Consider the following 230,686-nt stretch of genomic DNA (forward strand, 5'->3'; position numbering starts at 1 on the left):
AATAAATATCTAATTTAATTAGATAACTAATTATTTTAATTAGATAATTAATTCTTTAGTTTTCACGACCAAGATAAGAGCCGTCACGAGTGTCAACCTTCACCTTTTCGCCTTCACCTACGAAGAGTGGAACCTGGATTTCAGCGCCGGTTTCCACGGTTGCAGGCTTAGTGCCAGCGTTAGAACGGTTGCCCTGCAAGCCTGGCTCAGTGTGAGTAATGGTCAAAATTACGGAAGCTGGAAGCTCAACGCTCAAAGGAGTGCCGTCATGGAAGCTTACGATGCAGTCGGTGCCTTCAAGCAAATACTTGCTCTGATCGCCAACCAAAACCTTAGGAATATAAACCTGGTCGTAAGTGGTCATATCCATGAATACGAAGTTGTCGCCATCTTCGTAGGAATACTGCAACGTGCGGTTATCAACGGTCTCGAACTCCATCTTCATGCCGGCGTTAAAAGTCTTGTCGACAATCTTGCCCGAGAGCACGTTCTTAATGGTGGTGCGCACAAAAGCAGGACCCTTGCCTGGCTTCACATGCTGGAACTTAACAACGGTCCAAAGCTGGCCGTCAAGGTTCAAAACCGATCCATTCTTAATATCATTGGTAGTCTGTGCCACGAGTTACCCGTTTCTTTCGCTAATAAAGCTGCAATTTTAGCAGCTTAAGAAATAAACCTTGCTTATTATGCCACAAAGCGTCAACTAATTAAAATAACAACTAAAATAACAACCGCATTTAACGCAATTATTCGTTACTCTGATCGTTTTGTTCCGAAGACTCTGAGTTTTGACTACGACCCATTGGAATATAGCCACCTTGATCATCCTTAGGATGTGGAGCATCAAAAGGATACCCATTGCCATCTCTACTTAAAAATCTATCGCTCACTTTTTTAATTCTATCTTCGTACTGGCTTATAACAGCTTTTATTTTTTGATAAGCTTGCTTTAACTCTTGATAATTATTGCTGCTTTTAGCAAGAGCATTGCCAGCATCATTAATAGCATTTTCTAGACTTTTAGAAGCAGCAGCTAAAATAGGCAAATTTTTCGCTTTTTCTACAAGTTCTCTAGCTTTTTTAACAAGATTTAATAATTGATCACCAAAAGCAGTTCTGCTAGTTTTTAGTAAATTCTTTGCATGCGTTTTAACAGAATTAGCATCTTTACGCAAAGCATCCAATTTGTCTGAAAGCTTATTTTCAACTGTTGTAGAATCGTAAGAATCCGCGCCAAGTGGGCATACTGGAATATCATCATTTAAGTCATCATTAGCGTAGCTTAGAGAAGATTCAAAATCATCTGCAGCGTCTTTAGTGGCATCAAAATCTTCATCAAAATCAGCAGCTTTTATATTAGAAGCATCTTTAACATCTTGACTTGATACAATTTTTTTAAGCTCTTCTTTAGCATCGATTACTTTTTTGCGCAATTGAATGCAAATTTTAGAAGGCTCGCTTGCTTTTAGATTAGGCTTAGAGTTATTAGCAAATAATACAAACCATAATCCAGCAACAACTCCGATTGATATAAGAGATACACAAACAATAACAGCAATAACCTTTTTATCGCTTAACAAGGAGTTGTTTGAATCATCATTAGAAGATCCAAAAATATTTTCTTGCTCATACTGAGCAGGATTGTTAAAAGAATCCAAATCGCTAGTATCTTGATATCGATTATCATTGCCTTCCATGTTATAGAGATTATTACAATCTTTTGATATTTTTCAATCACATATAAAAGCATCATTACAAAACATTAATTTATAATTATTTTTACAAAAAAAGAACATAAACTAACATAACTTCCTTTTTTGTTTACATGCGTCTATATAATGAACACGTTCGAACAAAAACGAACATACACATGATTTAACCCAGAAGGAAAACCATGAAGAAACATATATTCGCATCTTGCGCATGCGCAGCAATGATTTGCTCATTAATACCAGTTCATCAAGCTATTGCTAGTGAAGAATTAAACACAGGATCAACGCAGCAAAAGGAATCTGTTGCGACTAATCCAGAAAATAAAGAAAACAAAGAAAACACACTAAACACTTGGCATGAAGCAAAATATCAGGGATTCTTTGACCCAACTCCTACTGGGCTAAAGTGGAAGTTTGACGAATCCACTAATACTCTTGAAATATCAAAAATTAACGGAACAGATTTTGCATCTAACTCAATTGAAAAGATTATTTCGTCTAATAAAAATAATCCAGATGGCGTAAATCTTGATACATCTAAAGTCAAAGTCATAAATATTGTTCAATCAGGCGATCAAACTGAAAATGCTGGAAAAATCCAACTCGGCAACTGTGCTAGCAATCTGTTTTCAAACTTTGCAAATCTAGAAACAATAAACAATTTGGATTTATTTGACACTTCTAATGTAGAAGATATGTCTGGAATGTTTTCTTCAACACCTAAGTTAAAAAACATTAATGGAACTAAAGACTGGGATACAAGCCGCGTAACAGATATGAGCAGCCTGTTTGAAGATAGCGGAATAAACAGCATAAATCCAATATCTAATTGGGACGTTAGCAATGTTGAAAACATGCAACTAATGTTTAGAAACACAAAAAATTTGCACACAGTTCACGGATTAGACGAAAAGTGGAACACTAACAACGTTACCGACATGACTAGTATGTTCGAAGGTAGCGCAATCGAATCTGCAGACGGCATTAGAAACTTTAAAACGCGCAATGTTCATCATATGAACAACATGTTCTACCAAGCACATAACCTTTCAAACGTTAAGGGAATTACTTGGGACAATACCTACTGCGATGAAGCAACTGGAATGTTTGAAGAAAGTGGATTAACAACTACCGAAGGCCTAGAAGTGTTTACAAACAACAATCTTTCTTCAATGGGAAGAATGTTTATGAACGCCAACAAGCTAGAAGACATTAAAGCGCTTGAAAACTGGGATATTAGCAATACTAACGACATTGGCAGAATGTTTACTGGAACAACTGCGCTTAAAGAAGCTAATCTTGGAAAATGGAAAACTTCTTATGTTGGAAATATTGTTGGTCTTTTTGAAAACAGTGGCGTTAAAAAGATAACTGGCTTAGAAAATTGGGATACAAAAAACATTTGGAATATGGGAAAAGCATTTTCAAATACTCCTAATTTAACGCAAATACCAGGAATCGAAAAATGGAACACTTCTAGCGCAACAGATATGAACGATATGTTTGCAAACTCTTCTGTAACTTCGCTAGATATTTCTAAGTGGGATTTAACGCAAGCTCTTAATATTCAAACTGGTTCATTAAACCAAGGCGTTAAGAACATGTTTGGCGGCAGCAAAATCGATGATATTACTATTCCATCTGGAGTTGACCTTAAGCAAACAAATCTTTCGGCACTTACTGACATTTGGAAAGAAGCAAGCGCACAAGGTGGAAATCTTCGTATTAAAAAAGGTGGATTCTCAAATAGTGCAGAAGAATTAATAAAAAATAACGCAAAATCAAGCGATAATAAGGCTCCTAGAAGATTCTTACGTGGATACTTTATGGCCGCAATAAAGCACGGTGATGCTAGTATTAGTTGCTTGGTTAATACAAATGGAAAGAATAATTTTGTTGATGCAATTGTTAATTGCCAAGATGCAGACAACAAAATAGTTGACTTCCATAATCTAGATACAAACGCAGCAAATACAAGGTTAGCTGCACTGCTCGGATTAAAAGATGAAGTAGTTAAAGATTGGAATAATGGCGACTCTGCTTTTAGCACAGATTTAAAAGATCTTGATTTAACTAAAGATTTTAATTTGACTGTTAAAACAACTGTTAAAACTCAAAGCACTCAAACGGAAAATTCAAACGTTGTTGAGCCTAGTGCAGATGAATCTTTAGACTCTGATTTGGATTCTAATTCGGATTCTGACTCTAATTCGGATTCTAATTCAGATTCTGATTCTGATTACAGTTTGCTCAAGTTATATAGACTATTAGCTGCGTTCAATCAAAATGACTATAATGATAGCCGTTATTATCAAGCTAGTGCTGCTGCAAAAGCATATTCTGCAGAACCATCTAAAATTGCAGAAGCTAAGACTGCAGAAACTAAGACTGCAGAAACTAAGACTGCAGAAACTAAGACTGCAGAATCAGCTCAATCGCAACAAGAAAATCAAGATACTTCTTACAAAGCAGAAATCACCAATAAAACTGCAACAAATAAGAAGCATACCGAGCCAAGCAGCAACTCGAGCAGCAATAAGGCTGATTCCAAAGATTTGCAAAGCAATGATTCTAAAGAAAACAATTCTAAAGATGATGATTCAAGTAAAAGCGTAAATAAAAAGAAGGGCGCACTAAAAAATAATAACTCTATCGCAAAATCAGCCTCTTCAAACAAGAATACGAATGTATTAGCGATTGCTATATTAGTTGTATTTGGTTCTACAATTGCTGGAATTGTGACCTTTATTTTAAAGAAAAACTAAAACATTTGCAATAATCTTCCGCAAAATGTTGTTCTACACGACACGTTTTACAACATTTTGCGGAAAACTCTAAGATTTTTAGATATTTATTAAGCGCCATATTGAAGAAGATATTTAGCAGCGCGCGAAGCTAATTCCTCACTCATTACAGGCTTTCCGTCCTCGCCTTTAATACGCTCGGCTGCTGCGAAAATTTCGCGCACGTTTGCAATTGGCAAAACTGGGAATCCAAATTCTTGCTCTACTGCTTTTACTGCGGAAAGCTCGCTGTCTTTTGTGCGCTCCATTCTGTCTACTGCCAAAATCAAGCCAACAACTTCCACATTTGCTTCCGCTTTAAGCTTTGGCAAAGTTTCGCGAACTGCAGTTCCAGCTGTCATAACGTCGTCAACAAGCAGCACTTTCATACCATCTTTGAGTGGTTTTCCAACCATTATTCCGCCGTCGCCATGATCTTTGCGCTCTTTGCGGTCGAAAGTAAATCCGACTGGCATATTGTGATTATTCGTCAAAGCCATTGCTGTAGAAACTGCAAGCGGAATGCCCTTATAAGCAGGGCCAAAAACAGTATCAATATCGTGCGGAAGTTTGCCGTCTTCAATCGCTGCAACAACACGCTGAGCGTAGTATGCGCCCAAGCTAGCGATTTTCATGCCGTCGTCAAAAGCGCCCGCGTTAATAAAATAAGGCGATTTGCGACCAGATTTCAGCGTAAAGTCACCGAATTTAAGCGCGCCTGAATCGAGCAAAAACTTAGTAAAACGCTCGTCTAATTCTGCCATAATTAGCTCTCTTTCTTAAAATATTTTTAAATACTTTCTAAATACTTTCTAAATACGCTTACTTTCTTAATTTCAGCGCCAAGTTTTGCCTTCAGCAAGCAAAGACGCAAGCTTTGGGCGAGAATCAAGCAAATCATCAAGCTCGCGAGCAATGCGAATCGGAGCAGTAGGGTCCACCAAAGCGGCAGCACCAACTTCTACAGCATTCGCTCCAGCATACAAGTATTCCAAAGCTTTTTCGCCAGAATCAATGCCACCAATGCCAATAATTGGAATATCTGGCATAGCTTGGCGAACTCGCCACACGAATCCAAGTCCAATAGGGAAAATAGCCGGGCCAGAAACGCCGCCCGTGCGGTTTGCAATAATCGGCTCGCCTGTTCGAATATCAATTCGCAAACCAACCAGCGTATTGATCATGCTTAAAGCGTCAGCACCAGCGTCAACCGCAGCTTTGCAAATCGAGACAATATCCGTCACATTTGGCGTCATTTTTACAATCATTGGCTTATCTGTCATTGCGCGAAGACGCGTAATTAAACGATGCAATGCCACCGGATCCGTACCAACGCTCATTCCGCCGTGAGTCACGTTCGGGCAACTAACGTTAATTTCAAGCATGTCGGCCGCAGAATCAGCGAGCTTTTCAACAACTTGCGCATAATCGTCGTCACTGTGACCAGCAACATTAGTAATAACAAGCGCTCCCATAGACTTTAATTTTGGCAGCTCGTCTACTAGATAGTGGTCAACTCCCGGATTTTGCAAGCCGACTGCGTTTACCATTCCAGAAGGAGATTCTGCAGTGCGCGGAGAAGGATTTCCTTCCCAAGGAACTGGAGAAACACCTTTAGTGCAGACTGCGCCAAGTTGACTCACGTCGTAAAAGCGCCTGCATGCCGCAAGCTGGAAAGTTCCGGAAGCGGTTCCAACCATGTTCTTCCACTTAACGCCCGCAACTTGAGTTGGATGCTTCCACACGTGACTAGTGTCAAAACCTAAAGTTTCAGCGGAATTTGTTGCGGAATTTGTTGCGTTATTTGCGTTATTTACAGAATTATTTTCGGCATTTACGCTACTTACAGCATTATTTACAGAACTCATGATTTTACTCCCAACCCAAACGATTCGCATCAAAAACAGGACCGTCGTTGCAAACTTTCAGCCTGCCTTCCAAAGTGTCAACCACGCAAGCAACGCAAGTTCCATAACCGCATCCCATACGCGCCTCAAGACTCAGCTGGCATTGCACATCTCGCTCATGCGCCCAGTGAGCCACAGCTTTCATCATTGGCAATGGTCCGCAAGACAAAATAACAGTTGGCAAATCGTCGTCGAAATCAAAATGCTTAACTTTTTCAAGCTCGTCAAGAAGCGTAATAACAGTTCCTTCAGCATTCGTAATACTGTGCACGTCTGAAATATATTCCTTCATTAAGTCGTCTGCAAAACGCTTACTACGGTAGCCAAGAACTGCCGTTACGCTAGAATCCTTGCGCGCACCCAAAGCCTGAGCCGCAAACATTAAAGGCGGCACACCCAATCCGCCACTAACTAGCACGTAATGCGCAGGATAATCAATATTAAAGCCCAATCCCAAAGGACCTAATGCATCAACTTTATCTCCAGAGCGAAGATGCGAAAAAACTTCAGTACCCTTACCAACAACCGCAAAAATAAGCGTAAAAGTATCTCCCTCAACGCTTGCAACTCCAAAAGGACGCGGAAGCATAGCAGTTGGGTCAGGGGAATACAAGTTCACAAACTGCGCAGGAGTAGCTTTTTTCGCAATCTCCGCATCTCGCAAAGTCAAACGGTACACGCCTTCGTCAAGCTGCTCGTTATTAAGCACTTCTACAGACCTGCGCCCCCAAAGACGCGAATATTTTGCGCTTTTACTTTCATCCTCACAAGTTGAGCCGGAAGAGTCAAAAGCGTCTTCACGTAACGTAACTATGGCGTTTCCATAGGCTTTTCGCGTTGGAATAAACATGCCATCACTCATGTGGTTTCCCCTACCCTTGTATGTGTTTTGTACCGTTGCGTCTTGGTTATTTTTCTATTTTTTATTTTTTAAGTTTTAATTATATTTTTAGTTATATTTATTTTAGTTATACATTCTAACGGTATACTGCATTACGCAAGTCGTCTCGCATATTTTTAGCAGCAACAGCTGCAGATTCGCACACAATATCAAGAATATTATCGAGAGACATATTTCCTTGATTTTTAGCGTAATCTTCAGACTTTCGCCACGCGCCAATAATACCGCGAGAAGAATTTACAATAGCTCCATCACCATTTTGATCAAACATTCCAGCAACATCTTGAGCCGTGCCACCTTGAGCACCGTAGCCAGGAACTAGGAAGAAAGTGTGCGGCATAAGTTCACGCAAACGCTTGCCCTCCTGCGGATGCGTAGCTCCCACAACAGCGCCAACCTTGGAATAACCGTGCTTACCAATGCTTGAAGTACCCCAGTTTTCAATCAAATCCGCCATATGCTCATACACTGGCTTTCCGTCTTGCAAAATAAGCTCCTGAAGCTCTTTGCTAGAAGGATTCGAAGTGCGAAGCAGCACAAAAATGCTTTTATTATGCGAAACTGCTTCATCAATAAAAGGCTTCACGCCGTCCGAGCCCATATAAGGGTTTACTGTAAGCGAATCTTCGTGCCAAACGTCCAGATTTTTGTAGTTTTTTAGAAGATTTTTAAGAGATTGCGGCAGCGCGTTACTATTAGTTGCGTCGTCTTCAAAATATGCTGAAAGATTAGCAAAACCGCTTAAATGAGCCGCGTACTGGCCTGCAGTAGATCCAATATCTCCGCGTTTAGCGTCTCCTATTACAACTAATCCTTGCGATTTTGCGTATTCGCAAGTCATTGCGTACGTGTCCATTCCGGCAGAACCTAGTGCTTCATACATTGCGATTTGCGGCTTTACAGCCGGAACAAAATCCGCAATCGCGTCAATAATCGCACGATTAAACTCAAAATAAGCCGTAGCTAAAAGCGTTGGCAGCGCTTCTTCGCCTTCTACTTCTTGTAAAACTTCGTCTGCAAGAGCGCTAATAACTTCTTTAGGCACAATACCCGGTTTAGGGTCCAAGCCCACGACGCTAGGATTTTGCTTGGCTGCAATCGCCTCAATAAGTTCGTCCATAATTTACTACCATTCCAAATTTATATTTAATCAATCACAGTCTTGAGAAAGCAATTTCCGAACCAATAATCGTCGCAACCGGCCTGCCTGTAAGCTGCCAGCCGTCAAAAGGAGTGTTTCGAGCTTTTGAATGGAAGGAATTTGCGTCAACCACCCACTTTTCTCGCATATTAATCAGCACTAAATCAACGTTTTCAGGATGCTCAGTAACATTTAAGCGCAACGTACGCTTGTTTGCGCAGCGCGAAGAAACGTTAAGCAAAGCCGCAATATCCGTAGGTCTTCTGCTCATCAATTGCATTGGATTTACTGCCATTAATTCGATTAAATGCTTGTCATCCGTGTATCCTGCATCAACCAAAACTTTGCGGCACACGCCGTACGCGCACTCAAGCCCAATAATTCCGTTAGGAGTTTTTGCAAAATCGCCAGATTTTTCTTCCGCAGTGTGAGGCGCGTGATCTGTTGCAATCATGTCAATTGTGCCGTCTGCAATAGCGGCAAGCGTCGCCTGACGATCCGCTTTAGAACGAAGCGGCGGATTCATTTTTGCCATCGAACCGTACTTCAGCACGTCCTCGTCACACAAAGCCAAGTAGTGAGGAGCCGTTTCGCAAGTAATTGGCAAGCCCGCTTTTTTCGCTTTACGAATCGCTTCAAAAGCTGCCGCCGTGCTCACATGCTGAAAATGCACGTGCACCCCAGTTTCTTTAGCAGCGTCAATATCTCGCTGAACGATTGCAAGCTCAGTTGAAGCTGGGATTCCGCCAACGCCAAGCATTTTTGCAACCGGCCCATCGTTTACTGCTCCCGTAGTATGATGCTCGCAATGCTCAACAAAAGGCAAACCAGTTTTCTTCGCCATAGCTAAAACATCTCGCAAAATCGGCTCAGGAACTGCAGCACCGTCGTCGCTTATGGCGGTAATTGGATGCTTTTTCATAGGAGAAGTTTTTTCGGCGTCCGCAATTCCTGCAACATACTTTTTCCAAAGCTCAATATTGCTTGGTTTTAAGCCCTCGCGCCCCAATGATGCACATACGCTTAAATCGTAGCGAACCGGCAATTTTACGCCGTAAATGCAGCCGTAACGCTGCAAATAGTCAACTACGTTTTCTACATCAAATGGAGCATCTTCCCAAGGTTCGCCGTCAAGAGCAGGAATCGTATTCGGCATAATCAAAACTTGCGTATAGCCGCCTGCCGCCGCAGAATCTGCACCGGTCATCATGGTTTCTTTTTCAGTTTGACCCGGATCCCTAAAATGCACGTGCGGATCGGCAAAACCAGGAGCAACAACCAAGTCGCTTGCATCAATATCGCCAGAAATACGCGCATTGCCTTCTATAAGCGCATCCTGACGAACGCCATCAACAATAAGATCAATTCGCTCGCCAGTATCCCACACGGAGATATTGCGCAAAGTTAAGGTGCCAGCTTCGTTCATATCACTCCCGTTTTGCGTAAATTTATTGCGTAAATTTATTGCGTAAGTTTTGCGTAAGTTTTGCTTAAAATTTTACTTACTTTCTGCCTCTTCGTCACAATACATGCAACGATACTCGTGTCTTACGGAATCAGCCTTGTAGAACTTGCGTTTAAGAGTTAGTTCACTGTTTGTTATGCAGCGCGGATTCGGGCAAGTAAGATTTTCAGGCGCATTCACGTCTGTTACATGCACGCGAGGATCCGCCAAGGAAATTCCGTGCGCGTCAACCGATTGCAGCTCGTCTTCTGGAACGTTCACAAAATCAGTTGGCTCGTAGCCGCAAAGCTCGTCGCCAAGAACAGAACTTTCCAAAGCCATGCGCATAAGCATACCGTTTTTAACCTGCTCAAAGTATGCTGCGCGCGGATCGTCGTCAACATCAACAGCAATCTCATTAATTCGCGGAAGCGGATGCAGCACAGGCATATGCGACTTTGCTTTCTGCAACTTTTCTTCCGTCAAAATATACGTGTCGCGAAGTCGCAAATATTGCTCACGATCCGTAAAACGCTCTTCTTGCACGCGAGTCATGTAAAGCACATCCAAGTTGCCAATAACTTCCATCAAGTCGCGAGTTTCTTCGTAAGTGCAAGAAGGAGTGTCGTTAATGCGGTCGATTACGTACTGCGGAGTTTTAAGCTCATCCGGGCTAATCAGCACAAAATGAACGTTTCCAAAGCGGCACAAAGTTTCAATAAGCGAGTGAACTGTGCGACCATACGTTAAGTCGCCGCACAAGCCGACAGTGAGATTATTAAGTCTACCGAATCGCGCAAGAATAGTAGCCAAGTCTGCAAGAGTTTGCGTAGGATGCATGTGACCGCCGTCGCCAGCGTTAATAATAGGCGTGCTCACAGCTTGCGTTGCAACAAAAGCAGCACCCTCCTTTGGGTGACGCATTGCAACAACATCAACATAATTCGACACGACTTTCAAAGTATCGTTTACAGTTTCACCCTTGCTTGCGCTAGAAAGTTGCGCGCCTGCAAAACCGATTACTTTTCCGCCCAGACGCAGCATTGCTGTTTCGAAGCTTAAGCGAGTGCGCGTGCTCGGCTCATAAAAAAGAGTGGCCAACACTCTGCCATCGCAAGTGTGAGCCACTTCTTTACGGTGCGAATCAATGTATCGCGCTTTGTCTAAAAGCATTCGTATTTGCGCAGTTGAAATATCATCTAATGTAACAACACTTTTGCCTGTTAGAGAATTTGCAATTGTGCTGCGAGAAAAAGTCTGATGCAAAGAATTAGAAGAACTAGATGAATTAGAAGAACTAGAAGCGTTCATTGCGTTCGTCATAAATATCGCTTACCTTTCGTCAGTTGGCAAGACGGCCGCAATCACACGCGACCTACATGATTTTACTGATTAGCGTTGACGAATCTATATGCGGAGTGGCGAAGAACTATAACTTATTATGAAACATTTAATAAGTATTTAATCCAATAAATCTATTTGTTCCAATACAGTTTGTTGATTACGTTTACCATAAGTAACCTTCAAAATATAAACTGTATTTTCTTCTAAAACAACTCTGTAATAAACAAGAAAATTCTTTACAACTATACGACGCACGCCAAGTGAATTCCAGGGTTCATACTTGACTGCAGGTGCGAACTGAGGAAAAAGAGACAGTCTTTCAATACTAGATTTAATAAGATGAATAATTCTTACGGAAGTTTTCTTAGAGATATTAGATGCAATATAGTCTCTTATATTTTTTAAATCATTTTCTGCATCTTGAGTAACAAGAATATTAAAAGAACTCATTACAAGCCCTTTTCTAACTCAGCAAAAACATCCGCATATGGGCGTGCTAAACCAGAAACTGACTGCTTATAACTATGCATAAGTTTTGCAGCAAAATCAGTAGATAATAATTCGTCATTTTCTTCTAAATTTTCACCACTGACTGCTTGTTTTATAGGTGCAGAAACATCAGCATAAAAAACTGAAGAATTAGCTCTTTCTTTTACATCATTACTTATTACTGCATTTTTCATTAAAAATCACCTCCCATCCTGTAATTATAACCTAAAGCAGAGAATGCAACAATAAACGCAAATCGTACTAAGATGACGCAATTACGCAATAACGCCTAGCGAGCGTAGAAAAGACGAGACATGATTTCGCGGCACTGACGCATAGTTGCTAGAAGATCGTTTTCAAAAACGCGACCCTGGTTAGGCTCGTAGCCAAGATAAGTTGCGATTCCGCCCAAAGAATACGAGTCAGTTGGAATCACATCCGCGCGAGACATTGAACCAGACCACAAAAAGTTCGCATTGCGAACAGCGGAACACATATGCCAGCAGCGCTCCAAAATTTGAGCATCCTCATCCTCAATCAAATGCTCAGATTGCAACGCTTTCAAAGCTTGCATCGTACCAACCACTCGCAAAGACTCGTAAGTGCCAGCGTATTGCAATTGCAAAAGCTGAACAGTCCACTCAACATCACTTAAACCGCCGCGGCCAAGCTTCAAATGCCTATCTCGACTCACTCCCCTAGGCAAACGCTCTGCTTCCATACGCGCTTTAAGCTTACGAATTTCAGCAAGTTGCGATTCACTAAGAGGATTTGCAGCATAACGCAAATCGTTCACAACGCCATCAAGTAGCGTATCCGCCAACTCTTTAGAACCTGCAGCAAAACGCGCTCGAAGCAAAGCTTGATGCTCCCAAGTACTAGCCCATTGACGATAATACTTTTCACAAGACTCCAGCGAGCGCACAAGAGGGCCGTCTTTCCCTTCCGGACGCAGATCCAAATCAACCATAATTTTTGGCTCAAGAGTAAGAGACCCTTGCAAAATATTGCGCAAAATATCTACAGTTGTTTGAGCAAAACGGTGAGCTGCATCCAAATCGCAATCTTCACCAACCGGCTTATAAACTACCATAATGTCCGCGTCCGAGCAGAAGTTTACTTCCCTACCGCCGTAGCGGCCGAGCGCAATAATCGCAATTTCGGCTTGAGGGTTACTAAAATTCATTCGCAAAACAGCCTCGCGCATAGACCAGCACAAAGCCGCGTCTAAAACAGCGTCAAAAACGTCACTCATAGCGCGCATAGAAGTATCGTCGTCAATAAGACCACACATCCAAGCTAAAGCAACTCGCTCAATTTCCTGCCGGCGAAGCGCGCGCAAAGACTGCGCAAAATCCGCAATATTACTAGCATAACGAGCAACCATTGCGCTAGTTTGCATATCGAGACTTGCTCTATCTCGCGCAGATAGCGCCTCATCGTCACCAAGCCAAGTAATAGACTGCATCGACTGCATCATAGCGTCGCCCAAGTAGCGCGAATCAGCCAAAACGTGACAAAGACGCTGAGCCGCGGAAGGAGAATCACGCAAAAAACCAAGATACGTATTCTTACCGCCAAAACGCTCCGCAAGACGCCGCCACGCAAGCAAACCCATATCCGGATTCTGGCCGTCACCAAGCCACTTCAACACAGCTGGAAGAAGAATCCTGTGAATTTTAGCAGCCCTAGAAAGCCCCTCCGTAAGCGCTTCGACATGCAACTGCGCGGCGGCAGCATCCGCAAAACCAATAGAAGCAAAACGCGCGCGAGCAGCCTCCGGCGAAAGCACAATAGGATCCGCATCCGTTTGAGCATTAATTGGAAGCATAGGACGGTAGTAAATATCCTTATGCAAATTGCGAATCTCGCGACGAGCTTTATCAAAACGCTCAACCAACTCTTCCGGGCGCAGCCGCACAGCACGCGCAAGACGACGAATCTGATCATTATTATTAAGCTGCTCAGTAGAAATTGTGCGCGCACGATCCAAACCGCCGTTTCCCTGCGCACCCAAATCAGGGAACAAATGCGTGCGATGCATGTTCCACATTTGCTGACGATGCTCAAGAACACGCTCAAAACGGTAGTGTTCCGCCAAAAGCGCCGCCTGAGACCTAGAAACATAGCCGCCTTGAGCCAACGCCTGCAAAGCAGAAATAGTATCCCTTACTCGAAGCGACTCATCCTCACTTCCATGCACAAGCTGCAGCATTTGCACAGTAAACTCAACGTCACGCAAACCACCGCGGCCAAGCTTCATGTCTAAATCGCGCTGCGAAGCCGGAATAAGCGACTCCACTCGCTGACGCATATGCTGACAGTCCGCCACAAAATGCTCACGGCCAGAAGCCTTCCAAATAAGCGGCTCAACCATAGCACGATAAGCTTTTCCAAGATCCGCATCCCCCGCAGCAGGACGCGACTTCAAAAGCGCCTGAAACTCCCAGCTACTCGCCCACTTCTCATAGTATTCGCGGTGAGATTCAAGGCTTCGAACAAGAGGCCCATCCTTACCTTCCGGGCGAAGCGCAGTATCAATCTGCCAAAGAGGCGGCTCCAAAGAACCAACAACCGTTGACTGACACACTTTTTGCAAAACCATTGCAATAGACGCACCAACGCGCAAAGCAGCATCCTGATTCTGCTTATTTCCAGAATCCGCAGGCTCAACAACATAAATCAAATCAATATCGGAAACATAGTTAATTTCTTGCGCACCAAGCTTACCCATAGCAATAATCGCAAACCTGCAAGCGGAAGAACCAGTAACCTGACCGCGAGCAACCGCTAAAGCAGCCTCCAAAACAGCATCCGCCGCATCGGAAAGCTTACGGCTAATATCCGGCTGCACTTCAACAGGGTCAGCGCTCGCTAAATCAGCCGCCATAATTGCAGCAACATGCTCACGGTAGCGCGCACGAAGAGCAGAAACAGCTTGAGCAAAGCCAAGAGAAGTCAAGTAAATCGTGTTAGAAGCGTTATTTTCGGAAGAAACCACCGTAGCCTTGTAAGCTTGAATTGCGCAAAGCAAATCAGCACAACGCTCATCACGCGTCATAGAAAAAAGATGATCCGGGTCACTTGCCGCAGCCATAATAAGATTCGGATGCGTGCGCATAAACATTCCCATAGCGCTAGAAGCACCAAGCACTTGCATAAGCGAAGCAAGCGGACAATTCATAGACGATATTGTAGACATTGAAGCAATATCAGCAATGGTTTGCGGCTGCGCCTGAATAATATTTTGAAGCGCAACTAAAGAAGCATCCGGGTCTGCAGGGCGGCTCACGTATTCAAGAAATTGCTGCGGACTAACAGCATGGTTCATGCAATTTTCGCAAATATTTACAATAGCTTCGCGCGCAAAATCCGGGCGAGCAAAGCCGGCTCTAATAAGACTTCTGGAAGTGAGTGCGCAAGAGGTTGTGCTGCTTTCGTTGCAGTTGGTTTCAGCAGTTGCAATATCTGTTTTATTAGCGCTTTCCATACCGCAACTTTACACTGTGGTGATGTACAAGGCTGAGAAACTACCTGCTTTCGCGCTCATACCGTTGCGCGAGTAACCTACCTCACGTTTGGAGGGTTTGAAGATAAGTTTCGCTCCAAACGCGAGAAACATAACTCACATTTGGAGCGTTCGAAGATAAATTTCGCTCCAAACGCGGGGAAATTACCTCACGTTTGGAGCGCGCTATAAGTTACTCTTTAGAGTGCTTGCGACGGCGAGAAGCCACGCCTGCAGCACCAAGACCAGCGAAGATTACAGCAAATCCTGCAAACAAGCCAGTTGCAGCACCAGTCTTAGCAATCTTATGACCAGATGCGCCACTCAAACTATTAAGCAACGCAGCCTTAGCCGCCTGAAGCTTCCTCAAAGCCGCATCAACCTGAGCCTGCGTAGCATTAGGATCGTTAAGCACGCTCTTAGCCTCAGCCAAAGCCTGCCTGTAAGCCACAGCCTCAGCAGTATTAGCATTAGCGTCCACAGCATTGTTAACTTCGATTTGCAAAGCAGACTTATCTACCAAAGCACCATAAGACTCATGGCCGTTTACAAAACCGTGGCCATTCCAATCTCCAGTGCCATTGCCAGAGCCGCCGAAGTGACTCAAGAAGTCAAGAATACGCTTCTTAGCATCTTCAAGCTTCTTCAAAGCCGCATCAACCTGAGCCTGAGTTGCGTTAGGATCGTTAAGCACGCGACGAGCCTCAGCCAAAGCATCCTCATACGCTTCAATATCAGCCTTATTGCCAATAATGAAGTACGGCGACTTACGGAAGTCAGCGTCGCCGTCAGCCTCGGACTGAAGCTTAGACTTATCCGTGCTATTTCCAGCCTTAAGCTTAGCCTTAGCATCCTGAAGACGCTTCAAAGCCGCATCAACCTCAGACTGAGTTGCGTTAGGATCTGCAAGCACAGAATTAGCTTCGTCGAGCGCGTTCTTGTACTCGTCAAGAGCCTGCTTAGACTCGTCATCACCCTTAGCTTGAGCATTCTGATACTCAGGAGACTTAGTGAAGTCATCACCAGCCTCTTGGCGCAAATCATACTTGACCGTGCTGTAGTCGTCTTCAATCTTCTTCTTAGCGTCTTGCAAGGCCTTTAGAACTTCGTCGAGTTTGGCTTGCGTTGGGACGTCAGTTGCACCATCCTTTGGCTTTCCAGTTGCGCGATCGAACTTCTCAAGCAGAGCCTTGGCCTCGGCAAGAGCCTTCTTGTAGGCCGCCATATCGGTATTATCCTTGCCGTCCTCACCCTTCACAGCATCGGCGTTCTTGTACGCTGGAGAATCCTCGAACAAGCCATCGCGCTTGTCGTCGTCACCGTCCTTAGACAAGTCAACTTCTTTTTGAAGATCAACAGGGCTGGTCTTGTAGTTAGCAAGAATCTTGTCTTTGATTTCCTTAAGAGCCTTCTGAGCCTCGTCAACTTCTTGCTGAGTTGGGAGCTGATCCTTTGGAACGTCAACTTCTTGACCATCAGCATTCTTGACCTTGCCATCGTTCTTGTCGATGAGTTCCTTAGCCTTAGCCAAAGCCTGCTCATACGCTACAAGGTCATCAGGCTTCTTGCCATCTACAGTCTTTGCCTTGAGGTTGGCAAACTCGGTTGATTTTTCAAACTCTGGAGTGCGCGCGCTGCCATCCTCGTTTTTATCATCAACTTCATTTTGGAGCTTTTCAACTTTGGTCTTGAAGTTGTCGTCGATGTCCTTCTTGGCCTTCTTCAAGGCATCAAGAGCATCATCAACCTGCTTCTGAGTTGGACGATTTTCTGGCTTTGCGTTTGGATCAGGATTCTTGACCTTTTCAATAAGGTCATTCGCTTCCTTCAGCTTATCGGCGTAGGCCTTGAGCTTTGCAGTAGCGGAGTTAGGATCCGTTGTTGTAGATTCCTCAGTCTTCGCCTTTTCAAGCGCGTTCTTGTACGCGACCGACGCCTCAAACGGAGGAGTTACATCCTGGCCCTGGGCGTCCTTATCGCCTACTTCGTTCTCAAGCTTGTCGGCCTTAGTATTGTACTTTGCTTCCACTGCCTTGCGAGCGTCACTGAGCTTCTTAAGCGCCGCGTCAACTTGAGCTTGCGTTGGTAGGTCTTTGTCGTCTACTCCCGCACTCGGCTTGCCGTCTTTACCAAAGTTGTTGAGCATGGTCGTAACTTCAGTAAGAGCAGCCTTGTATGCCTTAAGCTCATTATTGTCAGTGTCGTCATCGGCTTTCTTCGCATCAGCATTTTTGTACTCTGGGCTCTTGGTAAAGTTACCGTCAACTGCACCAAGCGCTGCTTCGTCTTGAAGAGCTGTTGCATCGGTCTTGTAGCCATCAGCAATAATCTTCTTGGCATCCAAAAGCGCACGGTATGCTTCGTCAACATCCTTTTGCAACGGACGCTCGCTGGCTTTATTAGACTCTTGCTTTTTAGCAAGCTCGCGCGCTTTCTTAAGAGCTTCCTTATATCTTGTTATATCAGGATTCTCTTCACCTTTTTCGCCCTTCTTAGCTAACGCGTTCTTGTATGCGGTGGTATCTTCAACGGTGCCAGGGGTTGGAGTGGTTGCATCAGCAGCTGAAGACTTAGCTATCTCCACGTCCAAATCAGTAGTCTTTGTGCCGAAACCTGGCTTATCTAGAGCAGAGTCGTCACCAACCAGCGTCTTGCGAGCATCATCGAGCTTTGCTAACGCAGCATCAATCTCGGCTTGCATTGGCTTTGCATCTTGCGGCGTATTAGCGTCGTTATGCTTTTCAAGCAAGGCCTGGGCCTCAGCGAGCGCCTTGTCGTAGGCGGTCTTAGCTTCTCTTGCTTGCTTGTTCTTCTCTTCGTCAGGCTTACCGCTTTCATCCACAAAGTGAGGGTCGGAGGCGTTGCGGTATGCGTCGGAATCCTTAGTACCTTCAACAGCAGGATTTGTACCCTCTGCGTCTTTACCATGTTCGCCAACGCTCTTTTCGAGCTTGGCGACGTCGGTGTTGTAGGCGTCAAGTGCCTTGCGTGCTTTGTCAAGCTTATCCTTAGCGTCGTTGATGTCCTTCTGCGTAGCGTTTGGATCTTTCAGCAAGTCCTTTGCTTCATTAAGAGCTTTACCATAATCACTGGCAGCTTTCTTAGCAGCATTGTTCTTGTCGGTATTGTCAGAACCATCATCGTTTTTGTAGCTTGGCTGAGAGGCGTTCTTAAAGGCAGGGCTTGGATGCGTATCCGAATCCTTGTTAATCGACTTAATCAGCTCATCGGTCTTAGTCGCAAACTTATCCAGCGCCTTCGCCGCATCATTCATTTCCTGAAGGATTTTGGTAACATCCCTATCCAACGGCTCACCGTTCTTGTGTGCCTGGATATTGTCCAGATATTTGCTGTCGTTAAGGTCGCCACCCTTAGCAGGAATATTTGTATCAGGAATATCCTGACCGTTTTTTTGATCCTTAGGAAGATGGTTCGTGAGCGCCTTGTGCAGCTTTTCTGCTGCCTTGTCATACGCATCCTTAGCTTTCTTAGCAGCTTCTACCTCGTCTTTTTCGGCTTCACTTGGGTTTTGTTTTTCAGCAAGCGCCTTCAAATTCTGGTACGCAGGGCTGAGCTTTATAGCAATGTCATTAAATGCAGCCGCCGAAAGTTTAGACATATCGGTTGCGTACGTGTCGATAATCCGACGGGCTTTGAGAAGCTGGTCTTTAACCTTGTCAACCTCGTCTTGCGTTACGGTACTCGGCTGCTGCTTGGTCTTTTCCATCAATTCTTTTGCAGCGTGGTACGCGTCGTTATACGCCTTAAAGTCCTTAGCAGCTTGAGAATTTGCGCCATCCTTTTGAGCCTTATCAAACGCGTTGAAGTATGCAGGCATAAGATAACCGCTGAAGTTGTCGGCAAGCGCTTCGCCAAGGCTCTTATTGTCGGTGGCATACGTATCGGCATGAAGTGCTGTTTCAGCATCTTCGAGCGCCTTTTTAGCGTCCGCAACGTCTTTCTTGGTAGCGTTGTTATCCGCAAGAACTTGCTTAGCCTTTGCTAGTGCCTGATCGTAATTGTTAATTGCAATCAATGCACCTCTATCATTAGCATCAGCCATGGCCTTTGCGTTCTTGTAGAACACGCTTTGCTTCTCAGGTTTGGTTGAATCAGGATTATCGAAGCTCTTTTTCACAGCAGCGTCAAGAGGAGACTTGTCGGTTGCGTTAGCGTCAAGAGCCGCTTTAGCTTTCTTAAGATCCTCAATAGCCTTGTTTACTTCCTTCTGCGAAGCGTTTGAATCCTTGGAGACCTTGTCTGCCTGTGCTACAGCGTCGTCGTATGCTTTTTGCTGCTCAGTAGTAGAGTTTTGGTAGGTTGGGTCGGCTTTTGCCAGCGTTTGAGTGCCTTGAGCATCCCTACCCGTGTTTACCTTGCCGTCCTTAGCTATCGCGGCGCTTAACTCATCCTTGTTAGTGGTAAATTCGTTAAGCTTTTCGCGTGCAGCGTCGAGCTTTGCCTTGGCTTCGTCAACAGCCTTTTGCGTAGCGTTTTCGTCATCCTTTAACGCCTTAGCGTCTTCGAGAGCCTTGTCGTAGGCTTTCTTGGCTTCCCTAGCAGCATTGTTCCTTTCAGTATCATCAGAACCGTCGGCCTTCTTGAAGTCAGGGTCGCTCACGTTCTTAAACTGATTCGTTGCTTGCGTACCAGATGCAGGATTAGCGCCTTCAGGTGCCTTACCATCGGCTTCAATCGATGTTTTAAGCCCGTCCTTGTTGGTATCAGGGCCATCAAGTTCGGCGCGTGCCTTATTAAGCGTAATCGTAGCGTTATCGATGCGCGCCTTAAGCGCTTCAGACAGCTTGGAATCTTCTGTATTACCAGCAGCCTCAAGAGCAGCATTAGCTTCCTTCAACGCCTCGTCATACGCATCTTTCTTATCCTTAGACGCGTTGTAATAGGCTGGCTGCGTTGAAACTTCCTTGCCTTCAACAGTTTCGGTCTTGTGCTCGCCGATCGACTTAGAAAGGTCCTTAGTCTTATGCTTCGTTTGAGGCATAAACACTATATTGATGCCCTTAGGGTTGTTGCGCAGATTATACTTGCCTTCGCCGTAAATGTTGTTGTAGTGGTACTGCGAATATGGCTCAATAAACAAGCGGCCGAGCATATACTTGTCTTTTTTACCAGCAATCTGCACTTTTTGGCTCTCGGCATCAAACGTAAAGTCACTTACGCTTGCCTGCTCATTACCCATTTTCTTATCGGAATTACTAACAGGTTGCGTAAAGCCGCCATAGCTACTGCCATTAAGTTTACTTAAGTTAAGCACGCCAATAGGGTTGCCTTGAGCATCGACCGCATACCCGGTGTGCGAGCGCGTAGTATTGCCTTTTTGACCTTCGTGCGCAACAGTTTTGTACTCAGTGCCAAGAAGCTCAGCACGCATCTGCGGATTGCTTTGCTTCAGGTCGTCTTTGATGGTAGCCTTCAACAGGCCTAAGACGTCTTCGGTGTTAAACGCAGTGCCGCTATCTGAATCATAACGGTAAACAAGCGTCTTGCCATCTTCCATCCAAGCAAGACCTTCATCTGTGTTACGACCATCAATCTTGTTCTTGTTAGCATCCCAGCTAAGCGTGTAATCTGTGCGCAAATTCACCAAACGCGTGAGCTTGTTATGCTTTACGTCCGAATCGAACTTTGCAATCGCTTTGTCGGTTTTAATGGTTACATGAATAGTGTTTTCACTATCACCATTAGAAATACCCTGGTTAGCGCCACCAGATGCTTGCAGGTTGCCTCTATTCCAGTCAAGCGTAATCTGCTTTTCGTAGTCAGTAGGGCTTAAACCAAGTGCAGGATTTTCTTTATTAGCGTCGTAAATAGCTTTCTTAATTGCAGTTTCTTCTGCTGCTGTGAAGCCCAAAGGATTGGAAATAATAACTGGCTTTACCTTCGAATCTGCGTCGTCGCTTGGAACAGCAAACTCGCCAGCTTTGAGATTCTTGAGGACGAGGTCTTTGAGAGCAATCTTAGGAGCGTCCTTTGAATCAACGCCGTCGAAGTTGATTACAGCTTCGCCATTTTCGTTGAATGTAACCTTGTCTTGTGGCACATGATTAAGGTGAGCAAGCTTCCTAATAATCTCTGTCTTCTGCTCTGGTTTGAGCTTATTGATATCCACATCGTCCACAATTGGCTTGTCGATACGCGTATCGTAGCGCGCAACTGTAAGAGCGAGCGGCTCGGACTTGTAGCCTAAGTCGGAAATAAGGTACGTCTTGAGGTTGTTCACTCCCGTAACATATGTTGTTGGCTGACCCTGCTGTGACGTTACCTTGTTGATTCTAGCAAGCTCAGTAGGTAGATACGCCTGATTATCTGTAATAACAATCTTTTTATCAGGGTCATCTGGCGTATTGGTAAACGTTTTGGCTGCTTCATTGCGCACACCCACGCCATTAGATGTACTTGCAGTTTTAATTTGCTCGCGAATTGATTTATTACCAGTTGCTTCGGTAGGGGCGTCAAGAGCTTCTTTAAGCCTTGTACGAATTTGTTCATCAGTAAGCGGCTGATCATACTCTAAAACAATAGAACCAGCATTTTTAGGCGGAATAAGCGTTGCTGCACGCACAATATTCGTCTTGTACAGCACTACTGTTTTACCGTTTTTATCTGTACCGTACACATAAATGCAACGGTTTGCAGAGTAGCTTTCTCCACTCTTAAGATTGCCATCTCTGTACAGCTTACTCATAGTAAGCGTGGCTGTACTATCTGGATTTACCTTAAAGTCATATATACCGGAATATGGTTTATGCTCATCTTTAGCGTTTGGATCTGAATAATACTCAAGGAATCCTCTAGACTTCTTGTTATCAACGGTATTACCATCAGATGGGAAAATAGCTACATTGGTAATTGTGCTGCCGTCATCAGGCTTTGCAAAGTTAATTGTAACGGATTTATTCTGACCGTCTTCAATATAAACGTTATTAGACTTGCCCCATGCGTACATGTTTGGGAGCGTGTCTTTTTTATCTTTAGAAAGTTCGATTGTGCTGTTAGCTTGTGGCTTCGGCTCTGATGCTGTAGAGGCATCGCGATCTTGACCAACAGTAGTATTAGTTTCCTGCTTCTGATTTTCTTCATTAGACTTCTTATCTTCAGACTTTGCTACAGGCTGCTCAGTCTGCTTATTTTCTTCAAGCTTATTAGCGTCTTCCTTCTTGACAGACTCATCTTTCTTCTCAGCCTGCTTATTGGTATCCCCAGCCTCTTTATTAGCATCAGTCTGATCCTTATCGCCAGTCTGCTCCTGCTTAGCAGTTTCCTTATCTACAGTTTCCTTAGCTTCAGCCTTACCATCATCCTTCTTGCCAGCTTCATCCTTCTTGCCAGCCCCAGCCCTCTCATCAGCAGTCACAGGAGCTTTAGTAGGCTCAGCCGCAGAAGTAGCATCCGCGGCCATCGCAGGAGTTGCTCCAAAAGCGAACGCCGCACCGGCTAATACGCCTGCGGCTCCAACCGTAAACGCCGCCACCTTACGAGCGTCAACAGCCTTTTCAATTGCGTTATTTACTGCAGCATCCAAAGTTACCTTGCGTGCGTGCTTTCTAGAATTTGACTTAGTCATTGTGTATCTCCTTGAATACCAAATTCTCTCTGAACAAGTCTTTGTGAATTTATTAGCGAAGAGCTTGATGCAGTAATCAAAACGCTGATTGAACTACGGTCAAATACATGTAAAACTTCTGCTCAGCCCTCAAAAGCGCTATCTCTTTTGTTGAGATTTATATTCAATAATACCGAATATACATATTTTTTGCAACGTATTTGTTATGATGTATAGCCTACTAGACCCCCCCCCCCCGCGAGGCTTTATTCCAACGTTTTTGGCAGGTTTTTACGGTCAAAATTAATATAGTGAATGTAAGCTAGATTACATTTCTAATGGCGATTCTAAACAAATGTTTAGTATAAAACGCGATTATTTTATACATTTATACATTTTTGCGCATTTGTATACATTGCACACTCTATGTTAATTTCAATACTCACTACCACTCAGTCATGCGGATATCAGTGAGGTAGAGATTTGAGATTTTTCGCACTGAGCGAGGGACGCTCGCGCGAGTAACGCGCTTGCTACGAAACTCGCGTTGGAAGTCCACTGGACTTCCAACTTAAGCGAGTTTCCGCTCCGAGTTGCCTTCGCACGCTACGCTTTAAGCGCTCAGGCAGGTCGTCGCGCCACCTACCCAATCTTCGTAAAAAGCGGCTTCACATTCGACCAAATCCTGCGCGCAATACCCGGATGATTCATTGTATACAAGTGAATACCATCCACGCCTTCTGCAATTAAATCGTTAATCTGCTGGGATGCAAAAATACTGCCAGCATCGCGCAAGCAATCAGCATTACTCCCCCAACGATTCATCATTGCGGAAACTTGCGAAGTAATACGAGAAGCACACAAGCTCGTCATGCGCTTAACTTGCGAAGCGTTCGCCACAGGCATAACTCCAGCCTCAATTGGCACGTTAATGCCAGCCGCACGAGCTAAATCACGGAAGCGCAAAAAATCCTCGTTATCGTAAAAAAGTTGCGAAATTAAATGCGTAACACCAGCATCAACCTTGCGCTTCAGATTATCAATATCCGCCTGCAAACTTTCCGCCTCCGGATGCTTCTCCGGGTAGCAAGCGCCCAAAATCGGCAAATCTGGGCGCTTTGAACGAATGTAGGAAACCAAGTCACTAGCGTGCTCAAAAACGCCTGCCGCTTCCTGGCCTGCAATCACGTCTCCACGCAAAGCCAAGACTCCGGAAACGCCAGCATTATCAAACATTTCCAAAGCTTCATCAACAGCATCATAATCAAGGTAGCGAGCTGTTAAATGCGCAACCGCGTCAATACCGTATTCGGAGCGAATAGTATTCGCAATACGCGCAGTAGCAGTACGATCCTGCAGCTTTCCAGTGCCGTAAGTAACCGAAATAAAATCCGGGTCAAGACCCTTCAAGCCATACAAAGTATCGTAAATCGTACCGATAGGAGATGTGCGCTTAGGTGGAAAAACTTCCAGCGAAAACTTCGGTTTATAAGCCACAACTCACCCCCTGCTCGGCTGATCGATTAGCTTGTTATCTTGCAACTCTTCCCTAACCTCTTTAGCTGCAGCAACAAGATTCTCCAAGCTTGGCCAAGTTTCAGCGTCGCCACGCGTTTTAAGACCGCAATCCGGGTTAATCCAAAGCTTCTCAGCAGGCATCTTGCGCAAAATCTCGTGAATACGCTCCACAAGCTCAGCCTTACCAGGAACACGCGGAGAATGAATGTCGTAAACGCCAGGGCCAGCCTCAGTCTCAAAATGCGCGTCGTGAATAGCGTCAAGCACAACCAAGTCGCCGCGAGAAGCCTCGAAAGAAATCACATCCGCATCCATAGCATCAATGTCGCGAATAATGTCATTAAACTCCGAATAGCACATATGCGTGTGAATTTGCGTAGTCGCAGCAACTGCAGAATGAACCAAGCGGAAAGCAGCAATCGCCCAATCCAAATACTTCTTATGCCAATCAGAGCGGCGAAGCGGCAACTTTTCACGCAAAGCAGCCTCATCAATCTGAATCACACGAATACCAGCGCGCTCCAAATCCAACACTTCATCGCGAATAGCAAGAGCCAACTGCTGAGTCTGCTGCTCGTGAGTAATATCCTCGCGAGGCCAAGACCAGTTAAGAATCGTCACAGGGCCAGTAAGCATGCCCTTAACAACGCGATTCGTGCAGCTTTGAGCGTAAGCGCTCCATTCAACAGTAATAGCAGACTCGCGAGAAACATCCGACCACACGATTGGAGGCTTCACGCAGCGCGTACCATAAGACTGCACCCAAGCGTTCTTCGTAAACTTAAAGCCGCGCAAATGCTGGCCGAAATATTCAACCATGTCGTTGCGCTCAAACTCGCCGTGAACAAGCACATCCAAGCCAATCTGCTCCTGATGCTCAATGCACTTGGCAATGCGATCGCGCATAAACTCGTCGTAAGCTTCGCGCGAAATCTCACCCTTACGAAGAGCGGCACGAGCGTTACGAATATCCTTAGTTTGCGGGAAGGATCCAATAGTAGTAGTTGGCAAATCCGGCAAGCCAAGAGCTTCCTTTTGCAAACGCTGGCGCTCAGCCCTTTCCGGCAGTCGCACAAAATCAGAATCTTTAAGATTCGAAAGACGATTAGCAACAGCAGCATCCGCCTTCACGCGCGAACCGTCGAACAAAGCCTGATTTTTAGCCAAAACGTTACTTGATTTGCGGCTTTCGTCACTTTCTGCAGCAAGATTTGCAATATCGCGAATCTCCTGCAACTTTTCAACAGCAAAAGCAAAATGCTGCAAAACATCCGCGCCCAAAGCATCCTCACCAACAGTGCTAAAAGGCACGTGAAGAAGCGAGCAAGCAGAAGAAACAGCCACGCGATCCGTAACATTCTCACGCAAAGCATCAATAAGCCCAAGGCTCACAGCATAATCGTTACGCCAAATATTACGGCCGTTTACAACGCCTGCAAAAAGCGTAGTATTATCATCCACACCATAACGCTCAATGGCCGCAAGATTCTCATCCTTGCCTTCCACCAAATCAACACCAACACCGTCAAAACCAAGATTATTCACAGTTTCGTAAGCATCAGCAATATTGCCAAAATACGTGTTAAGAAGAATCTTAACTTCCGCGCTCCTAGCCTCAAGCAAAGGCTTATACAAAGCTTCAAAAAGCTCCAAATCGCCATCTTCTTTATCAAGCGCCAAATAAGGCTCATCAAACTGCAGCCAAGTTGCGTGAAGCTCGCCAAAACGCTTAACAATACTCGCATAAGCGTTAGCCAGAGCCGAAATCACAGACTCAGTTACTTCCAACTCCTGAGCTTCAGGAGTACGAGCCAACTTCAAGAATGTGTACGGGCCAATCAACACAGGCTTCGTTTCCAAACCCTGCGCGCGAGCCTCCAAAAACTCGTCAAAAGGCTTAGTTCCAGCCAAATGCAAGCCTTCCGGATTCTCAACTTCCGGCACAATATAATGGTAGTTTGTAGTAAACCACTTCTTCATTGGCAACGCCGTCACATCGCCGCGCTCACCCTGGTAGCCGCGCGCAATAGCAAAAAGCGTATCCTCAGCATGCTCAAAATTCAATTTACGATAACGCTCCGGCACAGCGCCAAGCAAAATAGCCGTATCAAGCATTTGATCATAGTAGCTAAAATCGTTACTTGGGATTAAATCAATTCCAGCTTCCGCCTGCAAACGCCAATGCTTAGCGCGCAAAGACTGAGCAACCTCACGCACTTCATCCAAAGAAGCATCATGCTTCCAATAACGTTCAATAATCTTCTTCAATTCACGATCAGCGCCAATTCGCGGAAAACCAGACACCGAAGTAAAAACCGTAGACATACATCCTCCAAAAAATTTCTTTTCGACTCACATTTACATTTATTTCTTTCGACTCGCTTTAGCCTAGCAAAGAAATGAGCGATTGTGGTCATTAAAGAACTTGGGGTGTCGTTATAAGCTTAATTTATATGCTTAATTGCGTGCGGCAGCACTGATGCTAGTGTTCCTTGAACAACAGGAATCAGCGTCTGCAGAGCACTGGCGCAAAGCTACTCGAAGGATTTGGGCGTGAGGATTGCGAGGGCCGTGGCGCCGCGCAAGCCGCAAGTTGCGAATGGACGATCAGACACAAGCACCACAACCGACGCATTAGCAAGCCCCAAACGCATCGCCCCAAGCACATCCGGATCCGAATCCGGCGAAGAAAGCCATTGCGCAGCCATCGACATCGTTGGCTCATGGCCCACAATCATCGTCGTATGAACATCGCCTCGAATAGCTTGCAACTCGTTCATAACCGATTGCATGCCGCCATCGTAAAGACTTTTGCGCGACTCAACCACAGGCGCATCACCAAAACGCTTCAACATTCGCTTCAAAGTTTGCTCAGTGCGGTTCGCGCTAGAGCACACAATATAATCCGGCACAAGCTTCAAAGACTGCAAGCCCTTCGCCATAATTTTTGCCTGCTTCAAGCCCTTATCTGTAAGTCCACGACCCCAATCATCGCCCATTTGAGGCGCCTCAGCCTTCGCATGACGCATCAGCAACAAAACGTACTTACTATGATGTGCTTTTTTCATAAGCTTTTTCATTGATGATGCCATAATGATCTCCTACTTAGCTTGACTATGCTCTATTTCTTGCGATTGCACAGTTACTTGAGATTGTAAAGCTTGCGAATCTTGCGGCAATTGCGCAAGCTGCACGTCTAAATCGCGCAAAACTTTACGCAATTTACGATCCGAAATATCGCGCAAAGACAAGTCTTCCAACTGCTCCGCGCGCTCTTCTGCTGTCATATCGTCAATATCGCTCACAGTATCTTTAGTACCGTGCTCGCGCTTCTTCAAAGCACTAAAACCTTCAGCCATTGCGCGAGAAACAATCAAAAATCCCGTGTGACCAATCATCGCGTGATCCGGACGAACCGCCAAACCTTGCGCTTTCCAAGTGCGCTCCAAGGTTTCCTGAATTTCCGGCTCGGTCCACACGCCGCTTTCTCGCAAAGCTTCAGCCATTCGAGACATTTGCGTCGTAGTCGTAACGTACGCAATAAGCACGCCTCCCGGCACAATAACGCGATGAGCTTGCTCGAGGCGATTCCAAGGATCAAGCATGTCTAGCATAATGCGATCCACACTGTGCGCGTCTAAAGTTTTTGCAACCGAATCAAAATCGCCAGTAAGCAAATTCCACCATTCTGGGCGCTTACCGTAGTACAAAGTTGCGTTGGACTCGGCAATGCGCGCAAAATCTGGGCGAAGCTCAATAGTAGTAAGCTTTCCGCACTCCCCAACTGCGTCCAAAAGGCTTAAGCTCATAGCTCCAGAGCCAGCGCCCGACTCCAAAACGCGCATTCCGGAGCGAATATCTCCTAAAGCAATCACTTGCGCAATATCTTTAGGATACATAATTTGCGCGCCTCTAGGCATAGAAAGCACGTAGTCAACCATGCGCGGTCGCATAGCAACATAATCCCAGCCGCCAATAGCGCGCGCGGCTTTCCAAGGTTTGTTGGACGATTTAGAAGGATCAACAATAGTTTGCTGAGCTTCACGCTTCGCACTAACAGTAGTAATTACAACGCCTTCGCTTTGACCAATCACGTCATCGTGACAAATAAGACCGTGCTCAGTTTGCGTAACACCGCCTGAAACAAGTTGTGCAGTAATTCGCTTACCTTTACGATCGGTGAATTGAATCTTTTCACCTACTCGCAACACTCCACTACGCGAATTAACTGACTGCACAAAACACCTCACTTATTTTAGAGCGACTTTTTATAGCAACTTTTTAGCGCAACTTTTATTATTTCTACTATTATAAGCTCACCGTTGTAAGCGGCATAGCAGAATCGATTGCAAAGTCAGGCGCAGAAGGACGAACCCCTGCTTCCACCAAATTCACTCCAAGCATTGCAACCATCGCACCGTTATCCGTACAAAGCTTCAATTCCGGCAAACGCACTTCAATTCCATGCTCCTTGCCGCAAGCCAGCAAATGCTCGCGAAGCTGCGAGTTAGCGGAGAATCCGCCGCCAATCATAAGCGTTTTAGAACCGTACTGCTCGCAACCCATCATAGCTTTGCGTGAAAGAACTTCCGCCACAGAATTAGCCAAAGAAGCACACACGTCATCAACTGGAATTTCAAGCCCTTGAGCCTCACGTGCCTCCACCCAGCGCGCAACAGCAGTTTTTACGCCCGAGAAGCTGAAATCGTACGGATGCTCCTTGCCAGAACGACCTTGCGTTAAGCCTTGCGGCACTTTCAAAGTATCCGGATTGCCAAGCCTTCCATGCCTATCAATATGAGGACCACCCGGGTATGGGAATCCAAGAAGGCGCGCAACTTTGTCGAAGCACTCGCCTGCAGCATCGTCCAAAGTTGTGCCAACAACATCAATGCTTCTAGCAATATCGTTCACGTGAAGAAGCGAAGTGTGACCGCCGGAAACAATTAAAGCAAGCACATCTTCCGGCACATCACCAAATTGCAACTGCGTTACTGCAATATGCCCGATTACGTGGTTAATACCATAAATTGGCTTATTTGCAGCCCAAGCCAAGGCTTTAGCTCCAGAAACTCCCACAGCTAAGCAGCCAGCTAAACCAGGGCCTGCGCTTACTGCAATCGCGTCAACATCGCTTAAATTCATGTTTGCGTCTGCTAAAGCTTTAGAAACAACCGGCACGAAAGCTTCAGCGTGAGCGCGAGAAGCAATTTCTGGAATTACGCCACCGTAGCGCGCATGCTCTTGCATTGAAGATGCCACCACATTTGACACCAGCGTGCGTCCGCGCACAATAGCTGCGGCTGTTTCGTCGCAAGTTGATTCAATTCCTAATACGATTGCTTCGCTCATTTTATTCCTCTGTTACATTATTTTTTGTAGAAAGTTTGTTATTTTCGCTTAAATCAGCGCACATTGTGTACGCATCCACGCCTTCCGGCTGATAGTATCTTTTTCGCAAACCCATTTTCGTAAAACCAAAGCGATTATACAGCGCGAGCGCAGGAACATTGTCAACTCGCACTTCCAGCAGCATTCGTTTAGCACCAATTTGTTTTGCTGTTTTAATCATGGTTAATAAAAGCTTAGAGGCTACGCCTTTTCGTTGATATTTTTTCGCAACGCCAATTGTCATTATTTGCGCATCATCGCCGTCAAACCAGTAGCCAGCATACCCACATAACGTATGCGTATTTTCGTCAATTTCTGCATAATACGCGCGCATAGGAGCTTGCAATTCCTGCGAAATCATGCTCTCGTTCCACGAGCCTTTGCCGAACAAGTCGGCTTCAATTGGCGCTATTTTTTGCGCTAACTCATCGCACGTAAAATCGCATTTCGACACTATATTGCAACCTTCGGCTACTGCTGGAAATTTAGAATGCGTTATATCGACAATCATAATTACTCAAATCGTTAAAACGCTTCTATTTTTCTTTTGCCTTATTCGCTTCGCCAGATCCCAGCACATGCTTAAGCGGATTTGGCACAGACACGTCCGGACGGCGCAAATAAAGCGGTTCAACAGCTTTTACGTGCTCGTCTTTATTTACACATTCCAAAGAACACTGCTCGAAAATTTGCAAGCCTTGCACACCCAAATCAAGCGCGCAAACTTCTGCAATAACGCCAACATGCGCAATATTTCGCCAATCTTCAACGTATTTTTTAGCACCATGCCCGAGCACATCAACGCAATAATTTTCGTTAGTTTCGCTTGCTAAATACTCGTTTACACGAGACACAACATTTTGCGGATAGTCAATATCCATATTGATTAAAGCATTTCCTTCATCGTCATACAAAGACATGTACACTTGACGACGACGAGCATCGTTTAGCGAAAGTACGAAGTGGCGAATATTAGAATTGCAAGAATCGCAAGAATCAGCCATATTTAGTAGCAAATCATTTTCTATGCTGCCATTTTTGCGAGCTTCTTCAAACGCTCCAGAGCGCATCATCAAACTTTGAGGAAGAAGACTATCACACCCCAAAATTTCAGCATTATTGGCGAACGCGATTGCTTTCGCAGCAACTAATCCTGCGCGAAGACCAGTAAAAGGAGCAGGACCTACTCCCACAACCACACGATCAATATCCGAAGCCTTAATCCCCGCATTTTCCACAACTTTCGCAATATTTACTTGCAAACGCTCCACGTGAGTGCGAGAGTCGGTTTCAACAATCGGCTCATTTCCCACAATTCCAACAGTAGAACCAAATGATGTGTCAATAATCAGCGTATTACTCATGTTTATTCCTCTAAGTCATGTACCTGACTAGCTTACTCGCTTACCACAACTTGCTTTATTTATTGCGATATTTACTGTAATATTTTCTGCTATATTTTCCGCGTATTTCTTAATTACAATTTTGCAAGTCGATTAAGCCAATCCTTGCCAACAGCTTTTAAAGTTACGATTCGCTCACCATCGCTAGTAAAGTCGTCAACTTGTGAAGAATCAATAGGCCTTGCAATATGAACTTCTAAGCGCTCACTTGCCAGCACTCCAGCCATTTGCTCACCCCACTCCATAAGCACAACAGTGCCATCTCCCGGCTCTTCCAAAGCTTCATCAAGACCCAAAGATTCAAGCTCGTCAAGCAAACGCGAAACAGTATCTTGACCCGGAGCGAAATTCTCACCACCCAAACGGTAAGCGTCAACGTGAATTAGCGTCGCCGGCTTACCATCCGCAAAAGTGCCGTGCAATTCGCGCGCAATCGTAAAAGTTGGAGACACAATCGGCTCACTAATTGAAAGACCCGCGCCAAAACCTTGAGCGAACGTTGTTTTACCAGCCCCAAGAGGACCAGAAAGAAGCAAAACGTCTCCTTCTTTAACCAGTTTTGCCACAGATTTACCAAGTTCGCGCATATTAGTATCCGTAGGCACAGTACGAACTTTTTGCTGTTCTAACACCGTTTCTTCTTTCATACTTAACACAATCTTTCACACAATATTTTTAATTTACGATTTTTAATTTAAGATTTCTAATTTACGCTTTTTAATTTACGCTTTTTAATTTCCTTTAGACGAAATTATCATAATGCACTTTTCAAGCGCATAATTAGCATCGCTAGATCCGCCTTTGCACTGCTCATCCGCCCAGGCTAAAGCTTGTAAACTTTTAGAAACTCCAGCACTACTCCAGCCTGCAAGCTGACGCATTGCCATTTTAAGCGCCCACGGATTTGCTTTCGCTTCCGCACTAGAAATCGTGCCGTTACGAACTGCCATTGCAAGCGCAATTAAACGAACTTTTGAAGCCAAAGCGCCGATTAACGCTATAGGGTCAACTCCTTGCGCAACTGCAGTTCTTGCAGAAAGCACCGCAGAGCCTAAGTGACCTGTAACAGCCTTGTCTGCCACAAAAAAGCCGGTAACTTGCGGATCTGCAATAAGATAGCGGTCAACAATATTAAGAGTTATTGGATTATCGTCATAGTCGAAGCATAATTGCGAGCACAATGCTGCAAGCTCGCCTGTTTTTCCACCCAAAACCGCCACAAGTCGTTGCGCAGCTTGCGGTTCAACGCTTCGATTGTGACGATCAAATATGCTCATAACAAAGTTGAGTTTTGCATCGTCTTTTTTAAGATCCGGCACTGTGATTGTTTGAGCACCAGCTTTTGTAAGACGCGTAACAATAGATTTTCCTTTAAGACCACCTTCATGGCGAGCAATAACCCAGCTTAAAGAAGATTCGTCAAAATTATTTTCGTTATTTTGCGCTTGTTGGCAGAATTTTTCAATCGCTTCTACTAAAGACTCATCCGCACTTTGCAAATCGTTAATAATAACTATTGTTCCGTCGCCAAAAAGCGAAGGACCAACAGCTTCGTCAAACGCGTACTTATCTGCGGATGAAGCATCAAGCTCAATAATTTCAGCATCCGGAGCATTCTTCTGTATTTTTTCTCGCAAAGTTCTAGCATTAAGATTGTTTAAGTAATCATCCCCGCCAACTACAAGAGTCACCGGCATAATACGTTGTGCGCGATTATTACTTGCTGCCATAATGCTCCTTAAACAAACTAACTTTAACCATCATAATATTCCTCTCGAATATGCGCGCGTATTTAGCGCTACTCGAAGATTTGCGCGGCTTCACTTATGGTTCGCTTTACAGAAGATGCCCATAATTGTCCGATTATGCTTATGCGCTGAACGCAATAACGATTGTTAAAACTGCGAAAAACAAGCATAAAAACAGCAAATATCGCAACTTCTGCACATGCCATCATCCACGCTCCAGCAGCACCCTTCATCCAAGGAAACACGCCAAAAGATACTTCATCACACCAATACGCACACTTTTCCATAAAACTTGTTCCAATTGATGAAACTCTCGCAAAAACAAGCGATGCCCCAGCATTAAAACTCGCGCAAGCAAGCGAAATTAAGCCGAATACTGTTGCCCAATCCATAAAAGGCGCAATTATTAGATTTGCTGGCACAGACATAAAAGAAACTTCCGGCTGCATAAGAATTTGCACTGGCATCGTCCACAATTGTGCAGCCAAAGTTATTGCGAGCGCCGAAGCGATAAAATGCGGCACATATTGCGAAAATGTTTTAGACATTGGCACTCCCATAACAACAATTCCCAAAGTTGCTGCAGAAGAAAGCGCAAAAGCATAGTCCCAAGCGTACGAAGGGTTTACTAGTAACACTCCAATAACAGTCCAACTTAGCGCGCTTGCCGACTGGTATGGTCGCTTGCAGCACCACGCAACCGCGGATATTATTCCCATAATCAGCGCCCTAAGTACAGATGCTGAAGGGTAAACTATTGCGGCTAAAGAAATCTGCAACGCAATTTGTATTGAAGAAGTAGCCCAACGCGGAAGTAGTAAATATGAGCAGCATCTGTAAATAATCATGCTAAGTAGCAAAAAGTGGCCTCCTGAAACAGCCATAACGTGCATAATTCCAGCATGCTGAAAATGCTGACGTGTCATAGTTGAATAAGTTGCGTCTATTGGATTTAGCGAATTTGTTGCTTCCGTTGGCACATACTCTTGCCCCAACATTCCAATAGTTACTCCCGGAACCAACATTCTTCCTTGAGTATCAAGGTTATTTGTTACTTCATAAAATGATTTCCACAAGCTACTAGCAGAGTTTTGCCAAAAGTTTGAGCCTTGTATAATCTGCACGTTTTGCTGCGTTTTTTGCACATGCAATTCAGGCTTATTGTCAAAACGCGAAGATTTTAAGCTAACAGGCACTCTAATACGCATACCGTAACTAATATTCCTACAAACTGGATTGTATGCGTAGAGCCTAGCATTAACGTAACTTTGAGTGTTTGCAAATTTGTAGACGCGCACATTAGCTTGACAATCTCCATTAAAACTTTTCGACGCTCTAAAAGGAGTCAACACTCTAACTTCCGCCTCTGCAATACGAGTATTCAAAGTAGATTTATAGTTAGAATAATGAATTTTAGTAAGGTTTTCTGCACGTATTTCTTGCATAATAACGTCTTTTGAAAGCACACATTGACCAAAGTATGAAATCATGCATGCCGCTAAAGAAACGTACGCTACTGTTTGAATAGTTCTGCTCCAATCATTGCATTTACGACGCAGAAAAAATGCTACTAGAAAAGCGAAGGAAAATCCTATTATTGCAACTATTCCTGCGTGGATTACTCGCATTTGGCTCAACCATTTTCCTATTAGGCATCCAGCCCAGTAAGCTGTAGCAACAGGAATCATTCTAAAATCTCGACTTCCAGAAACGTTTTCTACTTTTTCTCGCATAATTCACCTATTTAACTTCAACATTTCCGCGGAATTTATTCAAAGTTTTAGGACCAATGCCCTTTATTTGCAGCAAATCTTCCAAACTGTTAAAACCGCCAACTCGTTTTCTATGAGCAATAATGCGCGCAGCTGTTTTTGGGCCGATTCCTTTTAAGCTTTGCAGTTGATCCACTGTTGCAGTGTTAATATTTATGCGAAAAGTATCACTCTTATTAGAAGCAGATTTGCTTTTTCTACTTTTCCTACTTTTTCCGCTTTGACTGTTTCGACCGTTTTCAGATCTTTCGCTACTTTCTATACTTTCACTACTTTCGTCACTTTCACTACTTTCGATACCGTAGTCAGATTCACCATTTTTGTTATTTTTCTTAGAATTACTATCTTCTAAATCGTCAAAAGAACGCTTTGAATAATCCGCATTGTCTTCTATTTTTTGCAATGATTCAGACTTACTATTTTGCACGCGCTGATACGTTAACGACTGCGAAATAAGCATGGTAAGACTCGCACACAATGCAACGACCAGCACGAACATAATTGCCAAAGTATGAACAGGTTTCATATGAAAGCTTGCGGAAGATTTGTTGCTTTTTAGCGCGGAGTTAAAAGAATTAAAGTTATTTTTAATATTATTTTCGATATTATTTTCGCTAAAAGCGTCGTTAGAAAATTCAGACAAAGACGAAGCGATTCGCCTATGCGGCAAGTAAGTTTTAGGCTCAGGAACCTTGCTCCCCGGCTCGTAGTATTCCATGGCATCCCCCAATTAACGCAATTCTTGCTAATACTATTGAACAAATAGCAAGTATGCGCAAGAAAAATACGCGCCTGTGGTTAAAACCTTTAACACCGAAAAAAAAATGCTGTAAAGCGCGAAAGCAGGCCGTCGCGCAATACAGCATTAATTAAGCCGAATCTTACCTCTCGTCAGGCACAATAGACACAATCTTCGGAGCCTTAACAATCACCTTGCGCGGAGCCTTACCACCCAAGCGATCAGCTACAGCTTCCAAAGCGAGCTTTTCAAGCTCAGAAGCGTCAATATTTGGATCAACTTCAAGCTTTGCTCGAACCTTGCCCTTGATTTGCACAACGGCAGTAACAGTATCCTCACCAACGTAGCGAGAATCCGCAACAGGCCAATCTGCGTGAGCAATAGACTTGTTATGCCCAAGCTTGCTCCACATTTCTTCGCAAATATGCGGCGCAATTGGAGCCAGCATAAGAATTAGTGGCTCAACAGCTGCTCGTGGCACGTGAGGAAGCGAAGTCAAGTGGTTGTTCAACACAATCAGCTTAGCGATTGCAGTATTTGGACGCATTGCTTCCATTTCCACAGTCACTTCTGCAATTGTATTGTTAAGAAGCTTCAGCGTTTTATCGTCCAAAGCGTCGTCTGTTACAACACAAGCACCGGTTTCTTCGTTTACTACGTTACGCCACAAACGCTGAAGGAAGCGCATACCGCCAACAACGTTACGCGTGTTCCAAGGGCGAGACTCAGAAAGCGGACCCATGCTCATTTCGTACAAGCGGAACGTATCTGCACCGTAGTTTTCGTACATGTAGTCCGGGGTCACAATATTCTTCAAGCTCTTGCCCATTTTACCGAACTCACGGTTCACACTTTCGCCGTGCCATGTAAACGTTGGTTCACCAGCGCCGTTTGAAGCGCCTTCTTCAACCTCGTCGGCAGGAACGTACTGTCCGCGCTCATCCGTGTATGCGTAAGCTTGAATCATACCCTGGTTAAACAGGCGGTGGAATGGCTCAGCAGAATCCACATAACCCAAGTCGTAAAGCGCTTTATGCCAGAACCTGGAGTAAAGCAAGTGCAAAACTGCGTGCTCTACGCCACCAACGTAAAGGTCAACGCCGCCAGAAACATGCTCTTTGCCCGGACGGTTCGTTCCCATCCAGTAGTCGTATTCGTCGCTGTCAACCATGTGCTCAGCGTCGTTTGGATCCAAGTAGCGCATGTAGTACCAGCAAGAACCAGCCCAGTTTGGCATAGTGTTGGTGTCACGATAGTAGGTTTTTACGCCGTCGCCAAGGTCGAGCTGAACTTTTACCCAATCATCGTTTCGGCTCAAAGGTGCTTCAGGCTCCGAATTTGCGTCGTCTGGAGCGTAAGTTTTTGGCTGATAGTCTGGAACGTCCGGCAATGCAATCGGAAGCTCACTATCTGGCACTAGGTGAGCTACACCATCCTCGTCGTAAACGATTGGGAATGGCTCACCCCAGTAGCGCTGGCGAGAGAACAGCCAGTCGCGAAGTCGGTAAGAAACCCTACCTTTTCCTACGCCTGCAGCTTCAAGCCACGTCGTCACCTTTTTAATAGCTTCATCCACGCGCAAACCGTTAATAGACAAAGCGTCACCAAGCTTGTGCGTATGCTCTACAGAAGAGTTGATAACAATTCCATCGTGTGAAACGAATGGAGCTTTACCTTCGTAATCAGCTAACTTTTCTTCGGAATCAGGCAAAGGCTCAACAGTGTAGATTACTGGCAAACCGAAGGCTTTTGCAAAATCGTAGTCTCGCTGGTCGCCGCCAGGAACTGCCATAATTGCTCCCGTGCCGTAATCCATAAGCACGTAGTCTGCAGTAAAGAGCGGAAGTTTTGCTCCAGTTACAGGATTGATTGCGTAAAGACCAGTGAACAGGCCGGTTTTAGCGCCCGCATCTTCCGTGCGATCTTTTGCAGTTTTTGCGCGAGCTTGAGCTTGATACTCTGCCAAGCCTTCTTTAAGACTTGCGTAGCCGCCCTTCCAGCTTTCTGGAACGCTAGCCTCCCACTCTTCTGGAACATGCTCAAGAATTGGGTGATCTACGGAAACAACCGCAAATGTTGTGCCAAAAAGTGTGTCTGGACGAGTAGTGTACACTTCCAAATCGCGCGTTTCGCCGTCTGCACATGGCACTTCAAAGTGCACGGATGCACCGTGAGATTCGCCTATCCAGTTTCGCTGCATAAGCTTAACTTTTTCAGGCCAATCAATAGTGTTCAAATCTTCAACCAAACGGTGTCCGTAAGCTGTAATTCGCATGGACCATTGACGAAGGTTGCGCTGGAATACTGGGAAGTTTCCGCGCTCAGACTTACCTTCTGCAGTAACTTCCTCGTTTGCAAGCACAGTTCCCAAACCTGGGCACCAATTTACAGGAGATCTAGAAATATAAGCAATACGGAAGTCGTTCAACACATCCGCTTGCTCTACCTTGTTAAGCTCTTCCCACTTTTTGCCTGCAAATCCTGGGATTTCACGCTTACCGCTCTTAAACTCGTCAACAAGTTCGCAAATTGGTCGAGCAGAACCCTTTCCGCCGTCTTTGCGAACAAAATCAGTGTCATACCAAGCGTCATAAAGCTTGGAGAAAATCCATTGCGTCCAACGCACATAATTCGTGTCAATCGTTGCAAAAGACCTACGATCATCAAAGCTCAAGCCCATGCGATGCAGCTGCCTGCGCATATTGGCAATATTTGCCTCGGTAGTAATGCGCGGATGCTGACCAGTTTGCACAGCATACTGTTCAGCCGGCAAACCAAAAGCGTCGTAACCCATTGCGTGAAGAACATTCTCACCCTTCATGCGGTGGTAGCGGCTTACAACATCCGTTGCCAAGTATCCAAGAGGATGCCCAACGTGCAAGCCTTTACCGGAAGGATACGGGAACATGTCCATTGCAAAGAAAGAAGGACGACCGTCAGCATTCCTGCCTTCGCCATCCTTCAAATTGCCCTTAACATTAGCAGCCCAGAACGTGCCCTGCTCGTCCCAGGTTTTTTGCCAGCGCTGCTCAATATCTTGTGCGAGCTGCGCGTTGTAACGAAAAGCTGGCTCAGCAATAGTAGCTTTATTGTCAGCTGTTGCATACTGTTGATCGTTGTCGTTCATACCCTAGGACTATAGCGTCTTATGCAGTCATTATGCAACACTTTTTACAAGTTTTATTGATATTTTATTGAGAAAATATGTAGTTTTAACGTAAGTTTTCCTAATACGCGCACAAAATTAAGATTTTATGCTTATTTTGCAAAATAAATCATTACAATAGTAAATAAACTTTTTAAGCGAATAAAGATTAGAAAATTAGGTAAAATTCAATAAAACTATAAATATTAAAGAGGTTGTGAATTGAAAGTACAAAAAAATACGTTACTACTTATTGCTTGCTTAGTTTGGGGCGCTGCTGGTTTTAATATTCTTAAGATTGGCTTGTTGGCTTACCAGAATTATTTGCAACCGCTGAATTACGCTTTGTCTCTAGTTGTTTTTGCAATATTCCAATTCCTGATTTTTGGAAAACTCGTTAAAAAACATACTCAAAGAATCATCGCATACAAAGAAAAACAATTTTTCCTCAAATTCTTTGACGTTAAATCTTTTATAATCATGGCTTTTATGATGACTTTTGGAATTGTTTTGCGCGCAACCAACATAGCTCCCGAACAGTTTATTGCAGTGTTTTACACCGGTTTGGGTTCTGCACTATTTTTAGCAGGATTGCTTTTTGGCTATCAGTTTGCAAAAACATTCTGCCCTGCATTTAAACACAGCTTGTCTGATTGTGCTAATACTTCAGTAAAATAGTGAGATTGGGAATAATTTAGTTTATTCGTAAAATATTTATTAAGTGTGTAACGATAAGCCGTATATGCATAAGCTGTATATGCTAGTACGTTAAGAAGGCTGCTATGGACAATAATGTGTATAAAAAAAGCAGATTATACGCACCTGAGCGTTTTTTTGAATGCGAAGGCAAGGGTTTGCAATGGTTGCAAGAAGCCCATAAGTTTGGCGGCCCTAGAGTTGCAAAAGTGTTTGATTGGGGAAACGACTACCTTAATATTGAGCGAATTGACACTGCTTCCCCAACTCCTTTAGCTGCTTTTGAGTTCGGTGCAGCTCTTGCACACATGCACGACTATGGTGCGAAATATTTTGGTCAAGCTCCTGCAGATTATGATGGAACATGCTATTTTGGGCCTTTAAGCGACCCTGTTAATATGCCAACTGGCGAGTGGAATAACGTTATTGACTATCTTGCGGATGGGCGTTTGCGCCCTATGGTTGAGCTTGGGATTGCTCGCGGAGAGCTTACTAAAAGCGATTTGGCTCTTACGAACGAAGTTATTGATGCGCTTTACGACTTATTAGGAAAGACTGCGGAAGATAAGCCTGCGCGCGTTCACGGCGACTTGTGGAGCGGAAACGTTTTGTGGACTAAAAGCGAGGATGGAGAGCATACGGAGGCTGTGCTGATTGATCCTGCAGCCCACGGCGGGCATCGCGAAGAAGATTTAGCTATGCTTCACCTGTTTGGAATCAGCTATTTTAAGCAGATTTTGGACGGATACCAGTCTGTACATCCACTTAAGGCAGGTTTTGAGCAGCGCATGATTATTTGGCAGCTCTACCCTATTGCAGGCCACTGCGTATTCTTTGGCGGCGGATACGTAAGCGAGTATCGAGAAATGTGCAGAAGATTATTAAATAGCTGATTTTCAGCAGTAAACAAATAAAACATTTAAAGACTTAATCGTAAAAATTACGAAAGGCCATTAGTATGATTCGTTTGCGTGTAAGCACTTGGAAAAGAATTATAGTTGTGCTAACAGCACTAGTTTCAACACTATTTGTTGTTAGTGCATGCGGCACTACTTCTAAAACTTCTTCCAGTCCTAAAAACGTGCAGCAAACGTATCGCGGAAATGTTGTTATTTTCACCCCTTCAGATGGTTTAGCTTTAACAAGACACAAGCCACTAAGCACATGGGATCATCTTGTTCCAGAAATCGTTAAAGACTTAAAAAATAAGGGTTTTAACGATGATTCTATTACTACAAAAACTTCTTCTAGTCTTTCGCAGCAGAGTCAAGACGTGCAGGATTATGTTGTGAATTTGCTAACACCATTGCATTTAGAAAATCATAACAAAAATAAGCAAAATACTGGCAATTCAAACGAAAAAATTAAGAAGAAGCTGAGTAAAACCACTATTGTTATTGCTCCATGGACTAATAAGAACGGCAATAATAATTATGGGGATTACGCAACTTTACCTACGTCAAACAAAACAGAAGACACAAAAAATAAGCAGGGTCTTTTAGCGGGTAAAAACGATTCTGAAGACACAGACAAAAATATTCTTCTTTCTCAAAAGCGTTTAGCCTCATCTCTTCGACTTGCTCAAAAATCTGGAATGCACGTAGTTATGCTTTCGCGTTCAATTCCAGGATTTAAGCCAGATGTTCTTTTCCACCTTTCTGACGCTAGTAGCATTGGCGAAACTCAAGCAGAAACATTAGTTCAAAAACTTGCTCTCGACCGTGCTACTCGCGAAAATCCGCGCTATATTGAAGTTCTTTTGCCATGCCACAATCAGAAAAATATAAATTTGCACGCAAAAACTAATAGTGGCACAAACGATCAAAACTCAAACGATTCAAACGGTTCAAACGATTCTGACTCAAATAATGCAGATTCTAACAGTGAAAACCAAAATTCTTCCTCAAATAATAATCAAGAATCTCAAAATAGTGGCGAAAATAGTTCAAAAGATAATGCAGATACCAGCTCCTCAACACAGTTAGAAGACGAGTTTGCAAAAGAAGCTTTTGCAGGAATGTGGAAAGTCCTTAGACCATATTTTGCTTCTGGCACTCTGCTTAGCACTTCCGGAAAATTGCATGCAAATAGTAGCGAAAAAGACTGGATTAACGTTGCTTTTGACGCAGATAATTCGGATGCTGTAAAAACTGAGTTGAAGAATCGTATTACTAAAAACGATAATCTTCTAACTCCTTCACCAATGCATGTTGACGGCATTATTGCTCTTGACGATCAAGTTGCTTTGCAAGCTTCGCAAACTTTAAGCGATTTAGGTTACGAAGGAAGCGCTGCAGACATAAATCCTTCGTTTACTTTGCCGAATGTTATTGGAAACTTCATTGGTAAAAGAAATCTTATTAAGCGCCCTGTTCCTTCTCCTAAAAACAGCTCCAATAAGAACGCAAAAGACGCGCAAATTAGCAAGGAACAGTCCGAAGATGCTAACGATGCTGCTAACGCAAAAAAATGGCCTGCAATAACCGGCTACGGAGCATACAAGAATATTATGCCAAATATTGTAAGCGGCAAGCAGTGGATGACAACTATTGAGCATCAGGCACAGATTAGTAAAGATATTACAGAAATGTGCGATTCGTTAAATAGCACCGGAAATCTTTCTACAAAGATTGCAACAAAACAATCGACAATTGAGCCTGGAATTACTGTTCCAACCGTTTACGAACAACTGTTAGCAGTTAGTGCAACGAATTTGAAAGCTCGCCTAATAGACCCGGGTTACATTTCTCTAGCTGATGCAGGATTGTAAAAGTTGCCTAGCGCTTTCGAGGAGCGTAAATAACGCGCTCAATAAGATCGTGGTAGCGCTCAACAACTGCCTGACGTTTAGCTTTTAAGCTTGGCGTAAGCAGGCCGTTATCTTGCGTAAAAGCATCCGGCACTATTTCAAACTTGCGAATAGACTCCGCTCTAGAAACAAGCAAATTAGCTTTAGTAACAGCGCGCTCAACTTCTGCACGCACAATTCCGTTTACGGACGCTTCTTTAAGCGAGCGCACTTTGCACGCTCCTCTGGACGCAAGCCAAGAATTTACTTCCGCCAAATCAAGCGCAATAATCGCCGCAACGAATGGCTTTCTATCTCCAATAACAACAGCTTGAGAAACAATTGGAGAAGACATTAACGAAGCTTCTAACGCGTTTGGAGATAAATTCTTTCCGCCTGCTGTAATAATAAGATCTTTCTTTCTGCCGGTAATATGCACAAAACCGTCATCATCTAAAGAACCAAAGTCACCCGTATGCAACCAGCCGTTTACAATCTGCTGACGAGTAAGTTCCGGATTATTATGATACCCCTTGCATACTGCTGGACTTTTAATACACAGCTCGCCATCGTCCGCAATTGCAACAGACACGCCTTTTACCGGCAAACCAACAGTTCCAATACGGTATCCGGTTGTAGGATTCACCATAGCCGGAGCACAAGTTTCAGTCATTCCGTAGCCTTCAAGCAAAGGCAAACCGATGCCGTTAAAGAAGTGCGCAATCGACATATCTAAAGGAGCGCCGCCAGAAATAGCGTACGAAACAGAACCGCCGAAAACTTGCAAAAGAGGATCGTATACTAATTTTTTGCAAATAGCGCGACTAAGAGCGAGCATTGGCGGAACCATTGCGTTAGACTGCTGAGAATAAGACCATTGACGCGCAACTTTTGCCGCATAAGCAAAAATAAAACCTTTAACTCCCCTGCCAGCTTTTTGCGAAGCAGCGTTATAGATTTTTTCAAAAATACGAGGAACGCCAAGAATAAAAGTCGGCTTAAACGTTTGAAAATCACTCAAAACTGTTTTCAAATTGCTAGTTAAACCAAGCGTAACGTTTCCAGCAAAGCAGAAGAATTGCATAAATCTTGCAAACACGTGAGCAAGAGGCAAAAACAGCATTAAGCGAGGATTACCTTTTAAAGCAATATCTGGCATAGAAATAACGCCTGACTTTGCAATAAAAGCAAAATTACTATGCGTAAGCTCAATGCCTTTAGGCTCGCCTGTTGAACCGGAAGTGTAAACAATTGTTGCTAAATCACTTCCGCAAACAGCATGGACTCGCTCGTAAAACTCCGAATCGGTTATAGTTTTACCGTACTCAATAAAAGCATCAAGCGCTCCACGGTTTATAACATAAACGTCGTGAAGAGTAGGGCAATCATCCTTAACAGCTTCTATTTTTGGAAGCATATCGGCAGACTCAACGAATATTGAGCAAACTTTAGAATCCTCAACAATATGCTGTATTTGAATAGATGAGCTAGTTTCGTAAATTGGCACAGTTAAAGCGCCAATAGACATAATAGCCATGTCAAGAACAGTCCACTGCCATGAAGTATGCGCAATAATCGAAATAGAATCCCCCGGCATAACTCCGCGAGCAATAAAACCTTTAGCAACAGCAACTACCATATCTCGAAATTCTTTAGCAGAATAAGACTTCCACGAGCCTAAAGAATCAACATACTCAATTAACGAATCATTAGCGCAGCGAGAAACTCGATCTTCTAGCAGAGAAAAAATATTAACATCTGTATCAATAGCTTCATCAAGTGGACGAGAATATTCTTGCATATGCGCTCCTGTGTTGCATAATCGATGTTAATCTTTACTATACGCTGTTCACACCCTCAAACTATGGCAATATCTACAATATTGATGCAGATTTTGTTCAGTTTTCTACAAATATGAATATTTATTATGCTATTTAGGCGACTGGTTTAAGAACGATTTTTTTGCGAGCAGTCATACTTGCAGGATTTACGTAAGTGCGATTCTTTCGTTTTAGCCCCCATTGCACGCAGCGATTTGCGCAATGATCCGATCCACCTTCAACATGAGCAAATTTTTGCCCCTGCTTTACAAACACTCCAACAGTGAGATTTGTTACCGCAGGCTCAAAAGTAGAAGTAAGCTCACCATGCCTAATTGTTACAACAGACTTTCTAGCAACTTTACCAACAAAACTAATAACACCATCTGCAGGAGCATAAAGAGGAGTTCCTTTTGAGGCTGCTAAATCCACACCGCGATGCCCAGCCATCCAAGGCTTAGGCGGCGGATTAAAAGCTTTTACAATACGAGGAGGCTTTACAGGCCACTTCATAGCAGATTTGCACGTTTCTTCACTATAAGAACTTTTAGCAAGAGCGCAGCTTTTACAGCATACGCCTAAAGATCTAGAAGCGTAGTATTTAGCAGGATTATTTTGCTGCATTTCGTATTGCGAAAACAGCGCATCTAATAGAATAACTGAGATTATAAAAATTCCCAAGCAGGCAGCTATTCGGCAATATAATTCATAATTTTTGCGAATACACATATATCCCCCATAAATATTTATAAAGCGGCTTTTATAAAAGTTTTGCAGCTAATTTGCCAAAATCATAAGCTTTTAAAGCATTGTGGATAAAACATATGCTTATAATCACTATTTCGACACGCCAAAACACGCCATATTTGCATCTTCAAAAATTCCGTGTAATATAAATGTCTTGTGCGCGGCAGTAAGCCTGCACAAAATATTCCTGCGTAGCTCAGTTGGCAGAGCGTTCGACTGTTAATCGAATGGTCGCTGGTTCAAGCCCAGCCGCAGGAGCCATTAAGCCACTGGAAATCCAGTGGCTTTTTTGTTTTTTAAAACACGAGCATACCTCGCTGCTTGCTAATTAGGCTTAAGTCAAAACCATCAAATATCAACACAATATGTAGCTAACAAAGTGGCTAACTTAAAAGCTTTGTCGTAAAATAGATAGAAATGTGGCATCAAAAGATACTCATTGGGCAATCATTAACAAACAGAGGAAAAAAATGATTCAACACACCTCCGAAAGTGCCGATAAAGGCAAACAGAAGAAGCTAATCATCCTTATTGTAGGTATTGTTGTACTTGCATTAGCTCTTAGCGCACTTGGCGCATTTTGGTACGTAAAGCAAAGTGAGCGCACAAAGGCTGCACGTAAACAGTGCGAAGTTAAAGTTGCCCAAGTTATGAAAGCTAAGAAGACGTGGGACACTTTAGTTGAAAACAGGATTCTTATTAAGCTTTCAGAAGATAAGTCTGAAAATGGCAAAAAGCTTGCAAAAATAATAAAAGAGAAAACTCCTGACGCTGTAAGCTGCACAGCAAACTCTCCAGAAGAGCTTGGAAGCCAAAGCGCTGAGGCTTTGGCAGCTTCTGAATGGTATGCAGTTAAAGCAAAAGAAATTAGATCTTTAGCTGTTGAATTACTAAATAGCGTTGACACAAAATCTGACGACAAAGATAAGAAGGAAGAAAAGAAGGAAGAGAAGAAGGAAATACAGCGAACAACCAGCAATGTGATTAGGCGTGCGAACGTTATTCCTCAAAAGACGAAGCCAGCGCCTAAGAAGGACACTAAGAAGGACCCTAAGAAGGACCCTAAGAAGGACCCTAAAAAGGACCCTAAAAAGCCAGAATGCAAAAAAGGCGATAAAGACTGCGAGTGCGAAGGCAATGTCTGCAAGATAGTAAAGCCAGAATGCAAAGAAGGCGACAAAAACTGCAAGTGCGAAGGCAATGTCTGCAAGATAGTAAAGCCAGAATGCAAAGAAGGCGACAAAAACTGCAAGTGTGAGGGCAATGTCTGCAAGAAAACTGATCCACCAACCCCTCCAACTCCACCAACTCCACCAACTCCACCAACTCCACCAACTCCACCAACTCCACCGGCTTCAACCACAACACATTAATAAAATAGAATTAACATAAAATAAAGCTCCCAACGGATTCGTTGGGAGCTTTATTTGTGCCTTAAATAGTTTTTAAGCTCTTGCCTGATTAGCAGCTTTAATACCGGCTAAATCAACTTCTTCAAGCGGAATAACCTTAGTATGATTCTTAATCTTGTATCCAACGTACAAAATTAAGAACAGTGGCACAGACATGTACGTAATGCCAATGGCCTGCCAGTTAAGAGTTGCAAATGAATGCAAATCCTGGCCAATAATAACAAGAACACACAGAAGGAACGCAACAATCGGACCAAAAGGATACCACTTTGCTCGGTACACTAAATCGTCCAAAGAATGTCCTTGAGCAACATACGCTTTTCGGAAGCGGTAATGCGCTAAAGCAATACCCGCCCAAGCAATAAAGCCTGTTAAACCACTTGCAGCAACCAAGAACATGTATATTTGCGAACCAAAAATACTCATGAAGAACGTGAACAAAGCCACCACAAATGTTGCAATCAAAGCTGGAACTGGAATACCACGGAAGCTTACTTTGCCGAAAACTTTCGGAGCATTACCGTCTTTTGCAAGAGCATAAAGCATTCTAGTAGAAGCGTACATTCCAGAATTTGCTGCAGAAATAACAGAAGTTAAAATAACAGCATTCATAACTGCTGCAGCGGCTGCAAGACCTGCACGCTGGAACACGAGTGTGAATGGGCTTATAGCAATATCAGTTACTTCGGATCCAAGCAAATTCTTGTCGGTGTAAGGAATAATGCATGCAATAACGAAAATTGCGAGGATGTAGAAAAGAAGAATACGCCAGAACACTTGCTTTACAGCCTTTGGAATGCTCTTTTCTGGAGTTGCAGACTCGCCTGCAGTAATACCAATAAGCTCAGTTCCTTGGAACGAGAATCCAGCAATAGCAAACGCACACAACACTGCAGGAACGCCACCGGCAAATGGAGCATCCTTATGCGTAAAGTTTTGCAAGAATGGAGCTTTTCCACCAATAATGCCAACAATTGTAAGCATGCCAACAACTAGGAACACAATAACCGCAACAACTTTCACAATAGAAAGCCAGTATTCTGTTTCGCCGAAGCACTTAACTGTAAGAACGTTAATCAGCAAAATAAGCATAAGAACCGAAAGCGAGAAAATCCATATTGGCACTTTCGGGAACCAGTATTGCAAAACAATTGCTGCAGTACTAACGTCCACAGCCACCGTAATAGCCCAGTTAAACCAATAGTTCCAGCCCATTGCAAAACCTAAAGCAGGATCAACAAAGCGTCCGGAGTACGAAGCAAACGAGCCACTAATTGGCATAAACGTTGCCATTTCGCCAAGAGAAGTCATAAGGAAGTAAACCATTATGCCTATTGCGCCGTAAGCGAACAAAGCGCCGCCAGGACCAGCCATGTGAATTGTTGCACCACTGGCAACAAATAAGCCGGTACCAATACTGCCGCCTAAAGCAATCATGGAAATATGACGTGTTTTCAAAGCACGATGAACATCGTGATTCTGCTGAGAAGTTTGTTCAGCAGTAGATGGTAATGAACTATTACTCATTTTTCCTCCTTTTATGTCGTCTCAGAGGCAAAACAAGCAACAGCGTGCGTGTCGATAGCGCTCCGCAGCGAATGCCGAAATCGCTGCGACAGTACTTGGTTTATTAAACCAAGTCCCAGCTCACTACCTTTGGAAATCAGCAGTAAACTTCGGCGCTCTCCCCTTTTGTAAGTAATCAACGCTTTTCCGAGCTCATACTTACTACTCTTGTTGAGCGCAACCTCTGGTCGATGGTGTTCATTATTAGTACTACTTAGCGACAAACATACAGAATTGCGGCGTGGCGAAAAGAGAATAAAAAAATCTCGGCAAATTATGTAACCTGCCGAGATAAATCGTGGAGCTAGGGGGATTCGAACCCCCGACCCCCTCCATGCCATGGAGATGCGCTACCAGCTGCGCCATAGCCCCGTTTTTAGTTATGCTGTTCAAGCGAACCTTTGATAGAATACAACAAATTAGCGCTCTATCCAAATGCGGCGTGTCGAATCAGCTTAAATATTACTAAAAATATTGCTACTTAATTACCGTTTGAACTACCGGAATTTTCTGCATTTCCAGAAGTAGACGCTCCGCCTGAAGCTCCCCCTGAAGAAGATCCTGAACCACCGTTAGAAGAGCTACCTGAAGCACCACCAGGAGCAGTTGACGACGAGGAGGACTCCCCGCTTAAGTTACTTCCCGAAGTTGATTCTCCAGAATGCGATCCACCACTTGTTGAAGAATTATCACCACCAGGCTCACCATCTGTAGAATTTCCTAAATTAGAATCTGAGTCATCGCGGGAATGTAAACCGTTGTTTTCATCCTCTTTTTCTGAATCCTGATTTTCTGAATCACTATCAGACGGCTTCTTATGCTCAACGCCATTATTGCTATTTTGTTGAGGATTTACCTGATCTTTAGGCTTCTGCTGAATCTGCTGAGGCTGAATATTGTCCGTTCCCTTGCCTTGCGTAAAAAGCAAAACAATTCCTGCAGTGGCAACAACAGCAACTAAAGCGCTTATTACAGCTATAGCAATAGTTGCAGCATAACTATTCTTACGTCGATCTAAATTACTTGCGTTAGCATACTTAGAATCGCGAATAGCTTTAGATAACGGCACAGGCTGGCTCAAATCGCCTTCCGACAATTCCATATCTTCTTCGCGCTGCTCGCGTAAAGCAGAAAGCTCTAAAAGTCGCGTATTTTCTAATTCTGGATCTTTAGCTTCAGAGCTTATAGTTCGCCCAGAATTAACTTCACCATTTTGCCTAGAATACGCCATACGAGCATCATCTCCCGCGACTTTATATCCAGCATTTCTTACTTCAACATTGTAGACAGGATGCATGTTAAGAGTTTGAACATTATCTTTATATTGCTTCGAATCATTAGCATAACCAGCAGCGTCAGAAGTACCAGCAGAATCAGAATTATTAAGATTCTTAGGATTTGCTTCAGCTAACTTACGGGAAGAAGCGTGAATAACATTCTGATACAGCTGAGAAGCCACAGCCGACACAATCGAACCAATAGCCACACCAATAACCGAACCGGCAATACCAATTTTAGAAGCGAGCAAAAACGAGGTCACTGCTGCCAGCGAACCCGCTAAAACCTGCGTAAATGATATGCCTTTGAAGAAATTCTTCACGTGTTTACCTTAACTACCTAACAATGTATTGCGAAACATAAATGCAATATGTATAAACTTACTACAAATTACAAATTACCACTCACAACGATGGTATCACTCAAGGCATGAGTTGGATAGCTATTTTAGGAATCTACTTAGTTCTTTCTTTGCTTCCATAATGTTCGCCCAAGCTTGCAATAATAATGGCTGCAAATATTAAAGCAAATCCCACAAATGCCATATTTGACACATACTCATGGTAAAGCAGCGTAGAAAATAGTAGAGTAAATAAGCTTTCAGTGCACATAATAACCGATGCGTTTGCTGTAGAAAGATTAACCAAACTATAGTTTTGCATAATTTGCGCAGCAACAGTCACCACAACAATTAAGTAGAACATGTTTGCAAAAATAGAAAGATTATCCGCGCCGTTGAAATTAGGCAAAGGCTCATAAATTAACGCTCCAGCTAAGAACAGCACTCCTGAAACAACAAATTGTCCAAAAGTTAAAGTTACAGGATTATATTTTCTTGAATAATACGCAAGGAACGTAAGATTAAAAGCGAAAACTGCAGCGCATACAAGAGTCAGAATATCACCATAAGAAAGCGTAAGAGCGAACATTCCTGGCTTTAAAGCCACAAAACCAACGCCAGCAACGCAAACTACCGCAGCAATCAAACCTAGTATCGTAGGCTTTTTCTTAACAATTAGCCAAGCTGAAAATGGTGTAATCACGCAGTAGGCTGCAGTAAGAAAAGCGCTACGACCCGGATCAATTGTTTGCAATCCTTCAGTTTGCAAAACTAAAGTCGCGTAATACGTAACGCCAGTTATTAGCGAAGGAATAATCAATTTTTTTGTAAAAGTTTTACGAAGAGTGCCGAAAAAAATTACAAACATAATCGCGCACGCACCAACCATGCGCACTCCCATAAGCCATTGAACCGGAAAAACTTCAAGAGCATACTTTGAAGAAACATAGCTGCCACCCCAAATAGCAGCGCAAACCAACAACATTAGTTGAGAAATATGAACACTCTTCCCTTTAGGCATGCCAGATTTATCAACTATTGTTTTAGCTGCTTCACCATTAGCTTTCATAACGCCTCCCCTTCAACTATAAAAGTTGATCCACTAATAAAAGTCGCTTCCTTAAAATTTTCTTTTATTTAGTGAATTTAGTTTATAAAATACACAGATTAGCCATAAAATCGTGAAAAGTACAACTTTTCGGCGTTCTTTCGGAAAATTTCCGATATGCACTTCATAAAACCGGCATACTTAACTATTTTGCTTTATATCTTTCGCTTAAGTAACTTTTATAAAATTCGGTGATTTATATCACAACTGCGTAATTTTTTGCAGCACACACTCGTATACTCTTCTAAAACAGCGTAATGTAAAAGTAATGACTTGTTTAATTGCACACCACAGACGCGCGCAATTTTACCAATAACGAAAGGAAATATTATGGCAACTCTTAACGCCGATATGAAGGAATTTATTGCGAATAATTTGGCTTGGATTGCAACTGTAAGCAAAGATGGCGAGCTTGATTTAGGACCAAAAATGTCTATGTTCGTGCTTGACGACAATCACTTGGCCTACCACGAGCGCACTGCAGGCCAGCATTTTAAGAACTTGCAAGACGGCAGCCAGCTAGTAGTTGCTTTTGCTAATTTGGCAGAAAAGAAGGGTTATCGCTTCCGCGGAACCGTAACTCTTCACACTGACGACGCGATTTACGAAGAGCAAGTTCGCGTGGCCGAAGAAAAAGGCACAAAGAAGCCGGCTGCAGTTCCAGTTATGGAAATCACTGAAATTCAGGATTTGACTTCTGGCGCTACTGCCGGCAAAACAATCGCAAAAGATTAATGCGCGTAATTCAGTCGTGTGGATATTCGTGTGGTGAGATTTGAGATTTTTCGCACTGAACGAAGGACGCTCGCACTATAAGCGCTCGCTGCTGAGCTTGCACGGAAAGTCCACTGGACTTTCCGTCTGAGCAAGCTCACGCTCCGAGTTGCTTTCGCGCTACGCTCTGAGCGCGAAAGCAGGTCGTCGCGCAAAACGCCGAATTAGTACGTTTCAAGCAAGCGGCATACAATATCGAGTGGCGTTCGTCCTCAAAGGCGAAGATGAACACCACTCAATTTTTTATTTGATTATTTTTATTTGATTATTTAGTTGCAACTAATTTACTTGCTTTCTTTACGCAATGCTTGCAACCTAACGTTCATTTCTTCCGCTTTCTTCTTCTCGAAGTAATAAATTACTGCGGCAATTGCAATCGGGAAAATAACAGTGAACGCAATCCATCCGCAAATCACAGCTGGCTCGTCTTTGAATGAAATCCATCCAACAATCACAGACACAATAAATTGAATAGCAATTGGTGGAACTAGTGCAAAAACAAACTTTGCGAGATTTGACATACGCTCATTCGACCAGAAAATAGCGAATACTCCATAGCCTATGCCAATAACAAACGACGCCACAGCATAAGATGCAATTCTGTTTCCAACCGCGCTATGCGCTAACAAGCTAGACACAAAACTGATTGCAGTAAAAATAGTGCACGCTATGCCAATGCCATTAACAATGTTTTTTACCATTGTTTTGCCAAAAGTTGTAACTTGCTTTTCCATAATAATCGTTTCCTTTTTAAGTATTAAAAATTAGTATTAAAAAATACGCTTAAAACTACATTCCCAAGCGCTTTTTGAACCCAGCTAAGCAGCGGCGACTAATCCACTCAACGCTTCCGTCGTCCATTTTTACGCTCATACTTCCGCCGAATCCTGGATCGACTCGAACAATGCGATTCAAGTTCACGATTGCAGATTTAGATATGCGCACAAACGACGCGAATTGCGGATTGTCGAAATCCATTAGGCGCTTGTAAGACACGCATTCGCCTTTATCACTGTGAATGATTACGCGCGAATTTTCTACGCAAATCATAATCACATCCGGCTCGTGCATAACAATAATCGAATCGTTAATATAACCATATATGAATGAATTATTGTTGCTATTTGCCGCATTCGCAGTATTATTTTCGGCATTATCAGTATTATTTTCGGCGTTGCTTGCTTCTGCATTTTTAGAATCAACGCTTTGCAAATTGTCTATAATGCGTTTAAGATTATCGTCAATATTGTGAACTGACAATTGAGCTTGCTGCTCTTCTTCTGGCGGCACAATAGCAATTGTTACTTTCATAAAGCCTCCCTTCCGTATACTACCGTTAGCGTTTGCTAGATTTTTCTAACTTTTCTTAGCATTTCTAGCTTTTTGTTTTGTAATTTTGACTATACGTCACTGTAAATAGTCTGTCTTTACAAAATCGCTAAACGGTAGTTTTCGAAATATAAGCGGTAAAAAGAAGAGATTATGCCGATTAAGCTGCTCCCCAAATGCGAATAAGGCGCTGGCTCGTAGGGTCAGCTGCAGGACCTTGATCGTAAGCATCCAAACGCCAACGAATCGAACCATCCGCGTTAAGACTTGGAATTAAACGCGCCCAGCGGCCGTTTCCCATTCCACCAATCGTCTTATAAGAAGGATCTACCTTGTCTAATCCAAGAAGCTTATGAACAGTTTGAGAAAGGCAAGAGCCGTGCGAAAACACTAGCAAATCGCGGTCGGAACCGGTTTTGCGCGCCCACTGTTCAACAGTTGCAGCAGCGCGCTCGCCAACTTCCTGCTTAGTTTCTGCACCGTGGCGAAGCTCGCCGCCTTCGCCTTTTACCCAAGCGTTAAAATCTTCCGGCCATTTTTCGCTAATCTGCTGGCGGTTCAAGCCCTCCCACTCGCCAAAGAAGCGCTCGCGCACGCCATTTTCAACGTGCACATGAAGACCAAGCTTATCCGCAAAAGCGTGAGCTGTTTGCTGCGCGCGAATAAGCGGCGAAACAATCGCCACAAAACTCGCGTCTGCTTCTTCTGGAGTAATGCGCACATGCTCCTGACTATTCGGATCTTTTGGATCTTCCAAATCAGAAGCGCCAAAAAGCACGCGCAAAGCCTTGCCAGAGCGAGTCACCTGATCCATTCCCGACTCGTCCAAAGCAATATCAATCATGCCTTGAAGACGGAATTGCGCATTATAAGGCGTCTGGCCGTGACGAACAAGCATAACAGAGCGCGCAAGTCCTTCATGATTACTATTTACATTCACATTGTGAGACTTAGTTGCGTTTTCAACAAAATCAACCATAACCTACCGCCTTTTAAAGCCGTTTTATAAATTATTTAGCGCTCCCAAGCAGGCTTCCAGCCTTCAATTACGTGCTGCGTATTTTCCGAATACACCATAGAATCAGCCGGAACATCGTGACGCACAACAGAACCAGCACCCGTAGTCACGCCATCAGCCACATTAACTGGAGCCACAAAAAGATTACCTGCACCAACGTGAACGCCAGAACCAATACTCGTATGATTCTTATGCACGCCATCATAGTTTGCAGTAATAGTGCCACCACCAATATTCGTATGCTCACCCAAGTTAGCATCGCCAATATAGCTTAAATGCGGAACCTTAGTGCCGTTACCAATATGCGCCTTCTTCATTTCCACGAAAGCGCCGGCCTTACTTTCTTCACCAAGCACATTTCCCGCGCGCAAATACGTCCACGGACCAATGTTAGCAGCCCTGCAAATATGCGATTCTTGCACGCGCGAACGCTCAACTACAGCATCCTCGTCAACTTGCGCGTCAATAAGAGTTGTGTAAGGGCCAACAACAGCGCCGCTTAAAACAGTAGTATGACCTTGAAGGAAGCAGCCAGGAAGAACCGTAACATCTTGAGCAAGAGTCACGTCATCTTCAATCCAAGTAGTATCCGGATCAAGAATAGTTACGCCTTCAAGCATCCAATGCTCACAAACACGCTTATTATAAGCTTTTGCGAGCGCCGACAACTGCACGCGAGTATTAACGCCCTCTACACTAAGAGGGTCAGGAGCAGACATTGCTCCCACATGACCAAACTTTCGAGCATGTTCCAAAGCATCCGTCAAATAAAACTCGCCTTGAGCATTCTGAGAATTAAGATTTGCAATCGCATCACTTAGCACATCTGCATCAAATACGTATACGGAAGTGTTCACTTCTTTAATTTCAAGCTCTCCAGCATTCGCATCCTTATGCTCTACGATTCGCAAAACATCGCCGTTTGCTTCGCGGACAATACGGCCGTAGCCAGTAGCATCGTCTAATACTGCTGTAAGAACAGTTGCAACATTGCCATGATTATTGTGAAAATCTACTAAAGATTGAAGAGTTTTAGTGTCCAAAAGAGGCATATCGCTTGCTGCGATTAGCACAGCGCCTTTTAACGTTTCGCCAGTTTCTTTTTTAGCGATTTCGTTAAGATCTTTAATAGCGCACTGAACTGCGCGGCCAGTTCCAGGAGTTTCGTCCTGATTTACAATATGCACATTTTCGTTATAGCTAACAGCTGCAGCGGTTACGCGTTCAGCCTGAGCATGCACAACTACAGCCATCTTATTTGGATTTACGCCAGCAATTGCGCTCATAACACGATTTAGGAATGTTTTTCCAGCAAAGTTATGAAGTACTTTCGGAGTTGCTGAACGCATACGCGTACCTTCACCCGCCGCTAAAATAATTGCCGCGGCAACATCATGCTTTTTCACGCATGCTCCTTATGTTGTATTAAATAATATTCTTACTTATTTAATTCTATTACGTCTTAACGCCTATCCAAAACAAAAACGCTACTTGCAAAACAAGTAGCGCCTGTATAAGCTCCCTCACCTGGATTCGAACCAAGACAAAGGGTTCCAAAGACCCGTGTGCTGCCATTACACCATGAGGGAACGGCGGAAAAACCGCCAAGTCACTATTATGCCACACGAATTGACTTCGTCAAATTTGGCGTGGCGCAAAATAAAATCAGCGTTTACGCAAATAGGAAGCCTTGACCGTGATGTTCCGGGTAAGTGTCGAAAAGCTTCGCAACCGAACCATCTTCAAATACTGCTTTAATTGCGCTTGCAAGAAGAGGAGCAATAGAAAGAACAGTCAAACCATCCCAACGTTTTTCTTCCGGAATAGGCACAGTATCCGTCAACACAACTTCGCGAGCGCCACAAGCCTTCAAACGTTCAACCGCAGGGCCAGAAAGCACGCCGTGAGTTGCAACAACTGTAACAGACTTAGCTCCAGCTTCCTTCAACACGTTGCAAGCGCCAGCAATAGTGCCAGCAGTATCAATCAAATCGTCAACCATAACGCAATCGCGACCAGCAACGTCACCAACAACGCGGTTTGCAACAGCCTTATTCGGGCATGTAATATCGCGAGTCTTATGCACAAAAGCCAAAGGACCGCCGCCTAAACGCTGCGCCCACTGTTCAGCCACGCGAATACGGCCAGCATCCGGAGACACAACAGTTACGTTTGCAAGATCTTCACGGAAACGATCACGCACATAATCAACCAAAACAGGCATAGCAATCAAGTGGTCAACAGGACCGTCGAAGAATCCCTGAGACTGAGCCGCGTGCAAATCGACGCTCATAATGCGGTCAGCGCCAGCAGTTTTAAGCAAATCAAACATCAAGCGGCAAGAAATAGGCTCACGACCGCGATGCTTCTTATCCTGACGAGAATAGCCAAGAAGTGGGCAAACTGCAGTAATCGAACGAGCAGAAGCGCGCTTCAAAGCGTCAATCATAATCAACTGTTCCATAATGGACTTGTTGACAGGGTCGCTGTGACTCTGCAATACGAACACATCCGTACCGCGCACCGACTGCGTGTAACGAACATACATTTCGCCATTAGCAAAATCGTATGCCGTTGTTTCCAATACATCAATGCCAAGCTGGTCTGCTACATCACGAGCAAGTTTCGGATGGGCGCGACCAGTAACGAGAACAAGGTTTTTATCTGGCTTTCCTTCAAGGACGATGCTCACCATATCTCCAAACGTTAGTTCGCTTTAGTTCGCGAAATGAACATATTCAATACTAACTTTTTGCGCAGACTTGCGGCGACAAGCCGAAAAAGTAAATAGTCACGACCTGTATAAGCCGTGCTTAACAATGTACTGCACCACTCCATCTGGAACTAAATACCATACTGGTTCACCATGCTCAGCGCGACGGCGAACATCCGTAGAAGAAATCGACAATGCTGGAATCTCCAAAATATCAACCGGCAAATGTTCAGAATCACAGTGAACAATATCGTCATAATTTGCAACATTTCCAGCACTGTTCACATTCAGCTGCCTAGTAATAAAAGGCAAATTAGACTCCAACTTTTCCGGCCTAGAATACCCCGGGCGAGTTACTGCTACAAATCGCGCCAAATTCCACATTTCGCGCGCATTCTTCCACTGCATAATTTCCGCCACAGCATCCGCTCCAGTAATGAAGAAAAGCTCCGCATCCGGATGCTGCGCGTGAATATCTTGCAAAGTATCAATAGTGTAAGTAACTCCTGGACGGTCAATATCAACCCTAGAAACAGTAAACTTAGGATTAGAAGCCGTTGCAATAACCGTCATTAAATAACGGTCCTCAGCATTCGTAACTTTTTTATCAAGCTTAAAAACAGGCCTACCAGTTGGCACGAAAATAACCTCGTCCAAATCATAAACCCACGCAACTTCAGAAGCCGCAACCAAGTGGCCGTTATGAATAGGATCAAAAGTTCCACCCATAATGCCAATACGCTGACGCTCATGAACGTTACCGCGTGCAGAAGTGCGCTTTCGCATAGAAGTTGCTACCGCAGGAGGAGCCGCTTCTTTTCCGGTAAACGAACCTTGAAACAGGTCAGACATTCGCCGCTGCGCATCCGTGTTATTTTCAGGACTCATTCGCTTCAGATTCCTTATCTTCAGCTTCAGTTTCACTAACTACCCCAGAAGCATCATTCGCACTATCTGGGTTAATATTCCCCATCTCCTCATCCCACTCGTCCTTAACAACGCGCTGAATTTCAGCAAAAGTTGGAAGAGGGAAATCAGGCTGATACGTGCCGCGAATTTTTGCCACAGATTCAGTGATTTTAACAAGCATTGATGTCATTGCATCAACATCATTATTGCGCTCTAAAGCACTAAATTCACGAATATTCTTTTCCATTCGACCCATTTGCTCAAGAACGCTAGAAAACGCATCATCTTCAGGAAGCGTTACGTCATTTGCGTCAGCATCCGGCCATCCCATAAGCACAGCATCCGCATATTCAAGCGAGGAACGCTGTTGCGCGGAGGCAATACCATCCTCAATTTGCACCAAAAACACATAGCGCACAATCGACAAACGCTCAGCCGCAATATTAAGCGCTTCAGCCGGAGTCATATTCACATCATTCTTAGGCATATCATTAGGCATACTCTTACCTTACCGCCACGTAACTATCAAAACCAGTACTACTCGCGTATCTGACCGCTGCCGTAGCCAATCCACTTGGTTGTTGTCATCTCACGCAATCCCATAGGGCCTCTTGCATGCAATTTTTGCGTCGATATTCCAAGCTCAGCACCAAAACCAAACTCTCCACCATCTGTAAAGCGCGTTGAAGCATTCACCATCACCACTGCAGAATCAACATTCGCAATAAAACTTTGAATCGTTTCGTAATCTTCAGCAATAATTGTTTCCGTATGCCCAGTAGAATACTTCGCTATATGATTTGCAGCATCAAAAGCATCGTCCACAATTTTTACGCCCATATTTAGAGACAAATACTCGCGTTTCCAATCATCGCAAGTTGCATGTTCAAGCTGTAAACCTGCAATATTAGCAGATTGCAAAATTTCGTAAGATTTATCGTCAGCATGCAAAATAACATTATGCTCAGCTAAAGCAGCGCCAACTTGCGGTAAAAATTCCTGCGCAATATTGCGATTTACCAATAATTTTTCTGCCGCATTACACACACCTACGCGCTGAGTTTTTGCGTTAATAACAATCGGTATAGCTTTTTTAATATCAGCGCTTTTATCTACATAAATATGCACGTTTCCAGCACCAGTTTCAATAACCGGCACTGTAGACTCTTTAACAACCGTAGCAATAAGATTCGCACTACCGCGCGGAACTAGAACATCAATATGACCGTGCGCGTGCATCATGGCCGTGGCCCCCGACCTACCTAAATCGTCAACAGACTGAATTAAATCTGCACTAAAACCGGCCTTTTTAAGCACACTTCCAATAATCTCAATGCTTTTTTGATTCGTATTTTGAGCCGCACTTCCGCCTCGCAAAATTGCAGCATTACCAGACTTTAAGCACAAAGCTGCAACATCAATAGTGACGTTTGGGCGAGCCTCATAAATCATTCCCATAACGCCAATTGGCACGCGAACTTGCGAAAGTTTAATACCATTAGGAAGAGTGTATCCGCGAACAACTTCTCCTACAGGATCTTGCAATTGCGCAATTTTTCTTACGCTTTGAGCAGAATTTTTCACACGCTTTTCGTCAAATTTAAGCCTATCGAGCTTTCCAGCATCCATTCCTTTAGCTTCGGCTTCTTTAAGATCTTTTTCATTAGCGGCGGCAATATCTAAAGCTGCTAAATCCAAAGCGTCCGCCATTTTTTCAAGAAGCTCATTTTTTGTTCTAGTATCCGTTTTGGAAAAATCTCGCCAGGCAAGCCTTGCTAAATCCGCACGCCCATTAACTAAATCGTCAACGCTCAACGTTCCCCCTTGTAGATTATTGGCTTTATTTTCCTGTTTAGAATCAAGAGTTGTCATAAATATGAGATTAGCACACGCCCGTTCGCCCAGCGCTTCGGGTAGCATATTTTTATAAGACGATGCATAATTTGCACAAATATTCCATATGATTATTCGGTTACGGAGACATTATGGCAGAAGATACAGCTATTTTTCATAGCACGCGCGCAACTACTCCAACTTGCACTGCTAAACAGGCAATTCGTCAAGGTATTGCCGAAGACGGCGGATTATTTGTAGCCGACACTCTTGGCAGCACACGTTACGATATTTCTAAATTGCAAGGAAAATCCTACCAGGAAATAGCTAAAGATATTTTGCAAATCTTGCTTCCTGATTACTCTCAAGAAGAGCTTTCTGATTGCGTAAAACTTGCATACGCAGACCAATGGTCTAACTCTGACATTACTCCAATTCGTCAGCTTGGAAATACTCGCGATTTTGTTATGGAACTTTTCCACGGTCCTACTTGCGCTTTTAAGGACGTGGCTTTACAAATGCTTCCACAGCTTATGAGCCGCAGCCAAAACAAAACCGAAAAATCTGAATCAAACAATAATCAGAATGTTATGATTTTGACCGCAACTTCTGGAGATACTGGAAAAGCAGCTTTGGCTGGTTTTGCCGATGTTCCAGGCACTTCTATGGTTACTTTTTACCCAGAAGGAAAAGTTAGCCGTGTTCAAGAATTACAAATGACAACTCAAGCTGGTAAAAACGTGCAAGTTTGCGCAGTCCGAGGCAATTTTGACGATGCTCAAACTGGCGTAAAACAGATTTTCACCAATAGTGAGCTTAATAAAAATATTGAAGAAGATGCGAATATTGAATTGTCTTCTGCTAATTCAATAAATGTTGGACGACTCGTGCCGCAAGTCGTGTACTATTTTGCGGCTTATAAGCAACTTGTTGAGCGAGAAGTTATAAAACTTGGAGACGAAGTTGAGTTTTGCGTACCAACCGGCAATTTTGGCGATATTCTTGCTGGATATTACGCAAAAATGCTTGGTCTTCCTGTAAAACATCTTATTGTTGCAAGCAATAGCAATAATGTTTTATTCGATTTTTTGGTAAGCGGAACTTATAACCGTCAGCGCCCATTCCATCACACTGTTGCTCCTTCTATGGATATTTTGGTTTCTTCTAATTTGGAACGCATTCTTTATTACATGTGCAATAAAGACACGCGTTTAATACAAATGCTTATGAATGATTTAGCTCAGTGGGGCGCTTTTGAGATTCCAGAAAACGTGCTTGCAAAAATACGAGCTATTTTTGGCTGCGGCTGGGCCAATGAGGATCAGATTCGCGAAGCTATTTCTGACTGCTGGAACAAGTACAAGTATGTTATTGACCCGCATACTGCTTGCGGATACTTTGTTATGCAGCATATTCCGCATGACGAAAGCGTGCCGCGCGTGCTTTTAAGCACTGCAAGCCCTTATAAGTTCCCGCGCGTAGTGGCTGAAGCTTTAGGGCTTAAGAATGTGCAAAATATGGATGATTTCCAATGCATGGATGCTCTTAGCGAAGCAACAGAAACGAAAGCTCCAAGCATGCTTAGAGAACTTGAAAATAAGACGCCACGTTTTACTGATGTTATTGATATTTCACAAATGCCTAGCTATGTTCAAACGCAGGCGAATAATTTCGCTAAATGAACGTGATTTAGGCAAAGAAAAAATAAAACAGTAAAGAGTAAAAAGAGTAAAAACAATAAAAAGAGGCTGGCTTATTAGAAACCAGCCTCTTTTATTACTCGTTATCACTTATAAACAAAGCGGCATATACTTCGTTAATAACGCTTAAATCATGCCCTTTTCTAGCGGCAGCTGCAAAAAATCTGCGCCTCCTAACTAAAGGCTCAAGATTTTTCGTACGCTGAGCAGTTTTTCGGCCAAGCTCCCAAGCTGCTTCAGTAAATACTCCCGAATTTTGAGCTAACTCCACGCATTTCGAAATAGCATCAGGATCAACATTCTTACGATGCAATTCCATGCGTGTAGCTCTAGCACCAAGAAGCCGTGCTACGCAAGAGCGAATTACCATTTGAGCGTATTGATTGTCATCAAGAAGATGCAATTCAATTAAACGATCAATAACCGAATCAACAACAACTTCACAGTAGCCTTTTTCTTTAAGACGCTGACGCATATCTATTACAGAGCGAGGAGCATAATCTAAAAGTCTTAAAGCTGCTTCCCTACAATCATCTTCATCACCTTCACAAGGCTTGTTACTCGCGCGAAGCTCGTCACTTGCGAAAGATTTATCGTTTAAATCACACTTGTTAGCGCCTTTTACATACGGCATGTTGTTTGTATTAGTTTTTGCGCTTAAACGTGATGATTTACGCGATGTGCGCTTACGAGTATTAAGATTGACGTCATTACTTTCATCACCTTCTTTAGTAAGCGTTACAGGATGATTGCGAAGAAAACTCGCTACACTAATCACCATATCAATTCGCTTTATACGCTAATCTTCTATTACTTTTTTGCTGAAGATTTTGCAGTAGAACTTTTAGCATCAGAAGCTTCATCTGCACGATCCAATTCTGGATCCTCAGCAAATTGATCGTCTGGATGCATTAAACCTAATGCTGCTTTAATCTTTTCGCTAATTTCTTCAGTAATAGCTGGATTATCTTTCAGGAATTTACGAACGTTTTCGCGACCCTGACCGAGTTGCTCACCTTCGTAAGTAAACCACGAACCGGATTTCTTAATAACATCAGCCTGCAAGCCCATGTCAATAACAGAACCTTCTGTGGAAATACCTTCACCGTATAAAACATCAAACTCAGCAGTTTTAAATGGCGGAGCCATCTTATTTTTAACAATCTTAACTTTGGTGCGATTACCAATAGCTTCTTCGCCCTCTTTAATAGTGGAAACTCTACGAATATCCATACGCACAGACGCGTAGAATTTCAAAGCTTTACCACCAGTCGTTGTTTCAGGGTTACCGAAGAATACGCCAATTTTTTCACGAAGCTGATTAATAAAAATAGCGGTAGTTCCAGCTTGAGAAAGAGCACCAGTCATTTTACGAAGAGCCTGACTCATTAAGCGAGCTTGCAAACCAACGTGACTATCTCCCATATCTCCATCAATTTCAGCCTTAGGAACTAAAGCTGCCACAGAATCAACAACAATCACATCCAAAGCGCCAGAACGAATAAGCATATCCGCAATTTCCAACGCCTGCTCACCGTTGTCTGGCTGAGAAACAATAAGCGCATCAGTATCGACACCGAGTTTTCTAGCGTACACAGGATCCAAAGCGTGCTCTGCATCAATAAACGCTGCTACGCCACCGTTTTTTTGAGCATTAGCAACAATATGCAATGCAAGAGTTGTTTTACCAGAGGATTCTGGACCGTAAACTTCAACAATACGTCCACGAGGAACACCGCCAATACCCAAAGCGGTATCCAAAGCGATTGAACCTGTAGGAATCACTTCTACATCTTGCATAGGCCTGTCGCCCAAGCGCATTGCAGAACCTTTTCCGTATTGCCTTTCAACATTAGCTAATGCAGTTTCCAGCGCGGCTTGACGACGAGGATCTGCCTTATCTGCATCAATAAGACGATCAACAGTGCTTTTACCTTTTGCTGTTTGCGCCATGTTTGCTACTCCTTTCGCATGCCGTTATGTATCGAACGACATTAGTTCGACACGCGATGCCACTGCAAGCGCTTTTGAGCAATGTGGATAAAAGCTAAAGCTAAATATTCACCATGACGCTTGAGCGCGCTGCAATCATCTCAACAATCTCAAGTATACTACAAATACGAACATTTGTTCGATACTGCGTGTCTTGCTTGTAAATCAGCCAAAAGTTCAAATATTACTCGAATACAGAAAGTAAATAATCTAAGATTTTAAGCAAATTATGTACCGTAGATTTACGCACTTGCTCACGACTACCTTCTAAATTAAGTTCAAAAACAAGAACAACATCTTTTTTAGAAGTGTAATCCCACATATTGCTAACACAATCCAAATCAAGAAGCTCATTAGATTTTTGCAAAATCAAATCGCGCAAATTAAAAGATTCAGGAAGCAAAACGCCAACATAAACCAATCCAGCAGGTTTACTTCCGTCCGGGCCAGGCCCTGCAACTCCTGTTGTTGAAAGCCCAATTATTGGGAAGTTAGATTCTTCTGAAGAATTTTCTGCAGAATCTTCCAAAGAATCTTTTGAAGAATCCTCTTCATACTTCCAGCCACTACCGCGATATATAAAAGACGCCCCCACTGCCATCTGCATAGCAACATCCCTAAAAACCGCACCTTCGGTCTGTAAAAGATGAGCGTCGACACCTAAAATTTTAGCTTTAGCGTGAATATCGTAAGTAACAGCAGAGCCACAAAATACGCGAGAAGCTCCAGGAACGCAAACAAAAGCGTCTGCTAGTAAACCGCCTGTTAAAGATTCGGCAGCAGCAATATGAAAACCTAGCTGAACGCTATTAGATAATATGCGCGCAGCTAGGTTTTTGAGAGACACAGGAGAAGAATTATTCATTGCAACGGCGGCAATGGAGCTTCATTAACTTGCTTATCTGCTTGAGAATCATCAACAGAATCCTTCTCAAAGAAAGCACTGTACACGTACAGCACTGCAGAGTAGAAAGCAAAGCCCAAAGAAATACCGAGCAAAGCAAAAGCTACAGAATAGTAAAGCGTAAGCCACCATGGAGGCGTAACTTGAGTATTAAAAATAACAGCCATAGGAGCAATAATCATTGCAAGACCAATAACCTGAGTTAAAGTCTTGTACTTTCCTGCAGAAGAAGCGGCAATAACCCTACCATTTCGGCCAATAACGCAGAAACGAACAATTGTTATGCTGATTTCACGGATTAAGAACAAGATTGTAATCCACCAAATAACTTCTTCAAAAATAGAAGCAATCACAAGAGCTGCCAAAATTAACACTTTGTCTGCAATTGGATCAAGCAACTTACCTAATTTAGTAACTTGATTATATTTACGAGCTAACCAACCATCAAGCTTATCTGTAACCGCCGCAATAAGGAACACAGCAAACGCCGCCCAACGCATTGGTACGGAGTTATGACCCCACTCGCCTGCAAGCAAATATAAAACAATAAAAACAATTGCCAACGCAATACGCACATAAGTTACGATATTTGGAGCACAATTCCAGCCTTCAAAAAACGAAGACTTAGCATTCTTCTTCATACGCATACCTTTATCTTATCGCAAACTAAAAACTTCTAGCGCGCCACCCAACATAGTTGTGCAACACAATAACACTATTTTACAACGAGTCAGACTCGCCACGAATAAATGCCAAAACTTTTGGCAAATCTTCCGGCTGAACCAAAACTTCGCGAGCTTTAGAACCCTCAGAAGGCCCAACAACGCCGCGAGATTCCAGCAAATCCATCAATCGACCTGCCTTTGCAAAACCAACGCGCAACTTACGCTGAAGCATTGAAGTAGAACCGAACTGCGAGCCAACAACAAGCTCAGCAGCCTGAAGCAACTCGTCCATATCGTCACCAATATCGCTAGTTTTAAGCTTGCTTTGAGCTTGAGCATCTGCTTTTTGAGCCATCTGCTCAATATCTTCACGATACTTTGGCTTACGCTGAGTGCGCACGTATTCCACAGCTTTACGAATCTCCGACTCACTCACCCACGAGCCCTGCACACGCTGAGGTTTTGCAGCACCCATAGGAAGGAACAAGGCGTCGCCTTGACCAATCAAGGTTTCTGCACCAACAGTATCGAGAATAACTCTGGAATCTGTTGCAGACGAAGTAGCAAAAGCCAAGCGGGAAGGAATATTTGCCTTAATCAAGCCGGTTACAACGTCAACAGACGGACGCTGAGTAGCAAGAACCAAATGCACGCCTGCAGCTCGAGCAAGCTGAGTAATGCGCTGAATAGAACTTTCCACATCGTTCTTAGCAACCATCATCAAATCAGCCATCTCGTCCACAACCACAAGCAAATACGGGTATGGGGCAACTTTTCGCTCAGAGCCAGCCGGAGCATGAACTTTGCCTTCACGAACAGCCTTGTTGAAATCTTTAACATGGCGGAAACCAAAGAATTGCAAATCATCGTAGCGAGCATCCATCTCTTTAACAACCCACTCAAGAGCTTGAGCCGCCTTCTTAGGATCCGTAATAATCGGCGTAAGCAAATGCGGAATACCAGCGTACGCAGAAAGCTCCACGCGCTTAGGATCAACCATAATCATTCGAACCTGCTCAGGAGTTGCACGCATAATAATCGAAGTAAGCATTGAGTTAATAAAACTAGACTTACCAGAACCAGTAGCGCCAGCAACAAGCAAATGCGGCATTTTATCAAGAGCAGCCGTTACGAAATGACCCTCAACATCTTTTCCGACGCCTGTAAGCATAGGATTAGGATCGTTAAGAGCTTTTTGCGAGCGCAGAACATCCCCCAAATGCACAATTTCGCGGTCTACGTTTGGAATTTCAATACCAATAGCAGATTTTCCTGGAATTGGAGACAAAATACGCACATCCGTACTAGCTACAGCGTATGCAATATTTTTTTGCAAATTCGTAACTTTTTCAACTTTTACACCAGGCCCAAGCTCAACCTCGTACTGCGTAACAGATGGGCCTCTAAGAAAACCGATTACTCGAGCATCGACGTCAAACTGTTCAAAAGTTGAAGTTAGCGCACGAATAACGTTATCGTTTGCTTGAGTTCTAGCAGCATGAGGTTTTCCATAAGCAAGAATGTTCAAATCAGGAAGCCTGTACGGTTGCAAAGCAGAATCTTCCGAAGAGTTTAGATTATTTTTAGCACTTTCCTCAGCTAAATTATCCTCGTTTTCTTGATCTTTTCTATATTGATCCATTTGCTCCGCCGGAATACTAGACCATGGATCTTTAGCAGAATCAACAGAACCGCTCATAGGAGCTTTAGGCAAGGTTTCTGCAGAAGTTAGTATTGGCGAAGAAGAAGCACTTCTAGGATTATTGCTTGATTCATCATTATTTGATTGCGAAGAATCTTTAGTATTTACAGGAATATAATTCTCACTGTAGCCTTCAACATTGCTTACTGTTCTAACGCGTTGAGGTTTAACACGCTCAAGATTTTCACTTGTTTCTGCATTAACGGCTGCAGCATGTGAAAATGCGTCATCTCCAGCATATTCGTCGAGCAAAGTATTGTCTTTTTCTTTATTTTTGCGATTAAATAGCGATTTCCACAATTTCAGCAAGTAAGCTGCGCCTAAATTAGCGCTTTCTTTTTTAGAAGATTTTCCGTCGTGCGTTGGCACACCTTCGGCAAATTCCAAAGGCTCATCTTCATACGAATCCTTAGTTTTACCTGATTTAATTGATTCATTCGCATCGTCTGATTCGTCTGATTCGTCTGACTCGTCTAAAGAATCCTCATCCTGCGCGTTTTTCTTGTTTTTCTTTGAGAAGATTGACGCAACACAGTTTGCAATATCGCTTACATGAAGACGAGCAATCATTAAAACTGCAAAAATAGAGATGATTACGAAAATTATGAGAGCAAATACGCGAGAAAAACCCCAAGACAGTGGAGAACCTAAAGCAAAACCTAGCAATCCTCCCGCTTTTCTAACTGATTCAAAATCAAACGCGTGACTTTTAGACGCAAGCGAAATATCGAGAATAGAGCATATTGAGCACAGAAGAATAATAAAACCAAAAACAACTCGATGATTCCCGGATTTTGCTCCACTATTTCGCATTAAGCGAAAAGCAATAATACTTAGCCACACAGGTAGCACGACGCTCATAACGCCAAGAGCACCCGAAGCTAAAATATGCAAGCCAACGCCAATAAAACCGCTTACATGAAACCATTCAGAAGCGCAGAATAGTACGGCAAGAATTAGCATAACAAAGCATAAGCCGTCTCTGCGGTAAGCTTCATCGTATTCACCTACCCCAAAAAGTGAGCGAACTGCTTTGCCTAAAAGTCTTGGCACAAACAGAAGCATTGTCTGCCACCATGGTTCCTTAGGCGCTGCCTTACCAGCCATACAATACTCCTTCTGCACCATGTGCTATTAGTACGAAAGTCGTCATCAACAACAACATATATGTGTAACCATACCAGTTTACTCCATAGGCTGAGGTTATTGAAATGAAGCTGTTGCCGCTCACCCCACTTATTCGTTGCTAACGCAGTCTACGTACTGCACCAGTAACATATGAATGTTACTTTCTCAGTTCGTTAACTGAGAAAGTAACAGTGTTTAGGCGATTACCGTTATTTTCTCAGTCGGATGACTGAGTTAGTAACGGTGTTTCGCCAATTACCGTTATTTTCTCAGTTCGTTGACTGAGTTTTTAACAGTGTTTGGGGGTAATCGTGGTTATAGGCAAAAAGTGCGTCTAAAACAAAAAACGGCAGGTACATACCAGCCGTTTAAGTGGGGTGGCTAACGCGGCTTGAACGCGCGACCTTCTGAACCACAATCAGATGCTCTACCGACTGAGCTATAGCCACCATGCGCGTGAAACGAACGAAACGAATAAACGAATAAACGAATCGAATCACACAACAGAGGAATACTATACACGATTTTCTAGATTTCCGCCAGAGCAACACACTTCGGCGCGTCGCATATTAAAACTAATCCCCAGCTAGACAATAGCAAATGCAACAATAGACGTATGAGTTTTTCTGAGCAAAATCAGCGCATATTTGGCGTACCTGAAAACAGTAGCAATCTGACAGCACTTCTTCTCGGTTCAGGCGAACTTGGCAAGGAAATTGCGATTGAGCTTATGCGATTAGGCGTGCGCGTTTGCGCGGCAGACAGTTATAAAAACGCTCCTGCTATGCAAATAGCTCACGAATACAGAGTGTTAGATATGTCAAATCCGCAAGAATTGCAAGAACTTATTTCAAATGTAAAACCTGACATTATTATTCCGGAAGTTGAAGCAATCGCAACTAAAGTTTTAAAGAATGCAGCGAATAATCAAATCCAGGTTGTTCCTAGTGCAGATATTGCAGCAATTGCAATGGATCGCGAGCGCTTGCGCAAAATTGCGCACGAAGATTTATGCCTGCCTACCACCCCATACCGTTTTGCGTCCTCTTATGAGGAATTAGACGACGGCGCAAAAATCGTTGGCTACCCTTGCGTTGTTAAGCCTGTTATGAGTTCTTCCGGGCACGGCCAGTCTATAGTTAAAAACCCAGAAGCGCTTAAAGCTGCGTGGGACGAGGCTCAGCATGGAAGACGCGCGGCAGCCGGCCACGAAAACGAGTGTTCTCGCGTTATTGTTGAGGCTTTAGCTCCGCTTGACTACGAGCTTACAGTTCTTACAATAAGCTCTTGCGCAGGAATTACTACTTGCGAACCAATTGCTCAGCGTCAGCAAGATGGCGATTATAGAGAATCTTGGCAGCCTGCAAATATTCCGGAAAACATACGAAATAATGCGAAAAATATAGCAAAGCGCGCCGTAGAAGGTTTAACAAATATTGCTCACGATTCTAACGAAACTGGTTGGGGCGTTTATGGAGTCGAGTTATTTGTATTAAAAGATGGCTCACTGTTATTTAATGAGCTTTCACCTCGTCCACACGATACTGGCATGGTAACTATGATTTCGCAGCATTACAGCGAGTTTGCGCTTCATGTGCTCGCTGTTTTAGGCGTGCCTGTTACAGCAAACTACACTTCTGTTTCGTTAAAAGATAACGAGGTTGCAGCAAGTCATGCGATTGTTGTTGAGGGCGAAGGAGAAGTTGGATTTACTAATATTTCCAAGGCTTTAAGCTCGGACGAAAATTATAGAAGCGGCTTGCGTATTTTTGCTAAGCCTGCAGTTCACGGCCACAGACGTATGGCCGTAGCTCTTGCTACAGGATCTGGTCAAGAGGAAGCAAGAAAAAATGCGACACGCATTATAAAAGCATTGCATACGGATAGTTCAAATGCTGAAATACTTTGAAAATAAAGGTATTAAACAATAATTTATATTGCACTTCAGCAATATTTGCCGGAAATTTTGTAGGTAACAATTGTTACGCTAATCGTGCTGGCCAAGGTCAGGTAAACCTACAAATACTGTTGGTTTGCGCCTACAACTATGAATGCACGTAAGAGAGGGCATATCATGGAAAAACTTAACAAGTTGTATGAAGGCAAAGCCAAAAAACTGTACGCTACCGATGACACCAATGTGCTCTGGGTTGAATATATGAACCAGGCAACCGCTGGTAACGGTCTGAAGAAAGCTCAGATCGCCGGTAAAGGCAGTTTAAACAACCGGATTACTTCTTTACTATTCCATTTACTTGAGGCGCGCGGCGTAAAAAGCCACTTCCTCGGACGTATTTCCGATACTGAACAACTCGTAAAGCGTATGCGCATGTTCCCACTGGAAATTATTATGCGCAATACTGCTGCTGGTTCTTTCGCAAAACGTTACAACGTTAAAGAAGGAACCCCATTAAAGAAGCCATTGTTGGAGTTCTGCGTAAAGTCCGACGAACTTGGCGATCCATTTATTAACCCCGAAGGTGTTGTGGCTTTAGGTTTAGCCACAGACGAAGAGATGGCGGAAATTACTCGCCAAGCTCACGCTGTAAACAATGCTTTGCTTGATATTTTCTCCAAGATTGATGTTCAGCTTGTTGACTTCAAGATTGAAGAGGGTGTGGACGCGCAAGGAAATATTCTTCTTGCGGACGAAATTACGCCTGATACTTGCAGACTTTGGGATAAGCGCAATGCTGGCGGCAATGCTGGTGAAAACGGCGTAAGCCATTTGGATAAAGACTTATTCCGACGTGATTTGGGAGACATAATCCCGGCTTATGAAGAGATTCACAGCAGGCTGGAAAACTTAGCAAAAAGCGAAGGTTTAGACTTTTGCGTGCGCAAACCAGATGATTGTGTGAACCGATAAGATTTTGTTGTGGCTCGTGCCTTTAGGGGTGCGGGCCACACACATTCTTACATAATTTAACCAATAATTTAACCAATAATTTAAGCCACAACTTAACACATAACTTAACCCACAATTTATAACTTAAAAGCCCATAACAAACACTGCTCATACCGCACTTTCAACAAGGTAGGTTTCTCGTGGTATTTCGCGTATATGTGGAAAAACGCAATGGTTTTGACGTTCAAGCTCAGCAACTTTTACATGAGCTTAAGGAAATTCTTGGCATAAGCGCGATTACTTCCGCACGAATTATCAACAGATACGATTTAGAAGGTATTGACGAAGATTTGTTCAATACTGCTGTTCGAACTGTATTAAGCGAGCCACCGGTTGATAAAACCTACGACTATTTGCCTATTGAAACAAGCGAGCACGTGTTTGCTGTTGAATTTTTGCCTGGTCAGTTCGACCAGCGCGCACAATCCGCAAGCGAGTGCATTCAGCTTATTAGTCAAGGCGAGCGCCCAACTGTGCGCACTGCTAAAGTAATTGCGTTAAAAGGCAATCTTGACGAAGAAGCCATGGATTCTATTAAGCATTACGTTATTAACCCTGTTGAGGCGCGTGAAGCATCACTTGACGAAGTAAAGAGTTTGCAGCGAGAAACAGTAGTTCCTGCAGACGTTGAAGTAATTGATACTTTTAACAGTTTAGATGAAGCTGGATTGCAGAAGTTTATTGAGGATCGCGGTTTGGCTATGGATTTGGCTGACGCAAAGTTCTGCCAGCAATACTTTAGGGAAGAAAATCGCAATCCTACTATTACCGAGATTCGCGTTATTGATACGTACTGGTCCGACCACTGCCGTCATACTACTTTTGGCACTGAGCTTACAAATATTACGATTGACGATAGCACAGTTCAAGAAGCGTTTAATCGTTATCTTGATTTGCGAAAAAAGTTAAATCGTGAAAATAAGCCTGTTTGCTTAATGGATATGGCAACTATTGGTGCTAAATATTTGAAGCATACTGGCGAGCTTAAAAATTTGGATGAGTCGGAAGAAATTAACGCTTGCACTGTAAAAGTTAAGGTTGATGTAAACGGCCACGATGAGGATTGGCTGTTCCTGTTTAAGAACGAAACGCATAATCATCCTACTGAAATTGAGCCTTTTGGTGGCGCTGCAACTTGCATTGGTGGCTGCATTCGAGACCCTCTTTCTGGACGTTCCTACGTTTACCAAGCTATGCGCGTAACCGGCGCTGCAGATCCGCGTACTCCTATTAGTGAAACTTTAAACGGTAAGCTTCCACAGCGAAAGATTGTAACTTCTGCTGCAGCAGGCTACTCTTCTTATGGAAATCAGATTGGTTTAGCTACCGGCGAAGTGCACGAGTTATACCACCCGGGCTATGTTGCTAAGCGTATGGAAGTTGGTGCGGTTGTTGCCGCTACACCAGCCGACCATGTGCGCAGAGAAACTCCTGCTCCTGGAGATGTGATTATTCTTCTTGGCGGTCGTACTGGTCGCGACGGAATTGGCGGAGCTACCGGCGCTTCTAAAGCACAGGATGTTGAAAGTATTGAAGAATGTGGAGCTGAAGTTCAAAAAGGTAACGCTCCTATTGAACGCAAGTTGCAGCGACTTTTCCGCCGCAAGGATGCTTGCCAGCTTATTAAGCGTTGTAATGATTTTGGTGCGGGCGGCGTTTCTGTTGCTACCGGCGAAATTGCCGACGGTTTAACTATTAATCTAGACAAGGTTTCTAAAAAGTATGAGGGTCTTGACGGCACTGAGCTTGCTATTTCTGAATCCCAGGAACGCATGGCTGTTGATGTTGCTGCCAATGATGCTGAAGCATTTTTGAAGTATGCTCGTGAAGAAAATTTGGAAGCAGAAATCATTGCGACTGTTACCAAAGAAGCCCGTATGCGCATGACTTGGCGCGGAAAAACCATTGTGGACTTAAGCCGCGCATTCTTGGCTTCTAACGGTGCTGCAAAACAGCAGGTTCTTCATATTGAAAGTGGAAAATCTTATACGAACCCATGGCAGGATCAGTCTAATTTGACTCTCACTGAACGTATGCGTTCTCTTGTTTCCAACATTAATATTGCTTCAAACAAGGGTTTGGCTGAACGCTTCGATTCTACAATTGGTGCAGCAACTGTGCTTATGCCTTTTGGCGGTCGTCGTCAGCTTACTCCAGCTCAAGCTATGGTTGCTAAATTCCCAGTATTTGGCGAAACAAACACTGCTTCCGCAATGGCTTGGGGCTTTAATCCGTATTTGATGGAAAAGAATCAGTTTACTGGAGCTTATGTTGCTGTTGTTGAGTCTTTGGCAAAGCTAGCAGCAAGCGGTTTCACGCGCGAACGTGCTTACTTGAGTTTGCAAGAATATTTTGGCAAGCCTCACGATGTTCCAGAACGTTGGGGAAAGCCAACTGCAGCAGTTCTTGGCGCTTTAATCGCGCAACTTGATTTTGGTGTTGGCGCTATTGGCGGCAAAGATTCTATGAGCGGCAGTTTTGAGAATTTGGATGTTCCACCAACTTTAATTTCCTTTGCTGTTTCTACTGGAGATGCGCGTTTAACTGTTTCGCCAGAATTTAAGGGCGTAAATCATAAGGTTTTGCGAATTGCTCCACAATATAAATCCGACGGAATTACTCCAGAAAAGGAAAGTTTCCTTAAAACTCTAGAATTAATCGAAAATATTACGAAGAACAAGCAAGCTCTTGCTGTTGCAACTCCTGGCTACGGTGCGAGCGCGGAAATCTTATTCAAGATGACGCTTGGAAATCATATTGGTCTTAAATTATTCAATAATTTAAGCAACGATGATTTATTTAAGCCAGCATACGGAAGCTTCTACGTTGAGCTTAAAGAAAACACTGAAGTCCAATCTTTAGCTAATACAAGCTTGGTTGACGTTGAGATTATTGGCGAAACGACTGAGAATTACGCAATTATTTCCGCAAATGGCGAAGAAGTTGATTTAAGCGATTTGCAAAAGATTTGGGAAAGTGAACTTTCCTCAATCTTCCCATATAAAAAGCCTGGTGAGATTGTAGAAACTATTAGTAACGAAAATAATGCTTCTACTACAAACCACGCGCACACAGGAAAGCTAAAGCCGCTTTCTCACCCGCGCGTTATTATTCCAGTCTTCCCTGGAAATAATTGCGAGTACGATACTCAAGCTGCTTTTGAGCGTGCAGGTGCCGACGCTCATACGCTTATTATTAACAACTTGAGCGCTAAAGATATTGCCGAGTCTGCAAAGAAACTTGTTGAGGAGATTAATAAGAGCCAGATTGTTATGATTCCTGGCGGCTTCTCCGGCGGCGACGAGCCGGACGGTTCAGCAAAGTTTATTGCATCCTTCTTTAGAAATCCGGAAGTGACTGACGCTGTGCGCGATCTGCTTAAGAATCGAGACGGACTTATGCTGGGCATTTGCAACGGTTTCCAAGCACTTATTAAGCTTGGTTTAGTGCCTTTTGGCGATATTGTTCCTATTGATTCTAACTGCCCAACGCTTACTTATAACACGATTGGCAGGCATCAAAGCAGAATTGTACGTACGCGAGTCGCTTCAAACATGTCTCCATGGCTTAAAAATACTGAAGTTGGCGATATTCACACTGTTGCTATTTCTCATGGTGAAGGTCGTTTTATTGCAACGCCAGAAGTTATGGAAAAGCTTATTAACAACGGCCAAGTAGCTACGCAATACGTTGATAGTAATGGCGTTCCAAGCATGAGTTTGAATGTGAATCCAAACGGATCAATTATGTCCGTTGAAGGAATTACCAGCCCAGATGGTCGAGTTTTTGGAAAGATGGGTCATTGCGAACGAGCAGGCGAAGGCTTGTACGTGAACATTCCTGATTTCCACGAACAGCCACTGTTTGATGCTGGAGTTCAGTACTTCACGGCGTGAGTATGAGCGGCATGAAACGTAACATTAGCTTATTAGAAGCATGTGCAACAATGAGTATAGTTTCGCGAATTAAAGTAAGCGATTACAAGGGGGTTAAAGATGTCTGCAGAGCTTGAGGACATTCACGAAGAGTGCGGAGTGTTTGGTGTTTGGGGTCACAAAGATGCTTCTAGGCTCACTTATTTTGGTTTGCATGCGCTTCAGCATCGCGGCCAAGAGGGAGCTGGAATAGTATCTAACGATAACGGCACTCTTCACGGACATCGCGGACTAGGCCTACTTACGCAAGTTTTTAGCAACGAGCAGGTTATGGAACGTTTAACAGGAAATCGTGCTATTGGCCATGTGCGTTACGCTACTGCAGGATCTGGAAGTGTTGATAACATTCAACCTTTCTTATTCCACTTCCACGATGGAGATGTAGCTTTAGCTCATAACGGAAATTTGACGAATTGTACAAGCTTACGCAATTCTTTAGAAGACAATGGCGCTATTATCCACTCAAATTCCGACACTGAAATACTAATGCACTTAATTAGACGATCTAATAAACCAACTTTTATGGAACGTCTTAAAGAAGCGTTACTAACTGTTCACGGCGGATTTGCTTACCTGCTTCTTACAGAAGATTCTTTAATTGGCGCTACGGATCCAAACGGCTTCCGTCCGCTTGCTCTTGGTCGCATGCAAAACGGCGCCTACGTTCTTTCTTCTGAAACTTGCGCTTTTGATATTGTTCGCGCCGAATTTATTCGAGATATTGAGCCTGGAGAAATAATCGTTATTAACGACGAAGGCTACAAGATTGAGCGCTACACGAATAACGTGCAGCAGGCAGTGTGCTCAATGGAGTTTATTTACTTTGCTCGCCCAGATTCTAATATTTACGGAATTAACGTTCATGCTGCAAGAAAGCGTATGGGATCTCGTTTAGCTCAAGAATCCCCTGTTGAAGCAGACATGGTTATTGGAGTTCCTAACTCTTCTCTTTCTGCAGCCGCAGGATACGCGGAAGCAAGTGGTCTTCCTAACGAAATGGGATTGATTAAAAACCAGTATGTAGCTCGCACTTTTATTCAGCCAACTCAAGAATTGCGCGAGCAGGGTGTGCGTATGAAACTTTCTGCTGTGCGCAGTGTTGTTGAAGGAAAACGTGTTATTGTTCTTGACGATTCAATCGTGCGCGGCACAACTTCTAAGCGCATTGTGCAACTACTTAGAGAAGCGGGCGCTAAAGAAGTGCATATGCGTATTTCTTCCCCACCTCTTAAATATCCTTGCTTCTACGGCATTGATATTCAAACAACTAAAGAGCTTATTGCCGCAAAACATTCAGTTGAAGAGATTCGCGAGTATATTGATGCTGATTCTCTTGCGTTCCTGTCTTTGGACGGACTTGTTGAGTCAATTGGGTTAAATAAGCCGGCTCCTTACGGCGGATTGTGCGTTGCATACTTTAATGGCGACTACCCTACCGCACTGGATGATTACGGCGAAGAATTTTTGACTTCGCTTCCTCAAAACGAGCGCGAGTATTTACAAGAAGTTAGAAAACGCAGTAAATATTCACACGAAAACCTTATATAACTTAATATTTTACTTATTTACGGCAATTTATTAATAAAATTTAAGAAAATACTTATAACATTTTAGGAAAGGAATCAACATGCCGCACGCATATGATGAAGCTGGCGTAAGCGTAGAAGCAGGATACGAAGTAGTTCGTCGTATCAAATCGCATGTGAATCGCACGAAGCGTCCAGGCGTTATGGGTGGCATCGGCGGATTCGGCGGATTATTCGACTTGGCCTCCCTCGGTTACAAAGAGCCTGTTCTGATTTCTGGAACAGACGGCGTTGGAACCAAGCTTATGGTTGCAAAAATGATGAATAAGCACAATACGATTGGCATTGATTGCGTTGCTATGTGCGTAAACGACATTGCAGCTCAAGGCGCAGAACCGCTTTTCTTCCTTGACTATATTGCTTGCGGAAAAAATAATCCTGCACTACTTGAGCAGGTTGTTGCAGGAGTTGCAGACGGTTGCGTTCAAGCAGAAGCAGGCTTAATTGGCGGAGAAACCGCTGAAATGCCTGGAATGTATGCCGAGGACGAGTACGATCTTGCAGGTTTTGCAGTTGGCGTTGCAGAAAAAACGAATATTGTTGACGGCTCCACTATTACTTCTGGCGACGTTCTCATTGGTTTGCCTTCTTCTGGAGTTCACTCGAACGGTTTCTCGCTTGTGCGTAAAGCTTTGTTTGAAGAAGCAGGCTACGACGTAAACACCAAACTTGAAGAGCTAGATGGAAAAACTATTGGCGAAGTTCTGCTCGAACCTACGCGAATTTATGTAAAAGCTTTGAAACCGCTTTTTGCAAAGCATCTTATTAAGGGAGTGGCTCACATTACAGGCGGCGGATTTATTGAGAATATTCCACGCATGTACTCGGATGATTTGGCCGCAAAAATCGATACGTCAAGCTGGAATGTTCCGCCTATTTTTGACGTTATTGAAAAAGCTGGCAAAGTTGCTCATGACGAAATGTTCAACGTTTTTAACATGGGAATCGGCATGGTTTTGGCGGTTGATAAAAACAAGGCCGAAGAAGCGCTTAGCACACTAAGCGAAAATAACGAAACAGCTTATGTTATTGGCGAAATGATCGAACGCAAAAACGCTGCAGTTGAGTTGCAATAAAACTATAAAGGACAAAAAATGAAAGTTTTAGTTGTTGGTTCTGGCGCTAGAGAGCACGCTATTGCACACGCACTTCTTAAAGGCGAAAGCGTTGAAGAAGTAACAGTTGCGCCTGGAAACCCGGGTATTGCAGCAGACGGAATTAAAACCGTAAACATTAGTCAGTCGGATCACGAAGCTCTTATTAGCTTCGTTAAAGATAACAACTACGACTTTGCGTTTATTGGCCCAGAAGTGCCGCTTATGAACGGAATTGTAGACGATTTTGAAGCTAACGGCATTGCAGCTTTTGGCCCAAACAAGGCGGCGGCTCAAATCGAAGGCTCTAAAGATTTTGCAAAAAAGCTTATGCATCGCCACAACATTCCAACAGCAGCCTACAAAACTTTTGAATCTTTAGAGCCAGCTAAAAACTACGTGCTTGAACATGGTGCTCCAATTGTTATTAAAGCCGACGGTTTAGCAGCAGGAAAAGGCGTTACTGTTGCAATGGACGAGCAAACAGCAATTGAAGCTTTGGAAGATATTTTCGTCGACCACCGTTTTGGTCAAGCCGGAGCAAAAGTTGTTATTGAAGAATTTTTGCAAGGACAAGAGTTTTCGCTTATGAGCTTTGTGAGCGGAACAGACTTTTGGGTTATGCCAATTTCTCAAGATCATAAGCGCGCCTACGATGGTGATAAAGGACCAAACACAGGCGGAATGGGAGCTTATAGCCCTGTGCCACAAATCAGTAGCGAAACAGTTCAGCGCGCTATTGACGAGATTGTGCGACCAACTGTTGAAGGCTTAGCTAAAGAAGGAACACCTTTTACAGGCATACTTTATGCAGGTTTGATTGATACAGCTTCGGGCCCTAAAGTTATTGAGTTTAACGCTCGATTTGGAGACCCAGAAACAGAAGTTGTGCTTCCTCGCCTTACTTCAGATTTCGGTGCAGCTATATGGAATATTTTGCAGCATAAAACACCAACTTTTACTTGGAAAAATAGCGGTGTTACGCTCGGCGTAATAATTGCAAGCGAAGGCTACCCTGGCACTTTAGTTACCGGAACTCCACTTCCGCAAATTCCTGTTGACGAAAATCAAGGTCAGCACGTGTATTTTGCAGGAGTTAAAAGCCAGGAAGAAACCGGCAATCTTGTAACTTCTTCCGGACGCGTAGCGCTTGTACAAGTGCACGGAGAAGACGTAGAAGATGCGCAAAAGAAGGTCTACGCAATATTGGACAATCTTAATCTTACACACATGTTCTTTAGGCACGACATAGCTTCAAAAGCGCTTATCTAAGGCATCTTAAAGAAGTTAGTGTTGCGAGTGTAGTTCTTTCCAGCTGTAACATCGTACTGTATAAGCTTATAGTCGTCCAAAAGCTGCTTAGTTTGCTCATCCATTGCTGAGTAAACCATTGGCCTGCCGTCGTGATCAAGGTAAATTGGTTGACCCTCAGGGATTCTATCCCATCCTTGAATTGTGTTAACAACAGGCGGCTCCATTGCACTAATATGCGTATGAAGCTTTGTGAGGAAAGCAACATACGGCGAAACCTTAGCGTTCATATGACGCGCAACCTGGGAAATAAAGAAGTTTGGAGAAGAATAAGCTTCTGTTTTTGCGTGAATCTTCTTAGAAGATTTAAGATTTTCTTTAGCAGCCTTATTTGACCAAATAAAGTAATCTGTTAAATGCAAAATAAGAGAATTATTCTTATCCGCACTAGCTGTAGAGTATGCTCCAGGAAGATGATCACCGTAGAACAACACTGTTACAGGCTTATTGAGTTTATTCAAATTATTAAGGAACTTAGAAGTTGCTTTATCCGTATAATTTGCGCCTTTAGCATACGTTTGAATAATAGAAGACTCTTCCTCACCCAAAGGCTTGCTGGAATCAGTAGAAGACACCTTAAAATCATTATTCTTATACCAATCGTTATAAGGCATATGATTTTGCATTGTAACAAGCTGAATAAAATCAGGAGAAGACTTGCGCGAAATAGATTCCAAAACGCTGGAATATGCGGAATCATCCGACACGTACGGCGCTAAATCAATACGCTTCTGATACTTAATAACATCCGGCTTTCGCAAAGAATAGAACTTAGTAAAACCGAACTTCTTATAATTCTTAGCGCGCAAATACATAGAAGGCTCAAATGGGTGGAAAGCCAAAGAGTTCTTACCATCATTCCAATAACGGTTGATTGTTGGAATCCACGATTTTTTAGGAACTAACTGCTGGTACGGGCTCGTAAGCGAAGGATCAAAATTAACCATGCTTAAACCGGTCATAGTCATGTATTCAAGATTTGCCGTTCCCCCGCCGTAGCCGGAAGAAAGCATAAGACCGCTATCCGTATTCTTTTTCACACTGTCAATAAAAGGAATAATCGTCTTATTAAAAGAAATTCCAGGAACGCGTGAAGGATCTGCAAAAGATTCAGAAAGAATAACAATAAGAGTACTGTTATTTATTTTATTCTTACGAGAAGCGTTAAGTTTGTTAGCTGCTTTCTCGTAGCGAGCTACCACTTGTTTCATGGTTTCTTCGCTATAGTTTTCAGGCTTTGACATGATTTTTGGATTAACCTGCCTAGTAAACGCAACTATTGGTCCGTTAAGTTGCGCATCGTAAGCAGAATCCCACATTGCAGGACGGTCGCCCATAAATTGGTTAAAAGAATTAGCAACAGAACCAACAGTGCCAACAGAAGCAACATACCACGAGAAGGATGCGAAAATCAGCACAAAAATTCCAGCTCGCACACCGTAGCGCAAACGCTTGTCTTCAAACCAAACTACTTTTCCACGATTCTTATCTAATAAATGAATCGTCATAAAAACTACAACGAAAATAATCACGCAAATTATTGCGTATAAAGTAACGCGAGCAGCATTAGGCGGCAAAAATGTTGAAATATTGCCGGTATCGCTTTGCAAAAAATTCAGGTCAGCAGGAAGAATTGCCTCATTCCGCACAAAAATCTTCATGTACTCAATAATCGAAATAATTATGCAAAGAGACAGCAAAACCATTGAGGTAAGCCAAAAACGGTTAGTAAGAATAATAATTAATCCATAAATAACCGCAAAAATAAGCAAATTAAGCACAAATACGAAGTTTAAATTTTCCCAAATGTTGCAGAACATTCGCGTAATATTGTCAATCAGACCATTCAAAACCTGGCTGCGAGAGCCTGTTTGCACGCCCATCTGGAAAATAACCATCATTCCAACGCTATTTAGAACAAAAAATACTATATAAAGCCAGCGCGGAATAGATATTTGATGCTTATTTAATGTCTTTAGCAAAGATGAAAAGAAATTTTTGGAATTACTCTGCTCTTTAGGGTCTTCCCCCTTATAGTCACCCTCTTCCTTCTCGCTTTTTGAAGGCTCAAGCGCAATTTCATCCATAATAATTCCAACCGTTCCTAGCTAAACGAACCCTTATATATGCACAATAATTGACCATTGTAGTTATTGCTATCGTCATACTTGCATATTTATTAGTACCAGTAGTTCGACATGCTGATATTTTTCATACTTCCGGTGGATTACAATATATGTTTCGGCAACTACGATTAGAACAGTAAAAACTATAAAAAACTAAAGCAAATATTAAGAAAAAATTAAGATACATAAACTATATTTCGGTTGGGTGAAATATTGCGAGTATCGTTCACTTTAAAAGTAGTTTGCACCTAGTTAAGCAAGAAAGTGTAGGATTCAAGCATGCTGCAATTGGCAAAAATAAGTCTTTTGCAAGGCTGGTTACCAACAAGCTTATTTAGTTTAACCGGCTTAACTTTATTCGTGCTGATTTTCACTAAATCAAAACGTTCAAAACACTTATTTAGCATAGTGAACTTGCTTATACAGCTAGGTGTTGCAAGCATATTCTTCATAGTTGGCGGATTAATTGCTTGGCTAATTTCAGACGTATTCCTTGTGTTTGGAGTAAGCCTTGGTTGGCTTGTTATTATTTGTGTTGCAATAGGATTTGCTCTTGTTGGCTTTGCTGGCACAGCATTCGTGTTCACTAAAGGTTGGAAACGACTAGTTGCTGTTATTGCTATTGTTTTAACTCTTATTAGCACAGCTTTAAGAGTTGATATGGTTTACGGCGAATATACAACACTTGGATCAATTTTTGGAATGGGTAATTTCCCAAAGCTTGAGGTTAATAAGGAAAAATCTGCTACTGCAAGTATTGAAGAATGGTACAGTTTAGCAAAACAAAATAAGCTTACAAAAATGCCTAAAAAAGGTATTCTTCGCTCAGCACACATTCCTAACACATACTCAAAGTTCAAAGCTCGCACAGCAAACGTTTATTTGCCTCCTGCAGCGCTTGTAAAGCATCCACCAAAGCTTCCAGTTATGGTTATGCTAGCAGGACAGCCCGGTAGCCCAAATCACTTCTTTGCAGCCAGCGACATTGCTGAAACTTTAGACGATTACGCAAAATCTCATAAAGGCTTAGCCCCTATTGTTGTAGCCCCAGATCAAAACGGTGAAGCGACACATAACTCACTTTGTGCAGATACTGGAGTTTACGGCAAAGCAGAAACGTATTTAATTCGCGACGTGCCTAACTGGATTCGCAAAAATCTTCCAGTAAGCAAAGACCCAAGCATGTGGCTTATGGGAGGCTTTTCTCAAGGCGGAACTTGCGCTACTCAATTAGTTCCAGCGCATCCGAATATTTTTAGAAGCATGTATTCTGCCGGCGGCGAACTAGAACCAACGTATCAAAACCGTCAAGAAACAATTAAACGCTACTTTAACGGAAATACTTCAGCATACGAGCGTCACGTTCCTAGTAAAATAATGCGAAAAAACGCTCCGCTAAAACAAAACTATTATGCTATTGCCGGCTATTGGGATCCTAAATCTCAAGCAAATCAGGCAACTATTGCTTTAAGCGCACACAGCGCAGGTATTAACGTTTTAACAATGCTCGCTAAAAATTCTGGACACGATTGGCATACCGTAAAAGCAGGATTGAAAGTAGTTCTTGATCTTTTCTGCAAGCAAACAGGCATTTCAAAAACTGTTCCAAATCTAAACACGTATCCGAATGTAAAAATTCTTGTTCATAAAAAAGTGAATCGAGACTAATATGGCACTGTCTTTTTTCAATAAGCATAAGCTCATAAGCCAGGAAGATGGTCAACAAAAAAGCCTAGACCGTAGCAGCAATCAAACATCTAGCCATATTAGAGTTTTTCTGCACGACTTTATTTCCTGGCTTCGCCAGCGCGTTTTTGCTCTTACAATCACATGCATTTTTATTGTTATAAATTTCGCACATTGGTTTACAAGAACATTAATGCACATATATACTTACGGCACAAACGCAACTCTTGCGCAACTTTTTATGCGACACCATCCCTCGAAAGGATCTAGCTTCCTCTTCGGCCACGCAAACATGTCGGAGCTGCTGCTAAAAATCTGCCACTCGCTTGTTTTCGTAAACAGCATGCCTTCACTTTTAGTCAACTGTTTCCTCGTTATTATTCTCATAGGTGTTGCGGAAACTCGCATAAGCAGACTTCATATTGTTTCTATTGCTGTATCTAGTACGCTAATTGGAATAGTTGTTGGTCTGACGATTATTGGCAATCTTTCTATACTTATTAGCAACATGCATTGGATTACTAGAATCCCTATAAGATTGTCACCATTTACGCTGTTTATTGGCGCGTTTATGGCATCTTCTGCCAACGAATCGATTTTGTGGCATAGGCGAATGCTTGTAATCGGCTACGCTGTTACTTCTGCAATGATGCTTTATAGTGGAAATCCTGGAGACTATTGCACTATTATTGCTGCTCTTACAGGCCATATTATTGGCAATATTGTGTGCAAGCCAAAAGGAATAAAGCATAGCGCAAGCTGGTGGAAAGGCACAGATTACGAGATTCGAAAGCTTTTTGCATACGCTCAAGGAATCATTGCTCTCGGACCATTATTAGCATTATCTTCGCGCTCACACGCCGGCATTCTTACCACTCTTGGACTGTTTATGTCTCCACAAATGGGTTCAAAACCGTGGGTTACTCGTTGCATTAGTAATTACAGTGCAAATAGTTGCTTACTTCATTCTGGATTGCATCACGCGGCTATTGGCGGAGTGTGGATTCGTATTCTTCTTCCGATTGTAACTATGCTGATTATTGCATGGGGAATGTTACGCGGGCGTAAGCTTGCAGCGTGGACTTCCATTATTATTAACGCAATTACTGTGCTTTATGCTGGAATGTACTTTACAATTTTGCCGCTTATTGCAACAAATCAGCATATTTCAATACACCAACATAATGCAGTAGCTGTTGCGTTTATGCTTACTGCTCTTCCACCTCTGCTTATGACTATTCTTCTTGCTATTAATCTTAAGCATTTTTCGATTACTACAAGCCGTTTTCAAGTTCGCGTAGGATTAGTCGCAATTATTGTAACACTGTGGATTACAGCTGTAGGCTACGTAACTTTTGGCCTTATGATAGCAGACAACTTTAAGCCTATTGCAAACATTCATCATCTTTTGCGAGATTTACCTGGACGATGGATGCCTATGGGCTTTGGAAATCGTTCTAACGCAATGCTTCGCACGGAAACACCGCTATCTTCAACATTAGCGCAATCTGTTGGCGTAATATTTTGGGCTGTTCTTTTTATAGTTTGCTTTACATGGTTTAGGAGCAAAATTTCAACCAACGAAAAAGATAGAGAAAAAGCAAGCTCACTTGTGGAACTTGGCGGAAACACTATGAGCTTTATGACAACTTGGCCAAATAACCATTATTGGTTCTCCCCAAGCGGAAAATCCGCAATAGCCTACCGCTTAAGCTACGATATTGCACTTACTCTTACAGGACCTTTTGGAGATTCTAAAGAATACAAGCAAGATCTTCGTGGATTTATTAACTTATGCGAAAAAAACTCGTGGTCTCCAGCATTTTACGCAGTTCATGAGAATGTGCGTCAAGAGTTAGAAAAGCTTGGTTTTACGTCTATTAAAGTTGGAACAGATATGCTTGTAGACCCAAGTAAGTGGCAGACTCGCGGCAAAAAATGGCAAGATATTCGTACCGCTATCAATAAAGCAAAACGAGATGGAATAAGCGATATTTTAACAACATATAAACAAGCTTCTTTTGACGTTCAGCAGCAGATTGTTGAAATTTCGGAAGAGTGGGCTGAGCTTAAATCCCTTCCGGAAATGAAATTTACTTTGGGTGGCTTGGATGAGCTTCAAGATGATCGCGTAAAAATACTGTACGCAATCGACGAAAATGAACGCGTACTGGGCGTAACAAGCTGGATGCCTACTTATAGAAATCATAAAATTATTGGCTGGACGCTTGATTTTATGCGACATCGCACAGATAGTCCAAACGGAATTATGGAATTGCTGATTGCAAGAATGGCAGAACGCTTGCGCGATGAGGGATTAGAAAATCCTGAATCTGCTGTTGAATTTATGAGCTTATCTGCAGCACCTTTGGCAGGAATCGGCGAAAACGTAGACAGTAAAAACACAGACAGTAAAAATGCAGAAAGCGAAAACGCAGAAAGCGAAAACGCAGAAAGCGAAAACGCAGAAAGCGAAAACGCAACAATAGCAGATTCTCAACAATCTTCAAATGTTATTAACCATGCTCTGGCAATGATGTCCGATATTTTGGAACCTGCTTACGGATTCAAATCGCTTTACTTCTTCAAAAAGAAGTTCCAGCCGGAAGCTAGCTCAGTTTACGTATGCTATTTGGATTCTGCAAAACTTGCACAAATATCTTTGGCTGTAACACACGCTTACTTACCTGAAGCTAGTGCAAAACAAATCTTGGAAATGGCTAAATCATTACGGCCAAAAACAAGTGAACTTAACAAATAATTTGTTAAGTTTTGCATAAAACTTCGGCGAGTTCTCCCTAGTGTTGCGTAAAGTAGCAATTGCACGTCAGGGAGGTTCATCGTGTTAGAAATAAAGCCAACCGTTGCTGTCGTCATGGGATCCTCAAGCGATTGGGAAACTATGCGTAACGCTTGTGAAATCCTAGATAAATTCCAAGTTCCTTACATGAAAAGAGTTATTTCCGCACATCGTACGCCAGAACTTATGGCAGACTTTGCGCACAATGCTCGTAAAGAAGGATTCCATATTATTATTGCCGGAGCAGGTGGAGCAGCTCACTTGCCTGGAATGATTGCAGCACAAACCACGCTTCCTGTTATAGGCGTGCCAGTAAAGTCTCACGCACTTTCGGGCTGGGATTCTTTGCTTTCTATTGTGCAAATGCCAGGAGGTATTCCTGTTGCAACAACAGCAGTTGGAAATTCTGGAGCAACAAACGCAGGCTTGCTTGCCGTAAGTATTCTAAGCACAACAGACGAGCGTCTTGCAGAAGAACTCGCAACATATCGCGAAGAACTCAAAGCGAAAGTTGAGGAATCAAATGCCAACCTTATCTGAAGTAACTAACGGCGCTGTTGAACGCTTAATGCCAGGAGCCACGATTGGAATTATTGGCGGCGGCCAGTTAGGACGCATGATGGCTATTGCAGCCCGCCACATGGGCTTTAGAATTGGCGTTCTTGACCCAACTCTTGACTGCCCAGTGTTCCAAGTAGCAGATTTGCAGGTTGAAGCTAATTACGACGACCCAGAAGGCTTGCGCGAACTTGCCGAACGTTGCGACGTACTAACATACGAGTTTGAAAACGTTAGCGCAGACGCACTAGATAAAGTCCGCCATTTAACCGCAATTCCGCAAGGAACTGACTTACTTCGCATAACCCAAGATCGCGTATTTGAAAAAGAATTTATTAACAAGCACGGCACAAAAACTGCACCGTGGCGCGAAGTAAATAATCTTGACGATTTAGATACCGCTATTGACGAAATAGGATTGCCGGCGATTTTGAAAACTCGTCGAGGCGGCTACGACGGTCACGGTCAGGATGTTTTGCGCACAGAAGAAGACGTTGCAAATATTCACCATCGCGCAGACCGCGGCGGCAAATTCCCACCTTCAATTCTGGAAGGTTTCGTTGATTTTGCTTTTGAAGCTTCTATTCTTGTTTCCGGAAACGGCAAAGACTTTGTAACGTATCCGCTTGTAAAAAACGTGCATCACAATAGTATTTTGCACATGACTTTGGCACCGGCAGTAGTTGATTCACAAGTTGAGCGTGCAGCGCACGAATTAGCTTTAAGATTAGCCCGCGGATTTGAGCTTGCAGGAACGTTAGGAATTGAGCTTTTTATTACTAAAGATAATCAAGTAGTAGTAAACGAGCTTGCTCCACGCCCACACAATTCCGGGCATTATACGATTGAAGCTTGCGATATGGATCAGTTCGAAGCTCATATTCGCGGAATTGTTGGATGGCCTTTAAAAAAGCCTAAGCTGCTTTCCCCTGCCGTTATGGTAAACGTGCTCGGACAGCATGTAGCTCCTGTGCGCTCGCTTATTTTAGAGCACCCAGAATGGCATGTGCACGACTACGGCAAAGCAGAAGTTAGAAAGAACCGCAAAATGGGTCATATTACAGTGCTAAGCGACGACCCAGTTGAAGCCGCGGCAGCATTAGATTCAACCGGCTGCTGGGATGACGAACTTGAATACTGTGATGAACAACGAAAGGATTCGAGATGACCAGCGAACCTGTACGTCGTCACACTCGGCAAAAAGAAATCGTACTCTCCTATTTGCGCGAATCTCGCAATTTTGTTTCTGCACAAGACTTGCACCGAATACTCGCCAAAGACGGAGAAATAATCGGATTAGCAACAGTGTATCGTCAGCTTAACGCATTAACTCAAAGCGGCGAAGTAGACACTGTGCGCTTTAACGGACAGCAATTATTCCGTATTTGCGACGAAAACACGCACCACCATCATTTAGTGTGCGAACGCTGCGGAAAAACCGTTGATATTGAGCCACCAGACGACGAAGGGTGGATTCATAACGTAGCCGAATCCCACGGATACACGGTTGTTGATCACACGCTGGAAGTTTTTGGCTTGTGCGAAAACTGCCGCAATGAAGACAAGTAGCGCGCTAACAAACGCTCCGTATTAGACGCATTAGGCAAATGCCTTCCGCGAATATTCCTCTTATTCTTACGCGAGGAAATCGTCGCAACAATCATAGTGGTTAAAATCACAGCGCAACCAACAAGCGCAATAACAAACAGCGTCATCCAAAGCGGCCACTGCAAATGATCGTCAGGCGGCTTCACAGGATCCGGCAGCACGCGGTAGCCAGTCACCAGAAGCCTCTGAGTATTTACGCCATACGGAGTACAGGTAAGAAGCGTAGCCAAATCGCGCCCCTTCTCGCGCTGAATCAGCCTAATATCATTCGGGTCAACCACGCTAATGCGAAACACCCTGTATCTTAAGGTTTTACCTTGCACATCAAAATAGAAAAAATCGCCTTTTTTAAGGTAGATTAAGTCGTCAAACATAGTTGCATGCGGCAAACCAGTATGAGCCGTAATAACAGCATGCCTGTTTTTGCCGCCAACCGGCAAATCCGTGCCATACAAATGCCCCGCGCCATACGCTAAAACATCCTGCGAACTGCCGTGATAAATAGGCAGCTTTACGCCAATCTTCGGGATTTTTACAATACCCATAATCCCCATAGGCTCATCAAGCTGCTTTTCATAATCCTTATACTCAGGCGTTTTCTTAAAATCTTCCGTGCCGTTATATGGATCCGCCGTAAAAATCGCGCTACGATGAGCGTTATACTCGCGCGCCTTATCTAAGCTAATTGCACGCGCATCCTTAGGCTGCTCGCGGCTCAACTTGTCATACGCGGCAGAAAGCTGCTTAGAAGCGTTATTGTTCCAGAGCGTAGACGCCACCGGGTAAGTGAAACATAGGATTGCGGCGACTGCCAGAGCGATTGGCTCTAAAATGCGGCGAAGATGCGACTTAGGCTTTTTTGGTGCGGGTTGTGGTGATTGTTGTGGTGATTGTTGTTGTGATTGTTGTTGTGATTGTTGTGATGTGGGGTGCTTGAAGAAAGCATATACTTTCGTAACAGCGCTGTTTAATTTCATGCTTCCTCCATTTCTGTGTTTTTCTTATCTTTGATTTACTGATTTTTGAGTATCGTCTATGAGTTTTGACTAATGTTCTTGTTCTTCGGTTTTGACGAGGCTGGAAAATTTGTGTTTGCGTGCGTCCCGTCGCTACGCTCCTCTTTTAGCACTGAACACAATTTTTCCAGCCTCTCAACACACTATCCACCAACACAAAACTCATAGACTCGTGCAGAGAGTTACGTAAGATGCGTGGTTTACTAAGTGCAACTAAAGCCGCGCAATTAAGCTGCGGGTGGATGCGTAGATTTAGGTTTTGAAGTGGATGTTCGAGATAGGAATTACTTGTCTCGCAGCGCTCCGCTCCTATACCTTATTTGGACCTAAAGGTTGCATAGTTAAGTTTAGTTTTTTACTTACTTTCTTTCAAAAATAGTTATTTATCAAAAAGATATTACTATCGCTCCGCTTTTATATTGCTCGACAAGCAATTCCTATCTCGCACTACTAGTAAAACCGCTAGTGTCATATGCGCTGACAATCTGCTTGAGCGCAAATTCTAATGGCTTAGAGACACTTGCTCTGTGCGAAAAATCTCAAATCTCACCACACAAATATGAGTCTAGGATTTAGTTAAGTAAACCCTAGACTCACACTTGCCATTAGACTACAAGACCAGCTTTAGAAAGCAGATCAGGCATTCTGCTGCTGTTCTTCTTCCTTGCGATTACGCATATAGAGGAACACGCTAGCCGCAATCAAGCCCATGCCAGCAACAGCGAAAATAATCACGCCAGCAGCACCAGTTGCAGGAAGGTTGAACCATGGAGTGTTGATTCCTGTATTCTCAACCTTAGTGTTAGGGAAATCAACAGTTTTAGTCTTACCTTCCTCAAGTTTTACAGCCACAGCACCAGGATAACGCATGTAATCCTTCGGAGCCTTCATCTCAACAAGGTAGATTTCTTGACCAGCGAGAGCCTTGTAAGGGTTTTCGAATTTACCGCCAGTAATAGTTTTACCATTGAAATTCGTGGATGCGCCATCTGTGCAAGGATCAGCAGAAGTATCACTTGCACCACTTGCAGGCTGTGCACCTGCAGCTTTTTGCTCTGTTTCTTTCTTCAACAAAGACGCATTGCAAGCATCTGCCTTATCTTTAGAGTTAAACAGCTTAAACTCAGCATCAACAAGTCCAGCGCCAGTCTTCTTGTCATGCTTGTTTACTTGAAGGTAACCAAACGTGTTAGTTCTAGTACCATCATCATCCTTACCAGAAATGATAGGATCTGGATCCTTATCAGCGTTACCAGCATGAGCCTTGAAGAAACCAGACTTATTCACAATCTTGTTATGTCCGTCTTTTTCCTGCACATCGTCAGTAGTTGGAGCCTGACCGCCCTGATAGGTACTGTTTAGCTTGAACTTGAACTTTACGTGAACCTGAGGCTCGTTGCCACCTTTAGCCTTGTTCAATGCATCGGCAATCTTGCCTAAGCCAGCAGGAGTGAACTTAACCAAAATACGAGTATGCTTGGCCGCAAGGCCCTTGGTATCACCGTCTGTTGTAACAGCATTTGTAGTATCAGTATTCGCATTAACGCTAACGGTGTAATCCGTCGTCTTTGAAAGAACATCAGTAACTCCATCAACAGTCACAGATTTAACAGCGTCTTCCGTAATAGTGTCAAACGTATCATTTGGAGCGTCATCGAAAACGGCAAAATCCTTAATACTGTCTGCATTCAAAGTAACATCAGAAGGATGATTCACACCAGCACTAATCTCGTAAACAATGTCGTCCTTAACGTCAACAAAGTTATCACCCTTGTCAGTGCTTAAAACCTTCTTAAGAGTGCTTGTAAGATTCTTATTCTTTGGATGCACAACTGGATTGTAATCGTACTTAGTCTTGCCATCCTCCTGCTTAATCAAAGGCAAAGTAATATAGAACACGCTCATATCATTTGCGCCGTAGCCAGCTGGAGCCTTAGTTTCTTCAACTTTGTACAAGCCAAGAGAAAGTCCTGTGAATTCTGTTTTACCAGTGGATTCATCAGTGTCTTGAGTCTTCACATCATCTTGGCCATTTGCAAGCTTGATCTTGGTCTCGTCGTTACGATTCAAATCATTAACAACATCAGCTAACTTGGCCCAATCTTTCTCAGAAGCGTAGTTAAGAGTCTCATTGTTAACTTTTTCAACCTTTGTTACCTTAAATGTTGCTTTAAGAGGCTTGTGGTTAGCAGGGCAAGAAGGGGAATTAGAGTCAGTTGGCGTATAATCGCTTTCAGCAGCATCGCACTTGAAAATAGTAATGCTACCAGTTTGTGACTTATTCTCCTTATCCCACGGAGCCTTAGCTGTAACAGTGCCTTGGTGAATTGGAGGACGAGGCACACCCCACGCAACGCTGGACATGGTGACGGCGCCGGCGACGCACAGCGTGCCAGCCATCGCGAGCGACGCAATCGCCGCCACGCACTTTCTTGTTAGTTTATTCATCTTTTCTCCTTTAATCGATGCTCCTAAGAGCAGTTTGAATAAGTTGTTTTGTTTTTGTGTTTTATGTTTTGTTACTGTGTTTTTGTTACTGTGTGTTTGCGTACCGATTGAGCCTTGTTTGTGCTTGCTAAGCACTTGTTTGTGTACCCATTCGGCACTTGTTTGTGCGTTTATTTTATGTTTTGTTCTGTTCTTCGATTACGTAGGCAGCTTTCACATTAGCATCGCCGCCTTTCGTAAAATAGTTTTCTGTATGAGTCACTTTGACTTGCCACAAATCCTGCGGCAAGCACGCTCACCATTACGGCAGCTATAGCGCCAAGCTGCAAGTTCCAATTCCACTCGCCTGTGTGCGGCAAAGTAAATTTTTCTGGAACGTGAATGTTAATAGTCAACTTTGCAAGATTTTTGTTGGCTGTTAGCTTCGCGCCCGCAAAGGCAGTGGATATTTTCTCTGGTGTTACGCCTGTTTTAGCTGCTTCCTCGTTGAACTTAGTAAGCGCATCTGGCTTAAGAGCATACACAACGCACTGGTAATCGCCAGCTTCCGCTGACTTAAACGTAGCGCTGACATTAGTAGTAGCAGCAAAGTTTTTAGTCGATCCTTCAAGTGAGCAAGTCTGCTTGTCTTTTTTTGAAGTACATGGTTTTTGAGCATTTTCATCTGGGAAAGTAAATCCAAGTTTGCTTGGCTCTTCCCATTTTGTATACACAAGACCTTTGTTATCTGTGTTGCCTGTAGTGCCAGAACCGCCTGCAGCAACTCCGTTACTTGTGCCATCTGAATTACTTGTGCCACCTGCGTCACCCGAGTTAGTTTTTTGCGGCTTCTCGCCCTTCGAGCACAACATTTTAAGAGTAATTGTTTTTCGAGAATCCGCCTCAGACGTGGCTTCAATAGACGGCTTAAGCTCCATACCGAGCATCGCAGAAACAGTGCCGCCATCAGCCAACGCCGAAGAAGCAGACGCTCCAGGTTTACCAGACCCAGCATCATTGTTCTTAAACGGATACACTTTCAGCGTAAGATCATTATCCCCAACCACAAGATTTGGCTTTTTCTTCGACTTAACAACAATCTTAATGGTCTTAACGTCCCAGTCGATGTTTTTCTTATCAGAAAGCGAACCTTTGAATTGTCCATCATTTACATATTCGTGTCCGTCTCCTATTTTACTTACGATTTCACTTGCACCTTTATAAAAAGCATTCATTGGATCTTCGAAGACAGACTGTAGTTTACTCTTATCTCTAATGATTGAATTAAATAGATTTACATAGCTGTCACCGTTAACTTTATTGAAAAGTAAGCGCGCATCTTTCAAAGCAAACACCTTGCAAACATACGTCCCAGGCTTCTGTGGAGTTCCAGTAATCCAGCTTCTGGATTGCTCACGATAATCGTCATCTTCATAAAGCTGATCTCCACTATTTTTAGCCGAACCGTTTGGACGCTTCTTCAACTCGTTGTGCGTAGACTGCACCCACTTATTGGTAGATGTTCCACTGCTGCTACCGCTAAGAGTCAAACCATTAATACCGTCTAGAGAATAATCTTGAGTACCAGATTTATTGCAAACCATGCGATGATTAATAGTACCGATACCTTGCTTTAGTGACGAGTGAATAAAAAGCGGAGTTATGGGATTATACGTATCATCAGCGGAAGGGTCAGTTGATGTTGAATCTATAGTGATACTGTTATTGCTATCATCTACTTCTTTTTGGCCATCTTTAGCTTCATGATTATAAATATTAAAGGTTAAATCATTCGCTTGTGGTCTTATAAGATTATTGTAGCTAATTGACGCCTTCACGATAATCTCTGTAACCGAATTATCTGGATAATGAACTTTAACAATAGTCCTATAATCACTTACATCTTTGTTAGGCCACTTACTTGGATAAAACCGTATAAAACCATCGCTATTAGATTTTTCTGTAAACTTAGAAATATAATTTCCATCTGAGTTTTTAAAGAAAGCCCATTCGTACGCGGTTTCATAGGTTTTAATGGTCCCTTTTTTCCTCTTTTTCGGGACTTTTCCATTAGTTAGCTCAAGCCAAACACCTTCTGGTAGATTCTTAGGCTCTTCTCCTGCAATCTTTATTTCTGGCTTACTAACCTGAGGATATTCATCGTAATAAATGTATTTACGAGACTCTCCCGACCCCACAGCATGATTCTCTATTCCATATGTTCTATAACTAATAGTGTAGCATTTTGCAAAAGTATTATATTTTTCATTATTCTTGCACGCTTCTGGAAGCTCAACGTTGCCAGCGGCGGCGCGATCATCTTCTTTTGCAGAACGCTTTTGGCGCTTAGATCTCTTTACAGATTTGGATTTTTCAGCGTCTTTAGCAGCGTCTGCAACGTCTTTGTCAGCGGCTTTGTTTGCACCTTCTGCAGCATTGTTTTGCTGCTGCTTTGTTGGGTCAACGTTTTGTGCGCTGCTTGCACTCGAACTCTCTGGTGTGGAAGAAGTTTGTGAATCTTTAGCATCATTTTTTACGCCATTTTTGCCGCTTGCAGAAGACTCGTTTTTTGCATCTACTTCAGTACTTGATGCAGTATTAGACTCAGCACTTTCGCTCTTAGTTTGCGACTGAGCTTGCACCTGATTAGACCCGCCTTGCGAGCTAGCACCCATAGAGGCGGATGGCATAATCATAAAAGTGGCAAGAATCGTAGCAACAGCAACAAAAAGCGCCACAATCACACGGCGAGCGCACGCTGTTTTAGCGCAAATTGAGCGCAAGAATCGAAGGAAACGGCTATTGCGATGTAAATCACTCATCAACGCATCTCCTCCCTGCATACCGAGCCTTAAATACTATACCCCCCCCCCCAGGAAATTTTTGGCTCATAATCCAAATTTTTCAACTCACACCAATACTTTTTAGAAATTTAAATCAATTAAACCACTAATAAATCGCACCGCATTTTCCAATCATATTCACTAACGCCGCCAAACATCGGAACAAAATCCAAACAAACGTCGGAACAGAAACCCGCTAATTCGCAAGGAAAACTATTAAACATCGCACTTACGCTTGCTTATTAAACCCTTTAATAATAGCCATAGCGAAACATAGTAGCAATGAATTCGATTTCTTGATTGTTAATACGACCAACTTGAACCTGAAAACCACGAGACAAAAGCTCAATATAGATTCAATTACACTCTCGGTTATAGCTTTCGATTATAGTCGATAAATTTATCGTTTCTTACACTTGTTTCTGTTATAAACGAAACAAATTAAAAATTCACCTTTGAGATTTATAATTAAAAAAAAAATAAAGCATCTTTATTCAAACGTCTGCGATTTGTATGCTTTTAATACACATCCCGTGACATCAAGCAAACGTTCTAAACGTGAGATTTAGGAAACTTACGAGTATAGCTACACTTTTTTAGCGCTAAGCCACTAATATAATTGTAATCTTGATAATATTATGATACTTTTTTGATAAAAGGAGGTTGATACTATGATTAATATTCGTCCAGTTTCCGATTTAAGAAATAAATTTCCAGAAGTAGAAGAAACAGTTATAAATTCAAATACACCAGTATTCCTTACAAAAAACGGTTATGGAACTATGGTTCTAATGAGCATCAAACAATACTCCACTCTCACTGACGACATTGAAAGAAAACTCGATGAAGCAGACGCTTTTGCCGCAAACACTTCTACACGTCTTTCTAAAGACGACGTCTTTGATAGCGCAAGGAGAAGGATTAATTAACACGAGAACACCCCTACTACAGGATTAGCGTACGCAACTTTTCTGTTTTTTACGTTGTCTTGGGCGACACTATGGAAGTGCGCAGACTTCTATATTCAAAACGAAATATTGACGCACTACTTGAATAACTATTCCTAGTAACTATCATTATTTTATGTTAATGATTATTAAAAAGCTATCGTTAAAAAGTTTAAGATCGGCTTAATAGCTTGATTTTAGGCAAGATATCCATTCTCCTAACACCATATCCATGCAATATTAGATTGTTGGCTGGAAGCCGTGGTGTTCTAACGATGTTGTGAGCGTTAATGCATCAGTTAACTGACTGAGTTTTTAACAGTGTTAGGCTTATCAGCGTTATTTTCTCAGTTCGTTGACTGAGTTTTTAACAGTATTTGGGTGATTACCGTTATTTTCTCAGTTGGTTGACTGAATTAGTAACGGTGTTTGGATTGCGACTATGCCACAGCCCAAACACCGTTTCAAGATTTAATCGTGCCCCCGACGCGACTCGAACGCGCAACCAACGGATTAGAAGGCCGTTGCTCTATCCTTTGAGCTACAGAGGCAAACAAATGGCTATTATATCAAAACGGCACTATCAACGCGCCTTAAAAACAGAAAATAACAGAAATAGCCTATAAAAGTCACCTAAAAAGTCGCCTATAAAAGTCACACATAAAAGTCACATATAAAACTTGCAAAAATCCTATTTACAAAACGTCACTGCAAAAATTAAGCAAACACTACTCAATAATCCACGCAAGCGACATTAACACAGCAAGGAAGAACACGTTCACAATCGTGTACGTAAGCAAATAACGTCCCCTATGCTCAGGATATTGATGCGTAATTCCCTTGTAAGAAATAAGCGAAGCCATAGAAGCAATAAGCGTACCCATTCCGCCAAGATTCGTACCAATAATCAGCATCTTCCACTGATCACAGAATCCCGAAAGCAAAATCGTCGTCGGCACATTGCTAATAAACTGGCTTGAAGCCACAGAAACTTCCATAGGATGCGACCCAACCCACATTTGTGCAAGATCACTAAAGCCCGGAACTCTGCGCATATTACCAATAAAAATAAAGAACATAATAAAGGTAAGCGGCAGCGCCCAATCAAGCACGCGGAAAACATGACGGTCGCAAAGAAGGAAAGCCACCACCATAATCACAACCATAATCCAATCCGGAATCCAACCGCTAACACCGCACAAGCAAACCACAAAAAGCAGGCTGTAAACAATAACGCGCCAACGAGTAAAGCTCATACCGTAGCCCATAACGCGAATCTCGTCCGGCTGCGGATGTCCATGCGAAGGCGCAAGCACGCTCTGCTCAATATCGTCACCATGCAAACCTGCAAACTGATCAACTTTGCGAGACTTAAAGAACACAAAAGCAAACACAATCATAAGCACCGCAGCAGTAACCGTATACGGTGCCATAATCGTCAAAAAGTCTTTAGTAGACATATGCGTTAGCGCTTTTAAGTACAAGTTATGCGCATTGCCAATAGGCGTAAGCATGCTGCCAACATTCGCGCCAATAGTCATAAGCGTGATTACAAGAATCGAACGTTTTTCAGCATTTGCCATAACAAGCACGGAAAGCGCAAACGGCACAAAAGTCACAAGCGCAACGTCATTCGTAATAAGCATTGACGAAAAGAACGTTAGCGACATAAGCACAATCACAAGCCCGCGCTCAGTTCTAACGTGCCTTAAAAGACGCGCGCCAATCGCACGAAATACACCAATGCGTTGGAATCCACACACAACCATCATTAGGCAAACAAGCTGAGAAATTGTGTTCACGTGAATATAACCAAGATATTGCCAATCAGGAGGCACGAAAAAACATGAAATAATTGCCAAAATTGCCGCAACAATAAGAATGGTTTCACACTTGACCAGATTCAACAGCCAGCGCTTCATCATTCCTCCGTAAGGCAGCAAACACAATGCTCCTATTATACTAGAAACCCAATCCCAAAAACAGGTTAAACTCCCGACAAAATCGTTGAAATAGCAATAAATTAGCAACTACTAATAGCATGATTTAGCCTAAAATAGCTAACACAAAATTCCGCCCTTTTTTGTGACACGCGCATCAGCAAAGCATGTCGCAAAAGACAGGAATACGTATATTATGTAGAAAAGAATTTGTTGACTAAACAACTACACAACTACATAACTACATAAGAAGCGGAATATGGCAGAAATAAAAGAAACTGAAAGTAAAAAGATTGAACAAACGCTCGCACGCCAAAAGCATCTTCGTGAAAACCATAAGCGCAACACTGCAGATTTAATTGTTGAATGCTTAGTAAATGAAGGCGTTGAAGTAGTTTTCGGCATTCCAGGTGAGGAAAATATTCCGCTTCTTGAGGCGATTGAGCGAGACGGTCGCATTCGTTTTGTGCTTACTCGCCACGAGCAGGGCGCTGGTTTTATGGCAGCAACATACGCTCATATTACTGGAAAACCGGGCGTATGCTTGGCAACTTTAGGCCCTGGCGCACTAAATCTTACTCTTCCTGTAGCTCAAGCAAACGCAAGCACTACGCCGCTTGTTGCTATTTGCGCACAAGGTAATGTTTCTAGGCTTTATAAGGAATCTCATCAGATTATTGATTTGGTTGCACTCTTCCAGCCGATTACGCAATGGTCTTCTATGATGCTTGCTCCAGAGTCTGCGCCGGAAATGGTTCGAAAAGCTTTCTCTATTGCCGGCCGAAACCGTCCGGGAGCCACATGCCTTGTTATTCCGGAAGATATTAGCGAAATGCAAGCGCCTGAAGACGCTAAGCCTCTTCCACTTCCACATCCGCTGCATATTATGCCAGCTCCGGACACTATTGAAGAAGCTGCGAAAATTATTAGTAAAGCAAAACAGCCTATTATTTTGGCTGGAAACGGTGTTGCGCGCTCTCATGCTGAGGATCATCTTCTTGCTTTTGCAGAGCAGCTTAACGTGCCAGTTGCAACTACTTTTGAAGGTAAGGGCGTTTTCCCGGATAATCATCCGAATGCGCTTGGCGTCGTTGGATTTATGCATCGCGACTACGAAAACTTCGCTTTTGACACGGCTGATTTGATTATTGCCGTAGGTTTTTCAATTCAGCAGTTTGATCCTAAGAAAATCAACCCGAATATTGATAAAACCATTATTCACATCAATACTTTTGTGGAAGATACCGACGCGCACTACCCTACTGCGCTGAACATTATGGCAAATATTGGGCAGACGCTTAAAACTCTTACAGAAGTATTAAAGACGCGCAACGTAACTTTCGACGTAAGCCACCCTCGTATTAGACAACTACTTACGGAAGAATTACATTCTTGCGAAAACGACGAAAGCATGCCAATGAAACCGCAGCGCGTAGTTTACGATATTCGCCGCGCTGTTCCTGAAGGCACGAAGGTGCTTGTAGATACAGGCGCTTTGAAAATGTGGATGGCACGCTTGTACCCAACTATGCACCCGAATACTTGCATAATAGACAACAGTCTTTCTACTATGGCTTGGACGCTTCCGGGCGCTGTTGGAGCTTCGTTTATTCGAGATAACTCCGGCAAAATGAACGCAAAACCAGTTTTGGCCGTAATGGGCGACGGAAGCTTTATGATGAACGTGCAAGAAATTGAAACAGCTGTGCGCGTTGGAAGCCGCATGGTTGTTCTTGTTTGGGAAGATAACGCGTACGGCTTAATTAAGTGGAAGATGGAGCTTCACGCAGGCGAGCACGAGTACGTTGATTTCCATAATCCGGACGTGCCAAAACTGGCGGAAAGTTTTGGCGCGCGCGGTCACGCTGTTAAAAAGCCGGAAGATTTGTACAATATGCTTCGCGCGGCTTTGGAGCAGGAAAGCGGAGTGGACGTGATTTCTTGCCCAGTTGATTACAGTGAGAATATGAAGCTTATTGAAAAACTCGGCGATATTGATTTTAGTAACTGACGCGCTGCTCCAAACGTGCGCAACTTGTATCGCGTTTGGAGCGTTTCATTTAGCTAATCCCTCCAAACGCGGGAAATCTATCTCGCATTTGGAGCGTAGCGTCAGCTACTAAAGTATATTTATATAGAAAGCATGCTGGTAAAAACAAATTTTGCTAATCTACAACATGCAAAGTACGATAAATGTAATTTTTATATTTTTCTGGATTAAGCCTACTACATATTTCAACATTAGGAGTTTTACCAGAGAAGAAATTAGCATCAACAAGAACTGAGCCATAACTTGGTCCAGGAGTTGCATCAACTTGGCAATAATATTTTGTGCACTCGCTTATACATTCAGGATATAACGCAGCGGCAACTGCAGATGGATCAGCCATATCTAAATAAGCATCCCCAAAACGGCTAACATTCATTTCCATTAATTCCCTATTACAATCAATAGCGAACTTACCGAGTTCTCCACTTTTGCGAATATTAGCAATTTCTTGCGGATTCAGCATACATTCTCCCAAGCATGCATCCCATCCAACAAACATAATATTTTTAAGACCAGAATCAACTAATATCTTTGCAGCTTCTGCATCTTGCCAAATATTAAATTCTGCTACAGGAGAAACATTTCCACGGCCTAAACCAGCAGATCCCATAACGACTATGCGACCAACTTTTTTCATCGCTTCATAATCAACCTTAATAGCTAGAGCAATATTAGTTAATGGCCCTAATGCAATAATGTCTATTTCACCATCTTCACTGTTTCTCAAAGTTTCAATCATTTTCAAAACAGCATTACCATTACTTTCTTTCAAACGATGAGGCACTAGACCAATATCACCCATTCCATCTCTACCATGAGTTTCATGAGCATAAGCCAAATCGCGCAACAGCATGCTTCTGCTTCCTTTATATACAGGTGGCTCATATGAACCAGCATGCTCGATAGTGGTAAGCGTATTGATAGTCGCTTGTTCCATGCACACGTTCCCTGATACAGTGCAAAACATTAATATCTCATATCTAGGATCATTCAAAGCCATGGCAATTGCCATAGCATCATCCGAACCACAATCTGTATCTATTATTATTTTCTTTTTAGAATAAATTCCTTGATTTTCCATAAATTCTAAATATCCCATCAACTAATAGAAACTGTAGTTTCAGATGTGATTACAATATTTACACTCTTATAGAATTTGCGACTGCAAGTTTTTGCGGGCAGATTCCATTGAGGTGATTTTCCCTAGAAGCTCAAGCTTTTCCTGGCCATCCTTAAGTTTCGCCATACGCGCTCGAGCTGCACCAATTCTACGCATAAAACCAACGTCTAAAAGTCGAATAAGTAGCTCGTTCGCATACTTGCTTTCTGCAACAGTAGCTTTTCGCAAGAAATCCGAAGGAGATCCGTTTGAAGATTGCTGATTCTGCCGATTGCCGGCATCTTCTAACGAGTCTGAAGCTGCAGGAAGCGGCAATGGCATTACCGAAAGCTCCGTAATAACAGACTCCAGCAAAGGTCCAGCCGCTTTAGTCATCATATGCAACCACAATCCTTGCGTAACGTTGCCAGTCGGCAATCCTCCAGCAGCAACAAACGCCTGGAAAAGCGTTCTAAAAACTGGAGTAATAAAATTATTCAAAGTAAGCTGCGCAAATAATTGTTCATTAAACGCAAGCGGAACTTGCAGCAACAAAGCCATAAACTGCTGCTCGCACATGAATACAGCATCATCAACGCGATAATAACGCTGATTTTGCGCAGCACTTCGAACAATAGCCATCCTAGAAGCTTTAGAATCTGCATCACGCTCAGCAACAGCCTGCGGCAAGCCAGCAGGAGTAACGTTATACCTAGATGCGTAAGCATCGTCGTCACGAACTTGCAAACGGCGGCGAGAAGCCTCAACTTCCCTACGCATAGCAGCTAAATCAACACCAATTGCGCGCACAGCTTTGCGAGCATACAAGTCAAGAAGCGAACGGTCGCGAATTTGCGCAATAAGAGGCGCAACGGCTTTCACCGCACCCATTTGACCAGTCGTAAACGAAGTATCAAAACGATTGATAACAGTATTGATAACAAAGTCATAAAGCGGACTTGCGTGCGAAACCAGCGAGCGCACAGCATCGTCACCGCGCTGAATACGCAAATCGCAAGGATCAAGATTATTGTCGGCTACAGCAACAAAAGTTTGCGTCAAAAATGCGGAATCTAAGCCAAAAGCGTGAAGCGCAGCCTTTTGACCTGCAGCATCACCGTCAAAAGTAAAAACAATTCGCGAGCTTACAGACTGACCATCCACCTTTAGAGGGCCAACAAGCTGAATTGCACCCAAAGAATCATCAGCAATAAGACGTCGCACAATCTTCGCATGTTCAACGCCGAAAGCAGTTCCGCAAGTAGCAACGGCAGTATCAACACCAGCTAAATGGCATGCCATAACGTCCGTGTAGCCTTCAACAATTACAACTTGACGCTTTTTAACAATATTTGCTTTCGCTAAGTCGATTCCGTACAAAACTTGCGTTTTTCGATACAGTGCAGTGTCGGGAGTGTTAATATATTTTGCGCTAATAGAATCGTCGTCGTAAAGCTTTCTTGCACCAAAGCCAAGAGTTCTACCAGTCGAGTCGCGAATAGGCCAAGTTAAGCGACCGCGGAAGTAGTCGTATATTCCTCGCTGACCGAGTCTAGCAAGACCCGCGTCGAGAAGCTCTTGACGTGTAAAACCTTTATTCGCTAAGTATCTGACTAAATTATCCCAGCCTTTAGGAGCGTAGCCACAAGAAAAACGCGCACTTTGCTGAGGAGTAAAGTTTCGCCCGGCAAGTAATTCACGCGCGGCAGCAGCTTCCTCAGTATTAAGATTTGAAGCGAAAAACTTTTGAGCTTCTTCATTTGCTTCTAAAAGCCTGGCTCGCTTAGAACCGTGCGATTGAGAGTCGCCTTTTTCTGCCTGCTGGTAGTGCATTTCAATGTGATAATGATCTGCCAAAAACTCAACAGCTTCGCGAAAATCAATGTTTTCTTTCTGCTCAACATACTTAAAAACGTCGCCGCCTGCACCGCATCCGAAGCAGTGCCACACGCCCAAACTTGGGCGCACGCTAAAACTAGGCGTTTTTTCATCGTGGAATGGGCAAAGACCTACAAAAGTGCCAGTTCCCGAAGGCTTAAGCGTAACAGTTGCAGACACAATATCATACAAATCTGCCACAGCGCGCACGCGCTCAATATCTTCTTTTGCGATCATTCCAACCATGGTATCTAGCTTATCGCAAACCTGCGGCGAGTGGTAAATTTCCTTCACCAGTGTTGGAAACTACTAGTGGATTCGTTTAGCACAAGGCCGCGTGAAGAGTTGCGGCGGAACCGTCTGTTAAGCTTGCCACCTGGTCGATTGCAACACGAAGACGCTCATCATCATTCGTGCACTCGTTCCAATCTCCCACAAACACGGCTTCCATAGCATCGTGCGAACGCGGCGACTTGCTCATAAAGACTTCCACCAAATCCGTCAAAATCTTCTGTTCGCGCTTATAAACTTCACGCTCGCGAGGAGCGATTATAAAGTGCACTGCCAAACTTTTAAGTATTACAATCTCGTAGGAAGTATCTTCCGGAATTACAAGGTTTGCGCGGTAACGAACAAGAGGACCGTTGCCATAACGCTCACGCGTAGCGTGCTCAACAGAACTTGCGAAACGGCCAATAAGAGCGCTAGTAATATTTTTCAACTGCGCTAACGCTCGGCGTGAACCGTCGAAAGAATCCGGGAACATTGCGCGCTTCCTTAAACGCTGCAAAGCCGCCAAAAGTTTATCTACATCCCAACGATTTCCATACCAGGCATGGGTTTCTTCAACAACTTTATCTACGACTTTTGTATCCGCAACTAAAGCAGGATTAAAAGCGCCTGTTACAATAGCATCCTCAATATCGTGCACACTGTAAGCAATATCGTCCGAAAGATCCATTATTTGACATTCCATCGGCTTGGTTTCGTGCGGCGCTCCAATTTTCAGCCATTCAAACACATCACGATCATCCGGATACACGCAGAATTTAAGATCGCGCTCACCTTTGTCGTGCGCCTTAGCTTCTTCTAATCCCCACGGATACTTCACTGCAGCATCTAATGCTGCGCGCGTAAGATTTACTCCTGCACTCCTGCCGTTTTGCCGCAAAACTTTCGGTTCTAAGCGTGTAAGTAAGCGAAGAGTTTGCGCGTTTCCTTCAAAACCACCAATATTTTTCGCCAACTCTGCGAGCGCACGCTCACCGTTGTGACCAAAAGGCGGGTGACCTAAGTCGTGAGACAAGCAAGCGCAATCAACAACATCCGGATCACAGCCAAGCATTGCTGCAATCTGTCTACCAATTTGCGCAACTTCAAGAGTATGCGTTAAGCGAGTTCTGGCAAAATCATCCGATCCTGCAACTAAAACCTGGCTTTTTGCACCCAATCTACGAAGAGCAGACGAGTGTATGATTCGCGCGCGATCTCTTTCAAAAGGCGTTCTAGCGCGAGTGTGATGAGGCTCACTCGCCCAGCGCTCAGTGTCATGCAAATCGTATTCACCAACGACCTCATTATCTGATGCAATTACTTCGTCGCACATCTAGCACCTCTTTTTATTTGCAATTAAGACTATTTTATTAACTGTCTTAAAACAAGCAGTAACAAGTTATATAAGACTTTTTGCGTCCAGTTTTGAAATATCGCTAGAAGATAGCACTTCGTAAGCGTTGCGGTAAAGCCGCGGCACGCGAGCGCCGATTCCAGTCATAATTTCGTAGCTGATTGTTCCTGCAGCTTTTGCCCAATCGTCTGCAGTAGGCTCAGCAAATTCCAAGCCTCTTCCAGGTCCAAAAAGCGTTACAGTATCGCCTTCTCGAACGCCTAACTCTGCAGCATCGCCTTTTAAATCAACTATGAACTGGTCCATGCAAACTCGCCCAGAAACGTTCACAATTCGAGCACCATTATTTGTTTCTACTCTAACCGGACCGCCTGGCTTATTAACATGACGTGCACCTTGCATATCGAATCCGGAAGCAGAACGCAAAATGCCGTCAGCGTATCCAAGAGGAACAATAGCAGTGCTCGTATTATTTGGAGTTAAATACGTGCGTCCGTATGAAATTCCATGTCCTTCTTCTACAGTTTTTACAGTGCCAAGCTGAGCTTGAAGAGTCATAGCCGGCTGCAATCCGTAAGTTTGAGAAGTTCCCATTGCAGGATCCGGCTCGTAGCCGTACAAACCGATTCCCGGGCGCACAAGCTCAAAACGAATTTCTGGGCGGTTAAGCGTTGCAGCAGTATTTGCTAAATGACGGATTTTAGGGGCTAAACCAGCTTCTTTCATGCGATTTGTAAACTCGTGGAATTGTTGGATTTGGCGGTCTGTTGCGTCTACAAATTCTGGAACGTCTGGAGAATCTGCCACAGCTAAGTGACTCCATTGGCCAATAACTTCAATCGCGCCTTCGCTAGAGTATTGCTGCAATCTTTTAAGAGCGTCACTAAAACCGGCTGGAGTAAAACCATTTCTACCAAAACCTGTATCGACTTTTACGTGCACGCGCGCAGGCTTACCTAACTTTCGTGCAGCAAAAGCCACAGCGTCGAGAGAATCAATAGATCCAACAGAAATATCAATATCTTCTGAAATTAAATCCGCAAATCTCGTAGTTGGAGCACTAGTAAGCCAAGTAAGAATATGGCAGCGGCTTGAATCAATACCAGCTGCACGCAAACGTAACGCTTCGTATGGTTGAGCTGTGCCAAGCCAAGTAGCTCCACCAGCTAAAGAAGCAAGAGCGCTAGGAATTAAGCCATGTCCGTAACCGTCTGCTTTCACTACCCCCATAACTTCCGGCGCATTTTGACCAGGCTGCAAATTTTGACCAACTCGCGCAACCAAAGTGCGCATATTGTCTCGAAGTGCCTTCAAATCGACGATTACCTGACCCGGGTATGTACTTAAAGCGCGAGCATAGTTTGCTTCTAACATTGCCGAATTACGTGCACTATTACTTGCTGCATTACTTAAATCTGTACTCATAACTCACCTAACTGATTTAGTATGCTTTTAATGCTACATGCTCTTTTGTATACTCTCCATAAGCTTTTAAGAACACATGCGCATTTCATATGACATGATTAAGTGTTTGCATCCATTGATATGCAATACGTACTGCACTGTGTACACGATCTGGAATAACGACCAATCCACAACGACTAAACCCTGCACGCGTAATTACTTTTTGCATAATTACGTTATCTGGATGCGTGTCAATTCGTACATTATTATAGTTTTGCTGCACCCAATGCAAGCACGCTGTTGCCATTTTTGGTTTTATTCCCGAAGATGCTAAGCGGTGAATTGTTACATAGGAGGAAATATCATCAAGCCACGCACCGTCAATACTGGCATACACTTCATCAACACCTTCGCATAATGCGAATTGCGCTAGAATACGCTCGTTACATGATTCTGGGTCCTCGTCAACAATCAAATAGAAACGTTTTAAACGAATATCCTCAATAACACTTGAAACAAGTGGAAAACTATTCCCCCACTGATGAGGATTGCCTGTAACACGCATAAATTTGCGAGCATTTTCATAAATATGCTCAATATTTCGCAAGTCACCAAGAGTTGCTTTTCTCAATGTTATATCTTCCATGTCAGCCTCTAAAAGAAAGCAAATAAAACTACGCAAAATTAGCTAATTATTACTTACACAAGTTTGCGCTCAAAAGGATCCGAACTAATTCCCTTCGCTAGAATATCTTTACACCATTGACTAGCACCAAATAAACTGTGATCTCTATAGTTACCGCAAGATTCAATAGTTGTTGCAGGAACATCATCCCAAGTCGCCTTAAACGCAATAAACTCAAGAGATTCCTTTAAAGCGCGCGCCACATCTTCTGTGCTGTGTTCGCCCCAAGTTAGCAGATGAAAACCAGTTCTGCAACCAAAAGGCGAGCAATCAATATAGCCATCAATACGCTCGCGAAGTAACACTGCAATCATATGCTCAATTGTGTGCAAAGCTGCAGTAGGAATTGCTTCCTCATTAGGCTGCGTTAAACGAATATCATAGTTGGAAATAACATCCCCATTAGGACCTTTTTGCGTATTGATATAGCGCACATAAGGTGCTTTTACTTTAGTATGATCTAGTTCAAAACTTTCTGGTCTAGGTCTAGACGCATCCTGCTTATTCATAAGTATTCCCTTCGCTTAACTACACAATAAACAACGTACTCTTTACGTACTAAGTACTTCTATAGTAGACGGTAGTTGCCTAATTAGTTGAAAGATTTATTAGTTGAAAGATTTATTTACATGATTGCTGCGTTTACAAGAGCACGAGTGTAGTCATTTTGCGGATTATTTAGAACATCGCTTACTCTTCCAGATTCCACAATTTCCCCATCGTTAAGAACAATAACTCGTGTTGCTAAATGCTGAATCATACCTAAATCGTGGCTTACGAAAACACACGACATTGTTGGGCGCTCTTTTCGAATTGCCGCAAAAGCGTCGAGAATACGAGTGCGCTCAGCAACGTCAATTGCACTCATTGGCTCGTCTGCAACCAAAACTCGAGGATTATTAATCAGTGCGCGCGCAATAGCAACACACTGAGCCTGACCGCCAGAAAGCTCATGAGGATAACGTTCCAAAAAATCTTTAGGATTTAATCCTACTAATTTCAGCATTTCACAAACACGCTGCTCAATAGTTGCATCGTCTAATTTAAGCGATTTTCGCCAAATATTAAGCGGCTCGGCAACGCTTTTTAGAACAGTCCAGCGCGGGTCTAAAGCCGCAAATGGATGCTGAAAAACAAGAGAAGTTTCTTTACGAAGCGCACTATAATAGGAAATTTTTTTGTGATTTGTAGAAGAATTCACTATTTGTGAATCATAAGTAACAATTCCATCTGAAATTTTTTGAAGACCTAACATTGCGCGAATAAGAGTTGTTTTACCAGAGCCAGAACCGCCAATAATAGCAAGCGATTCTCCTTTGAAAAGCTCTAGATTAACACCCTTCAAAACTTCTGCGCGAGCTAAGGCACGACCCAAAGTAACGTGAATGTTTTTTGCAGTTAAAAGAGCAGAATTTTCGCGACTTACACTTTCTGTAGTCGCACTTTCGCGACTTGCACTTTCGCGACTTACATTTTGAGAATCTATTTTTTGCGCTCTTAAAGTCAACTTTTTAGCAGCATCAACCAATTGCTTAGTTGAAGTAACGCGCGGATTTTCAAGCAAATCTTGGACTTCTGCACTGTCAACCAATCGCCCAGAATCAAGAACATAACAACGCTTAGCAGCTTTTGAAAGCACAGAAAAATCGTGAGTTACAAAAAGCATAGAAGCGCCCATGTTGTCAACAAGCGAAGTCAACATGTTAACAACTTCTTTTTGAGTTACACTATCGAGAGCAGTAGTAGGTTCGTCAGCCAAAATAAGCCGCGGAGAAGTAATTAAAGCTGTTGCAATACCAACTCGCTGCAGCTGTCCGCCAGAAAGTTCAAAAGTGCGTTTAGAAATAATATTCTGCGGCAAACCAACCTTTTCAAGCATTACGCAAACTCTATTATGAACGTCATCGGCATCAAGTTGGTAGTGAATGCGCAAAGGAAGCGAAATCTGTTCCTCAACACTTAGCATTGGATTAAGCGCGCGATTAGCCTGCTGAAATACCACGCCCACGTATTTTCCTCGAAGGCGAGCAAGATTCTCATCACTAGCGCCAACAGTTTGAACTCCCCCAAGCATGCAAGATCCAGAAATTTTAGTTTCAGACGGAAGCAAGCCGGTTGCAGCGCGAAGAAGCATAGATTTTCCAGAGCCAGAAGCCCCAACTAAGCCAACACGCTCACCATCTGAAATTTGCAGCGAAACGTTGTTAAGAATAGTTTTTTTACCAAGATTTAACGTAAGATTTTGAATATTTAAGCTCATTTTGCGCCTACTTTATTCATACTTTTTGCACAAGGATCCAATACTTTACGCAACACGTCACCTAGCAGATTAAGAGCAACAACAACTATTGTTACGATTAATCCCGGCCATAGAACAGCCAAAGGATTGACGTGAATAAGCGTTACGGAAGTTGCCAAAACACGCCCCCAGCTAGGAACTCCCGACGGCACACCTACACCCAAGTAAGTTAATCCACTTTCTGCCAAAATCACCGTACCTGCAGAAAGAGAAAGCTGCACAAGCGCTACAGGCGTAATATTAGGGAGCACATGACGAAGTAGCACATATCTTCTTGAAGCGCCTTGAGAAATAGCTGAATTTACGTAATCTGATTGCAAAACAAGCTTTGCGCTTGGACGCACAATACGAGCCAGATTAAAACCGTATCCAAATCCACAAGCAATCACAATCACCAAAACGTTTGCGCCAAACGGAACCGCAAGCATAAGAGCAATCAGAACAGTTGGAACAGAAATAAGAGCGTCAACAGCCATAACGCTTGTTGCACGAATAATTTTATACTGCGAAATCATAATGCTAAGCAAAACCGTGCCAATTAAAGCAGAAATCATAACTGTGCAAACGACTATAACAAGCTCCACTCGAGAACCTGCCATAAGCCAGCTAAGCATGTCGGCGCCAGTTCCATCAGTACCAAGTAAATGCGCAAAAGACGGCTTCTGCCACACTTCGTAGCCGTTTGTTTTTAGAAGAGAATAAGGAGTCCAAAACAGTGAGATTGCAGCAATAGCAAGCCAAAGAAAAAGCGTTACGCATACGAATTTACCAAATGAAGCACGCCATATACGTTTTAGAATAGTAAATTGCATCTTTTTCACAAAATCACCTTGACAACCTAGGGTCTAGCAGCCTGTGAGCAATATCAACCGCAAAACCAATTAGCAGAAAAAGAGCCGCAAGCATAAAAAGTTCACCCTGCACGGCAATTAAATCGCGCAAACCAACATCTCGAACCAAACCCATACCCATTCCAGGTAAAGAAAACAGGTTTTCAATAACCATCACACCCATAACCATGTGAGCGAAAGTCAAGCCAATAACAGAAACTAACTGAGCAAGAGCCAAACGCAAACCAACTCGCCAAACAACCTGCTTACGAGTCATTCCGCAAGCCATTGCTTCAGCAGCAATTTCACTATTAGCAATATTTTCAAGAATTGCTGCAGTGTAGCGCATAAAACTAGAGCCAACAATAATTCCAACCGTAATCGCCGGCAAAAGCAGAGACAAAAACGCTTCGGAAAAATCACTCCAGCCGTCAGTTGGAAAACCCTGAGTAGGAAGAAGACCCACTACGCCAACACCTTTGCCAAATAGCAAAATAAGAAGCATTCCACCCCAAAGAGCTGGCACAGATCCTGCAGAAATAGCAGTAAATCGAGAAACTACTTGAGCTAGCTTCCCTTCATGAGTTACCTTAAAACAGCCAAGCGGAATACCAATTGCGAGCGCAATAGCAAGTCCCAAAAAAATCAGCGGAAAAGTTATAGTAGCACGGCCTAAAATCATTGAAACCACGGGCCTGCCCGTTAGAACAGAAACGCCGAAATCTCCACGCATAACACCCAGAAGCCAATCGGCATATTGAGTAAAAAGCGGCTTATTTAAGCCAAGCTCAGCCCGCAGCTGCTCAACTTTGCCGTGAGGGGAGTTAAGACCTGCCATAACTTGCGCAACGTCGCCCGGAAGCACACGAAGCGCAAGAAAAACAGCCGCAGAAATGCAAAACAGAGCCGCAATAAAAAGCAGCAAACGTTGGCATATCATGCGAAACATTAATAACTCCCCTTTTTCACCAATTTTTAATTACTTAATTACTTGTTTAACTTTTGCGTAGATTTTTAGTTACTTAGTTAAACGCAAATTGTAAAGTGGCAAAATTTCTTGATTCATGTCAAAAGGCATTCCTTCAAGATTCTTCACCTTCGCAGTTACAACGCGGTAGTTAAACAGCCAATCTGCAGGCGCATCCTTGCTAATAATTCGCGCAGCTTTAGCAAGCAATTTAGCAGACTCATGCTCATTCGCACAAAGCATTGCCTTCGCATACAAGTCTTGAACCTGCTTACTATCGTAACCGTAGTAGTAGGTAGGATCCGCCCACTGGCCAAAATCGTGGCTTTCGTTGTGGTCAACCATCGACAAATCGTACTGCTTATTCTTGTACACGTCCTGAAGCCAAGTAGTAAACTCAACAACATTCACGCGCAAATCAATACCAACAGCTTCAAGCTGCGATCGCAATTGGTCACCAAGTTGAGTGCCGTAAATATTCGGGTAAGTAAGCGAAAGTTTAAGAGGATGCGACTTATCGAAACCTGCATCTTTCATAAGAGACTTCGCGCGATCAATATTATGAGGATAAAGCTTAGTTAGATCCTCATAACCTGGGTCAAGAGATGGGATTGGGCCACCAAGCGCCAAATCTGTACCGCCTCGAGACGCAATAATCTGCTTATGATCAATCGCGTAACGAATAGCCTTTCGCACACGAGCATCCTTCGTACGCTCGCCATTCATGTTCATAGCAAGCACGAACTTGTCTGTGCCGTTTCCAGCTCGAACAACATAACGCTTAGAATCATCCTTAAACGGCTTAGCAAGCTGACCGGAAATAGGAGCAAGAGCTTTAACAGCGCCAGAAGAAAGCGCATCTACAGCAGCATTGTCATCAACAAAGTAGCGAACAACAACTTTTTCGGTTTTAGCAGGATGAATGCCCTTATATCGCGGATTTGCTTTTAACACAACGCGATCTGAAGGCACGAACTTTTCAATTAAGTACGGTCCGGAGCCAACCGCCTGCGTTTTAGCATCGTATTTAGCTGTTTTATCAAACACTAAGCCCGCGCGAGAGCACAAGGCCCACAAAAGCTTCGCATTTGGCTCTTTAAGCGTAATCTCAAACGTGTAATCGTCCTTCGCTTTTGCAGACTCAACTTTTCCAACCATATTCGAGCCGCGATACTGCTTAGAAACAAGCTCATTAAACGACCATGCAGCATCTTTTGCCGTAAGCTTGTGGCCGTTAGAAAATACGGAATCCTTGCGCAAATGGAAAGTGTAGCGTAAGCCGTCTTTGCTTACTTCCCAGCTTTTTGCCAAAGAAGGCGAAACCTGGTTCTTTTCATTTCTCGCAACCAAACCCTCGTAAACGTTACCAATAAGAAGCTGATCTAGCGAAGAACCGGACTGGTTTCTAATATCGAGATTAGTAGGAGCTAGTTTTAAGCCGATTGTGATGGTTTTGTGCGACATTGTAGACGCAGCGTTTTGCGACTTGAATAAGCTTGGGTCAGTTACCGTTGCAAAAATCGCGCTTATTACAACAATCGCAACAATTACTATTGTAAATAGCCAAGGCTTGCTTAGCTTGCGATTTTTTGATGAAGTGTTTGATTTTGCAGCTGCATTAAGCGAGTCGTCTGTACTTGATTTAGACGCGTTATCTGCAGAAGCATTATCGTAAGAATTACTTGCGTAAGATTCACCAGAGAATGTTTCGGTCGCGCCGTTTTCTTCGTGCACGCCTTCCTCAGGTTTTGCGTTACCCATACCATAAACCTTTCTAAATGGTACTAAGTTATTTAGTTGTTATTTATATTTAGTTGTTATTTATTTTTAATTGTTTTACGCTCGACGCTTGATTGCAAATTAAATAAATCAACCCCAAGTCGCCGGCAGTATCAATCGTAGCGCAAGCTAAAAGCAGGCTCACCGTGCAATCATCCAAAAAACTCGCGAAAAATTTGTATAAATACGATTTTAAGAACGCACAAGGTTGTACTATTTATAGGCATATATCCTACGAATGTGGTTAAATTCCAACAGAACGTAAACTTGCAAACGTGCGCAAACACATTTAATACAAAGCGAGGAATGATGACTGAGAACTTGAATACTACGGTAACTGTGAACGAATCCTCGGATCCGCAAAACCAAAGTGGTGAAGACCGTACAGCATTGAACCGCCAGCTAGCTCAAATGCTTAAAGGCGGCGTAATTATGGACGTCACCACCCCAGAGCAGGCAAAGATTGCTCAGGATTCTGGCGCGTGCGCAGTTATGGCTTTGGAGCGCATTCCTGCTGATATTCGCGCAGCCGGCGGTGTTTCTCGAATGAGCGACCCGGCTATGATTCACGGCATTCAGGAAGCTGTGTCTATTCCTGTTATGGCAAAATGCCGTATTGGCCACTTTGTTGAAGCACAAGTGCTTGAAGCTATTGAAATTGACTACATTGACGAAAGCGAAGTGCTTTCCCCAGCTGACGACGTGTACCACATTAATAAGCGCGATTTTGCCGTGCCTTTTGTTTGCGGCGCAAAAGATTTGGGTGAAGCTTTGCGCCGAATCAACGAAGGCGCTTCCATGATTCGCACTAAGGGTGAGCCAGGAACTGGCGACGTGATTCAGGCTGTGCGTCACATGCGCATGATGAATTCCGCTATTCGCAAGCTAACCAGCATGCGCGAGGATGAGCTTTTTGAGGAAGCTAAGAATTTGCGCGTGCCATTTGAACTCGTAAAGTATGTTGCACAAAACGGAAAGCTTCCTGTTGTTAACTTTGCTGCAGGCGGTGTTGCTACCCCTGCAGACGCTGCTTTGATGATGCAGCTTGGCGCTGAAGGCGTGTTCGTTGGCTCCGGCATCTTTAAGTCGGGCGACCCAGCAAAGCGCGCTGCAGCAATTGTTAAGGCTGTGACTAATTACAAAGACGCTAAGATGATTGCTAAGCTCTCCGAAAACTTGGGCGAAGCTATGGTTGGCATTAACGAGCAGGAAATTAAGCTCTTGATGGCTGAGCGAGGCGAGTAATTTTGTCAAACTCACCTATCAATACTGATAACTCCGCTCATACTGTAGCAGTTTTAGCAGTTCAGGGAGCTTTTCTTGAGCATCGCTTAATGCTTGAAAAATTAGGCGCGCGCGTAATAGAGCTTAGGCAGGCGCGCGACTTGGAGCAGTCTTTCGACAGATTAGTGTTGCCGGGAGGCGAAAGCACTGTGCAAGCTAAGCTTCTTCGCGAGCAAAATATGCTTGAGCCTTTGCGCGAGAGGATTGCAGGCGGAATGCCCGTTCTTGGCACTTGCGCAGGCTTGATTTTGCTTGCTAAGAACGTAGAAGGTAACGAAGTAAACGGTTTTGGCACGCTAGACGTAACAGTTAAGCGAAACGCTTATGGGCGCCAGCTTGGAAGCTTCCATTGTGAGGCTGAGTTTGGTGAGCTAGGCAATGTGCCGATGACGTTTATTCGCGCGCCTTATATTGCGGAAGTTGGATCTAACGCCGAAACTCTTGCAACTGTAGACGGCCACGTGGTAGCAGCGCGCCAAGGGAATCAAATTGGAACGTCCTTCCACCCGGAGCTTGACAGCGATACGCGAATTCACCAGCTTTTCTTGAATCTGTAGTTGAAGCTGTAGTTGAATATGTATTTATTTATCTAAACAAAAACCTCTTGATGAATGACTAACACTCACCAAGAGGTTTTAAAATTATAGGCAAATAGACAAGCCTTGTTTAATCTGCTTGCAAACTACTTGCGATGCGCGCGGTAGAAGCGAATCAAGCTCTGCGTAGAAGCATCCTGAGCTGCCAAAGCGTCATCATCCTGAGAAATTGCAGGAGTAATCTGCTTTGCAAGCTGCTTGCCAAGCTCCACGCCCCACTGATCGTAAGAATCCAAGCCCCAAACAGTGCCTTCAACGAAGGTGATGTGCTCGTAGAGAGCAATCAATTCACCCAAAGCGAATGGGGTCAAAGCTTCGCCGAAGATGGAAGTGGTTGGACGGTTGCCGCTGAATACGCGAGCTGGAACGATCTCTTCTGGAGTGCCTTCTGCGCGAACTTCGTCAGCAGTCTTACCGAATGCAAGAGCCTTGGTCTGTGCAAGATAGTTACCCAAGAAGAGCTCGTGAACGTCCTGATCGCCATCCTTAGTAGGATTTGGCGTGTTCACAAATGCAATGAAATCAGCTGGAATAAGCTGAGTGCCCTGGTGAATCAACTGGTAGAAAGCGTGCTGACCGTTGGTGCCTGGCTCGCCCCAGAAGATTTCGCCGGTTTCGCTTGTTACAGGAGTACCATCCCAGCGCACAGACTTACCGTTGGATTCCATAGTGAGCTGCTGCAAATAAGCTGGGAAGCGGTGCAAATACTGATCGTATGGAAGCACAGCGTGGGAAGCAACCTTGTAGAAGTTGCGGTACCAAACGTTGAGCATACCAAGAAGAACCACAACATTCTTCTCGAATGGGGTTTCAGCAAAGTAAGTATCGATTGCGTGGAAGCCCTTCAAGAACTCCTCAAAGCGCTCTGGGCCAAGAACAACGGCCAAAGAAGTACCAACAGCGGAGTCCACGGAGTAACGACCGCCAACCCAGTTCCAGAAGCCAAAGGCGTTGGTTGGGTTGATGCCGAACTCTGCAACCTTTTCAAGGTTGGTGGAAACAGCTACGAAGTGCTTAGCAACAGCTTCAGCCTTCTTTGCGTCGCTGCCGTCAATAGCGCCGCACTCCTGAAGCTTATTAAGCAACCAGGTACGAGCGGTACGAGCGTTGGTCAAAGTCTCCAAAGTGGTGAAAGTCTTGGAAACAATGATGAACAAAGTGGTTTCTGGATCCAAATCCTTGGTCTTTTCGGCCATGTCGTTTGGATCAATGTTAGAAACGTAGCGAGCGCTAATACCAGCGTCAGCATATGGCTTCAAAGCTTCGTAAACCATGACCGGACCCAAGTCGGAACCGCCGATACCAATGTTTACAACAGTCTTGATGTTCTTGCCGGTAACGCCCTTCCAAGCGCCGGAGCGAACTTCGTTAGCGAAATCGTAAATGCGACCCAAAACTTCACGAACATCTGCAACGGTATCCTGACCGTCAACAATGAACTTGCCAGCATCCTCTGCAGGACGACGCAAAGCAGTATGCAAAACTGCACGATCTTCAGTATTGTTAATGTGCACGCCGGTGTACATTGCCTTAGTGCGCTCGTCAAGCTTAACTGCCTTTGCAAGGTCGGCAAAAAGCTTAAGAGTTTCAGGCTTAATTAAATTCTTAGAAAGATCGAAGTGGAGATCTCCAGCTTCGAAGCTCAACTTATCCACACGATTTGCATCCTCTGCAAACCACTTCTTCAGGCAGACGCCTTCTGACTGCAACTCGTCGTAATGCTTCTGCAATGCAGCCCACTCTGGGGTTTTTACGGCGTCAACTGGCGGATTGATGGCCATTTCTAGGTCCTTTCATTTCTTTAACTGATGCGACAGCAATTGTCACTATCATCCACTTCACAAGATACTCACAAAAGCAGACAGAAACACGCGAAGCTTAACACAAAAATGAACACAATAACACTGATAATGCTCACAACCTACCTCACATTTGGAGGGTTACACGCAGCTCAGTACTCCAAACGCGCGCAACCTACCTCACATTTGGAGGGTTTCGAAGGGCTAGACGCTCCAAACGCGGGAAAACTACCTCACATTTGGAGGGTTGCGGAGGGTTAAGAACTCCAAACGCGAGAAACCTACCCCGCATTTGGAGCGTTTCGAAGGGCTAGGCGCTCCAAACGCGAGAAACCTACCCCACATTTGGAGGGTTATCCGCAACTCAGCACTCCAAACGCGGGAAAACTACCTCACATTTGGAGGGTTATCTGTTGCACGGCGCGCCAAATTAGACAAATCTAAAAAAATACGATAAAATACTTTTCTTGTGCGCGAGTCGCGAATGCGTCTCGGGCAACATGCCGCTTTAGCTCAGTCGGTAGAGCGTCTCCCTCGTAATGAGAAGGTCGACAGTTCGATTCTGTCAAGCGGCTCTCGACTCATTCGAGCGTGTTAATACTTACGATTCGTGTTACGACTTGTGTTTTCCACGCTCGATTATTTGTATGAGTTATGCGCGAGTGGCGGAATGGTAGACGCGCAGGATTTAGGTTCCTGTGTCTTACGACGTGTGGGTTCAAGTCCCATCTCGCGCACGTTAAATCTTAAATCTACAATTCACAAACTTTCGTTAATATCAACAAGTAATATCAATAAGTAGTATCAACCATAAATATCAACATCAGGAAGCGCGTATAAATGTTAGTAGCAGTAGACATTGGCAACACGAACATAGTGCTTGGCTTTTTAAAAAATAACAAAATCGTCGACACGTATCGCATGACTACAAAATCCAACCGTACTTGTGACGAATACGGCATTATACTTATGCAATTCCTGCATTTAAGCGGCTTCAAAGCAAGCGATGTTGACGATATAATAATTGCTTCTGTTGTTCCAAAAGTTATGCACTCATTTCGTTCTAGCATAATAAAATTCTTTAATATTGACCCAATGATTGTGGGCCCTGGTGTTAAAACTGGCATGAATATTCGCATTGACGAACCTAAATCGCTTGGTGCAGATTGCTTGGCTGATTGCGTTGGCGCGTTCAACGAGTACGGTGGGCCTGTTCTTGTTATTGACTTCGGAACTGCTACAACATACAACTACGTTGATAAAAGTGGCGCTATTACGTGCGGTCTTATTTGTACTGGTATTAGAACTGCAGCCGCAGCTTTGTGGGATAATACAGCTCAGCTTCCAGAAGTTGAGATTTCTAGACCAAAGTCCGTTCTTGCAAAATCAACTCTTACTGCCATGCAAGCTGGCTTATACTACAGTTTCTTAGGTGGCATTGAGCGCACTATTGAACAGTTTAAGAGCGAAATAAATGAGCCATTTAAGGTGATTGCCACAGGCGGATTGGGTAGTTTGTTTGAGCAGGATGTTAAATCAATCGACTATTACGATCCTAATTTGATTTTCAAAGGCATGTCAGAAATTTATAGAAGAAACTTACGCTAGTTTTAAAACTTGCGTTAGTTTTCTATCTAACAACAAAACCTTGATTATACCCGTATTCTTTTAAGTCTTTTTGCCACAAATCTAAACCATCTTTTATAGAAATACGAGGACCTGGATCGTCTGGAAGCCACAGCTGACTGCCATCATCTTGAGTAATTCCAGCGTCAATCATAGACTGCACATTCAAGCGAGTACGCGACTTTCTACTCCAGTCATAAGCCTGCCCAACAGTTGTACGAAAATCATTTCTGGAATACACTTCAAACGGCAAATACTGGTATCTGGTATCGACTTGATTTGCAGCATCAGCAAATACGCGGTTAAATTTCTGACCACCAAAATAAGGTATGTCGATTCCGCGAGAATCACGTATTGTTGTTCGATTTAGAAAATTCGGGTCAGCAAGAGTTACAACATCCGCAGGAAACGCTCCACCGTTAACGCGCATTCTAATACCTTGCATTTCGTGACAAACAAAATTCACAAAACGCATAGCAGCTTCCGGCTTTCTACTTAATTTCAACACAGATAGCGCAGATCCGCCCATTTCTGCATTGCGTTTTTCGCCGTGAAGAGTTGGCACATGTGCAACCTTCCATAATCCAGCTGTACCTGGCACATTCTCAAGAAGCATAGAAGGCATCCAAGCTCCAGCAAAAACAGAAGCAATTTTGCCGGCTCCAATACCATTTTTCCAGCGTTGCGTCCAGGTTGTAGTCCGTGTGTCAATTAAGCCTTCGTCAATCATAGACTGCCAAAACTTAGTAAACTTTTGTGTGCCCTTATCGTAACCCAAACGCACAGTAACTGTTTTTCCATCGTGCGAAGTAATAAAAGGACGTCCACCTGCAAGCCAAATCATAGCGTTATAAAAGCTGGCATCTCCCGAATCTGCAGCAATATAAACGCCAATATCCTTCAGTTTTCTAGCAGCGTGACGGTAATCTTCCCAAGTGCGTATTTTAGTTGCGTCAACACCAGCTTGCTTAAATACGTCATCGTTATAAAACCAAGCCATAGGTCCTGAATCCATTGGAAGGCCATAGATTCGCCCACCTAGTTGCACAGAAGACCAAGTACCTGGAGTGTAGAAAGTTCTAGTCCCCTGCACTCGATCAGTAATATCCAGCAGCTGCTCGCTTACAGCGTATTGCGGTAGTGCGAAATATTCCAGCTGAGCAACATCCGGTATTCCGTAACCGTCTTGAATAGCGCTGTTTAGATTGCTGTAGCCGCTAGTGTCTTTTACAACAACACGAAGATCCGGATTAAGACGCTCAAACTCTTTTGCAATACGCTTCATGCTTGGCTCCCACGACCACACAGTGATTCGTGTTCTAGCATCCGCATTTCCACATCCGGAAGATAGCAATAAAGACAAAACACACAATATTGAAAGCACTAATTGCTTCAAACTATTGCGCGATTGCAATATTTTTGCGAATGTAAGCATGAGTTGCCGCCTACTACTATTTTGCTACCATAAGTTTTATTCTACAGTTACGGATTTGGCAAGATTTCTAGGCTTATCAACATCGTAACCCTTTAATTTTGCCATATCCATTGCAAATAACTGCAATGCAACAACGTCAACAAGCGGGCTTAAAAGAGTCGGGCATTCAGGACGCCAGAAAACAATATCCGCGTATCTTGCAGCATCCGGATCCCCTTCTTCAGCAACCGCAATAGTAAACGCTCCGCGCGCTTTAACTTCCTCAATTCCAGAAATTACTTTTGAGTGCAAAATGTCGCGTCCGCGAGAAGAAGGCACAATTACTACAACAGGCTCCCCCTCGTCAACAAGCGCGATTGGACCGTGTTTAAGCTCACCGGCTGCAAAACCTTCTGTGAAAGTATATGCGATTTCCTTAAGCTTAAGCGCTCCTTCTAACGCAACAGGGTATCCAACATGACGACCTAAGAATAGGAAAGACTTAGCTTCAAGCGTATGCTCTGCAGCTTTCATAATGGAATCTGACTGAGTGTTGAGAACATTCTGAATTTTACTTGGCATAGCTTTTAATTGCGCAACAATTTGCTGGATCTCGTCGCGATACATTGTGCCTTTTACTTGTGCCAAATAAAGACCGAGCATGTATGCTGCCACGATTTGTGCAACAAAAGCTTTAGTAGAAGCAACAGCGATTTCTGGACCAGCGTGAGTGTAGAGAACTGCGTCAGATTCGCGCGGAATGCTAGAACCTTGAGTATTGCATATTGCAAGCACACGACTTCCCTGCTCGCGCGCGTGACGCAAAGCCATAAGCGTATCCATTGTTTCGCCAGACTGCGATATTGCAACCACCAATGTTCGATGCGTCAAAATAGGGTCTCTGTAGCGAAACTCGTGAGCAAGCTCCACTTCAACCGGCACACGCACCCAGTGCTCAATCGCATATTTTGCAACCAAACCTGCGTAACTTGCCGTGCCGCAAGCAACAACAATAATTTTGTCAATCGCGCGCAACACGTCTTGGCCAATATGCACTTCGTCAAGAACAATATTTCCCTGAGCGTCAAAACGCCCGCGCAAAGTGTCTGCAACAGCGTGTGGATCTTCATGAATTTCCTTATCCATAAAGGAATCCCAGCCGCCTTTTTCTACAGCAGACGCATCCCAGTCAACCGTAAAACACGTAGGATTTTCAACAACTTTGCCGTCAAAATCAGTAAGAAGCAAACCAGCTTTGCCGCTTTCGTCAATATTTCCAATGCAAACAGCTTCATCTTGGCCAACTTCTAAAACACGATCCGTATAAGCCACAAAAGCCGCAACATCAGAACCTAAGAAATACTCGCCGTCACCAAGACCCACAACAAGCGGAGAATCGTGACGAACAGCTGCAACAATACCAGGCTGACGAACGTCCACTGCTAGAAGAGTAAAAGCACCCTTAAGCATTTTTGCAGTGCGGCGAAGAGCCGTAAATAAGTCTGCTTTACCGGTTTCTTCCACAATTTCGTTTGCGATTTTACCAAGCAGTTTTGCCGCAACTTCCGTGTCTGTTTGGGAAGAAAATTCGTATCCTTCTTCGTGAAGCTGTTCTTTTAGAACAACAGCGTTTTCAATAATTCCGTTATGAATAAGGGCGATTTTTCCGTCAACACTTGTGTGAGGATGCGCGTTTGCATCGCAAGGAGCACCGTTCGTAGCCCAACGAGTATGACCTATTGCAGCACTCGCTTCCGGCATAGGATTCACACTAATATCATCTCGTAACACAGCTAGGCGTCCTGCTTTTTTGCGCACGGCAACCTTGCTCATTCCGGGTGCCACCAGTGCCACTCCTGAAGAGTCATATCCGCGATACTCTAAACGCTCTAATCCACCTAAACAAACTTCCAAAGGTTTTGCGCAAACCTTGCCAAAACCCGCATATCCCACAATTCCACACATAATCTTCTATTATACGTCAACCTCAAGGCTTGTGCAGTACTTTCTTCGCGTCAAATCTCGCGCTTCGAAGCCTTTGCCGAAATGCTTTTCTAACATAGACTGCAAAACCATCAACACAGAAGTAATAACCAAATACCAAATACTAGCAACAAGAAGAAGCGGAATCGGCTTATAAATACGATTAGCAATAGCATTCGTAGCAAACTGAAGCTCAAGAGTAAAAGGCACAGCCAAAACCAAAGAAGTAGTCTTAAGCATACCAATAGTCTCATTACCCAAAGGCGGAACAATAATACGCATAGCCTGAGGAAGAATCACACGACGCATCATCAAAGAACGAGACATACCCAAAGCCTTAGAAGCCTCAACCTGACCAGCATCAACAGCCTCCAAACCAGCACGAACAATCTCAGACAAATACGCAGCCTCATTCAAAGACAAACCAACAACCGCAGCCGTAAGAGAAGTCATAACAACATTAGAATCAATAGAGAAAAACTCCACAGAAGTAAACGGAATACCCAAACTCAACTTAGGAACAAGAACCGCAAACATACCCCAAAAAACAAGCTGCGTATAAACAGGCGTACCCCTAAAAAACCAAATAAAGAACCAAGCACACCCACGCAAAACCGGGTTAACACTCTTACGCATCATAGCCAAACCAACGGCCAACACAATCGCAATAACCATAGCAAGCAAAGTCAGCCACAAAGTCCAGCCAATACCAGTAAGAACATTTTCGTCAATAATATATTTCGCTACTATATTCCACTCAAATCTACGATTAGTCGCTATAGAATACAGTAAAGAGCAGGCCACTAGAGCAACAATTACCCCCGCAATAATAGGACCCGGCTTTTTAACTGGAAGAATACGCTCATCGTTGTTCTTTTTAGAAAACATATTCACAATACTACTCTAAACTCAATCAAAATCAGAAGACACCAGAAAATCACACATTCGGATTTAATTCAGGATGCTTAACCATAATATCTTCCACACCCCAAGACTTCATGATTTTTTCATAATCTCCAGTTTGTATAAGTTTTTCAATACCAGCTTTAACAGCCTGAGCAAGCTGCTTATCCCCTTTTTGCATAATAATGCCCATAAGCGCCTTGTCTTTGCTTGTTCCCAAGGCCTCAAGCTGATTATCGGTTTGCTCAATAGCAAAACTAGAAACAGGAGTGTCTGCGTACATAATATCCGCTCTACCAGCCACAACAGCAGTAGTTGCATCTGTTTGCTCTTTAAAAGCAAGAACATCTAAAGGACTATTTTTACTCGCTTTACAAAAGTCTCTAGCACTATACATTTGCGATTCGCTGGTAGTACCTACTTGTACAGAAACTTTTCTGCCACACAAATTATTAAGACTTACCTTTGTTGGGTTTCCTTTACGAACAACAAACAGCAATCCAGCATTTGCGTACGTTACAAAATCGACGGCTTTTTCTCTTTCCTTACTTACTGTAAAACCAGAAACACCTATATCGAATTTGCTGCCAACAGAAGGCAAGATAGCATCAAAAGGAGCATTCACAATAGTAAGTTTTAAGCCCATTAATTTTGCTAAAGCTTTATTAAGATCAATTTCGTAACCGATTACAGTTCTACCATCTCTGGCATAAAATCCTGCAGGAGCATAACCAATGTTTGTTCCCATAACAAGCTCGCCTTTTTCCAACAGTTTTTTAGGAAGAAGAGAGGCGATTTTTTCATCTTTTTTAATGCTATTAATGTTGTAGCAGCGGTCAAGAAGAGGGTCACGGCCAACAGCATCGGTTGTTCCACAAGCTCCAGAAAATCCTATTAAAGTCGCAGAAACAAAAGCCGCAATAGAGCGCATCCACCTAGAAGATCCTAAGAATGTCCACTTATTCTTACGATGCACATCAAGTTTTTTAACATCGCAATTCGCTTGAATCATAGAATCCCTTAACAACTATATCTACTTGAACATGCACAACTGTACCACTAATCATAAAGCAATACGGTGCTATTCTTTTGCATTTTATAAAAGATTTACTGCGTCTTTACTGCGTCTTTACTGCGGCTTTACTGCGGCTTTACTGCAACTTTACTGCGGCTTTACTGCAACTTTACTGCGGCTTTTAGGAGCTTCGTAAAAGCTTCGTAAAAGTTTTAAAGCACGTGATGCAAGAAATCTTTGAAACGATTAGTTTGCGGATTGTCAATAATATCAGCAGTTCCGCACTCTACAACCATTCCATCATCCATAAATACTACTTGATCTGCAACTTCACGCGCAAAACCAATTTCGTGCGTTACAACAATCATTGTCATACCATCTTTTGCAAGATTTCGCATAACATTCAAAACTTCACCAACAAGCTCAGGGTCAAGAGCAGAAGTCGGCTCATCAAATAACATAATTGCCGGCTTCATAGCAAGAGCGCGCGCAATTGCAACACGCTGCTGCTGGCCGCCAGAAAGCTCAGCAGGATAATGATTCATTCGCTCAGCCATGCCGACTCGTTTAAGCTCTTCAATTGCTAAATCGTGAGCTTCCTGCTTACTCATTCCCAACACGTGAACAGGAGCCTCCATAACATTTTCCAATGCCGTCATATGAGGGAATAAGTTAAAACGCTGGAAAACCATTCCAAGCTTCGAACGCTGCTTAGAAATCTCTTTATCGCTAAGAGCTTGAAGACATTCCTCTCCTTTATGCGTTACTTTTTTTACACCAATGCGCTCGCCATAAATGCTAATACTTCCAGCACTAAGAGTTTCAAGCTGATTGATTAAGCGCAATAAGGTTGATTTACCAGATCCTGAAGGTCCTAAAATAACAGTTACCGTGCCAGGATTAACGGTTATATTAATATTTTTTAATACGCTAAGACTACCGAATGATTTCTGTACGTTGCTTAAGATTACTGCGGGAAGATTGCTTTCGTTATTTTTAATAGTCATATTCGCTCCCTCATTGTAATTTTCTAAAGTATTACTCATGTTATTCACCAAAATTTCGTATATGAAGCAATGCTACCACTAGGCGTTAAAGCCCAACATAGCCGCGTCGTTACGCCCTTTAACATTTTTCTGCTTAGCGTGCAAAGATTTGTCGCCGCGCTGATCCGCATCTGTGTCTAATTGCGCATGTTTTACAATATCTCGCGCTTCGAAGCCTTTGCCGAAATGCTTTTCTAACATAGACTGCAACACCATCAACACAGAAGTAATAACCAAATACCAAATACTAGCAACAAGAAGAAGCGGAATCGGCTTATAAATACGATTCGCAATAGCATTCGTAGCAAACTGAAGCTCAAGAGTAAAAGGCACAGCCAAAACCAAAGAAGTAGTCTTAAGCATACCAATAGTCTCATTACCCAAAGGCGGAACAATAATACGCATAGCCTGAGGAAGAATCACACGACGCATCATCAAAGAACGAGACATACCCAAAGCCTTAGAAGCCTCAACCTGACCAGCATCAACAGCCTCCAAACCAGCACGAACAATCTCAGACAAATACGCAGCCTCATTCAAAGACAAACCAACAACCGCAGCCGTAAGAGAAGTCATAACAACATTAGAATCAATAGAGAAAAACTCCACAGAAGTAAACGGAATACCCAAACTCAACTTAGGAACAAGAACCGCAAACATACCCCAAAAAACAAGCTGCGTATAAACAGGCGTACCACGGAAAAACCAAATAAAGAACCAAGCACACCCACGCAAAACCGGGTTAACACTCTTACGCATCATAGCCAAACCAACAGCCAACACAATCGCAATAACCATAGCAAGCAAAGTCAAAAGAAGAGTCCAACCAATGCCATAAAAAACGTTATTGCTAATCAAATATATGCCTACAACATCCCACTCGAAGCGAGGATTTGTAACAATTCCGTATAGTAGCGAGCATGCAATTACTGCTACGATTATGCCGGCAATAATAGGACCCGGCTTTTTAACAGGCAAAATACGTTCAGCTTGAACTGTGCTAGAGCTTGAGTCAGAAAAATTAGCGTCAGAAGAGTTCGCGGTTAAAGAGTTCAACATATTCTCCATAGTTTTCGTTTATATGAATATTTATAAATTATATAAAGTAATGCAAATTTACCATTTAATGTTATAAACGGTAAATTTGCATAGAAATAAGTGAGATTAAGATGCTACTAAAGCTTATTAAAGCTTATTAAAGCTTAGGATTAACTACAGCTTCCTTAATAGCAACGTTTTCAACGCCCCACTTCTTCAAAATATCCTTGTAAATCCCGGACTTCATAAGCTTATCAATGCCAGCCTTAACAGCCTTAAGCATTGCAGCATCGCCCTTCTTAACAGCAGCGCCCATTGGCTCTGCATCCTTGCTGTTTTCAAGAATTTCAAGCTTTCCAGCGTTCTTAATAGCAGCGTAACCAGCTACTGGAGTATCTGCATACATAACGTCTGCACGACCAGAAAGAAGAGCGGTAGTTGCGTCAGTCTGCTCTTTAAAGCTCATGATTTCAAGAGGCTTATCGTTATTCGCAGCGCACTTCTTTTTAGCTTCTTCCATAATAGGCTCGCCAACTGTGCCAGTTTCCAAAGTTACTTTTTTGCCGCAAAGATTCTTTGTGTCTACCTTAGTAGGATTTCCCTTACGTACTTCGAAAGACAAGCCAGCGTTTGCGTAAGTAACAAAGTCAACGGACTTCATACGTTCAGCATTAACAGTAAAACCGGAAATACCGACGTTATATTTGCTGCCGATTGCAGGAATAATGGAGTCAAATTGAGCGTGAACAATCTTAGCATTCAAGCCCATAACCTTTGCCAAAGCTTTAGAAAAATCAATTTCGTAACCGACTGGTGTTTTGCCGTCAGCAGCGAAGAATTCTGCAGGAGCATAGCTAACGTTTACACCAACAACAAGCTCGCCTGTTTTAGCTACTGCTTTTGGTACCAAAGCTGCTACTGCATCATCTTTTTGAACATTGCTTACGTCGTAGCTTCTGGCAACATCTGGATCTGCATTCTGCTTGGAATCAGCAGGACCGCAGGCGGCAATAGTGCCAATCAAAACTAAAGAAGCAACGGCAGCAATAGGTTTAATTGATTTGAACATTTTTCTTCTCCGTAAATCTAATAATTTTCAGTGATGCGTATAACTATACACGATAACCCTACTATTTTCACAACTGTTTATGCAAAATAGTGTATATACTGAAATAAACATACTGCTTATTAGCAAAATAGTTGACTTTCCGAAAAAATATGACGCATATTATTCGCAATAATGTATAATATGTGGCGTGTCGCGTTGAGATGATTATTGAGCGCGCAAATTACTTGCGACCAAAACTACTCACGAGCGCGCAAATTACGGTAACGCATAGCACGCAAAGCCTCGCGCTTATCTTGCTCCTCACGCAAAGCCTCGCGCTTATCAAATTCCTTCTTACCGCGCGCCAAAGCAATCTCAACTTTCACATAGCTTCCCTTAAAATACAGACGCAACGGAACTACAGTATATCCTTTTGCTTCAGTCTGCCTAGAAAGTTTAGCTATTTGAGCCGCATGAAGAAGCAGCTTGCGTTTACGCTTTGGCGCATGATTATTCCAAGTACCGTTCAAATACTCAGGAATATTAGCCCCCTCAAGCCACATTTCACCGCGACGATCAATATTTACAAAAGATTCCGCTAAAGAAGCTCGACCTTCGCGCAAGGACTTAACTTCCGTTCCGGTAAGAGCAAGACCAGCTTCGTAGCAATCTTCAATAGCGTAGTCATGATGAGCCTTACGATTTTGAGCTACAGTAACCGTACCATCTTGAGCAGGTTTATTTGCCATAACTCCCCTCCAATACTAAGACCACAAACAAAACTTGCCATAAGACTTCTATCTTATGGCAAGCGCACTTGAGTCTTCAAGCTTATTTTTTAAGACACGCACAAACTACTTGTACGCGTCTTATGAACTTTAATAATGCACGTACTCGTAGTCGCCTGGATTGTAAATAGTTTCGTACGCTGGGAATGTTGAGAATCCGGTGCCGCCTTCAGAAATAAGCACTGAACCATCCGCATTAACACGCTCAACAACAGCAACGTGACCATACTGCCAGTCTGCAGTCCAGTTACCAACGCGCTGGCCGCGAGCAAACACCATAACAGCACCAACGTGTGGAGTACGATTAACTAAATACCCTAATCGACGACCAGTATTCGCCCACTCGGCACCATTACCCATATACGATCCAACTGGCAAACCAAGCTGAGACCTACGCAAATAAGCCCACAATGTGCACTGACGAGCAGGATAAGCAGAACCGCCAACAGAATTGCCAGTATTATGACCGTAGCAGAACTTAGCTCCTTCAGGGCAATTGCCAGGAACAGTGTAATTCATGCCGTTAGCAGCACCATCGGAAAGCTGCATTGGTGGCAAAGAAGCATTAGTTCCAGCTCCCCTAACCTGCTGACGATTTCCAGCATTAGGATCAGCGCGAGCAAATGACTTGTTTGCAAGAGCGCGAGCCTGAGCGTCAATAGCAGACTTCATTGCCACAATTTCTGCAGCTTCACGAGCAGACTGTGTAGTTAAACTACTTTTTTGACTTTCAAGCTGCTTACGAATATTTTCGCCCTGATCTCGCAAATCTTGCAACGACTTTCTGCGATCGTTAGCAGCTTTAGCAGCAATCTGCGCGCTTTGAGCCTGAGTATCGGCCTGCTGCTTAAGTTTTGCGATTTCCGTTTCAATAGCAGCCAAACGCTGACGACGATTCATAGAAGTATTTAATTTAACTGCAGCATCGTTTGCAGCGTTTGCCTCGCTACGAGCAACTGCAGCTTCAGACTGAAGTTTGCCAACAAACTGCTCAGTAGTTGTTGACTTCGTAACGATATTCATAACATCGGAGGCTTGAGAACCGTGGAAACTCTTACGAGCAAGTTGAGCTACAGCAGCTTTTGCATCGTCAAAATCGGCGCCAGTTTTCTTAATTTTTTCTTCCAAATCGCGCTTATCTTTTTGAGCAGACTCTAATCTTTGCTGAGTAGATTCTGCAAGACTACGCGCTTGAGCAGCCTGCTCTTCAGCCTGCTGAGCCGCACGAACCTGGCCTGGAATTTGACGCTCATTCAAATCATTAAGCTCAAGAATCTTCTTTGCCAGCTGCTTATTAACACCAGAAAGCTGACGCTTTAGATTCTCGTTCCTCTGCACTTTACGCCTGTATTCGTTCATATTAACAGCGCTAGCAGTATCAGCAGTTAATAACGAGCCAACAATGCCACTAAGCAGCATAGCAACGGAAACAACCAAGCTAACTATTATACGATTGTGCCTATTGCACATGCTACGTCGAGTTACGCTCATATTACTTCCCTTTCCACGTTACTAATGCGAATTATAGCGTTAAGTAAGGAATCACGCGAGTTTTTCTAAATTTTTTAGTTTTTTTGAATTTTTTACGCAAATAATTTAACTTACGCCTTTAAGTATCGTCTTAAAGCAATAGCAGAAGCTACTACAGAAAGCACAACAGCTCCAGCAACAAGCATTGGAACACACAACCACACAGTAGACTGCGTTATAAATGGCATCCAACGAACATTTTGCGCAAGCCAATCAGTTACAAACACTTCTACAACCAAGCTTAATGCCGCGCCCGCAAGCAAAGATCCAGCGAAGGAAGCGAAAGCACCCTCAAGAATAAACGGCATGCGAATAGTCCAGTTAGAAGCGCCAACTAAACGCATAATCTCAGTTTCTTGACGGCGACTAGCTGCAGACATACGAATCGTAGTGCCTGTAAGCATAATGGCCACAACAACCATAACTGCAGCAAGAACAATCGTAACTACTGTAGCTCTATTAAGAACGCTGAAAACAGGGTCGAAAATTTGTCGTTGATCAACAACCTCTTCCACGCCATCTCGCCCAGAAAGAACTTCCGAAACAACCTGGTATTTCATAGGATTAGTAAGTTTTAAGCGAAGTGAATCCTGCATATCTGCGGCTGTAAGAGTTCTACCCTGATACATTCCGTTAGGATACTGCTTTAGGAAGGTATTTTTATAAAATTCGTTACGACTTACGTAAGTGATATTTGAAACGTCATCGCCTAATTCTTGGTGAATAACATGCTCAAGCTTTACTATTTCAGCGTTTGTTGGAGCTTTTCCAGAAGCACAGGAAGGAGATTGGCTAGTTCCATCCGGGCAAAGCCATGCAACAACCTCAACCTTGTCGTACCAGTCGCCCTTAGCTTTGGTAATTTGAGCCTGCATTAACACAGAAGCACCAATAAAAAGGAAGGAAATAAAAGTTACGAGCATAACGGAAAGAATCATTGAAACGTTACGGCGTAAACTAATGCATGTTTCGGAAAAAATGAATCTTAAACGCATTACTCTGCTCCTTCAGTTTTATTAGTGTCATTATTGCTATCGTCAACACTAATGTTCTCATTATTAGTATTTGCAGCCGCAACAGATGGCTTAGGTGGAGCTGGAGGCATAGGAGGGAGCTGAGACTTACTATCAGATTCAGAATCAGATTGTGAATGATTTTCTGCTACAGATTGCGACTCCTCGCTAGTTTCAGATTGCGATTTTTCACTCACTTCAGAACTTTCAGTAGATTCATGAGTTTCATGAGATTCAGTGGATTCAACAGTTTCTGCAGCTTCAGCGGATTCTTTATTATCTTCCGAAATATCAACTTCTGAAACATCCTCTTCAACGTCTTTATCGTTTGTAGTAACCAATCCTCTTCCCCAAGTCATTGTTGTTTCCAAAGACTGGAACACTTCGCCGTAGCGTCCAGTTCTTCCAGAATGAACAGACTGAGCAAGGCGCGCAATACCATCATTTTCTGCCGTGTCACTTTGAAGAGATTGCGTAACAATATCAACAGTTTCGCGAGCCTGCTGCGCACGTTGAGCTTTTTTAGAAAGTCGCTTATGACGTTCAGTATTTTCAGGCTGATTGCTTGAAGCTGAAATTTCAGCCTCTTCACTATTTTTTTCAACAGACTGCTGAGCTTTAGACTTTTGTTCAACATCTGAATCCGGGAAGTAAAGAGCAGAATCGTAAGAACCTTCGCGCTCATCTCGAACAATCTTACCCTCGTGAAGTTCCACAACGCGCTTACGCATTGAGTTCACAATCTCCTCATTATGCGTAGCCATAACAATTGTTGTGCCAGTTCTGTTAATAGCATCCAAAACTTCCATAATTCCAAGAGAAGTAGTTGGATCCAAATTACCAGTAGGCTCATCTGCAAGAATAATTTGAGGATGATTTACATACGCGCGAGCAATAGCCACACGCTGAGCCTCACCACCAGAAAGCTCATGCGGATAATTATTTTCCTTACCGGTTAATCCAACAGTTTCTAGCACGCGAGGCACAAGCGAGCGAATAGTCGCCCTACTAGTGCCGATTACTTCCAAAGCAAAAGCAACATTTTGATAAACTGTTTTATTATTAAGCAGCTTATAATCCTGGAAAATAAATCCAAGAGATCTGCGATACTGTGGAACCTGACGGTTAGAAAGTCTGCGCAAATCGTTACCAGCAACGTGAATTTCTCCACCATTTGCTTCTTCTTCGCGAAGCAGCAAACTAAGCAATGTGGTTTTGCCAGAGCCAGAAGCACCAACAAGAAACACAAAATCTCCGCGATCAACATGCAAAGACACATTGTCTAATGCAGGGCGCGTACCTCTCGGATATATTTTTGACACATGATCTAATGAAATTAGCGACATTGTTTCAATCCTTCCGAAGATTATGTGTAATTATTGGTTTTTAGTTCTAGATTTAGCTTTAGTTTAGGATTATTTTTCTGCTTCTTTTTCAGCTTCTTTTTGAGCCTCAACTCGCTGCTCGTGACGCCAACGAATGCCAGCTTCAATAAAACCGTCAATATCGCCGTCAAAAACAGCCTGAGTTTGCGAAGTTTCGTAACCAGTGCGCAAATCCTTCACCATCTGGTATGGATGAAGCACGTAGGAGCGCATTTGGTCTCCCCAACTTGCCTTAATATCTCCAGCAAGTTCCTTCTTTTTTGCAGCTTCCTCAGCGTGCTTAAGCACAAGCAAACGCGATTGCAAAACAGCCATTGCAGCTGCGCGGTTTTGAATCTGGCTTCGCTCATCTTGCATAGAAACAACTAAGCCGGTTGGCAAATGCGTAATACGAACAGCAGAATACGTAGTGTTCACGCCCTGACCTCCTGGCCCTGAAGCCTGGAAAGTATCCACGCGAATATCCGAATCTGGAATATCAATATGATCCGTAGCTTCAACCAAAGGAATTACTTCCACTGCGCTAAAGCCAGTTTGGCGACGGCCTTGATTGTCGAATGGCGAAATACGAACCATTCTGTGAGTGCCACCTTCTACAGAAAGACGACCATACGCGTACGGGGCATCCACTTGGAAAGTTGCGGATTTAATACCAGCTTCTTCCGCATAAGATGTGTCCATCATCTTAGTTTTGTAGCCGTTTCGCTCAGCCCAACGCAAGTACATACGAAGAAGCATTTGAGCAAAATCAGCAGCATCCACGCCGCCAGCACCAGAGCGAATCGTAACAACTGCAGAACGAGCGTCGTACTCGCCGTCAAGAAGAGTCTGAACTTCCATATCGTCCAACTCGTGAGCAATATTTCCAAGCTCTTCTTGAGCCTCGCTCATAGAATCAGCATCGCCTTCTTCTTGGCCAAGCTCAATTAAAGTCTTAGTATCATCAATGCGCTGATCTACAGCTTGCAAACGCTTCAACTGAGATTGAGCCGCGGAAAGCTTACTCGTAACCTGCTGAGCATGCTCAGAATCATCCCAAAGCCCAGGCTCAGCAGCCTGCTTTTCTAAATCAGCAATCGTAGCCTTCAACGAATCGACGTCTAAAGCCTTCTCAATCGAAGCATACTTTGATTCAACATCGCGTAGCGCCTGTGCAAAATCAAATTCCGCCATTTACTTAAAGTACCTCTTTATATACTTGTTTTACGCAATTACTACTCGCAAAATACTTACAAAATCAACCATTGATAAGTTTAGCGTACGGTCAAAATTTCAGGACCATTCTCCGTAATTGCAATCGTGTGCTCGCTGTGAGCACCGCGAGAACCATCAGCAGAGCGAAGAGTCCAACCGTCCTTAGGATCCTGGTAAATTTCGTCAGTAGTCTTTAAGAACCATGGCTCAATTGCAATAACTAAACCTGGGCGAAGCTTGTAACCGTGGTGAGCAGTGCCATCGTTAGGAACGTGCGGATCGCCATGCATAATATGACCGACTCCGTGACCGCCAAACTCAAGATTTACGCTGTAGCCGTACTCGTGAGCAACGCAACCAACAGCTGCAGAAATATCGCCAAGACGGTTGCCAGGCTGAGCCATGTTAATGCCAGCCTCCAAAGCTTCCTCAGTGCACTTAATCAAGCGCAAATCCTCAGGATCTGCATGCTTTCCAACCACGAAACTAATAGCGGAATCTCCAACCCAGCCGTCTACGTTAATTGCCAAGTCAAGAGTTAATAAATCACCATCTTTAAGGTTGTAATCGTATGGAACTCCGTGAAGAACGGCATCGTTTACAGACGTGCAAATATAGTGCGCAAAAGGACCAGTTCCAAAATCAGGAGCGTAATCAACATAGCAAGAAGACGCACCTTTGCGGCTCATAATGCGTTGGCGAACAAAGTCATCAATTTCAAGAAGATTCGTGCCAACTTTTGTCATTGCTTTTAAGTCTTTAAGAATATTACCAACGAAGCGACCTGCAGGTTTCATCGCTTCAATTTCAGATGGAGTTTTCAGTTCAATCATGCTTCAAGACTAACGCGCAGGCACGAAAATAGCGCAAAATATGGCGAAAATATTGCGAAAATACTAGCTAATAGTGTCGCTTAATACTTGTAAGCTAAATTCATGCTTAATAACAATGAAAATAATAAAGAATCACAGAAGGAAATTTCTGCTGTAGATTTTGACCCAGCCTCCTTCTCGTCGGTTATTCGTCCACAAGACGACTTGTTCCGTTACATAAACGGTCCTTGGATTGACACTTACACTCTTCCAGAAGACAAACCAATGTACGGTGCTTTCCACAAGCTTGCAGAAGATGCAGAGACGCAAATTCGAGATATTTTAGAAAGCGAAGATTGCTCAGCTAAAAAATCTCAAGCTTTATACCATAACTATTTGGATACTGCAGCTATTGAAAAAGCTGGAATTACGCCAATTAAAAGCGATTTAGACGCTGTTGATGCGGCTAACAGTAAGGAAGATTTGGTTCGCACTATTGGCGCGCTTAACCCATACGGCGGGCCTGATGCAATGTTCTATTTTGGCGTTTACGGAGATCCTAAAGATCCTAAGACGAATATTATGCATATTGAGCAGTCGGGATTGGGCCTGCCAGACGAAGCATACTATCGCGAAGACAATTATGCTCCAATTCGCGCTGAATACGTAAAAATGGTAGCTTCGCTGCTGCGCTTGGCAGGTTACGGAGATAGCGCTACTACCCAAGCGCAAGCCGAGCGTTTTTTGAATGTTGAAACGCAGATTGCAAGCAAGCATTGGGATAACGTAGCAACTCGCGATTCTCAAAAAACTTATAATCCTTGCAATTATGCAGATTTGGCAAAAAAGCTTGAAGCACTTAATCTCGATGCCTTCTTAGATGCTGCACAAAAATCGTACGACACTTGCGAAGAAGCAGAACATCAACCAATCAACCTTCGTGAAGCTTTTAGCAAAGTAGTAGTTCACGAGCCAAGCTTTATAGAAGGATTGAATAAGATTTGGCAGGAAGCAGAATTAGAAGATTTGAAGCTTTGGGCGCGCGTGCACGTAATTTTGTGCTGGGCAAGCTTGCTAAGTGAAGATTTTGCAGAAGCGCGATTCGACTTCTACGGCAAGGTGCTTTCGGGAGCAACAAAGCAGCGCGACCGCTGGAAGCGAGCAGTTGGAGTTGTTGACGATTCTTGCGGTGAGGAAGTTGGCCGCGAATATGTGCGCTTGCACTTCCCTGAGTCTTCTAAAAAGTATATGCAAGAATTAGTTAACAATCTTATTAACGCTTACCGCGAGTCGATTTCGCACAGCAGTTGGCTTGGCGAGGAGACTAAGGCGAAGGCTTTGGAAAAGCTTAGCAAGTTTGAGCCAAATATTGGTTACACGAATCATTGGGTTGACTATTCTGCGTTAAACATTAAGGAAAACGCTGGTTTAGTTGATAACATGCGCGAAGTTTCTCGATTTGGTTTTGGTAGGAATACTGCAAAAGCTGGAAATCCTGTGGATCGCGAAGAATGGCAGATGACTCCGCAAACTGTGAACGCTTACTACGATCCTCTTCTGAACGTAATCGTGTTCCCAGCTGCAATTTTGCAACCACCATTCTTTAACCCAAGCGCTCCAGACGCAGCAAATTACGGCGCTATTGGTGCTGTAATTGGTCACGAAATCGGTCACGGTTTTGACGATCAAGGTTGCGAATACGACGGCGACGGCGTACTCAACAATTGGTGGACTGAAGAAGACAAAACCAACTTCACTGAACGCACTAAAAAGCTTATTGAGCAATACAATGCTTTCACACCAACGCAGCTGATTGTTAAATACTCTCACTTGAAGAGCAAAGAAGAGCGCAATGCGATGCCTCACGTAAATGGCGCTTTAACAATCGGCGAAAATATTGGCGATTTAAGCGGCGTGACTATTGCGCTTAAAGCATACGCTTTTGCTTTGCAAAAGAGCAAGGGACAAGAAATCGACGGAAGTGAAGATGCGATTCGCGAAACTTTGCTGAACGCTCCTAAAATTGATGGCTTCACTGCTTTGCAACGATTCTTCTTAAGCTACGCGTTGGTTTGGCGTTCCAAAGCTCGTAACGAGATTGCGGAACAGCTGCTTCAAATCGACCCGCACTCCCCAGCCGAATGCCGAACTAACGGCATTGCTCGAAACGTAGACTTGTTCTACGATGCTTTCAGCGTTAAAGAAGGCGACGAAATGTGGCTCGACCCTGCTGAGCGCGTACACATTTGGTAAAGCATAATAACTGCATATAAATAAGCCTGCACGCGTTTTATTTAAACGTTTGCAGGCTTATTATTTACTATTTTTAGAAATTAGCCTTCGTCTTAAGAAAATCCAAGCTACCGCTGCAATTGCGCACAAAACAAGCACGCTTAAAATCACAGAAATAATCACAATAAATTTATACGTTGAAGCATTTTTCTTCATAGCTTTCGCTAACTTTTTATGATGCTTATGCTTCAAATGCTTCTTTTTAGCCAAAGCTTTTTTCTTCTTAGCTTCCTCGTCTTTACGCTTCTGCTCTTCCTTCTTCTTTCGCTCCTCTTCAGCACGCTTTTTTTGCTCTTCGGGAGATTCTGGACCAATCTTGCCATCCGGATAATCAATATCACCGTTATATTCCGACAGTGTCAACGCTCCAACAACACCATAAGGGCCGCCCGAAGCCTCTCCGTAACCGAAAGAAATATTGCTAGGATTCAAAATCTGATACAAATGGCCATTATCTTCGTTAAAACTTCCGCCGGTTGCACGCAAAGCCGACTCTTCATCTTGAATCCACAATTGCATAGAACCAGCAAGATCCACACCCCAACTTAAATTTTCACCCCACGCCTTTCGGCCAGTGTAATCAGGCTCGCTCACACCATCTGGGCCAAAATGGCCAAACTGCCCATGCTGAGCGGTTTCTTGCGCGCGACGGAAAGCATCCTCTTCATTTGCAGAATCGTACTGAATATTATTAACATACGCTTCTTTAGTAAGACCGTAGCGACTCACGTAATCTTGCAAAGGAACGCCATTAAAATACGTGCTGCGATCATCGTAAAGCCTAGATCTTGCGTTTCGAATAGAAGAAAGAACGTAACGCGCTACATTACTTGACTGAATAAAAGCTGCAGAAGAAGCAGAATTAGTTGTTTGAATTATTGGATTTTGATGATACGCATGATGATATGCCTTAGAATTTTCTAAAGTAAAATCAGCAAAATTTTGCGATATTCCACATGCAGCTAGGCATACAGCAGAAATAACAAGGATACTAACCCAACTTATGCGCATATTAGATTTATGCTTTGCATATTGCTGATTATTTTCCACCATAAATATCTTCTTCACTGCATTCAATATTTTCAATACGTTTGCTCAATACTACCCTGCAATGAGGAATTATTACGTATGCACAGTTAATTGTTGAGCGTTTAATACGTATTTTGCTGTAGTCAAGAGATCAATTACATTGTGGATAAAACCTAGGTTTTAACCACAATAGAAAAGTTTGCTGGCAAAGTTGTTGCGCAAAGTTCATAGTTGTTATTACTGCGGCATTTCCTCGTGGCTGCGAAGCTCAGAGGCAATGATGGCTCTGTATTTCGGGGCTGAAATGGCTGCAGTCCAATTTGTGAAAGGACTATGAAATATGGCACAACAACAGTCAACCGTGACTATTAGTGGATACGTAGGTGCTGAGCCTGTAAGCTTTGGGCGAAGTGAAAATTCTCCGGCTTGTTCGCTACGAATCGCGAGCACGCAATCATATTACCGTAACGACGAGCAGCAATGGCATGAGCGTCCAACTACTTGGATGACTGTGAAAGCGTATAGGACTTTGGCTTCAAACGTGCTAAAAAGCGTTCATAAAGGCGATGCAATCGTTGTATACGGCAACTTGAGTACAGAAAGCTGGACAAAAGATGGAAACGATTATAATCGCGTAATTTTGGAAGCTTCTGCTATTGGACACGATTTAAATCGCGGAACTACGCAATTTACAAAAAGAAACGCTGATACTGCCAAAAACGGACAGACGAAAGACAGCAATCAGTCACAAAGCGAAAAAATAGAACGTACTGACTCTCACTCAGACAGCACGGACGACGAATATGGAGGTGATGCTGATATCTAAGAAAAACGTACAAATATTTTGCTCTTAGCGTGGTGGAGATTTGAGATTTTTCGCACTGAGCGCGGGGCGCTCGCGCAAATAACGCGCTCGCTACGAAACTCGCGTTGGAAGTCCCCCGGACTTCCAACTTAAGCGAGTTTCCGCTCCGAATTGCCTTCGCGCGCTACGCTTTAAGCGCTTCGGCAGGTCGTCGCGCGCAAGAATAGTAGTATTCCTGGCGGCAAATTGTAAAACAGGTCGTTACTTAAGCAAATCGTTTACGCGAGATACGATTCGAGCAGCAGCTTCGTCAACTGGAACTGCCTCAACGTCTGAGCCATCGCGATTGCGGATTTCAATAGTGCCATTGTTCACTGTATCGCGACCAGCAACAGCAATCAGCGGCACACCAACAAGCTCAGCATCCTTGAACTTTACGCCTGGAGAAACCTTTGGACGGTCGTCAAAGATTACTTCGATGCCCTGCTTGCTAAGCTCTTCAACAACCTTTTCAGCAGCGTCGAAAGCAACCTGATCCTTGCCTGTTGCAACAACATGAACTTGAGCTGGAGCAATTGCCATAGGCCATGCAAGACCAGCGTCATCGTGATGCGTTTCTGCCAAGCATGCAATTACGCGGCTAACGCCAATGCCGTAGCAGCCCATCCAAACCGGCACAGCCTTACCGTTTTCGTTAAGAACGCTTAAGCCCAAAGCCTTAGAATACTTTAAGCCAAGCTGGAACACCTGGCCGATTTCCACACCGCGTTCGAAGCTCAACGGACCGGAACCATCTGGGCTCATATCGCCATCGCGAACCTGGGCTGCTTCAACAACACCGTCCGCCTCAAAATCGCGGCCGTAAACAGCGTTGTAAACGTGCTTTCCGTCTTCGTCAGCTCCTGTAATCCAGGCGCTTCCCTTTGCAACGTGAGCATCCATCAAGTAGCGAACAGGATTTGCAATACCCCTACCCTCTTTGCGAGCTTGAGGACCTAATACGCTAAAGCCAATGTAGCCCTTAACAAACTCAGGATGAGACTTCAAATCATCCTCAGTTGCTTCTTCTATTTCCGCAGGAGCAAACTGAGCCTCGAGACGCTTCATATCTACCTGGCGATCACCTGGAATACCAATAGCAACGATTTCGCGCCATGGCTCCTCATGCTCTCCGCCTTCAGCGTCTGCCGGATGCTTAACAGCAATAATAAGGTTCTTCAAAGTATCGCTTGCTTGCCAATCGCGGCCATCTTCGCGAGGATGCAAATCGTTAGAAACTTTAACCAAAGCTTCAATCGTCTTAGCGTCTGGAGTTTCGAGAGCTTCTGCTGCAGGAGTTGCTGAGTAATCAACATCTTGCATTTCTGGAGTGGTAAGAGCCTCAACATTCCAAGCTTTTCCGGAAGGTGCGAGCGCAAAAGTATCTTCGCCAATTGGCATTGGAGCCAAGAACTCTTCGGAATCAGAGCCACCCATTGGGCCGGAAACAGCGTGAACAATCACGTATTTAATACCTAAACGGTCGAAAATACGAGCGTAAGCGGCACGCTCCTCAACGTAAGCAGACTTCAAACCATCTTCGTCAATCGAGAACGAATAACCATCCTGCATAATAAACTCGCGGCCGCGAATAAGGCCAGCGCGCGGGCGGAATTCGTCGCGATACTTCGTTTGAATCTGGTACAAAGTAACAGGCAAATCCTTGTAAGAAGAATACATATCCTTAACGAGAAGCGTGAAAACTTCTTCGTGCGTTGGAGCAAGAAGATAGTCAGCCTCATGACGATCCTTAAGACGGAAGATGTTGTCGCCGTATTCTTCCCAACGGTTTGTAGCCTCATAAGGCTCACGCGGAAGAAGCGCTGGGAAGTGAACTTCCTGCGCACCAATACCGTTGATTTCGTCGCGAATAATCGCTTGAACCTTATTTAAAACCTTAAGTCCTAGCGGAAGCCAAGTCCACACGCCTGGAGCAGATTTACGAATATAGCCTGCGCGCTGCATAAGTTTTGCGGAAGTCACGTCCGCGTCTGCAGGATCCTCGCGCAGCGTACGAAGGAACAGCTGAGACATACGAAGTACATTGGAATTCATGCGTTCCAATCTATTTGCGCATGAGGACATAAACACTTGTTTACGCACATCAACAAACAAGCCAAAGCAGCAACAAAAACCCAGTTAAAACTCCGGCAAATGTTTCCCAAATACGCAAAAACGACAACAAACGCCGTGTATATTCCCGGCAAATGTTCCACAAAACGGCCAAAACAGCAACAAACACCGGCAAATTCCCCGGCAAATGTTCCACAAAAAATCGCACTAAAACTCGTCGTCGAAAGAAAATTCGTCCGTAACGCCATCGCCGGCATTTTCAAAAAGATCTAACTCCTGCTGATCCGCAAAATCACCATCTGATTTTTTAGCAACAAACGCGGAAGCACTCTCGCTAGAAAGCAGCTCACTCGCGCGTCTTGAAGCATCGCGCAAAGATCCGTCAAGAAGTACAGCATCCGCCGAAACGCTAAACGCGCGCTCGTTAATACCCTCTAAGTAAAGACCTTGCAGATTTTCCACACGCGAAAGCGCTACGTAACCCATTCCAGGAGCGAAAGTTCTACGCAAATCCATTACCGCAGCATCAAGCGTCATACCTTGCGACTTATGAATCGTAATTCCCCACGCGCATCTAAGAGGCACTTGATTTACGCTGGCAAGAACCGTTTCGCCGTCCGTCATTTCCCACGCGGCAGGCTTAAGAGTCACAATATTTCCATTTTCAAACTCAACAATCGGCCATCCGCCTTTAGATTCAGGCGCAAAACGCAACACTCGCCCAACCGAGCCGTTTACATACTGCTTTTCCTGATCGTTTCGCAACGCCATCACAGCAGCCCCAGCCTTTAAAACTAAACGCTCCGGAGCAAGCATATTCTTTTTTAAGCGATCAACAAGATTTTTAGGCCCAGCTTCCGTTGCCACAAACTCGTGAGTATCAGCATCAATTTGCGCAAGTTTAGCATTATTTAAGCCATCTGCTTGCGAGTTCGTTGGGAAAAGATGCACTGCAACTTCGTCGTCTTGAGGATATTCGCCAAGACGGCTGGAAAGCACTTGCTTATCGTCATCACTTACTAGACCGCTACGAATATCTGTTAAAACGTCAAGTAACTTGCCGTCATCCTGACGATGCTGCTCAGTTAAGTAGCACACAACAGGTTTTAAAGCGTCCCATGCGAAAGATTCTGTAATATAGCCTTCCGGATTTTTGCCTGCTGCAGCATACTTTTCGCGCGAAGAAATAAACTCCGGGCTAGGTTCGAACACGTCGCGATTTCGCATAGAAGTGCTTACAGGCGGAAGCTGAAAAAAGTCACCCGAAATAACTACTTGGAGACCGCCGAAAGGAGCGGGATTTTTGCGCACTTTACGGCATACTTCATCAACCATGTCAAAAAGCCACGCGTGAATCATAGAAACTTCGTCCAGCACGAGCACGTCCGTGGCCTTTATACGCTTTCCGCGCCTAGATCTAATGGTTTTAAGAAGCGCATCTGTAAGCGCGTTTGAAACTCCAACACCACTCCAAGAGTGAATTGTTTGACCGTTTAAATGCGTTGCCGCAATGCCAGTAGAAGCAGTCACAGCAACACTTAAACCGTTCTTTCGCATTTCGCGAATAGCTTCGTTCAATACGTAGGTTTTACCTGCACCCGGAGCGCCGGTAATGAACGCGCTCGCGCCAGCGTCGATTATGGTTAAGGCTTCGGATTGCTTCATTGGCAGTACCTTTTATTGCGTTTAATACGTTTAGTAGTCGCGTTGTATTTAGTAATCGCGCTTTATTTAATATTCACTCTGTGTTTAGTCACGCTTTATTTAATAGTCACGCTTTTCTGCGGAATTTACGTCTTCTAGCGCTTCTCCGCGGCGTTCGTAGGCACGAAGCAAGCTCGTGCTTTCAATATGCTGCGCGCCGGCTTTTGCTTGGGATTCGTTTGGGCCTGGAGCTGGAACGAACATCATGTCGCGGTAGTAACGAAGCTCGTCAATCGACTCAATAATATCCGCGAGCGCGCGGTGACCGCCGTGTTTTGCCGGCTTATTGCGGTAAACGTCCGGGTAAAGTCTGCGCGAAATCTCTTTCAACGTACTTACGTCGATTACGCGATAGTGCAGATTTGCCATTAAATCCGGCATGTAGCGATCGAGGAACTTTTTGTCGGATCCGACTGAGTTTCCAGCAAGATGAGCTTTTCCGCGCTCTGGAAGGAAGCGCTTTACGTACTCAACTACCTGCTTTTGAGCTTCTTCTAGCGGCAAACCGTTTTTATTCCACTCGTCAACAAGTCCAGAAGAAGTGTGCATATTGCGCACAAAATCGTTCATATGAGCCACAGCAGCGTCGCTTGGCTTAATCACTAAATCAATTCCGTCGTCGAGAACTTTCAAATTAAAATCAGTTGGAACTACAGATACTTCGCATAATTCGTCATGGAAAATATCGAGTCCAGTCATCTCGCAATCAATCCAAATTAAGCGCGACTCTTCCGGCGTAAACGTAAGATCTTCCTTAGCTTCAGCCATTTTCGTTCCTTTCCTAATATTTTTTCGAACCCATCAGCCTACATCTTCATAAAGACTACTAGACCCTAAAATCACATCTCTGGCATATCAGAAAGTGAAATTCTAGAATATGCTCCATTTTTCTTATCTTCAGGGTGCGGCTCTAAACCGATAATAGTTATTGACATATGATCTGGACCATAAACCCAATACATTCTCATTGCACCACTTGTTTTATTCTCCAAGTAGGATTGCCAGACTCTAACACCATATCTATTTGTCAATTCTTCAATATCATGAGTATGCAATCCTGGATGCCTTGGATTTTCAGATAAGAGTTTCAGAGACTTTCCCAATTTCTTATAAAGAGAAAGATCCTTTTTACTTATATTTCCTTCTCGAAACTCTTTCTGCAGTCTTCCCCACATATTAGACATTTCTGGAATACCCATTCTAATATTGAAGTTCATTTCTTACTCCTAAAAGCCAGAAAGATCAACCGGTTCAGAGACTTTGTCAATTTTAAAATTGCGAATTGCTTCATCCATACTTTTAAGAGTTAGGGAAGATATACTTTTTGGAACAGTAAGCTCACGTGGCTCCAATAAAATACAACCATTATCGCATTCTTTAACATTGTAATAAGGGTATTTAGCACCGCGCAAAGTTACACGCTTTTTACTATCAAGACGAACGTCATAATCTTTCACTACTTCCACAAAATCACCTCATTTTTAGTGGGATATCCCACTAACTATACAATAATTTTATCCATTTTGTCAAAACAAAAAACGACGAAAAGCAGGCAAGTTGTAGATAACTTGCTTAACTTTTCGCCGTTTAATGCAAAAATCTTGCGATTTATACGCGATTTATACGCGTAACTTGCGCAACTTGCGATTTAGTTGTGGAAACCGCTGTAGTTTGGCGCTTCTGCAGTCATCACAATATCGTGAGGATGCGATTCGCGAAGACCAGCATCAGTAATGCGAATAAAGCGGCCGCGCTCCTGCATTTCCTTAATATTGTGCGCACCAACGTAGAACATGGACTGGTGCAAACCGCCGAGAAGCTGGTAAAGCACAGCGTTAAGTGGACCGCGATATGGAACTTCGCCTTCAACGCCTTCTGGAACCACCTTGTCGGAGCTGGTAACGTCTGCCTGGAAGTAGCGATCCTTCGAATAAGACTTCTTACCACGAGGAGCCATTGCGCCAAGCGAGCCCATGCCGCGGTAAAGCTTGTACTGCTTGCCGTGAAGAAGAACCTTTTCGCCTGGAGCTTCCTCGCAGCCGGCCAAAGTGCCACCGAGCATAACGGTGTCCGCACCTGCAACCAAAGCCTTAGCAATATCGCCGGAATAGTGAATACCACCGTCTGCAATGCATGGAATTCCAGCAGCCTTGCAAGCCTGAGCAGCGTCGTAAACTGCGGTAAGCTGAGGCACGCCAACGCCTGCAACAACGCGCGTAGTGCAAATAGAGCCTGGACCAACGCCAACCTTTACAGCGTCAACGCCAGCGTCAATCATAGCTTGTGCACCCTGGCGAGTTGCAATATTTCCGCCAATAATCTGCACACCATCAAAAGCCTTATCTGCCTTAATGCGGCGAATCATGTCAAGAGCCAAGCGAGCTTCGCCGTTTGCGGTATCAACCACAAGAACGTCAACTCCAGCTTCCATAAGCGCGCACGCACGCTGCCAAGCATCCCCAAGGAAACCAATTCCAGCAGCAACGCGCAAGCGGCCCTGATCATCCTTAGTAGCATCCGGATACTGCTCGGTCTTAACAAAGTCCTTAACAGTAATCAAGCCTGTAAGCTTGCCTTCAGAATCAACCAAAGGCAACTTTTCAATCTTGTTATCCGCAAGCAAGCGGTGAGCATCATCCTTAGAAATATCAGAAGGACCAGTGACGAGATTTTCACGCGTCATAACGTCCTTCACTTTCAAGCGATCGTAGTCTTCGGAAGCAATAAAACGCATATCGCGGTTGGTAATAATACCAACTAAACGATTTTCGCTATCTACTACCGGCAAGCCTGAAATATGGAAACGCCCGCACAATTTATCTAAATCGGCGAGCGTAGCATCTGGGTGAACAGTAAGCGGATCGGTAATCATACCCGACTCGCTGCGCTTAACAATATCAACTTGCGCAGCCTGATCATCAATAGAAAGATTGCGGTGAAGTACGCCAATGCCACCATTACGCGCCATAGCAATAGCCATATCAGACTCGGTAACAGTATCCATAGCTGCCGAAATAGTCGGTACTTTCATGGTAATTTCGCGAGTCAGACGAGTGGAAGTGTCCACTTCGGACGGAATAACATCAGTTTCGTTTGGAAGCAAAAGGACGTCGTCATAAGCGAGACCGAGCTTCTCGAAAATTGGTGGAACAGGAGAATACACGGATTCCGTGTTAATATCAGTTGTAGCCATAGGCTTACTATACGTTTTTGCTATGACGTTTGTCGAAACGCACCACAAAACGCTACGAATTGCGAAGCTCGGGCAGGCGGCGACGCAAGTACGGCATCATTGTGAGCACAGTAAGCAACGCAGCAGCAAGAATCATTCCAACAAGCACATACACAGCTTTAAAGAACAGAATCATAATAGAGCCAAACGCAATCAGCGCCGCCCATCCCCACAAAATCAGCACAGCACCTTGCACAGAATGCCCGATGCGCAACATGCGATGATGCAAGTGCATGCGATCCGGATGCATTGGCGACTGACCTTTAGCAACACGCCGCGTAATCGCCAAACACATGTCGAGAACCGGCAGGAACAGCACTAAAATAGGCAGCAAAATCGGCATAAATACAGGCAAATAAATACTCGTGTGAACGGCAGAAGGATCCAAATGTCCGGTCATAATAATTGACGCGCAAGTAATTAAGTAGCCGATTAGCATGGAGCCGGAATCGCCCATAAAAAGTTTCGCAGGATGCCAGTTGTGCAAAATAAAGCCGATACACATTCCCACCATTGCAACGTCGATAAGAGTTGCCATTGATGCGTAGGATGGCGACGTGCGCGCAAGAATGTATGAGTATGTTGCGAAGGCAATTCCGCCGATTGCGACGATTCCGGAAGCCAAGCCGTCTAATCCGTCTACAAAATTTACTGCGTTAATTGAGGCCACAATAAGTATGGCAGTTATTGCGATTGATACGCTTGGCGATGCCGTTACTAGGGAGCCTAGCGGCAAGGTTACAATTTGCAACCCTCCCCACGCAACGAACACGGCTATAAGCAGCTGACCGGCAAGTTTAAGCATCCAGTCTAAATCCCAAATGTCGTCGCATACCCCAAGCAGGCATATCATGACTGCTCCGGCAAGCACCACCCACGGCTGGTGAGTTCCAGCAAAAAGCCCGGAAATAAACGGCATGGAGCTTGCGAATGCCATGGCGACTGCGAAACCAAAAAGCATACCCACCCCGCCCATGCGAGGAGTCGGAATCGTGTGCACGTCGCGCGCGCGAACTTTGCCAACAGCACCCATACGGATCGCAAGGTGACGAACAAGCGGCGTAATCAGCCACGTAGCACCGCCTGCAATTGCTGCAATAAACAGGTATACCCTCATGAATGCGTCCTTTGCTATGCGATTACTTCGTTGGTTTTAGCAGCGTTTGCTAAATTTTCGCTTGCTTATTTTGATTGTAGCGATTTGTTAGTACCAGAAATTTAGTACCAGAAATAAGTTAATAAACTTACTCACTTAACGCATTACGAATTTCGCGCTCCGAAATCACACCTTCGCGCAAAATCGCAATACCGTCTTCGTCGTTTGAATCCGCGCCAACTACTGTGCTTGCCACATGCGAGCGAGTTGGACCTGCGTTCAAATACAGCGGAATTTCGTTACCGAAAGCCGCAAACGCTTCTTCCACACTGTCTGCACTTTCGTTACCACTGCGATTCGCACTAGAAGCAGCCAAAGGGCCGGTAACTCGCAAAATTTGCATTAATTCCGGGCAATCCGGCACTCGCACGCCTTGAGTTGCTTCAGCTTGGATTTTGTTTTGCTCACTGCTCTCATTCGTTTTGCACAGCGTTGCAAGATTTGAAGCAACCGAGCCTTTCTTCGCGCGCGCAATCGGAGAATATCCGCCCGGAAGGAACTTTTTGCCTAAAATATCCAGTGGAAACGGCAAATACAGGCCAAGTTTTTCTAAATCTTCCACTCCGCTCATTAAAATTTGCAGCGCCTTCGTGCGCGGCCTGCGCTTAAGCTCGTAAATTTTGGCAACAGCGGCTTCATTGAACGGATCGCATGCAACGCCATACACGGTGTCTGTTGGCACTACGATTACACCGCCTTCGTTAATAATTTGCGCTGCCATTTGCAGGGATTCTTCGTTGATATTGCAAATTTTGCTCATTTTTGCCTCTTTTATTGCTTTTTTTATTTTGCTTATTTTGCTTATTTTATTCTGTTTGAGTCAAGTTTTATTTTTGATTAAAATTTTACTTTTCCGCAAAAGTGTACCGCGGTCTGCCAGTTAAGTCGTTTCCAACGCGCTCACGCGAAAAGCCTACGCTTTCCGCATACTTTTTAAGCGCATCTCCTTGCGAAATATCGTGCTCCATAACCATCGCTCCCCCGGGCTTAAGAAGCGCAAAAGCCACACGCATAATCTGCTCCGGAATAAGCAAGCCGTCCGCAGAGCCGCCATAAAGCGCAACCGGCGGATCATACTCTCGCACTTCAACCTGTTCTGGCACTTGACTTTCCGGTACGTAAGGCGGATTCGTTATTACTAAATCTACTTTGCCACAAAGCGCGTGAAGTTCCGGCGTACAATCCGAAATATGCGCTTTGGTTGCGTCTGCAAGCACAGCATGATAGCGACTGAAAATCTGAATATTTTCCCACTTTTTTGCAGTTTCTTCAAAATTTTTTCGCAAATATTGGAAAGCTTCAGGAGATTTTTCTACAGCCCATACTTGCGCGTCTGCAACTTCTGTTGCAATTGACAATCCTATTGCGCCCGATCCTGCGCATAAATCGACTACCGTAGGCTTGCTAATACCAGACTCTCTAAGCCAATCCAATCCAGCTTCAACAACAATTTCCGTTTCCGGCCGCGGCACAAAAACGCCTTTGCCAACTTGCAAATCCAAGTAGCGAAAAGGCGCGCGACCAATAATATGCTGCAGCGGCTCGCGCGAAGTACGCCTATAAACAAAATCGCTATATTTACTAGCATAATCGGGCGAAAAATCGGTTAAATCGCCAAGTATTAGCGCCTTGTTCAGCTCAGCTAAGCTTACGCCGCAAGCTTTAGCCAGCAGCAAACGCGCGTCATATTCTGCAGACTCCACGCCTGCTTCACGAAGACGCGCAATAGCATTTTGCAAAAGTTCGCGCATTTTAAGAACCGTTTAGAAATTTTACTTAGTTTACTTAAGTTACTTACTTAACGTACTGACTTAACTTACTTAACTTAATCGGCTACTTACTTGGCTTGCGCTAAGCGGTCAGCTTCATCCGCCTGAATATCGCTGTCAATAACCGGCTGCAAGTCGCCGTCAAGAACCTGGTCAAGATTATAAGCTTTGTAATTCGTACGATGATCCACAATACGATTTTCTGGGAAATTGTACGTGCGGATTCTCTCGGAACGGTCGAGCGAGCGCACCTGCGAATGGCGCATATCCGCCGCTTCCGCCGCTTCCTGCTCGTGCTTCATGGCAAGCAAGCGCGACTTTAACACGCGTAAAGCTGCCGCACGGTTTTGAATCTGCGACTTTTCATCCTGCATGCTAACAACAATTCCAGTTGGAATATGCGTCATGCGAACCGCGGAATAAGTAGTGTTCACGGACTGTCCGCCAGGGCCGGAGCTCATGAAAATGTCGATTTTCAGATCTTTTGGATCGATTTCGATTTCGTCGTCATCTTCGTCTGCTTCTGGGAACACGATTACGCCTGCTGCGGAAGTCTGTATGCGCCCCTGCGATTCCGTAACTGGGATTCGCTGCACGCGATGCACTCCGCCCTCATACTTCATACTTGCCCACACGCCATCTTCTGGAGCAGGCGTGCCTTTTGCGCGAATCGCAAGCTGCACGTCTTTTACGCCGCCAAGTTCCGTTGAATTTTCGCTTTGAATTACGGTAGTCCAGCCGCGCTTTTCCGCGTAACGCATGTACATACGCAATAAATCGCCAGCAAACAAAGCCGCTTCTTCGCCGCCTGTGCCAGCTTTAATTTCCATAATCATATCGCGCGCATCATCCGGATCCCTAGGAATTAGCGCCGTGCGTAGCTTTTCTTTTGCTGCTGGAAGCTGCTCTTCTAAGCGCTTAGCTTCTTCTGCAAAATCTGGGTCGTCGCTTGCCATTTCGTTTGCGGCTTCAAAGTCGTCGCAAAGCTGTTTGTAATTTAGGTAAGCGTTTACGATTGAGCCGAGTTCTGCGTGCCTACGGCCGAGTTTTCGAATAGCATCCGGGTTTGACGCAACTTCCGGGCTTCCCATACGACTTTCAATATCGCGATACTCTTCTAACGCGGTAACTGCTGCCGGGAATTGTTCATCTACTGACTCAGCCATCATATTCCTTAAGTTAAAAATATTTAATTTAGCACATAAAACGCCAGCCCCGATTCCGCGAGTTACACGAAAGCAGGGCTGGCGTCATAAAAGCTACTTAGTCTTCTTACCGTAGCGCTTCTCGAAGCGAGCCACACGACCGCCGGTGTCGAGAATCTTCTGCTTGCCGGTATAGAATGGGTGGCACTTTGAGCACACGTCAACCGTCATGTGATCGCCATCAGCGGTGGAACGAGTTACGAAAGTGTCTCCGCAAGAGCAGGTAACCTGCACTGCGTGATAATCGGGATGAATACCCTGCTTCATAATGTCTCCTATGGAATTCGGGCGACCCGGGTCGCAAAGCCCCAATAGCTAAGCGTGAACCGGAACCTTCGTTATTCTAGTCACCACCCTCGACGCATTTAGTTATTCTTTATCTTCACGCTTACGATGATGCTTTCCAACGAATCCAACTAAACCAACAGACGCTAACAGGCTGGCAATTATTGCAGATTGCGCAACATTACTACCAGTTTTAGCGAGCGCAGGCTTAGCAGGTGCAGGCTCAGAATGCTCTTTAGTCTCCGGCTTTTGTGCAGCGCAAGACTCAGAGTCGTTACACTCACAAACCTCAAAAGGCAAAACAGGAGCGCTAGGAGCAGAAGGAATAACAACTGGCGGCTGCGGAGCTGGCTGCGGCTCAGGCTCTGGAGTTGGCGGAGTTGGTACAGGCGCCGGAGACGGCTTTGCCGAATCCACTACGTCAATATACACAACAATCTCCGCACGACGCCCATACTGGTCAACAGTTGTAAACTTAACTTCCACTTTAGGCTTGCCATCCACAATCTTAGGCGTACCAGAAATCTTGCAAGTAGCGCCTGTGCAAGAAGGAAGAAGGCCATTAGAGCCGGGAAGACTATTAGGAGTCAACGCATTAATAGGACTATTAATACCATCTACACTAACAGTCGTATTCCCACTCGAATTCTCCGTTAAGTTTGTAAGCGTAAACGTTGCAGGAATACCCGAAACCGCAGAACTTCTAAACTCAAACATCATAGGCTTCATAAGCTCGAAATTTGCAGTAATAGTGATTTCTTTCTTTGGCTTAGCTGCAGGAATAGCATACAAATCCACACCAGCATCGTCAAAGAGCTTCTTCAAATCTTGCAAAGTCGAGCTACGCAAAAGCCTAATTTTAGCTGCAATATCAGGCCTTTCCTTTTCTTCTGCGACTTGCATAAGAAGCTCGCGCTGTTCTTCCGAAGCGTAATCTTCTTCGTTGACCGTAAAGTCTGGAATCTTAACATCTTCCTTAGCAGATTTTATAAGACTCTTGAAAGCTTCCAAGGAAGATTTGTGGCTAGCGCGAATAATACTAGCTACGTAATGTAAGCCGTTAATATCCGCAAACTGCGCTAACGCTTCTTTCTTCTTATCAAAAGTAAGCTTGTCATATTCAGCTAAGTCTATTCCATTATCCTTTAACTTATTACGCAAATCGGTTAAGGAATCATTAGACTTACTAATTTCGCCGGCAAGTTTTTCATTTCCAGCTTCTTTAGCAAGTTTTACAAGCAAAGCTTTTTCACGAGCATTCTCAACGATTTCATCAACATCAATGCCTTTTTCTGTAAGCATATTCTTAATATTTTGCAATGAACCGTTAGACTTACGAATTACAGAAGCTAAATCAGTATTACCCTTACTTTCTGCAATCCTAGCTAATTCTTCACGCTTAGCATTGTAGACTTGCTCCGCGCGACTCTTTCGCGCTTCGTTCAGCAGATTTTGCAAAGCAGCAAGCGTAGAGTTATGCGAATCACTAATCAGCTTTGCAACATAGTGCATTCCGTCAATCTTAGCCAAACGAGCCAAAGCTTCGCGCTCTTCTGCCGTAGCATAATGATTGTCTGTAACATCAATCTCATTAACAGTCCAATCCTTGAACACGTAACCATTATCTGCAAGCACATCTGGAACCTGCATAAGCAAATCAGTAGCGTCGTTTCGCACCCAATATACTGAAACTGGCTCGCCTCCAGCATTTTCAAGAGGCGATTTTTGCAAACTTCCGCCCTTGCCGGCTACGTACGTCACCTTCGTGTAGTTCTTTTCTATGAACTTAGCTGCAGCAGTGCCTTCAGCTGGCAAATCGTTATTTGCAATAACTTTTGGCAAAACGTACACGCGCACAGGCAACTTAGTTGTAACAGTTTTTTGTTTACCGCCAGAATCAGTTTCATCAATAGGCTTAGTGACATTCACCATAATTGTTGAAATTCCAGGCTTTGAAAGATCAACCGTAGAGCTATCATCTACAGATACACTCACTCTAGGGTCAGTGTTATGTACGAGCTTATTAATGTTTGGAATACCCTCACCAACGCCAATAACTGTTTCTGGAATCTTCACATCGTCAACGCCATTTTGCTCAGCAACGAAGATGTGCGGCTTGCTAATATCCCAATTGTCATGTAAGAGTATGTTTGACTTACGACTCTTTGCATCATACATTTGCCACTTTGTAAAACCGGAAAGCGTTGCAGCAGTGTCGCTTGCAACCTTCTTAGCAAACTTAATATTATCTTCTTTATCTTTTCCGTGACGAATATACAGCAGCTTTGGCTTATACGAACCGTCAGCCCACGTTCTGCCAAATCCTGGAAGGAATATGGTCGCAACGTAACCGTCTGGAATCTCGTCTTGCTGGGAAGCGTCAATTACGTTCTCTACGCGCTTATAAACCGCTTGATACGTAGTGTCAGCTTCATACGCACTTTTCAATATGCTTGAGCTTTGCAAAATTTCGTCTGACTTAACGTTATCAGTAGTAAGAGTCTCAGCACTACTGTTATCTTTTGTAAAGCTAGCAAGCTTCTTCCAACCAACGAACTCGTAATGGTATCCATCAGCGTCATAATCCTTGCCAATAGCCTGCGGTGCACGCACACCAGAAGTCTTGTTCGTATGTGCGTAGAACAAAGTGCGAGAACCTTTAGCCATAGTTCCATAACTATTATTCGTAATGAAGTTAACCTTCTTATACTCACTAGCTATTTTGTCATGCTCATTTTTATCATCTTCAGTTGGACTAGTGCCAAGATCATTTACATTTTCACCGTAAATCAAGTCGTGCATTACTTTAAGCTTGCCAACAGTCTTATAGTCAACGGTGTCCGCGTCACTATAAGTCACACTAACTATTAACGGAACAGTGTAAACGCCAGCTTTATCAATAGTTGGAGCAGTAGATGCATACTTTACATCAATTTTCTTAACATTTGGATTCTTATTATCGCCGTCAAAAACAGCATAATTAGCAATGTAATCTTTTGGCTCTGGAAGAGTACTTTTATCTCCACGAATTGCAAGCAAAGTATCATTTCTAGCATCTGGAGTAGCTAAAGGCTCCTGATCTGCCACGAACTCTTGGAATGATTCATTGACAATCCACTTGCCTTCAGACTCAGCAACATTTGGAATGGTGTCAACCTTAATACCATCGTTACGCATACTGCTTCTAGACCACTTACCAGTAGCACCAGTTAGCTGACTATTAAGCCAGTCTAATGCTTTACTTCCGTTTTTTGTAATCTTTTCAAGATCAGTACCCTTCTTTACGTAGAACACTTTAGGACCACTTGTGTCATCATTCCACTTTCGTCCTGGCGCAGGCTTGAAGATTGCAACTACAGCATCCTTAGGAACTTCACCGCCGTCGGACGAACTCGAGAAGTATTCAATCTTCTTGTAAACAGCGTGGTAAGTTTTGCCGGAATTATCGTCAACCTTAACATTAACATCTTTATAACGACCTTCAGAATCGATATCGTACTTCTGTTTTGGCTTCGGATTCTCAGTAGTCGGTTCTACAACCTTAGTTGCCCAACCCTTAAACACATAGTGGTAATTATCTCTGCTGTGATCCTTACCGAATGCTTGCGGCACGCGGATTCTAACATCCTTACCTTTGTAAACGTAAGCAGTTAGCGTAGTTGTTCCGACAGTAGAAGGAGTAGTGCCAGTCGTATCGTGACCAATAATAGTGCCTTCATCGTTCTTGCCAGTAAAGGTGATAGGCGCGTAGTCGTTAATATGATCTTTACCGTAATCGCTTTGGCTAAACTTCTCCCAATCGCTTGCGTACACCAAATCCGGCAGCACACGGTACAGCACTTCAGCTTCAGCAGTATTTCCATCAAGATGCACTTGCACTTTAATCTTGTGCAAACCTGGAGTTTTATCGAATGTTGCGCCGCCAGCAAAGCTGAAAGTAGCATCATTCGGATACTCATCAGCATTCGTTATAAGCTTCTTAGCATCACTACTTGTAGTACTAATATTCTCAGTTGGCGTAAGCACTTGCGGAGCTGTAGCAACGGGAGCTTTTAGCTTGAAGTTAGCGGTGTAAATTACTTCAGGGCTGTTCTGCTCTTCGGAGCGTTTCGGCAAACGCGTTAAGCCGGTAGCATAATCAAGCTTCGCAGAGCCAGGGGCATACGAACCGATTTGCGAAGTCCAACCAGCAAACTCAAATCCAGGCTTCGCTTTAACTGTTGGAAGCGGCATCTGATATGCCTTCGTGCCCTTAATCGCATCGTACACAAGAGCAGAGCCGTCAGCTACATTGTTGTTCTGCCAGTCAACAACGCTACCCATAGAGCCTTGCTTATCATCCACTTTGAACACGTAGCGCGTGTAGTTGGTTGGACGAACTTGAGTATCGTCCTTGCGCTTAAGCACACGAACGTCATCGTATTTGAAGATGATTTCAGGGATACCATAAGTCTGCTTGCCGTCGCTATCAGTAGTATAAGTAATATTCTGCTGCGTATTTTTTGGCATAAAGCCAGGAATTGGCGTGTAGAACGCCACGTCGTGCTTTTGGTTTACAGAACTTACTGTTTTATCTGGAAGTAACGTTTTGCCATTTTGATCTACATACTTAATTGTGTACTTGCGAGTATTGTACGTTTGATAAACAAACTCGCCAGTATTCTGGCTCTCGTTACTCGAGGCTTCAAAGCTTGTGAAATGCTTATCTGGGAAGTGCGTTTCGTCACTGTAGACTGCTTCCGCATTGTAGCGCAAATGATCGCGCAAGCCGGAAACCGTTTGAGTAGAAACGTGGTCCACCATCGCGGCTTTGGCTGATTCATCAGCATTCTTATAGTCAGCAAACGTATACCCAGGCTTTAAGAATATGTGATTAAAAGTGCCATTGTAGCGAGTATCCTTAATCCACACGGCTTTAAGCGTTATATCTTCTACTACCTTGTTGCCAAAAGCGTACGGCAAAGTTGTGCCGTTCTTAGTAATTTCCCAACCGTAGAAGTCGTAGCCCTTGCGAGTTGGAACCTTTATATCCTCCTTTTCGTCAATAACATGGTAGTGATTGAACTCCAACTTTTTAACTACGTCAGAATTTACTACTTCTTTGCCGTTTTTGTCAGTTTCAGGCATATCATAGTCAAGCGTTACAGTGTGCTTAATACCTTCTGGCTTACCCCACGCAGCATAAAGCTTAATGCCGTTGACTGGCACTGTAATATCTTTGTCTTCGCCATTTATAAACCGAGTGCCGGCTTGATCAACAGCCCAGCCTTTAAACACGTAGTCTTTTGGCAAATTAGCAGGGCGAACGATGGAGTAAGTTTTGCCGTTAAGCTTGAAAGTGTACTTGCCATCGAACTGCTTAGAAATATCGTTAGCATCGTCTTTAGTTACAGAAGCATCGTAAGACTTAACGTTGCCACCGTCGTAGTACAAGTCTGCATCTTCGCCCGTCAATTTAGCATTGCCGCGCTTAGTCAAGCTATACTCAAACGGCAGTTTTTCTGTAGCAGCGACATTGTCTTTTGTTATAGCATTGCCGTCCGCATTATAAAACTGCACAGCGTACGACTGGCGGTTGTATTTAAATACAAGGTAGCCGTTTTGCTCTTTTTCTTCTGAGTCTTCGCCTACACCAGCTAAGTGATCACGGAAGCCTACATGATACTTTTCCTTAAAAGCTTCTTTCACATCATCATCTAAATCATCCCATTCTGTTTTTTCAGCATCTTTTTTATATTCAATAGAAAGTTCATATAGTTCTGGTAATTTATCATAATCAAAATCACCATTATCATATAGATCTATACGACCCTCTTTTTTAACAGAGTTAAAACCAGCTATGGATGAAGACTTATGAAGGTATTCCGTGCTTTCAGTATCATCTTTTCTATACGAATCTGTTGAAAGCACATAATCATCATCGCCTGGAACATTGCCTTTTTTAGCAGAGGAAATACTTTGCTTTTCAATGATTACCTGAATAGGAATAACCTGGCTCTTATTGGAATCAGCTGTAAGCAGACGCTGATTATCTTTTAGCTCGTATGTACTATCTGGATCACTATCAGGATTATCGCTAATTTTAGGCGCTTTCTTATCACCCACTACACGCCAACGAGGGTCAGCAAATTCTTCTTTAGTAAAACGATACGGAGGAGTGTCACGATACTTTACTTCCCCTGCATATCCAATCTGCCACCCAAGAGAGCCTGCAGTTTCATTAAAATCTAATTCATTTACATCAGGCCAAATATCAGTAAGCTTTTGACCGTAACGAACATTTACGCGGTAACCTTTATGGTTAATTGTATTGTCATCATCATCTTTGTCTCTTTTATCATACTTATCTGAGCAATTGCCGCCGCCAGCATAGCAATAAATAGTTGTGTTTCCATGCTCGTCTTTTCTTTTTATAGCAGCATTGTTACCATTAACTACTCCAGCAGGCTTAGCAAAAATAAGCTCGTAAGTCTTGCGGTCGTAAACTAAGTTAAGAGTGTTGTTTAAGTCGTCCGCGCAAAGCTTCGATTTACTGCGTTTGCCTAAATCTGAGCGGCCCGGCACAAGATAATGTTCCTCAGTGTTAAGCTTTTTAGTAAGCTCCTTATTCACGTGGAAGTAGCGCGTGAAGTTATCTTTATAAACTCTTTCGCCCTTAGCATTTACAGTATAATTTTTTGGATCATCAGGATTCTCAGTATCGTACCCATCTAAGTCTGTTACATGCGTATCGTTCATCCAGTTGAACTTTTCAATTAAGCCGTCTTTGTATTTATTCGCTTTTGTACCCTGCAGCTCTTCTTTCGTTAAGCCGAGTTCCGGGTTTTCTACATAATCATCTACGCTTTCGCCATTAAGCTTACTAGTATCATTAGCAACGCCAGCATCATCCATATTATCAAGCGCAACGTCACTATCAGTTTGCACATTCTTGCGCTCAACAAGACCAACAAAGTCGTAGTTTGCAAGCGACTCTGGATGCTCTTTATCAACCAAATCCGCCTTTTGCACCCACACGTTCACGCGGTAGCTAGTAGTATTGTTCGCTTCCCAATTAGCGAGGAATTGCACATTGTGATCCGGCATCTTGTAGTCATCAAGAGAAACAATATCATTCCTAGCATAAAGCGGATCAATCTTTTTGCTAGGATCTACTACAGACCAACCCTTAAATGTGTAGCCACGCCTAGTTGGCGTTGCAACTTTTGGCACAGGTTGCTGGTAATACACTTTTTGAGCAGTAACATCCGTGCCGCCAACAGAATCATAAGTAACTTCATACGCTTTACGGTAGTAGCGAAGGTTCAAAACCAACTTGTCTTTTTCATCCGCAGAATCCGAAAGCGGCGAGCTAATAAGATTATGCTCCGGTTCATAGCCTGGAATATACGTTGAAACAGCACTAACATCTGAACCAACCGTGCCAGTAATCTCCGTAACGTGAATATTCTCAGAAGTGCCATCCTTATGCTTTACAGTAATTACTTTACCTATACCCAAATTCGGAGCATCGTGGAACTCATCCTTATGATCGAGATCCTGCACCAAATGACGCACATAGTACTTAGCTGTTTTAGGAGCGTAGTTGATGTTCAACTCGCCGTAGTACTGAATGCCGTCATCTGAACCCGACTGCGTAGACGATGTATTCTGCGAAGTTTGCGCACTGTTGTTGCTTTCAACAGCCTGCCTTTTCTTCACAGCATAATCAGTAATCAGCTTCTTATTCAAACGCAAGTAGCGAATAGCATCCGCATTCGTACCGTCGTCAATAACGAACTTGCTGTTATCTCCCTCACCTTTTTTAACGTAGTACTGGTAATCACCAGAATGATATACGGATGGGCGGTATCCAGCAGCCTTTGGAAGCTCAATGTATTCGTAATCTTTATCAAGATTGTTTAGCTTACCTTCGTCAATCGTAAGCTCGTACGGCTGCACAAGCTGCTTATTCGCAGCACCGCCAATCGTATAGCGAATTTGCAAATTGTATGTAGCTTTTGGCTTTTTGTCAGTTTGCACCTGATCGTTGGCAGTTTGCTGGTCACCGGCCGTTGGATTCTGCTCATTCGGCTTAATTACCTGGCTATTTGGATCAGTTGCTGCGTTAGTTGTGCCAGCGTTCTGTGTGCCAGCGGCCGGTGTAGAAGAAGGTAAAGTCGTTGGCTGATTGTTCGAAGTAGACCGAGGCTCTGGAGCAGGTGTTGAGCCAGGAGTTGAAGGCGTAGCGCTTTTATCTTCGCCTGTGGCGCCTGTAGTTGCACCGTGTGTATTGGTTTGCGAACCTTGAGCAGAGCTTTCTGCACTTCCTTGTGCAGTTGTAGCTGCACTTGGCTTAGCTGCAGTTCCAGAACCTGTACTTGTAGGAGTTACAGGAGCAGACTGTGCAGGTGTATTAGCTGCAGGAGCCGCAGTCGTAGATGTAGGCGCATTATTTGCAGGAGTCGCAGCAGAAGATGCAGTCACGCTTGCCGCAGAAGGTACACTACTCCCATCGGCAGCACTATCACCGCCATCAGCAGACCTAGGCTTACGCACTTTGGGCGTGCTTGCATCGCTTGCTGTATTCGCATTTTCTGCGTGAGTGCTTGCAGGTTGTGCATTTGTATTCTGCTCAGTTGCAGGCTTCGAGCTTTCAGCATTTACAGACTGCTCAGCTGCAGGCTGCTTATTTTCAGACGTATTAACTTCACCAGCATTTACTTCCGGTTGCTTTACTTCTGCTGGATTCTTTTCATCTTGTTTTGCAGTTGGCGCTGATTCTGGCTTTGTAGTCGGTTGCACAGGTTGATTCACTGCAGGAGTATCAACTGGCTTTACTTCTGACTGCTTAACTTTCGCAGACTCAGAGGACTGAGCACTAGCTGGTGGATTAGCCGATTCAGTAGCACTTGCTGTATTTTCTGAAGAAGTAACATTTGCCTTTGAGCCTGAAGCTGTATTTTTAATTTCAGACGTCTTTGTAGGCGTAGCAGACTTATCGCCGTTAAAATCCTCAGAAGAAATTGCAGTCTGCGTATTCTGAACGTTCTCAACATTTTCACGCTGCTTTTGCGCTTCAATCTCACGCCGCGCAATTTCCACAAAAGCCTTAGTCTGCCTGCTTTCTCTTCTAGCTCCTACCCCCCAGCGAAGCATGTTAAGCTCTTGCGATCGCGAGTTACCCTTGCCAGCTTTACTAACAACATTTGCACTATCAACAATATTTTGCTGGTTAATCTGCAATGCAGAAGCCGCCGCGGACGGAAGCATCATGGCTAAAGTAGAAGCAACAGCAACGCCAGCAACACCGCGATTAAAACGAGCAGGTTTTACTGCCGTAGCCTTTAGCGACGTAGTCTTTTTGGCGTTCACAGCTTTTTTAGCATTAGGATTTTTATTAGCCTTCTCAGCTTTATGAAGTGCTCTTTTAACCGAACCACCACGCAAATCCTTGCTAACAGCCATTACTTCTCCTTAATCCAACCAATATAAATTTGTAGAATATTACGCCCAAATCTCATATAAATTATAACGTATACACTATACACCTGTAGAGTATGCATTCACAAAATAAACAATTGTTTAACGTGCTTAAAAGTCATAAATAAGCAAATCCGCACAATTCCTTGAATCTTCCAAACGTCATATTATAACTACATGTATTAGCATTATACCCCCCCCCCATCAAACTTTTTATAATTGTACTTTTATGCAATACGAATCATTTATATATAGCAGCTTGCGCACAGCAATTTGCGCATTGTAAGTTGCGCACAGCAACTCACGCACAACAACTCACGCACAACAACTCACGCACAACAACTCACACACAGCAACTCACACATAGCAACCGCGCAGAATATGTTGTACTATAATAAAGTCTGCTTTAATGCAGCAATTATTTGAAAATTCAAAAGGGGTCGATCGGTTTCGACGGCGATCTGTTCGCCGCGGGGAAGCGTGCCGAGAATGCGAAAGTCCACTCGTAAACGTCCTTTCGCAAAAGAATAAGTGCTAAATCTAATCGCACTGAGTTCGCTCTCGCTGCCTGAGCTTCGCGCCAGGATTAACCAGTGAGCAGCCGCTCCGTTCACCCACTCACGTCTTCGGGGTGGTGCTGAACGTCATTAGAAGACTTGCTTGAATTGCCGAGCTGCAGGGCAATTCAGGGACTTTTACTGTAGATATGCTCGCCATGAATTGTCTGCGATAACATGGGGGCAGAAAAACTGCCGCACGGCCAGCAGACTACGCACGTAGAAGACCGAGGGTACGGTCACCGGACCGGGGTTCAATTCCCCGCGACTCCACAAACGCAATAACGCCACCGCTTAAACAGTGGCGTTTTTTGTAGCAAAAGCCAATGTTTCCAATGCCTTAGACTCAAGAACTTTTAATATTGAATTGTGCAAAATAACACATTTTGATACAATATAATACATTATGAAAGGCGTTGCGGAAGGCGTCAAAAAATCAAGATGCAATAGTTGACGCCTCTCACCGTCCTAACGGTATAAAACGGTTAAATAAGGGGAACGTTAATGGCACGGCGCAAATTCGGGAAAATCAGAAAAGTAACACGATCATACGGGCAAGCACTAGAAGCGCGCTATCCAACGCCTCCAGCAGCACTAGCGGAAAACCCGTCACTGCCAAAAGAATTCACGCGCACCTTGCCAGCCGCCTACCGCGTAGAGCTAGAAGCATGGCTTGCTCAAGCAGAAAAAGAAATAGCATTAGGCACATGGACTCCCCCAGCCAAAATCAACCGCCACGAAATAGATAAAAGCTCAATCACATTCGCGCAGTTAGCAGACGACTATATGCAAAATCAGCGCAAACCAGACGGGAGCAGGTTGGAAGAAACTACACAATCACACAAAGAAGGACGATTGCGCAATTATCTTCTACCAGCATTTGGAGAAAGACGCATCAAAACAATCACAAGCAAAGACATACAAAACTGGTATGACGCATTCGACTGCGACGAACTTACAGGAAGAAATACAGTAGCACGATCACACTGCTACACACTACTTAGAAGCATATTCAACTACGCTTGTGCAAAAGAAGTAAACGCAGCTGGAGAAACACTATTACAGCGCAACCCTTGCACACTCAAACTCAAAAAACCACGCACAAGGCACGAAAGCATCGCCATCAGCATCGCGCAACTCGTTGATATATACAGCATGATGGCGCCACATTTACGCATCGGAGTCATGCTAGCTGGAGCGTGCGGATTACGCGAAGGCGAATGTTGCGCACTCACCAGAAGCGACGTAGACCTTGACGCAATGACTATCAGCGTCAACAAAAGCCTAAAAAGCATAAACCACTTAGGGCAAAAACGACGCCTTGAAGTAGGCAAGCCAAAAACAGCAAGCAGCATAAGAAAAGTACCAATACCAGAATGGACGCGCGAATATTTTGAAACGCACATGCGGCAACAAATGCCAAGCGGCAAACCAGATGAGCTGATTCTACATACTCGCACACCTAGAGCGTTCGTTGCCCCAGCAAGCCTTAGAGAAAGCTTCAACCGCGCAATAGCACACATGCCATCATTAAAAGACATGCACTTCCACGACCTTCGACACACAGCACTCACACACTACGGAGAAGCAGGCGCAAGCCTTGCAGAACTCATGGAAGTTGCAGGTCATAGCGACATTAAAACTGTATCCGTATACCAGCAAATCAGCCAAGCGCAACGCAAGCGTACATCAGCTAGACTTAATGAACAAGCAAAAGAAGAACAACTCGGCATAAAATCACAAAACGTAGAAATGCAAAAAACTGTAGGGCCTACACAAAATAATGTAGGACCTACACAAAATCAAGAAAAAGACCCACTCATAGCAGTACTATCAGCACTAACGCTAGATCAGCAAGTGACAACGCTCAAAGCAATAGACAAAACGAGGCAAGCCACAATAATCAGTCAAATGCCCCCAGAAAATCAAATTCAGCTACTTTCACGGCTACTTTAGGCTAAAAATACGCAAAAAAGGCACTGAAAATGCAAAATCGCAATTTTCAACGCCTTTGGTTGCTATTGTTAGACATCTTTAGCATTCATGTTTATTTGGGAGAAAAATAAAATCAATAGAATTTTTTACTTTATCATAATCCTTATTTGACGCAGCCCAATATAATCTATTAGCTACAATATCAGCTGCTCTAATAAGCGCATCTTGCTTTGAATCTTTTAATTTCAAATCAACGGACTTCATACCAGGGAACAATGGTGGGAAATATTTTTCCCAAGTCCTGTTATACGTTCCATTCTTAAATTCATTCTCTAATGCTTCACGTAATTCATATCTACCGTTTGTTGCTGTAGTATGTTCGTCCATAAAAACGTATATGTTTTCTATAGAATTTTTGCATATTTCATTATTGTCAAGCATTTTCTGCAACTCAGATTTAACGGCAATCTTAAAAGCATAATCTAAATATCGTTGTTTAGTTTTCTTGTTATCAAAAATCTTCTTATTAACATATTCTTGCTCGACAACAACGCCAAAACGATGATAATGATTCATAGAGCGAAACATGGAATACTTTTGCTTATTTTTAAGATAAATTGCCTTCATCTCTGAATGCCCGCTAGCAGCACCATTATCGCGCTGAACTTTCTCAGCTGCAATATACAAACGCTGTGCAGAATCTTTTTCATCTTTATCCAAAAATATAAGACCGCCAAAAACAAACACGTCATTGTGCTTATAATCGAACACTCCAGATTCATCCGCATACACAAAAATATTCATATAATAATCCTCTAACTATAGGAAAAGCCGCTAAACGCGGCCTTCCTAACCGTGGGGCTGGCGACGGAATACGCCGCTTAAACGTTAATTCAGCTACCCACGTATACAGCGCAATAAATGCCTGTGTAAAAAAATTTATACGATAGGTAAGACATCACACAAGAACGGGAATGGAAAGGAAAGAGCGATAATCCTGGATAACATCGCAAGTAACGCCAAGAGCTTCAGAAAGAAGCCAAATATCAGTCATTTGTGCTTTCTCCCAGCATCTAACGCACATACGGCACTGATTACAGCACAACCAGTTATGAGCCAAGGTGAAAAATGGCACCATACTCCAGCGATAATAACGAGTGAGAACATAGCTGATACTATTGCATCTAATTTCATAATGAACCTGCAGTATAATGGACAGCGAGTCCCGGACACCTCGATTGTTCGGAACTCTATCTAATAATTAACTTCATTCGATAATAAATGAGCGTGTGAACGTAACTGTTCTGCTAAGCTCGCGCGCTCAATCTTACCTTCAACAATATTCTGAATCCATTTATATAAAGCATTGTCAAAAGGATTTGCACTATCTTCGATATCAAGAATAATCCCATTATTGCGAAGTAAAGCTACACACGTTAATACTGTCGTACGCTTATTGGCATCAGGGAAAATATGGTCTTTGGCAAGATGCGTAGCAAAGTCAGCAATTTGGTCAAAAATATCCGTATAATTATTTCGATCAGCTGGATACTCATCAAAAATAATCGCAAATGAAGAATACAAAACATTTTCAACACTGCCCTGAACTTCTTGCTTAACAGTAGCAAGTCCTTGGCTTGTATCAACAATCTCTCGTTGAATAGAACACACTATTTCTGCGAAGGCAATAATCTGTTCCTCATTCCAAACAAGAGCATCATACTGTCTCATGCGTCACCAAGAATACGCAAAGTATTCGGATACTGTTTTTTTACAGCATCTACAGCACTAATAAACGTATTTTTCTTAGCAGGATACGAAGTAACATCTGACGATTGCAGAATATTCTGTATAAGAATCGGCTTATTGTGCGAAGCGTCATACACATTGTGCCATGCACCTCCAGCACGATGAGCATAATTTACTAAATCAAACGAATTCATCCAAGCATATTTTTTAACAACAGTATCTACAATGCAATCAGCATACTGGCTGGTTTCGTGATTAGGCGCATTGAAAATACGATTTCGCCCAAACTGCTTAAACTCGTTATAAACACTAGGTTCTACAGGACCATATTCCCAAGCTTGAATCTCATCCGTAAATAACGGATGCTCAGGATTATTACGTAACGATTCTACTTGCGCAAAATATACCAGCTTATTCAAAGTGAGATTGGTTAATGCTAGCTTTTTTCCGTATCGATCAATAAAAATTGATGCTATATCTAAAGCTTTCATATTTAATCTCCTTTCAAAAAACTTATTACGCATGTACAAGTAAAATATACTCTACAGAATATCTCGTTAATATTACCATAAAAACACAAGATAAGACTATATTGAGTGCATTCACCTTGGCAGATCTTGCGCACCGCAATTGTGTAATACAGCCAGCATGTTTTGCTTTTCATCACGCGTTACAGTAAGCCCATACTTATATTTGACAGCAATTTGGCGAGCCACATATTCGCATCTAAATGATTTGTTAGAAGGAAGCCAGTACGCTGCAGAAGCAGATCCTTTTTCTTGATTTGCCGCGCCTTGCACAGCAAGTAAATTAAGCATATCGTTGCCAAATTTCAACCTTTTTGAAGCATTCCAATTCCAAGCCCCAGATTCCCAAGCGTTTTGCAAAGCAACAACGTGATCTATTTGCACCAAGGCGCTGGTTTTGCGGCCACGCACGAAATTAATATCCAATCCTGTGTACGGATCGTGAAGAAGCCCGGAGCGCACTTTGCACGAACCAGCGTACTTGTATTTTACATTTCGCAAATCGCGAGCTAAAACATCTTCTCTAACATCGCAACCGTTGCCATCTTCATCCGTAGTGCGATACCCAAATACTTGACGCTCGTAGCCTTTGTGATACGGTTTCGCTACACGAAGCTTTTTAAGCGCTTTAGCAGCATCTCCACTCGCCTCGTATTCACCAGTAATCTTGCCTACATTGTTACTAATCTTTGGCAAAAGCAAGCCGACAGCAACGCCAATTAGCACAGCAAGTATAATCATCCAAATAATTGCAGCTAACTGTCTTTTTGAAAGTTTACGCCGCTTGCGCATATACATACTATTTACCAGATGCTCCAGCCGCTGCAGCCGCCCTACCAGCCGCTTTGCCAGCCACTTTACCAGCTTTACCACTTGTTCTTACCATCGCAGGTATACGCTGCAAAACAACGTCAATAACTTGCTGAATCATAATCACAAGCAACACCATTGCCATAACAGCATATACAGTGCTCCATGCTGGAAGATTCGTTGGAACAGGATGAACAGTATTTGCCACAACCAACGCTGCAGCAGCAATACTTGCTAACGCCAAAGCTAGTATAAACGACGAAATACCTGCTATTTTACGCGCTAAACGCATGTCTTGTTGCGAAACTTTTTTCATTGAAGCAATCATTCGATTCACACAATGCTCACCTTGACGGAAAGCAAGAATCTCATCAATACCAAGCTCAATATCGTTCACTTCGCACTCAACATCATTCTTTTCATAACGAAGCTTATTTACAACATGCTTTGAGCGAATAAGCAAGTATCTAGGCAGCACGAACACAATAATCACGCATGCTGCAATCGCAATATAAGATAAGTTTTTATTGAAATAGTAAAGCACAACAATTAGTGGAATAACAGCGCAAACCATTCCAACATTCATACTTATATGAGCCTTATGCCAACGCTCGTTATGCATGTCTAAACCTGCAAAAGAAATCACAAGAGTAAAAGCTCTAATAGCCATGCATAAAACAGCAACCATAACACATTGTTGCATTACAAAACCAAAGATTGGCCTGCCAGCAACAGCAAACATTGCAGAAACAATAGTTACAGGAATACACACTGTTGCCGCAAGATTAAGTGCTGTAATAAACGTGGAAAGAATAGCAAAAATAGCGCGCTTAAACTTGGAAATGTTGCGCTTGCTTGATTCGGAAATAATAGCAGAAATAGGTGCGATATTTTTTATTTGTGCACCTGCTTGCACACCTGCCTGCGCACTTGCTTGAGAGCTTGCTTGCGATTTTTGAATTTCGCCTGACTTATTATCCAAAATATGCTTATAAACTTCCACGGTAACTTTAGTATCCGCAGAAGTTAGTCCCGCATCGTTAGGCATTAAAACTATTACGGTTGCAGAGCGCGCAACTCTACGCAAAATCTTAATAATTTTTTCGGCTTCTGACTCGCTAATATCTTGCGCACAATAGTCGAAAATATAAACAGGAGTGTGACGAAGTAAAGCGCGTGCAAGAATAATTCGACGAATAATATCTTCCGGATTGTATGCTGAATCAGGATTATTTAGCAAACGATCAATAGGAATATCTAATCCGTCATAATCTGCATAAACAACGCCGTCTACTCTAGCAGCTCGCAAAGCATCCCACATAGCAGTAGTTGTGGCATTTGGAGCAGCAAGAAGTAAGTTTTCGCGCAAAGTCATGGAAAACAGGTGACTTTTTTCGCTAACAACAGTAACAATATCTGCAAGAGCGCCGTAAGTAGCATCGTTTAAAGAAAGATACGAAGAATTGCCGCCTTCCCCAAAAGTATCAAGCGAAACAAACGGAGAATTATCATCTTCCTGAACTTCGTAACGATCGCTATAAGACAGCAATACGTCAGCGTTTTTGTTAAACCCAGTTCCAGAAAGCATGTATGCGTGCATAGCAGACTGATATTTGCTTGGAACTACTTGAAGCTCACCAGAGCGCGCAACTATAGATAAACACTCAAACTCGTTATTGTTACTACCATTGCATTTAATATCGCAGCGCATGCGCAGAGCAATATTCGTGGAACCATCTGGCAAAGATAATGTTGAACCGTCGTCACTAAAAGATATTGGAGCGTTAGAATCTGTTACAGTGCGCAATAAAGATTCAACGTGCTTCATTCCAAGCACAGCGTCACGAATAACATGCATATACTTGCTAACAGCTCTAAACGGCTGAACACTAAGCATTAACAAAGGCATTGTTAGCAGCGCTGCAGCAAGACCCACGCCTTTTACGCTAGATAACCAAACTGTAGCAACAATCGCTATTGAGGCAATAACGTAAGAGCACAACGCACTAACGCAACGCCAATATGCAGAACGCATAAGCAAAACTAGCACAAGAGACGCAATATTAAACATTGCAGATATAGCGCAAATGCCAGCAATAGCAGGATTTACCGTGCATAGCACAGCAGAAATAACTACTGGAATAGGAATAGCTGCAACGATTTGAGGCACAAGAACGGCAATAAAACGCTGGATTGCAGAAATATCGTCATTTACTGAAAAATTTACAAAATCTCCAGTTTCTTCAATATTTGCGGATCTTAAAGATAGCATTGCGTGAAGCATTTTTGGGCGCAAACGCATTGCAACACGCGACTCAATATCTGTTTGCATAGTCGAAGACCAGTGAAAAGCCGCGTATTTTATAAGAATAATAGCAACTAAAGCAATAGTATACGAAGTAAATTCAACAGAACTCATTAAAGAAGTTCCAACTGAACGAACTGGGCGAAGAACCGGAGAAAGCATTCCAACACAAATGTAAGCAAATGCAATATTCATAAGATAAGAAATCGCGAGGCACGCCGACCTTAAAGCAACTAAATGCTTAATGCCTGGAACGAACGCAAAACAGCGATTTATCATCTCCTGATCCTTTTCTTCATTACGAATACTCATTGCAAATTTTTCCCAAAACAAGTTCCCCCACCGCTTTTAAGATTACGCTTTACACACACCATCAACACGCCGACTAGCGCTAAATTATGTTGATTTTAAGCCATTTTGAGGCTTTGAAAATCGCTCAAAAAGAAAGCGTTTAACATTTGCATAGATTTGGCAAGAACAATCGACACTTATTAAAACTTGTTTATAAATTCACTTGTTTATAAATTCACTTGTTTACAAATTCCAAGACAGTCTGTGCAAATCGCTAGGACCTACTTCTTTAATTGCGTTTCGATGAGCTAGAGAACCGTAGCCTTTATTATGCGCCCAATCGTAGGCTTCGTATTGCGGTTTTTTAGATAACGTCACCATAAGATTATCTCTTGTAACTTTTGCCAAAACTGCAGCAGCCGCAACACTTGCACACTGGCGGTCTGCCTTCACAAGCGTATGCACTTTTACAGGAAGCGGCACAAATGGTGCGTCAAAAGTGTTGGCAACTTTATCAATGTAGTCGCATGGACCATCCAATATTGCTGCAATACGAGTGTCTTCTTTTTTACTTATTTGAATATCTTCCTCGACTTTTGCGATTGCTTTCAAAGCCGCAACGCCAAGCGCATAACTAATACCCCACTCATCTATTTCTTTATTAGTACAAGATCCAACAGCCCAAGAAGTACACCATTTTTGAAGAGGATTAAATAAGTCTTCTCGACGACGCTCAGTAAGTAATTTAGAATCGGCTAAACCTTCAGGAATTGTTTGCGCTTCGATTTGATTTTTACAAATAGCGGCAGCTCCAACCATTACCGGACCTGCAAGAGATCCGCGGCCAACTTCATCTAGGCCAATAACCCAATCGTATCCTTCGCAAAGCAAACTTTTTTCATTATTAAGAGATGGTATAAGAGGTATTTTAGAAGATTCTTTCGGCATAATTAAGACTTTACTTGCATAAGTTTAATTTATAAGTTTAATTAGCAGATCTGCTTGGCACATCGTCAAAAGCATCGTGATGCTCATCCAAAAAACCAACTCGATCCAAAGGCCACGTGCGGAACACTGCAACGCCCTCGATTTTAGAAATCGGCACCAAACCATCGTCGCCATCGTTACGATGGTAGCGGGAATCTGCAGAATTAGCGCGATTATCTCCAAGAACAAAAACATGCCCAGCTTTAACCTTTACCTTAAAAGGAAAAGCACTTGGATCTACACCAGGACGAATATAAGCAGATTCGTGAACAGGAACACCGTTAACAGTAACAGGCTCCCCCGCTCCCTTACATTCAACAGTATCGCCAGGCAAACCAATAAGACGCTTAATCAAATCCTTGCCAACTAGACCGTTAGAAGACTCTCCACTTAACCAATGAGCAGGATCTTCAAAAACTACAATATCTCCTCGATGCAAAGGAAATACGCTAGGAGTTAGCTTTGACGTAACAACATAATCACCAATGTGAATAGTGTCGAGCATAGAGCCAGAAGGAATAGTATACGCGCCAAGCAAAAACAGGCGAATAATTAACACTACAAAAACTGGAATACCAAACCAAACTAAAGCGTCTTTAAGAGAAAAATGATCGCCGTTTTTTTGATTGCGAGCATGAGCAAAACGCTTGATATTTCGGCTCTCTTTACTATTTTTTTTGTTTTTTCTATTTTTCCAAAAACCACCAAAGCCGGAAGGCTCATAACCTTCCGGCTCAGGTGGAACCGGTGAAGGATCTACGCCATGACCCGCTACCGCGACGATATGAGTATCGCTAATTTGCGTGCCATCAGACATAATTTAATCCTTCACTTTAAGGTTGATTTACTTAGCAGCGCTGTTATCACGACGCTCGGCAATACGAGCAGCCTTACCACGCAAAGCGCGCAAGTAGTAAAGCTTAGCGCGACGAACGCGACCGCTACGAACCAGCTTAATCGAATCGATAGCTGGGGAATGAAGTGGGAAACGACGCTCAACACCAGTGCCGAAGCTCACCTTACGCACAACGAAAGTTTCACGCACGCCAGCACCCTTACGAGCAATCACCACGCCGGTGAAGGTCTGAATACGAGTGTTGTTACCTTCCTGAATCTTAACGTTAACGTCAACAGTATCGCCAGGACGGAAAGCTGGGATTTCCTCAGCTGCCTTAAGATGCTTAGCATCAAATGCTTCTACAGCATTTACCATAATATTCCTCCATCGCCGCCGCATACCGACGCATAGTAAGCGTTAGCAGCAAATGCGCTACGCAATTTTCCCCAAAAAGTTCGCTTTTTAGGGGGCTTTCGATCCGCGCAATCTTAAATAAGAAGCGACTAGACCTAAAGATAAAAGAACTATGCGGCATCCTTTTATCGAAAGCATACAAGTATCAAATTTATGCACAATAATGGACATTATTAATGAGCAGTATTGCACACTATTTCAAGCTATTTCAGCGTGCAACACCGTCCAAAGGAGCAGTTTCAACAGTACGAGTCAACTCGTCATCGTCGGCATCGTAATCAAACAACTCGCCGTAACGACCCCAGCTAATCGCAATATCAAACTGTTGACGAGCAAGCGCATCCGTATGCTTACTGCGCAGCAAATCCAAAATCAACTCGCCGCGAAGCTTACCGTTGCGGTTACGACTCAAAGCCTGATCAATTGCGTGAACAAGAGGAGCATGCTCAATAGCTAGTCGCGCAAACACTTGCTTACTGTGCAAAATGTCGGCGTTATGCCATTCTTCTCCAGCAGAAGTAATAGTAATATGGCCGTTTTCTGCTGTGAGAAGATTAAGCATTGTGCCAGCATCAACAAGCGGGAACAAATCGTCGATTTCAAACGACAAGTCTGCTGCCAAATCAGCCAAATCAATTCCGTCTGGATTTTCTGAAATAACATCAAGCAAACCTGCCATACCGCCTGGGGTTGCGTTTGGAAGCAAACGAACAGACACAGGCTCTGCCTTTACTTCTCCAGACTCAGCTTCATCTTCGCTTTGCTTGTCTTCGTCTTCATCGTCATGATGACGCTGAATAAGCATATCTGCAATTGCTGCAGCTTCATCATCTTCAGCATCCTCAGTATCTGCAGATTGAGTTTGGTTCTGCAAATCATTAGACTGTGAACTCTCCTGCTCAGAAGCACTTTCTGGAGCAGAACCGGTCAAAATAGCGTATAGATTATCGACCATAGCCTCAAATTCAGCACTGTGCTTATCTCGAGGACGAGGCAAATCAACCTGAACATCTGCAATTAAATGACCCGGATGCGAGCCTAAAACAACCACGCGGTCAGCCATTTGCACAGCTTCTTCAATATTGTGCGTAACAATAAGCACAGACTTAATATCGCGCTCCTCGCTAGACCAAAGCTTAAGAACTTCCTGACGCAAGTTTTCTGCAGTAAGAACATCGAGTGCAGAGAACGGCTCATCCATAAAAAGAGCATCCGGTCGCAAAACCAACGCACGCGCAATACCTACGCGCTGACGCATGCCGCCGGAAAGCTCCTTTGGGTAAGCGGTTTCAAAGCCGTCCAAACCGATTGCGTCAATTGCAGCGAGCGCAAGCTCAGTGCGCTTTTCTTTGCTAACACCTCTAGCTCGCAAACCAAGTTCCACATTGTCTTGCACGGTAAGCCACGGCATAAGAGCGAAGGTTTGAAATACGATTGCAACCCCCGGGTTTGGGCCAGTAAGCTCTCGGCCACGATACGTTACTGTTCCTTCCGTAGGCTGCACAAGGCCTGCCATTGTGCGAAGGAAGGTTGATTTTCCAGCACCAGAACGTCCCAAAATTGCTACGATTTCACCTTCGCGAAGAGTGAAAGAAATATCGTGCAAAACATGCTGAGTTGTGCCGCTGTCGGAAGTGAAGCTTTGACTGATGTGCTTTGCGTCGATAATATCGCTTGTAATTGAGGATTGCGCTGTTTTTGCATTGCTTTTCAAAGTATTCATAATTTTGCCAATCTGTTTTATAAAATTTGTTATTTTAGCTGATTCAATTAGTTGATTTAATTAGTTTGCTTAATTCAGCTAGTTCAATACGTAGCGTTTTTCGGAAATACGTTGCAGAGGCGACCAGAATAGTCGATTACTTAAAACAACAATTAAGCTCATAACAGTTACGCCAACTAAAGTGCGGGCAGTATCTCCCATAGTAGTTGCGTTGGTAATATAAGCACCCAAGCCTGCAGTAGACATACGATGCTTACCGTATTCAACAATTTCCGAAACAATCGAAGCGTTCCAAGCGCCGCCTGCAGCTGTAATACCACCGGTGCACCAAGAACCAAAAATAGACGGCAAAATAAGCGTCTTCCAACGCAAAACGCGAGCCAGCCTAAAGCTGCGCGTCATTTCACGCAAATCATCTGGAATAGCACTAGCGCCAGCAATAACATTGAAAAGAATGTACCATTGCGTGCCAAGAGCCATCAAAATAATACTTCCCCAACCCAAGTCAATATGCCAAGCCATAAACAAAGCCATTGCAAATGGGAATATAAAGTTCGCTGGGAAGCTTGCAAGAATTTGCACAATAGGCTGCATAATTCTAGAAATCTTTGGATTCATGCCAATTAAAACACCAACTGGAACCCAAATAAGCGAGCTAACAAAAATCAAAACAGCAACTCGCACAAAAGTAATTCCACCAAGCATGCCTGCTGTAATAAACTCTTGCAATCCTGCAGTTGTATGCACAAAGTAAAGCATGTGCACCACACCTGCTGCAACAATAAGGAACATTAAAACGTTAAACGCCCAGTCACCAAACTTGCGCTGCGAAGCTCTATGAGGCCACTTAGCTCCTGTGCGACCAAGCGGACGAGTAATCTTTTCTAACCACTCTCTAATTGGCAAGAAAAGCTTGCTAATAACCTCATCGGCGTGAGAATGACGAATAAGCGTCAAAATAGCGCTGTGACGCTCATTGTCCGAAGCGCTCTGCGTAATGCGGAAACGCTCAGCCCATGCAGTAAGCGGCTTCCACAAGAAGAAGTCAAGCGCCAAAACAACCACAACCATAGAAGCAATAGCCCACCAAATATTCCCGAGCTTATTATCTGCAGCAGATTGCGCAACAAAGCTACCGATACCAGGAAGAGCGTAAGTGTGGTTATTTACGGAAATCATTTCCGAAGCGGTAAGGAAGAACCATCCGCCACCAACAGACATCATGCAATTCCAAAGCAGCGGAATCATTGCGTTTGGCATATCTAACACCCAGAAGCGCTGCCAATGCGTAAGTTGCAGGCTACGAACCGCCTCGTCCAACTCCTTCGGCTCGCTGAGCAACGAACGGTGGAAGGAAAAAGTCATATTCCATGCTTGGCTTGTAAAAATAGCGAAAATCGAAGCCGCTTCAACGCCGAGCATCGATCCAGGGAAAATCACCAACCAAATGGTAACAGTCGCCGAAAGGAAGCCCAGAATTGGCACAGACTGCAAAATATCCAAAAGCGGAATAAGCACCTTGCCGAGTCTTCGACTTCGAGCTGCAAGAGAGCCATAAACAATAGTAAAAATAAGAGATGCCACTAGCGCAAGAAGCATACGAAATACTGAGCGCAAAGTGTAGTAAGGAAGATTAATTAAGTCGGTAGACACTTTAGAAGGAATACCGCTTGGGCCAATCGGCTGATTTATGCGCTGAATAAGGAAAGCAGTTACGCCAAAAACAGCAATAATGCCTACGCACACAATAATATCGGACCAGAAGCGAGTGTTCTCGTCAACCTGTGCGCCTGCGCCTTCCTTGCGCGAAGTTGTGAATACGGTCATAATAAAGTCCTCTGATAGGAGCTAAAGGTTTATTTGCCTTTACTTATATTTTCTTAAATCTTTTTCAGATTTAGTTGCAGATCTATTCTTAGATCTATTTTCAGATTGATTTATGTAGCCGTATCACCATTGATTGCTTTTTAGGCTCAAAAAATTGCAGCTTACTTTTTATTTTTGCAAGTTTCCAAGTAAGTTTTGCAGATTTCGTAAGTTTTATTTTTGCAATCTTTGCAACCTAAATGCGGTGATTGCCGGCTTCATATATTCAGGAGGAACGTCCGAACTACTACTGCCAATAGTGTCAGAACCTTCACTCGTAGTGCGAGTACTAGAATTATGACTGTTACTGTCATGTTTCACGGCAAATCACCTCCTTAACGCCGTGCTAATTATAAATAACGATTAAACCTGTGTCAAGGCACGCTACGCGCAGAGGAATCTTAAACAAAGCTATTTATTCTGTAATAAACAAAGCTTGTAATTCAGGCAACAAAGCTCGCAAAGCGTGGCCGCGGTGAGAAATACTATTCTTCTCTTCCTGAGTAAGCTCAGCGCTAGTTAAACCTTCCATTTGAACGCCGTTACGAATAGGCTGCTCGTCTGGAACAAAAATAGGATCGTAACCAAAACCGTTGTTTCCACGCTCTTCGCGAAGAAGATGACCAATCATCTCCCCCATTCTAACCGTTTCAAAACCGTGAGTGTGCAGCATAACACTGCCTTCAGGAACTTCGCTACAAGCATCTGGAATAGCAAGAGCAGCAGCACAACGAAAACGCGCTGTTAAGAATCGATCCGGAATATCCGAAAGCTGCTTAAGAAGAAGAGCATTATTAGCTTTATCGTCACCATGAACTCCGCTCCAACGAGCAGACAAAATTCCAGGAGCGCCGCCCAAAATATCAACAATAATACCGGAATCATCCGCAATAGCAGGCAAGCCAGTTCTTGAAGCAACATCTCTAGCTTTAAGCAACGCATTCTGCTCAAAAGTAACTCCGGTTTCCACAGGATCGGGCAAACCAAGAGAACCAGCAGTAATCAGTTCAAACCTATCTGCTAGTTGAGCTAACTGTTCAGCTAAAATACGCTTAATTTCAACGAGTTTTCCCTCATTATGTGTTGCCACAACAAGTTTCACGCCCGCTCTCCTTCAATCTGTTTACTATTTGGCTAAAGCAGCTTTTTGCGCTTTCTGCAGCTCACGATTACCTTTTGTTGCTAAATCAAGCAAAGTATTTAATTCGTCGCGATTAAACGGACGATGCTCAGCAGTTCCCTGAATTTCAATAAACGTGCCAGAACCAGTCATAGCAACGTTCATATCTGTCATAGCCTGACTGTCTTCAACATAAGGCAAATCAAGCATAGGCGTGCCATTAATAACGCCAACCGAAACTGCCGAAACAGCATCTTTAAGAACGCTTGCAGCGGAACGAATATGACCATTCTTTTCCGCCCAATTAAGCGCATCTACCAATGCTACGTAAGCTCCAGTTACGGAAGCTGTGCGAGTTCCGCCATCTGCCTGTAAAACATCGCAGTCGATTTGAATCTGGCACTCGCCCATTGCTTTCATATCGACAACTCCGCGCAAGCAGCGACCAATAAGACGGCTAATTTCATGCGTGCGACCGCCAATTTTTCCGCGCACAGATTCGCGGTCGGTACGCTCAGCAGTAGCTCGAGGAAGCATAGAATATTCGGCAGTTACCCAGCCTAAGCCGGAATCCCTGCGCCAACGAGGAACACCAACAGTAAAAGTTGCAGTGCACATAACGCGCGTATTTCCGCACTCAATAAGCACAGAGCCTTCAGGAACGTCAGTAAATTTACGCGTAATTCGCACAGGGCGAAGCTCGTCAACTTCACGACCGTCTACGCGAATTGGTTTTACAGATTCCAGCATATCCTTGATTTGAGCCATAACTCACAAATTTAGCACGTGGCTGTTATCTTCTAATCACTGCAGCTGCTCAGAAAGTTCCATCCACTCTTCTTCAAGATCGCTAGTTTCTTGCGCATTCTGCTGCAATTCTTCGTTAAGAGCTTGAAGACCAACGAAGTCGCTCGGATCGTGAGAAGCCATTTGAGATTCAATATTGGATTTTTGATCTTCAAGTTTTGCAAGTTTTCGCTCAATTGCTGCCACGCGTCTTGTGGCATCATGGTAGGCTTTACCAGTAAGTTTCGGCGCACTTACTGAAGACGCACTTACTGTACTTTCTGCAGCACTAGCAGCACTTTCAGCACTTTTCGCACTTGCTGAATTTATTCCGCTACTTCCGTTACCATTTTGCACTTTTGTAGAATTAATATTATTTTCGTGCTCGCGTTGCAATTTTTCTACAATCTGCAAATACTCGTCTACACCGCCAGGAAGATGACGAATTTTGCCGTCAATAAGCGCAAACTGCTGATCGGTTACGCGCTCAAGCAAGTAGCGATCGTGCGAAACTACAATAAGCGTGCCAGGCCACGTGTCAAGCAAATCTTCCATAACAGCCAGCATGTCGGTATCTAAATCATTACCAGGCTCGTCCATAATCAGCACATTTGGCTCGTTTAGAAGAATCAAAAGCAGTTGCATGCGTCGCTTTTGACCGCCCGAAAGATCCGCAATCGGCGTCATAAGCTGCTCAGGCTTAAAACCAAGACGCTCCATAAGCTGACCGGGAGTAACTTCTTTCCCGTCAATAATGTAGCTCGGTTTATAGCGGCTTAAAACTTCCTTAACCTTATATTTTCCAAGCTTTTCAAGCTCTTCAAGGCGCTGCGAAAGCACAGCAAATTTTACAGTTTTGCCAATGTTTACGCGTCCAATCGTAGGTTTTAGCGAGCCGTCAATAATGCTTAATAGCGTTGATTTTCCGGCACCGTTTGCGCCAACAATTCCAAAACGATCTCCAGGGCCGATTAGCCATGTTGCATCGTCGAGAATCATGCGGCCGGTAATAGTTTTTCGTTCTGCTGCAGCAGTTTCCGGATTTTCTTCAGAAAGATTTTCTTGATTTTCGTCGACTGCAATCGTAACGCTTCCTACGTGAGTTGGTTGCGCAAAAGCAGATTCTACAATGTCAACTTTATTTGATTTTTCTGAAGTAGCAGCACTTTCTGCAATATCCGGATCAATATTTTTTAGCTGATTAGCATCGTCAAAAATTTGCGTAACATCAATCAAATCAACAACTTGCTTGCCAAGACGAGAAGTTGCCATTTTCTTCAATTCCAAAGTATCACGCATTGGAGGCACGTCTGCAATAAGCTCGCGAGCCTGCTTTACATGGAACTTCTGCTTAGTTGAACGCGCACGAGCACCCCTAGAAAGCCACGCCAACTCTTTTCTTGCCAAATTTCTGCGACGCTCCTCGCGCACATCCGCCTGACGCTCGCGCTCAACTCGCTGAAGCATGTACGCACTGTAGCCGCCTTCAAACGGATCTATTACGCCGTCGTGAACTTCCCACATAGATGTGCAAACTTCATCTAAAAACCAGCGATCGTGAGTAACAATCAAAAGCGCGCCCTGGCCGTCCTGCCAGCGGTGAAGAAGATGCTCTGCAAGCCAGTGAATTGTTACAACGTCCAAATGGTTCGTAGGCTCGTCTAAAGCCAAAATATCCCAGTCGTGAAGAAGCAATCTTGCCAAATCCGCGCGCCTACGCTGACCGCCGGAAAGCGTACCAACTTTTGCTTCCAAATTGATTCCGCCAAGAAGAGCTTCTACGATTTCGCGCGAGCGCGGGTCTGCAGCCCACTCGTAATCCTCGCGATTTTCCAAAGCAGCCTTACGCACAGTTGCGTTGTCATCTAAAGGATCGCGCTGGTCTAGCATGCCAAAAGTAAGCCCTCCACGCTTAGTTACGCGACCGGAATCAGGCTTAATATGCCCAGAAAGCAGACGAAGAAGCGTCGACTTTCCGTCACCATTTTTACCAACAATACCGATTCTGTCGCCTTCAAAAACACCTTGAGTTACATCAGTAAAAATCGTTTTTGTAGCAAACTCTAGCGAAACTCGTTCTAATCCCAAATCATACGTAGGCATAATGCACAAATATAGCTGCAGACTTCTACGAACAGATTTAATCTAACTTGATCTAGAAGCGTGCGTGTTGGCAATGTGGACTATACTAGTGCTGTTATGAAGACTCAAAATAATCAAGAAAATCAGCACGATACGAAGAGTGCGCATAAAGCAAGTGGAGTTTTAAGATTAGACGACGGCGAGGCCCGCGCTGGGGATCCAACTCAGGAGCTTTTAGACGCTTTAGGCACAACTATTTCTCCGGATCTTTTGGTAGAAGCGCTTACGCACCGCTCGTTTTCGCACGAGCATCCAGGTACTAGAAATTATGAGCGACTTGAGTTTTTAGGAGATGCTGTTTTAGAGCTCGTGTCTACAGAAACGCTATTTTCTGCACATCCAGATATGACTGAAGGTCAACTTGCGAAGATGCGAGCGAAAGCTGTGTCTGAATGGGCGCTTTCTGCTGTTGCGCGCGAAAAGCTGCATGTTGGGCCGTATATTTTACTCGGTCGCGGCGAAATGGAGCAGGGCGGAAATAATAAGGATTCGATTCTTTGCGATATTGTTGAGGCGCTTATTGGCGCAACTTTTGTTGAACACGGTATTGATGAAGCGCGCGCTGTGGTGCATCGTTTGATTGATGACACTTTGGCGGAAGTTTTGACCGAAGGTCCAGCACTTGATTGGAAGACTTCACTTACGGTTAAGGCGCACGATATGGGATTGGAAGATCCGGAGTATCGTATGGCTGTTTCTGGGCCTGAATATGCTCCAGTTTTTGAGGCGCGAGCAGTTCTTGCACACAAGGACGGCGACGAAGTTCTTGGAGTTGGAAGCGGATCTAGCAAACGTAAAGCGCAACTTGCTGCTGCTGAAGTCGCTTGGCACGCGCTCGACGCGCGCGCGAATTCCACTAACGAGTGAATGCTCCAAACACGAGGTGATGCTCTCACAAATGGAGCACAGAGCAACAATAAACCCTCCAAATGCGAGAAACTTTCCTCACGTTTGGAGCGCCACACCAGACCAAACCCTCCAAACACGAGATAAAATTCCCACGTTTGGAGCGCCACACCAGACCAAACCCTCCAAATGCGGGGAATCTGTCTAGCGTTTGGAGCGCTGCGAGATAAGCAACACCCACCCCTCACAGCCACAATACGCAAGAAAAAGAAAAACCCTGCCACCCGTCGATGGCAGGGTTTTTCAGTACAACCTAGTTGTTGTGCGCCGAGCGAATAGCTTCGCGGTACACACGACCGCGGAAGGTTCCGCAGGATGGGCAAGCCATGTGTGGGAATGCCTCAGAACCGCAGTTCGGGCAAGTCACAGTCTGCACGGCAGACGCCTTCCAATTAGCGCGACGCGAATGCGTATTAGCACGCGAGGTCTTGTATTTAGGCAGTGCCATAGTTTTTCCTCTATTTCGTTCAAACGATTGAGCTTAAGCGTTCTGTATATTACAGCACGCACCGTACAATTGCGTAATTTGCTCGCAATCTAGCGCGACATAAACTACTCACGCGCGTAAAATTAATGCCGTTTTTCAGCCTCCTCAAGCTGCGCTTTTAATCCTTCCAAAGCTGCGAATCGAATATCCATAACATCGTGGTGATGCTCCGGATGCTCGTTAAGATTTTCGCCACACTGCGGGCAAAGTCCGCGGCAATCTGGCTCGCACAACGGCTGCAAAGGCAGCTCGCTTACCATCGTGTCGCGAATAAGCGCCTCAATATCAGCAAAATCGCCGCCGCCGACCAGCGGATACACGTTTCCTGACTCGTCATTATCTTCCCAAATTTGAGATTCGTCTTCGTCAACATCTTTGCGGTTCTTGCGATTATCCGCATGTTGCGAGCGCTCATCTACATAAGGGAAGAAAACGCACACATCTACTTTCCAATCACGACGAAGCGGCATCAAGCAGCGCGTGCACTCGGCGTGCACTGGAGCTGTAATACTTCCCTGGAACATTAGGCCGTCAACAACAGCATCAAAGTCACCATCAACATGCACATCACTGCCTGGCTTTACACCAATAACATAATCTCCAATACCTTCCGGAGCTGGAAATACGCGGTGCACAGCCATGCTGCTACCAGCGCGCGCAGCCATTTGCGCTACTGGAATCGCCCATGGTGATTGGGAAGGATGCGAAGTCATTTAATCATTCCTTTCTTCTTCGTCATTATTATCGTATAAAGATTCTTTAATCTCGTCTTGTGCTCTCTTTGCAGCCCTACGTCGCTCTTCTAGCACTCTGCGACCAGCTTGCACGTCTTGTTCCAACTTATCGAGCTGAGTCTTTAAGCCTTCCATAACATTCGCGCAATACTGATCTGCACCCTGAGTGAGCTTGTCTGACTTAGCTTGAGCAGTATCGAGAATATCGCGAGCTTTCTGCTTTGCCAAAGCTGTAACGTTTTCTTGACCTGCCAAGAATTGCGCACGCTCCTGAGCTTCTTCAATAATTTCTGCAGACTGAGACTGAGCAGAAGAAACAATGGAATTTGCTTGAGCCTGCGCCGTGCGTAAGCGTCGTTCCGCTTCACGCATTAATGCAGAGGCGCGTTCCAACTGAACTGGAAGCATATCTTTCAAACGAGCTAACTGATCAACAAATTCGTCGCGATCAATTTTTACCATTCCAGCAGCAAATAGCACGTTTTTTGCTTCCGAAAGCGTTGTTTCCATGGCGTCAATAATGTCGTAAACAGTAGTAAATTCTGCACGACTCTTTGAACGCACTTCGTCACTTACTTTAGTTGTTTGCGCAGCTAAAGGAGCTTCATCTTCTTCAAAATCTATTGCACCGCCGTCTTCGCGCTCTCGCAAATCCGGTAGAGGGAAAGCAGAAAATGCAGATGCTGCAGAAGCTTTTTTGCTACTTTTGTCTTTTTGACTTGCTTTATCTGCTGTAATGTCACGAACTTCATTCGCATCAGAAACATTTCCAACTGCTGCAACAGATGAAGTTTCTGTGTTGTCTGCATCTAAATCAACTAATAAATCACCTTTAGGAAGATTCTGCTCTTCAGATGCTGTTGTGTTTATAACCTCATCTTGTGCATCTTCTTCGTCGGCAAGAATAGGATGAAGCGGCAGTTTTGCATTATTTTCAGCGTGATTTTCCTCTGCTTGCTCGCTTGCGATGCTTGCTAATCCAGAGGTTTCACTGTTAAGTTCATCTTTATTTGTCATTTCTACTCTCCTGTCTCAATTGTTCAGCGTAACTGAATTATTGCTTTGATCTGAAGCTTGTTCAGCAAAAAGCTTTTGTAATAAGGGTATTACGTTATCTGGAACCATGCCAGTAACATTTCCTCCGTGACGCGCAACGTCTTTAACTACGGAGCTTGAAACATGTTCAAGTATTGGATCTGCCGGCAAGAAAAGCGTTTCAATTCCAGCTAATTTGCGATTTACTAGAGCCATTCCAAGTTCGGCTTCATAGTCGCCGTTTTGACGCAAGCCTTTGACGATTGCCGTTGCGCCTACTTTTTTGCAATAGTCGGTAATTAAGCCTGTTGTTGAGGAGACAACTATTTTTCCTGCGTTACTGCAGGAACAAGTATCAGCGCTAGTATCAGCGCAATTACTATGCGTATTACGCAAATTTTTCACAGCTTCGCGAATAATCTGCACACGCTCAGACTCTGAAAACAACGGCGTTTTTGCAGCGTTCACCGCAACAAGCACGTGTACTTCATCAAATAGATGCGTACAGCGTTGTATTACGTCTAAATGGCCGGCAGTGACTGGATCATACGAGCCGGGGCACACAGCTATAGTCATGCTTTTAGATTATCACCCACATAGCTCATAGTGAAACGCATGGCACAATAGAGTGCGAAAGTTTTCGTGCGTTTGTTGCAATAATGCTTTATGCTAGTTAATACCGACGTTTGATTAAATTAGATTAGATTTAGTCAGGCATGATTATAGAAAGGGATGCGCAATGCTTTCAACGTTATTAGCAGATAGCACACTTAATGCAATTATGGAAGCCGATTCGCAATCCTCTAATCCAGATTCCGGTTCAGGTACATCTACTTCTGTACTTGAGCGTCCGGAAGTAGATGAAGATGCTCGTTTAGACGACGGTGGAAATGCAGACCGATTTGCACACTACGTTTCTAAAGATCGCGTTGAAGAGTCGCGCTTAACAGGGCGACCGGTAGTCGCGTTATGCGGAAAAGTGTGGATTCCTCGCCACGAAGCAAACGACTATCCGGTATGCCCTGAATGCAAGCGCATTTATGACGAAATGGGCAAGCTCAATTTCTAACAAGCAGCGCTACTAGTAAACGCTACTAAGTTTCTAGTAAGCGCTACTAGTAAACGCTGCCACTAAGCTGCTTTTTGCCAATGCGCAATTTATAAAACGCGTACTTCAGTTGGGATTGCAGGGTCTCCACGCATCAAACTTTGCGCAGCCAACGGCAATCGTCTCAAAGCAGAAGCGCAATAATCTTGAGCGCGCATAATCGCATCATGACCCATAAATTGTTCGTCAGCTTCACCGTCAACCATGTAATCAACCAGCAGATTCTCCCACGAATCCTCAGGCTTAAACTGAGCGAGCGCAACTTCCGAACCGGAAATCACGCGTTCGCAATCTGCCACACCGCAAGAATCGCTGCTGTAATCGTATGAACGATACGCCAACTTTCGCCCAGGCACAGTCGCCTTATTCTTAGACCTCTTAGCAACAGGCTGCATAACGCCATCAGCACCCTCGCGCTCAGTAAGCTTATAAACCATTGCGCAAGTTGGAGCGCCGGAGCCTGTTACAAGCATTGTGCCAATTCCGTAAGAATCCACAGGAGCGGTTTGCAAGGAAGCCAAAGCATACTCGTCCAAATCGTTAGTAACTGTAATCTTCGTGTTTTTAGCACCCAACTCGTCGAGCTGATTTCTTACGCGACGAGCCAAAGCGCACAAATCTCCAGAATCAATACGAATTCCACCAAGATCAGGGCCCGCAACTTCCACAGCTGTCTTTACAGCTTCCTCAATATTGTATGTGTCAACAAGAAGCGTAGTGCCCTTGCCAAGAGCGGCAATTTGAGAAGTAAAAGCGTCGCGCTCAGTGTCGTGAACAAGAGTAAAGCAGTGAGCTGCGGTTCCAATTGCCTTCAATCCGTAAAGTTTTGCAGCAAGCAGGTTTGCAGTTCCCTTAAAACCACCAATAACCGCGGCTCTAGATGCAGCAACTGCAGAATATTCGTTCGTGCGACGGCCGCCCATATCCATGCAAGGACGACCTGCGGAGGCTGAAACCATACGTGCTGCGGCAGAAGCGACCGCGCAATCGTAATTAAGCACAGAAAGAAGCACAGTTTCAAGCAAAGTGCACTCACCAAAAGTGCCTTCTACCTGCAAAATTGGCGAATTCGGGAAGAACATCTCCCCTTCGCGATAACCGGAAATTTTACCGTGGAATCGGAAATTTTCCAGCCATTTAATAGTTTCGGCACTAACAATTTTACGATCACTTAAGAAACGCAAATCATCTTCCGAAAGATGGAATTTTTGCAGCTCTTCCAAAATGCGACCCGTTCCGGCAACAACGCCGTAGCGACGACCCTGAGGCAAGTGGCGCGTAAAAATTTCAAAAACGCACTTGCGATTTGCAGTGCCGTCCTTAAGAGCAGCGTCAAGCATAGTGTATTCATACATGTCCGTCATAAGAGCAGATGAAATCTCAGCCATGATATTCCTTTCGTAACGAACAAAATAAAAACAGCTAGGTAATAGATAATAGTAGATATGAATCTAATTGGATTACTAAAGCTAAATCTAAAACCAAATCGCAATAATTGTATCGCTAACTAAAGAGCCGACGCACGAAATGCAACTTCTCAAAGTCACTCTGAGTATAAAGAAGCATTTATAATAGCAATTATGCTTAATAAGACTTTGAACGAAGAGACAACAAAACTTAGTAAAGCCGCGGAAAACTTGCGCTTATACAACACTGCTTCACACAAAACAAGCGCGTTTAAGCCTGCAAAACCTGGGCAAGTTGGCATGTATGTTTGCGGCGCTACAGTGCAAAGCTCGCCGCATATTGGTCATATTCGCGCGGCAATTGCTTTTGACGTAGTACGCCGATGGATGCTGCGCTTAGGATACAAAGTTACGTTCGTTAGAAACGTCACAGATATTGACGACAAAATCATGAAAAAAGCTAGCGAAGCCGGACAAACTTGGTGGGAGCGCGCATACATTTATGAGCGCGAATTTACTGAAGCTTACAACACTTTGGGAGTTTTGCCGCCAACTGTTGAGCCGCGCGCTACCGGCCATATTACGGATATGGTTGAGCTGATTGAGCGCTTAATTGAGCGCGGTCACGCATATGTTATTAATGACAGCGCCGGAAATCCTACTGGAAACGTCTATTTTGACGTGCCAAGCTGGGAGCATTACGGCGAGCTTACGCACCAAAATCAAAATCGTAATGAAATTGATGGTGACGAAGCTTCCGCAATTGCAGACGAAAAAGGCCCAAGTGTTGACTCAGCAGGAAACGATATTTACAACCCAACCGACCCTGCCGACGCATCCCCAGACAAGCACGATCCTAGAGATTTTGCGCTTTGGAAAGCACCTTGCGATTTCGACCAGCCGGATGCGCGCTGGAAAACACCTTTTGGCGAAGGACGCCCAGGTTGGCATATTGAATGCTCAGCTATGAGCCACCGCTATCTTGGCGACGATTTTGATATTCACGGCGGCGGATTAGATTTGCGATTCCCACATCACGAAAACGAGATGGCACAAACGCGTGCTGCAGGCTGGAAAAGCGCAAATGTGTGGATGCATTCCGCGTGGGTTACAGCCAAGGGTGAAAAAATGTCTAAATCTTTAGGAAATGGCCTCTCCGTACCAGTTGTTTTAGCGAATAATTCAGCTTGGGTTGTGCGTTACGCACTTGGAGCCGTGCAATACCGCGCAATGTTGGAATGGTCTGACCAGGCTTTAGTAGAAGCAAAATCTGCTTACGATCGCATTACAAACTTCCTTGAGCGAGCTGGCAGATTGCTTGAAAATACGCCGACGCGAGAAGAAGTGCAATCTGTAGATGCAGACTTGCTTCCGGAAGATTTTACGCGCGCAATGAACGACGATATTAACGTCTCTGGCGCAAACGCGGCAATCTTCACAGCAATCCGTCAAGGTAACGCAATTCTTGACGACTGCGCACAAGCACAAAACAGTAGCACGCAAAAACTGCTATATACAGCCGTTTTACAAGTGCGCGCTATGCTAGACGCGCTTGGATTGGATCCTTATGCAGATCCTTGGACTTCTAACGCAAATAAATCTTCTGCAACCGGAGCAAACGGAGAAAGCAGTAAGGAATGCGCAGCTTTGGACGCTTTAATCGCTTTGCAGCTTCAGGCTAGAGCAGATGCTAGAAAGGCAAAAGATTTTTCTACAGCAGACGCAATTAGAGATGCGCTGAATAACGCCGGAATCGTAATTGAAGACGGCGCTAAAGGATCTTCGTGGCATTTGCAGTAAGAAAGCAACCACACAGCTACACAACGTTAGTAACAGCGGGTAGAATAGGAAAATTATGGCAGCATTTAGTTCGTTAACAGACCGCCTTTCTAGTGCTTTCAAGCATTTGCGTAGTAAAGGCAAGCTTTCAGAATCGGATATTGACGGCACAATCCGCGAGATTCGCCGTGCGCTTCTTGACGCCGACGTTGCTCTCGAAGTTGTACGCTCCTTTACAGCGCAGATTCGCGAGCGCGCTCTTGGCGAAGAAGTGTCTAAAGCGCTTAACCCTGCTCAGCAAGTTGTGAAAATTGTTAACGACGAGTTGACTAAAGTGCTTGGCTCTGGAGTTGATAGGCCACTTAATTTTGCGAAATACCCGCCTACTGTGATTATGCTTGCAGGTTTGCAAGGCGCTGGTAAGACTACTCTTGCCGGAAAACTTGGCTACTGGCTTAAAGATTCCGGCCACACTCCTTTGCTTGTGGCTGCGGATTTGCAACGTCCTAACGCTGTTACGCAGCTGCAGGTTGTTGGCGAGCGCGCTGGAGTTCCTGTTTTTGCGCCGGAAAAGGGCGTGCAAAATGGCGGAAACGCAATTTCTTTGCCATGGTTTACTAAAGGCGACCCTGTTAAAGTTGCACGCGATTCTATTGATTATGCACGCGAAAAAATGTACGACACGGTGATTATTGATACCGCAGGTCGTTTGGGCGTGGATGAGGATTTGATGAAGCAGGCTCGCAATATTCGCGACGCTGTAAATCCTCAAGAAGTGCTGTTTGTTATTGACGCAATGATTGGTCAGGACGCTGTTCGCACGGCTCAGGCTTTTAACGACGGCGTAAACTTTACCGGCGTTGTGCTCTCTAAGCTCGATGGCGACGCTCGAGGCGGTGCTGCACTTTCGGTTGCAAGCGTTACCGGCAAGCCGATTTTATTCGCTTCTACAGGCGAAGGTTTGAAGGATTTTGAGATTTTCCATCCGGATCGAATGGCTTCACGCATACTCGATATGGGCGATATTTTAACGCTTATTGAGCACGCTCAGAAGCAGTTCGACGAGGAAGAATCACGTAAGGCTGCCGAAAAGATTGCTGAAGGAAGCTTTGGTTTAGACGACTTTTTGGAGCAGCTTCAGCAAGTTCGTAAGCTTGGTTCAATGAAGAAGCTTTTGGGAATGATGCCAGGAATGGCCGCTCACCGCCAGGAGCTTGAACAGTTTGACGATAAGGAAATTGACCGCACTGAAGCAATTATTCGCTCTATGACTCCTCAAGAGCGTAGAGATACGAAGATTATTGATGGATCTCGCCGCGCGCGAATTGCGGCTGGTGCTGGCGTAAGCGTTTCTAAGGTTAACGCGCTTTTGCAGCGCTTTGAGCAGGCTGCCAAGATGATGAAGCGTATGAGTGGCGGCGCTGGAATGCCTGGAATGGGCGGTATTCCTGGATTTGGCGGACCTGGAGGAAAGTCGAAGCGCAAAGATAAGAAGTCGAAGAAGAAGGGCGGAAAGTCCGGTAATCCAATGCGTCGCGAGGCCGAAGAGCGCGCGTTGCGCGAGAGGCTTTCGGGAGAATCTTCTGGAAGCGGCAGTAACGACGTTGCTGGCTCCGCTTTCGCAAAGCAGCAGCCAAATCCGCAGAATCTTCCTGAAGGCTTACAAGAGCTTATGAATTCTGAAAATTCGAATCAAGATAATCAACTTCCACCTAACTTCGGCGGAGGATTAGCCGGATTATTTGGAAAATAAGCGATTACTCGTAAAAATAAGCGACTATTCGGAAGATGAGTTTTGTATTAGCGATTCTGTGGGTTATATTTGCGGCGCTTCTTTGCTGGCAGCTGCTTCGGTGGCTGCCTGCTGGCGCGGATAAATATAACCCACTTCCGTATATTATTGCGCTTCTTCCGCTTTCGACTTATGTTGTAGTGGCGCTGCTTTTCTTCAGTATTTTCGCTACAGAATGGCAAGTGCTGTACGCATCTAAAAATCCGCAATCGTATAATTTCGCTCAAGCTTACACATATTTATGCATTGCTTACGCGGTACTATTTTTGATTTCACTTAAGTCGTATACGCCGTACTGGTTTGGAAGGTTTAGAAGATTTAGAAGCGCACGGAAACAAACTCCGGAAAATTACACGGCAAATGTGGTCAGATTAGGCCAAAACGACAACAAACGCCGGGAAAAGCAGCATCAAGAAATCCGCGTAATGACTCTTAACTGCAGATACGGAAAAGCGAATGCTGCTCAAATAATCGAAACCGCAAAAAAATATCACATAAATACGTTACTTTTGCAGGAATTAAGCGAATCTTTAGTAAAAAATCTTGAAAAACTAGGTATTTACGAAATTTTTCCAACTTCTTGCGTAGGTAGCAAAAGCGAGCACAATAACGGTGGATTCAACGCGATTTTTACACAATATTCCGCGATTTCTACTTGCAATAATGCTGTAAAAATTGAAGCTGCAAGCGTTCCTAGCGCTACAACTTACTTAGATTTTGGAGATGCAGAAAACGTTTGCGTTAAGTTTGCTTCCGCGCATCCAAAGTCGCCAATGCGAGGATGTTCTGCTTGGAGTGAGGGAATCCGCGCGCTGGCAAAAGTTGGTAATGCTGCAGAAACTACAGAAACTGCGGAAACTTGCGAATTATCTACCCTCACAATTCTTACAGGCGATCTTAATTCCTCAATCGACCACCCAAGTTTTCGTTCTCTTTTAAAATCCGGATTTTTAGACGCTTCTATTTGCCTTGGAAAACGCCTAAAAACTTGGCCTACCTGGCTTAAATGGCCAAATCTTACTCTTGATCACGTTCTATTTTGCGCAAAAAACTTGCACGCCAAAGCCGTGTGGCAAAAAAACGCCGTAATAGACGGCACTGATCACCTTGCATACATCGCATCAATCGCCCTATATTCGCTGGAATGAAAACGTCCAAGCGCGCAGGCATAATGGATAAGTTATTCGCGTGAATCGGCGCCCTCTTCCCGACCACGTGAGGAACATGTGGAAGCTCGCAAGGAGTGCCCCACACCCGAACGAAATTCCACGACTCTAGTTATAAGGAGAGCCATTTTGGCAACCAAGATTCGTCTTAAGCGACTCGGCAAGAAGTTCTATGCCTTCTACCGCGTAGTCATTTCTGATTCGCGCAACAAGCGCAACGGCAAGTCCATTGAAGAGATCGGCGTTTACGATCCAAACAAGCAGCCATCTATGATTCAGATCGATTCTGAGCGCGCACAGTACTGGCTTGGCGTTGGCGCACAGCCAACCGAACCAGTGTTGAAGCTCTTAAAGATCACCGGTGACTGGCAGAAGTTCAAGGGTCTTGACGGCGCTGAAGGTACTTTGAAGACTTCCGAAGCTGGCCCAGATGCACAGGCTCGCGTTGAGGCTGTTGAAGCTGAAGCTCAGAAGTTGAAGGCCGCTAAGTCTGAAGCCGCTGCAAAGGCAAAGGCTGCAGCAGAAGCTGCTGCAAACGAAGCTGAAGAAGCTCCGGCTGAAGCACCAGCAGAGGCCGCTGAAGCTGCCGAAGCCGAGGAAAAGGCTGAGTAATCATGCTGGCTCAAGCTGTGGAACATCTCATTAAAAACATCGTGGATTTTCCAGATGATGTGTCGGTGCGTTCTCACGAAAACGCTCGCGGCGAACTGCTGCGCGTGCGCGTGAATCCTGAAGACATTGGCCGTGTAATCGGCCGAAACGGTCGTACTGCTAATGCTATTCGCATTGTTGTGCAAGCCTTAAGCAATCACAATGTGCGCGTAGACATTATGGACGTACGTAAGTGAGATGAACGTGGCCTTAGACCAACAATCTTTTGACAACCCTCAGCAAAGTCGTAATGACCTGCTGAGGGTTTGTCGTATCGGCAAAGCCCAAGGTTTAAAAGGCGAAGTAACTGTACAAGTCTTTACCGACGAACCTTACGAACGTTTCGAGCCTGGAAACATGTTATGCACTGCCGACGGCGAGCACGAGTTTGTTATTGAGCGCGCACGAACTTTTAAAAACCGCTGGATTCTGCTGTTTGAAGAATCACAAAATCGCAACGACGCTGAAGCTCTTAATGGCTTGGAATTGTATGCGCCTGCAGAAGATTCGCAAGAACTTGCTGCCGAAAATGCTTGGTATATTAAGGATTTGGTCGGTTTACAAGCGCGGCTTTGCGAGGAAAATCAGCTGGGGATGCAGGCTTGCACTATTGGAAAAGTTGTGGATGTGCTCGACGGTGCGCAATCTTTGCTAAAAATCCGCTTAAATAATCCGGTTGACAACGATAATAAGACTGCGCTTGTGCCATTTGTTGAGGCGCTTGTGCCGGAGGTTGACGTTGATGAAGGGTATTTGACTATTGACCCTCCAGGCGGCTTAATTCCAGGGCTTTCGTAGTTTTCGTAGTAGAGTGCATTATGATGGACATCGATATTGTTTCCGTATTTCCCGAGTATTTTCAAATGCTCGATTTAAGTCTGCTTGGCAAGGCGCAAAATAACGGCCTTCTGCAGATTCGCGCACACAATTTGCGAAAGTGGACTCACGATGTGCATCAGTCAGTTGACGATACTCCTGTTGGCGGCGGCGCCGGGATGGTTATGAAGCCGGAAGTTTGGGCTGAATGCTTAGACGAGCTGCTAAATTTGCAAAATGTGCAAAGTGCGCAAGCGCAAGATACACAAGCACAAGATACACAAGATTTACCAATTCTTATTTTCCCAAACCCTTCTGCCCCACTATTTACGCAAAAAGATGCAACGGAATTAAGTCACGCTAATCATTTGCTATTTGGATGCGGCCGCTACGAAGGCTACGACGCTAGAATTCCGGAATATTACCGCGCAAAAGGCATCGACGTGCGCGAATATTCGATTGGTGACTACGTGCTTAACGGCGGCGAAGTGGCAGTAAGCGTTATGCTTGAGGCGATTACGCGCTTAATCCCTGGATTTATGGGAAATCCTGAGTCGATTGTTGAAGAGTCTTATACTGGTTCGGACGCGCTGTTGGAGCATCATCAGTACACGCGGCCGACTACTTGGCGCGGTATAAGCGTTCCGGAAGTATTGACTTCCGGCAATCATGCGAAGGTAGACAGATTCCGCCGAGACGAAGCGATTTCGCGTACTAGCGAGATCCGTCCGGATTTAATTGAGCGACTTGACTGCCGCGCGCTAGATAAAGCGGATCGAAAAACGCTGATGGCTCTCGGATGGGAAGTTTCCGGAGAGCACCCTCGCAAAACCTTATGAAAAATAAGATTAGTCGCGAGAAGGCTGAATAAACAAAACAGCAGTTTCGCCGTAATTGCGCGTGTCAAACAGCTCCCAACCCTCAGGAACCGTGGGAGCGACGCTACGCGCACTGCGCTCAAGCACAATAAGCGTGTCTGCCGCAACACTAGCAACGCCGCTAGAAATCATCGAAGCCAATAAACTTTCACAATCCGAAGTTTCGTAAGCATAAGGCGGATCAATAAAAATCAGCTCGAACGCTTCCCCACTATAATCTGCAACGAACTGCTCCGCGCGCTTTCGAATCACCCTCATAGAAAGCGCAGAATCCCAAGATTTTGAACTCTGCAAGGTCTTCGCCGTACGAAGTATAAGAGATGCAGCCTGAGCGTTCGCTTCAACCGAAATCAGCTCGCGCGCGCCTCTAGATAGTGCCTCAACTCCTAACGCACCTGTGCCGGCGAATAAATCAAGAACGCGAGCATTGTGCATAACATCCCACGAATCAAGCCTGGAAAATATGGCTTCTTTCGTGCGATCTGTGGTCGGCCGTGTGCAAGATTGCGCCGAAGTAAGTGGCAAAGATTTGAAACGTCCCGCAATAATATGCATACTTCTAGCTTAGCTGTAACCTCAAACGCAAACAAATGCCGCGCATTTTCCTGCAAATGTTCCTGTAGCTTTGCAGTATTGCTCTGCTTACGTTGAGTATTTATTGCTTAAAGAACACTAGCATCATTGCTACTGCACGCATCACACCAGGCACACATACCACACACCAACCCACAGTTTGTTTTGCGACTTTAGTGTACGAATACCAGTGTGGTAGAGATTTAAGATTTTTCGCACTGAGAAAATATTAAAGCAACTAGTTGCACCCACCCGCAGCTTAATTTTTCGACTTTAGTTGCACTTAGTAAACCACGCACTTTTCGTAACTTTCTGCACGAGTCTATGAGTTTTGTGTTGACGGTTAGCGTGTTGAGAGGCTGGAAAAATTGTGTTCAGTGCTAAAAGAGGACTGAGGAAGCAACATTGTTAAACGATAGGCGAACACAATAGAATGCTTTAACAGTTAAAGCGACGAAGGACGGGACGCACGCAAACACAAATTTTCTAGCCTCGTCAAAACCAGAGAACAAAATCAGTTACAAAACTCATAGACGATACTAAAGAATATCGAAAATAAAACTCGCGCCACAGTCTAATCGCTCAGAAAGTCGTCACGCAACAACAAACGCCGGAGAAAATTCCCCGGCGTTTGCAGTCAAAAACAACACTACTTAACTTACTTATTTACTTCTTCAGGATTCGGGATTAAGAAGGAGCAAGCAAACGCAAGTGCAAGCAACACAATGCCCGCAACCATAGAAGCCATGTATCCGCCTGTTGCACCATTAGTTCCTGCAACATTCGTCATCACAGCGTAAAGAATTGCAAAACTCAAGCCTGCACCCAAGTTAAACGCACCAGCATTCATGCCTGGCAAGTAGCCTGGATTATCTTTTGGAGAAAGCACAATACCAAGTCCGTTAAGCATAATGTTGGCAATACCAGCGTAGCTTACGCCCATAGCGAGCGAAAGCACCACAAGAGCCCACACAGAAGGAACTCCAGCAACATAAATGCCAAAAAGCACACCAACCATGCTCAACAAAATTCCCACGCGAAGCACCAAACGGTATCCAAACTTTGCGGCCAAAATACCGGCAATAGGTCCAAACAGGAATCCAATAATTGCGTAAGGTGTAAGAGTTGCAAAGCTCACAACATCAGCACCCAAATGCGCACCAGCCTTCGCATCCTGCGCAAGCTGCGGCACAACGCCGTTCATCAAAGCGAATACGCCAGTCATCGTCAAAAGCGTGGAAAGAAGCAAGCCCCACGTACGACGCTGCTTCATGTAATGCGTAGAAACAAGCGGAGCTGCGCTATTGCCCTCAATCTTCCAGAACACAACGAAGAACACAACAGCCACAACCACAAGTCCTGCAATCATAGTCAAGTTTGCGGAAGCAAGCTTATCAATCTCATTAATTGCAAGATATGCTGCCAAGAACGCAATACCAAGAGTTATAACGCCCAGCCAGTCCATTCGCGGCGTTTCTTCAGCGTGAGATTCATCCGCTGCAAGCACAACCATAACAACTGCAACAACAGCAATACCTGCCATGGTCCAGAATACGGAACGGAATCCATAATTGCCAGCAAGCCATCCGCCAAGAAGGGCGTCAACGCCTGCAATACCGCCGTTTACGGAAGTTAAGATTGCCATCAATCTTGCGTAACGTTTTTCTTCAGCAACGCGAACGCGCAGCATAATCAAGCACATTGGAACCACAGGGCCAGACGCACCTTGCAAAATACGGCCAATCATCAAAATGTTAACGTCTGGAGCAAGAGCTGAAACAACGCAGCCTAAAATCGTAGAAATTAAAATGCCAATAAGCACCTTTTTACGACCAACTAAATCAGCTAATCGCGGCAAAAACAGAGAGAACAAAGCTGCTGCAGTGAAGAATACAGTTTGAGTTAAGCCGATTTGCGTATCGGTTGTGTGAAGCTCTTTTGTCATCGTTGCCAATGCTGGAGACAGCATTGAAGCGTTGAGTTGGAATGCAAAAATTGCCACAAGAAGCGCAGTCATTAGCGCTATGATTGAGCGGCCGCCTTTATCTAACATGGAAGGCGCTGGAGATGAAACCTCAGTCATAATAACCTCGTATCAAAATTTGATAATACTTGGAAAATATCCGCAATAATTCTAGTACAATTAGCCAATACGCTTAAGCGCGTCTACAATCAAATCCCAGAATTTATTGAAATCAAGTTTCGTAGCAACCTGAGTATGGCACTCGTCAGCCGAAGGCTCAGGTCCGCGCAAATCCGCAACTGTCATACCAAGCGTCAAATCACCCTTAATTTCAACGTCAAGCGGGCAGCGACGAGTTTGAACAACACTGTGGTCAATCAAATACGCAATAGTGCAAGGATCGTGCACAGGCGGATCAATAAAGTCCTGATTATTCTGGTATGCCTTGCGGAAGAAGTCCATCAAACCGCTGGCAAACGCGGCAAGAGGCGTGCCGACTGCGTCAATCTTTGCTTGAGCTTCCGGCGTGCAAAGAGCCTGATGAGTTAAATCAAGGCCAACCATTGTAATAGGCCATGCCTCATTAAACACAACGTGTGCAGCTTCCGGATCAGTCTTAATATTAAACTCCGCAACCGCGCTCCAATTTCCAACGTGGTAGCCGCCGCCCATAAGCACGACTTCCTTAACGCGGCTAACAATTCTAGGCTCCATGCGCACAGCCATAGCAATATTCGTAAGCGGGCCGGTTGGAACGAGAGTAATTGTGCCTGGCTCGTGGCTCATAATCGTGTCAACGATCCAATTTACAGCGTGACCTTCGTCCAATGGGCGCGTCGGTTCCGGAAGAGTTACGCCGTCCAAGCCAGTTTCGCCGTGGACTGCAGCCGCAACTTCCAGCGGACGAATCATAGGACGATCGCAGCCTGCGTGCACAGGAATATTCGTAGCATGTGCCATTTCCAGCGTTGCGCGCGCATTATACGTGACTTTTTCGAGACTTTGGTTTCCGCCAACAGTTGTTACGCCAATCAAATCGATATTCGGATTGCCAAGTGCTAACAAAATAGCCATGGCATCATCATGACCAGGATCGCAATCCAGGATTATGGAAGTCATTATTACTCCTTTGTAAGCTGATTCATTTTTAAGTGCAATGCTATAAGTCACATACATTTTTAAGTGCGACACTAAAATCGCATAACATTTGTTTATACAAGTAAACAAATGACCATAAACAAGTATAGCAGGCCGACGCTTTATTGCAATAAGATTTCTGAACAGTACAAAAGCGGCATGAAAAAAGGGCCTCTAGCGATTTGCTAGAAGCCCCGTTCGCGGATGAGGCGAGATTCGAACTCGCGGTAGGTTTCCCTACAACGGTTTTCAAGACCGTCTCCTTAGACCGCTCGGACACCCATCCAATCTGTGCGCAAACGCAACTAATACGCTCTTAACGCACAGGGGTTAAGCATATCATTACGCGTGGAACGCGACTCTCACGCTTCCCACTTCGTAGGTTCAATAACTTCCTTACCGCCCATATAAGCCTGCATTGCCTTTGGAATATCAATCGAACCATCTTCATGCTGATGATTTTCCAAAATAGCCACAAGCCAGCGCGTAGTAGCCAAAGTGCCGTTCAAAGTGCTTACTGGACGAGTTCCGCCATCTTCCATGCGTTCGCGCACATTCAAGCGACGAGCCTGATACTCGGTGCAGTTAGAAGTAGAGGTAAGCTCACGGTAGCGACCCTGCGTTGGAACCCAAGCTTCGCAATCAAACTTGCGAGCCGCAGAAGAACCAAGATCGCCTGCAGCAGTATCGATAATGCGGTAAGGCACTTCCACCTTAGCGAGCATTTCCTGCTCCATACCAAGCAACTTTTGATGCTCGGCGCGAGAATCTTCCTGCTTGCAGTAGACGAACATTTCAACCTTGTCGAACTGATGCACGCGAATAATTCCGGAAGTATCCTTTCCAGCAGCGCCAGCTTCACGACGGTAGCAGCTCGACCATCCGCAATAACGCAAAGCACCATTGCTTAAGTCAAGAATCTCATCCTCATGCATACCAGCCAAAGCAACTTCGGAAGTACCAACCAAATACTGATCATCTGGCTCGCGCAAACGGTAAATCTCATCCGCGTGAGAATTCAAGAAGCCAGTTCCGCGCATAACTTCTGGGCGCACCAAAGTTGGCGTAATTGCAAGCGTAAAGCCGTGCTCCTCTGCTTGATCTACAGCCATAGTAAGCATTGCGATTTGCAAACGAGCCACAGCACCGCGCAAGAAGTAGAAGCGAGAACCTGCGACCTTTACGCCACGACGCATATCAATGCCAGCAACGCCTGTACCAAGAGTTAAATGATCCTTTGGCTCAAAGCCTTCAGCTGCAAAATCGCGAGGCGTTCCAACCTTATTAACGACCACGTAGTCGTCTTCGCCACCTTCTGGAGCCTCATCTTCAACGATGTTGGAAAGCTTCCACATTGCGGTTGTGTAGTCGGCAGTAGCTTTTTCGGATTCAGCCTTGTATTCAGCCACCTTTTGAGCCAATTCCTTAGTTTCGGCAATAAGCGCGGCTTTTTCTTCCGCAGGAGCAGACGCAACCTTCTTACCAATCGCCTTCTGCTCAGCGCGAGCAGCTTCAAAAGCCTTAAGAGCATCACGGCGCAAATCGTCATTGCGCAACACTTCATCGACTAGTTCAACAGACTCGCCACGCTTGCGCTGCGATTCCTTAACTACGTCGGCATGTTCACGAATAAATTGAATATCAAGCATGCAACCTAGCCTAGTGCCGCAAGGCGACAGATAAATATATAGATAAGTATGCACATAAATATACACATAAATATGCAAACAAATATGCAGATAAATATATGGGGTATACTTATACAAACGGACTAAAGATAGGAGAAAAAATGGCAGTTATTCACGCAAGCCAGGAAGATTTCATGTCTATTGTTGAGTCTAACGAAATTGTTTTCGTTGACTTTTGGGCAACATGGTGCGGTCCGTGCCGTTCGTTTGGTCCAATTTTTGAATCCGTAAGCAATAATCATCCAGATATTGCTTTTGTTAAAATCGACATTGACGAAAATCAGCAAATAGCCGAAGAAGCAGAAATTCATTCTATTCCAACTATTCAGGTCATAAAAAATGGCGGATTGGTTTGGAATCACCAAGGTGCTATAACTGCTAACGATTTAGAGTTGGTAGTTTCAAAAGCAAAAGAACTTGTGACGGACGACGATTCCGAAGACTAAAATTCATAAACGTTGAAATAACGCCCTTCTCTTTACGTGCTACTAGAATATTAATAACTTTGGTTATTTGCCAACTTGGTTATTCGCATTCAGGCACTCGATTGTGTTATTTGCTTTGATTGCGTTTACTCAACAAAGGGAGATTTATGGCCACCAGTCACCGAAATCATACTGTTACGCTTAGTTCGCTCAGTTTACGTCAGTGGGCTAAGTTTGGTGCGATTATTGTGAGCTCCGTAGCTTTGGTGACACTAGGCTTTACTTCCCGCGGCTTTTACACTTCATCTAAAGAGCATGCAGCACCTGTAACTTCGTATTCTGCAACTGATTCCACGCAAGTTTCTCGTGGCGCTGCTCGAGATGTTTTCACTAAAGGCGCAACTTCATATATAAACGTTGTTATCAACGGACATCATCGCACGATTTTAGGCACTAATTTTACCGACGTAAAATCAGTTTTGGACGCTGGCGATATTACTCTTGAACCGCACGATGTTGTAACGCCTTCACTTAACACAAAAGTTGACGAATCAACCGTTATTACAATTAATCGCGCCGGAGCAAAGCTCGAAACTTCCGACGATCCGATTGCTTTTAACGTTGTGAAAAAAGAAACAGCAGCTCTTCCAAAAGGTACTGAAAAAGTGCAAAGCCAGGGCGCTGACGGCGTTATGGAAACAGCAAAAATAGTTACGCGCGCAAAAGGTAAAGTTGTTTCTTCCAACATTTTCTCCTCCTACGTAAAGAAAGCTCCAAAAGACAAGGTTATTCTTATTGGAACTGGCGGCGCTTCGGCAAATCTTGGATTAGCTGCTTCTATTGGAACTACAGTTCCAGCTGGCGAAATGCAGCAATGGGCTCACGACTGGCTTATTTCCAACGGTTATAGCGAAGCAGACTTTACAGCTACAGTGTTCATTATTTCTCATGAATCAGGCTGGAGAGTAAATGCTATGAATCCTTCTGGCGCTTACGGTTTGCCTCAAGCTTTGCCGGGTGGAAAGATGGCTTCTGCGGGCGCTGACTGGGCCACGAATTATCAGACTCAGCTCCGCTGGTTCTGGAATTACTGCAACGGCCGCTACGGTTCTATTCAGGGAGCTTATCAGCACTGGCTTTCCTACCGCAGCTACTGATTTAGGCAATTTTAATTTTTAAATATAATTTGTGCCAAAACGCGTAAGTTTCGCAAGTAGGTGCAGCAAGTCGGTTCATTACGCTGACTACGCACGCTGACTGCGCACGCTTGTTTAGCGCGCTGATTTTACACATTGGTTTTACACGCTTTTAGCTTTTAGAAAAGAAAAGGATTTTATTGTGGCAATAGCAAATTGGCTATCTTTTGAAAGCCGTAATCTCAGCCATGCTTTGGCAGGAGAAGAAGCATACCGCAATAATCGTCTTACTAAACCTGCACTAATTTCCCTTGCAATTCTTACGTTTATTACCTTCATAGGCAATTTTGCGCAACTGCAACTTACGGCAGCTCTTCCAACAATCGTGCAAGAATTTGGCATAAGTGTTACAACAGGCCAGTGGCTAACCTCTATTTTCCAGCTGATTATGGCAATTATGGTGCCGCTTACAGCGTTCTTAACTCGCCGATTTTCAACGCGTCAAATTGTTATTACTTCCATGCTTCTTTTTACAATCGGCTCAGTTCTTGCGTGGCTAAGTAACGATTTTATGATGGCACTTATTGGCCGAACCCTAGAAGCGATTGGCACGGGCGTAATGTGGCCTGTTTTGCAAATAACCGTTTTCTCCGTATTCCCTGTTACTAGACGCGGCATGGCTATGGGTAGTGTCGGTATGGCAATGAGCATTGCTCCAGCAATCGGCCCTACTATTGGCGGATTGCAAACTGATATTAACGGATGGCGATCAATCTTTTGCTCTCTTACAATTATCGGCGTAATTTCAGTGATTTTATCGGTTCTTTTCCTGCATAATTTTGGCGAACACGACCCTAACGCTCACGCCGACTTCTTCTCGGTTGGTCTTTCGATTATTGGTTTTGGCGGACTTATGTTCGGCTTCACTAATATTGAAGGATGTGGAATTACACACCCACTTTCTTGGGTTCCTATGGTTGTTGGAGCTTTGGGAATTGCGTGGTTTGTTATAAGACAGTTGCGAGCGCAAAAGCGCGGTCACACTCCCCTTCTTGGACTTAGCGTACTCAAAAACCGCTACTTTATGATCGGCACAATTTGCGCATGCTTAACTTTCTTCGCTTTTAGCTCGATTATGGTGCTTATTCCGCTTTATATTCAGTCTGACCGCGGTTTTTCTGCCACTATGAGCGGCCTAATTCTACTTCCAGGTGCTTTTGGAATGGCGATTTCGCAATATTTTGGCGGACACATGCTGGATCGTTTTGGCGTTAGACCAGTTGCAATGGCAGGATCTATTATTCTGCTTTTTGGCACTGTAATGATGAGTCTTATTGACATGAATACGTGGATTTGGTGGATTTCTATTTGGCAATTCACGCGCCAAATTGGTATGGGATTCTTGCTTATGCCAATAACAACCTGGTCGCTTAATTGCTTGAAACCCGAAGAGCTTGGTGATGGATCGGCTGTAACTAATACTATGCGTCAGCTTTGGGGTGCGATTGGCGCTCCTGTGCTGGTAGTTACAATGACGGTTCTAACAACGTGGCATCGTACTGTTACTGGAAGCGGTCACGCAGCAGATGTTGCTGCCAACATTTTTGGCGTGCAGTGGACGCTACGCATTAGCGCGATTATTACCGCTGTTATGGCACTACTGGTCATTTTTGGTGTTAAAGGTGAAGGAGCAGGATCGGCTCATAATCTTGCGCGCAGGGCGATCAATCGAATGCGCGTAATGCATATTCCTCACGCAACAGAGCACCACGATGTTATGCACGATCACACGCATCATCAATACTAAATAGCGCGCAACTAAATAGCGCGCAGGCTACCAAAACTACTCACGGTTGGGTCGTTTTGGCCGGAATCTGCCGTAAAAGCAACATAAACGACTCAGCGTTGCGCTGTTTATGTCGACTTTCGTTTTAAGCACAGCATTTACTGCACAAATCCAAGATGATGCTGAGTCGCACCAGCTTCTTCGTTATCAAACTCCCCCGCATCTGCAGCATCAACTAGCGCGAGCGCAGCGTCCGCAAGATCCGGACGCAGAGCATCCAACCAGTGAATGCGCGCATCTCGCCCAAACCAGCCCATCTGCTTTCGCGCAAGCCTACGAGTCTTCTGCGCAATATCCTCAAAAGCCTCATCCTCGCTCCACACGCCATCCAAATAATCCATAATCTGCTGGTAGCCGAGAGCACGAGCTGCAGTCACACCTAATCTACCGCGAATTGCGCGCACTTCATTCACAAACCCATGTTCTCGCATCAGCTGTGTACGCAAATCCACGCGCTTGTCTAAATCCTCGCGTTTTAAATCTAAACCAATTTGTAGGCAATCAATCACGTATTTATAGCGCGGAAGCGTTGCAGAATAAGGCTTTCCGGTAAGCTCAATCACTTCAAGCGCACGGATAGTACGTCGCGGATTTCGCGCATCCATATGGGCCGCGGCAACAGGATCCTTCTTTTGCAACTCATCAAACAGAGCACCCGCACCCTCTTTGCGCTCGCGCTCTTCCAAAGCCGCGCGAATAGACGCATCCGTACCAGGGAATGTAATATCATCCACTGCAGCACGCGCATACAATCCCGAACCGCCAACTAAAATCGGCCTCACACCGCGCGACTGCAGCTCACGAATGCACTGTCGTGCAAGATCTTGAAAGCGCGCAACTGTCATAGTTTCCTCTGGATCGATAATATCCAGCAAATGATGCGGCACTTCCGCCTGCTCCTGAGCGCTCGCCTTCGCCGTACCAATATCCATGTAACGGTACATTTGATACGCATCTGCATTGATGATTTCAGCGCGCACGCCGCGTTCAGCTAGTTTTTTTGCCAGCGCAATACCAAGACCTGTTTTGCCGGAAGCTGTAGGGCCTACGATTGAAATCACTTTCGGCACGTGATTTTGCTTATTTTCCGCCACGTCACGCTCCTCAACTTACGCGCATACAAATCAGATTTATCTTAAATATTATAATCCCGAGGCTGCTGAAACGATTCTCACGCCCTGCTATTTGGGGCTTCTTCAGCTCGAGGAGCGCCGTTAATATCGCGGTGAATGCCCTGCATCTGCGCCTCAATATTCTGCAAGTTGCGCGCGCAATCAAGCAAAGTCTGCGAGTGCTCGGCCAACTTTGCATCCGGCAAACCGGCTTTATAGCGCAAAGCGTGTTCCAAACTAGCCCAATAATCCATTGCAATTGTGCGGAACTGCACTTCAACCGGCGTATAATGCGCGCCCGACGACAAGAACACAGGCACTGCGTAAATCACGTGCAAACTGCGGTATCCGTTCTGCTTAGGATTTTTAATATAATCCTTGACTCGCAGCACCTGAATGTCTGTTTGTTTAGAAAGGTACTGAGCTACGGAGTACACGTCGTCGCAATAATTGCAGATGACGCGAATGCCGGCAACGTCGAAAAGATTGTCGCGTATAGAGCGCGTGGAAATTTCCAGATTGCGGCGCTGCAGCTTTTCAAAAATAGAGTGAACTGACTTAAGGCGGCGCTCCATGTGGTGAATTGGGTCGTGTGAGAAGCGCACCTGGAATTCGCTGTCGAGAATCTCAAGCTTTGTGCTGATTTCGTACATTGCGCCTTCGTAAACTTGCATCATGTTTACGAATTCGTCAATTTGATCTTCCGGCAGCATTGGGGAGTTTGATTTGCCGCAGTTTGGGCAATTATGCGAAGCGTGCTCGTGTTCGTGCTGCTCGTGCGTATTTGTATTAGTGTTATTTTCAACGCCCTGCTCACTAATTGCTTCGTTGCTATGAAGGCGGGCGTACAATTCTGCTGCGTTTACGCGATTATGACGATCAAGTATCACGTCTTTCTATAATACTCGAGAAACTGCTAAACTGTAGGTTAATCTATAGTCTATTTGTGCAAAAGTACTAAATTACGTTACATTTTTAGCATTTTTTAAGATGCATCAGCTAAAATATTATGAGAACGTTGTCTTGACAGCGTTTTATTTCACAGCTGTTAAGGAGAAATTATGACAAACTTTACGCAAGATTATTACGGAGCGAGCGCTCCTGAAGTAATCGACACTAATGCTACTTACGCTTTTGAAAAAGCAAAAAGAATTTCTGTAGGTCGCACTTACGGCGAAATGACGATTGGTCTTGCTGTAACTGCACTAGTTGCAATGTTTACACAAACCAGTAATTTATTCTTGCAATTTATGCTTGCAACTCGCGGCTGGGGTTGGATTCTTCTAATTGGCGCGCAAATTATTATATCCGTTTTTATGGGCACTCGCATCATGAAAATGAGCACTACTACAGCGCGCGTTCTGTTTTATGCGTATTCGGCTCTAACCGGTTTTACGCTCAGCACTATTTTTATGGTATTTAGTATAGGCTCAATTGCACTAGTCTTTGCGTTAACTGCAGGATTCTTCCTTTGCTTGACTATGCTTGCGCTCACTACGAAGATGAATCTACTTAAAGCTGGGCCAATTCTTATGGTTGCGCTTATTGCGTTAATTATTACGCAAGTTATTTTGATGTTCGTCGCTCCTGGTGCAGGCGTATTGCGAATTGTTGCAGCTATTGGAATACTGATTTTTGCTGGCCTAACCGCTTACGATGCGCAAGCCACGCGCTCGCTTCTTGAGCAGTACGCAAATCAGCCAGAAATGGTTAAGAAGCTGTCGATTTTCTGCGCTTTCCAGCTTTATTTGGACTTTATTAACATGTTCATTTACTTGCTGCAGCTGCTTGGAAACAACAGAGATTAGTAGTTCTGATTTTCTAAACACAAAACCCTGCTGATTCGTCGGCAGGGTTTTTATTTATGTGTTCTACTCTCCAAACATGGGCGCGACGACCTGCCGAAGCGCTTAAAGCGTAGCGCGCGAAGGCAACTCGTAGCGGAAACTCGCTCAGATTGGAAGTCCAGTGGACTTCCAACGCGAGTTTCGTAAGCGAGCGCTTATAGCGCGAGCGTTTCCCCACATTTGGAGCGCCAAACAACCCCAAACCCTCCAAAAGCGCGATGAATTACCCACGTTTGGAGCGCCATACCCACCAAACCCTCCAAAAGCCGGAAAAATACACGGCAAATGTGGTCAGCCAAGGCAAAAACGACAACAAATGCCAGAGAATTTACCGGCAAATGTTTCCCAAACAGACAACCAGAGACCCTAACGCAGTACGCAATCTGCACTAATGTCCAATAATCTACAATCAGAGAACCTAACGCAGTAACCCATCTGCACCAGTGTCCAAAAATGGGCAAAATGAGACACTCGCGCAGAAAACAGGTCATCGCTCGCAATGCATCGCTCAAGCAGGTCGTCGCGCGAAACAACAAAAAGACCCCACGAGTTTCCTCGCGGGGTCTTTATTAAGCCTTAGCTAATACTTTCAGTTAAGAAAATACTAGGCAAGAATCTTGGTCACACGACCGGAACCAACGGTACGGCCACCTTCACGAACTGCGAAGGTCAAGCCCTCTTCCATTGCGATGGCCTGGATCAACTCAACAGTGAATGTTGCGTGATCGCCTGGCTGAACCATCTCAACGCCGTCTGGCAAGGTGATAACGCCGGTGACGTCGGTGGTGCGGAAGTAGAACTGTGGACGGTAGTTGGAGAAGAACGGCGAGTGACGGCCACCTTCGTCCTTGGTCAAGACGTAAACTTCGCCTTCGAACTTGGTGTGTGGGGTCACAGAACCTGGAGCAGCCACAACCTGGCCACGCTCAACGTCGGTACGGTTGATACCACGGAGAAGAAGACCAGTGTTATCGCCAGCTTCTGCCTCATCCATCTGCTTGTGGAAGGTCTCGATGGAGGTAACGGTGGTGGTCTGGGTTGGACGCAAGCCAACAATCTCCACTGGGGTGTTGATTGGGAGCTTACCACGCTCAACACGACCGGTAACCACGGTACCACGACCGGAGATGGTGAACACATCTTCGATTGGCATCAAGAATGGCTTGTCAAGATCGTGAGTTGGGGTTGGGATGTACTCGTCAACAGCCTTCATAAGTTCCTTGACGGTCTCTACCCACTTGTCGTGATCTGGAGCGTCATCGTGCAAAGCACCGTAAGCAGAGGTGCGGATGACTGGGCAGTCGCGATCGAAGCCGTTTTCTTCGAGGAGGTCACGGACCTCTTCTTCAACGAGGTCAATAAGCTCTGGGTCATCAACCATATCGCACTTGTTCAAAGCAACGAGGATCTTCGGGACACCGACCTGCTTTGCGAGCAAAACGTGCTCACGGGTCTGAGCCATAGGACCATCGGTAGCAGCAACCACGAGGATTGCGCCATCCATCTGAGCAGCACCGGTGATCATGTTCTTAACGTAATCAGCGTGGCCTGGAGCGTCCACGTGAGCGTAGTGACGCTCAGCGGTCTGATACTCGATGTGTGCGATGTTGATGGTAATACCGCGTTCCTTCTCTTCTGGAGCGGCATCAATCTGATCGAAGTCATACTGAGGGTTCAAATCAGGATATTCGCTGTGCAGCACCTTGGAGATAGCCGCGGTCAGAGTAGTCTTGCCGTGATCAACGTGACCAATGGTACCAATGTTGACATGCGGCTTAGTACGCTCGTACTTTTCCTTTGCCATGTGTTTGTCCTCCTGGACGTCTCGTAGTTTGCTTTACACGAATGTGTAAAGTCTTTCGCTACATATTTACTGGGTTTCTGGGTTAGGTGCCACTTCGGTGCCAGAACCCAGTCAACGTAGAAATTCTAGCGTTGACCGGGGACAGAAAACACCGAAGTAGCGTGCGCTTTATTCGCCGCGCTGAGCCTTAATAATCTCGTCCGAAACAGCCTTCGGGACCTCTGCGTAGGAGTCCATCTGCATGGTGAACATTGCGCGGCCCTGAGTCTTGGAACGAAGATCGCCGATGTAGCCGAACATTTCGCTCAGCGGCACCTTTGCGTCAATAACCTTAACGCCGGTTGCATCAGTCATAGACTGGATGTTACCGCGGCGAGAGTTCAAATCGCCCATGACATCGCCCATGTACTCTTCTGGAGTACGGACTTCGACTGCCATAATTGGTTCGAGAATTACCGGATTAGCTTTTGGTGCAGCTTCCTTGAAGCACATGGAACCTGCAATCTTGAAGGCCATTTCCGAAGAATCAACATCGTGAGTCTGACCGTCGGTGACGGTTGCCTTTACGCCCACAACTGGGAAGCCAGCCAACACGCCGGACTCCATAGCTTCCTGCACACCTGCGTCGATGGAAGGAATGAATTCCTTGGTAATGTGGCCGCCGGTAACTTCGTTGACGAACTGGTAAGTTTCGCCAGATTCTGTGTCGAGAGGCTCGAAGTTCATCAAAACCTTAGCGAACTGACCAGAACCACCGGTCTGCTTCTTGTGAGTGTATTCCTGGTTCATAACAGCCTTACGAATGGTTTCACGGTAAGCAACCTGTGGCTTACCAACATTCGCTTCGACCTTGAACTCGCGGCGCATACGATCAACGATAATGTCAAGCTGAAGCTCGCCCATACCGGAAATCAAAGTCTGGCCGGATTCCTCATCGGTCTTAACCTGGAAGGTAGGATCCTCGTCAGAAAGCTTAGCCAAAGCCAAGCTCATCTTTTCCTGATCAGCCTTCGTCTTTGGCTCCACAGCCACCTCGATAACAGGATCTGGGAAGGTCATGGATTCCAAGGAGATTGGGTTCTTTTCGTCGCACAAGGTATCACCAGTGCTGACGTTCTTCAAACCAACGAAGGTGTAGATGTTACCAGCTTCTGCGGAATCTACAGGATTTTCCTTATCAGCGTGCATCTGGAAGATCTTACCAACGCGTTCCTTCTTGGACTTCGTGGAATCGTACACAGAATCGCCTGGCTTAACTTCGCCAGAGTAAACGCGCACGAACACGAGCTTGCCGTAGAACGGATGGGTGGAAATCTTGAAGACCAAAGCTGCGAATGGATCGGTGTTCACTGGCTTGCGGTCAATTTCAACGGATTCGTCGCCTGGCTTGAAGCCCTTAATGGATGGAACATCCTCTGGGCTTGGAAGGAAGTCAACAACAGCATCCAGCATTGGCTGAACACCCTTATCCTTGAATGCAGAACCGCAGGTTACAGGGAAGGCCTTGCGTTCGATTGTAAGCTTACGAATACCAGCGCGCATTTCTTCTTCAGTAAGTTCGCCAGTTTCGAGATACTTCTCAACCAATTCGTCGTCAGCTTCAGCAACCTGATCCATGAGTTCAGCACGATACTCTTCTGCACGATCCTGCAAATCTGCAGGAATGTCAACGGTGTCGTAGTGAGCACCCATATCGTCCTTAACGTCATTCCAGACGTAAGCCTTCATACGAATCAAGTCAACAACGCCAGTGAAGTCGTTTTCAGCGCCGATTGGAAGCTGAATAACGAGTGGAGTTGCGCCGAGCTTCTCCTTGATGGTCTTGACGGAGTAGTAGAAATCAGCGCCAAGCTTATCCATCTTGTTGATGAAGCAAATACGTGGAACGCTGTACTTATCTGCCTGACGCCACACGGTTTCAGACTGAGGCTCCACGCCTTCCTTACCATCGAAGACTGCAACAGCACCGTCGAGAACACGAAGGGAACGTTCCACCTCAGCGGTGAAGTCCACGTGGCCTGGGGTATCGATGATGTTGATCTGATAGCGGTCATCAACGTCGTGAGTCTGACGCTTCCAGAAGCAGGTGGTTGCAGCAGACTGAATAGTAATACCGCGTTCCTGCTCCTGAGCCATGAAGTCCATGGTAGAAGCACCATCATGAGTTTCACCGATCTTGTAATTCTTACCAGTGTAGTAAAGAATACGTTCGGTTGTAGTAGTCTTACCAGCATCGATGTGCGCCATGATGCCGATGTTACGAACCATATTCAGGTCGTTAAGCACATCTTGTGCCATATTCTTATCCTTAGCTCTTTAAGATACCGATTATCTTGTGGATTACCAGCGATAGTGAGCAAAAGCCTTGTTTGCTTCTGCCATCTTGTGGGTATCCTCGCGGCGCTTCACGGAAGCACCCAAGCCATTGGAGGCATCGAGAATTTCGTTGGCCAAACGCTCAGCCATTGTCTTCTCACGACGAACGCGGGAGAAGTCAGTAAGCCAGCGAAGGGACAATGTGTTTGCACGAGCAGGCTTAACTTCGACTGGAACCTGGTAGGTTGCGCCACCGACGCGGCGGGAACGAACCTCGAGGCTTGGACGAATGTTATCGAGAGCGCGCTTCAAAACAGAAACTGGCTCCTGCTCGGTCTTTGCCTTCACCTGCTCAAGAGCGGTGTAGACGATGTTTTCTGCGATGGACTTCTTACCATCGAGAAGGATTTTGTTAATCAACTGAGCCACGACGGTCGAGCCGTAGATTGGATCAGGAAGCAACTGATGCTTTTTTGCAGGTCCTTTACGTGACATGTTTTACTTCGCCTTCTTTGCTCCATACAGGGAACGACCCTGCTTGCGGTCCTTGACACCCTGGGTATCGAGCGCGCCACGCACGATGTGGTAACGCACACCTGGGAGATCCTTCACACGGCCACCGCGCACAAGCACAATGGAGTGCTCCTGCAAGTTATGACCTTCGCCTGGAATATAGGCGGTTACTTCAATACCCGAGCTGAGGCGCACACGAGCAACCTTACGAAGCGCGGAATTTGGCTTCTTAGGAGTGGTGGTGTACACACGGGTGCACACGCCACGACGCAACGGGCTACCTTTCAAGGCCAAAGTCTTTGACTTCTTAGGCTTGGCCTGACGTCCCTTACGGACGAGTTGTTCAATCGTAGGCAACTTAAGTTCTCCGATTCATTGATATGTTCTGTTTGGTGAAAACCGCCACACTGCAGCACACCTTAAACCTGAATCGGTTAAAAGAGTAAAAGCCACAGTCCACCGGCCCGATGGCCCTTGCGCCTCCAGTCACGCATTACTGCGCGCTATCTTTGGCACTTGGGATATCCCAACCTGCACGCCTATCACATAAGGCACGCCGTTGGCACACACAAATTACTATTATACACCAAAGTTTGACAATGCTTCTAACTAAATCACAAAAGCAAAATCAAACCAAGCTCAAGCCCAACTCAAGCCAAGCTCAAACTCAATTAAAACCAAAATCTACTTAAGAATTGGTCGCACAGGAGCGGAAACATCGAGCCTATGCTTATCTCCTATTTTGCTAGGATCGTCAATAATTTTAGCAACAATAGCCTTTTTTAATTCGATTTGCGAAGAATCGCCCCAAACAATAGTTCGCTTTACGTCACCAAGTTCCGTTTCAACAGAATCCTGCGTTTTTGCACTAACTTTCGTAACTCTAGCGCGCATTGATTCCGGCAGCGAGCTTACGATTTTCACAGCTTCAAGAACGGCTCTATTGTTTAGGCTTCGTTGAATATCCCCTACTTCGATTACCGGAATACCTTTAATAGACGCCTGCGCTACAGCATTTAAAACTCTACCCTTTGCATCCACAGCTGTGAGCTTACTGCTTTCGCGAGTTTTAAGCATTGCTGCAGGACGCTGAGCTCTAACCGTAATTTGTAAACTATGCGGGAAATTTTTAGTAACTTTTGCTTCAGTTACGCCAGGAATATCTTTAAGCTGACCAATTACTTCTTGCGAAGATACCAAAAACAGCGATTTGTCTACTTGAGTAGACGCTATCGATTCGATTTTCTGCTCACTCACCCATTCGTTAGAACCAGAAATAGTAATATCGTCTAGCTGAAGACGAAATGCCGGTGAGAAGAACAGAAGCCATAAAAGCGCTACAAGAACTGCAATAACAGCTATCACAGCTAAAACACGTTTAAGTGTAAACTTCAAATAAGCGGATTTACGTTCTTTTAGGCGCTCTTTGAAATTGACGATTCTAGGACGAGTCATCATTCCAAAAGATCCAGAAGTTTGACTTAGCGTTTTCTTTATGAAGTCAAGACCTGGCAAGCGCCTTGCATCAACAAATTTACCCTGATGCTTTTCTTCGCGATTAGGATTCGCATCTGCTAAATTAAGGCTTTTAACAGTGCGAGGATGCGGCTTATTTTCAGAAGAATCATTTGATTTACTAACAATCACGCGACCCATACCGCTCCTTTCCTCGTGAAGCTTAAGTTTCCTAAAGAATAGCAGATATTTCTTACTACTTTGTGAATATTTTTACAACGCTTCTAGCATAACAGACGTCATATCAGTAATACTTCCAGCACCAACAGTAAGAAGAACATCTCCGGATTTTGCGCGCGCAGTAAGTTTCAACGCAGCCTCACGCATATCTTCCACAGCCTCAATTTGCACATTGAGATTCTGCGTTTTTGCAGCCTCAACAATAGTTTCTGCGTGAATATTAGGAAAATCTTCCTGCTTTTCGCGAGCTGGAAAAATGCCAGTAACAATCACATCGTCAGCCAAAGCCAAAGCCTTAGCAAACTCACTAGCAAAAGCGCGCGTTCTAGAGAACAAATGCGGCTGGAACAGCACACGCAATTCCGCTGAAGTATAGCGCCTTCTAGCAGCACGAAGTAAAGCTTCAATTTCCGTTGGATGATGCGCATAATCGTCAACAACAGTAACACCGTTAACGCATCCTCGAATATCAAATCTTCTAGATGCTCCCCTAAAACTTTGAGCACCACGAGCCGCATCTTCCGGCTTCATTCCAAGCAATACTGCAGCAATAATAGCAGCCGAAGCGTTACGTGCATTGTGCAATCCTGGAATCAGCAAACTAACTTCTAAGCTTAGTGAATCTTCTATTTTACCAGCATTGCCAGCATTACCAGCATTACCAGCAATATTCCCAGGCAAAACAAGCGTAAATACTTCTCGCCCACTTACAGCCTGCTCGCTTTCATGCTTAATACCAGCAAACTGCGCCAAATTTTGCACGCGAGCGCTAGTTGAAGCCCACGAATCGTAAGCACCGTAGGCAATTGTTGCGCGCAAAGTCTCGTCCGACATTTTTTCAAGAACTTTTCTAGCACCTTCGTCATCAGCGCAAATTATTACGTGATCAATAGCGTGACTTACGTGCTCAACAAAAGCTTCACGGTAGCGTTCGCTAGAACCGTAATGATCTAAGTGATCTGCTTCAGCATTTGTTACGATTGCAATACTCGGGCGATATTTTTCAAAGCTTCCGTCGGATTCGTCAGCTTCAGCAACCATAACGCTTCCCTTACCCGCGTGGCCGCCATCAATAACAGTGCCATCTGCAGCCTGTATTGATCCGCCAATCGCGTAGCTTGGGTCTGCAAGTTCTCCAGTTCCAGCAACGCTTAGTATGTGAGAAAGAAGCGAGCTTGTAGTTGTTTTACCGTGAGCTCCTGCAACAGTAACACCAGTTTTTGAGGCAAGAAGTAGCGCAAGAATATCGCTTCTATGCACGAGTTTTACACCATTGGCATAAGCTGCCACAATTTCTGGATTATTCGGCTTAATTGCGCTTGAATACACAAGCACATCTGCACTCTCAACATGAAAAGCGTCTTGCCCAATTTCTACCGAAATACCTAATTCTTCCAAGCGCTTTGTGTGATCGTTTTCTTCGCGGTCGCATCCGCTAACACTTACGCCTTCTTCGTGAAGCATTTCCGCAAGAACACTCATTCCTGCTCCACCAATGCCAATAAAATGCACTCTTCCAAGAGTGGATGCGTTTTTAGAATCTTCAAATGCAGCTTTTATGGGATTTAGAGTGATTTTAGAGCATAGCAAATCCGCATTTTTGTGAGCTAAATCCGCATTATTATTAACATTCGACATTATTTTCTGCTTCCTTTTGCGATTTCAAGAATACGCTTTGCCATAACGTCTGCCGCGTTACGAATACCATAATTCCATGATTCTTTTCGCATATTTTGCAAACGCTTACTATCTTCTAATAAAGCTATTCCTTCAAGATTTAACCATTGAGCGCTAAAATCGCAATCGTTTACCATAACCGCACCGCCAGCTTTTACAACCGGCTCAGCATTAAAACGCTGCTCACCGTTACCAATAGGAAGCGGCACATAAACTGCAGGCAATCCTAAAGCGGAAATTTCGGCAACAGTTCCAGCTCCAGCCCTGCAAATAACCAAGTCTGCACAAGCAAAAGCCCAGTCAATACGCTCTAAATATTCCGCAATATGATAATCACCTAATCCAGCATGATTTGGATTAATATCGTTTATTTGCGATTCACCTACTTGCTTTGCAACTATGCTTCGCACTTCTTCCGCTTTTGCGCGACCAGTTAAATGTATAACTTGCGCATGCGGCAAAATTTCTTTAGAAGCTTGAGCCACAGCCAGATTGATGCTTTTTGCTCCTAAAGAGCCTCCAGTTACCAAAATAATTGGTCGCTTTGGATCTAATCCAAGCTTGCAAGCGCCTTCAACTGCAGCCGATCCTCTATCTTCTTCTAGTTTTTTGCACAATGTAGAAATAGCAGGGCGAAGCGGCAATCCTACTCTTTTTGCTTCAACACCGTTTTTTGCGCGCAAACCAGTGGTATTGTACACAGTTCCTATTTCTTCAGCCCATTTAGCACCTAATTTATTTGCCATTCCGGCTTTAGCATTCTGCTCGTGAATCACAATAGGAATATGCTTAGAATGAGCTTTAAAATAAACTGGAGCAGAAGCGTAGCCGCCGAAGCCAACTACAATATCTGCCTTTCGTTTTAATAAAATATTTTGAACTTTGCGCGTTTCTTTAATCCAACGCAAAGGGAATTTTAGTGCGTCAAGATTTGGTTTTCTAGGAAAAGGCACTTTTTCTATAGTGTCAAGTTCATAGCCTGCTTCTGGAACAAGATCTTTTTCCAATCCAACAGCCGTACCAATTACGCTAATATGAGCGTTTGGCTCAATACGTTTTAATGCGTCTGCAACAGAAAGTAGTGGATTAACATGACCTGCAGTGCCCCCGCCTGCAAGCACAATATGCACTTCTTTCTGATTAGCATTAGTCTGATTCATTATTTCCCCGATTCTTCAATTACGCTACTATTTTTTCCATTTTAAGCTGTGGGTTTGCTCGCATAAGACCGTCAGCGACTCCTACTGCAACCAAACACATAACAAGCGAAGATCCGCCTGCAGACACAAACGGCATAGGAACTCCCATAACCGGCAACAGTTGCACCACTACAAGAATATTAACTAAGCCTTGGCCTACAATCCAGGTTGCTATGCACATTAAAGTTATTGAAATAAACTTAGATTTTGCTTGAAGTGCGGAAGAAAGCATGCACCAGCCGATTATTATGTACAAAATAACTACTGCAGCCGCAACCAAAAATCCCATTTCTTCGCCAATAATTGCGAAAATAAAATCGTTATGAGCGTAAGGTAAATAATTCCATTTTTCGCGCGAATTACCAATACCAACGCCTAAAAGTCCTCCGGAAGCCATTGCGTATTGTGCGTGAATTGCTTGGAAGCACACGCCTTTAGCTGCTTTAGCGTCGCAGCCGTGCAATGTTGCGAGAATTCTTCGCATACGATTTTGACTTGTTAAAACCAAAAGAGCAACCATTATGCAAGCAATAAATATGCTTCCAACAAGCCATTTTGTTGGGAATCCACCTAAATAGAAAGCTATAAGAGCAATAAGAATAATAATTAAAGCAGTACCAAGATCCTTACCAGCAATAACTAGCAGCAAAGATACACCTAATCCGGATGCAGCGGGAATATAGGCTCGCATTTGAACGCGCTTATACGCTTCTTTTGCTGCAAGAAGTGCGATTGGAAGCCAAATACACAAAGATAGTTTCGTGATTTCTGCAGGCTGCAAAGTAATAGGACCAAAAGCAATCCAGCCCGCGTTACCATTAACCTCTCGGCGCAAACCTGGCACAAAGGTTAAAAACTGAGCTACGGCCGCAACAGCATAAATAATCGCAACATATTTTCTGTAGTACGAAACAGGCACGCGAGAAGCAAAAATATAGCCAATCATGCCCAAAATGCAGTAAAGAGTTTGGTTTATACCCTGCCCCCAAGGTGCAACTCCGTAAGTAATCATTGTTACCGAGGAGCTAGAAAATACCATAAATAAGCCAAATATCGATAAAATAATTACCGATATTCTCATTCCGTATAAGCACCACAGAGGATTTGTTAAACTTTTCCATCCAAGATAATGCTTAAGCGCTAAATCTTGGCCTTGATCTTCACCACTTTTTTTGTGCACTAATGAGCGCAACCACTTAATCGGCTTATTGTTGTTTAATACCATGATTGTGTACCCATCGTTGAGATTCTTCAGCAAAGCGATTTCCACGATCAGCATACGAAACGAATTGATCCATAGAAGCACATGCTGGAGCAAGAAGCACAACATCACCAGGCTTAGCGTAAAGCCCTGCAGCTTCTACAGTTTTTTGCATAACAGCTTCACCGAATGAAGAATCAGCATTTATAAGTGAATTATGCTCAATTCGCTCGCAAACCGCATCGTCAATACCATTATACGATTCAGCACTAGAACCGTCTGGAGCAACAATAGTTACAGGAATATTTGGAGCAGAATTATGAATAGCTTCAACAATCGGACGCTGGTCTACGCCAATAACAACAACAGCTTTAATCACATGAAGCTGATTTGCTACTAAATCTTCAAAACAACCGCCTTTTGCCAAGCCGCCAGCAATCCAAACTACCGAATTATTAGCAAAACTTGCTAAAGACGCGGCTGCAGCGTGAGCATTAGTTGCTTTAGAATCATCAACGAATCGAATAGAATGCGAAGGATTGCAATCTTGAGCCGGCAAAGTTGCAACAGTTTGAATTCGATGACCGCCTGGAGCAAACTCGCATAAAGCACGAACTGCAGCATCAACGTTTCCAGTTAAGCCAAGAGCCAAAGCCAATGCTGTAAGAGCGTCAGCCAACAAATGTGGGTAAACTGTGCCATCTGGCTCGCATAAATGACGCAAATCACGCAAAGCAACAATACGCTTCAATACTCCAGGATCTCCCCCAGCAACACCGCTGTTATCAACAATCCAACCGTCTTTAACACCAATTTCGCCTAAAGAAGGCTCAGTTAAAGTAAATCCAATACGTTTGCAACCCGAAGCCACTTTTGCAGTTTGAGCTAATGCTTTAACTCTTTCATCTTGAGCATTGTAAACTAAAGCTTTGCGAACATTATTAAAAACTTTTGACTTGTCGTGAGCATAAGCTTCCATGCCACCATGCCAATCTAAATGGTCGGCAGCAATATTCGTAATAGCAGCACAATCAAGAGCTAAAGAATCAGTAAAATGCAGCTGGAAGGAGCTTAATTCAACGCATAAAGCGTCGTGATCTGCTTCCAAAGCCGCATGAGAAACAGATTTTCCAATATTTCCCACAGCTGGAGCATCTAATCCGCAAGAGTTAAGCATTGCTGAAGTCATTTCTGTAGTGGAAGTTTTGCCGTTAGTTCCGGTAATACCAATCCAATAAGCAGGTTTATTTGTGTGCTTAGATGGAACGCGCAAACGCCACGCTAATTCAACTTCGCTCATTACTGGAATATTATGCGATTGAGCTTCTTGCAAAAATGGTGTGCGAGGATTAAAAACAGGAGAAGTAACTACAGCGTCGATTTTAGACCAGTTAATTTCTTCAAAATTATGAATATCGGCTTCAGGCTTTTTTTCGTCTGCAGTTATAGGATTAGATCCAACAGCGCGCAAAACTTCAGCAGCTCCACGTCCAGAAACACCAAGTCCTGCAACAAGAACATTTTTGAACGGGAATGTGCTACTGCACTCGCATGATGGTAGCGAAACAGACGAATCAGAACTCTTAAGAGTACTCATATTGAAGCCTTCCAACTTTTATATTAAATAAGCAATCCAGAACGGCCTGCCCAATCCGCGTAGAACATCATAAGCGCAGAAAGAACAAACATAAGCTCAATCATCCAAAAACGCACAACAACCTTTGTTTCCGTCCAGCCGAGCAATTCAAAATGATGATGAATAGGAGCCATTTTGAAAACGCGTTTATGCGTTGCTTTAAAGAAGCCAACCTGAATAACGTCACTTGCAGCTTCCATTACAAAGAGTCCGCCCAAAATTACTGCCAAAAACTCTGTGTGCGTAGCAATAGAAATAGCAGCAAACAAGCCACCCAACGCAAGAGAACCAGTGTCTCCCATAAATACTTGAGCAGGGTTGGAATTAAACCACAAGAAACCGAAGCAGGCAACAGCCGCGCAAACGGAAATAATAGTTAAATCAAGAGGATCAGAAACAGCGTAAGAGAAGCCAAAATGACCGCCGCCGCGCACATGGTAGCTTTCCCAAAAAGCAATCAAAGCGTAACCTGCAAAAGCAATCATAGAAGAGCCAGAAGCTAAGCCGTCAAGACCATCGGTCAAATTTACAGCATTAGACCATGCAGCAATTAGGAAATTCACCCAAATAATAAACACAACAATTCCAACACCCTTACCTAGTATTGAAAAATCAAAGAATGGTCGCTCAATAAAACTCATTCCAGGCTGAGCACTAGCAATACCAGATTGCGTTGGAAGAAGCAGCGCAAGAAGAGCGTAAATGCTTGCAAAAACAATCTGCCCAATGAATTTAGCGTGCACAGAAAGACCAAGATTCTGCTTTTTTCTCACCTTAGCAAAATCGTCAATAAAGCCAAGCAAACCCATAGAAAGCATGGCAAAAAGCACTAAAACAGCAGACCAGGAAGGTGCTCTTCCAACAGACATGTAGCGGTAAAGTGCGGAAGCAGCCCAACCTGCAACAACTGCAAGATTAATAACAACACCGCCCATAGTTGGAGTTCCGCGCTTTACTAAATGAGATTGCGGACCATCCTGACGAATGTACTGCCCATAATGCAAGCGGTGCACCAAACGAATAAGCAGAGGCGTGCCTATAATCGTCACAACTAGCGACACAACAATTCCGATAATAAGCGCAATCACCGCTTAACCTCCGTTTTATATTCCGTTTGCACTACTTATTAATACTGGCCCAACGTTCAGCCAACACACTTAAACCTGACGCATGCGAACCTTTCAATAACACAACACTACTCGGATGGTCGGCCACAATCTTCCAAACAAGTTCATTAGCCTCATAAGAGCTATGTGCTAAATGTACTGCGTCATTGGCTGAAAGCTTTTTATTTTCCCAAGAATTGCGAGCGCCATGCGCAATACACTGGGCTAAATTGTCTAAATCAGAATCCGTTTTTGAGCCAACAGCTATAACAGCATCAACATTTGACTTAGCTGCATACGAGCCAATATTTTCGTGCAATTCGCACTCATTTTTGCCAAGTTCAAGCATTGAACCTAAAACAGCAATTCTAAAAACATTAGACTTATTTGCATTGTCTTTACTTTCGTAAGCGCATAAGCCGTCAAGTCCAGCTTTCATAGAATCAGGGTTAGCGTTAAAAGAATCGTCAATAAGCGTAAACTCTTTGCCCTCATAAGAAACGGTACTAAGCTGCATGCGATGCGGGCTAATATGCGAAACTTTGCCAAGCACATCCGCAATATTTTCTAAAGGCATACCAAAATAGCGAGCAACATTTGCTGCAGCAAGAGCATTCATAACATTATGCTCTCCTTGTATAGCAAGATGAACTTGCGTTTTATTCGTTATTTCAGAAGAATCTTCAGAAGATTTTTCGTATTCGCTAAGCGTAAAAGTTGGCTTTCCAAAAGAATCAAGTTCTACGCAACTAGCGCAAAGTTGATACTCGCTTTTAGGAGCTGATTCAAGCAAACCATTTTTAAGATTTCTGCCAAAGTAGCGAACATGATTTTTATCTGCAAGATTGCTCATTGCAAAAACCCTAGAATCGTCCGCGTTTAACACTGCAATACCATGCGGCACAAGCCCTTGCACAATCTCACTTTTTGCCTGAGCAATGCGCTCAACTGAACCAAACTCTCCTAAGTGAGCAACACCAACTTTAAGCACAACCGCAATATCTGGCGGAGCAATTTTTGTTAAATTCGCAATTTCGCCAACATGGTTAGCACCCATTTCTGCTACTAAGAATCTAGTAGATGGACCAACTTTTAAAGAGGTTAAAGGCAATCCGATTTCGTTATTAAAAGATCCAACAGGAGCAACAGTTTCGCCCAAAGTGCTAAGCAATGACTTAAGCATATCTTTAGTTGTTGTTTTTCCAACAGAACCAGTAATCCCAACAATTGTAAACGGCTGCTGTAATTCGCGTCGACACTGCAAATTATGTTTAGCAAGCAATCCTAAAGCTTCAACGGAATTTTTAACAACAATCTGAGTAATATAAACATCTTTTACAAAATGCTCAACAATTGCTAATACGGCCCCAGATTTTTCAGCGTTTTCTACATAGTCGTGACCGTCAACATGTTCACCAGCGATTGCAACAAAAACGGATCCTTCACGAACTTCACGAGAATCAGTAAAAACGGATGTAGCAGTAATGTTTTCTTGCTTTGTATTAGAGGAATTATTTTGATTACTAACATGCACAGTGCCATTTACTACAGAAGCAATTTCAAAAACACTCATAGGCATCATGCTATTTTGAGTCTTCGCTTCACTAATTGCCTCATGGTTTTGATTACAACTCATAAAATCCTCCTAAATGCTCCGCATGCTTAAAACACTCAAAGCCCAAATCCAAAGTCCAAAATCCAAGTCTAAAACATTTGCTTAAAGTAGTTTGCACAGCTAAAACACACGCGCAAATTACCTATTTAACGCAATTCGTGAGAAACACGCAATGCGCTTTTAATAGTTCCACGACGCACTCCAGCAGCCAACACCATTGCAATTGCCAGTGAAAGATGACGCTTAATATTTTGTCCGCCAATTTCGTCTGCTAATTGCGCTAATTCGTCCGATTCAGTAGATCTTGTAACGCAATACGAGTGATCTCTGCTACTAAAACCGTAGCGTTGTCGCAAAGAATAAAAACTTATATTGGTAGTTGCAGTTGTAGTGGCATTGTTAGTTGCATTAGTAGTGGCATTGTCAGTTGATTTAGAGTCGTCGTCTACATGAGATTTCTCTGCACCCAAAACGTCAATATTTACCGACTGTAACGCATTTTTCGACAAAGTCACGCTATTAAGTGCAATAACTACTGCAGCAGCACCATCTTCTGCACAAACTGACAGCGTATGCTGAACATCAGCTATATTTAACGGATATTCCAGCGAAAGTTCGCGCTGCAAAGAAGACGAACCGGCGTCACTAATCACACCAACAGGATTACCAAGCATGTGTAAAAAGTCTGCCAATCGCAAAACATTAGCATGAATTTCGTCATCGTCGTCGCCTGCAACAGCAAAAGTTGCAACGCAAGAAGAAGGATCGCAATTAATATCGCAAGCAAGTTTTCCAAGAGCAACAGGATTAGCAGAAGATACGAGTAGCGGTATTCCTAAATCTACAGCTTCATTACGAAACTCTGGTGGAACTAGTGCAGCGTACGCTCCAGCATCTCTAGCAGCTTCAAGTTGACGGCGATCAACGTGGCCGAGCGGCACAAACAGGCAGCCAGGATGCACTTGTCGCACGTCATGAGCAATAGAAGTAACAGTTACTTCAGATGCAAACGCTGGCACAACTTCAAAACCGTAGTTTTTTGCAGCGAAACCTAAAGTAACTCTTACTCTTGAATATTCATCAACCACATTCATTGCACACCCTACTTAGTATTAAACAACATTGTAATGCGCTCATTACCAATTTACCGCAACAGGGTTCGTGCGTGCAGCAGAAGTTGGAACATCGTACTTTTGCATAAGGAATTCACCAATTGTTTTGAACAATGGGCCTGCAGTCATACCACCGTAAACGCCTTGTGGATCTTTTAGTACAACGGTTACGATGAAGCGAGGATTATCCGCCGGAATAGCGCCAGACCAGTCGCTAATTGTAGAGCTAAGACGGCCATCAGGTCCCGCAACTTCTGCAGTACCACTCTTTGCAGCAACACGGTAGCCATCAACACCTGCGAAACGGTGATAATGCTCGCCTGAGTTTTCAAGAGCGTTCATCATTTGAGCTGCAACATTCTCATCAATAACTCGCGTTCCTTGAGCACGCCCAGCTTTAGTCACATGACCGTTAGAATCAATAACAGACTTAATCAAAGTTTGACGCAACTTCACGCCTTTATTCGCAATAGTTGCCATAGCGTTAGTAAGCTGCAAAGCGTTCACAGCATAACCTTGGCCGAATAGAACAGTATCTTTCTTACGACCATCCCAAGATTGCATGCTAGGAAGCAAACCGCGAGATTCACCCTGCAAATTCAATCCGGTATACTGACCGAGACCAAACTTATAAAGGTATTCGTAACGCTTATCTAATGGATACTTTTCGCCGGCCATAACCATACCAACGTTTGAAGATTCAGCAAGAATACCAGCCAAAGTCCAATGTTCAACACCATGATCAACAGCATCGTGATATGTTTGGCCATTCTTATTAATGCTGTTAGGAACAGCAAACTGATCGCTAAGCTTGTGAGCGCCGGTTTGCAACATACCAGACATTGCAAAAGCCTTACCAATAGAACCAGGTTCAAATGTTTGGCTTACTGCGCGAGACACGTTTACTTTGGATTGCGTGCTACCGGCTTTAATATCGTCAGTATCTTCCAAAGCTAGAATTTCGCCAGTTCGAACATCCTGAACTACTGCAACACCCCATGCTGCACGATATTGTTTCTTTCCGTCAAGAAGAACCTTCTTAACATACCAATCAACATCGCTATCAATCGTAAGCTTAATATCGCTGCCGTTTACAGCAGGCTTAGATTCTGTTACAGTTCCTGGAATCTTCTCATTTCCAACGTTATTTCCTTGGTAACGCTGGTAACCGTCTACACCGTTTAAGGTGGAGTCATGAGTTAGCTCAAGTCCAGAAACACCAACTTCTCCCTTGCGATCCTTTAAATCTTTACGATTAACTTCATCCGCATTCGAAACTGCACCAATTACAGAACCAAGAATTGGGCCACTAGAATACATGCGCTCGCTGCTATTTTCTGCGTAAATGCATCCGGAAAGATTAAGCTTGTCAATAGCGCGCTTAACTGCTGGAGTTACGTTACGCTTCAACAAAACGTAACGACCAACGCCAGCTAATTTTCCTCCAAGCTCTACAGAACTCATGTGAAGAATCGGAGCAAGCAAACGAGCAACCGCCACAGCGCCCGTACCCTCTACCGGCTTACCATTTAGCATATGGCAATTATCTTCAGTCTGCTTAGTGCATGGCGTAGGCTTAAAAGCCTGAGCGTTAAGAGGGTCTCCAATAATATTGAATCGCTCAACGCTTTGTGCAAGAACAGCACCATTGGCATCCAAAATTTTGCCACGACGAGCAAGAATTGGTCGCACTCTGCTGCGTTCTGCTTGAGCTGCCTGCGCAGTAGAACGTGCGTTAATTAGCTGAATATAGCTAAGTTTTGCAACGGCACAAATGCCTATGAAAGCGAAAACTATAGCAATAACAGTGCATTTACGAACAAAGTTTTGTTCTTTGGCGAAACGTTGTTTAAAAATGTGGCGCATCAATGTTTCTCCTGTTTTGTTTGTTGTGACTGTTGTTTTTGTTGCTGTTCTTTAGTTTTGTTTTTAGGTTTATTTTTAGGCTTGTCTTGCGGATTGTTTTTAGCTTTATCTTGCGGCTTAGCTTGCGGCTTATTATTTTTTGGAACTTCTTTTTTGTTCTTGTGATTATGCTTTCGTTTAGCCGCGTAATCACTTAAATCAATCGCAATAGAACCTTGCTGCGGAATCATCCCCATGCGTTGCGCTTTCGAAGGAAGCTCAGCATCCAAAGTATCGAGCTTTGCTTGCTTAGCTTCAACATCTTGACGCAAGCGTGAAATACGAGATTGCGTAGCAGTCTGCTCAAAAGAAAGCTCAGCCATTTGCGTACGAAGCATAAGCGAAGTAGACAAAGTCACAACCATGAAAATCACAATAATCATGAAATTTATGATTGGAACTTTGCGCGTATTACTCCAGTTCATAACTTTCTGCAAGCGATTAAGAACAACGGAAGTTTGACGCTTAGCAGCACCAAATACTGCTGTGGAAGAATTCCGCGAATAATCTTTACGAGTTGACGCATCTTTAACACGACCTGCAGGAGCGGAAGTAGAAGAAGCCGAACGCAATACGCGATTTTTAGTATTCAATACCATTTTTATCGGCCTCCTTTACGAGGCTCTAAGCCATAAGCTTCATCTTCAAGCCTGTTGAGCCAACGCTCAGGAATAGGACGGCACAATTCAACAGCGCGCAAACGAACTGAAGAAGAGCGAGTATTATGCTCAATCTCCTCTTTAGATGCTTTCATTGCGCCTCTTGTAAGAGACTTAAAGAAAGGCTGAGCATCTTCAGGAATAACAGGCATATTCGCTGGAACGTCAACTGTTAAACCCTTATTCATAAAGCGCTTAACAGTTGTGTCTTCCAAAGAATGGTAAGACTCAACTACAAGACGACCATGTTCACGAAGATGCAAAGCAATCTTTGGAAGCGTACGCTGAAGCTTATCTAACTCACCATTTACTTCAATACGCAAAGCTTGGAACACGCGCTTAGCTGGATTTCCGGCAGCACGGTGAGCCTTAGGAATCGCATCGTCAACTAAACGAACAAGCTGTCCAGAAGTTAAAAGAGGCTTATCTTCGCGAGTTTCAACAATTCGACGCGCAATAAGAGACGCAAAACGTTCTTCGCCATACTCGCGGAAAATTTTAGTTAATTCGCGAGCATCATATGTTGCTAAAATCGTTGCAGCAGTAGTTGATTGCGTAGTATCCATGCGCATATCAAGAGCGGTGTCGTGAGAGTAGGAGAAGCCGCGATCCGCTTCGTCAATTTGCAGGCTAGAAAGACCCAAATCCATAAAAGCTGCGTCAATTTTGTCAATATTATGCGCGCTTAAGACTGAGTCAATTTCGTCAAAAGCTGCGTGAGCTGGAATAAAACGATTTCCCAAACCTTCGTTACGCATGCGCTCTGTAGCTAAAGACAGCGCCTCAGAATCTCGATCAATTCCAATAAGAGTTGCAAAAGGTGCTGCTTTAAGAAATGCGGTGGCATGGCCGGCAAGACCTAGTGTGCAATCTACTACAATCGCGTCTTTATGCTGCAAAGCAGGAGTTACTAAATCGACGCAATCTTGCAATAAAACCGGAGCGTGTATGGCTGTAATATCTTGCATCACATCACCGCCGGAAGTACGTCGTCAGCAATATCGGCATAACCTTGCTCACGATCAGCAAGATAAGCTTCCCAAGCCGACTTATTCCAAATTTCAGCACGCGTACCAACACCAATAACAACGATTTCGTTGCCTAAACTGGCGTAATCCCTAAGCATTGGCGGCACAACAATACGACCTTGCTTATCTGGCTCTTCGTCAACAGCGCCAGAAAGAAAGACACGCAAATAATCACGAGCAGACTTATTGCTCATAGAAGTGCGCTGAATTTGCGTGGTCATGCGCTGAAACTCAGTCATTGGAAGCACGTAAACGCAACGCTCTTGGCCACGAGCCATAACAAAACCGCTTCCAAGTTGAGCGCGGAATTTTGCAGGAAGAGCCACGCGACCTTTATCGTCGATTTTCGGCGTGTAAGTTCCAAGCAAAATAGGAGCTAATGGCGAGGCCGCAGGATTTTGCGCATACTGAACAGGCTGCTGCATTGGCTGCTGTATTGGCTGCTGTATTGGCTGAACTGGCTGCTGAACATTAGAGGACGGTGCAATTGGCATAGCTGCAGCTTGAGTAGCTGAATTATAAGCGCCGGATGGAGTGGAGGTGAATGTCGGCGCCTGAATTGCTTGCTGAACAGCTGGCATAGAAGTTGAAGGCACTCCGTAAGAGTCCTGAGCGTGCTGCGAATGCTGAGGTTGAACAGGCTGAACATATGACGTAAGAATCTGCGGGGCTTCAGCTTGCAGTGGCATCTGCGTTTGCTGAGACATATCAGATTCAGTGGAGAAACCAGCCTGATTTACGGAATTCCTAGAGGCAGAATTGGCTTTATTCCGCGGTTGCTTATTAGCAGCACGACGTGCCATACTCCACCTCCTAACTCAACGCACACTATGCCATTTGCACGTTAGTCACCATTTTACCCCATTCCTCCCCAAAAATCCCCACTTTTTTGCAAAATTTTTGATTTTTTTTCAAAAAAGCACCACCGGAAATAAAAATGAGACCATAATGCAGAACGCAATCTGCAGCAGTGTCCCAAAACAAGCGAAATGAGACCCTCACGCAGAACGCAAACTGCATGAGGGCCTTAAAACAGCAAATAAAAGACCCTCACGCAGTACATTTCTGCATGAGGGTCTTAACAACTACAAATGCCGGAGAAAAAACTCCGGCAAATGTTTCATAAAAGCGTCAAAGTCGCTCGCGCTACAAGCGCGGCAAATACTTCTCCAGCTCAAAAGGCGTAACCTGGCGGCGGTATTCTTCCCACTCCTGGTGCTTATTACGCAAGAAATACTCAAAAGCATGCTCGCCTAATACGCTTGCCACAAAGTCCGAGCGCTCCATAATCTTCAAAGCTTCGTCCAAAGATTCTGGCAACGGCTGAATTCCCATAGCCTGACGCTCAGCATCAGTAAGCTCCCACACGTCGTCACTAGTTGGATCGCACAAAGTCATCTGCTTTTCAATACCATCCAAACCTGCAGCCAAAAGCACAGAGTAAGCAAGATACGGATTTGCCACAGGATCCAAAGCGCGGAATTCCATCCTGCAAGAATTGCCCTTTCCAGGCTTGTACTGCGGCACGCGAAGAAGCGCGGAACGGTTGCTATGACCCCAGCACACGTAGCTAGGAGCTTCCGCACCACCCCACAAGCGCTTATAAGAGTTCACATACTGATCAGTTACAGCGCAGATTTCCGAAGCGTGATGCAAAATGCCAGCCGCAAACTGACGCGCAATAAGCGACATATTAAACTCTTGACCAGCCTCATAGAAAGCGTTCGTATCTCCTTCGAACAAGCTCAAATGCGTGTGCATGCCAGATCCAGGCTGATCCGTTAGCGGCTTTGGCATAAAGCTTGCGTACATTCCGCGCTCAAGCGAAATTTCCTTGACTACAGTGCGGAAAGTCATAATATTGTCCGCTGTAGTAAGCGCATCTGCGTAACGCAAATCGATTTCGTTTTGACCAGGTCCGCCTTCGTGATGCGAGTATTCAACAGAAATACCCATCTGCTCCAGCATACTTACAGCATTCCTACGAAAGTCCATTGCCGAACTTCTAGGAACGTGATCAAAGTAGCCACCTTCGTCAATCGGCACAGGAGCTTTAGACCAATCATCTTGAGCTTCGAACAAATAAAACTCAATTTCAGGATGCACGTAAAAAGTAAAGCCCTTTTCCTTCGCTTTTGCGAGCGCAGTTTTAAGCACGTGACGAGGGTCTCCCAGCGAAGGCTCGCCATCAGGAGTTAAAACATCGCAGAACATGCGCGCTGTTCCTTCCGGACCTCCATGCCATGGAAGAATCTGGAAGGTTGATGGATCCGGCTTAACAATCATGTCGTCTTCCAAAACGCGCGTCATGCCTTCTATTGCCGAGCCGTCGAAGCCAATACCCTCTTCAAAAGCTGCCTCTAATTCAGCAGGGGCAATAGCAACGGATTTAAGCGTGCCAAGAACATCCGTAAACCAGAGTCGAATAAAACGCACGTCTCGCTCTTCAACAGTACGTAGAGCAAACTCTTGTTGTCTATCCATAAATCAGCCCCTTGGGTAGCATTTACCGCACTAATGTTGGCTTAAGCCAATTTGCGCAGTAATATTTATAAGCTCAATAAAATCAATAAGCTCGTTATGTATATTGTAGTGTATTCTTGCAAAATATTCTGCATGAATTTTAGCTATGAGCAATGAATTTACTTAATCGTAATGAATTGCAAACTATATGCTTATATTTATTAGCTAGTTTATTTTGCCGTATTTTTGGAATATTTTGTATGCTTCTAAGTCACTTAAATCGTCACTGTTGAACATTTCTAATCCACGTTTTTCAAGACTATCGGCGTTTTCCATGCAAATAGCAAGATCTTCAACATCTCTTGACCAAACAGCTAGTGCCATTGGAGCCACGATTTCTTGAGGATCTTTTGCAGCCTGGTAGATTTTTGCAGTTATTTTATCCGCGCGATTTGTAATAAGCATTACGTCCATGCCGAAGAAGAACTCCACAAATTTTTTCACGTCGTCTTCTGGGCCGTTTCCTTCCAGATTTTTCAGCACTGCAACAGAACCTTGTTCTTCCGAAAAGCATCGGGCGCTAACGTTTGCCATTTTGCAGAAGGCCGCAAGTAATTTCGCTGGCTCAACGTATGCGATTATCATTGCAACTTTTGCTTTGTTGCCAAGCAAACCTTGTAAATCTTCTTCAAAATTTGCTTCTTCAATTCCGCGCATTGCTTCTTCAATAGAATTATTTTCTTGATTATTTCTATTGGAATCGTCTAATAAATCTTCAGTATTTGAATTACTTTGATTTTCGTTTTCTTGAAATTCTTTTTCAAAGCCTGCAAGCGCGTTATCTAATTCGGCATCAGTAAAAGAAGCGCGTACTGAATCATCATTTTTAGCTTCGTTATTATTGCGCTCGTTATTATTGCGCTCATCACCATTGTTTGACATATTCGTTGTTTCCTCCCCTTTCAATGTAACTTCTTAAAGCATATCTAGTTTTATATTTTACCAAGTTAATACTGCATATTTTTACGCGCTCGGCAAGCAATTTGAGCCAAATACGATTTTCATTTCTGCGAACAGCGAAGTGTCACGCTTAACGCGGAAACGGTCGCCAAAAGTAAGAACTTGCGCACGTCCAGAATCGTCAAGTAAAGCCAAACGCACTTGGCAGCACCCAGGGTGACGACTTAAAATATTGCTCAACTCAGCCACATGACCTTTATCTAAAGCTTTGCGCGGAAGCACAATTGTTAACGGACGCTCATCAACCGACTCCAATGTTGGCACTTCAAACTCGGTTGCGCGCATAGACACAGTTTCATCACGCACCTCAACCTGACCGCGAATACGCACAACCTGGTCAATTGCAAGCTCCTGAGCCGAAGCTTCGTAAACTTTGCCAAAGAACATGCATTGTATTGAGCTTTCCATGTCTTCAACTGTGACAATCGCCCAAGCGTTACCTTTTCGAGACACTCGCCTATCTACGCTTGTAACAAGACCCGCAATAGTTACTTGCTGACCGTCGCTCATAGTTCTTGCGCGGTCAATTAGTTGAGCGATTGACATTTCTCGCAAATCTGCCAAAACTGCAGACAATCCGCTTAGTGGATGATCAGAAACGTACAATCCTAACATTTCGCGCTCAAAATTAAGCTTCGTTTTTTTATCCCACTCTTCAACATCCGGCACAGTGATTTGCATATCTCCCAAACCAGCGTCGTCAGATGAATCAGAAGACGAGTCTACGTCTGCAAATAAGTCAAACTGACCTTCTGCCTGCTTGCGTTTAAGCGCAATCACAGAGTCTATTGCAGGGTCGCAAATTTGCAATAGAGCACGACGATTTGGATCAATCGAATCAAAAGCTCCAGCTTTAATAAGAGATTCCACTAAGCGACGATTCAGCGCACTAATTGGCACGCGCTTTACAAAGTCCATAAAGTTTACGAATCTGCCGCGTCCAGCTTCACGCTCGGAAATAATGTCGTTTACAGCCTTGTCTCCAACGTTACGAATAGCACCCAAGCCAAAGCGCACAACATCTCCAACTGCAGAATATTCAAGAACGGACTCGTTAACATCCGGCTGCAAAACTTGAATACCCATGCGCCTTGCCTCGCCCAAATACAGTGCAGTTTTGTCTTTATTCGTGCGCTCGTTTTGTAGCAAAGCTGCCATAAATTCCACAGGATAATGCGTTTTTAAGTATGCCGTCCAGTAAGAAATTAATCCGTAAGCTGCAGAGTGAGCTTTGTTAAACGCGTAGCCGGAGAACGGAACCAAAACATCCCACACAGCTTGTGCAGCTTCTTCAGAATATCCGTGCGCTTTCATACCTTCAAAGAACGGAACCTGCTCTTTTGCCAGCACTTCCGGCTTCTTCTTACCCATTGCTCGACGCAAAACATCTGCCTTACCAAGACTGTATCCTGCCAAAATACGCGCAGCAGACTGCACCTGCTCCTGGTAAACAATCAAACCGTAAGTTTCGTCCAAAACTTCCTTAAGAGGCTTTTCAACTTCCGGATGAATTGGAATAATATCTTGCAAACCGTTCTTGCGCTTAGCGTAATTCGTATGCGAATCCATATCCATAGGACCAGGCCTATAAAGCGCAATCAAAGCCGAAATATCGTTGAAATTATCTGGTTTTAAAGTACGCAGAAGCGCGCGCATGCCGTCGGAATCAAGCTGGAATACGCCTAAAGTATCTCCCCTAGAAAGAAGCTGATACGTTGGCTTATCGTCCAATGGAATTTTCGTATAGTCAATCGGCTCTTTTCCATTATTTTTAATATTTCGCAACGTGTCGCGAATAACAGTCAAGTTGGAAAGACCCAAAAAGTCCATTTTTACAAGACCGAGCGTTTCACAAGTGTGATACTCGAAAGTTGTTGTAATCGTGCCATCAGTGCGCTCAAGAAGCGGAGAAGTGTTTGTGATTGGCTCCGAGCCCATGATTGTTGCGCAAGCATGAACACCGGTTTGACGAATCAAACCTTCAATACCTTTTGCTTCTTCCGTAATACGATGCGTATCTGGATCCGTATCGTACATTTCGCGAAACTCGCGCGCTTCAGCGTAACGCTTGTTTTTTTCGTCGAAAATATCGTGCAAGCTCATATCTTTGCCGTTTTTAGCAGGCGGAAGAACTTTCGTAATTTTTTCGCCTACTGAAAACTCATATCCCATAATACGCGCGGAATCTTTAAGAGCCTGCTTCGTTTTAATAGTTCCGTAAATAACGCACTGAGCGACCTTATCTCTTCCGTATTTTTCGCCCACGTATTCAAGAACTTTGGCCCTGCCATCCGGGTCAAAATCGACGTCAATATCTGGCAAAGATACGCGCTCCGGGTTTAAGAAGCGTTCAAAAATAAGGCCGTGCTTCATAGGATCAAGCTCAGTAATGCCCATTGCGTACGCAACCATAGCGCCTGCAGCAGAACCACGACCAGGGCCAACCATCACTCCATGCGCTTTAGCCCAGTTAATATAGTCTGCAACAACCAAAAAGTAGCCGCAGAACTGCATTTGGCAAATCACACCGCACTCGTAATCAGCCTGCTTTAACACTTCCATTGGAATGTTGTTGTTGTAGCGACGCTCCAAGCCTTCCTCAACTTTTTTAAGGAATAGCGAAGTCTCATCCCAACCTTCCGGGCAGTCAAATTGCGGCATAAAAGCGCCATCTTCACCGTCGTCAAACATAACATTGCAGCGTCGAGCAATCTCAAGCGTATTGTCACAAGCTTCAGGAAACTCTTTAAAAAGATCGCGCATTTGCTCAGCGGACTTCAAATAGTATCCGGAACCGTCAAACTTAAAACGGTCAGGATCATCAAGCCTAGAGCCTGAATTAATGCAAAGCATAGCATCTTGAGCTTCGCGATCTTCTTCGTGAACGTAATGCAAATCGTTCGTTGCAAGAAGAGGAGCATTAAGCTTTTTAGCAATCTCAAGCAAGTCTTTTGTTACGCGAGTTTCGATTGAAAGCCCATGATTCATAAGCTCAATAAAGAAATTGTCACGCCCAAAAATATCTTGAAACTCTCCGGCCGCACGCAAAGCTTCTTTAAACTGACCTAAGCGAAGACGCGTTTGAATAATTCCAGAAGGGCATCCAGAAGAGGCGATTACGCCTTTTGAGTAGGTTGAAAGCACGTCTTTATCCATACGCGGGTAGCGCATAACTCTACCTTCAAGATTCGCCACGGACGAAGCTTTAAGAAGATTTGTTAAGCCTTCATCGTTTTGCGCCCACAAAGTCATGTGAGTAATTAAGCCGCCGCCGGAAACATCGTCTGCACGCTGATCTTCCGTACCCCAGTGCACGCGGCTTTTATCTTGCCTTGCAGTTTCAGGAGTAACATACGCTTCAATACCAATAATCGGCTTAATTCCAGCTTTTACGGCCGTACTCCACATTTCGTACGCACCGTGCATGTTTCCGTGATCTGTAATAGCAACAGCCGGCATGCCCAACTCTTTAGCACGATTAACTAAATCAGGGATTTTCGACGCACCATCAAGAAGCGAATAGTGCGTATGATTGTGCAAATGTACGAAGTTGGTTTCCGGCTGAGTCATAAATGATATTCTATAAGCGAAAGCTGACCGAAAAATGCAAAAACGCTACTTTGATAATTCTCGCATAGCTTCTAAAGCGTGTTGCAAATCAGAAGGATAATTCGACTTTACTTTAATCAATTTTCCCGTTCTAGGATGCGTAAAAATAAGCTCAATAGAATGAAGCCACTGCCTTGTTAAACCAAGCTTTTTAGCCAAAACCGGGTTCGCTCCATACATTGAGTCGCCAACCAAAGGGTGACCAATCGACGTAAAATGCACGCGTATTTGATGAGTGCGGCCCGTTTCCAAATTAACACTTGCTAAAGTTGCTTGACCAAAGCGTTCAAGAACATCCCAATGCGTAACAGCAGGTTTTCCACTTGGCGTGATTGTGAAACGAAAATCCGAAACTTTTGCGCGACCAATTGGAGCTTCGATTGTTGCTTTATTTTGCGTTAAGTCGCCTTGAACAAGCGCATGATACGTTTTTTTAACAGTGTGATTTGCAAACTGCTTTTTCATTTCTTCATACGCTAAATCTGTTCTGCAAACAAGCATTAGGCCGCTTGTGCCAGCATCAAGACGACTTACAATACCACGACGATTTTCGTCTCCAGCAGTAGCAGAAATACTAATTCCGCGCTTTTCTAAAGTCTCTCCCACTGTTGGGCCACACCAGCCTTGAGCTTGGTGAGCGGCCATTCCAACCGGCTTATCTACAACTACAATATCTTCGTCTTTATAAGCGATTGTCATGCTTTCTTCGATTGCTTGATTTTGTAGCTGTAGTTCTATTTGATTATTTTGATGACTTTCGTCTTGAAGCACATCATTTTCGCAACTATTTTCAGCAAAATCTTCGCCAACTAAATCATCGAATATTATTTCGTCACTACTAAGCAAAAGTGCAGATTTATTTGCTTTACGATTAGCAATACGCACGGTTCCGTTAGAAACAAGATCGCTTGCTTTTGAACGCGAAATATTGCGCAATTTTGAAACTGCAACGTCAAAACGGCAACCAACTAAATCTTCAGGAACCGGCATACTGCTTTGCATAATTAATTGTTGCTTTCGTCAGTATTTTTGGCAGTGCCTTCGGCAGCGTTTTCGGCATCGTTTTCGGAAGTATTTTCGGCAGCGCTTTCGTCAGCGCCTTCATCAGCGCTTTCGTCATCACTTTCGCCAGGCTTAAACGGAGTTTCAAACAAAATCAAGCCAACAAACCAAATGCCTGCAATAGCAAGAATAATATCCGCAACGTTACCAACTGACCAACCGTAGTTAATAAAGTCAACAACTTTGCCGTCCAAAAAATGTTCGGCATAAATTGCGCGATCAATCAAATTGCCAAAAGCGCCGGAAAATGCTAAAGACAGCACAATCGTCCACTGCAACGATTTTGTGCGACGAACTGCAGCAAGCATAGCTACACAAGCCAAAATCGCCACTATGCTAATAAAACTAGTTAATCCAGAGCCTAGACCAAACGAAGCACCGCCATTTCGCACAAGCGAAAGCATTAAGGAATTAGGAATACAAACAATCTGCTTTCCGTACTGTAAAGCGCTAAGAGCCCACAGTTTGCTAAGGCGATCTACAACAAGCCCAACAATAACAATAAGTGCAAAAACGGCTACGCGAGTACGTAGCCGTTTCACACGCACATCTCTATGCGTCAATTTTTATCCGATCTGTAAATAAAAATAGCATCGGCTTAAAGCGCGCAAACATTTAAAAGTTACGCCATTTAAAAGTTACGCGCTTTAAGAAGAAAACTACTCTTGCTTATCCTCATTGGAAGCTTGCTTCTGACCAAGAGCAGCATACGCGTTTTCGTCAGAAACCTGAGCAACCAACTGACCAAGGAAGTCAGTCAAGCGAGTGCGATACTCAGTCTCAAACTGCTTGAGGCTCTGAATATTGCCTTCAATAACCTGAGTCTGCTTCTCAAGATTCTCGCGCACCTGACGAGCATAAGCGTCGGCAGCGGTGCGTGTTGTAGAATCATAGTCTGCAGCGCGGTGCTGTACTTCGGACTCGTACTGATCAGCCTGATCGTGAGTCTGCTTAGCATAATCGTCAGCAGCCTGACGAACCTTACCAGAGTAAGCATCAGCCTCATTGTGAGCACGTGCAGAATAATCATCAGCATCGCCACGAGTCTGCTTATTGTACTCATCTGCCTCAGAACGAGTACGCTCAGAATACTCATCAGCTTTAGCAACTGTTTCGTTATAACGAGCCTGGCTCTCTTCAACAATCTGCTGAGCCTTAGCCTTGCCCTTATCAACGTACTGATCGTGCAATTGCATTGCAAGAGTCAACATAGCAGTTGCGCGCTCTGGCTCAGAACCCTGGGCATCAGCACCAGCGCCAGCAATCTTCTGCAAGCTACCAGTTTCAGTATTTGGCTCCATCTTAGAAACTTGTTGACGAAGCTGCTCTTCACGCTGACGAGATTCTTCAAGCTGCTTAGAAAGCTCCTGAACCTTAGCGTTTTCCTGCTGGGTAACAACAAGCTGCTGACGAACAGTTTCAAGCTCACGACCCAAGTTTTCGCTATTTGCACGGAAGTCATCGCGCTCGCGAGTAACAGCTTCAAGTTCCTTCTGAACCTGATCCGCGTTATCCGCTTTAGCGGTTTGAGCAGTAAGCTGATCAACCTGAGCACCCAAGCCATCCAACTGCTCCTTAAGCTGTTGGTTTTGAGCGGTAAGAGCACGGTTGCTTTCTTCAGCTTCACGCAACTTAGTTTCAGTCGCCTCAAGCTTTTCAGCAGATTCATTAGATCCGCCCTGCTGCTTAGCAGCGTTACGCAACGTTTCATTTTCTTGAGTTAAGGACTCAACTTTAGAAGTCAACTCAGCAATCTTGGTATTCAAGCCCGCAACATCGCGGCCGAGGGATTGTGTGGAAGCACCAAGTCCCTGCACTGCCTGCTGACCAAGCGCTTCTATTGTTTCTGTAACTTGATCGAGAAATTCGTCAACCTCGTCAACGTCATATCCTCCCTTGAAACGTACAATCTGGAAGGTATGCTCTCGAATGTCCTTAGGCGTCAACAGAGTCATATGCTTTACACCTCGCTTTTGGGACGCATCTCATTGATATATATCTATTCGATGCTATCACGTACGCAGAAAATTAGGGCAAATAATGCGAAAATTTATGCGCAAAACGCCGATTTTATAAAAAACTGCGTATTAAACAGCACACAAATTTATAGTTCAGTTTGGCGAGATATAATTACAACGATTACACAAAGATACAAAATTAAGAAGAAAGGTCAATAATGACTGTTCTTGTTACAGGCGGATGCGGTTACATTGGAGCACACGTAGTTCACGCCTTACATAAAATAAATCAGAATGTTGTTGTAGTAGACGATTTAAGCTACGGAAAGCCTACTAGAATCGAAGGCGCCCGACTTTATGGCATGGATATTGCATCTCCAGATGCCGGGGCACGTCTTGCGCAAATTATGAAGGACGAGAATGTTGATTCCGTAATTCATTTTGCTGCCAGAAAGCAGGTTGGCGAGTCCGTTGAAAAGCCGCTTTGGTATTACCAGCAGAATATTAACGGCATGCTTAATGTTCTTGAAGGCATGAAAGATAGCGGAGTAAAGAAGCTCGTATTCTCGTCTTCTGCAGCAACTTACGGCGTTCCACCTGTTGATGTTGTGCCAGAAGACGTTGTTCCTATGCTTCCAATCAACCCTTACGGACAAACTAAGCTTTTTGGCGAGTGGATGGCGCGCGCTTGCGAGCACACATACGGCATTCGCTTCTGCGCACTGCGTTACTTCAATGTTGCAGGCTGCGGTCCTGTTGAATTAGAAGATCCTGCAATTTTGAACCTGATTCCTATGCTTTTTGAACGTTTGCAACGCGGTAAAGCTCCTGCTATTTTTGGCGACGACTACCCTACTGCCGATGGCACTTGCATTCGTGACTACATTCACGTTTCGGATTTGGCAGACGCTCACCTTGAAGCGCTTAAGTATTTGGATTTGGACAATCGCAAGTACGACGCTTTTAATGTTGGAACTGGTAAAGGCACTTCCGTTCGAGAAATTGTTGAAGAAGTGCGAAAAGTTACAGGCCTTCCATTTAAGGAAACTGTGCTGGATCGCCGAGCAGGAGACCCTCCTCAGCTTATTGGCAGCCCGAAGCGCATTAATGAGGAAATGGGCTGGTATGCTCGCTACGACGTTAAGGATATTGTGGAATCTGCTTGGGCAGCTTGGCAAGCAAATCCTGAACATCATGTTGATGTTGAATCGTGGAAGCAGATTGACTAGTAGACTGACTAGATAAAGCAAAACGCGCGACAAAACTGCCGCGCGTTTTTTGTTTGTGGCTCCGAGCGGGATCGATCCGCTGACCTAGCGATTTTCAGTCGCTCGCTCTACCAACTGAGCTACAGAGCCATGATGAATAAAAAACCCGGCGAACCGGGCCTTTACTAATCGCGACCCCGGCCGGACTTGAACCGGTGACCTCCGCCGTGACAGGGCGGCGCTCTAACCAACTGAGCTACGGGGCCGTGGCTTATTCTCTCGAACAGCCGAGTCACTATCTTACAGAATCCTCGCCAAAAAGCAAGTGCTCAGCTCTTTCGGCGTGTTGCCCACAAATAAAACGCTACTCAAGCTCAATCGCGCCAGTGCAAAGCTGATAATACTCACCGCGCTTAGCTAACAACTCCTCGTGAGAACCACGCTCAATAATTTGGCCATGATTCAAAACCATAATCACATCCGCATTGCGGACCGTAGAAAGCCTGTGCGCAATTACAAACACAGTGCGCCCTTCCATAAGCGAATCCATGCCGTGCTGCACTAAGGCCTCAGTATGAGTATCGATTGAAGAAGTTGCCTCATCCAAAATAAGCACCGGCGGATTTGCAACAGCCGCGCGAGCAATCGCAATAAGCTGCTTTTGACCTTGCGAAAGATCTTCTCCTCCGCCAGTAAGCTCCGTATTATAACCATCTTTAAGTTTAGAAATAAAAGCATCAGCATGAGCTAATTTTGCAGCATTAACACAATCTTCATCGCTAGCCTCTAGGTTTCCGTAGCGAATATTATCCATTATTGTGCCTGTAAATAAGTTCACGTCCTGAAGAACTGTGCCAATAGCGTAACGCAAATCCGTTTTTAGAATATCTCGCACGTCAATTCCGTCGTACAAAATCTGACCGTCGTCAATATCGTAAAAACGCGTAAGCAAATTAGCAATAGTAGTTTTGCCAGCACCCGTAGCACCAACTAAAGCAACTTTTTGCCCCGGCTTTGCAAACCAAGTAATATCATGCAAAACAGGTTTTTTGGAATCGTAGCCAAACACAACATCTGTAAAGCGCACGTCGCCTCGAAGCAAAGTATAGCGGCCATCCTTAGAAGTGCGAGCATCTCGCTTTGCATGGCACACAATCTCTTGAGCCATTTCACTTAAGTTTTGAGCGCGCTTTTTAGCTTTAGTGCCATTATCTTGCTTTGACCTTTTCCAAGCCCAATAAATATTGCTTCCTTCAGATTGTTCGTCTACTTCTTCAAGCACATCAAATGCTGATTTTTCTCCAAGATCTTCAGCAGACTGAAGTACACGCACTTTAACTAATTGCACACTGCCAGAATCAAGTTCTGGCTTTTCATCAAGTAACTCAAAAATACGAGAAGCTCCTGCAAGAGCCATCATAAGTGCGTTAGCTTGCATTGTAATTTCGCCAATAGGGTTAATAAATGCGCGCGAAAGTGCCAGCAAAGATATAAGCGTACCCAATG

Annotated in this window: 170 protein-coding genes, 10 tRNA genes, 1 other RNA gene, 4 pseudogenes and 1 riboswitch (1 of these 186 running past the window's edge); of the genes and pseudogenes, 44 read left to right on the forward strand and 141 right to left on the reverse strand. The window is 44.2% G+C overall.

The features are described from left to right. Positions 1–55: 55 nt before the first annotated feature. Positions 56–619: an elongation factor P gene (gene efp / locus ACLD6A_RS02160; protein WP_116794106.1), complete on the reverse strand. Its 564-nt coding sequence runs from the start codon at positions 617–619 to the stop codon at positions 56–58. A gap of 127 nt (positions 620–746) precedes the next feature. Beyond that, on the reverse strand, positions 747–1,697 hold the full coding sequence (locus tag ACLD6A_RS02165; protein ID WP_410313447.1) for a hypothetical protein: 951 nt from the start codon (positions 1,695–1,697) through the stop codon (positions 747–749). Positions 1,698–1,894: 197 nt separating this feature from the next. On the opposite strand from ACLD6A_RS02165, the gene ACLD6A_RS02170 reads away from it, so the two are divergent. After that, complete coding sequence (locus ACLD6A_RS02170; protein ID WP_410313448.1) at positions 1,895–4,477, forward strand: BspA family leucine-rich repeat surface protein; 2,583 nt, start codon at positions 1,895–1,897, stop codon at positions 4,475–4,477. An 89-nt stretch (positions 4,478–4,566) separates the two neighbouring features. Here the strand turns inward: ACLD6A_RS02170 and pyrE are convergent, their stop codons facing one another. The 22 genes from pyrE to leuS all read right to left on the reverse strand — a co-directional run bounded on the left by pyrE (position 4,567) and on the right by leuS (position 38,491). Then, entirely contained in the window at positions 4,567–5,259 is a 693-nt protein-coding gene (gene pyrE / locus ACLD6A_RS02175; RefSeq protein WP_410313449.1) for an orotate phosphoribosyltransferase, read from the reverse strand. A 72-nt stretch (positions 5,260–5,331) separates the two neighbouring features. Continuing rightward, positions 5,332–6,363, reverse strand: a complete 1,032-nt coding sequence (locus tag ACLD6A_RS02180) for a dihydroorotate dehydrogenase (protein ID WP_410313450.1) — start codon at positions 6,361–6,363, stop codon at positions 5,332–5,334. 4 nt (positions 6,364–6,367) lie between these two features. Continuing rightward, the gene (locus ACLD6A_RS02185) at positions 6,368–7,264 is read right to left on the reverse strand and encodes a dihydroorotate dehydrogenase electron transfer subunit (protein WP_410313451.1); all 897 of its coding nucleotides are present in this window, start codon (positions 7,262–7,264) and stop codon (positions 6,368–6,370) included. Between the two features lie 115 nt (positions 7,265–7,379). Continuing rightward, positions 7,380–8,423 carry an orotidine-5'-phosphate decarboxylase gene (gene pyrF, locus ACLD6A_RS02190; protein WP_410313452.1) on the reverse strand — a complete coding sequence of 348 codons (1,044 nt, stop codon included), beginning with the start codon at positions 8,421–8,423 and terminating at the stop codon, positions 7,380–7,382. 34 nt (positions 8,424–8,457) lie between these two features. Continuing rightward, positions 8,458–9,870, reverse strand: a complete 1,413-nt coding sequence (locus tag ACLD6A_RS02195; protein WP_410313453.1) for a dihydroorotase — start codon at positions 9,868–9,870, stop codon at positions 8,458–8,460. A gap of 72 nt (positions 9,871–9,942) precedes the next feature. After that, on the reverse strand, positions 9,943–11,211 hold the full coding sequence (gene pyrB / locus ACLD6A_RS02200) for an aspartate carbamoyltransferase (protein WP_410313454.1): 1,269 nt from the start codon (positions 11,209–11,211) through the stop codon (positions 9,943–9,945). A gap of 138 nt (positions 11,212–11,349) precedes the next feature. Continuing rightward, on the reverse strand, positions 11,350–11,682 hold the full coding sequence (locus ACLD6A_RS02205) for a type II toxin-antitoxin system RelE/ParE family toxin (RefSeq protein ID WP_410313455.1): 333 nt from the start codon (positions 11,680–11,682) through the stop codon (positions 11,350–11,352). Continuing rightward, positions 11,682–11,915, reverse strand: coding sequence for a hypothetical protein (locus ACLD6A_RS02210; protein WP_410313456.1), 234 nt, complete (start codon positions 11,913–11,915; stop codon positions 11,682–11,684). Before ACLD6A_RS02210 ends, ACLD6A_RS02205 begins: the two co-directional genes overlap by 1 nt. 95 nt (positions 11,916–12,010) lie before the next feature. Then, complete coding sequence (locus ACLD6A_RS02215) at positions 12,011–15,211, reverse strand: bifunctional [glutamine synthetase] adenylyltransferase/[glutamine synthetase]-adenylyl-L-tyrosine phosphorylase (RefSeq protein ID WP_410313457.1); 3,201 nt, start codon at positions 15,209–15,211, stop codon at positions 12,011–12,013. Positions 15,212–15,422: 211 nt separating this feature from the next. Then, a complete protein-coding gene (locus ACLD6A_RS02220) occupies positions 15,423–22,814 on the reverse strand; it encodes a peptidase (RefSeq protein WP_410313458.1) in 7,392 nt (2,463 codons plus the stop codon). Positions 22,815–23,435: 621 nt separating this feature from the next. Further along, positions 23,436–24,290 (reverse strand): methylenetetrahydrofolate reductase [NAD(P)H], encoded by an 855-nt coding sequence (gene metF, locus ACLD6A_RS02225; protein ID WP_410313459.1) that lies wholly within the window; start codon positions 24,288–24,290, stop codon positions 23,436–23,438. 3 nt (positions 24,291–24,293) lie between these two features. After that, complete coding sequence (gene metE, locus ACLD6A_RS02230; protein ID WP_410313460.1) at positions 24,294–26,636, reverse strand: 5-methyltetrahydropteroyltriglutamate--homocysteine S-methyltransferase; 2,343 nt, start codon at positions 26,634–26,636, stop codon at positions 24,294–24,296. Positions 26,637–26,845: 209 nt separating this feature from the next. Further along, on the reverse strand, positions 26,846–27,403 hold the full coding sequence (locus ACLD6A_RS02235) for a SixA phosphatase family protein (RefSeq protein WP_410313461.1): 558 nt from the start codon (positions 27,401–27,403) through the stop codon (positions 26,846–26,848). 9 nt (positions 27,404–27,412) lie between these two features. Further along, positions 27,413–28,549: a tRNA (adenine-N1)-methyltransferase gene (locus tag ACLD6A_RS02240; protein ID WP_410313462.1), complete on the reverse strand. Its 1,137-nt coding sequence runs from the start codon at positions 28,547–28,549 to the stop codon at positions 27,413–27,415. Between the two features lie 70 nt (positions 28,550–28,619). Next, complete coding sequence (gene tsaD / locus ACLD6A_RS02245; RefSeq protein WP_410313463.1) at positions 28,620–29,663, reverse strand: tRNA (adenosine(37)-N6)-threonylcarbamoyltransferase complex transferase subunit TsaD; 1,044 nt, start codon at positions 29,661–29,663, stop codon at positions 28,620–28,622. A 1-nt stretch (position 29,664) separates the two neighbouring features. Further along, positions 29,665–30,213 carry a ribosomal protein S18-alanine N-acetyltransferase gene (rimI, locus tag ACLD6A_RS02250; RefSeq protein ID WP_410313464.1) on the reverse strand — a complete coding sequence of 183 codons (549 nt, stop codon included), beginning with the start codon at positions 30,211–30,213 and terminating at the stop codon, positions 29,665–29,667. 25 nt (positions 30,214–30,238) lie between these two features. Beyond that, complete coding sequence (gene tsaB / locus ACLD6A_RS02255) at positions 30,239–31,066, reverse strand: tRNA (adenosine(37)-N6)-threonylcarbamoyltransferase complex dimerization subunit type 1 TsaB (RefSeq protein WP_410313465.1); 828 nt, start codon at positions 31,064–31,066, stop codon at positions 30,239–30,241. Between the two features lie 113 nt (positions 31,067–31,179). Next, complete coding sequence (gene tsaE, locus ACLD6A_RS02260) at positions 31,180–31,752, reverse strand: tRNA (adenosine(37)-N6)-threonylcarbamoyltransferase complex ATPase subunit type 1 TsaE (protein WP_004127080.1); 573 nt, start codon at positions 31,750–31,752, stop codon at positions 31,180–31,182. A gap of 84 nt (positions 31,753–31,836) precedes the next feature. Continuing rightward, positions 31,837–32,835, reverse strand: a complete 999-nt coding sequence (gene holA / locus ACLD6A_RS02265; protein WP_004137454.1) for a DNA polymerase III subunit delta — start codon at positions 32,833–32,835, stop codon at positions 31,837–31,839. 68 nt (positions 32,836–32,903) lie between these two features. After that, positions 32,904–34,586, reverse strand: coding sequence for a ComEC/Rec2 family competence protein (locus ACLD6A_RS02270; RefSeq protein WP_410313466.1), 1,683 nt, complete (start codon positions 34,584–34,586; stop codon positions 32,904–32,906). Positions 34,587–34,593: 7 nt separating this feature from the next. Next, positions 34,594–35,343, reverse strand: a complete 750-nt coding sequence (locus tag ACLD6A_RS02275; protein WP_410313467.1) for a ComEA family DNA-binding protein — start codon at positions 35,341–35,343, stop codon at positions 34,594–34,596. A 163-nt stretch (positions 35,344–35,506) separates the two neighbouring features. Continuing rightward, positions 35,507–38,491, reverse strand: coding sequence for a leucine--tRNA ligase (gene leuS / locus ACLD6A_RS02280; RefSeq protein ID WP_410313468.1), 2,985 nt, complete (start codon positions 38,489–38,491; stop codon positions 35,507–35,509). 240 nt (positions 38,492–38,731) lie between these two features. Between leuS and ACLD6A_RS02285 the strand changes: the two genes are divergently transcribed. From ACLD6A_RS02285 to ACLD6A_RS02295, 3 genes are all read left to right on the forward strand, one after another. Continuing rightward, entirely contained in the window at positions 38,732–39,187 is a 456-nt protein-coding gene (locus ACLD6A_RS02285) for a hypothetical protein (RefSeq protein ID WP_410313469.1), read from the forward strand. Positions 39,188–39,291: 104 nt separating this feature from the next. After that, positions 39,292–40,098 (forward strand): fructosamine kinase family protein, encoded by an 807-nt coding sequence (locus ACLD6A_RS02290; protein ID WP_410313470.1) that lies wholly within the window; start codon positions 39,292–39,294, stop codon positions 40,096–40,098. 65 nt (positions 40,099–40,163) lie between these two features. Beyond that, entirely contained in the window at positions 40,164–41,975 is a 1,812-nt protein-coding gene (locus ACLD6A_RS02295; RefSeq protein WP_410313471.1) for a hypothetical protein, read from the forward strand. 7 nt (positions 41,976–41,982) lie between these two features. Here the strand turns inward: ACLD6A_RS02295 and ACLD6A_RS02300 are convergent, their stop codons facing one another. Together ACLD6A_RS02300 and ACLD6A_RS02305 are read right to left on the reverse strand one after the other, a co-directional pair. Beyond that, entirely contained in the window at positions 41,983–43,794 is a 1,812-nt protein-coding gene (locus ACLD6A_RS02300) for an AMP-dependent synthetase/ligase (protein ID WP_410313472.1), read from the reverse strand. A gap of 133 nt (positions 43,795–43,927) precedes the next feature. Then, positions 43,928–44,542, reverse strand: a complete 615-nt coding sequence (locus ACLD6A_RS02305; RefSeq protein WP_375169402.1) for a M23 family metallopeptidase — start codon at positions 44,540–44,542, stop codon at positions 43,928–43,930. Positions 44,543–44,745: 203 nt separating this feature from the next. On the opposite strand from ACLD6A_RS02305, the gene ACLD6A_RS02310 reads away from it, so the two are divergent. Together ACLD6A_RS02310 and ACLD6A_RS02315 are read left to right on the forward strand one after the other, a co-directional pair. Continuing rightward, positions 44,746–44,821 (forward strand) — tRNA-Asn (locus ACLD6A_RS02310). Between the two features lie 209 nt (positions 44,822–45,030). Beyond that, positions 45,031–45,933, forward strand: a complete 903-nt coding sequence (locus ACLD6A_RS02315) for an ATPase (RefSeq protein ID WP_410313473.1) — start codon at positions 45,031–45,033, stop codon at positions 45,931–45,933. A gap of 72 nt (positions 45,934–46,005) precedes the next feature. Here the strand turns inward: ACLD6A_RS02315 and ACLD6A_RS02320 are convergent, their stop codons facing one another. The 4 genes from ACLD6A_RS02320 to ACLD6A_RS02335 all read right to left on the reverse strand — a co-directional run bounded on the left by ACLD6A_RS02320 (position 46,006) and on the right by ACLD6A_RS02335 (position 50,177). Then, complete coding sequence (locus ACLD6A_RS02320) at positions 46,006–47,499, reverse strand: amino acid permease (RefSeq protein ID WP_410313474.1); 1,494 nt, start codon at positions 47,497–47,499, stop codon at positions 46,006–46,008. Positions 47,500–47,546: 47 nt separating this feature from the next. Then, positions 47,547–47,734: riboswitch (Lysine riboswitch) on the reverse strand. A gap of 103 nt (positions 47,735–47,837) precedes the next feature. After that, positions 47,838–47,910 (reverse strand) — tRNA-Ala (locus ACLD6A_RS02325). A gap of 109 nt (positions 47,911–48,019) precedes the next feature. Then, positions 48,020–49,138 carry a hypothetical protein gene (locus ACLD6A_RS02330; protein ID WP_410313475.1) on the reverse strand — a complete coding sequence of 373 codons (1,119 nt, stop codon included), beginning with the start codon at positions 49,136–49,138 and terminating at the stop codon, positions 48,020–48,022. A gap of 133 nt (positions 49,139–49,271) precedes the next feature. Next, positions 49,272–50,177, reverse strand: coding sequence for a DMT family transporter (locus tag ACLD6A_RS02335; protein ID WP_410313614.1), 906 nt, complete (start codon positions 50,175–50,177; stop codon positions 49,272–49,274). 417 nt (positions 50,178–50,594) lie between these two features. On the opposite strand from ACLD6A_RS02335, the gene ACLD6A_RS02340 reads away from it, so the two are divergent. Beyond that, a complete protein-coding gene (locus tag ACLD6A_RS02340) occupies positions 50,595–50,999 on the forward strand; it encodes a pyridoxamine 5'-phosphate oxidase family protein (RefSeq protein ID WP_004135309.1) in 405 nt (134 codons plus the stop codon). Between the two features lie 323 nt (positions 51,000–51,322). Here ACLD6A_RS02340 and ACLD6A_RS02345 read toward each other — a convergent pair whose 3' ends face one another. From ACLD6A_RS02345 to ACLD6A_RS02385, 9 genes are all read right to left on the reverse strand, one after another. Continuing rightward, the gene (locus ACLD6A_RS02345; RefSeq protein WP_410313476.1) at positions 51,323–51,772 is read right to left on the reverse strand and encodes a DUF3021 family protein; all 450 of its coding nucleotides are present in this window, start codon (positions 51,770–51,772) and stop codon (positions 51,323–51,325) included. A gap of 55 nt (positions 51,773–51,827) precedes the next feature. Then, the gene (locus ACLD6A_RS02350) at positions 51,828–52,349 is read right to left on the reverse strand and encodes a LytTR family DNA-binding domain-containing protein (protein ID WP_410313477.1); all 522 of its coding nucleotides are present in this window, start codon (positions 52,347–52,349) and stop codon (positions 51,828–51,830) included. A 178-nt stretch (positions 52,350–52,527) separates the two neighbouring features. Continuing rightward, positions 52,528–53,346 carry a histidine phosphatase family protein gene (locus ACLD6A_RS02355; protein ID WP_410313478.1) on the reverse strand — a complete coding sequence of 273 codons (819 nt, stop codon included), beginning with the start codon at positions 53,344–53,346 and terminating at the stop codon, positions 52,528–52,530. A gap of 35 nt (positions 53,347–53,381) precedes the next feature. After that, the gene (glmU, locus tag ACLD6A_RS02360; protein WP_410313479.1) at positions 53,382–54,791 is read right to left on the reverse strand and encodes a bifunctional UDP-N-acetylglucosamine diphosphorylase/glucosamine-1-phosphate N-acetyltransferase GlmU; all 1,410 of its coding nucleotides are present in this window, start codon (positions 54,789–54,791) and stop codon (positions 53,382–53,384) included. Between the two features lie 112 nt (positions 54,792–54,903). Further along, positions 54,904–54,974, reverse strand: a tRNA-Gln gene (locus ACLD6A_RS02365). Positions 54,975–55,057: 83 nt separating this feature from the next. Continuing rightward, on the reverse strand, positions 55,058–56,080 hold the full coding sequence (locus tag ACLD6A_RS02370) for a ribose-phosphate diphosphokinase (protein ID WP_032841780.1): 1,023 nt from the start codon (positions 56,078–56,080) through the stop codon (positions 55,058–55,060). 96 nt (positions 56,081–56,176) lie between these two features. After that, positions 56,177–56,986: a nicotinate-nucleotide adenylyltransferase gene (nadD, locus tag ACLD6A_RS02375; protein ID WP_004137491.1), complete on the reverse strand. Its 810-nt coding sequence runs from the start codon at positions 56,984–56,986 to the stop codon at positions 56,177–56,179. Further along, complete coding sequence (locus ACLD6A_RS02380) at positions 56,976–57,506, reverse strand: phosphoribosylglycinamide synthetase (protein WP_410313480.1); 531 nt, start codon at positions 57,504–57,506, stop codon at positions 56,976–56,978. The genes nadD and ACLD6A_RS02380 overlap by 11 nt, the downstream gene beginning before the upstream one ends. A 38-nt stretch (positions 57,507–57,544) precedes the next feature. Next, the gene (locus ACLD6A_RS02385; RefSeq protein WP_410313481.1) at positions 57,545–58,879 is read right to left on the reverse strand and encodes a glutamate-5-semialdehyde dehydrogenase; all 1,335 of its coding nucleotides are present in this window, start codon (positions 58,877–58,879) and stop codon (positions 57,545–57,547) included. Positions 58,880–58,992: 113 nt separating this feature from the next. On the opposite strand from ACLD6A_RS02385, the gene thrC reads away from it, so the two are divergent. Beyond that, positions 58,993–60,522, forward strand: a complete 1,530-nt coding sequence (gene thrC / locus ACLD6A_RS02390) for a threonine synthase (protein WP_410313482.1) — start codon at positions 58,993–58,995, stop codon at positions 60,520–60,522. A gap of 94 nt (positions 60,523–60,616) precedes the next feature. Here the strand turns inward: thrC and ACLD6A_RS02395 are convergent, their stop codons facing one another. From ACLD6A_RS02395 to ACLD6A_RS02420, 6 genes are all read right to left on the reverse strand, one after another. After that, the gene (locus ACLD6A_RS02395; protein ID WP_410313483.1) at positions 60,617–61,321 is read right to left on the reverse strand and encodes a regulatory protein RecX; all 705 of its coding nucleotides are present in this window, start codon (positions 61,319–61,321) and stop codon (positions 60,617–60,619) included. 29 nt (positions 61,322–61,350) lie between these two features. Next, positions 61,351–62,493: a recombinase RecA gene (recA, locus tag ACLD6A_RS02400; RefSeq protein WP_004127001.1), complete on the reverse strand. Its 1,143-nt coding sequence runs from the start codon at positions 62,491–62,493 to the stop codon at positions 61,351–61,353. 223 nt (positions 62,494–62,716) lie between these two features. Further along, the gene (locus tag ACLD6A_RS02405; RefSeq protein ID WP_410313484.1) at positions 62,717–63,397 is read right to left on the reverse strand and encodes a CinA family protein; all 681 of its coding nucleotides are present in this window, start codon (positions 63,395–63,397) and stop codon (positions 62,717–62,719) included. Beyond that, positions 63,394–64,077 carry a CDP-diacylglycerol--glycerol-3-phosphate 3-phosphatidyltransferase gene (gene pgsA, locus ACLD6A_RS02410; protein WP_004137507.1) on the reverse strand — a complete coding sequence of 228 codons (684 nt, stop codon included), beginning with the start codon at positions 64,075–64,077 and terminating at the stop codon, positions 63,394–63,396. Before pgsA ends, ACLD6A_RS02405 begins: the two co-directional genes overlap by 4 nt. Before the next feature lie 79 nt (positions 64,078–64,156). Further along, a complete protein-coding gene (locus ACLD6A_RS02415; protein ID WP_410313485.1) occupies positions 64,157–66,910 on the reverse strand; it encodes a DNA translocase FtsK 4TM domain-containing protein in 2,754 nt (917 codons plus the stop codon). A 394-nt stretch (positions 66,911–67,304) separates the two neighbouring features. After that, positions 67,305–67,380: transfer RNA gene (locus tag ACLD6A_RS02420), tRNA-His, on the reverse strand. A gap of 167 nt (positions 67,381–67,547) precedes the next feature. Between ACLD6A_RS02420 and purT the strand changes: the two genes are divergently transcribed. The 6 genes from purT to purD all read left to right on the forward strand — a co-directional run bounded on the left by purT (position 67,548) and on the right by purD (position 77,726). Beyond that, positions 67,548–68,840 carry a formate-dependent phosphoribosylglycinamide formyltransferase gene (purT, locus tag ACLD6A_RS02425; RefSeq protein WP_410313486.1) on the forward strand — a complete coding sequence of 431 codons (1,293 nt, stop codon included), beginning with the start codon at positions 67,548–67,550 and terminating at the stop codon, positions 68,838–68,840. A 165-nt stretch (positions 68,841–69,005) separates the two neighbouring features. Next, positions 69,006–69,800 carry a phosphoribosylaminoimidazolesuccinocarboxamide synthase gene (purC, locus tag ACLD6A_RS02430; protein WP_410313487.1) on the forward strand — a complete coding sequence of 265 codons (795 nt, stop codon included), beginning with the start codon at positions 69,006–69,008 and terminating at the stop codon, positions 69,798–69,800. A gap of 179 nt (positions 69,801–69,979) precedes the next feature. After that, positions 69,980–73,735 carry a phosphoribosylformylglycinamidine synthase gene (locus ACLD6A_RS02435; RefSeq protein WP_410313488.1) on the forward strand — a complete coding sequence of 1,252 codons (3,756 nt, stop codon included), beginning with the start codon at positions 69,980–69,982 and terminating at the stop codon, positions 73,733–73,735. A 99-nt stretch (positions 73,736–73,834) separates the two neighbouring features. Next, entirely contained in the window at positions 73,835–75,322 is a 1,488-nt protein-coding gene (purF, locus tag ACLD6A_RS02440; RefSeq protein WP_410313489.1) for an amidophosphoribosyltransferase, read from the forward strand. 79 nt (positions 75,323–75,401) lie between these two features. Then, positions 75,402–76,436 (forward strand): phosphoribosylformylglycinamidine cyclo-ligase, encoded by a 1,035-nt coding sequence (gene purM / locus ACLD6A_RS02445; RefSeq protein ID WP_004137522.1) that lies wholly within the window; start codon positions 75,402–75,404, stop codon positions 76,434–76,436. A gap of 18 nt (positions 76,437–76,454) precedes the next feature. After that, complete coding sequence (gene purD, locus ACLD6A_RS02450) at positions 76,455–77,726, forward strand: phosphoribosylamine--glycine ligase (protein ID WP_102694629.1); 1,272 nt, start codon at positions 76,455–76,457, stop codon at positions 77,724–77,726. Here the strand turns inward: purD and ACLD6A_RS02455 are convergent. Further along, a complete protein-coding gene (locus ACLD6A_RS02455; protein WP_410313490.1) occupies positions 77,723–79,852 on the reverse strand; it encodes an LTA synthase family protein in 2,130 nt (709 codons plus the stop codon). The two genes, purD and ACLD6A_RS02455, sit on opposite strands and share 4 nt — an antisense overlap. Positions 79,853–80,170: 318 nt before the next feature. On the opposite strand from ACLD6A_RS02455, the gene ACLD6A_RS02460 reads away from it, so the two are divergent. The 5 genes from ACLD6A_RS02460 (at position 80,171) to ACLD6A_RS02480 (ending at position 86,504) form a co-directional block, all read left to right on the forward strand. After that, positions 80,171–81,559 (forward strand): alpha/beta hydrolase-fold protein, encoded by a 1,389-nt coding sequence (locus ACLD6A_RS02460; protein WP_410313491.1) that lies wholly within the window; start codon positions 80,171–80,173, stop codon positions 81,557–81,559. Position 81,560: 1 nt separating this feature from the next. Continuing rightward, the gene (locus ACLD6A_RS02465; protein ID WP_410313492.1) at positions 81,561–84,338 is read left to right on the forward strand and encodes a bifunctional lysylphosphatidylglycerol flippase/synthetase MprF; all 2,778 of its coding nucleotides are present in this window, start codon (positions 81,561–81,563) and stop codon (positions 84,336–84,338) included. A gap of 114 nt (positions 84,339–84,452) precedes the next feature. Next, complete coding sequence (gene purE, locus ACLD6A_RS02470) at positions 84,453–84,917, forward strand: 5-(carboxyamino)imidazole ribonucleotide mutase (RefSeq protein ID WP_373276886.1); 465 nt, start codon at positions 84,453–84,455, stop codon at positions 84,915–84,917. Then, complete coding sequence (gene purK, locus ACLD6A_RS02475) at positions 84,901–86,103, forward strand: 5-(carboxyamino)imidazole ribonucleotide synthase (protein ID WP_410313493.1); 1,203 nt, start codon at positions 84,901–84,903, stop codon at positions 86,101–86,103. The genes purE and purK overlap by 17 nt, the downstream gene beginning before the upstream one ends. Further along, entirely contained in the window at positions 86,100–86,504 is a 405-nt protein-coding gene (locus ACLD6A_RS02480) for a Fur family transcriptional regulator (protein WP_375169379.1), read from the forward strand. Before purK ends, ACLD6A_RS02480 begins: the two co-directional genes overlap by 4 nt. Here the strand turns inward: ACLD6A_RS02480 and ACLD6A_RS02485 are convergent. The 3 genes from ACLD6A_RS02485 to ACLD6A_RS02495 form a co-directional block, all read right to left on the reverse strand. Beyond that, positions 86,450–87,520 (reverse strand): class C sortase, encoded by a 1,071-nt coding sequence (locus ACLD6A_RS02485; RefSeq protein WP_410313494.1) that lies wholly within the window; start codon positions 87,518–87,520, stop codon positions 86,450–86,452. The two genes, ACLD6A_RS02480 and ACLD6A_RS02485, sit on opposite strands and share 55 nt — an antisense overlap. Positions 87,521–88,195: 675 nt before the next feature. Then, on the reverse strand, positions 88,196–90,007 hold the full coding sequence (locus tag ACLD6A_RS02490) for a SpaH/EbpB family LPXTG-anchored major pilin (RefSeq protein WP_410313495.1): 1,812 nt from the start codon (positions 90,005–90,007) through the stop codon (positions 88,196–88,198). Positions 90,008–90,225: 218 nt separating this feature from the next. Then, positions 90,226–92,808, reverse strand: a complete 2,583-nt coding sequence (locus ACLD6A_RS02495) for a hypothetical protein (protein ID WP_410313496.1) — start codon at positions 92,806–92,808, stop codon at positions 90,226–90,228. A gap of 692 nt (positions 92,809–93,500) precedes the next feature. Here ACLD6A_RS02495 and ACLD6A_RS02500 point away from each other — a divergent pair. After that, positions 93,501–93,758 (forward strand): type II toxin-antitoxin system Phd/YefM family antitoxin, encoded by a 258-nt coding sequence (locus ACLD6A_RS02500; RefSeq protein ID WP_410313497.1) that lies wholly within the window; start codon positions 93,501–93,503, stop codon positions 93,756–93,758. Positions 93,759–94,254: 496 nt separating this feature from the next. Here ACLD6A_RS02500 and ACLD6A_RS02505 read toward each other — a convergent pair. Together ACLD6A_RS02505 and ACLD6A_RS02510 are read right to left on the reverse strand one after the other, a co-directional pair. Beyond that, positions 94,255–94,327 (reverse strand) — tRNA-Arg (locus tag ACLD6A_RS02505). A gap of 177 nt (positions 94,328–94,504) precedes the next feature. Continuing rightward, the gene (locus ACLD6A_RS02510; RefSeq protein ID WP_004135370.1) at positions 94,505–95,698 is read right to left on the reverse strand and encodes an SLC13 family permease; all 1,194 of its coding nucleotides are present in this window, start codon (positions 95,696–95,698) and stop codon (positions 94,505–94,507) included. Positions 95,699–95,975: 277 nt separating this feature from the next. On the opposite strand from ACLD6A_RS02510, the gene ACLD6A_RS02515 reads away from it, so the two are divergent. Beyond that, entirely contained in the window at positions 95,976–97,727 is a 1,752-nt protein-coding gene (locus ACLD6A_RS02515; RefSeq protein ID WP_410313498.1) for an acetolactate synthase large subunit, read from the forward strand. Positions 97,728–97,881: 154 nt separating this feature from the next. On the opposite strand, the gene ACLD6A_RS02520 is transcribed toward ACLD6A_RS02515, so the two are convergent. The 10 genes from ACLD6A_RS02520 to ACLD6A_RS02565 all read right to left on the reverse strand — a co-directional run bounded on the left by ACLD6A_RS02520 (position 97,882) and on the right by ACLD6A_RS02565 (position 110,316). Beyond that, positions 97,882–98,847 carry a nucleoside hydrolase gene (locus ACLD6A_RS02520; protein ID WP_410313499.1) on the reverse strand — a complete coding sequence of 322 codons (966 nt, stop codon included), beginning with the start codon at positions 98,845–98,847 and terminating at the stop codon, positions 97,882–97,884. A gap of 66 nt (positions 98,848–98,913) precedes the next feature. Further along, on the reverse strand, positions 98,914–100,989 hold the full coding sequence (dnaG, locus tag ACLD6A_RS02525; protein WP_410313500.1) for a DNA primase: 2,076 nt from the start codon (positions 100,987–100,989) through the stop codon (positions 98,914–98,916). Positions 100,990–101,065: 76 nt separating this feature from the next. Then, on the reverse strand, positions 101,066–102,349 hold the full coding sequence (locus ACLD6A_RS02530; protein ID WP_116794163.1) for a deoxyguanosinetriphosphate triphosphohydrolase: 1,284 nt from the start codon (positions 102,347–102,349) through the stop codon (positions 101,066–101,068). Positions 102,350–102,415: 66 nt separating this feature from the next. Further along, the gene (gene alr, locus ACLD6A_RS02535) at positions 102,416–103,795 is read right to left on the reverse strand and encodes an alanine racemase (protein ID WP_410313501.1); all 1,380 of its coding nucleotides are present in this window, start codon (positions 103,793–103,795) and stop codon (positions 102,416–102,418) included. Positions 103,796–103,880: 85 nt separating this feature from the next. Further along, a complete protein-coding gene (locus ACLD6A_RS02540; RefSeq protein WP_410313502.1) occupies positions 103,881–104,420 on the reverse strand; it encodes an N-acetyltransferase in 540 nt (179 codons plus the stop codon). Positions 104,421–104,473: 53 nt separating this feature from the next. After that, positions 104,474–104,968 (reverse strand): S-ribosylhomocysteine lyase, encoded by a 495-nt coding sequence (locus tag ACLD6A_RS02545; RefSeq protein WP_004106032.1) that lies wholly within the window; start codon positions 104,966–104,968, stop codon positions 104,474–104,476. 116 nt (positions 104,969–105,084) lie between these two features. Beyond that, positions 105,085–106,719 carry an ABC transporter ATP-binding protein gene (locus ACLD6A_RS02550; protein ID WP_410313503.1) on the reverse strand — a complete coding sequence of 545 codons (1,635 nt, stop codon included), beginning with the start codon at positions 106,717–106,719 and terminating at the stop codon, positions 105,085–105,087. Continuing rightward, positions 106,716–107,570 carry an ABC transporter permease gene (locus ACLD6A_RS02555; RefSeq protein ID WP_308582757.1) on the reverse strand — a complete coding sequence of 285 codons (855 nt, stop codon included), beginning with the start codon at positions 107,568–107,570 and terminating at the stop codon, positions 106,716–106,718. Before ACLD6A_RS02555 ends, ACLD6A_RS02550 begins: the two co-directional genes overlap by 4 nt. Positions 107,571–107,583: 13 nt before the next feature. Next, on the reverse strand, positions 107,584–108,537 hold the full coding sequence (locus ACLD6A_RS02560; protein ID WP_308582753.1) for an ABC transporter permease: 954 nt from the start codon (positions 108,535–108,537) through the stop codon (positions 107,584–107,586). A gap of 69 nt (positions 108,538–108,606) precedes the next feature. Continuing rightward, positions 108,607–110,316: an ABC transporter substrate-binding protein gene (locus tag ACLD6A_RS02565; RefSeq protein ID WP_410313504.1), complete on the reverse strand. Its 1,710-nt coding sequence runs from the start codon at positions 110,314–110,316 to the stop codon at positions 108,607–108,609. A 327-nt stretch (positions 110,317–110,643) separates the two neighbouring features. Here ACLD6A_RS02565 and pdxS point away from each other — a divergent pair, with 327 nt between their 5' ends. Beyond that, a complete protein-coding gene (gene pdxS / locus ACLD6A_RS02570) occupies positions 110,644–111,579 on the forward strand; it encodes a pyridoxal 5'-phosphate synthase lyase subunit PdxS (protein ID WP_004137561.1) in 936 nt (311 codons plus the stop codon). 2 nt (positions 111,580–111,581) lie between these two features. Further along, entirely contained in the window at positions 111,582–112,175 is a 594-nt protein-coding gene (pdxT, locus tag ACLD6A_RS02575; RefSeq protein ID WP_119521702.1) for a pyridoxal 5'-phosphate synthase glutaminase subunit PdxT, read from the forward strand. Positions 112,176–112,300: 125 nt separating this feature from the next. On the opposite strand, the gene pgi is transcribed toward pdxT, so the two are convergent. Further along, positions 112,301–113,995 carry a glucose-6-phosphate isomerase gene (gene pgi, locus ACLD6A_RS02580; protein ID WP_004137567.1) on the reverse strand — a complete coding sequence of 565 codons (1,695 nt, stop codon included), beginning with the start codon at positions 113,993–113,995 and terminating at the stop codon, positions 112,301–112,303. A 520-nt stretch (positions 113,996–114,515) separates the two neighbouring features. On the opposite strand from pgi, the gene ACLD6A_RS02585 reads away from it, so the two are divergent. The 3 genes from ACLD6A_RS02585 to ACLD6A_RS02595 all read left to right on the forward strand — a co-directional run bounded on the left by ACLD6A_RS02585 (position 114,516) and on the right by ACLD6A_RS02595 (position 115,621). Then, positions 114,516–114,588, forward strand: a tRNA-Thr gene (locus ACLD6A_RS02585). Between the two features lie 81 nt (positions 114,589–114,669). Further along, positions 114,670–114,750: transfer RNA gene (locus ACLD6A_RS02590), tRNA-Leu, on the forward strand. Between the two features lie 103 nt (positions 114,751–114,853). After that, the gene (locus ACLD6A_RS02595; RefSeq protein ID WP_410313505.1) at positions 114,854–115,621 is read left to right on the forward strand and encodes a type III pantothenate kinase; all 768 of its coding nucleotides are present in this window, start codon (positions 114,854–114,856) and stop codon (positions 115,619–115,621) included. 22 nt (positions 115,622–115,643) lie between these two features. Here the strand turns inward: ACLD6A_RS02595 and ACLD6A_RS02600 are convergent, their stop codons facing one another. The 13 genes from ACLD6A_RS02600 to map form a co-directional block, all read right to left on the reverse strand. Beyond that, positions 115,644–117,074, reverse strand: coding sequence for an extracellular solute-binding protein (locus ACLD6A_RS02600; protein ID WP_410313506.1), 1,431 nt, complete (start codon positions 117,072–117,074; stop codon positions 115,644–115,646). Positions 117,075–117,110: 36 nt separating this feature from the next. Next, on the reverse strand, positions 117,111–119,018 hold the full coding sequence (gene glmS / locus ACLD6A_RS02605) for a glutamine--fructose-6-phosphate transaminase (isomerizing) (protein ID WP_375169361.1): 1,908 nt from the start codon (positions 119,016–119,018) through the stop codon (positions 117,111–117,113). Positions 119,019–119,027: 9 nt separating this feature from the next. Then, entirely contained in the window at positions 119,028–119,924 is an 897-nt protein-coding gene (locus ACLD6A_RS02610) for an amino acid ABC transporter permease (protein ID WP_410313615.1), read from the reverse strand. Positions 119,925–119,973: 49 nt separating this feature from the next. Beyond that, positions 119,974–120,951: an ABC transporter substrate-binding protein gene (locus ACLD6A_RS02615; protein WP_004129448.1), complete on the reverse strand. Its 978-nt coding sequence runs from the start codon at positions 120,949–120,951 to the stop codon at positions 119,974–119,976. Between the two features lie 215 nt (positions 120,952–121,166). Beyond that, positions 121,167–121,961 (reverse strand): amino acid ABC transporter ATP-binding protein, encoded by a 795-nt coding sequence (locus ACLD6A_RS02620; protein ID WP_410313507.1) that lies wholly within the window; start codon positions 121,959–121,961, stop codon positions 121,167–121,169. 78 nt (positions 121,962–122,039) lie between these two features. Further along, positions 122,040–123,068, reverse strand: a complete 1,029-nt coding sequence (locus ACLD6A_RS02625) for an amino acid ABC transporter permease (protein WP_257996380.1) — start codon at positions 123,066–123,068, stop codon at positions 122,040–122,042. 127 nt (positions 123,069–123,195) lie between these two features. Beyond that, entirely contained in the window at positions 123,196–124,107 is a 912-nt protein-coding gene (locus tag ACLD6A_RS02630; protein ID WP_308582367.1) for an ABC transporter substrate-binding protein, read from the reverse strand. Positions 124,108–124,343: 236 nt separating this feature from the next. Next, positions 124,344–124,835: an SsrA-binding protein SmpB gene (gene smpB, locus ACLD6A_RS02635; RefSeq protein WP_004136944.1), complete on the reverse strand. Its 492-nt coding sequence runs from the start codon at positions 124,833–124,835 to the stop codon at positions 124,344–124,346. A 129-nt stretch (positions 124,836–124,964) separates the two neighbouring features. Next, the gene (locus ACLD6A_RS02640) at positions 124,965–126,365 is read right to left on the reverse strand and encodes a CHAP domain-containing protein (protein ID WP_410313508.1); all 1,401 of its coding nucleotides are present in this window, start codon (positions 126,363–126,365) and stop codon (positions 124,965–124,967) included. Between the two features lie 110 nt (positions 126,366–126,475). Further along, positions 126,476–127,399, reverse strand: coding sequence for a permease-like cell division protein FtsX (gene ftsX / locus ACLD6A_RS02645; protein WP_410313509.1), 924 nt, complete (start codon positions 127,397–127,399; stop codon positions 126,476–126,478). Further along, entirely contained in the window at positions 127,399–128,763 is a 1,365-nt protein-coding gene (gene ftsE / locus ACLD6A_RS02650) for a cell division ATP-binding protein FtsE (protein ID WP_410313510.1), read from the reverse strand. Before ftsE ends, ftsX begins: the two co-directional genes overlap by 1 nt. Positions 128,764–128,832: 69 nt before the next feature. Beyond that, a complete protein-coding gene (gene prfB / locus ACLD6A_RS02655; RefSeq protein WP_410313511.1) occupies positions 128,833–129,975 on the reverse strand; it encodes a peptide chain release factor 2 in 1,143 nt (380 codons plus the stop codon). A gap of 80 nt (positions 129,976–130,055) precedes the next feature. Then, on the reverse strand, positions 130,056–130,829 hold the full coding sequence (map, locus tag ACLD6A_RS02660) for a type I methionyl aminopeptidase (protein WP_410296201.1): 774 nt from the start codon (positions 130,827–130,829) through the stop codon (positions 130,056–130,058). 102 nt (positions 130,830–130,931) lie between these two features. On the opposite strand from map, the gene ACLD6A_RS02665 reads away from it, so the two are divergent. Next, the gene (locus ACLD6A_RS02665; protein ID WP_410313512.1) at positions 130,932–133,061 is read left to right on the forward strand and encodes a M13 family metallopeptidase; all 2,130 of its coding nucleotides are present in this window, start codon (positions 130,932–130,934) and stop codon (positions 133,059–133,061) included. A 60-nt stretch (positions 133,062–133,121) separates the two neighbouring features. On the opposite strand, the gene ACLD6A_RS02670 is transcribed toward ACLD6A_RS02665, so the two are convergent. After that, the gene (locus tag ACLD6A_RS02670) at positions 133,122–134,153 is read right to left on the reverse strand and encodes a CAP domain-containing protein (RefSeq protein ID WP_410313513.1); all 1,032 of its coding nucleotides are present in this window, start codon (positions 134,151–134,153) and stop codon (positions 133,122–133,124) included. Between the two features lie 316 nt (positions 134,154–134,469). On the opposite strand from ACLD6A_RS02670, the gene ACLD6A_RS02675 reads away from it, so the two are divergent. Beyond that, entirely contained in the window at positions 134,470–134,955 is a 486-nt protein-coding gene (locus tag ACLD6A_RS02675) for a single-stranded DNA-binding protein (protein WP_102694603.1), read from the forward strand. Positions 134,956–135,195: 240 nt separating this feature from the next. Here the strand turns inward: ACLD6A_RS02675 and ACLD6A_RS02680 are convergent, their stop codons facing one another. The 12 genes from ACLD6A_RS02680 to ACLD6A_RS02735 all read right to left on the reverse strand — a co-directional run bounded on the left by ACLD6A_RS02680 (position 135,196) and on the right by ACLD6A_RS02735 (position 155,844). After that, positions 135,196–137,028, reverse strand: coding sequence for a proline--tRNA ligase (locus ACLD6A_RS02680; RefSeq protein ID WP_410313514.1), 1,833 nt, complete (start codon positions 137,026–137,028; stop codon positions 135,196–135,198). Positions 137,029–137,253: 225 nt separating this feature from the next. Further along, the gene (locus ACLD6A_RS02685; protein WP_410313515.1) at positions 137,254–138,711 is read right to left on the reverse strand and encodes a PIF1 family DEAD/DEAH box helicase; all 1,458 of its coding nucleotides are present in this window, start codon (positions 138,709–138,711) and stop codon (positions 137,254–137,256) included. Positions 138,712–138,810: 99 nt separating this feature from the next. Further along, complete coding sequence (orn, locus tag ACLD6A_RS02690) at positions 138,811–139,518, reverse strand: oligoribonuclease (protein ID WP_410313516.1); 708 nt, start codon at positions 139,516–139,518, stop codon at positions 138,811–138,813. Positions 139,519–139,589: 71 nt separating this feature from the next. Continuing rightward, entirely contained in the window at positions 139,590–139,967 is a 378-nt protein-coding gene (locus tag ACLD6A_RS02695; protein ID WP_410313517.1) for a hypothetical protein, read from the reverse strand. 9 nt (positions 139,968–139,976) lie between these two features. Beyond that, positions 139,977–140,216, reverse strand: a complete 240-nt coding sequence (locus ACLD6A_RS02700; protein ID WP_410313518.1) for a hypothetical protein — start codon at positions 140,214–140,216, stop codon at positions 139,977–139,979. A 182-nt stretch (positions 140,217–140,398) separates the two neighbouring features. Further along, a complete protein-coding gene (gene guaB, locus ACLD6A_RS02705; RefSeq protein WP_410313519.1) occupies positions 140,399–141,943 on the reverse strand; it encodes an IMP dehydrogenase in 1,545 nt (514 codons plus the stop codon). Between the two features lie 52 nt (positions 141,944–141,995). Then, complete coding sequence (locus ACLD6A_RS02710; RefSeq protein ID WP_410313520.1) at positions 141,996–143,099, reverse strand: MraY family glycosyltransferase; 1,104 nt, start codon at positions 143,097–143,099, stop codon at positions 141,996–141,998. A gap of 127 nt (positions 143,100–143,226) precedes the next feature. Then, positions 143,227–143,898, reverse strand: coding sequence for an L-threonylcarbamoyladenylate synthase (locus tag ACLD6A_RS02715; protein WP_410313521.1), 672 nt, complete (start codon positions 143,896–143,898; stop codon positions 143,227–143,229). A gap of 85 nt (positions 143,899–143,983) precedes the next feature. After that, positions 143,984–144,889 (reverse strand): peptide chain release factor N(5)-glutamine methyltransferase, encoded by a 906-nt coding sequence (prmC, locus tag ACLD6A_RS02720; protein WP_410313522.1) that lies wholly within the window; start codon positions 144,887–144,889, stop codon positions 143,984–143,986. A gap of 86 nt (positions 144,890–144,975) precedes the next feature. After that, the gene (gene prfA / locus ACLD6A_RS02725) at positions 144,976–146,073 is read right to left on the reverse strand and encodes a peptide chain release factor 1 (RefSeq protein WP_004136908.1); all 1,098 of its coding nucleotides are present in this window, start codon (positions 146,071–146,073) and stop codon (positions 144,976–144,978) included. A 93-nt stretch (positions 146,074–146,166) separates the two neighbouring features. After that, positions 146,167–146,379 (reverse strand): 50S ribosomal protein L31, encoded by a 213-nt coding sequence (gene rpmE, locus ACLD6A_RS02730; RefSeq protein WP_004113085.1) that lies wholly within the window; start codon positions 146,377–146,379, stop codon positions 146,167–146,169. A gap of 102 nt (positions 146,380–146,481) precedes the next feature. Then, positions 146,482–155,844 (reverse strand): InlB B-repeat-containing protein, encoded by a 9,363-nt coding sequence (locus ACLD6A_RS02735; RefSeq protein ID WP_410313523.1) that lies wholly within the window; start codon positions 155,842–155,844, stop codon positions 146,482–146,484. A gap of 451 nt (positions 155,845–156,295) precedes the next feature. Between ACLD6A_RS02735 and ssrA the strand changes: the two genes are divergently transcribed. Continuing rightward, positions 156,296–156,692, forward strand: a transfer-messenger RNA (tmRNA) gene (gene ssrA, locus ACLD6A_RS02740). Positions 156,693–156,920: 228 nt separating this feature from the next. Next, entirely contained in the window at positions 156,921–158,372 is a 1,452-nt protein-coding gene (locus ACLD6A_RS02745; RefSeq protein ID WP_410313524.1) for a tyrosine-type recombinase/integrase, read from the forward strand. A 78-nt stretch (positions 158,373–158,450) separates the two neighbouring features. On the opposite strand, the gene ACLD6A_RS02750 is transcribed toward ACLD6A_RS02745, so the two are convergent. From ACLD6A_RS02750 to ACLD6A_RS02825, 16 genes and pseudogenes are all read right to left on the reverse strand, one after another. Further along, on the reverse strand, positions 158,451–159,155 hold the full coding sequence (locus ACLD6A_RS02750) for a DUF3800 domain-containing protein (protein WP_004135526.1): 705 nt from the start codon (positions 159,153–159,155) through the stop codon (positions 158,451–158,453). 450 nt (positions 159,156–159,605) lie between these two features. Next, the gene (locus tag ACLD6A_RS02755; protein ID WP_004135521.1) at positions 159,606–160,082 is read right to left on the reverse strand and encodes a Fic family protein; all 477 of its coding nucleotides are present in this window, start codon (positions 160,080–160,082) and stop codon (positions 159,606–159,608) included. Next, entirely contained in the window at positions 160,079–160,591 is a 513-nt protein-coding gene (locus tag ACLD6A_RS02760; protein ID WP_004135519.1) for a Panacea domain-containing protein, read from the reverse strand. The genes ACLD6A_RS02755 and ACLD6A_RS02760 overlap by 4 nt, the downstream gene beginning before the upstream one ends. A 111-nt stretch (positions 160,592–160,702) precedes the next feature. Further along, on the reverse strand, positions 160,703–161,425 hold the full coding sequence (locus tag ACLD6A_RS02765) for an HNH endonuclease family protein (protein WP_004135517.1): 723 nt from the start codon (positions 161,423–161,425) through the stop codon (positions 160,703–160,705). Position 161,426: 1 nt separating this feature from the next. Continuing rightward, a complete protein-coding gene (locus tag ACLD6A_RS02770) occupies positions 161,427–164,054 on the reverse strand; it encodes a hypothetical protein (protein WP_004135515.1) in 2,628 nt (875 codons plus the stop codon). Between the two features lie 222 nt (positions 164,055–164,276). Further along, positions 164,277–164,981: a ribonuclease HII gene (locus tag ACLD6A_RS02775; protein WP_004135513.1), complete on the reverse strand. Its 705-nt coding sequence runs from the start codon at positions 164,979–164,981 to the stop codon at positions 164,277–164,279. A gap of 37 nt (positions 164,982–165,018) precedes the next feature. After that, positions 165,019–165,837, reverse strand: a complete 819-nt coding sequence (gene lepB, locus ACLD6A_RS02780) for a signal peptidase I (protein ID WP_004135511.1) — start codon at positions 165,835–165,837, stop codon at positions 165,019–165,021. 27 nt (positions 165,838–165,864) lie between these two features. Further along, positions 165,865–166,233: a 50S ribosomal protein L19 gene (gene rplS, locus ACLD6A_RS02785; protein WP_004127473.1), complete on the reverse strand. Its 369-nt coding sequence runs from the start codon at positions 166,231–166,233 to the stop codon at positions 165,865–165,867. A 247-nt stretch (positions 166,234–166,480) separates the two neighbouring features. After that, a pseudogene (locus tag ACLD6A_RS02790) lies at positions 166,481–167,107 on the reverse strand (AAA-associated domain-containing protein); the annotation flags it as partial. Positions 167,108–167,169: 62 nt separating this feature from the next. After that, positions 167,170–167,995: pseudogene (locus ACLD6A_RS02795) on the reverse strand (ABC transporter ATP-binding protein); the annotation flags it as partial. Positions 167,996–168,073: 78 nt separating this feature from the next. After that, the gene (locus ACLD6A_RS02800; protein ID WP_004135507.1) at positions 168,074–169,822 is read right to left on the reverse strand and encodes an ABC transporter permease; all 1,749 of its coding nucleotides are present in this window, start codon (positions 169,820–169,822) and stop codon (positions 168,074–168,076) included. Positions 169,823–170,035: 213 nt separating this feature from the next. Further along, entirely contained in the window at positions 170,036–170,182 is a 147-nt protein-coding gene (locus tag ACLD6A_RS02805) for a hypothetical protein (protein WP_176605909.1), read from the reverse strand. A gap of 94 nt (positions 170,183–170,276) precedes the next feature. Beyond that, a complete protein-coding gene (locus ACLD6A_RS02810; protein ID WP_004135505.1) occupies positions 170,277–170,963 on the reverse strand; it encodes a non-canonical purine NTP pyrophosphatase in 687 nt (228 codons plus the stop codon). A 24-nt stretch (positions 170,964–170,987) separates the two neighbouring features. Then, positions 170,988–171,749 carry a ribonuclease PH gene (gene rph / locus ACLD6A_RS02815; protein WP_004135504.1) on the reverse strand — a complete coding sequence of 254 codons (762 nt, stop codon included), beginning with the start codon at positions 171,747–171,749 and terminating at the stop codon, positions 170,988–170,990. 36 nt (positions 171,750–171,785) lie between these two features. Beyond that, positions 171,786–172,013, reverse strand: a pseudogene (locus ACLD6A_RS02820) (ABC transporter C-terminal domain-containing protein); the annotation flags it as partial. Between the two features lie 152 nt (positions 172,014–172,165). Continuing rightward, a pseudogene (locus tag ACLD6A_RS02825) lies at positions 172,166–173,870 on the reverse strand (ABC-F family ATP-binding cassette domain-containing protein); the annotation flags it as partial. Between the two features lie 96 nt (positions 173,871–173,966). Here ACLD6A_RS02825 and rnc point away from each other — a divergent pair. After that, on the forward strand, positions 173,967–174,776 hold the full coding sequence (gene rnc, locus ACLD6A_RS02830; protein WP_410313525.1) for a ribonuclease III: 810 nt from the start codon (positions 173,967–173,969) through the stop codon (positions 174,774–174,776). A 292-nt stretch (positions 174,777–175,068) separates the two neighbouring features. Here the strand turns inward: rnc and rpmF are convergent, their stop codons facing one another. The 4 genes from rpmF to coaD form a co-directional block, all read right to left on the reverse strand. Then, complete coding sequence (gene rpmF, locus ACLD6A_RS02835) at positions 175,069–175,263, reverse strand: 50S ribosomal protein L32 (RefSeq protein ID WP_004127492.1); 195 nt, start codon at positions 175,261–175,263, stop codon at positions 175,069–175,071. A gap of 122 nt (positions 175,264–175,385) precedes the next feature. Further along, positions 175,386–176,015: a YceD family protein gene (locus tag ACLD6A_RS02840; RefSeq protein ID WP_410313526.1), complete on the reverse strand. Its 630-nt coding sequence runs from the start codon at positions 176,013–176,015 to the stop codon at positions 175,386–175,388. Continuing rightward, positions 176,016–177,053, reverse strand: coding sequence for a hypothetical protein (locus ACLD6A_RS02845; RefSeq protein WP_019260473.1), 1,038 nt, complete (start codon positions 177,051–177,053; stop codon positions 176,016–176,018). A 15-nt stretch (positions 177,054–177,068) separates the two neighbouring features. Beyond that, a complete protein-coding gene (coaD, locus tag ACLD6A_RS02850; protein WP_410313527.1) occupies positions 177,069–177,647 on the reverse strand; it encodes a pantetheine-phosphate adenylyltransferase in 579 nt (192 codons plus the stop codon). Between the two features lie 163 nt (positions 177,648–177,810). On the opposite strand from coaD, the gene ACLD6A_RS02855 reads away from it, so the two are divergent. Further along, positions 177,811–178,140: a DUF3039 domain-containing protein gene (locus ACLD6A_RS02855; RefSeq protein WP_004135497.1), complete on the forward strand. Its 330-nt coding sequence runs from the start codon at positions 177,811–177,813 to the stop codon at positions 178,138–178,140. Positions 178,141–178,229: 89 nt separating this feature from the next. Here ACLD6A_RS02855 and ACLD6A_RS02860 read toward each other — a convergent pair whose 3' ends face one another. Next, on the reverse strand, positions 178,230–179,567 hold the full coding sequence (locus ACLD6A_RS02860; RefSeq protein ID WP_004135496.1) for a nicotinate phosphoribosyltransferase: 1,338 nt from the start codon (positions 179,565–179,567) through the stop codon (positions 178,230–178,232). Positions 179,568–179,759: 192 nt separating this feature from the next. On the opposite strand from ACLD6A_RS02860, the gene cysS reads away from it, so the two are divergent. The 7 genes from cysS to trmD all read left to right on the forward strand — a co-directional run bounded on the left by cysS (position 179,760) and on the right by trmD (position 186,628). Then, the gene (cysS, locus tag ACLD6A_RS02865) at positions 179,760–181,385 is read left to right on the forward strand and encodes a cysteine--tRNA ligase (protein ID WP_410313528.1); all 1,626 of its coding nucleotides are present in this window, start codon (positions 179,760–179,762) and stop codon (positions 181,383–181,385) included. 55 nt (positions 181,386–181,440) lie between these two features. Next, positions 181,441–183,117: a signal recognition particle protein gene (gene ffh / locus ACLD6A_RS02870; protein ID WP_410296214.1), complete on the forward strand. Its 1,677-nt coding sequence runs from the start codon at positions 181,441–181,443 to the stop codon at positions 183,115–183,117. Between the two features lie 35 nt (positions 183,118–183,152). After that, positions 183,153–184,304 carry an endonuclease/exonuclease/phosphatase family protein gene (locus tag ACLD6A_RS02875; RefSeq protein ID WP_410313529.1) on the forward strand — a complete coding sequence of 384 codons (1,152 nt, stop codon included), beginning with the start codon at positions 183,153–183,155 and terminating at the stop codon, positions 184,302–184,304. Positions 184,305–184,451: 147 nt separating this feature from the next. Next, complete coding sequence (gene rpsP / locus ACLD6A_RS02880; protein WP_102694582.1) at positions 184,452–184,934, forward strand: 30S ribosomal protein S16; 483 nt, start codon at positions 184,452–184,454, stop codon at positions 184,932–184,934. Positions 184,935–184,936: 2 nt separating this feature from the next. Continuing rightward, a complete protein-coding gene (locus ACLD6A_RS02885; protein ID WP_004105376.1) occupies positions 184,937–185,170 on the forward strand; it encodes an RNA-binding protein in 234 nt (77 codons plus the stop codon). A gap of 1 nt (position 185,171) precedes the next feature. Beyond that, positions 185,172–185,771, forward strand: coding sequence for a ribosome maturation factor RimM (gene rimM / locus ACLD6A_RS02890; RefSeq protein ID WP_410313530.1), 600 nt, complete (start codon positions 185,172–185,174; stop codon positions 185,769–185,771). A gap of 23 nt (positions 185,772–185,794) precedes the next feature. Continuing rightward, positions 185,795–186,628, forward strand: coding sequence for a tRNA (guanosine(37)-N1)-methyltransferase TrmD (gene trmD / locus ACLD6A_RS02895; RefSeq protein WP_410313616.1), 834 nt, complete (start codon positions 185,795–185,797; stop codon positions 186,626–186,628). A gap of 9 nt (positions 186,629–186,637) precedes the next feature. Here the strand turns inward: trmD and rsmD are convergent, their stop codons facing one another. The 5 genes from rsmD to serS form a co-directional block, all read right to left on the reverse strand. After that, the gene (rsmD, locus tag ACLD6A_RS02900) at positions 186,638–187,222 is read right to left on the reverse strand and encodes a 16S rRNA (guanine(966)-N(2))-methyltransferase RsmD (protein WP_410313531.1); all 585 of its coding nucleotides are present in this window, start codon (positions 187,220–187,222) and stop codon (positions 186,638–186,640) included. A gap of 676 nt (positions 187,223–187,898) precedes the next feature. Beyond that, positions 187,899–189,323 carry an MFS transporter gene (locus ACLD6A_RS02905; protein WP_410313532.1) on the reverse strand — a complete coding sequence of 475 codons (1,425 nt, stop codon included), beginning with the start codon at positions 189,321–189,323 and terminating at the stop codon, positions 187,899–187,901. A 60-nt stretch (positions 189,324–189,383) separates the two neighbouring features. Then, positions 189,384–190,322, reverse strand: a complete 939-nt coding sequence (locus tag ACLD6A_RS02910; RefSeq protein WP_004135482.1) for a nucleoside hydrolase — start codon at positions 190,320–190,322, stop codon at positions 189,384–189,386. Between the two features lie 219 nt (positions 190,323–190,541). Continuing rightward, positions 190,542–190,626 (reverse strand) — tRNA-Ser (locus ACLD6A_RS02915). A 76-nt stretch (positions 190,627–190,702) separates the two neighbouring features. Continuing rightward, positions 190,703–191,989, reverse strand: a complete 1,287-nt coding sequence (gene serS, locus ACLD6A_RS02920) for a serine--tRNA ligase (protein WP_410296221.1) — start codon at positions 191,987–191,989, stop codon at positions 190,703–190,705. A 140-nt stretch (positions 191,990–192,129) separates the two neighbouring features. Here serS and trxA point away from each other — a divergent pair, with 140 nt between their 5' ends. The 3 genes from trxA to ACLD6A_RS02935 all read left to right on the forward strand — a co-directional run bounded on the left by trxA (position 192,130) and on the right by ACLD6A_RS02935 (position 195,396). Further along, positions 192,130–192,474, forward strand: a complete 345-nt coding sequence (trxA, locus tag ACLD6A_RS02925; RefSeq protein ID WP_102694575.1) for a thioredoxin — start codon at positions 192,130–192,132, stop codon at positions 192,472–192,474. A 146-nt stretch (positions 192,475–192,620) separates the two neighbouring features. Then, on the forward strand, positions 192,621–193,610 hold the full coding sequence (locus tag ACLD6A_RS02930; RefSeq protein ID WP_410313533.1) for a G5 domain-containing protein: 990 nt from the start codon (positions 192,621–192,623) through the stop codon (positions 193,608–193,610). Positions 193,611–193,791: 181 nt separating this feature from the next. After that, positions 193,792–195,396 carry an MDR family MFS transporter gene (locus ACLD6A_RS02935; protein ID WP_410313534.1) on the forward strand — a complete coding sequence of 535 codons (1,605 nt, stop codon included), beginning with the start codon at positions 193,792–193,794 and terminating at the stop codon, positions 195,394–195,396. 137 nt (positions 195,397–195,533) lie between these two features. On the opposite strand, the gene miaA is transcribed toward ACLD6A_RS02935, so the two are convergent. Together miaA and ACLD6A_RS02945 are read right to left on the reverse strand one after the other, a co-directional pair. Then, entirely contained in the window at positions 195,534–196,529 is a 996-nt protein-coding gene (gene miaA, locus ACLD6A_RS02940; protein ID WP_410313535.1) for a tRNA (adenosine(37)-N6)-dimethylallyltransferase MiaA, read from the reverse strand. A 77-nt stretch (positions 196,530–196,606) separates the two neighbouring features. Beyond that, a complete protein-coding gene (locus tag ACLD6A_RS02945) occupies positions 196,607–197,437 on the reverse strand; it encodes a GTP pyrophosphokinase family protein (protein ID WP_410313536.1) in 831 nt (276 codons plus the stop codon). Between the two features lie 171 nt (positions 197,438–197,608). On the opposite strand from ACLD6A_RS02945, the gene ACLD6A_RS02950 reads away from it, so the two are divergent. Further along, positions 197,609–198,355 carry a Bax inhibitor-1/YccA family protein gene (locus ACLD6A_RS02950; protein WP_004135471.1) on the forward strand — a complete coding sequence of 249 codons (747 nt, stop codon included), beginning with the start codon at positions 197,609–197,611 and terminating at the stop codon, positions 198,353–198,355. 643 nt (positions 198,356–198,998) lie between these two features. Here the strand turns inward: ACLD6A_RS02950 and tuf are convergent. The 22 genes from tuf to ACLD6A_RS03060 form a co-directional block, all read right to left on the reverse strand. After that, complete coding sequence (gene tuf / locus ACLD6A_RS02955) at positions 198,999–200,198, reverse strand: elongation factor Tu (protein ID WP_004127573.1); 1,200 nt, start codon at positions 200,196–200,198, stop codon at positions 198,999–199,001. 168 nt (positions 200,199–200,366) lie between these two features. Then, entirely contained in the window at positions 200,367–202,496 is a 2,130-nt protein-coding gene (gene fusA / locus ACLD6A_RS02960; RefSeq protein WP_004135467.1) for an elongation factor G, read from the reverse strand. A 42-nt stretch (positions 202,497–202,538) separates the two neighbouring features. After that, positions 202,539–203,009: a 30S ribosomal protein S7 gene (gene rpsG, locus ACLD6A_RS02965; protein ID WP_004127577.1), complete on the reverse strand. Its 471-nt coding sequence runs from the start codon at positions 203,007–203,009 to the stop codon at positions 202,539–202,541. A 3-nt stretch (positions 203,010–203,012) separates the two neighbouring features. Then, the gene (gene rpsL / locus ACLD6A_RS02970) at positions 203,013–203,384 is read right to left on the reverse strand and encodes a 30S ribosomal protein S12 (protein WP_003813881.1); all 372 of its coding nucleotides are present in this window, start codon (positions 203,382–203,384) and stop codon (positions 203,013–203,015) included. Positions 203,385–203,711: 327 nt separating this feature from the next. Beyond that, positions 203,712–204,683 carry a cell division protein FtsQ/DivIB gene (locus tag ACLD6A_RS02975; RefSeq protein WP_410313537.1) on the reverse strand — a complete coding sequence of 324 codons (972 nt, stop codon included), beginning with the start codon at positions 204,681–204,683 and terminating at the stop codon, positions 203,712–203,714. A gap of 72 nt (positions 204,684–204,755) precedes the next feature. Next, the gene (gene murC, locus ACLD6A_RS02980; protein ID WP_410313538.1) at positions 204,756–206,360 is read right to left on the reverse strand and encodes a UDP-N-acetylmuramate--L-alanine ligase; all 1,605 of its coding nucleotides are present in this window, start codon (positions 206,358–206,360) and stop codon (positions 204,756–204,758) included. After that, complete coding sequence (locus tag ACLD6A_RS02985) at positions 206,360–207,559, reverse strand: UDP-N-acetylglucosamine--N-acetylmuramyl-(pentapeptide) pyrophosphoryl-undecaprenol N-acetylglucosamine transferase (protein WP_410313539.1); 1,200 nt, start codon at positions 207,557–207,559, stop codon at positions 206,360–206,362. The genes murC and ACLD6A_RS02985 overlap by 1 nt, the downstream gene beginning before the upstream one ends. Positions 207,560–207,578: 19 nt before the next feature. Beyond that, positions 207,579–208,823: a putative peptidoglycan glycosyltransferase FtsW gene (locus ACLD6A_RS02990; protein WP_410313617.1), complete on the reverse strand. Its 1,245-nt coding sequence runs from the start codon at positions 208,821–208,823 to the stop codon at positions 207,579–207,581. Further along, the gene (murD, locus tag ACLD6A_RS02995; RefSeq protein ID WP_410313540.1) at positions 208,804–210,396 is read right to left on the reverse strand and encodes a UDP-N-acetylmuramoyl-L-alanine--D-glutamate ligase; all 1,593 of its coding nucleotides are present in this window, start codon (positions 210,394–210,396) and stop codon (positions 208,804–208,806) included. Before murD ends, ACLD6A_RS02990 begins: the two co-directional genes overlap by 20 nt. A 23-nt stretch (positions 210,397–210,419) precedes the next feature. Next, a complete protein-coding gene (gene mraY, locus ACLD6A_RS03000; protein WP_410313541.1) occupies positions 210,420–211,523 on the reverse strand; it encodes a phospho-N-acetylmuramoyl-pentapeptide-transferase in 1,104 nt (367 codons plus the stop codon). 31 nt (positions 211,524–211,554) lie between these two features. Then, positions 211,555–213,177 (reverse strand): UDP-N-acetylmuramoyl-tripeptide--D-alanyl-D-alanine ligase, encoded by a 1,623-nt coding sequence (gene murF, locus ACLD6A_RS03005; protein ID WP_410313542.1) that lies wholly within the window; start codon positions 213,175–213,177, stop codon positions 211,555–211,557. Positions 213,178–213,302: 125 nt separating this feature from the next. Beyond that, on the reverse strand, positions 213,303–214,250 hold the full coding sequence (locus ACLD6A_RS03010; protein WP_410313543.1) for a UDP-N-acetylmuramyl peptide synthase: 948 nt from the start codon (positions 214,248–214,250) through the stop codon (positions 213,303–213,305). Positions 214,251–214,292: 42 nt separating this feature from the next. After that, positions 214,293–216,134 (reverse strand): peptidoglycan D,D-transpeptidase FtsI family protein, encoded by a 1,842-nt coding sequence (locus tag ACLD6A_RS03015; protein WP_410313544.1) that lies wholly within the window; start codon positions 216,132–216,134, stop codon positions 214,293–214,295. Then, positions 216,134–216,772, reverse strand: coding sequence for a hypothetical protein (locus tag ACLD6A_RS03020; protein ID WP_410313545.1), 639 nt, complete (start codon positions 216,770–216,772; stop codon positions 216,134–216,136). Before ACLD6A_RS03020 ends, ACLD6A_RS03015 begins: the two co-directional genes overlap by 1 nt. 2 nt (positions 216,773–216,774) lie before the next feature. Beyond that, a complete protein-coding gene (gene rsmH, locus ACLD6A_RS03025) occupies positions 216,775–217,800 on the reverse strand; it encodes a 16S rRNA (cytosine(1402)-N(4))-methyltransferase RsmH (protein ID WP_410313546.1) in 1,026 nt (341 codons plus the stop codon). After that, a complete protein-coding gene (mraZ, locus tag ACLD6A_RS03030) occupies positions 217,800–218,663 on the reverse strand; it encodes a division/cell wall cluster transcriptional repressor MraZ (protein ID WP_410313547.1) in 864 nt (287 codons plus the stop codon). The genes rsmH and mraZ overlap by 1 nt, the downstream gene beginning before the upstream one ends. 343 nt (positions 218,664–219,006) lie before the next feature. Then, positions 219,007–220,344, reverse strand: coding sequence for a type I glutamate--ammonia ligase (gene glnA, locus ACLD6A_RS03035; protein WP_410313548.1), 1,338 nt, complete (start codon positions 220,342–220,344; stop codon positions 219,007–219,009). 204 nt (positions 220,345–220,548) lie between these two features. Beyond that, a complete protein-coding gene (locus ACLD6A_RS03040; RefSeq protein WP_410313549.1) occupies positions 220,549–221,265 on the reverse strand; it encodes a hypothetical protein in 717 nt (238 codons plus the stop codon). 81 nt (positions 221,266–221,346) lie between these two features. Continuing rightward, positions 221,347–224,913: a DNA polymerase III subunit alpha gene (dnaE, locus tag ACLD6A_RS03045; RefSeq protein WP_410313550.1), complete on the reverse strand. Its 3,567-nt coding sequence runs from the start codon at positions 224,911–224,913 to the stop codon at positions 221,347–221,349. 45 nt (positions 224,914–224,958) lie between these two features. Continuing rightward, positions 224,959–225,954 (reverse strand): RluA family pseudouridine synthase, encoded by a 996-nt coding sequence (locus ACLD6A_RS03050; RefSeq protein ID WP_410313551.1) that lies wholly within the window; start codon positions 225,952–225,954, stop codon positions 224,959–224,961. 2 nt (positions 225,955–225,956) lie between these two features. Further along, entirely contained in the window at positions 225,957–226,556 is a 600-nt protein-coding gene (locus ACLD6A_RS03055) for a signal peptidase II (protein ID WP_410313552.1), read from the reverse strand. A gap of 117 nt (positions 226,557–226,673) precedes the next feature. Beyond that, positions 226,674–227,969: a DivIVA domain-containing protein gene (locus ACLD6A_RS03060; protein ID WP_410313553.1), complete on the reverse strand. Its 1,296-nt coding sequence runs from the start codon at positions 227,967–227,969 to the stop codon at positions 226,674–226,676. Between the two features lie 221 nt (positions 227,970–228,190). Here ACLD6A_RS03060 and galE point away from each other — a divergent pair, with 221 nt between their 5' ends. Next, a complete protein-coding gene (gene galE, locus ACLD6A_RS03065) occupies positions 228,191–229,201 on the forward strand; it encodes a UDP-glucose 4-epimerase GalE (RefSeq protein WP_410313554.1) in 1,011 nt (336 codons plus the stop codon). A 56-nt stretch (positions 229,202–229,257) separates the two neighbouring features. Here galE and ACLD6A_RS03070 read toward each other — a convergent pair. From ACLD6A_RS03070 to ACLD6A_RS03080, 3 genes are all read right to left on the reverse strand, one after another. Beyond that, positions 229,258–229,330 (reverse strand) — tRNA-Phe (locus ACLD6A_RS03070). 42 nt (positions 229,331–229,372) lie between these two features. Beyond that, a tRNA-Asp gene (locus ACLD6A_RS03075) sits at positions 229,373–229,446 on the reverse strand. Between the two features lie 98 nt (positions 229,447–229,544). After that, a protein-coding gene (locus ACLD6A_RS03080) for an ABC transporter ATP-binding protein (protein WP_410313555.1) crosses the window boundary here: on the reverse strand, positions 229,545–230,686 show its 3' portion. Its footprint extends 910 nt past the window's final position; the window shows 1,142 of its 2,052 coding nt (coding positions 911–2,052); the start codon falls outside the window, past its right edge — the gene reads right to left on this strand; its stop codon occupies positions 229,545–229,547.

This window comes from Gardnerella sp. Marseille-Q9691 (assembly GCF_046507715.1).
Lineage (GTDB): Bacteria > Actinomycetota > Actinomycetes > Actinomycetales > Bifidobacteriaceae > Bifidobacterium > Bifidobacterium greenwoodii.

What these genes read in the sequence shown, in the direction of transcription:
- ACLD6A_RS02165 (WP_410313447.1), bottom strand. Translation starts at nt 1,697, where the DNA reads ATGGAAGGCAATGATAATCGATATCAAGATACTAGCGATTTGGATTCT.
- ACLD6A_RS02170 (WP_410313448.1), top strand. Translation starts at nt 1,895, where the DNA reads ATGAAGAAACATATATTCGCATCTTGCGCATGCGCAGCAATGATTTGC.
- pyrE (WP_410313449.1), bottom strand. Translation starts at nt 5,259, where the DNA reads ATGGCAGAATTAGACGAGCGTTTTACTAAGTTTTTGCTCGATTCAGGC.
- ACLD6A_RS02180 (WP_410313450.1), bottom strand. Translation starts at nt 6,363, where the DNA reads ATGAGTTCTGTAAATAATGCTGTAAGTAGCGTAAATGCCGAAAATAAT.
- ACLD6A_RS02185 (WP_410313451.1), bottom strand. Translation starts at nt 7,264, where the DNA reads ATGAGTGATGGCATGTTTATTCCAACGCGAAAAGCCTATGGAAACGCC.
- pyrF (WP_410313452.1), bottom strand. Translation starts at nt 8,423, where the DNA reads ATGGACGAACTTATTGAGGCGATTGCAGCCAAGCAAAATCCTAGCGTC.
- ACLD6A_RS02195 (WP_410313453.1), bottom strand. Translation starts at nt 9,870, where the DNA reads ATGAACGAAGCTGGCACCTTAACTTTGCGCAATATCTCCGTGTGGGAT.
- pyrB (WP_410313454.1), bottom strand. Translation starts at nt 11,211, where the DNA reads ATGACGAACGCAATGAACGCTTCTAGTTCTTCTAATTCATCTAGTTCT.
- ACLD6A_RS02205 (WP_410313455.1), bottom strand. Translation starts at nt 11,682, where the DNA reads ATGAGTTCTTTTAATATTCTTGTTACTCAAGATGCAGAAAATGATTTA.
- ACLD6A_RS02210 (WP_410313456.1), bottom strand. Translation starts at nt 11,915, where the DNA reads ATGAAAAATGCAGTAATAAGTAATGATGTAAAAGAAAGAGCTAATTCT.
- ACLD6A_RS02215 (WP_410313457.1), bottom strand. Translation starts at nt 15,211, where the DNA reads ATGGAAAGCGCTAATAAAACAGATATTGCAACTGCTGAAACCAACTGC.
- ACLD6A_RS02220 (WP_410313458.1), bottom strand. Translation starts at nt 22,814, where the DNA reads ATGACTAAGTCAAATTCTAGAAAGCACGCACGCAAGGTAACTTTGGAT.
- metE (WP_410313460.1), bottom strand. Translation starts at nt 26,636, where the DNA reads ATGTCTACGGTTTTTACTTCGGTGTCTGGTTTTCCGCGAATTGGCGCT.
- ACLD6A_RS02235 (WP_410313461.1), bottom strand. Translation starts at nt 27,403, where the DNA reads ATGGCATCATCAATGAAAAAGCTTATGAAAAAAGCACATCATAGTAAG.
- tsaD (WP_410313463.1), bottom strand. Translation starts at nt 29,663, where the DNA reads ATGAGCGAAGCAATCGTATTAGGAATTGAATCAACTTGCGACGAAACA.
- rimI (WP_410313464.1), bottom strand. Translation starts at nt 30,213, where the DNA reads ATGATTGTCGATATAACGCATTCTAAATTTCCAGCAGTAGCCGAAGGT.
- tsaB (WP_410313465.1), bottom strand. Translation starts at nt 31,066, where the DNA reads ATGAGTAATACGCTGATTATTGACACATCATTTGGTTCTACTGTTGGA.
- tsaE (WP_004127080.1), bottom strand. Translation starts at nt 31,752, where the DNA reads ATGAAAGAAGAAACGGTGTTAGAACAGCAAAAAGTTCGTACTGTGCCT.
- holA (WP_004137454.1), bottom strand. Translation starts at nt 32,835, where the DNA reads ATGGCAGCAAGTAATAATCGCGCACAACGTATTATGCCGGTGACTCTT.
- ACLD6A_RS02270 (WP_410313466.1), bottom strand. Translation starts at nt 34,586, where the DNA reads ATGCGAGAAAAAGTAGAAAACGTTTCTGGAAGTCGAGATTTTAGAATG.
- ACLD6A_RS02275 (WP_410313467.1), bottom strand. Translation starts at nt 35,343, where the DNA reads ATGGAATACTACGAGCCGGGGAGCAAGGTTCCTGAGCCTAAAACTTAC.
- leuS (WP_410313468.1), bottom strand. Translation starts at nt 38,491, where the DNA reads ATGAACGACAACGATCAACAGTATGCAACAGCTGACAATAAAGCTACT.
- ACLD6A_RS02290 (WP_410313470.1), top strand. Translation starts at nt 39,292, where the DNA reads ATGGACAATAATGTGTATAAAAAAAGCAGATTATACGCACCTGAGCGT.
- ACLD6A_RS02295 (WP_410313471.1), top strand. Translation starts at nt 40,164, where the DNA reads ATGATTCGTTTGCGTGTAAGCACTTGGAAAAGAATTATAGTTGTGCTA.
- ACLD6A_RS02300 (WP_410313472.1), bottom strand. Translation starts at nt 43,794, where the DNA reads ATGCAAGAATATTCTCGTCCACTTGATGAAGCTATTGATACAGATGTT.
- ACLD6A_RS02305 (WP_375169402.1), bottom strand. Translation starts at nt 44,542, where the DNA reads ATGTGTATTCGCAAAAATTATGAATTATATTGCCGAATAGCTGCCTGC.
- ACLD6A_RS02315 (WP_410313473.1), top strand. Translation starts at nt 45,031, where the DNA reads ATGATTCAACACACCTCCGAAAGTGCCGATAAAGGCAAACAGAAGAAG.
- ACLD6A_RS02320 (WP_410313474.1), bottom strand. Translation starts at nt 47,499, where the DNA reads ATGAGTAATAGTTCATTACCATCTACTGCTGAACAAACTTCTCAGCAG.
- ACLD6A_RS02335 (WP_410313614.1), bottom strand. Translation starts at nt 50,177, where the DNA reads ATGCCTAAAGGGAAGAGTGTTCATATTTCTCAACTAATGTTGTTGGTT.
- ACLD6A_RS02340 (WP_004135309.1), top strand. Translation starts at nt 50,595, where the DNA reads ATGGCAACTCTTAACGCCGATATGAAGGAATTTATTGCGAATAATTTG.
- ACLD6A_RS02345 (WP_410313476.1), bottom strand. Translation starts at nt 51,772, where the DNA reads ATGGAAAAGCAAGTTACAACTTTTGGCAAAACAATGGTAAAAAACATT.
- ACLD6A_RS02350 (WP_410313477.1), bottom strand. Translation starts at nt 52,349, where the DNA reads ATGAAAGTAACAATTGCTATTGTGCCGCCAGAAGAAGAGCAGCAAGCT.
- ACLD6A_RS02355 (WP_410313478.1), bottom strand. Translation starts at nt 53,346, where the DNA reads ATGGTTGATTTTGTTGAAAACGCAACTAAGTCTCACAATGTGAATGTA.
- ACLD6A_RS02370 (WP_032841780.1), bottom strand. Translation starts at nt 56,080, where the DNA reads ATGGTGAGCATCGTCCTTGAAGGAAAGCCAGATAAAAACCTTGTTCTC.
- nadD (WP_004137491.1), bottom strand. Translation starts at nt 56,986, where the DNA reads ATGAGTCCTGAAAATAACACGGATGCGCAGCGGCGAATGTCTGACCTG.
- ACLD6A_RS02380 (WP_410313480.1), bottom strand. Translation starts at nt 57,506, where the DNA reads ATGCCTAATGATATGCCTAAGAATGATGTGAATATGACTCCGGCTGAA.
- ACLD6A_RS02385 (WP_410313481.1), bottom strand. Translation starts at nt 58,879, where the DNA reads ATGACAACTCTTGATTCTAAACAGGAAAATAAAGCCAATAATCTACAA.
- thrC (WP_410313482.1), top strand. Translation starts at nt 58,993, where the DNA reads ATGGCAGAAGATACAGCTATTTTTCATAGCACGCGCGCAACTACTCCA.
- ACLD6A_RS02395 (WP_410313483.1), bottom strand. Translation starts at nt 61,321, where the DNA reads ATGGTGATTAGTGTAGCGAGTTTTCTTCGCAATCATCCTGTAACGCTT.
- recA (WP_004127001.1), bottom strand. Translation starts at nt 62,493, where the DNA reads ATGGCGCAAACAGCAAAAGGTAAAAGCACTGTTGATCGTCTTATTGAT.
- ACLD6A_RS02405 (WP_410313484.1), bottom strand. Translation starts at nt 63,397, where the DNA reads ATGAATAATTCTTCTCCTGTGTCTCTCAAAAACCTAGCTGCGCGCATA.
- pgsA (WP_004137507.1), bottom strand. Translation starts at nt 64,077, where the DNA reads ATGAAGAAGAATGCTAAGTCTTCGTTTTTTGAAGGCTGGAATTGTGCT.
- ACLD6A_RS02415 (WP_410313485.1), bottom strand. Translation starts at nt 66,910, where the DNA reads ATGGCTGGTAAGGCAGCGCCTAAGGAACCATGGTGGCAGACAATGCTT.
- purT (WP_410313486.1), top strand. Translation starts at nt 67,548, where the DNA reads ATGAGTTTTTCTGAGCAAAATCAGCGCATATTTGGCGTACCTGAAAAC.
- purC (WP_410313487.1), top strand. Translation starts at nt 69,006, where the DNA reads ATGGAAAAACTTAACAAGTTGTATGAAGGCAAAGCCAAAAAACTGTAC.
- purF (WP_410313489.1), top strand. Translation starts at nt 73,835, where the DNA reads ATGTCTGCAGAGCTTGAGGACATTCACGAAGAGTGCGGAGTGTTTGGT.
- purM (WP_004137522.1), top strand. Translation starts at nt 75,402, where the DNA reads ATGCCGCACGCATATGATGAAGCTGGCGTAAGCGTAGAAGCAGGATAC.
- purD (WP_102694629.1), top strand. Translation starts at nt 76,455, where the DNA reads ATGAAAGTTTTAGTTGTTGGTTCTGGCGCTAGAGAGCACGCTATTGCA.
- ACLD6A_RS02455 (WP_410313490.1), bottom strand. Translation starts at nt 79,852, where the DNA reads ATGGATGAAATTGCGCTTGAGCCTTCAAAAAGCGAGAAGGAAGAGGGT.
- ACLD6A_RS02460 (WP_410313491.1), top strand. Translation starts at nt 80,171, where the DNA reads ATGCTGCAATTGGCAAAAATAAGTCTTTTGCAAGGCTGGTTACCAACA.
- ACLD6A_RS02465 (WP_410313492.1), top strand. Translation starts at nt 81,561, where the DNA reads ATGGCACTGTCTTTTTTCAATAAGCATAAGCTCATAAGCCAGGAAGAT.
- purE (WP_373276886.1), top strand. Translation starts at nt 84,453, where the DNA reads ATGGGATCCTCAAGCGATTGGGAAACTATGCGTAACGCTTGTGAAATC.
- purK (WP_410313493.1), top strand. Translation starts at nt 84,901, where the DNA reads ATGCCAACCTTATCTGAAGTAACTAACGGCGCTGTTGAACGCTTAATG.
- ACLD6A_RS02480 (WP_375169379.1), top strand. Translation starts at nt 86,100, where the DNA reads ATGACCAGCGAACCTGTACGTCGTCACACTCGGCAAAAAGAAATCGTA.
- ACLD6A_RS02485 (WP_410313494.1), bottom strand. Translation starts at nt 87,520, where the DNA reads ATGAAATTAAACAGCGCTGTTACGAAAGTATATGCTTTCTTCAAGCAC.
- ACLD6A_RS02490 (WP_410313495.1), bottom strand. Translation starts at nt 90,007, where the DNA reads ATGAATAAACTAACAAGAAAGTGCGTGGCGGCGATTGCGTCGCTCGCG.
- ACLD6A_RS02495 (WP_410313496.1), bottom strand. Translation starts at nt 92,808, where the DNA reads ATGAGTGATTTACATCGCAATAGCCGTTTCCTTCGATTCTTGCGCTCA.
- ACLD6A_RS02500 (WP_410313497.1), top strand. Translation starts at nt 93,501, where the DNA reads ATGATTAATATTCGTCCAGTTTCCGATTTAAGAAATAAATTTCCAGAA.
- ACLD6A_RS02510 (WP_004135370.1), bottom strand. Translation starts at nt 95,698, where the DNA reads ATGAAGCGCTGGCTGTTGAATCTGGTCAAGTGTGAAACCATTCTTATT.
- ACLD6A_RS02515 (WP_410313498.1), top strand. Translation starts at nt 95,976, where the DNA reads ATGGCAGAAATAAAAGAAACTGAAAGTAAAAAGATTGAACAAACGCTC.
- ACLD6A_RS02520 (WP_410313499.1), bottom strand. Translation starts at nt 98,847, where the DNA reads ATGGAAAATCAAGGAATTTATTCTAAAAAGAAAATAATAATAGATACA.
- dnaG (WP_410313500.1), bottom strand. Translation starts at nt 100,989, where the DNA reads ATGGTTGGAATGATCGCAAAAGAAGATATTGAGCGCGTGCGCGCTGTG.
- ACLD6A_RS02530 (WP_116794163.1), bottom strand. Translation starts at nt 102,349, where the DNA reads ATGTGCGACGAAGTAATTGCATCAGATAATGAGGTCGTTGGTGAATAC.
- alr (WP_410313501.1), bottom strand. Translation starts at nt 103,795, where the DNA reads ATGAGTACAGATTTAAGTAATGCAGCAAGTAATAGTGCACGTAATTCG.
- ACLD6A_RS02540 (WP_410313502.1), bottom strand. Translation starts at nt 104,420, where the DNA reads ATGGAAGATATAACATTGAGAAAAGCAACTCTTGGTGACTTGCGAAAT.
- ACLD6A_RS02545 (WP_004106032.1), bottom strand. Translation starts at nt 104,968, where the DNA reads ATGAATAAGCAGGATGCGTCTAGACCTAGACCAGAAAGTTTTGAACTA.
- ACLD6A_RS02550 (WP_410313503.1), bottom strand. Translation starts at nt 106,719, where the DNA reads ATGAGCTTAAATATTCAAAATCTTACGTTAAATCTTGGTAAAAAAACT.
- ACLD6A_RS02555 (WP_308582757.1), bottom strand. Translation starts at nt 107,570, where the DNA reads ATGCAATTTACTATTCTAAAACGTATATGGCGTGCTTCATTTGGTAAA.
- ACLD6A_RS02560 (WP_308582753.1), bottom strand. Translation starts at nt 108,537, where the DNA reads ATGTTTCGCATGATATGCCAACGTTTGCTGCTTTTTATTGCGGCTCTG.
- ACLD6A_RS02565 (WP_410313504.1), bottom strand. Translation starts at nt 110,316, where the DNA reads ATGGGTAACGCAAAACCTGAGGAAGGCGTGCACGAAGAAAACGGCGCG.
- pdxS (WP_004137561.1), top strand. Translation starts at nt 110,644, where the DNA reads ATGACTGAGAACTTGAATACTACGGTAACTGTGAACGAATCCTCGGAT.
- pgi (WP_004137567.1), bottom strand. Translation starts at nt 113,995, where the DNA reads ATGGCCATCAATCCGCCAGTTGACGCCGTAAAAACCCCAGAGTGGGCT.
- ACLD6A_RS02595 (WP_410313505.1), top strand. Translation starts at nt 114,854, where the DNA reads ATGTTAGTAGCAGTAGACATTGGCAACACGAACATAGTGCTTGGCTTT.
- ACLD6A_RS02600 (WP_410313506.1), bottom strand. Translation starts at nt 117,074, where the DNA reads ATGCTTACATTCGCAAAAATATTGCAATCGCGCAATAGTTTGAAGCAA.
- glmS (WP_375169361.1), bottom strand. Translation starts at nt 119,018, where the DNA reads ATGTGTGGAATTGTGGGATATGCGGGTTTTGGCAAGGTTTGCGCAAAA.
- ACLD6A_RS02610 (WP_410313615.1), bottom strand. Translation starts at nt 119,924, where the DNA reads ATGTTTTCTAAAAAGAACAACGATGAGCGTATTCTTCCAGTTAAAAAG.
- ACLD6A_RS02615 (WP_004129448.1), bottom strand. Translation starts at nt 120,951, where the DNA reads ATGATTCAAGCGAATTGCGATGTTAAAAAACTTGATGTGCATCGTAAG.
- ACLD6A_RS02620 (WP_410313507.1), bottom strand. Translation starts at nt 121,961, where the DNA reads ATGACTATTAAAAATAACGAAAGCAATCTTCCCGCAGTAATCTTAAGC.
- ACLD6A_RS02625 (WP_257996380.1), bottom strand. Translation starts at nt 123,068, where the DNA reads ATGGAGAATATGTTGAACTCTTTAACCGCGAACTCTTCTGACGCTAAT.
- ACLD6A_RS02630 (WP_308582367.1), bottom strand. Translation starts at nt 124,107, where the DNA reads ATGTTCAAATCAATTAAACCTATTGCTGCCGTTGCTTCTTTAGTTTTG.
- smpB (WP_004136944.1), bottom strand. Translation starts at nt 124,835, where the DNA reads ATGGCAAATAAACCTGCTCAAGATGGTACGGTTACTGTAGCTCAAAAT.
- ACLD6A_RS02640 (WP_410313508.1), bottom strand. Translation starts at nt 126,365, where the DNA reads ATGAGCGTAACTCGACGTAGCATGTGCAATAGGCACAATCGTATAATA.
- ftsX (WP_410313509.1), bottom strand. Translation starts at nt 127,399, where the DNA reads ATGCGTTTAAGATTCATTTTTTCCGAAACATGCATTAGTTTACGCCGT.
- ftsE (WP_410313510.1), bottom strand. Translation starts at nt 128,763, where the DNA reads ATGTCGCTAATTTCATTAGATCATGTGTCAAAAATATATCCGAGAGGT.
- prfB (WP_410313511.1), bottom strand. Translation starts at nt 129,975, where the DNA reads ATGGCGGAATTTGATTTTGCACAGGCGCTACGCGATGTTGAATCAAAG.
- map (WP_410296201.1), bottom strand. Translation starts at nt 130,829, where the DNA reads ATGATTGAACTGAAAACTCCATCTGAAATTGAAGCGATGAAACCTGCA.
- ACLD6A_RS02665 (WP_410313512.1), top strand. Translation starts at nt 130,932, where the DNA reads ATGCTTAATAACAATGAAAATAATAAAGAATCACAGAAGGAAATTTCT.
- ACLD6A_RS02670 (WP_410313513.1), bottom strand. Translation starts at nt 134,153, where the DNA reads ATGGTGGAAAATAATCAGCAATATGCAAAGCATAAATCTAATATGCGC.
- ACLD6A_RS02675 (WP_102694603.1), top strand. Translation starts at nt 134,470, where the DNA reads ATGGCACAACAACAGTCAACCGTGACTATTAGTGGATACGTAGGTGCT.
- ACLD6A_RS02680 (WP_410313514.1), bottom strand. Translation starts at nt 137,028, where the DNA reads ATGAATTCCAATGTACTTCGTATGTCTCAGCTGTTCCTTCGTACGCTG.
- ACLD6A_RS02685 (WP_410313515.1), bottom strand. Translation starts at nt 138,711, where the DNA reads ATGAAGCAATCCGAAGCCTTAACCATAATCGACGCTGGCGCGAGCGCG.
- orn (WP_410313516.1), bottom strand. Translation starts at nt 139,518, where the DNA reads ATGGCTGAAGCTAAGGAAGATCTTACGTTTACGCCGGAAGAGTCGCGC.
- ACLD6A_RS02695 (WP_410313517.1), bottom strand. Translation starts at nt 139,967, where the DNA reads ATGAACTTCAATATTAGAATGGGTATTCCAGAAATGTCTAATATGTGG.
- guaB (WP_410313519.1), bottom strand. Translation starts at nt 141,943, where the DNA reads ATGGCTACAACTGATATTAACACGGAATCCGTGTATTCTCCTGTTCCA.
- ACLD6A_RS02710 (WP_410313520.1), bottom strand. Translation starts at nt 143,099, where the DNA reads ATGAGGGTATACCTGTTTATTGCAGCAATTGCAGGCGGTGCTACGTGG.
- ACLD6A_RS02715 (WP_410313521.1), bottom strand. Translation starts at nt 143,898, where the DNA reads ATGAGCAAAATTTGCAATATCAACGAAGAATCCCTGCAAATGGCAGCG.
- prmC (WP_410313522.1), bottom strand. Translation starts at nt 144,889, where the DNA reads ATGCGCGAACTTTTGCAAAATGCTATTGCGCGTCTTCGTGAAGCAGGC.
- prfA (WP_004136908.1), bottom strand. Translation starts at nt 146,073, where the DNA reads ATGGCTGAGTCAGTAGATGAACAATTCCCGGCAGCAGTTACCGCGTTA.
- rpmE (WP_004113085.1), bottom strand. Translation starts at nt 146,379, where the DNA reads ATGAAGCAGGGTATTCATCCCGATTATCACGCAGTGCAGGTTACCTGC.
- ACLD6A_RS02735 (WP_410313523.1), bottom strand. Translation starts at nt 155,844, where the DNA reads ATGGCTGTTAGCAAGGATTTGCGTGGTGGTTCGGTTAAAAGAGCACTT.
- ACLD6A_RS02745 (WP_410313524.1), top strand. Translation starts at nt 156,921, where the DNA reads ATGGCACGGCGCAAATTCGGGAAAATCAGAAAAGTAACACGATCATAC.
- ACLD6A_RS02750 (WP_004135526.1), bottom strand. Translation starts at nt 159,155, where the DNA reads ATGAATATTTTTGTGTATGCGGATGAATCTGGAGTGTTCGATTATAAG.
- ACLD6A_RS02755 (WP_004135521.1), bottom strand. Translation starts at nt 160,082, where the DNA reads ATGAGACAGTATGATGCTCTTGTTTGGAATGAGGAACAGATTATTGCC.
- ACLD6A_RS02760 (WP_004135519.1), bottom strand. Translation starts at nt 160,591, where the DNA reads ATGAAAGCTTTAGATATAGCATCAATTTTTATTGATCGATACGGAAAA.
- ACLD6A_RS02765 (WP_004135517.1), bottom strand. Translation starts at nt 161,425, where the DNA reads ATGTATATGCGCAAGCGGCGTAAACTTTCAAAAAGACAGTTAGCTGCA.
- ACLD6A_RS02770 (WP_004135515.1), bottom strand. Translation starts at nt 164,054, where the DNA reads ATGAGTATTCGTAATGAAGAAAAGGATCAGGAGATGATAAATCGCTGT.
- ACLD6A_RS02775 (WP_004135513.1), bottom strand. Translation starts at nt 164,981, where the DNA reads ATGCCGAAAGAATCTTCTAAAATACCTCTTATACCATCTCTTAATAAT.
- lepB (WP_004135511.1), bottom strand. Translation starts at nt 165,837, where the DNA reads ATGTCTGATGGCACGCAAATTAGCGATACTCATATCGTCGCGGTAGCG.
- rplS (WP_004127473.1), bottom strand. Translation starts at nt 166,233, where the DNA reads ATGGTAAATGCTGTAGAAGCATTTGATGCTAAGCATCTTAAGGCAGCT.
- ACLD6A_RS02800 (WP_004135507.1), bottom strand. Translation starts at nt 169,822, where the DNA reads ATGACCGTATTCACAACTTCGCGCAAGGAAGGCGCAGGCGCACAGGTT.
- rph (WP_004135504.1), bottom strand. Translation starts at nt 171,749, where the DNA reads ATGGCTCAAATCAAGGATATGCTGGAATCTGTAAAACCAATTCGCGTA.
- rnc (WP_410313525.1), top strand. Translation starts at nt 173,967, where the DNA reads ATGAAGACTCAAAATAATCAAGAAAATCAGCACGATACGAAGAGTGCG.
- rpmF (WP_004127492.1), bottom strand. Translation starts at nt 175,263, where the DNA reads ATGGCACTGCCTAAATACAAGACCTCGCGTGCTAATACGCATTCGCGT.
- ACLD6A_RS02840 (WP_410313526.1), bottom strand. Translation starts at nt 176,015, where the DNA reads ATGACTTCGCATCCTTCCCAATCACCATGGGCGATTCCAGTAGCGCAA.
- ACLD6A_RS02845 (WP_019260473.1), bottom strand. Translation starts at nt 177,053, where the DNA reads ATGACAAATAAAGATGAACTTAACAGTGAAACCTCTGGATTAGCAAGC.
- coaD (WP_410313527.1), bottom strand. Translation starts at nt 177,647, where the DNA reads ATGACTATAGCTGTGTGCCCCGGCTCGTATGATCCAGTCACTGCCGGC.
- ACLD6A_RS02855 (WP_004135497.1), top strand. Translation starts at nt 177,811, where the DNA reads ATGCTTTCAACGTTATTAGCAGATAGCACACTTAATGCAATTATGGAA.
- ACLD6A_RS02860 (WP_004135496.1), bottom strand. Translation starts at nt 179,567, where the DNA reads ATGGCTGAGATTTCATCTGCTCTTATGACGGACATGTATGAATACACT.
- cysS (WP_410313528.1), top strand. Translation starts at nt 179,760, where the DNA reads ATGCTTAATAAGACTTTGAACGAAGAGACAACAAAACTTAGTAAAGCC.
- ffh (WP_410296214.1), top strand. Translation starts at nt 181,441, where the DNA reads ATGGCAGCATTTAGTTCGTTAACAGACCGCCTTTCTAGTGCTTTCAAG.
- ACLD6A_RS02875 (WP_410313529.1), top strand. Translation starts at nt 183,153, where the DNA reads ATGAGTTTTGTATTAGCGATTCTGTGGGTTATATTTGCGGCGCTTCTT.
- ACLD6A_RS02885 (WP_004105376.1), top strand. Translation starts at nt 184,937, where the DNA reads ATGCTGGCTCAAGCTGTGGAACATCTCATTAAAAACATCGTGGATTTT.
- rimM (WP_410313530.1), top strand. Translation starts at nt 185,172, where the DNA reads ATGAACGTGGCCTTAGACCAACAATCTTTTGACAACCCTCAGCAAAGT.
- trmD (WP_410313616.1), top strand. Translation starts at nt 185,795, where the DNA reads ATGGACATCGATATTGTTTCCGTATTTCCCGAGTATTTTCAAATGCTC.
- rsmD (WP_410313531.1), bottom strand. Translation starts at nt 187,222, where the DNA reads ATGCATATTATTGCGGGACGTTTCAAATCTTTGCCACTTACTTCGGCG.
- ACLD6A_RS02905 (WP_410313532.1), bottom strand. Translation starts at nt 189,323, where the DNA reads ATGACTGAGGTTTCATCTCCAGCGCCTTCCATGTTAGATAAAGGCGGC.
- ACLD6A_RS02910 (WP_004135482.1), bottom strand. Translation starts at nt 190,322, where the DNA reads ATGACTTCCATAATCCTGGATTGCGATCCTGGTCATGATGATGCCATG.
- serS (WP_410296221.1), bottom strand. Translation starts at nt 191,989, where the DNA reads ATGCTTGATATTCAATTTATTCGTGAACATGCCGACGTAGTTAAGGAA.
- trxA (WP_102694575.1), top strand. Translation starts at nt 192,130, where the DNA reads ATGGCAGTTATTCACGCAAGCCAGGAAGATTTCATGTCTATTGTTGAG.
- ACLD6A_RS02930 (WP_410313533.1), top strand. Translation starts at nt 192,621, where the DNA reads ATGGCCACCAGTCACCGAAATCATACTGTTACGCTTAGTTCGCTCAGT.
- ACLD6A_RS02950 (WP_004135471.1), top strand. Translation starts at nt 197,609, where the DNA reads ATGACAAACTTTACGCAAGATTATTACGGAGCGAGCGCTCCTGAAGTA.
- tuf (WP_004127573.1), bottom strand. Translation starts at nt 200,198, where the DNA reads ATGGCAAAGGAAAAGTACGAGCGTACTAAGCCGCATGTCAACATTGGT.
- fusA (WP_004135467.1), bottom strand. Translation starts at nt 202,496, where the DNA reads ATGGCACAAGATGTGCTTAACGACCTGAATATGGTTCGTAACATCGGC.
- rpsG (WP_004127577.1), bottom strand. Translation starts at nt 203,009, where the DNA reads ATGTCACGTAAAGGACCTGCAAAAAAGCATCAGTTGCTTCCTGATCCA.
- ACLD6A_RS02975 (WP_410313537.1), bottom strand. Translation starts at nt 204,683, where the DNA reads ATGGGTCGCGTGATTGTTAGTAAATCAAATGATTCTTCTGAAAATAAG.
- murC (WP_410313538.1), bottom strand. Translation starts at nt 206,360, where the DNA reads ATGTCGAATGTTAATAATAATGCGGATTTAGCTCACAAAAATGCGGAT.
- ACLD6A_RS02985 (WP_410313539.1), bottom strand. Translation starts at nt 207,559, where the DNA reads ATGAATCAGACTAATGCTAATCAGAAAGAAGTGCATATTGTGCTTGCA.
- ACLD6A_RS02990 (WP_410313617.1), bottom strand. Translation starts at nt 208,823, where the DNA reads ATGGTATTAAACAACAATAAGCCGATTAAGTGGTTGCGCTCATTAGTG.
- murD (WP_410313540.1), bottom strand. Translation starts at nt 210,396, where the DNA reads ATGAGTACTCTTAAGAGTTCTGATTCGTCTGTTTCGCTACCATCATGC.
- murF (WP_410313542.1), bottom strand. Translation starts at nt 213,177, where the DNA reads ATGAGTTGTAATCAAAACCATGAGGCAATTAGTGAAGCGAAGACTCAA.
- ACLD6A_RS03010 (WP_410313543.1), bottom strand. Translation starts at nt 214,250, where the DNA reads ATGAATGTGGTTGATGAATATTCAAGAGTAAGAGTTACTTTAGGTTTC.
- ACLD6A_RS03015 (WP_410313544.1), bottom strand. Translation starts at nt 216,134, where the DNA reads ATGCGCCACATTTTTAAACAACGTTTCGCCAAAGAACAAAACTTTGTT.
- ACLD6A_RS03020 (WP_410313545.1), bottom strand. Translation starts at nt 216,772, where the DNA reads ATGGTATTGAATACTAAAAATCGCGTATTGCGTTCGGCTTCTTCTACT.
- rsmH (WP_410313546.1), bottom strand. Translation starts at nt 217,800, where the DNA reads ATGCAAGATATTACAGCCATACACGCTCCGGTTTTATTGCAAGATTGC.
- mraZ (WP_410313547.1), bottom strand. Translation starts at nt 218,663, where the DNA reads ATGGCACGTCGTGCTGCTAATAAGCAACCGCGGAATAAAGCCAATTCT.
- glnA (WP_410313548.1), bottom strand. Translation starts at nt 220,344, where the DNA reads ATGGATAGACAACAAGAGTTTGCTCTACGTACTGTTGAAGAGCGAGAC.
- ACLD6A_RS03040 (WP_410313549.1), bottom strand. Translation starts at nt 221,265, where the DNA reads ATGTCAAACAATGGTGATGAGCGCAATAATAACGAGCGCAATAATAAC.
- dnaE (WP_410313550.1), bottom strand. Translation starts at nt 224,913, where the DNA reads ATGACTCAGCCGGAAACCAACTTCGTACATTTGCACAATCATACGCAC.
- ACLD6A_RS03050 (WP_410313551.1), bottom strand. Translation starts at nt 225,954, where the DNA reads ATGCAAAGCAGTATGCCGGTTCCTGAAGATTTAGTTGGTTGCCGTTTT.
- ACLD6A_RS03060 (WP_410313553.1), bottom strand. Translation starts at nt 227,969, where the DNA reads ATGACTCTGTTGACGCCTAAGGACATTCGAGAGCATACCTTCCAGATT.
- galE (WP_410313554.1), top strand. Translation starts at nt 228,191, where the DNA reads ATGACTGTTCTTGTTACAGGCGGATGCGGTTACATTGGAGCACACGTA.